We start from the raw sequence: 230,686 nt of genomic DNA on the forward strand, positions 1-230,686 counted from the left end.
CGTCCATCAAAAGGCCGAAAACCAGGCCGTACCATACCGCATGATACGTGTCATCCTTGTCATAGAAAATGGTGACAAGAAAAAGGAATATCAGAATCCAGTGAGGTGTCATCAATAAATCCGAATAGACGAGCTTAGCCGGAAGCAGACTCATCGCCATTCCCTGCATCACCAGCAGAAACAAACAAATAAGCGGGATGTAGTAACGGCTCATGATTCCTCTTCCTCACTCTGGCTCTGTGTATTGATCGTCTCTGCCGTACGATCCACGATCATTACGTGACTGATATCGAATAAATCTGCGAAAGGCTCCACGTAGGCTGTTTTCGTAAGGCCGTACTGGTCGTTGACCACCTTCTCCACCGTACCGATGCGCAGATTACTCGGGAACACTCCACCGAGACCGGAGGAAATTACTGTATCGCCTTCCTCCAGCTTCTCATCCATCTTAATCCCCTCCAGCAGCAGCTGTCCGGTTTCATCATCGAAGCCTTCAATAAGGCCGAATGCCTCATCTTCTCCTTCGCGGACGACCCATGCGGAAATCTTATTTGACCGATCGAACCCGCTTAAAAGCTGGACAGTGGAATGGAAAGCTCCTGCAGACTTCACTTTTCCGACCAATCCATCACTCGTCATTACGGCCATATCTTTCTTAATTCCGTCCTCTTCTCCTTTATTGATTGTCATCTGCTCGAACCACCGGTCCGAACTTCTTGCGATGACCGTTGCCTGAATCGGAGAATAATCGCTCAGACTCTCCGTTTTATCCAGTGTTTCCCGGAGGTCGGTAATTTCACTTTCCAGACGCTGGTTCTCCTGGATGACTCCTTTGTACTCATCCAGCCTTGCTTTTAACACCTGGTTTTGTTCGTAGACACCGAACATATCTTTAACGTTCTCGACCGTATTATCAACGAGGCTTACCGGTTTATGGAAGACCGTCTGCACCCACCCAATGGTATCCTGGAGAAATTTCTCCGGCGTACTTAAAGAATCGCGATCACGGATGGAGAATCCGATCAGCGCCACGAGAACGATAAATCCTACTAAAACAATCATCAGTCTTTTTCTACGGAATAACGAAGGCATTGGATATCAACTACTCCATCTTAGCCCGGCTGGCCACGTTCGGCTGAGAACGGAAATGCTGGATGTATTCCAATGATTTACCGGTTCCGATTGCTACGCAATCCAGCGGTTCATCCGCTATGAATACCGGCATGTTCGTTTCTTCACTGATGACTGTATCGATTTGTTTAAGCAGGGCGCCGCCTCCCGTAAGGACAATTCCCCGTTCCATAATATCCGCTGCAAGTTCCGGCGGCGTCTTCTCGAGCGTATTCTTCACCGTTTCGATGATCGCATCGACGGTATCCTTCATGGCAGCAACAACCTCGGCATTCTGGATCGTAATCGTTTTAGGAAGACCAGTCAGAAGATCACGGCCCCGGATATCCATTTCGTCGACTTCTTTGACTTCTCCTGCGCCGCCCAGCTCCATCTTTACTTCTTCCGCCGTACGTTCCCCGATCATGAGGTTGTACTTCTTGCGGACATGTTGGATGATGCTGTCGTCCATTTCATCCCCGGCAACCCGGATCGACTGGCTGGTCACGATTCCACCAAGTGAAATGATCGCCACTTCCGTCGTTCCACCACCGATATCGACGACCATGCTTCCCGTCGGTTCCCAAACAGGGAGTCCGGCACCGATGGCTGCAGCAAACGGCTCAGCAATCGGATAAGCTTCTTTCGCTCCGGCCTGTTTCGTAGCGTCGATAACTGCCCGTTCTTCGACCATCGTTATACCGGACGGGACACAAACCATAATGTTCGGTTTACTGGCAAAAGAAGAGCGCGTCTTTAGAGCCTTCTTAATATAATATTTCATCATTTGAGCTGTCGTATCATAATCAGCAATGACTCCGTCCTTCATTGGACGAATGACATTTATGTAACCGGGAGTCCGACCAATCATGTTCCTTGCATCGTTACCGACCGCTTCGATATCGCCTGTTTGAGCATTTTTTGCTACCACAGACGGCTCCCTCACTATGACGCCTTTGTTCTTCATAAAAACCAGCGTATTAGCGGTTCCTAAATCAATACCTAAATCTTGAGAGAAGCCAAAAATCCCCAATAATATCTTCCTTTCTAAAATCCCGCTTTTTGATCAGGCGGGGTTAAGCAATCCCGAATTTTTCGATTAGAAGAAGCGCCAATTGCGTAGGAATGCTCCTATGAATTGGCGCCTTACGTTTCCATCTATTCAATTATACGAAAAATCAACAAAAATAGATAGTGTTAGAGATAGCCTTTTTCTTTCAAACTAATAAATTTGCGATCCCCTATAACCAAATGATCCAGCAATTCTATTCCGATCATTTTTCCGCATTCTTTCAGTCTTCTTGTCACCTGAATATCTTCCTGTGAAGGGGTGGGATCTCCGGAGGGATGATTGTGGGCACAGATGATGGAGGCGGCAGAGCGCTTGACCGCTTCCTTATAGACTTCCCTCGGGTGCACAATGGAGGCATTCAAACTTCCGATGAAGACTGTTTGTCTGTGGATCACCTGATTCTTCGTGTTCAGAAAAAGGCAGATAAAATGTTCCTGCTTTAAATCTCTCATTTCTTCCATGATAAAGTCTGCCCCGTCTTCAGGACTGCGAATCATGTAACGCTCCACAGGCTTCATTTGATGAAGACGTCTTCCTAATTCAATGGCAGACATCAACATCACCGCTTTTGCCGAACCTATCCCCCGGATCGCTGTCAGCTCCTCGATGGTTGCATCTTTCAGGAGCAGGATCCCTTCGAAATGAACAAGGAGGCGGCCGGCAAGTTCCATAACAGACTCCTGCTTCGTACCGCTCCCGAGCATGATCGCAAGCAGCTCCTGATTAGACAGACGTCCAGCACCGAGCTGCATCAACCTCTCCCTCGGCCTCTCCTCTTTGGGGACATCCTTGATTAAAATACTTGTACGGGTCAATGTCACCGCTCCTTCTTCTCCTCATTCCCCATGAAAGAGAGTCAGGGCCTTCTGATTCCCAGCTGCTCCAATGCACGTACAACCCTTGCTATTGGCAGACCGACGACGTTGTAAAAATCCCCTTCGAGCTTTTCGACAAGCAGCGAGCCTTTCCCCTGAATACCGTATCCTCCCGCTTTATCCAGCCATTCTCCGGTTCGGATATACCATTCCACATCCTCTGGACTCAGCTTCAGGAAAGTGACGCTTGTCGAAATAAAGAAGCTTCTGCATCCATCTTCCCCTCTCAAGCAAACACCGGTGTAAACCTGATGAGTTCCGCCGCTCAGCTGTCTCAGATAACGGCGTGCTTCTTCTTCATTCCGGGGCTTGCCGAGAATCTCTCCCTGATCGGCAACGACCGTATCTGCGGTAAGCAGCACTTCTCCATGCTTCCGCTCTAATGCTTCCCCTTTCTTTTCCGCCAGATAGACGACTGCTTCTTCGGGCCGCATCCCCGGCTCCAACGACTCATCCACCTCAGATGTCCGGATAGAGAAATCATAGCCGGCGAGTTCCAAGAGCTGCTTCCGCCTCGGAGAGCCTGAACCTAATACCAAAGAAGGCACATCTGTCACAACCTTTCTCCACATGGGGTTATGTATCATTCTACAAAATTTCCTTCCTGCTCCGTGCTTCGTAAACACGAGGATTTCCCTTTTCCACCGTAAGAAAAAAGAAGTATCCCCTTAAAGAATACCTCTTTCTCTCCACTTGTCAGTGAGCATAACACTTATTCTAATGCACGTGCTACTTTCAACCAATTCACATCCGCGTCGTCCTGGGATTCCCAGCCCTGTAACGCCTCCGTTAAGGGGCTCCCTTTCTCTGAATTATCCAACAAGCCGCTGCGCTCGGACTCTGTCAGCTCGTTCAATGTGTGATTCCGCAGATCGGCTTCTAATTCTTCAGGGACAGGCTTGTCCGTTTGGACGACAAACGGTTTCACATACGTATCCACGCTCTTCTCTGAAAGTTTGGCAGCGATCGCATCGGCATCCGCTTTGGTTGCAGCAGAACCGACGAATAAAAAGAACTGTCCGTCCCGCTCCCAAATGACAGAAGGAACATGGATGGCATTCAATCGGCTCTTCCACTCTTCTGCTTTGCCTTCGGTTGAGAAGGCGCCTGCTTGGACGATGTATGCCTCAAACGTCCCTCCTCCTCCTGATGCAGCATCCGGCTGTTTGTCCCCAGCGACTTCTACGGCCGGACCAGGGCCATTCGCAGCCTGACCGGCTCCTGCTTCCGAGGGACCACTTTCCGTAAGAGACACAAACACCCTTAAAAGGACAAAACCGATGCCGAGACTGACAACCAAAGCAACAAGCAGCGTCGCTGCTATATGGCGGACAGGGAAGGAGAAAAGCTTTTTCTTTGCAGGCAGATGATAAACCGTTGTCCTTTCCCCGCTGTTGTCCTCTTCCTCTTTTACTGCGGCCGCCTGTTCCACCTGGGTTCGGACGACTTCCTTCTTCCATTCATTATTCTCATCATTGCGAAAGGAAATGGAGATTTTCTTTTTCGAGTCCATGGATTTGATCACTCCTGCAAGGTTTGTCCCAACCCTACCACAGGAAAAATGAAAAGATAGCTGAAATTTGTCAACCGACCATCGACAAATTTATCACTGGGCTTCCCCGGTTTCATCCAATAATTCAATTTCTTCCATCGCTGCTTCCCCTTCTTCCCCATGCTCTATGGAAAAAGGTACGCTTTTGCCGGAACGTGCTTCGTATTGATAGCGGGGCGCTTCATTAACAAGCTCCTCATAGAGCGGTTGGTAATAACTCTCTATAACCATGGAATAAGACAAAGGACCGCCCGGATCCGGTCTTTCATATTTAATGGCTTCTATCTGGATCACGCGCTTCGCCTCGCGCAGGGATTCCAAGAAATCCATCATATCCGGATAGGAAAGAGAAGTAACGTCGACAGAAAATCGGATCGTGCGCAGCCCCTCTATGGCTTTGACTGCGGTATTGTCTGACTGGTCTTCTGGTTCTAAAGAGACCGCCTCTTCCTCCACATCCGTTTCAACACCTTCTTCCTCCTCACCCGGTTCCTCTTCTTCTTTCTCTAAGGTTTCCAATTTCGTGATCATGCTGCCGCTCGCTGCTTCCGCTTTTTCCAATTCTAACAAAAGCTGATCGATCAACGGGATGACGGGGAGCTGCTGTTGGATCGTTCTTGAGGAGCGCAGAGACTCTGATTCCAATTTTTCCTTCTTTGATTTCATTGCGTCCAACACAGCTGTCTCTTCCGCTAATAAAGTTGCCGCTGCTTTCGCTTCCGTCTTAGCGGGACTTACGAGGAGACGGTAGCCTGTAACCAGGACGGCAGAAGTAAGCAAACAGCAGACGATGACTAGATAAAGAACCGATCGTGACCATTCGACCTTCACTGCTCATTCCCTCCTTGTTTCCTCACTTCTTCCACATCCAGTTTGATTATGTAGGTCGCTGTGTAACTGCTGTACACTCCGGAAAGCGTGGTTTCCCCTTCCGGTGTCACCATTTCGACAAGATCCACTTGCAGAACAAGATCCGATCGCTTGAGCTCATCCAAATACTGTGCCGCTTCCTGGATTGTATCGAACACAGCTTCTATCTGGATTTCTGAAGAACCTTCCATGGTGAACGACTGGAATGTACCACGCTCTGGAAGGGCGGCCGACAACTCTTGCAAAACAAGTATGGCCGGTACAACGGCCTCGTTGAGCTGTTGAAGGGATTTTTGCAGCTGTTCCCGTTCCTGTCCTTCCCCGTCTAAAAAATCTTGAAAGGGCTGCTGCTCTTCCTGAGTAAACGTACTTTTTCCTGCCAACGCATCCGCTTCCTCCATCAGCTTGTTTTTTTGAATAAAGAAAGCACCCAAAACAACACTGATCAGGAGGAATGTGCTGATGCAGACCATCCACGGAAGCATGTTACGCCGTTCTTTTTCCTCCAACAGGTTAATGTTTATCGACATTCAATCCCTCTCCCGCTTTACTGTCTCCATGACAAACCGAGTACATCCGCTTCCACGCCAGGGTACGCTTCATCGCCGCACCAGCGCTCTGCTTTCACATTCCGCTCTGTCAATAAATCTACAGCGCGATCCTTATCCGGCCAATCTCCCGTGATCATGACTTTTGTTACGCCGGCCTCATCATTCATGACGGAATAACGATAAAACGCCATCACTCTCTCTATTTCATTGACCTGATCCATCGTGTGCCTGGAGGGCTCCGCAGGATCCTCCCCGGACCACGTATAACACCCGTCCGTCCGCTTCCATTGTTCGAAAGACAGGGGACAGGTGGTATGGTTATGTACGACTGGTGCACCATCGCGAAAGACGGTCAGCACACAGCCGTCGATATTCCAATCCGCCAGAAGGAGATGTTCCCCTTCTTCATTGGACATCGATTGAAGGTAGGCGCGGTGAATCGCCAGTGCGCTGATATCCGCCACCACCGGTTTTAAACCGGTCCGTTCGAATAAACGGCTCATCTCTTCCATCTGAATTTCTGGGTAGGCGAAGATGACTATTGTCTTTTTCCCATCCTCATCTTCTCTAATCATAGCGAAATCGAAGCTCGGGTTATCAAAGGGCAGGTGCAGCGTGTCCCCGACCTGCATATATAAATAGCCTTTTATTTCTTCTTCTTTTACTTCTGCCGGGATATCCAACATACGGATCACGACAGAATGATCCGGCACAGTGAAGTAGAGCTGTTTCTTCTTCCATTCTCTCTCCTCCACCAAACTTCCCACGATCCGGAAGAGCTCTTCCGGATCCTGCAGCCTTCCATCAGCCCATACCCCTTTAGGAATGGGAATTTCCCCGGCTTCCACTAGATCCTCTTTTCCTCCTGCCGACTTACTATGAAGAAAACGGATGACGTGGGTTTTAATAATAAAATGAATCCGTCCGGACTGTTTTATTAGTGAGAACATACATAACGACTCCTATCCTTACAACATTTTGAAATAAGCATCCATCATCTGCTGCCCGTAAAAGTAGACAATCAAAGCCGCAGCCATGATCGAAGGCCCGAATGGAACCGGCTGTTTCCGGTTAACGACGCCGATCCCTATGAGGGAGAGGCTTTCGACGGTTCCGATCAAGGAAGCAAGAAAAAGCGTCAAAACCATCGCTTTCATACCGAGAAAAAGACCTAAAACACCGAGAAGCTTCATGTCTCCCGCCCCCATGCCGCCCTTGCTGACTACAATAATGACGAACACAATACCGCTTCCAGTCAAAGCACCAAGAAGCGAGTCATACCAGGGATCGAGCGGAAAGGCGATTCGATACAGGAAGAAGACACCTGTAAAGAAGAGCAGCAGACGGTTCGGGATAAGCATATATTTGAAATCCCCGATGCTGACAATAACAGCAAGCGAAATCAACAAGAGAGCACCTGTGAATTCAACCGTTAATCCATAGTGAACATAGGCAATAAAAAACAACGCTCCCGTTATAAGCTCGACTGCGGGATAAAGGAAGGAAACAGGACGGCCGCAGTGCCTGCATCTGCCCTTAGCGATTACGTAGGATAAGACAGGGATCAAATCCCGGGGTTCGAGCTGCGTGCCGCAATCGGGGCAGGCGGAGCGTCCTTGTACGAAGGGAATGTGTTTGGGGAGGCGGATTCCCACGACGTTGTAAAACGAGCCGAGAATCGTACCGGTTAAGAATATATAGAGGGGTAGAATGACATGCATGGTTTGGTCTCCTCGATTAATATAATTAAGGAGGGTCCCGAATTTAGGGACCCTTAACATTAAATTTTAAAATTATTCGTTAGATAAGTCAGATTTTGTTTTACCTTCTACATATTTGTCCAAGGTAACCTCGAATACACCATCTGAATTTTTCTCAACTTTAGTCGTTACGTATGGCTTTCCTGTAACAGGATCTTGAGGGACAGAATCTAAATAACCGGCCTCATACAATTTACTTGCATCCGTTGGAAATGTAAACTCTCCATTCACTTCCGCAATACGAGAAGCCTCCAAAAGCGCAAGGGCATTCGAGTCATGTGCATCGTCCTTCGTATCAGCCAGCAGATTCCCAATAGCCGGTACGGCAATCAGTGCAATAATTCCTAAAATGACGATGACGGCCAGCAGTTCAATTAACGTGAAACCTTTCTCATTCTTCAACAAACGTTTCCACTTTTTCATCTTCTCTCTCCTTCAAATGATAGTAAGGTAGTTACTAATACAAGATAGTTCTTTTTTCATTAGCAAAATGACCTATGTTCATTATAAAGGATAAAAGGATTTACGACTAGCACTTTTTTACCGATCCAACATACTCAGCGAATGTTCTCGAACGCGGAGAACATCGGGATGGCGATTGATGCGACGATACTTCCTACCACAATGGATAAAAACAGAATCATCACAGGTTCAATCAGCGTCTTCAATCGTTCTGTCGCGTATTCCAGTTCCGAGTCGTAGAACTCTGCTACTTTGGCGAGCATATAGTCAAGCGACCCCGTTTCCTCCCCGATGGCGATCATTTGAGCAACAAGAGGCGGAAACACAGGAGACTCCTTCAAGGGACGGGACAAGGTTTCCCCCTGCTCCAGAGATTGGAAGCTGTCCTCGATCGCCTTTTCAATGACTTTATTTTCCACAACCTTCCGGGTAATCTCGAGCGACTTCAGGATGGGAACGGAACTGTTCATCAAAGAACTGAGCGTACTCGTCATCCGCACGAGAGCAGCCTTTTTTAGTAACGGACCGAAAACCGGCACGCGAAGTTTCCACGCGTCTAATGTATAGCTTACTTTCGGGCTTCGCCGGATAAGTGCCTGATAAAGAACGACGGCAAGTGCAGGGACAAGGATCAAGATATACCAAAATCTCTCCACCATTCCACTTGCTTGAAGTGTAAACTTCGTCATGGCAGGGAGATCTCCACCAATACTTAAAAACATATCCGCAAACCGTGGAACGACGAATGTCAGCAGAAAGAGGATGATCAAGAAGGAAACACCACCGACGATGGAAGGATATAACAAGGCGGAAATGATTTTCTGGCGTGTATCGAACTGCTTCTCATAGTAAACAGCCAATCTCTCCAAAATCTCCTCCAGGTTTCCACCCGCTTCTCCCGCACGGATCAATTGGACGAACAAGTTCGGAAATACTTTTGGATGAAGAGCAGAAGCTTCCGAGAAGGCCCTTCCACTCTCCAAATGACCTGAAACGTCCCGAAGCGCCTCTCCAAGCTTCCGGCTGTTCGTTTGCTGGGCCAGTATTCTCGTCGATTCCAAAAGGGAGATCCCTGCTTTGATCAAAGTGGCGAACTGCCGGAGGAAAATCACGAAGTCTTTCTGCTTCACAGCCCTCCCTATATGGATGTCGTAAAGCAGTGGGTTGGTGGATGCCTTGATGTCTTTGATGACGACCCCGTCCGTTTTCAATCTCGACACCGCTTCGTTTTTTGTTTCTGCTCGTATTTTCCCTCTGATTTTCCCGGCGATCGTTCGGCCTTCATACGAATAGTAGGGCATGAATTAAACGCCCCCTTCTTTCAGGAATGGAGCCGCATCCCTCTCATCAATCACTTTCTTACCAAGAAGCTCCAAAATAGACATTTCCAGCGTCTGCATCCGGTTCGCTCTGGACGTCTGCAGTACATTCTTAATTTGATGAATCTTTGCGTTTCTAATTAAATTCTTAACGGCAGGTGTATTGATCAACACTTCTGCGGCTGCACGGCGCCCTTTCCTGTCCATTGTTTGGAACAGCCGCTGCGAAACGATTGCCTGCAGGACGTTCGCAAGCTGGACCCTTACCTGCCCCTGCTGTGCCGGTGGAAAAACATCGATGATCCTGTCAATCGTATCCGGTGCGTTTGTAGTATGCAGCGTACCCAAAACGAGGTGACCGGTTTCTGCTGCGGTCAGAGCTGTCGAAATGGTTTCGTAATCCCGGAGTTCCCCAACTAAGATGACGTCCGGATCCTGCCTTAAACACGCGCGGAGACCATTCGCGAAATTTCGTGTATCGAAACCAATTTCCCGCTGATCAACGATCGAGTTCTTGTGATTATGCGTGTACTCGATCGGATCCTCCAGTGTAATGATATGCTTTTTACCGGTTTGATTAATATGGTCGACCATCGATGCAAGTGTGGTCGACTTCCCCGACCCGGTCGGCCCGGTCACGAGCACGAGCCCCTGAGGAAACATGCTGATATCTTTCAACACGTCGGGCATGTGCAGTTCGCTGATGGTCGGAATGTTACGGGGCACGATTCGGACGGCAAGGGACAGACAATTGCGCTGATAGAAAATATTGATCCGGAACCGGGACACACCGGCAATGCCGTAAGAAACGTCCACTTCTCTCACTTTCCTCAACTGCTCCAAAAGAACGTCGGACAGGATCGCTTCTGCCATCGCTTCTGTATCTTCCGGCCTCACCTTCTCTTCTCCGAACCGCTGCAGTTCTCCATGGATCCGGAAAATCGGAGGGACTCCCACCGTCATGTGAATATCAGATGCACCATAGCTGTTCGCAAGTGTCAATAACTCATCCAATTGTTCCTTCATTTCCCATCCCTCCCTCCATATGCTTTTGCGACTCGGAGGACCTCTTCCAGTGTCGTCAACCCCTGCTGCGCCTTCAAAAGTCCGTCATCCAAAAGAAACATCATGCCTGCGTCCCTCACATAGCGCTGAACATCCTCCATACTCTTGTGCTGCATCATTAAACTTCGAATTTCATCATCAATGACAAGCACCTCCTGGATGGCCATCCGCCCTCTGTAGCCGGAATTCTGGCAACTGTTACAGCCGGCGCCTTTGTATATTTGATCCACCTGAATCCCGCGTTTCCGAAAATGATTTCTCTCCATCTCACTTGGCGTATACGCCTGTCTGCAATCCCGGCATATCCTTCTTACAAGCCTTTGAGCCACAACCCCTGATAAAGAGGATACGACTAAATACGGTTCGATTCCCATATCAAACAGGCGGGGAATGGTCGATATGGAGCTGTTCGTATGAAGCGTGCTAAGAACGAGATGACCGGTTAACGATGCGCGCACGGCAATTTCTGCTGTTTCGGAATCGCGGATCTCTCCGACCATGACGATGTTCGGATCCTGGCGAAGAATCGAACGCAGGCCTTCCGAAAACGTCAACCCGACCTTGGTATGGACCTGCACCTGATTGAGCCCCTCAATCTGGTACTCTACCGGATCTTCCACCGTTATAATATTGACATTCTCCGTATTAAGACGGTTTAAAGAAGCATAGAGGGTAGAGGATTTTCCAGAACCAGTAGGGCCGGTGATCAACAGCAGACCCGAGGGTTGTTGAATTAAGTCGAGGTACTTATCTCTATTGACGGGATGGAAACCGAGTTCATCGATTCCGCCGAGCGTATTCGCCAAATCCAAAATTCGAATGACGACCTTCTCCCCAAACACTGTCGGGAGAATCGAGATTCGCAAATCTACCGTTCCGTGGTCGACCTTCGTCTTGATCCGTCCGTCCTGGGGCAGACGTGTTTCTGTAATATTCATGTCCGCCATGATTTTCACACGGGCAGTCAAACTGTTTTGATGACTTTTCGGCAGCGTACGCTCCGTCCTCAATACGCCGTCAATCCGGTACCGGATCAACACCTTTGATTCCTGTGGATCGATATGTATATCGCTCGCTTTCATCTGCACTCCTGCCTGGAGCAGCTGATCCACCAGTCGGATGGCAGGAGCTTCCCCGTCCTTTTCTTCCTCAAGGTCGGAATCGCTCAAATTATAATGACGGTTCACCGCCTGAATGATTTCATACTTCGTGGCAATGACCGGCGAAATCTGAAACCCTGTCGATATTTTCATGTCATCGATGGAGTAGTAGTCCATGGGATCCGCCATTGCAACCGTTAATTCTCTACCCCTACGCTGAATGGGAACAAGCAGATTACGAAGGGCGAAGTCCTTATCCACGATAGAGATAACTTGGGAATCAACAGGAAAGTGAAAAAGGGAAACCTTCGGAATGCCCAGTTGGAATTCCAATACTTCGATCAACTGTTGTTCCGTCACATACCCTTTCTCCACCAATACGTCTCCGAGCTTTTGGTCTGCTTGCTTTTCTTTCAGGGCTTCTTCTATTTGAGCTTCCTCAATGACACCTGCTTCTTTCAACAGATCACCAAGCCGCTTCCTTCTTGTCATCTTATCCTCCCACCTTCACTTTACGTTCCATCATTTCTTCTCCCACTCCTGCACATTTTCCCACACATCCACTTCTCCTGGTCCGACAGGATTGGAAGCTTTCGTACCATCCAGGGACGGGTGCTTCACGACTTCGGAATCCACTTGTGCTTCCTCTTCCAACTCGTTCAGCACGACAAAACTGGAATGCACCTCCACCCCAGGGACAGGAGGATAATAATCTTCCGTTAAGAGCTCCTCATCACCGTTAAGGGACGCACGGTCTTCCCGCCATGTCTCTGCGCTTTCCCCGTCCTGTCCCTGCTGCACCACTTCCACCTGCCCGGGTTCCAACAAGGTGGAATACTCGACAATCGCTTTCGGCGGTACGGTGCCTGCCGATCGGACATAAATCTGATAATCTGAGCCTGTCGGGTAGCCGGTCCAGGACACCTCGAATCCAGAAGACGTCTCCTCCCAGTTCAATATGTAGTCATGAGAATAAGGGTTATACAGCTTCAGGTCCCGCTTGTCCTTTAGATTCACACCTGCCTCCATGCCAATTTCAGCAAATGCCGGTCTCCTTTGGCTGATGTGTCTTTCCTCCACATCAAACCCAGCTTTCAGACTCGCACCGTAGATGGCTGTTGCCGCTATATTCAGCGCTTGTTCATCATATACACCTTCCTCAAACAACAAATCAAGCATGGAGAATGTCTCCCCATTTTCCATTTCTGCATGATCGAACAGCTTTCTCATTCGCTCCATATCCACCTCTGCCGGTACGTTCATCGTCTGGCTTCCAATCGATTCATATAGTTCTTCATTCTCCTGATCAAGAAAATGATAGGCGTCGTATTCCAAAGAATCTTCCGGGAGGGAAGCAGCATCCTCTTTTACAACGTCACGCAGCATCTTTTCTGAGAGTGAATCTCTTAATTCGCGGTCCATCTCTTCTTCCAACGGATCAAAAAAACGGTCGGAGAGTACAACGATCAGACCGTTATCAGACCCTTGGACCGCATCCTCCAACGTTTCCTCCACATCAAACGTCACTTCTTCCGTATCCAGAACAATACGTTTTCCTGATGCTGATAACGTAACGGCTGTTTCATCCCGCCATTCCTCTATGTTGTCTGCTAAGATTTTTTCCGCTTCTTTCCTGTTCTTGCCGGCCAGAGATATAGAAGCGACCGTCGTATTTTCCGCGTAGTTGCCTCCCCCGGTTACAAAAGTGAAAGCCTTTGCCGCCTCCTGGGTGGTGAGGAAGAGCAGAAATATACCGATCGTTAAAACAAGCACCAGTTTCCAAGCGGTTTTCTTATGCACCATATCTATTCAACGCTCCTTGTCAGCCACTTATCAAATGAATCTTTTTTACCACCAAATTATATCTTATAAACCGACATTTGTCGCACTGTAACCTTAACAAATGAGCATAAAGCATCACAAAAACCAGAAAAGCTGGACTCCCTCATAGAGGAAGCCCAGACGTTTTCAGTCACTTCTTCATTTTTGATTTAAAGTATGCTCTAACGTCCGAGATAAAGTATAAGGATCCCGTTATTAACAACACACTCTTATCATCCAACTGCTGCTCGGCGAGCCTCAACGCTTCCTGTAAGTTTTCCGCAGGTAGCGTCGGTTTAATTGGGGAGAGAGAAGCAAGGTCTTCTTCCTGCAAGGCTCTCGGAAAGTCAAAGCTGGTCACGACTGCGAAATCGACTACTTCTTTCAATTGATTCATCATCTTTATAACCGGCTTGTCTTCCAAAGCTGCATAAACGAGAACAACCGACCGTCCCCTGTAATGTTCTTTCACTGTATCCACGAGAGCCTTGGTCCCTTCTTCGTTATGAGCCCCGTCAATAATAGTAAGCGGCTGATTACGGACCGTTTCAAAGCGTGCCGGCCATGTCGTTTGTTCCAATCCGCTACTATAATGCCTGCGGTCGATGGCATCTCCCGCCTGCTTTAAACTCTCCATTGTCTGGAGGGCGACCGATGCGTTCTCCACCTGATGGTGCCCTTTCATTCTACTGAGAAGAAGTTCCGATTCATACGCACCCGACCGGAATATAAATGTTTCCCCTTCTGGTGTACTTGCTTCATGTGTGACGTGAAAATGCGTAGTTAAAGAGAATAACGGTGCTTTTTGACTCGTTGCTTCTTCAAGGATGACTTCCATTGCCTCGGGCTGTTTAACGGCCGTCACGACCGGGACCTTCTGCTTGATGATCCCCGCCTTTTCACCAGCTATCTCCCTTACTGTCGAACCGAGGATATTCATATGGTCATGTCCGATATTTGTGATGACAGAAACGATGGGATGAAGAATATTCGTCGAATCATACCGTCCACCAAGTCCCGTTTCCACGACGGCATAATCGATCGGCTGCTCGTCAAAGTAGATCATCGCCATAGCAGTTATGATCTCAAACTCTGTCGGTTCTCCTAAAGGGGTTTCCTTCAAAGACTCAGCAAGCGGACGTATCCGACCCACAAGGCGTGCAATCACCGCATCAGAAACCGGCTCCCCGTTCAGGCTGATACGCTCATTGAATCTTTCGATATAAGGAGAAGTGAAGGTTCCCACCGTGTATCCTTGTGCTTGGAGGAGATTCCTCAGAAAGGAAACGGTCGAGCCTTTGCCGTTTGTACCGGCGACGTGAATCGCTTTAAAGCCCTTCTCCGGATGGCCGAGGCGTTCCATCATCCAATCCATGCGCTTCAAACCCGGCTTCACTTTGAACTTCTCTCTCGAATGAATCCAATCCAAAGCTTCTTGATAATTCATAGCTGTCTTCCCTACCTTCAAAAAGGGGAGCGTATTCCTAAAGAATACACTCCCTTTCCATTGTTTATGCTTTCAATTCCTTAATTCTCGCTTCGACTTTTGCACGTTTATCCAAATAGTCGGTTTCTTTCTTCCGTTCTTCTTCGACAACCTGTTCCGGCGCTTTTTTGACAAAACCTTCATTGGACAATTTCTTCTGGACGCGGGTGACTTCCTGATCCCACTTCTTCCATTCATTCTCCAAACGCTTGATCTCGTCCTCGATATTGATTAAACCTGCAAGCGGCAGATAAAGTTCCGCTCCGGTAACAACCGCTGACATGGCTTTTTCAGGTGCCTGAAGATCTGTCGAAATTTCAAGCTCGCTTGGATTACAGAAACGTTCCAGGTAGGCACGGTTCTTCTCAAGCTCATCAACGACAGCTTGATCTTTCGCCTGAATCATCAACTGAATTTCTTTAGACATCGGCGTATCCACTTCGGAGCGGATATTCCGCACGGATCGGATAATGGAAACGAGACGCTCCATTTCCGCCACTGCTTCTTCGTTATGGAAGTCATCCCGGACTACCGGCCAGGACGCCTGCGTGATGGACTCTCCTTGGTGCGGAAGATGCTGCCAAATTTCCTCTGTAATGAAAGGCATGAACGGATGAAGCATACGCATCGTCTGATCAAGCGTGTAAGCCAGGATCGAACGGGTCGTATGAATTCTCGCCTCGTCTTCTCCGTATAACGGCAGCTTCGCCATTTCAATGTACCAGTCACAGAAGTCATCCCAGATGAAGTTATACAGGTGACGTCCTGCTTCCCCGAACTCATACTTATCGATGTTCGTCGTCACCTGCTCAATCGTCTGATTCAAACGAGTCAGAATCCACTGATCGGCAACGGATTTCTTCCCGGACAAATCAATGTCCTCAAACGTTAAATCTCCCATATTCATGAGCGCAAAGCGGGAGGCGTTCCAAATCTTGTTGGCGAAGTTCCACGTTGATTCCACCTTCTCCCAGTGGAAGCGCAGATCCTGCCCCGGAGAAGAGCCGGTAGATAGGAAGTAACGCAGCGAATCCGCGCCATACTTCTCAATGACATCCATCGGATCGACACCGTTTCCGAGGGACTTACTCATTTTCCGTCCATCAGCATCACGGACAAGACCGTGGATAAGAACGTCGTCAAACGGACGCTTCCCTGTGAATTCAAGCGACTGGAAGATCATCCGGCTTACCCAGAATCCGATGATGTCATAACCGGTAACAAGAACGTTCGTCGGGAAGTAGCGCTTATAATCTTCACTGTCCTCATCCGGCCAGCCCATTGTGGAAAACGGCCACAGAGCGGAAGAGAACCATGTATCGAGGACATCTTCTTCCTGCTTCCAATTTTCCTCATCTGCCGGTGCTTCTTTGCCGACATACACTTCCCCGGTTTCTTTATGGTACCAGGCTGGAATGCGGTGTCCCCACCACAATTGACGGGAAATACACCAATCACGCGTATTTTCCATCCAGTGCAGGTACGGCTTCTCGAATCGTTCCGGCACGAATGCTACTCGATCGTCTCCTTTTTGAAGATCGACGGAAGCTTCTGCGAGAGGCTTCATGTCAACGAACCACTGGGTGGAAAGATACGGTTCAACTACTGCTCCGCTCCGTTCCGAATGGCCGACAGAATGCATGTGCTCTTCAATCTCGAAGAGAACGCCGGATTCCTGAAGGTCCTTGACAATCTGCTTCCGGCACTCGAAACGATCCATCCCTTGATACTTACCGGCGTTGTGATTCATTGTTCCGTCTTCATTCATGACAAGAATGCGTTCAAGGTTATGGCGGTTGCCGATTTCAAAATCATTTGGATCGTGGGCCGGTGTGATTTTCACCGCTCCTGATCCGAATTCCATATCGACATAATCGTCTCCGACAATTTCAATTTCCCTTCCAACGATAGGAAGGATCGCTTTTTTGCCGATCAAATGTTTGTAACGATCATCTTCCGGATGAACGGCAATGGCTGTGTCTCCAAGCATGGTTTCCGGGCGTGTCGTTGCGATTTCAATCGAACCTTCTTCGCCCTTCAGCGGATAACGCATATGATAGAACGCGCCCTGGACATCTTTATATTCCACTTCAATATCGGAAAGAGCTGTCTGTGTCGCAGGGTCCCAGTTGATGATGTACTCCCCGCGGTAAATGAGACCTTTCTCATAAAGCTTGACGAATACTTCCTTAACCGCTTTTGAAAGACCTTCATCCAAAGTGAAACGCTCTCTTGAATAGTCCAAACCGAGGCCGAGTTTCTCCCACTGGGCGCGGATGAATTTTGCATATTCATGCTTCCACTCCCAGGACTTTTCCAGGAACTTCTCACGTCCTAAATCATGACGATTGATTCCTTCTTCCCGAAGTTTGGCATCGACTTTCGCCTGTGTCGCAATGCCCGCGTGATCCATTCCCGGCAGCCAAAGGACGTCATATCCCTGCATCCGCTTCACACGGCTTAAAATATCCTGCAATGTCGTATCCCACGCATGGCCAAGGTGCAGTTTCCCTGTGACGTTCGGCGGCGGGATGACAATAGTATAAGGCTCCTTCTCTTTATCTCCTGTTGCTTCAAAAAACTTGCCGTCCACCCAGTACTGATACCGGTCTTTTTCAATTGCTGCCGGATCGTACTTTGTCGGCATCGAAAGATCTTGTTGATCCATTCCGATCTTCCTCCTTCTATTCTCTTTGTATAAAATAAAAACCCCTCCGTCCAAAAAAGGACGGAGGGGATTCATTCCGTGGTACCACCTTCATTTACAGGAAAACAACATACTCTTCCTGTACACTCGACTGACATAACGGCTTCTAACCGGCTTCTCCTACTCTTTGGTTCAAAGAAGCTGCATCAAGGGCGACCTTCCATCAACAGGGTTCCTGGAAAACTCTCACCGAATGTTTTCCTCTCTTTAGGAATTGTTCATGTACTCTTCCCTATCTAAGCATTTCACGTATAAAGGTTATATAACATATTGTATATAGAAAACAATGCTTTAGTCAACCTGTAACAAAAAAAATGAGCGTCCGCCCATTCCATGATGGGAAAACGCTCAAAAAAGTATGGAGGTGTTCCTCTTCAGCCGCTTATATAGGTACCGTCTGCCGATCTGGTGCAGAAACTGGCTGTATGTTCTCGAGAAATGCTTACTGCCGATCGTCATCTTTCAAACCATCCGAATGATCATTTTCCCGACGACGTTCGATATTTTCCTGTTCGGTTTTCTATTGGGGCTTTTTCTTGCTTTCAAATACAAATGGATTTAGCTCGGAATATATACAATTTGACCCGGAGACACATCCTCTGTATGTTCATTCACCCGCTCCAGCTGTTTCACCGTTACACCATACTTCTCAGCGATTGACGAAAGTGTCTCCTCTTCTTGTGCAATATACATCTTCATTTGTGTGTACGTATCTTCCCTATTCGGAAATAGGTGTTTGAAAATCTGTTTAATTCCGTCCATTCCGCCCGGCGCTTTTTGTTCCTGTTCTTCCGAAGAAGACGTCTGCGATTCTTCCACACTGACCTCTACTTCCTCCCAATCGACGATCGTCTCCATCGAAGGCTCGGCCTCGTCACCTGCAGGTGGTGTTTCCGATGCCGGAGCTGTATGACCGAAAAATTCCGGGAAGCTCTGTGACTTTTTGTACGTCCACCGTCCATCACTGGATGAACTCGGTTTATCATCCACCGATTCCTGTTGCTGGTCGAACTGAAAAACAGGAGCTTCGCGTTCCGGGAAAATCGGAATATCCTGGGCTTTATCTTCAGGGAAATTGACCGGCCCAACCCTTGCAGATTCGTCAAAGGATTCTTCATTCGCAGCCCCTTTATCCTTTTCTTCGATGCCGTTGATATTAATGTGGGCATGAAGGCGAAGCTGACGTGTGGCTGGTAGTTCATAATCGAAACTTTCAATATCGATGAGAACATCCTCTAAATTCGATACTCTCTCTAATGGTACCGTTATTTCTACCGGGAATTGGTGACGGAATTCATACGCATCCCCTTCGACCGGCGCGACATGATCCATAATCCTCACCGAGTTCGTGAATGCTGCATCCTCGGGATCCCCCGTGTTTCCTGTCGGGATATATTCTCCCGCAAGTTCCACCGTCCCCTTCAACCGGACGACATCTCCCAGCTCTTCAATGGATATCTCAGGTTCTAAGGAGATACCAATCAGCTCTCGTACTCCCTGTCCCTCCTTGAACCAAATCGATTCATCTAAATAAAAGGAAAATACATTTTGTTTGTTCTGCAATGTCAGGTCCCCTCCCTAAGGTAATAAACACGATTCTCTTTTATCACCATATGCGACAGGAGCAGATATATACATAAGAGCTGAAAAGCAGAAAAAGGCCCAACAGCTGAAAAACTCCAGCCTCCAACGAATGCGGTTAATCAGGAGACTCCCAGTACGCTCCTCTTGACCAGCACTTTTTCCACAAAAACAAAAGCGTACGGGAAGGACCCGTACGCTTTTGTATAATAGTCACTTAAGACCGGCGAATACTTTTTCTGCGGCCTGTATCGTTTTCTCGATATCCTCATCCGTATGCTTCGTCGATAAGAACATTCCTTCAAACTGCGAAGGCGGGAGATAAATTCCTTCTTGGACCATTCCCTGAAAATATTTCTTAAACAATGCTAAATCCGACCGGTTGGCCGTTTCGAAATTAGTGACCGGCTCGTTCGTAAAGAAGAATCCAACCATGGATCCCGCTCGATTAACCGTCAATGGAACGCCGTGCGTTTCCGCTGCATGAAGAAAACCTTCCACCAATCGGTCTACTTTGTGGTTAATAGACGTATAGGATTCTTCCGTCAGAGCGGAAAGCGTCTCAAATCCGGCCGTCATAGCAAGTGGGTTCCCGGAAAGTGTTCCGGCCTGATAAATATCACCAACTGGAGCGACACGCTCCATGATTTCCCGCTTTCCACCGTAAGCCCCCACAGGAAGGCCTCCTCCGATCACTTTACCGAGGGTGGTCATGTCAGGAGTGACGTCGAAGTGCCCTTGGGCGCTGTGATAACCAACACGGAACCCTGTCATCACTTCGTCAAAGATAAGAACCGTGCCGTTGGCTTCTGTCAACTGACGCAGAGATTTAAGGAATGCTTCCGTCGGCGGTACGACACCCATATTCCCGGATACCGGTTCGATGATGACGGCAGCGAGATCTTCTCCGTATTGTTCGAAAACGTAACGAACGCTTTCCAAATCGTTATAGGGGACTGTAATCGTATTCTGAGCAATCGACTCCGGAACTCCCGGGGAATCAGGCAGACCGAGCGTAGCAACACCGGAACCTGCTTTGATAAGCAGGGAATCCCCGTGTCCGTGATAATTCCCTTCAAATTTAAGAATTTTATCACGGCCGGTATAGCCTCTGGCTACACGCAGCGCGCTCATCGTCGCTTCTGTACCGGAGTTCACCATCCGAAGCATTTCAATGGATGGTACACGTTCAATGACAAGCTCCGCAAGCTTGTTCTCCATTCTGGTAGGTGCCCCGAAGCTTGTCCCGTGTGCCGTCACCTTCGTTAAGGCTTCCGTCACTTTAGGGTCTGCATGGCCAAGAATGAGCGGACCGAAACTAAGTACGTAATCGATATATTCATTTCCATCGATATCCACAAGTTTCGACCCTTCCCCTCTTTCCATAAAAATCGGGTCCATATCTACGGATTTGAACGCACGGACAGGGGAGTTGACCCCGCCGGGCATCAAATCTACTGCTTTATCGTACGCCTGCTTTGATTGATCAAAATTCCTCATAATCTGCACCCTTTCTTCTATTCTTTTATTGGTTCAGCCACTTCGCTGCATCTTTGGCAAAATAGGTGATGATCAGATCCGCACCTGCGCGTTTCATGGACAACAGCTTCTCCATAACGATCTCCTGCTCATTAACCCAGCCGTTCTGGGCAGCTGCTTTGATCATGGAATATTCCCCGCTGACATTGTAGGCGACCAGCGGAAGACGGAAACGATCTTTCACTTCTCTCATAATATCCAAGTAAGCAAGAGCCGGCTTGACGATGAGGAAGTCTGCTCCCTCTTCTACATCAGATTCCGCTTCACGCAGCGCTTCCAAACGGTTGGCAGGATCCATCTGATACGCCCGACGGTCGCCGAATTGTGGTGTGCTGTGAGCGGCGTCACGGAAAGGACCATAGAAGGCAGATGCATATTTAACAGCATAGGACATCACAGGAATGTGATGGAAACCAGCTTCATCCAGACCCGCACGGATGGCAGCGACAAACCCGTCCATCATATTGGAAGGTGCGATAATATCCGCTCCGGCTTCCGCCTGTGTCACTGCGGTTTGCGTAAGGTACTTCAACGATTCGTCATTGATTATTTCCCCGTCGCGAACAACGCCGCAGTGGCCGTGGTCGGTATATTGACAGAGACAGGTATCCGCGATGACCGTGAGCTCCGGCACCTCTTCCTTGATCTGACGGATTGCCTGCTGGACGATTCCATGCTCATGGAAAGCCTGTGTTCCGACCTCATCTTTCTCCTTCGGTACGCCGAACACGATGACCGACCGGATACCCAGATTCACGAGTTCCTGCATCTCTTCCGTAAGGTAATCTAGAGAGACCTGGTGGACACCAGGCATGGAAGCCACTGGATTTTTGATGTTTTCTCCTTCCACAACGAAAATCGGATAGATCAGATCATCCGTACTGAGCTTCGTTTCACGCACGAGCGCTCTCATAGAGTCTGTGCGGCGCAGACGACGGTGTCGTTTAAATGTTGTTTCTTTCATAATTATCGTTTCCCTTCGCTAGAAAAGTACTGAACGATGCGTTCAATCATGGATTCAATGGTGTAATTCTCTGGTATACAGATATTTGTAAAACCGAAGCGCGCTGCCGCATCTGCTGTTGTTGGGCCGATGCAGAAACAGGGAAGCTTCCGTCCTTTATTTTCCGAATCACTGACAGCAGTATGATAGGCCTTGACGGTAGAGGGGCTGGTAAAAGTCAAAGCATCAAGGCGCCCCTCCTCAAGCCAAGCCGCTATATGCCGCTTGTGATCGTCCACTAGTAGCGTATCATACACGGTCATCGAATGAAAAAACACCTGCTCAGCTTTGAAATATGCAGGGAGAACATCTCTCGATAAATTACCTCTTATGTACAAAATTTTTCCCGGTTCCGGAAAAGCTTCGAGAAATTCTCCTCCCATTACTTCCGCACGGTATTCCGTTGGAACGAAATCGGCCTTGTACCCGAATTGTTTCAGCTGCTGCTCCGTCTTCTTCCCGACGATTGCAAACCTGAGTTCCGGAGGGACCGTCCTTCCGTGTTTTCTCAAAAGCTCGAAAAAAAACTTCACGCCATTAGAGCTCGTCATAAAAACCCAAGAATAGTCGTGAAGTTCATGCAGAAGGTGGGAACTGCTTTTTGTATCTTTCAATTGGAAGGTAAGAAGAGGGGCATGATAAGCCACTCCCCCCTGCTTTTCAATGTGCTTGATGAAACGCTGCGCCTGGGATTTTCCTCTTGTAACGAGGATGCCTTTCCCTTCCAGCGGTTTCATTACTGCTCATACTCCTCTTTCGCTTTATCAACGATTTCCTGAGCACCCCTGTCCTTCAAGCGCGCAGCAGCTTCCGCTCCTACAGACACGGGATCAGTTCCCGAAACCGTTTCATGAAGGATCGTCGTGCCGTCAGGGCTTCCCACGAGAGCAGTCAGTACGATTTCGTCTGCTTTTCTATAAGCATAACCCCCAATAGGTACTTGACAGCCCCCGTTTAAATCATGAAGAAATTTACGTTCCGCTGTGACGGTGGACGAGGTATATTCATGATTCAGCTTCATCAAATAGTCTCTCAGCTCCTTGTCATCCTCCCGGCATTGGATGGCAAGCGCCCCCTGACCGACGGCAGGTACACAAACATCCGGCTCTAAGTATTCGGTGACCACATCGTCATCCCACCCCATCCGCTTTAAGCCTGCGGCTGCGAGAATGATGGCATCGTAATCCTCTTCGTGAAGTTTTTTTAAGCGGGTATCGATATTTCCCCGGATCCATTTGATTTCCAAATCAGGACGGACGGCTTTGATTTGGGAACCGCGTCGCAGACTGCTCGTCCCAACGATCGCTCCTGTCGGCAGGTCCTTCAGAGCAACATTTCCGACAGAAACGAAGGCGTCGCGGTGGTCTTCCCTAATCGGAACGGACGCTACGACAAGCCCTTCCGCGACAACAGCCGGCATGTCTTTCATACTGTGGACGGCCATATCGATGTCTCCGTCATACATGGCCTGTTCGATTTCTTTAATGAACAGCCCTTTTCCTCCCACTTTGGAAAGCGTAACATCCAGGACTCGATCCCCTTTAGTTGAAATCCTTTTGATTTCAAACTCATAACCCGGATCGATTTGTTTCAATTGTTCAATCACCCATTCCGTCTGGGTGATCGCTAATTTACTTTTACGTGAACCAATGACGATTTTTCGCACAAGACAGCCTCCTCATAACTAGAAATGAAAATTAGATAAAGAACCGAACAGAAAGAAATTAATTAAAAGAAATAGAAAAGCGGCGGTATTGAAGATCGAAATCACTCGTCCCTGATACCCCTTTACGACTCTTAAGAACAAATAGACGATATAGACACTCAGCACGAGGAAAGATCCGAGCGTCTTCGAATCATACCAGTAGAAGACATCAGGGGAGACATACCCCCAAACCACCCCGAGAATAATGGCGATCAAAAGGAGCGGTACTCCGAGTATAACAGCCACATAAGAGAACTGATCCAATTTCGTCAAATCACCGAGTCGGAAAAGCTTCGCATTCCATTTCTTTCTTTTCAGCAGACGGTATTGAAGTAAATACATCATGGAAAAAATAAAGGATAATGTGAAGAACCCATAGGATATGATGGCAAGACTGATGTGAATGACGAGCAGTTCATTGACAAGCCCGACCCCGTTGTTTCCAAGAACACTCTGTGCCCGTGTGGAAAGGTGAATGATCATAATGAGAAATCCTACTACATTCGTGAAAAACACGAGAAAGTCCATCCGGAACAGCCGGTTGATTATCAAAGAGAACGTCACAAGAATCCAGGTGTAGAAATACAGTCCATCGTACACTGTCATAATAGGGAAGTTGTCCTTGATCAGAATCTGTGCCAACAGGAAAAAGGTTTGCAAACCCCAGACCATACTAAGTAACCAGAAGGCGATGCGGTTCGCCCTCCGGTTCGTCTGTACAAAATCGATGAAATATCCGATGAGACTAAGCCCGTACAAGAAAAGGATGAGTTCATAAACCCATTTGAATTCTAGCATTGGATGTCCACCTTAAGATTTAACCATGGAGCTTAAAAATGCGATCGGGTTTGCCGTTTCCGGATGATGCTTCACCGTTGTGTTATTCTTTTTTTCCTGTTTTTCTACCTCTTTTTCCACTTGTTCTTCTATACCGAATATCTGCGTGAACAAGCGTAGAGAATCCTCTGCATCAGGCTTGGCGGCAATCTCCTTGGCCTGAGAAATCGGTTCTTTCAGCATTTGGTTGATAATGCTCTTCGTATGCTTGTTCAACACTTTCCGTTCCCGATCTGTCAATTCCGGCATCTTCCGTTCTATACTCTTCATCGTTTCTGCCTGAATATCCAGAGCCTTCGTCCGTAGTGCTGAAATGACCGGTACAACTCCGATCGTTTGCAGCCATTCTTTGAACTCGACGATTTCTGCTTCCACCATCAGTTCGATCTCTTCAGCCGCCTGTTTCCTTAATGCAAGGTTGGCGTCAACGATTCCCTGCAGGTCATCAATATCATACAGGAACACACTCTCCAACGACTCCATAGCAGGATCAAGATCCCGTGGTACAGCGATATCCACGAAAAACAACGGCTTCCCTTTCCTCTGCTTGTGGATCGGCTCCATCTGACTCCTGGTGATGACGTATTCTGTTGCACCAGTAGAGCTGATAACGATATCCGCATCTGTCAGTACTTCCTCCAACTGATCCATCGTCTTCGCTTCCCCGTTAAACTGGTCGGCGACCGCCTCTGCTTTGGATAGTGTTCTGTTCAACACAGACACCTTACGAGCACCGGAACCGTGAAGATTCTTAGCAGCCAGTTCCCCCATCTTGCCGGCACCAAGAATAACGATATGTTTATGAACAAGGTCCCCGAAAATCTTTCTAGCCAGCTCTACGGCCGCATAGCTGACTGAGACAGCGTTTTCACCGATCTCTGTCTCTTTATGCGCCTTCTTCGCCATTGTAACGGCCTGTTTAAATAATTGATTAAAGATCGTCCCTGTTGAACCTGCCTCTTGAGCACGCAGGAAAGCCTGCTTCATTTGACCGAGAATCTGTGTTTCACCGAGCACCATCGAATCCAGTCCTGCGGTAACCCTGAGCAGATGCTCGACCGCCCCGTCCGTTTCGTAAATGGAAAGAAACGGTGAAAATTCGTCTTTATCGATTCGGAACCAATCAGCAAGGAATTGCTTAATATAATAACGCCCTGTATGGAGCTGATCCACCACGGCATAGATTTCCGTCCGGTTACACGTTGAAATAATAACATTCTCCAACACACTTTTTTGTGTGTTGAGCTGTGTCATCGCTTCTTCCAGCCGATCCTCCGAAAAAGTAAGCTTCTCTCGAATTTCCACAGGGGCTGTTCTATAATTAAGACCGATAGCTAAAATATGCATTTCATCTACCCCCATTAGCGTTCAAAACTTCTCACATATCCTGTATTATAGCACAAAACCTCGACGATTTTCCGCATCAAATATGAACAGATTTTGAATCTGCTGTGATACGATAAAAAAGTAGTCCATTTATAAAGTATGAGTATTACTTTAGAAATATTATAATTTATAACCCATTTGTAATATAGCAAAATAATATAGACAGTGCAAAGATCTTCGCTTATATTTTCAGCAAGGATGTGATTAATTTTGACGAAACAAAATTCTTTAATCGGGTTTCTATTCATCGGCTTTGGTGTTTATTTTTTACTACGCCACCTCAATATTCCCGAACTGATCCCTTTTTACTCATGGTCATCCCTGCTTGTCATCATCGGTATCGCCCTGCTCTTACATAGTTATGTGGCAAAAGACTATTCCAACCTGTTCACAGGAGCATTAGTGACAGGACTTGGGGTTCACTTCACCCTTCAGGCGCATACCAGCTTCTGGATCGATCACTGGGCGGTGTACCTATGGATCATCGGGATTTCCTTTCTCCTTTATTACTCTAAAACGAAGCGCGGATTGATCCCGGCAATCGTCTGCATCACCATTGGTCTCTTTGCTGTTTTCACACCGGGAACTCCTGCCTGGTCTCTCTGGGTCCAAAGGATTGTTAATGTTCTGGAAAGATTCTGGCCGGTAGTGCTGATTGCATACGGAATGTACGTCATCAGAAAAAAATAAATGAAAGGCGCGGGATCACAGCCCCGCGCCTTTGTTCATAGTATGGAACTTAAAAATGCCTGCGTACGTTCCTCTTTAGGCGATTCAAAAATCTCTGCAGGTGTTCCTGATTCTACGATTTTCCCGTCATGCATATAGACGACCCGATCGGCCACTTCCCGGGCAAATCCCATTTCATGCGTCACAACCACCATGGTCATTCCTTCCTGTGCCAATGCCTTCATAGTCTGCAGCACTTCACCGACAAGCTCCGGATCCAGCGCGGAGGTAGGTTCATCAAAAAGCATGATCTCCGGCTTCATAGCGAGTGCCCGTGCTATAGCCACCCGCTGCTTCTGCCCTCCGGACAAACGGGACGGATAATCCTCCGCTTTCTCAGAAAGGCCGACCTTCTCCAAAAGCTCCAATCCTACCTGCTTGGCTTCTGCTTTCGGCATCCCTTTCACTTGAATCGGTGCTTCTATAACGTTACCGAGTACTGTCTTATGGGGAAACAGATTAAAGTGTTGAAATACCATCCCCACCTGCTGCCTGACTTTGTTCAAATCTTCTTTCTTCGGATCAATCTGCTTTCCTTTAATGAATAATTCCCCATCATTTTTCATCTCCAGGAAGTTTAAACATCGGAGCAGTGTACTCTTTCCTGATCCGCTCGCCCCGATCAGCACGACTACTTCCCTTTCCTTCACATGAAAATCTATATCCTTCAGAACATGATTGTCCCCGAATGATTTATTTAATTTCTCCACTTGAATCATATGTTCCGTCATTCAACATCCTCCTCTATCAATCACTGACCGCCAATTTTTTCTCAATCAAACTGACCAGCATCGTCAGAATGAAGACGAGAATTAAGTACCATACCGCACTTACGAGCAGCCACGTCATATAGTCAAACGTGTTCGCCCCTTCTGTCGTGGCAACGGCGAATATTTCCGAAACCCCGATGAATGCGGCCAATGATGAGTCTTTCAACCCAATGATAAACTGATTTCCAAGCGGAGGCAATGCACGACGGAGGGCTTGCGGCAAAATAATTCGTCTCATCGTTAACACGCCGCTCATTCCAAGGGAACGTCCAGCTTCCGTCTGCCCTTTCCCGATCGATTGGATAGCACCCCGGAATATTTCTGCTATGTATGCACCATTATGGAAAGCGAGACCGAGCGCAACCGACCAGAAACCGCTGATCATCCATATTTCCGTCAACCCATAGTAGAATACAAAGATTTGTACGATAAGCGGAGTACCGCGAACAATATAAATATAGATGTTTGCGATCCACTCAAGTACTTTAACGCCTGAAATTTTCATAAATGCAAACAATAATCCGATAAAGACCGCAATGAAGATGGAGACAGCCGTCAAAGCAAGCGTCATCTGCGCTGCTTCAAAGAACATACCTCTGCTTTCCAACAATGATTCCCAAAAATTCACGTCATCCACTCCTATTCACGAGGTAAAAAAGAGTACGCTTACGCGCACTCTTTTGCCCCTTCGCTCTTTAACCGGGACCTCACTCAGGGGCTGTTGTAATATCTTCCCCGAAGTATTCCTCACTGATTTCCGTAAGGGTTCCATTTTCTCGAAGCGTCTCCAGTGCTGCATTGATTTCTTCCAACAACGCCTCGTTCTCTTTCGAAACGGCGACGGCTTGCTCACTACGTTCAATCAACTCTTTCGCTTCAATATCGAGTCCTTCACCCTGGGCCTCTTTTCCCGTAAGGAAATCGGTGATGACCGCATCATGTCTGCCTTTAGCTAAGGATTGAAGAGCAACGACATCACTGTCATACGTTTTGATATTATCGGTTACTTCCTCTGCGAAAGGAGCATAAGTAGATCCTTTGGAAACAGCGACCTCCATCCCCTCCAGGTCTTGAAGCGTCTCTACATCACTATCCGGTCGTGTGAACACTTGAGCTCCGGAGTAATAGTAAGGAGTGGAGAAGCTGACTTCCTGCTGCCGTTCCTCCGTAATGGTGTGACTGGCGACAGCTGCGTCGAAACGTCCGGTTTTCACACCTTCCACAATGCTTGCAAACTTTTGCTTCTGTGGGCTTGGTTCTAAGCCCAGCTCCTCTGCGATTGCATTGGCGACGTCAATATCAAATCCTGATAATTCCCCGCCCTCCGTCATACTGAACGGACGGAATTCACCGGAGGCTGCAAAGGTGAACTTCCCATCCTCAACTAATTCAAATTCGCTGCCTGCTTCAGAATCTCCCCCGGAATCCCCGGATGATTCTTCCTCTTCTTCTCCGCCTCCGCAAGCGGTTAGTACTAAAACAAGCAGGACACTGAATAAAAGCAATCCCCAACGTTTCTGCATTTACCTGACTCCCCTTCCGACTCGAACATAGTATAAATCATTGCGGTAAATTAAAGTATATAGAAAAAACAGACTTTTCCCAAAATTTATAAAACGGGAAAGAATGGCAATTTCTAGTCCCTGCACCTATATAAGGACCAAATACCTAATCACACCTAGGAATACGCTCATATCCTTCCCTATCCTGTTAAATACACAAAAAAGCCCGCTCCATAAGATGGAGCGGGCTACTTCCCTTAACTGTTTAAGTGAGAAAGCATAATCCTCCAAGCGACGTCTTTTCCTTCGCCTGTTTCCGAAGAGAATGGAATAAGAGCGTCCTCTTCTTTCATTCCAAGCACTTCACGGATAAGCTTGAACTGCTTCGTTCTTTGACCTTTTTTAATTTTGTCCAACTTCGTCGCGACCACCATGACCGGCAGGCCGAAATGTTTCAAGTAGTCGTACATCAGTTGATCATCTTCCGTAGGCTTGTGACGGACGTCGATCACGAGCGCGGTCGCTTTCAATTGCTCCCGCTCTGCAAAGTATTCCTCCATCATTTCTCCCCATTTGGCGCGCTCCTTCTTGGATACCTTTGCATATCCGTATCCAGGCACATCGACAAAATGAAATTGATCATTGATGATGTAGAAATTCAACGTCTGCGTTTTCCCAGGCTTGGAGGAAGTCCTCGCAAGGTTCTTCCTTTGGATCATCCGGTTGATGAAAGAAGATTTCCCTACATTGGACCTGCCTGCAAGTGCGATTTCAGGAATGAAATCTTTCGGGTACTGTTTCTTGCTCGCTGCACTGATGACAATATCTGCGGTATTAACCTTCATGTATATCCTCCACTAACGCTTGTTCTAGGACTTGATCTAAATGCTTGACCGGTACAAAAGTCAATCCTTCCCGGATACTTGCCGGGATATCTTCCAAGTCTTTTTTATTTTCATCCGGAATGATGATCTTTGTCAAGCCGGCTCTGTGTGCACTCAGTGATTTTTCTTTCAGGCCACCGATCGGCAGCACACGGCCGCGGAGGGTGATTTCTCCGGTCATTCCTACTTCTTTACGGACGGGCCTTCCCGTCAAAGCAGAAACAAGGGCGGTTGCCATCGTGATGCCGGCAGAAGGGCCGTCTTTCGGGGTTGCGCCTTCCGGAACGTGGATGTGAATATCGTTTTTCTCAACGAATTCTGGATCGATCTTCAGCTCCTCAGCACGTGAACGAATATAGCTGAAAGCTGCCTGAGCAGATTCTTTCATGACATCCCCGAGCTTTCCTGTCAAAGTGAGGTTGCCCTTTCCAGGATACAGGGAAACTTCGATCGACAACGTGTCTCCTCCTGCTGTCGTATACGCAAGACCTGTAGCTGCACCGATCTGATCTTCCAACTCTGCCCGTCCATAACGGAATTTCGGGCGCCCAAGCAGTTCTTCCAGCTGCTTCTCGGTCACGACGACCCGTTGCTTTTCACCGGAAACTATGATCTTCGCTGCCTTTCTGCACAAGCTTGCAAGCTCTCTTTCCAATCCTCGCACGCCAGCTTCTCTAGTGTAACGGCGAATTAACTTAAGCAGGGCGTCGTCCCGTACCTGCATCTGTCCTTTCTTCAAACCGTTCTCCTTCACCTGCTTCGGCAGTAAGTGATCCTTTGCAATGTGAAGCTTTTCCACCTCTGTATAGCCTGCAATCGTAATGATTTCCATACGGTCGCGCAGCGGACCAGGGATATTGGAAATGTTGTTGGCTGTTGCGATAAACATAACTTTCGACAGGTCATAATTTTCTTCAATGAAATGATCACTGAAAGTCCCGTTTTGTTCCGGATCCAGTACTTCCAGCATGGCAGATGAAGGGTCCCCACGAAAATCACTGGCCATTTTATCAATTTCATCAAGCAGAAATACTGGATTGACCGTTTCTGCACGTTTCATACCTTGAATGATTCGTCCGGGCATAGCACCGATATACGTTCTCCGGTGGCCTCTGATTTCTGCTTCGTCCCGGACGCCTCCGAGAGAGATGCGGACGAATTTCCGGTTGATGGAGCGTGCTATTGATTTTGCGAGAGACGTTTTCCCTACACCGGGTGGTCCGGCAAGACACAAAATCGGCCCTTTGATCGTCTGTGTCAATTTCTGGACAGCTAAATACTCGAGCACCCGCTCCTTCACTTTCTCCAGCCCATAGTGGTCCTCATCCAGTACCTCTTCGGCATGATTGACATCTAAGTTATCTTCCGTCTCCTCCGACCAGGGTAGAGAAACGAGCCATTCGATATAATTCCGGATGACAGAGCTTTCTGCAGAGCTTTGAGGTATTTTCTCATAACGCCCAAGCTCCTTATAAGCGACCTCTTCCACCCGCTCCGGCATAGCAGCCTTCTCGATTTTTTCTTTGAGCTGGGCAACCTCTCCGGTTTTCCCATCCTTATCGCCAAGCTCACTTTGGATCGCCTTCATCTGCTCACGGAGATAATACTCTTTCTGCGTTTTCTCCATCGACTTCTTCACACGTTGACCGATCTTCTTCTCTATTTGAAGAACTTCCCGTTCATTCCCGATAATTTCAATCAACTTCTTCAGACGTTCCTTAACATTCCGCGTTTCCAGAACGGCTTGTTTATCTTTCAGCTTGATTGGAAGATGAGAAGAAACCATGTCAGCGAGATGACTCGGATCATCGATGTCAGAAACGGTGTTGAACGTCTCCTGGCTCACTTTCTTCGACACTTTGACGTACTTTTCAAATTGATCCATCAGCGTACGCATCAATGCTTCTTCCTCATTGCGATCCGCATGCTCATCATCAATAACGGTGATCTCCGCCTGATAAAACGAATCGTCATCCCGAATTTCTTCTATACCTGCCCGGTAGAGCCCTTCTACAAGAACACGATTCGTACCGTTTGGCAGCTTGACCATCTGCTTCACACGCGCTACCGTTCCGATCGTATAAAGGTCACTTTCTGCCGGTTCATCTATATTCACTTCTTTTTGGGAAACGAGAAATATTTCATTATCATCCATCATCGATTGTTCCAATGCCTGAACAGACTTCTCCCGACCTACGTCAAGATGAAGAACCATGGATGGGTAGACAAGCAACCCTCTCAATGGAAGAAGAGGGATCTGTTTTCTTTGTTTGTCAGTCATTACTTGCACCTCCAGTTAATGCAAATAGGTAGTTTAATCATATATAAATGTATGTGGAAAGTAAATGAAACGGAACCGTTCAAACCAACACGGAAACCCCCTGTCATGGAGTGGCGAGGGGTTTCTTATATGGTATCCATATTATAAGCAGTAACAAAGCTTTCATGCTTGGAAGAAAAGGCCCGCTTGCAAAAGAGGAACCCACAAAAGAGAAGCCGTGCTACAACGTTAAGTAGCACGGCTCTCATCCATTAAAGAATGTCAAAAGAAGGCGGATCAAGCGCTCTCTTTCGGGGATTCTTTATTCTCATCTTCGACAGTTCCATCCGTCAAAACAAGCTTAGGACGACCGTTCTTCGCTGTCACCGTTTCTTTCGTGATGATACATTTCTCAATATCGTCACGGGAAGGCAGCTCATACATCACGTCCAGCATAATTCCTTCAATGATGGAGCGCAGCCCACGGGCACCCGTTTTACGTTCGATGGCAAGACGAGCAATTTCACGAAGCGCGTCTTCTTCCATCTCCAGCTCTACATGGTCGATTTGGAACAGTTTCTGGTACTGTTTGACCAGCGCATTTTTCGGTTTTGTTAAGATTTCTACAAGCGCCTCTTCATCCAAATGCTCGAGACTTCCAATTACCGGAAGACGACCGATGAATTCCGGAATCAAGCCATAGCTTAACAGATCTTCAGGCAGAACTTTTGTAAGCAGTTCTTTCTTCTCTGATTCATCTGTCGCCTGCTCCGATCCGAATCCGATGACTTTACGTCCAAGGCGACGCTTTATGATCTGATCGATTCCATCGAAAGCTCCACCTACGATGAACAATACGTTCGTCGTATCGATCTGAATAAATTCTTGATGAGGGTGCTTACGTCCTCCTTGAGGCGGTACACTGGCCTGTGTTCCTTCAAGGATTTTCAGCAGTGCCTGCTGGACACCTTCCCCGGAGACATCTCTCGTAATCGAAGGGTTTTCGGATTTACGGGCTACTTTATCGATCTCATCAATATAAATGATGCCCTTCTCCGCTTTTTCCACATCATAGTCTGCAGCCTGAATCAGTTTAAGAAGAATGTTTTCTACATCTTCCCCTACGTAACCAGCTTCTGTCAGTGATGTAGCATCCGCAATCGCGAATGGCACGTTCAGAATGCGGGCAAGCGTCTGTGCCAGCAATGTTTTACCGCTACCTGTCGGCCCGAGCATGAGAATGTTACTCTTCGCAAGCTCTACTTCATCATTCTTAACACCTGCATTGATCCGCTTGTAGTGGTTATAAACGGCAACGGACAGGTTTTTCTTAGCCTGATCCTGACCAATAACATAGTCATTAAGGATCTCACGAATTTCCTGTGGTTTCGGAACTTCTTTGAATTCTACTTCTTCTTCGTTGCCCAGTTCCTCTTCCACGATTTCCGTGCAAAGTTCGATACATTCGTCACATATATATACACCAGGCCCAGCGACTAGTTTACGAACCTGCTCCTGACTCTTACCGCAGAAAGAACATTTCAATTGTCCTTTTTCATCGTTAAATTTAAACATACGTTTCACCCCTTCATAAAATGACGCAATCGCGACTGAAGTTCATTAGTACGACGTCTACGTTTCCGCTCTTTTGCTCATCATACCAAATTAACTCCAAACAAAAAAGCAATACCTTTCAGAGGTGTGCGATCCACTCATAGCACCACCCTCATTATGTAGATATGGGACAGATAAGTCAAACGATAGAGTACATTTACTATTGTATGTAAAAACAGAGAGAAGTATCAATCATCTTCTCCACAATGTGATACGCCTATACCTGTTTCCCAGATATATATGAGAAGACAAGGCACTTACGATGCACCTTGTCTTCTCGGTTTATTATTCTGCTTTGCTATTTGCAACTAGAACGTCGATCGCTTTACGGACTTTCAAGTCTTCTTTAATCATATCTGTGCTGCCGCCGAGCATTTGAGTAAGCTGAGCAACATCTGTCTGATACATAGAAGCCATGTTTTCCAATTCAGCGTTAACGTCTTCTTCTGTCGGTTCAACGTTTTCTGCATTAGCAATCGCTTCAAGCGTCAAGTTCGTTTTCACTCGTTTCGCAGCATCCTCTTTCATCTGCTCACGAAGTGCATCTTCGTCCTGACCAGTGAACTGGAAGTACATGTCTTTCGTCATGCCCTGCATTTGAAGACGCTGTTCGAATTCCTGAACCATGCGGTCAAGTTCTGTATCAACCATTGCATCAGGGATTTCAACTTCTGCATTTTCAGATGCTTTGTTCACAAGTGTTTCACGCTTATTATTTTCTGCTTCTGTTTTCTTCTGCTCTTCCAGACGCTCGCGTGTTTTTGTTTTTAGTTCTTCTAGAGATTCGACATCTTCATCGACATCTTTAGCGAACTCGTCATCAAGCTCAGGAAGTTCCTTCGCTTTGATTTCGTGAATTTTAACTTTGAAAGTAGCCGCTTTACCAGCAAGATCCTCTGCATGGTATTCTTCAGGGAATGTAACTTCCACTTCTGCTTCTTCGCCGGCTTTCTTACCTTCCAACTGCTCTTCGAAGCCTGGGATGAAGGAACCAGAACCGATTTCAAGAGAATAGTTCTCTGCTTGGCCGCCTTCGAAAGCTTCTCCGTCAACGAATCCTTCGAAGTCCATAACGACTGTATCGCCGTTTGCTACTTCGCCTTCTTCTTTAACGACAAGCTCAGCCTGACGCTCCTGCAGTTGAGTCAATTCGTTCTGAACATCCTCATCTGTTACTTCTGTATTCACTTCTTCCACTTCAAGGCCTTTGTAGTCGCCAAGCTTCACTTCAGGCTTCACAGTAACTTCCGCTGTGAAAATAACGTCCTGGCCTTTTTCCAGCTGCTTCACATCTACTTCCGGACGATCGACAGGCTCGATACCCGCTTCATCTACAGCTTCTGCGTATGCTTTTGGAAGAACGATATCAAGAGCATCTTGATAAAGGGACTCCACACCGAAGCGTTGTTCAAACAGCTTACGTGGTACTTTACCTTTACGGAATCCAGGTACCTGTACCTGTTTAACTACTTTTTTGAAGGCTTGGTCAAGTGCTTGATCGAACTCACTTGCCGGTACTTCTACTGTTAGTGTACCTTGGTTGCCTTCTTGCTTTTCCCATTTTACTGACATAAAAAATTCCCTCCAACATCTATTCATTCATTTTCGTCCAGAGGACGATGGTTTAATGATTCTATGACTCTGAATACATACGAATCTCGTTTGCAACCACTACATTATAACATAATCCCCCTGGCTTTCAAGGAGGGACTGTTCGGTTAGCGGGTGTTTTTCATTCCCCTGCAATCATCATATAGTGCTGTTCGCAAATCTCCACTTCTTCCTTGTACTTGGCAACGTCCTCCGAAGAGTATTGCGGTTCGTAAGGAAGCTGCAGGTACTCGTGTCCAAGCTGCTTCAGCGCCTCCACCAACAGAACCACTTCCTCCTCATCCGGGAAAAACGGATAACGGACATAGCAGTAATGAAAAAGCAGTTTATTGATCATCTCATACATAGATGGATTATTCTGCTCTACCTGACCAAGACGCATCTGGATCTGTTTAATGATGTAATCCGAGTGCAGTTGTGTCAATTCAGCCGGAACTATCTTCATTTCCTGACCGAACTTCACCACTGTCATTTCCTTGTCCACTTCTTCATCACGGAACCATTCAATAACCGCTGACTTTATGACAGGATGGACAGAATCATTCTGCAATACCGGCTCAACTTCTTCTATATAAGGAGCAGACGGCTGGTTCTTCATTTGCTCCATGACTTGCCATTGCTTATGTATATCCTCATTTTCCATTGCGGATCGAAAATCTTCCATAAGACTGCTGCCTATTTCCTTCTGTTGATCTTCCAACAGTTTACCACTCACTTCATACATCTGCCAGAGCTGTGTGCGGCTTTGATGCGGAATGTCTTCTGCTTCAAATACTTCATCCAGTAGATCCACGATCTCCTGATACCTGCTGCTCTGGAACAGGACTGTTATATAAATATGTAGATAGTGGTAGTACTGGTCATGTTCTTCTTTCATTAACTGATGACATAACGATTCGGCATCATCGAACTTTCCGAGTTCGATCCAGCTCATTAACAACCCTGTATTAATGTCATGAGAAGCTACGCCATATTCCGCAAGCGGTTCAAAGGCTTCCGCCGCTTCCTCGTAACGCTTGTCTTTCAGAGCTTCCATACCAACTCGTTCCAACGCTGTTTTCCATTTGGGAAACATTACTAGATTCCCGTTCTTATTGTCCATAAGGCACCCTTCCCTGGAATTCATACTTCCCCTCAGTCTTTCCTTAATCCGTATGTTTCAAACCTGTTTTTCATACCATCCATGAACCTGTTTAGTAATACTATCGGATAAAGAAGAGAAACTCAAAGAAACCGATCGAAAAATGTGACTGACTTTCCTTTATCATACGGCTTATGAGAAGACATGACAAAAGCAGACACTCCTCTCCATGCGTCCACAATTTTATTTCAAGATAATATCTCAATATGTATAAACCTTTTCGAAAATAAGACTAAAGACTCATGATGATTCCGTTTTTTTTGTTAGAATAAGTAAATGTGAATAAAAAAACACCGAATTAAATCATTTAAGGAGCTGTATGGTTTTGTCACTGCTAGATGATCAAACATTATTAGAGACGTATTTGGAGTCCGTGAAACTTCAATTAGATGATGAATTCCTGCACCTCGTCACACAGGAAATTGACAAGCGTTCTATCGAATTGCCCGTACATGCAAATTAACATACACGAATACACACCAAACGTCATTCCTCCCCGGCAGGAAATGGCGTTTTTTAGATGAAAAATCAGGCAGGTATTAATACCTGCCTGATTCTTTTACTGATAAGAGTTGGAACCGTTCTGCATTTGTCCGGACATTTTGCTGAGCGTCGGTATGACCTTCTGCAGCTGTCCCGCCTGACCTGTCATCATGCTGTACGTAGCTGCTCCGATACCGATTGATGCAATAACCGGAAGCCACTGGACATTTTTCTTCTCCATTACGATCACTCCTCTAATCATTCGGCCTGAGGCCACTCTTAATATCCCTCGTCCTTCAGGATAAACACGAGTAAAAATCCGAGCAATCTGCCGTTATTTCCCTTTGAACAACTTCCATATCAGTAAGAACGGCCAGAATATAAGCCATGCCAGCATGTAGAACATATATACGGTCTGCTCTTCTTTACCGGCATGAACAGGCTCCCGTTGAAAGAAGCAGAAAAACGTACCAATAAGAACATAGGCTAATGCCATCACCGCAAATCACTCCTCTCATGCATAAGGTATGAGGAACAGACAGCGAGTGACTCCACTCCAAAAGCAAGGTAAGAATTTTTTGCGCATGGCATATGGGTTCCGTGTTACACTGATCATAGAAGGAGGGATTGTTATGATCGTTCTATTTGACGGGGACTGTAACTTCTGTGACCAAAGCGTCCAATTCATTATTAAACGGGATACTAAAGCTCACTTTCGATTCGCATCCCAGCAGAGTGATACCGGCCGTCGATTGATGGCTGAGCATAACGTAAGCGAAGATTTGGACAGTCTGATCTTGATCGACGGCAGTAAAGCATTCGATCAATCGGGAGCGGCGCTGCGTATCGCTGGTAAATTGAATGGCGGGTGGAAGTTAGCCTATGGCCTGCTTCTCATTCCGAAGCCGCTGCGGGATCTCGTTTACAAGTATATCGCCAAAAATCGTTACCGCTGGTTCGGAAAGAAAGAAGCATGCACCATCCCTTCTCCGGAAATTCGACAGCGTTTTCTATGACATCCAATCGTCCAGAGCCATCCACTATTCCCAACAGGTACGTTGCTATATAAAAATAATTACAGGACGTATGGGATAACCATTTTCATAGGGCTATTGTCCGCCAATCATAGCCGCAAAAAATAAAAAAACGAACGATGCTTCCTTAAAAAGGAAAGCATTGTTCGTTTTTTATGTATTACGCTTCACTGATCATCATCAACAAGTAACTTCCCGCCCACAGAAGATAAGCAAGTTGGACGGTCACATACATGATTCGCTCGTAAAACGTAAACCCTCTTTTCTTCTTGATCCGACGGAGATGTAAATAGAAAGCAAAGCCGCAGAGGAGAAATAATAATACCCCCAGCTGATTGATACTCTCGAGCATTTCAACACACCCTTTCTTATCTCGGCAGCTCCTCAAATCATTGTATAGACAGGGATGTTGCGCGGTTTCCCATAAAATCCACCCACACCTTTATGCTAATGTCCATAAAAGGGAAATGAAAAAAATTTGCCGGTGATGCTCATGTAGATCATTCCCCACCATTTCCTGCCATAACGTAAGTAATACCTGTAACCAAAGGAAAAGACGGCGGCCATAGAGAGCATGCCGTAAAAGGCCGGATGGAAACGGAAGGGTTCACTCGTCCTCTCAACTATCTAGGCAGACATATACCCGACAAAAGCCAGGACACCTAACCAATCCATCATTTTGTTCAACAAATTACCTCATCTTTCTTTCGCATGGTGTTCAAAAAAAGAACAGGAAAGTCTGTCCTGCCGCAATGGCGTTCGCCCCTCGCGATTCAGCCAAATATTACCTACTCATTAAAAGAATAACATGAAAACTTTTGGGTTTAAATGGATGAAAGAAGGCAAGCTGCTGGTCGTTCAGAGATTATTGAACGATGACGAGCAGGAACGCTCGGGTCTCAATCCTTGAGTATTTCATATCCATATACCACTTTACATTTCATCCATAGACTAAACACTTAGATAAAAGGGGGTGCTGTTAAGTCAAACATGTGAGCAATAATTTTCCAGAAAGGCATTTAAAATGGTAAAGGAGAGCTCCGCCCCTTTACCTCTCTTATTAGGAAACGTTATTGTTTCTTTTTTGATGATTATATTTCGTCCCAAATACTGACAACATTAAAAAACGCTGAATCCCTTGTCCAGCAAAGGTTTCAGCGTTTTTTCGTTAGCGTCCCAGGAGAGATTCGAACTCCCGACCCACAGCTTAGAAGGCTGTTGAAGTAGGTATGATTATATACAATGGGCTGCTGTTAAACCCTGTTAAATCAACGTTTTTAAGGATTAAGAATGGTGGAAAGTAATATGATTGGGGCAATAATAAAGAAATACTGCCCCAATTTCAGCCCCAACTACCCCAGTCTTTTCTGGTTTGCCAAGTTTCTTCTATAATAATGAAAATTGTACGTCAATAAAAATTCCTCAGTAGAAAAGTTTTCACGGGTTTTAGCATTGGAGGATTGGGTGCGTTATCCGTTCCTATACTTATTGGCTTTATTAATGTATCTGCTACTCTTCCCTTTCTTATTGCCATTTTGATCGGGACGATAAATATTTTAGTTAATAAAAAAGTCCTTTGGAATCAGGAAATGAAAAAATACTTTAAAAAGACAATAAGATATTCTACTTTTGGATATCTTGCTTTAGGATTTGGGTTCTTTGCAGTTAGATTAATTATTTCTGGGGAACTCAATAATTTCATGTTGTATTGCACTTTATTTTATTTAGCTATTGGGGCTCTCTATATTCTCGCATTAAACAAAATATATCAAAAGAAAACAGTACAACTGTGATTAAGTAGAAGCGCTCCTTCCTCTGTAGAAGAATTTGAATTAATAAAAGTAGCCATTTTTATTAATCATTGAAGCTTATTACTTATACGCCGAGAATGTTCTAAATTAAAAATTAAAGTACAACGGTCTTCAAATCTCATCTTATGAAATTCCTTGTTTTCGTTTAATTCCACAATCTTTCGATAATTAACCACAAAAAAATACACCTTTTCCTTTCTATAAAAAGGTACATCGACCGAACCCTTCTTTTTGAATAACCTTACTTTCCAATGATTTTAGCTATAAACAAGAACATAGAAAGAAAAACAACCGTTCATCTTATTGAATGAACGGTTATTTTTCTTTCTTTTTTATTAAGCTCCTCCACATCCAAGACACTTATAATAATAAGTATTATCAGTACCTAGATAGATATCATCACCATTATAAACAGCATATGCATTAGCATACACGCGTTTATCAGCTGTTGGATAAGGACTATTCTTATAAGATGCTAGATACATTTTCCCTGCATTAGTAGGGTAATCATCGGAACTAATAAAATCATAAGCAATACCTATAGCTATCCCTCCAGCAACTCCGGCAAAGAAACCAGACCATGAGAAAGCCAAGCCTACTGCGCCACCAATAATACTGCTCATAGCCGCAGCAGAATATTTTGAGAAATTCCGTTCGGCATTAACATCTATCCAATGTGAAGACTCGTGAGTCCATGGACCTGACCTATATGAAACTTCAATCCAGTTGTCGGCCGCTTGGGTTGATACAACACCTGAAGTTTTCTCTTTAAATCCCGGACTCTCTTTTACAGTTTCTACTGTTACTTCAACATGGTTTTTTTCACCATTGATTAAAAAGTCATTTTTACCTACTTTTTCTACTACTTCTACGATATTATCTGTAATAGCGACCGTTGTGTCCGCTTTAGATGCTGGTGCTGTAATTATCATTTCATTTTTCTCGGAAATTTGAGCTAAGGTATCTGGACTATCTATATCTAAATCCTTTATAGTATCATTTATAATTTTTCGATTTTCAGTCGATATTTCATCAATATTGTCAGCGTATTTTTCCACTTTAAAATTCTGCAACTTACCTTCTATGGATTCCTTTTCTCCTTTACTTAAACCGTCCGTTTCTTTTGAACCATCCCCATCTAACGATTGAGTTGCGAAAGCTGGTGAAACTAAACTAAAAGTTAAAACAAACATAAGCATTATCATTAGTGATTTCTTCAAATTCAACACCCCTATTAATATTATCTTTAGACTGTAGACAACGTCGGTCGTGAGACTTTAGCGCTACATAAACCACCACCTTTTCATTAAATACCTTTTTTTCCATTATTTTGTTTGAAATAACGTATTACATATCGTAACATAATGTATAAATATTTCAAATTTTTCATCAATTATTAAGGTAGTATACCTTCCTTCGAAGAATTTTCCTGTAAGTAGTTAAAAAATACCTCAAGAAAGGAAGTATGAGATTGAAAAAGAAAAAAAAATTACAAGATTCCGATTGGAAATTAAGCATTATGGCTCTCGGCATATTTCTAGGAGTCAGTATATCAGGCCAACTAACAAGCCTTTCAGATCTACCTAATTTACCTTCTATCTACGGTGCATTGACTGGCTCTTTATTGTTAGTAATTGCCAATCTGATTTATGTCCTTTATAAAAAATATAAGACTGTCAATAATAAAAAAAAGAATGATATTTATGAATAGCTTTTGAAAATCAATGAACCCACGAATATTCGTGGGTTCATTAATTTTGGATCAAGCCCCATTTTATTTTCAAATTGCATTAATAAACTCGCTTTGTAAATTTTTAATCGATTATGAAGATCTGTTTTTCTTGGTTTCTATAAAATTCAAATTAAGTCAAACCATTTATATACAGTCACAGCTGTCGCCTCAGATGTTGCCCCACTAAGATCTACCACCCCTCCTTTCCCAACTTTCAAACCGGACTTCCCGCCACCTACGATATATACATTTTCTTCCGCGTATACTTCTTCTCTCTCCGCATTGCTCCGGCCCCATTATTGCGAATCACTGCCTTTGCTACCGTCACCGCGTCCACCGCACTGTTGACGACAAATACGTTCTTTTCCATGTTATCTTCCTCCTTCAATTTGTTTTCTTCCCTTGCTACTGCCTCCGCCAATACTTCTTGGGTACCTGGACCATAATAACCATCCACCGTCAGCTCGTAGGCTTCTTGAAAACTCCGAACGGCTTTCTCCGTTGAGGGACCAAAGGAACCGTCAATTCTCAGAGAGTACCCGATCTGATTCAATAAGCGCTGCAGATTCTTCACGGAATCCCCCTCACCCCCTGACATCAGATACCCTATACTCATGGGATCAGTATCCACTTTAATCCCCTTGTAAGTTATTCCATAGTATTCACAGATGCCCTGGGCATGTTCAGTAGCGACTTCCCGTTGAAAGCTTTTCTCCAACATCAATAAAGCTTCCCTTTGATCATCCATAAAACCGTTCTCCGTAAGGATGGCTGGACCGTGAAACTCGCGAAGTACATGGAAGTTATTCCGCTTAATGCCCCGGTACACTTGCTGGGTTCCTCTGCGCAAATACTTTCCAACGCATTCCGCAAGACGTTTCGTCGTGTCCGTGATCCACCCGTCGTAAATATGGACAGAAATTCCGCTGGCGTTCGAGTAATTGAAGCTAGTGCCCATCGCGCTATAGTGAATCGATACATAAATATTTGCGCCATAGTCATTGGCAGCTTTCGTCCGGTAAATGAGAGGAGTGTCGGTGTCCGTCGGGGCGATTAACAGCACCCGAAAACCATTCGCAAGCAACAAATCCGCAAGAATAGCCACCACGGCACGGTTGAACTCATTCTCTTTGATTTGCCTTCCCAACTCCAGCACATAAGGGGTTCGTTTTCCTGGTGTCTCCATGCCGTGCCCATCATCCAAAGCAACTAACTTTCCGTTCCATCTCACACTTGGTTTCAGCAGTTTCGCCATGATTAGTCCTCCTTAATTTTTGTGGTGTGCCCGAACCTTCGCTGCACCCATTCAAACAGACCGGTCGCAGCTAGACCTGAACCTGCTCCGGACCAAAGACGAAGCGACAATCCCATATCCGTGAATGGATATGCTGCTGCCATACTTTTCATCCATGATCTCCCCCCTAAAATTGGTCATAAAAAAGACGCCTACTCGGCGTTCGAATTTTCTGCTCTAATTCATTTATCCTTCTTTCTAGTGCGTTCTTTTCTGCCTGCAGGATAGCTTTTTCGTGCTCCAACATGGCAAGTCGACCACTTAAATATCCCGCAACCTCTAGGGAATTAAACTGTACTACCTCCACTTATAATCATCTCCTCTAATTGATTTATTTTGGACACTAGCTCTTGAATAGCTTTGGTTTGAAATGCAGATAAAGCATATAAATCTATTACGTCTCCTCTCTGGAGGAGCGTTGGAACCTCGTCAAACATGTGCCCTAAGCGATAACAATTGTCATCCCCATTCCGCACTTGTACTTGGGATCCACTGCTAAGGAACTTCAAACCTACCTCACCCATATCAAGGAATAGGTGATCGTTATCGGAAGTTTGTTTGACCAAACGTCCGGACAAGCTTCCATCCAAGTACCATTGATACTGATTTATTAACTGTCGGGTATAGTTCGCCGAGTCACGGTTCATCCGTAACGCTCCACCGGAAGGATCAATAAAGGGGCCCGATGTAAAGTGTAACTTCTCCCTTAAACGTCAGTAGAACCTGTATTTCCTTTTGGCTCCTGCGGACCGGTCGGACCCAAAGTTCGCTGCCATTGATAATCAGATGGGTTGGTGCTTTCTGTAGCAGTATTTTTATTGTAAGCAAACCCTACGTACTCTTTTCCGCTTGGACTGTCGGACATTCCAGACCCACTTGATGTATCTGCATACTTAATCCAAGTGTATTTAGGTAGGCCATCATTTCCTTGAGGCCCTCTGCTACCAGTACCCCCTTTTGGCCCAGATGGTCCCCTACTCCCAGTGTCGCCTTTTGGACCTTCAGGACCGATTAATCCACGTAACCCCTCTGGACCTTGTGGGCCTTGGGGTCCGGTTGGCCCTCTACTTCCCGTTTCTCCCTTAGGTCCCTGTGAACCAGTATCTCCTTTAGGTCCTTCTGGTCCGGATTCCCCGGTACTCCCTTTGTCTCCTTTATCCCCTTTGGGCCCTTCATACTTACTCCAGGTATAATCGGAAGGATTGGTGCCTTCTGTCTGAATGGTCTGGTTAGGAGATATTCCAATGTAGCTTTTACCATCAGGAAAGTTACTCATACCATTACCATCAGAGTCATCCGCATATCCAACCGATCTCCAGGTCCTGCGATATAAGGAATACCCGAAGGCTGCTGATTGATTTTCTCTACCCTGAGAGAATCAACCCCTTGGTTCGGTGCTTGGTAGGTAGCGTTCTGTGCGGTATGAACAACAACCTGCGCAAGGTCTGCAGTAAACTTCCCTTGATGATCAGTCCACAATTTGAGCAATATAGGCTTTCCACTGCTGTCCCTCTCGTTCAATTCTCATTGCACCTTCAAAGTTATTCCATTCCCAGCCTTTGTCACCAGATTCAGCTATTAAGAAGTGATTTGTATCCCCGCCGCCTACTCTTGCCTCCCCAAAGGATTGGACTTTTCCGCCGAGAATGTCTTTCATAGCCAATTTAAAGAGTTGATTTCCATGGACGTCTAATCCATATACCTCAACTCGACCGATGTCTTCCGCCTCTGTATTCCGGAAAGTGACTTTAGCTTCTACACGAAAATCAGTTATAGGACTGCTTAACCCTTGTTTAATTGCCGGTCCGTGCCAAGAGGAGCCTACACCATAGTCCACCGTTTGAAAGCGATAGTCATTGGTTTTCATTTCACCCGCGATGGTACCGTTGATTTCTCCAGGATTAGCACTTGTCCAACCTGTCTGATCTGGAAGGCAAAGGATATTCCGTAGAACGAGTAAGTGGGAAAAACCGTTTTGAAACGGCTGCTGCCATTAATAAAGAAGCAGGAACGGCCAGTAAGACAGAAGCTATATTAGTAAATGGTCTTACTGTTGCAGATGCTCTTTCAGCATCCAGCTACTCCGCTATAAATGAGGTTCCCATTTATCTTTCGACGGATGATAAAATACCAGCTAGCTTACCGAGCAATATCAAAGAAGTTACAATCTACGGTGGTACTGGTGTTGTAAGTCCAAGTATCGAATCCTCTCTAAAGCAAAAAGGAATCAAAGTTAAACGTATCTCTGGAAAGAACCGTTACATTACTAACATCAACGCTGCTAAAGAACTGAGCACCTCAAATAAAAACTTCTTGCTTGTTAGAGGTACTTCTACAAGTAAGACAACAGAAGATTATCCGGACGCCGTTGCCGCTTCTGGTTTAGCTAACAAACTGGACATGCAAATCGTTCTCTCACACCCTACTTCTACGATTCTAGAAACACGCGAATACCTTTCTACTATCGATGGTAAAGCTCTTATTCTAGGTGGCACCAACGCAATCTCTAACAAAATAGCTTCAAACTTGTTGACCGTTGGTGATATGAAGGTTCACTTTATTTATGTCGGACAGGGAGACAGTACTTTGATACAAACTCCTAACGGCAAGAATATTCTCATTGATGCAGGTAAACGTGGTGCCGGCGATGATGTGGTTTGCTACTTAAAGGATAATGGAGTTAAAACTTTGGACTTTGTAGTAGCGACACATCCAGACGCTGATCACATTGGCGGTCTAATTGATGTACTGAACGAGTTTCCTGTTAAACAAGTTGTAGACAGTGGTAAAGCACACACGTCTCAAACTTATCTAGATTACCTTAACCTTGTTGATAAGAAGGACATTCCTTTTAAGGTTCCTAAGGTTGGTTCCTATTTGAATGTAGATCCACTTATCGATATTCAAGTTCTAAATAACGGCGAAGGTTATTCTGATAACAACAATGCTTCTGTTGCACTCAAACTAACCTATGGCGATATGGATTATCTTTTGACTGGTGATGCGGAAGCAGAAGCTGAATCTAATATGGTAGAACGCTTCAACGTTTCATCGGAAATTTATAAAGTAGGTCATCACGGATCAAGTTCAAGCTCTACACCTAAGTTCTTGAATGAAGTGGCCCCTGAATTTGCAGTTATCTCTGCAGGTATTGATAATCCTTATGGACACCCTGACAGTGAAGTAATTAACAGACTTAGAGGACTTGGATTAGATTATTCAACTATTTGGGAACTGAATGGTGAAGATGTAGTTGTTTCAACAAACGGTAACAATATGTCAGCAAGCTCCTCTCCATCAGCTTGCGGGTCAGAGGAGCCAGCTCCTGAACCAGACCCTGATCCAATTCCAGATCCGGAACCAACCACAGGAAAGCTTGATATTACTAACTTAGATCTAGATGCTGAAACGGTTAAGATTAAGAACATTGATAGCCGCGACATTTCTATGGATGGCTGGAAGTTAGTCAGTGTAGACGGCAACCAAACCTACTACTTTCCAAGCAACTACACGCTTAAGAAAGGCGCTACAGTCACAGTAACTTCAGGTAGGAATTCATATGAAAGTCGCCCAAGTGTTTTACAGTGGTCTAAAGCGTACCTCTGGGATAATAACGGAGATACTGCAAGACTCTATGACCCTCAAGGGGGATTAATTGATGAGCTCAGACGGTAAGTATACGGTTGACCAATTTGAAGGCGACTATGCCGTTCTCCTCTTTCGTTCCGACGAAAGCATTGTCGTGAACGTGAAGAAAGGTGAATTACCCCCTACCGTTAAGGAGGGTGACATTCTTCATGTCGCTTTTAATAGTCAAAGTGGAGTTACATCCGCAGTAATACTAGAAGATGAAACTAAATCAGCCAGGAAAACTGCAGAAGATTTTTTGAAAAAACTTCGCAATAAATAGGTGTCAGCTTTGGTATCTGGGCATTTCCGAGGTACCTTCTAAAAAACACAAGGGATATCTATATATCCCTTGTGTTTTTTTCTACTTATTCAAATTTTTATATCTACTCGGGATTCATTAACTGTAGACACTTTATAATCATTTAGCTGACCCACATTGTTTATAAAGTCGTTCCAATCCTCCCTAAGCAGCTTAATACTTTCGGATACCTTCTTTTCAGCTCTATTATTCCATGCCCCGCCTAACTGCTCTTTCTGTATTTCTTTGTAACCGTTCATAACCTCTTCATATTTACCCTGAAAAATGCTTGACGATTGTAATTCAGCAAACAACCCTTCATATTGCTTTTGTTCAACTTGAGTTATGTGACTTCCTTCTCGTATTGAATGTATAGCACTATTTAATCGGCTCGCTATTTCTCCTAACGGTCCACTTTTGTCTTTGTCTCGGTTATAAATTATTTCATAGGTTTGCAACGACTTTTCCACCGTTTGCTCCAATTGATCATCTGTAAATTGCTTAGCCAAATCTTTTAGCGCTTCAGATTGTGAAGCAGGAATAACTTTTTCCGCTAATAAATTTAATTTTTCTTGAGTTTGAAGATGGTACATGCTTTCTTTTGAGCTGGACCAACCGCTGGAAAAAAAATCTTCACTTCTGGTCATAGCCTCCTTTATGAATCCTGAAAGCTCACTCTTTTCTTCCTTAGAAATCCCCTGTAATTCTTCCACAAATCCAGAAAAATACTTATCATAATCAGAATCTAACTTTACTGGATTTTCATCTTTGATTTCATGAACTTCTATGCTTACTTCTTTATTTACTTCTGAACCTACGGCATCAGAAAGGGTAAGCTTATCTAATTTTATATTTGAGGAATTATTGATAATTTCTTTATTTAGCATATTCATAGGAGAATGTGCTTTTTGATTCACATTAATTTTCTGATTATTAAAGGTGGTTGTTATACCAATCAACGTTTATCCTCTCCTTATATTATCAATTAACCACTTATTGGAAAATAAACAACTATACCTCTTATATCGATTTGTTTTCAGAAAGTTGAAGCACTCCCATTAACATTAGAAAAAAATTTGGTTGTTTTTAATTGCAAAATAAGAACGTTTGTTCGTATAATGTCACCAAGGATGGTGACTGGTATGAATTTCCCTAATTACACGACAACAGACTTAGAAGACTGGGTATCCAACTGGTACATAAAATACCGAATTACCCACCCAAATGAAATTGATATCAAAAAACTAGCTATGAGGTATGAGATTTTTATTCATTACAAAGACATGGATAGTAAATATGTCCGGTTTGGTCGGTATCGTGAAATTGTGCTCGATACAAAGCTCGATACAACAACACAAAGAGAACAGTTTTTTCATGAGCTCTGTCATGCCATTCGGCATGTTGGCAAGCAGACAATGATGCCAGAGGCTTTCAGAGAGCTTCAAGAGCGTGACGCGAGGCACTTCACCCTCTACGCTGCTCTTCCCTATCACATGGTCAAAAATTACGATCTGGAGGACCCTGATCTACTTGACCGGTGGGCATATGACTTTAAAGTGTCATATGAGTTGTGTGAAGAACGTTTGGAACAGATTAAAAGACGTGTATGTTGTACCAACCATTTTTAGGTCAGCAAGTAAACTGGAAGGAAGAGGTGATTCTATGGGTAACATTGAGAAGCGAGGTAAGAATTCATTTAGACTTTCTGTAATAACCGGCTATGACGCCAAAGGAAAACCTATCCGTGAAAGGAAAAACGTAAAAGTAAGGACCAAAACGTTGGCACGTCAAGAATTAGCTAAATTTGAATCAGAAGTATTGAGTGGAGATTACTCCAAACCTAATTACACAAGGTTGGAAGACTTTTATCAGGAGTGGATTAAGAAGTACGCGGGAGACAGACTTTCCCCAAGAACACTCAGAGAATACATGAGCATTATCGAGAAGAGAATACTCCCTGATTATGGTCATCTAAAGTTGTCGGATATAAAAGCTATGCATGTCGTTAACTTTCTGGATGATTTAAAGGACACGACCAAGAGATTAGATGGTAAGGAAGAGCCTTTATCCTCTTCCACCATTAGAAACTGCTACAAGGCATTTAAGAGCCTTCTCACCGCTGCAGATGAATTTGAGCTAATAAAGGATAATCCTGCTCGAAATATTAAGCCACCAACCGTTAAGCAAAACAAGCCCCTCTCTTATTCCAGAGAGAAAATTGATCACCTCATTAGTTGTATAGGCCAGGAACCTTTCGAAAAACAGGTTATGTTTTGGATTGCATTTGTAACTGGCTGTCGTGAAGGTGAACTTGTTGCATTAGAAGAAAAGCACATACTTAGTGAAAAGAGTGCTATTCGCTTTGAGCAATCACTCTCTCAGCAACCAGGAGGAGAGTTACTTATAAAGGGTATTAAGAATGGTATGGAGGGTACTGCTTCCATTCCCCAAGAACTGCTGGATATGGTTAACCAAATAAAGAACCGGAGAAAAAAAGAGTTCATTCGAACCAGAGATATACAGTACGATCCAAATCGAGTTTTCCTTTTTGCTGACGAATTAGGTAAACCCATGAGGCCGGATAGTGTCAGTCAATGGTGGGCGCGATTTAGAAAGCGTCATAATATCGAGGGGATTAGGTTCCATGATTTGAGGCACTACTCCGTGACTTATTTAATTCAACAAAATGTCCCTACCAAGTCCATTAGCCAAAGGGTAAGGCACCGCAAGATTGGAACTACTATGGACATCTATGGACATCACATTGAAGAAGTCGATCAAGTGGCGGCTGAGCACTTTAGTAAGTTTTTTAGTAAAACACTAGGTTAATGAACAATAAAATAATTAAGCCAGAAATAAAATATTAAATTTCTGGCTTAATTATTGTGGAGTTAACATTCTAGAAAGATTAATTTCTATTTAAGATTTCATAAATACGATTAACCTCATCTCTGGCTTCATAATCATATTCTCCAACTAAATTACTTTTAGACACTAGCTCATAACTATAACCGGGAGCATTTACTGTGCCATCGAAGTTATACTCTTCGTGTTGATAAACTCCATGAGAACCTTTTCTGTACCTTCCTAATGCTAATAAAATTACCCTTTTAGCACCAGCTTGAAGCAATAAATTTCTAGCTGATTCAAAGGAGATACCATTTGTCATATAATCATCAATAATACATACCACTTTACCTCGAATCCTTCGAGAATTGTAATATGGGTTCAAATGTAAAGAGTTAAAATGTTTTTTACACCCTTCTCTAAGACGAGTCACGTGAGGGGTATGGTGACTTTTTTCTACTTTTGTATGCCTAATAAATAGTGGTTCGCTCATTCTTCCACCTGTCAAATAACGGCATCTTTCCTTTAGTTCTTCTAACTCTTCGTTTTCGAAACCACTTGATGATGGAAATGTACCCCATATATTAACATTACGTAACTCAGAGTCTTTCATAACACCAGAAATTAAATGAAAATATAAAGTATTGAAATATTTCCTATCTCCTGCTTTTAATAACCCTTCAAAACCATCTAAAATTTCACGCTCCGTATATTCTACATCTCGATTCATCGTATTGGCGGAGGTTAAAGAGAGAACATTAGCACTATCAGAAACTTGCAACTTAAAATACCACCTATTTTGGTTTGCAATGAGTCTTATAGCTCTGAGTAACTGGGACGGTCTATTAAGTTTAATGCCATACCTTTCTGGCTTCTCATCTTGCTTAATACTCCAACCGGGGTTGATGATTAAAGTTTTCTTATTTGCAGCAAGTATTAAATCCTCATCACTGCTACCTACAATAATTACGTCTTGTGCATTAGTTTCATCAACATTATCTCGTATAAGACTCCGGTATGCGCACAAAACGTCAAATTCAAAAATTTCTTGGAAAACTTTTCTCATTCTTTCAATACTTATTCGATCATGTGAAATTACAACTAATTCATGCCCATCAGCATTTAGCTCTCTAAACAGACCTTCAATTCCATCATATATTTGAAAATCATAATCAAATATTGTAAGTCTAGGAAAAACAACAATCTTCCTCAATTAAATTCCTCCTCATACCAAAAGCTATTAAATTAAATCTTCTAAGTTCTTATAGACTGTTGCCAATTTACTATTTAAAATTTTTTGCACACCAGTAGACGCATTATTAAAACAATACAGTGGCCTTCCCTGCTTATAAGCAAATCTTGCAGTATGCATGGTACCACTCTTTTCAGAACACTCTGCTATCAAAACAGCATTACTTATTCCTGAAACGATTCTGTTCCTTTCTACATAATTTGCTTTTCTGAAGAACGATTGATTTTTATAATATTCACTTATTAATAAGCCATCTTTTTCAATGATTTCTTTTGCATATGAACTATGACTTTTAGGTGTAACACTATCAATTGGAGAAGGAAGCACCGCTATCGTCTTCCCACTATATTTCATTGTACTACGATGTGCATGAATATCCGTTCCTAAAGCCAAGCCGCTAGAAATAACAATACCTTGTAATACCATCTCTTTAACAGTCTTTTCAATTTGACTTAAAGTGATTTTTGTTGGATTTCTAGTTCCTACAATTGAACAAATAAATTGATGTTTGTCTAACAACTTTAAATTTCCCTTTGTAAAAATCAAAAAAGGAGGCGAAGGAATATCCTTCAAGGATTCAGGGTACTCCTTGTCGTAATAAAAATAGTAATTAATCTCTTGGTTCGAGAACTTCTCTAATATTTTCGAAATATTTTCCTTGCTTCTAGCAATAGATTCTTGGGAAGAAAGCAATTCAATGTCTTTATCATTAAAAACTCCTAATGAAAACTGCACCCCTAGAAAATCTCCTTTAAGAACCTCTTCCATTTGCACCTCATCAATTTCTCTATATAACTTACTTAGTGCAGACAGTGAAATTCCCATATCGTATAATACAAAGACCGCTTTCTTAAAATTCATCGTACCTTCCCCCCTAAACCGAAAAGACAAGTAATAGCTCTTATTTTATACTAAAAATTAACAAATTTGAAACCAACTAAATAATTCATGCTGAGATTAGACAACTTTGTGATTTTTTTCTTCCTAATTAGCTCTTAAAACAAATTATTTTAAAAATTTCTGCCCCAATTCTGCCCCAAATGAGGTTCAGTGAACAAACTCCACAAATTTCTGCTAAATAAGAAAACGCTGAATCCCTTGTCCAGCAAAGGTTTCAGCGTTTTTTCGTTAGCGTCCCAGGAGAGATTCGAACTCCCGACCCACAGCTTAGAAGGCTGTTGCTCTATCCAGCTGAGCTACTGGGACACAAGATTAAAATATGTATGGAGCGGGTGAAGGGAATCGAACCCTCATCATCAGCTTGGAAGGCTGAGGTTTTACCACTAAACTACACCCGCAGGTTATGTATTTTTTCGCCTCCATCAGAAGCGGACAAGAATTATTATATAAGGAATTTGGCTGAAAGTCAACAGGTTACAGCAAAGAAATTAATTCTTTGCTGTAAGGTCTGTTGAAAGAACCAATCCGTCCATTTTCTCCCCGTTCACATGATAGAACTGAAGGGTAGCTTCGGCCGGGTCATCCCATTCAAGGAGAGCATATGTCGGCTCTTCCCGATCTCTTGGAAGCCTTGCGCTTCCCGGGTTGATCAGGAGGACACCATCGACGACTTCCGCTCCCGCTATATGGGAGTGCCCGAAACAGGCGACCTGCGCTTCGTTTTCCTGCGCCTTGTACTTAAGAGGCATCAACGTCGTTTTAACTTGATGCAGATGGCCGTGCGTCACATAAAAAGTAACGTCTCCGACTGTTAACACTTGTTCATTTTCCATTTCCGGTTCAAAATCACAGTTTCCTTTAGCATAATAGAAGCCGTTCAACGTTTCTGATCCATAAGCGAGCTCTGAGTCGCCGCAATGGATCATCGCATCTGCGTCTTTATGCCTTGCTTTGATGACCTGAACTTCCTGTTCCAGTCCGTGGCTGTCGCTCATGATTAACACTTTAGGCACGCTGATCTCTCCCTTTTATGCCTCTTTCTCAAGCCATGCTTCCAACTGTTTGATAGCGTGGTGTCTGTGGCTGATTGCATTTTTTTCATCCGCGGTATGCTGTGCCATCGTTCGATCGGCGTTTTCCGGAATGAAAACCGGATCGTATCCGAATCCATTGGTCCCTTGTGGCGATTCCGCTATTCTACCTTCACAAGTGCCGCGCTTCGTAAACGTATCTTGTCCCGGACGGGCGACTGCTACGGCACAGACGAAACGGGCTGTACGCTGATGGGATGGCGTATCGCCGAGCTCCCGGAGCAGCTTCTCCATGTTTTTTTTATCATCTTTCTCTAATCCAGCATATCTCGCTGAGTAAACCCCAGGCTCTCCGTCGAGTGCATCGACCTCAAGACCGGAGTCATCGGAGACGACGGGAATATTCCACTCTTTCATCATAGCTTCTGCCTTGATTATTGCGTTCTCTTCGAATGTCGTACCGGTCTCTTCAATATCAGGAGCATAATCAAAGTCAAGCAGAGACTTTACTGAAATGCCGTATTTCGAAAACATCTGCCTGAACTCCTGGGCTTTCCCTTCGTTCTTTGTCGCTATCAACAATTCTTTCATTATTTTGCCGCTCCGGATTTGTTACTGATAGTTTCCGCCCATTCTCCTATCGCTTCTTCCTGAAGGACGATTAAGTCAGAAACGCCTTTTTCGGCAAGAGAAAGCATCTTCTGCAGCTGCTGCATGGAGAAAGTAGCTTCTTCTCCCGTACCTTGAAGCTCCACAAATTCGCCTTTCCCTGTCATGATGACGTTCATATCGACTTGGGCTTTACTATCCTCTTCATAGCACAAATCAAGAATTTCCTTCCCGTCAGGCAGGACACCTACAGAAATCGCGGTCAGAAAGTCCGTAATCGGAAGCTCTTTCAGCGTCCCCTTCTTCACAAGTTTGCCTAAAGCAAGGACAACCGCTACAAAGGCTCCTGTGATGGAAGCTGTTCTAGTCCCGCCGTCCGCCTGGATGACATCACAGTCCACCCAAATGGTCCGCTCCCCAATCTTGTCCAAGTCGACAACGGCACGCAGGGAACGACCGATCAAACGCTGAATCTCCATCGTACGGCCAGAGACTTTACCTTTAGAAGATTCGCGGATGTTACGCTGCTCGGTAGCTCTTGGCAGCATGGCATATTCCGCTGTAATCCAGCCCTTTCCTTGACCACGTAAAAAAGGAGGTACACGATCCTCAACGCTGGCATTACAAATGACTTTCGTATCTCCAAAACTGATCAGCACCGAACCCTCCGGATGCTTCACATAGTCTGTCTCAATTGTTACGGTTCTCAATTCATTCACTTCTCGATGATCACTTCTCATCGATATCGACCTCCTTTTTCTTCACCATTATCCTTGCCCATCTTAACACATATTACCGCCGCCCGATAGTTCTAGCTAAATGTAAAAAGCGCACCAAAAGTTCGAACTTTCGGAACGCTTCTTATCTTGTCGGCTTTCTACAATTCCTCTGCCCCGCTGATATCAGAACGGGAGACCGGCTCGGCAAGTGGCTGCCCGGATTCGGTCATCACCTGCTCTGCTCCATCCACGTGAACCTCAACCGATTCTACATCCTTAAGCTCTGTCAGACTCATGACGAGACTTGCCAAAGCTTCGTCGGATAAAGATGGGTTGTCCTCGCCGCTCAGCAGTTTTTCATTAAAGGACACGGCGAGCACCCCGTTACTTAATTTCGAACTGACCATCTCCGCACCGTCATTAAACGGGTTCATGAGGGAAGTTCCCAGCTCAGGACCGTTCAGAAGCGCTTGTACCATTGCGGCATAATCATCATCGTTCTTCTCGATGCGCGTCGTGACCGGAACGTGGTAGACCTGATCTCCGTTTTGTGCCGGGAAGTAAACGGTGACTGCTTCGGAATTCATGATATCTGTGTTGACACCGATATGATTATTGATCCCGTCGGAACGGGAGACTCCTTCCGAAATCGGAGTCCCGTTGACAGGCATTTCTGTAAGCTCATGGCCGTTAACCCACAGCTTGATCCGATCGACACCTTCGAACTGAGTCAACGTGTACGTCATGGCTTGAAGGATCTTCTCTTCATCCTGTGCTTCATAATTCTTAAAGTCCTCGGATACGTCAACGACCAAGGTACCATCCTCCTGAGCATTTACTCCAAGTATCTCCGTCCCTGCAGGCAGGACAGCTTGGAATCCATTCGGAAGCAGGTTTGTAACCGGTCCGTCTTTAACCATATATTCCAAAGCCTGCGTCGCCACTTCCTTCGAGGCAGGAAGCTCTAACGTCTGTGGGGCGACCATGCCATTGGCATCCATCAAGTACAATTCCCTTTCTACCGTAGAAGCTGATTCCTCCTCTGTACTTTCCCCTTCTTCGGCTCCTTCTTCTTCGCCTTCTGCTGCCGGTTCTTCACTCTCAGCAGACGGGGTTGTCGTAACCGCCTCTTCCGGAGCATCCATCTTCTCCATTGATTGTTCCCCTTCAAAAAGGCAGCCGGAGAGCAGCCCTGTACACATTAATAATAGAAGCGTGATCCATAATGGTTTGTATCTGTATTTCTTCATAGCTTTCCCTCCCGAGATAGTTTGTACTACCATATATACGAGCACCTGGAGGGTTTAGACCAGATAAATTTTCATCCGAATATAAAAAAACCCTGCCCTCAATAGGCAGAGTTTTGAACATGTTCCAATTCTACAGTTTTCAGCACCTGTACCGGCTCATCAAACCAGCTGTTCGCCACTACACGGAATTTCTCGATGTCACCGGTAGAGTAGAATTCGTGGACCGGCTGATGGTCCTCCGTCTCCAGCGCTTTTTGATAAGACAGGATCAGGCTTGCCTCCCGGGCGGTTTCCTCCCCAGAACTGATTACCTGGATATGGTTGCCCATCTCCCGTTGAACCAGATCCTTGATCAAAGGATAATGGGTGCAGCCGAGAATGAGCGTATCTATATGATTCATCTCCTTCAACGGCTTGAGGGTGTTGGAAACGATCCCTTCCGCTTCAGGACCGGACAAGATACCATCTTCCACCATGGGTACAAACGGAGGGCAGGCGAGGTCATTCACTCGGATCGAGCGATCAATCGCCTTAAGAGCGTTCGGGTATGCACGGCTTTGAATGGTTCCTTCTGTCCCGATGACGCCGATCCGTTTATTCTGACTGACTTTGATAGCTGCCCGGGCGCCCGGCTCAATGACACCAAGCACAGGTATAGACAATTCTTCTTGCAGCTCCTTGAGCGTATACGCAGTCGCCGTGTTACAGGCGATCACAAGCATTTTAATGTTTTTGCTCAAAAGATAGTTGACCATCTGCCATGTGAACGCACGCACCTCTTCTTCTGAACGCGGTCCGTACGGGCAGCGCTTCGTATCCCCTAGATAGACAAACGTTTCTCTGGGCAGCTGTCTCATCAATTCCCGCGCCACCGTCAACCCGCCTACGCCGGAATCGATCACCCCTATCGGTCGTTTCATTGTTTCATCCCTCTTTTTCTCATTGTTGTCCCTCGTGCTCTGTCTCTTTCATTTCGGCATGCAGAACATGCAGCAGCCGATTCAGCGTCTCTACATCTTCTACCGGTACGTCTTTCAGTACATCTTCCAGATAGTTTTGACGTTTGGCAATTACTTCATGAATAATTTCCTCACCTTTGGACTGCACGTGAATGCGGACTACCCTGCGGTCCTTCGTGTCCCGCACCCGCTCGACAAGCCCGTTCTTCTCCATCCTGTCCACTAAATCCGTCGTCGTACTACACGCCAGATGAATATAGTTGGAGAGCTCACCGATCGTCATATCCCCCTTCTCCAGCAGCCACTGCAGTGCAACAAACTGCGGGGCTGTGATCGGGTAATGATTCAGGATTTCCCGTCCTCTTTGCTTGATGATTCCGGATATGTATCTTAACTCTTTCTCTATATCCGCCACTATAGACGTCTGTTGTCTGTTAGACACAATCAGCACCCCTAACGAAAATACTTAATAAACTCCATTTTCACTCGTATTGGAGAAAAATTCAACATAAATGTTCCTTTTAAACAAAAAACCCTTTCAGGTATCAGTATAGTGACTATACCTGAAAGGACTCCGTACACCTCAAATAATCCCGCCACAACTTTCTATTATGGAGATTATAATTCCAGTTCACCCATCCGCAACAGCTCTACGACTGCCTGCGAGCGACCTTTGACCCCCAATTTCTGCATGGCATTTGAAATGTGATTCCGCACAGTCTTCTCTGAAATGAAGAGCTCTTTTGCGATCTCCCTAGTCGTTTTATCCTGCACCAGAAGCTCGAAAACTTCTCGCTCCCGCTTGGTAAGAATTTGTGTTGGCCGATAGCCGTCCTCCTTCACAAGCGTACCCCTCCTTGTTGTCTCTGAGCTGAACGAGGGGAATTATTTAGTCAATGTTATCGTATGAGGCATAAGGTTGCCCTGTGCTTCGCTTTCAAGATTTAGTCACAAGCCCGAGTTCCTGCGCTTTGAAGAGGGCTTCTGTACGGGATCTTACATTCAGCTTATTGAAAATCCCGGTAAGCGTGTATTCCACACTCCGCTGTGACATATGCAGCAGCTGGGCAATCTCACGGTTCGTTAAGCCGGATGCCACTTCCTTAAGAATCGACTGTTCTTTCTCATTTAAGGAGAGGCCGTTATTCTTCTCTTTCTCCTCCGCATTTCCACTGACGCTTGCTTCTGAGCGGCGCAGCTGTTTAAAGAGATGAAGGGGAATAACGACTTCATCTCTTGCGGCGCATCGAATAGCGGTCAACAGCTGCTCACTTGTCGCGGTTTTGCTTACAAAACCGTTAATGTCTGCTTCGACCAGCATATTGAAGTGTGTGCTCAAGTCGAACCCTGTATAGATGAGAAGCTTGATGTCCGGATAGTTATTGCGTATTTTTTTCGCGAGTTCAATACCATTTATGCCGGGCATGTATAAATCCAGCAAAGCGATATCATAATCGTTTTCTTCCATAATGGAAAGAACCATTTCATTATCGTGGGTGACATCCACGACAAGATCTCCTTCTTGTTCCAGCATTGCTTTCGTCCCGGCTCCAACAGCCGGGTGGTCATCTACAATTAATACTTGCTTCATACATGGACCTCCTTGCTCGCCGTACAAGGAAAAGTAACAATTGTTTTAAATCCTTCCCCAGGCGATGTTTCTATCGATAAGTTTCCGTTTAAACCATTTACCCGCTGTTCAATTCCCGATAGGCCGATATGGGAAAATAAATCCCGTTGAACCGAGTAGTCCATCCCTCTACCGTTATCAGAATATAAAAGCATTACATGATCCTCGTTACTGGACAGCGACAGTTTTACGATCTTCGCATCGGAATGTTTCATCGCATTTGTCAACAGTTCCTGTACAATTCGGAAGATTGCCAGAATCCGCTCCTGATCCAATTCAGCGTCGAAACGCTCATGCGCAAAATACACCGTAAAATTAGAGCGGAGCTGATATTGCTGAATCAGATTTTTCAAGGATTGTACAAGTCCAAGCTCTTCTATGAAAGCAGGACGGAGCTCGTTGCATGTTTCTCTAATTAAATGAATGCTGTCAAGGAGTGACTCCTTATACATCAGCAGTTCTGAATGAAGACTCTTTGGAAGGTCTTTTCGCTGACTGATCAAATCGTCCATGCGCCGATATAAGTACAGCTGCTCCTGAAGAACCGTATCGTGCAGGTCAATGGAAAGCTGCTTCCTCTGATTCTCTGCGATCGTGAAAAGAAGTCGGGAAAGCCACGTTGGATACTTCTGTGTCTGATCGCTTCTCAGTTTGCGTAACTCCTTTACAAGATCCTCAATCAGGCTCATGTTCTGAATAGCGATGTTCGCATTATAGGAAATCGTCTGAAGGTACGTCTTCTCATCTCTGTTCAAAGATGTGTAGTCCTTCTTCCCTTTACACCACATCATCGTGACCTTATCCATGGTGTAACCTACGACGAACCCGAAGCCCTTATCCGTCTCGATAATGGAACCGATATCGTAAGAATAGTCTTGGTAATGGTTATCAAAATGATCAATGATATCCTGCGGAATGGGGTCATACACACAATAGACTTTTCTTCTATTATGTTTGGAATAGAAGTACATTTCCCGGACGTTCAGGACATTCTTTACCTCTTCGCGCATCACCCTCATCAGATCGACCGCGTTGGACTGTTCCTTCATATCCTGCGCCATCCGGTGCATACTTTCCTGGTAACTGTATCGTGCTGAGAACATATAGGGCTGCAGCCGGAAATCCAGAACTTCTTTGATGGATAAGAAAATGATAAGCACGATGTGATAAGAAAGATAAATTTGAACGTTCGTTACAATGGACATTTCCGCCTGTACAAAGAAGTTTGTTGCTGTTGTCAACAGAAGACTGGGAAGGGCCGATAACAGGGAATAGTACCGCACCCTGCTTATGACGAAATTGATATCAATCAGCCGCTCCCTCGTCACTAAGTATAGAAACGTTACAGGAAGTGCAAGCAGAAACATCGCCGCCAATTCCAACGAAATAACTTTGACACCGAATACCAGCGCTGGAAGGAGATAAAGAGCTATATATGGACCGAAAGCGATGGTGATACCGATGGCCATGTACTTGAATATTGGTGCTTCCGGGAAGTCTCTGTGAATATAGAGCCCCCTGAAAACGATCAGGAACAGAACAATATATAGACCAAGCAGAAGATACGGCGGGACAGGATCAAACCATCCCGGGTAATCACGACGCATTAAAAAGAAACTTTCCGCAAGAGATACTGCTAAGACAAGCACGTATAAGCAGTAAACTACCTTCTTGGAAAACCAGGTTATTTTTAATTCTTTAAAGTAGTTATAAATAAATTGCATCAACATAACGGGAGCCGCCAGAAACAGGCTCGTGTTGAGAAAAAGACTGTACAAGTCATCCCGGACTGCCCCGCTGTTGCTGATGTATCCAGTGGCGATGGCCAAAAAGAACAAAATCAACTGCTTGGCTGAAAAGCGTTCCGGCACCCGTTTATGAACTAAATAAGAGATTCCTAATATAAATACAAAGAAAACAGCGGGAAGAATAATATATAAAGCCCAGTGCCACGGACTCGAGTGATCAATATGGTCGTATTGAATCTCCTCGCCTTGATATTGAACGGTGAAAGAAGAGGCCATCTCCACTTCATGGAACATGTTGACCGACCGGTGCTCTCCCGGATCCTTACCGTCAACAGAAAGCAGCTCTGCCCCTTCAGGAACCTGATGCTTGTCCCCCCAGCTGCCGCTCTGCACATCTGTCGTCACCCAGGTCCCGTCTTTAAATTCAACATCGATCCCGAGAAACGGCTGCGTGATGGATAATAAGATTAAGTAACAGGCAGATATAAGGAAGAACGCTAAGATTATCCACTGCTGCCATTTGAATTTCTGCAAGAAGACTCACCCTTTAACTAAAGTCAATCATTCCTATTATACTATCGATCTATCGACCATCAACCCCACGAACCCTCTTAGAGTCAAAAACCCCCTCCAGCCTGAGAAGACCGAAGGGGGTTTTTCCACTTATATGCGTTTGTCACTTCCAAAGAAGCTCTTAAAGGATTCGATTGCTGTATCGCGGTTAAGTGCTGCGATGGATGTCGTCAAAGGGATCCCTTTCGGACAAGCCTGCACACAGTTCTGCGCATTACCGCAGCCCATTAAGCCTTCTTCATCCATGATCGTCTGCAGTCGCTCGCTTTTATTCAACTCTCCAGTTGGGTGGGAGTTAAATAGACGCACCTGCGATAGAGGAGCAGGACCAATGAAATCTGATTTGCTGTTAACGTTCGGACAAGCCTCCAAGCAGACACCACATGTCATACACTTGGATAGTTCGTAAGCCCATTGGCGTTTGCTTTCCGGCATCCTCGGTCCCGGACCAAGGTCGTACGTTCCATCAATCGGGATCCAGGCTTTCACTTTTTTCAGCGAGTCGAACATACGGGAACGATCGACAGCAAGGTCTCTATTGATCGGGAACGTGGACATCGGCTGCAGGCGGATCGGCTGTTCCAGCTGATCGACAAGCGCCGTACACGATTGACGCGGCGTGCCGTTGATGACCATGGAGCAGGCGCCACAGACTTCTTCCAGGCAGCCCATATCCCAATAGACAGGCGTCGTCTTTTCGCCATCCGCATTTACGGGGTTACGACGAATTTCCATGAGAGCAGAGATGACGTTCATATTCTGACGGTATGGCACCTCAAACTTCTCTTCGTATGACGGCTCATCCGGATGATCCTGGCGGGTAATAATCAACGTAATCGTTTTATTTTCACTCATCATCCATGACCTCCTTTATTATTTACTCTTCGAATAGTCTCGTTTACGAGGTTCAATCAGGGATGTATCTACTTTGTCATAACGGAAGACCGGTTTATTGTTTTCCTTATCGTAGCTGGCGACGGTCGTCTTCAACCATTCTTCATCATTACGTTCCGGGTAATCAGGCTTGTAATGGGCGCCGCGGCTTTCGTTACGGTTATAAGCTCCCTGGGTAATAACACGGGCCAACTGCAGCATATTCCACAGCTGACGGGTAAACATAGCTCCCTGGTTACTCCACCTGGAAGTATCATTGATGTTAATCCGCTTGTATCGTTCCATCAATTCGACAATCTTCTCATCTGTTTTCAGAAGCTTGTCATTTTGACGAACCACAGTCACGTTATCCGTCATCCATTCCCCTAGTTCTTTATGAAGCTGGTAGGCGTTCTCATCGCCGTCCATCTTCAGAATTTCATCGAATTTCTCCTGTTCTTCCTTCACTTTCGCGTCAAAGAGCGTGGAAGACATATCATCAGCAAGCTTCTCCAGCCCGTCCAAATATTTCACTGCGTTCGGTCCTGCGACCATGCCGCCATAAATAGAAGAAAGCAGAGAGTTTGCCCCAAGTCGGTTTCCACCGTGCTGCGTGTAATCACATTCTCCAGCAGCAAAAATACCAGGAATGTTTGTCATTTGGTCATAGTCGACCCACATACCACCCATGGAATAGTGAACGGCAGGGAAGATCTTCATCGGTACTTTACGAGGATCTTCGCCTACGAACTTCTCATAAATTTCGATGATCCCTCCCAATTTGACATCCAATTCTTTTGGATCTTTATGGGATAGGTCCAGGTACACCATGTTTTCACCGTTAATACCAAGCTTCTGGTTGACACATACATCGAAAATTTCACGGGTTGCAATATCACGCGGCACCAAGTTTCCATAGGCCGGGTATTTCTCTTCAAGGAAATACCAAGGTTCGCCATCCTTATACGTCCAAACACGGCCGCCTTCCCCGCGGGCAGACTCACTCATCAGTCGGAGTTTATCATCGCCGGGGATCGCTGTCGGGTGAATCTGAATGAACTCACCGTTTGCATAATCGACACCCTGCTGGTAAAGAGCTGCTGCAGCTGAACCAGTATTAATGACAGAGTTCGTCGATTTACCGAAAATGATTCCAGGACCTCCGGTAGCCATGATGACAGCATCAGAAGGAAACGCCTTTATTTCATGGGAGCTGAGGTTTTGACCGATGACACCTCTGCCGACACCCGAATCATCGATAATGGCGGAAAGAAATTCCCAATTCTCATATTTTGTTACAAGGCCGTTTACTTCGTGTCTACGGACTTGTTCATCCAACGCATATAACAGCTGCTGCCCCGTTGTTGCACCGGCGAACGCTGTACGGTGGTGCTGTGTTCCCCCGAAGCGGCGGAAATCAAGCAGTCCTTCCGGTGTACGGTTGAACATGACACCCATACGATCGAGCAGGTGGATGATCCCAGGCGCCGCTTCACACATAGCCTTAACAGGCGGTTGGTTGGCAAGGAAGTCCCCTCCGTAAACCGTATCGTCAAAGTGTTCCCAAGGAGAGTCCCCTTCTCCTTTTGTGTTAACCGCCCCGTTGATACCGCCCTGGGCACAGACAGAGTGAGAACGTTTAACAGGAACGATCGAGAGCAAATCCACGTGAACCCCTTGTTCAGCTGCTTTAATTGTTGCCATTAGGCCGGCAAGTCCTCCACCGACAACAACAATATTTTTATTAGTCATGATTGAAGCTCACTCCCTTGAATACTATAAATCGATCAAAGTTATGTTTCTATAAATCTATTATATTCCGTATGCGAATTGAATCAGTGTACGTACACCTACGTAAGAAATCGCCAGGAAGACGATGATGCTTACATAAGTCATGATCTTTTGAGAGCGTGGAGAAACAGTGATTCCCCAGCTGACAAAGAAGGACCATAGACCGTTAGAGAAGTGGAAAGTAGTTGAAACCACCCCTACTATGTAGAACCAGAAGAAGAACGGTTCAGTAAGGATACTCTCCATCAGTTGATAGTTCAGATCCGCCCAGCCAAAGCCGATGGCAATTCTTGTTTCCCATACGTGCCACGCAATGAAAATGAGCGTAATAATTCCTGTAATCCGCTGAAAGATGAACATCCAGTTTCTGAAATAACCGAAATTGGAGATGTTACTCGTAGCTGTGAATGCAATATACACCCCATAAATAGAGTGGAAAAGTAGTGGTAAAAAGATAATGAAAATCTCCAGTACATAACGATATGGCAGACTCTCCATAAAGTGAGCCGCCGCGTTGAATGCTTCTGGACCACGTGTTGCAAAATAGTTCACAGTCAAGTGTTGGATCAAAAAGATCCCGATCGGTACTACTCCTAGCAGTGAATGCAGTCTTCGATTGACGTATCCGCGTGTTCCCGCCATATTTACCCCCCTCAGATGATAACTGATTGAAAATGAACATTATTCAGACAGTTAAGCGCTTTAATAACGCTTAAAAAAATAATAGGAAAAGCCCCAAATTCCCAAGTTGTCTGACCAATGTGCAATTTGTGACAAGTTCATTGTACTTCTATCCTTTATTAGCGTCAAGAAAGCTAATCCATATATTGCTCAAAAAAACACATTTATTTCCTATTCCCTTCATATCCCTTCTTTTTGTTCACTTTTTTGCCATCGCCCCCGTAAAAATACAGAAAGGATATTGCGGACTTTTTCGTTTCGAGTGATAATGAGGGTAGAAAGGAATGAGCGTTTTGAAAGAATCTACGAAGTTAACAACGAGCAACATTTCATCGCTTGTAGGCACAGGGGCCGGATTCGACCTGATGCGGTACTACACCTTACCGGATTTCTTAGGGAAAGACGCCCCTTACCTTCTCTACTACATGGGTAAAAACATGGCAAGACAAACAGAAATGGAAACCTTTGATGAACTTTATGAATTTTTCCAGTACATGGGATGGGGAGAACTTGTTCTCATTCACGATAAGAAGAAAGAAATGCTGTTTCATTTGAAGGGCCACATCATTGAGAAGCGCCTTCATCAAAAGCTGTTCCCCGTCGACTTTCGTTTGGAGTGCGGCTTCTTATCAGAAATGATCCAAGCGATCGCAGGCGATACATACGAGTGTTTTGAAGAATTGGATAAAAAACAAAATTTGGTGGAAATAAAGGCGCTGAAAGGCTGAAGGTGCTTAACTCCGACCATAAAAAGAAGAACCAGCTGTCATTCAGCTGGTTCTTCTTCATTTAAATGGTCAAGAATCGTCTGCGCGACCGGTTCGGGTACACCGAGCTTCGTAATTTCAGTCGGGTCCGCTTCTTTAATGGCCTGTATAGATTTAAAATGACGGAGCAGAAGCCGTCTGCGTTTTTCCCCTACGCCGGGGATGCTGTCCAATTCCGACTGGATCGCTCCTTTTCCGCGCAGCTGGCGGTGAAAAGAAATAGCAAAACGGTGCACTTCATCCTGAATTCTTTGGACAAGGTAAAACTCCTGCGATTTCCGGTCAAGATCTATCGGGACAGGCGGTTCTCCATAAAGAAGTTCACTCGTCTTGTGTTTATCGTCCTTCGCCAACCCGCAGAGCGGGACGTCAAGACCCAGCTCATTCTCCAGGACGTCAAGAGCCGCTGTCATCTGCCCTTTCCCGCCGTCCACAACAATAAGATCCGGAAGAGGGAGATTCTCTTTAAGAACCCGCGTATATCTTCTTCGAATGACCTCCCGCATGGTCTCATAATCATCCGGCCCTTTTACGTCTCTTACCTTATACTTTCTGTATTCCTTCTTATTCGGCTTTCCATCAATAAATACGACCATCGCAGACACCGGATCCGCTCCTTGGATGTTCGAGTTATCGAAAGCTTCTATCCGGTGCGGCGTTTCGATATGCAGATGGCTGCCCAACGACTCCACGGCTTTAATTGTCCGCTCTTCATCACGCTCAATTAAGGCGAACTTCTCCTCTAAAGAAATCTGGGCGTTCTTCCTGGCGAGTTCCACCAGTTCCTTCTTACGCCCCCGCATCGGAATATGGACTTTCGTATCCAACGCTCCTTCCAGAACATTCACATCCGTAGCCACAGGGACCAACACCTGCTTCGGATACGGATGATTTTGATGGAGATAAAATCGTCCGATATAGCTGAGGAACGTCTCTTCCGGGTCGTCAAAAAATGGAAAAAGAGCGACGTCTCTTTCAATAAGCTTCCCTTGACGTACGAAGAATACCTGAACACACATCCATCCTTTATCCACAGCATAACCAAAAATGTCTCTGTCTACTTGATCGTTCATCGTCATTTTCTGCTGTTCCATGACCGATTCAATATGTTCGATTTGATCCCTTAACTCCTTCGCACGCTCAAAGTCCAGCGCTTCCGAAGCCTGAAGCATCTTGTTCTTCAGGTCTTTCTTGATCTCTTTATGTCCTCCGCTCAGGAAAGAGGTGATGCTCTGTACGATGTCTTCATTTGTTTCCTTGGAAACAGGAAATTCACAGGGGCCGAGACACTGATGCATGTGGTAATACAAACAAACACGGTCCGGCATCGTATTGCACTTCCTAAGAGGATACAGTCGATCAAGAAGCTTCTTCGTTTCACGAGCGGCAATAACGTTCGGGTACGGTCCGAAATACTTCCCTTTATCCTTCTTCACGTTTCTCGTGACAATGAGGCGAGGATGACGTTCTCCTGTTACTTTCAAGTATGGATATGTTTTATCATCCTTCAACAGGACATTGTACTTGGGGTCGTACTTCTTAATTAAGTTCATCTCGAGAATTAGGGCTTCAATTTCAGAAGTCGTTACAATATACTCAAAGTTTACAATTTCCCGCACCAGCCTCTGGGTCTTCCCGTCATGAGCGCCGGTAAAATAAGAGCGTACGCGGTTTTTTAAAACTTTGGATTTCCCCACATAAATAACGGTATCGTTCTTATCTTTCATCAAATAGCAGCCGGGTTGGTCGGGCAGAACGGCCAGTTTCTCTTTAATAATTGAATTCATACACGTTCACCCCATCCCTTCAAGAAGTTATATATTGAAAATACCACAATGGCAGGAAATTATGCATGTTAAAAGCCGCGCTGCTGAGCAGCGCGGCTTGAAAGGAATGGTATCCCCTTATGCGTGTTTCGAAACCAATTCAGCTAGAGCTTCCTTAGGTTGGAATCCGATTACTTGATCAACGACTTGACCGTCTTTGAACAGAAGCAGTGTCGGAATACTCATAACACCGAATTTGCCGGCTGTTTCTTGGTTTTCATCCACGTCAAGTTTGACGATTTTCACTTTGTCGCTCATTTCAGCGTCCAATTCTTCAAGGACAGGAGCGATCATTTTACATGGACCGCACCATGGTGCCCAGAAGTCTGCAAGAACAAGTCCTTGACTTGTTTCTTCGGTGAAGTTTTGGTCAGTTGCTTTTACAATTGCCATACAATAATTCCTCCTCGACCTTTTAAGTCTGTTTAGAGTATATCACTATCTATTTTTAGTGACTAACAATTTGTTTATACCTTATTTAAACATGTATGAAAGCCGAAGCCAAATATTTGGCTTCGGCTTCTAAGTTCAGCTTATGCATTCACTTTTATTTGTTTCACTTCTTCAATCAATTTTGGTACGACATCAAAAAGATCTCCGACAATCCCGTAATCCGCGACGTTGAAAATATTCGCTTCCGGATCTTTGTTGATGGCGACAATGATTTTAGAGTTCGACATACCGGCAAGGTGCTGGATCGCTCCTGAAATTCCGCAGGCAATGTACAAATCAGGCGTAACGACTTTTCCGGTCTGACCGATTTGGAGGGAGTAATCACAGTATCCTGCATCACACGCTCCACGGGAAGCTCCCACTGTCCCGCCAAGGACTTCTGCAAGCTTCTCTAATGGTTCAAATCCTTCCGCACTCTTCACGCCTCTGCCTCCGGCCACAATCACTTTCGCCTCTGATAGATCGACACCGTCTGAAGATTTGCGAATGACATCCTTAATGATTGTACGAATGTTAGAGATCTCTACATCTTTCGTGGAGACGTCCCCGGTCAGAGAATCGTCACGGGTCAGAGCTGGTATGTTGTTAGGACGGATCGTTGCAAAAATGAGGCCCTCCGTGATTTTTTTCTTTTCAAAAGCTTTTCCGGAATAGATGGGACGGGTGAAAATCGTTTCTCCACCTTCCACGACGACCTCCGTCGCATCAGATACAAGACCGGAACCCAGTTTGCTTGCCAGTTTCGGCGCAAGGTCTTTTCCTACTGCCGTATGACCAAGGACGATCCCGTCTGGCGATTCATCCTGAATGACTTGATGGACTGCCTGACCGTGCCCGTCAGATGTATACGTTCTCAATTCTGGGTTTGAAATAGTGATGACCCTCGCTGCACCATGATAAACCATTTCCTGTCCCATCGCTTCGAGGTTACCATCACCGCACAAAACTCCGACGACTTCTCCACCGTCGCTGATCAAATGAGCAGCCGCGATCGCTTCGAACGTGACATTACGCAGGCTTCCTTCTCTTGCTTCTCCGATTACCAGTACCTTCTTACTCATAACCATTCTCCTCTCCCTTCTCTATTTACAGTACTTTCGCTTCTGTTTTCAGTAAGGAAACAAGTTCTTTCACCTGTTCATCCACTTCACCTTCAAGAACTTTACCTGCTTCTTTCTCAGGAGGAAGGTATATTTCCACCGTCTTTGTTTTCGCCTCTACATCGTCTTCTTCCAGATCCAAGTCATCCAACTCCAGTTCCTCGAGTGGTTTCTTCTTGGCCTTCATAATACCCGGTAGAGAGGGATAACGAGGTTCGTTAAGCCCTTGCTGACAGGTGACAAGAAGTGGCAGAGACGTTTCGACTTTTTCCACATCTCCCTCAACATCGCGTTCGATTTGGACCGTCGTGCCATCGATTTCTATATTTGTAATCGTCGTTACACAAGGGATATCCAGTCTTTCCGCTAAGCGGGGACCGACTTGCCCACTGGCTTCATCGATCGCAACATTTCCACCTAAGATGATATCCACGTCTTTATCTTCAAAGAAGGCTTCTAATATCTTCACGGTCGTAAAAGCATCCCCGTCTTCCAGATCATCCTCCGTATTGATCAATACAGCTTTATCCGCTCCCATTGCAAGTGCTGTACGAAGCTGTTTCTCGGACTCTTCTTCCCCGATCGTCACGACCGTCACTTCTCCCCCGTGAGCGTCGCGGAGGGTGATCGCTTCCTCAACGGCATACTCATCATAGGGGTTGATGATAAATTCCGCACCGTCCTCCTGGATGGCTCCGTTTTTAACTGCTATTTTCTCTTCCGTATCAAACGTTCTCTTCAACAACACGTAAATATTCATCCTTCATACCCTCCAGTACTATTGATCTCGGAACGCAGGGTTCCGTTTTTCGATAAACGCTTGAATTCCCTCTTTGGCGTCCTCATTGCCGAACACGGCACCGAATGCCTCTGCTTCTGCCTTTACGCCTTCTTCCAAACGGGAGGTGTGGGCATAAGGAATCAACTTCATGACCTGATGGATGCCGGGGCCGCTCTTAGCAGCTATCTTCGCAGCAAGCTTTTCAGCCTGTGCGTGCAGCTCTTCTACAGGATAGCTGTGGTTGGCGAGACCAAGCCGGACAGCATCCTCCCCCGAAATCGGGGTCCCTGTAAGTATCATTTCATAAGCCTTTGCCACTCCTACATAACGCGGAAGACGCTGCGTCCCTGCGAAACCGGGCAGAATCCCGAGATTCATTTCAGGAAGACCAAGCTTGGCATCCGAAGAAACGATCCGGATGTGACAAGCCATGGCAAGTTCAAGCCCGCCTCCCAAGGCAGCCCCGTGAATGACGGCGATGACTGGAATGTGGAACTTCTCAATCCGGTCGAAGAGCTGCTGTCCTCTGCCGGCAAGCGCCTCATAGTCGGACGCCCCCTGTAAAGAGGTGAATTCTTTAATATCCGCGCCCGCTGAGAAGAACTTCCCTTCCCCTTTCAAGAGGATTGCTTTTACGGATTTGTCTGCTTCTATTTCGTTCAACTGTTGTTCTAAATCCTTTAAAATTGCGGATGATAAGGCGTTCGCAGGGGGACTTTCTATAGTGACCTCCGCAACATTACCTTTGACTTTACATGCCAGTGTGGACAAAGCGATTCGCTCCTTTATGATGAATGATTACGGGTCAACCCACGAATGATCAAGCTATGGACTTCTTCCGCCTGGTCTGCTATGTTATAGCGCTGCTCGTTCATTACCCAATTTGTCACCGTCTCATCCATCGTTCCGAAAATCATCTGACGAACGAGACGGCGGTCCAAATCGCTCCGGAACAGCTTTTCCTCTACACCTTCTTCCACGATCTGATCGATGACATCCAAATATCTTTTCAATACCTGGTTGATCTTCAACCGCAGGTCTTTGTTGGATTGTCTCAACTCCAATTGTGTGACGACCGCAAGATGGTGGTCCGCTGCCAGCTGCTCATAATGTGTTTCGATCAACGTTAAGAGCTTCTCTTCCGCTGACTGCTTCGAGGTTGTTTCCTGCTCGATCCTTTCGATGAATTGCCCCATCTTTTCCTGGAACAAAGAAACGAGAATATCCTCTTTGTTTTTGAAATAAAGATAGATGGTTCCATCTGCCACTCCTGCTTTTTTGGCTATCTTTGATACCTGTGAGGAATGGTAGCCATTTTCAGCAATGACTTCGACTGCTGCATCTATAATTTGTTTGAACTTTGGTTTGTCTTTCTTCATGAATATCTCCTGCCCATCTTCACTGAAAATGAATGAATCATCATTCATCTATTATTCTACATACAGGAGAATATTCTGTCAACTTTCTTCGAGAAATTTACTGGATGCTCTCTGCATCCTCATATTTCTGCCGCTCCTCTTCCACTAACGACCGCCTCAGTATTTTACCTACAGCCGTCTTGGGAAGTTCCTCCCGGAATTCATAGAGCCTCGGTACTTTATAAGCGGCAATATTTTTTCTGCAGTATTCATTTAATTCTTCTTCCGTGATGTCGCTTCCTTGTTTTTTCACGATAAAAGCTTTGACGGTCTCTCCTCTGTAAGGGTCCGGCACACCGACGACGACTGCCTCCTGAATCTCCGAATGCTCATAAAGTACCTCTTCGACTTCTCTTGGATAGATGTTATAACCTCCGGCAATGATCATATCCTTTTTCCGATCAACAATGTAGAAATATCCGTCCTCGTTCATGTACCCCATGTCACCTGTCCGGAACCAACCGTCCTCGCTCAACACCTGAGCTGTTTCCTCCGGCTTATTCCAGTACCCTTTCATCACCTGCGGTCCTTTGACGGCGATTTCTCCTATTTCACCAAAAGGAGCTTCCACATCAGACTCCATTTGAATAATTTTGGCATCTGTATCCGGCCAAGGGATTCCTACACTTCCACTCACCCGTTTGCCCCAAATCAAGTTGGAGTGTGTCGTCGGTGACGTTTCCGTCAAACCATACCCTTCGACAAGCTTACCTCCGGTAACCGCCTCGAAACGTTCCTGTACTTCCACTGGAAGCGGCGCAGACCCGCTGATACACGCTTCAATAGAAGAAAGATCATATTTCTGCAGATTCGGATGATTGAGAAGAGCGATATAGATAGTAGGCGCTCCGGGGAATAAAGTAGGCTTTCTTTTTTCAATCACTTTCAGCACGTCTTCTGCTTCAAACTTCGGCATCAGAATGATTTCATTAGCCATCATGACAGAAAGGTTCATGACAGAGGTCATCCCGTACACATGAAAAAAAGGAAGTATTGCAAGAACAGACTCTTTCCCTTCTTCACATTTATACAGCCATTTCTGTGCCATTTGAGTATTAACTACCAAATTGTAATGGGTGAGCATGACACCTTTCGGAAACCCTGTCGTTCCTCCTGTGTACTGCAGCAGCGCCAAATCTTCCACGGCATCCACGTCCACCGCTTTGAAGGAATGGTTCTTCTTCAGCACGCCGGGCCACAAATGAGTATCCATCGACTGCTCCGGCTTTACCAATACTTGATACTGCCGCTTTTGGATGAACGGATAGATTTTATTTTTCGGGAAGGGGAGATAATCCTTTATACCGGTCACAAGGATATGTTCCAGCGAAGTCTCCGCTTTTACATTTGCGGCTTTAGGGTACAGAATATCGAGGCAGATGATCATTTTCGCCCCGGAATCCTTCAATTGATATTCCAGCTCTCTTTCCATATACAGCGGGTTTGTCTGTACTACAATTCCTCCTGCCATCAGTACCGCATAGTAAGAGATGACCGACTGTGGACAGTTGGGGAGCATGATCGAAACCCTATCCCCCTTCTCCAAACCAAGATATTGGAGATACCCGGCCACGGTGACAGCCTGTTCGTAGACTTCCTGATACGTCATTTCCTTCCCCATAAAATAAAGCGCTTTCTTTTCTCCGTGACGTTCGGCGCTTTCTTTCAAATAATCGTGGATCGGACGCTTATCGTAATCGATTTGGACAGGGACCTCCGGCGGATAATATTGATGCCAAGGACGCTGAAAGGTTGTCATACGTAAATGCCTCCCTTATTTAGGTCTTCTACTCCATTATAACTATTCAACCGGGACATTTGAAATATAATTTCTAATTTTTAAAATATTTCAAACGACATTTTTCGCACAAAACTGTAAAAAAAGCTCTTCTGTTAAGAAGAGCTTTCATAAGATGAAGAAAAGGACACCAATAAGTAAAAATAATGCAGCTACGACCAACAATATTTTCGCCAGCGTTTCCATGGCTTCCCCCTTAAATGATATTCGCACCAATGACGTAGGAAAGTCCGACAGAAATGACAAGGGAGATAAATCCTACCGCACGGTTATCTTCTTCAATTTCCCGATCGATTTTAAAAGAGGGAGTGAGAAACTCAAAGATGAAGTAGCCGAATAACAGAAGAACGAAGCCGTAAAGGCCCCACCCCATCGTCATCAGCAAGGAGTCATTATGCTGGATGGAGAAGCGGAAGATATTCGCCACTCCGAATATCTTACCCCCTGTAGCCATTGCCACGGCCATATTCCCCTTTTTTATCTCTTTCCAATTATTATAGGATGTGACTGCTTCGAATACCGCCATGGAAACGACCAGACAGAGAACGACGACGCTGTATCTGGCTGCGGTTTCCACAAGCGTAATTTCCCAAAAACCATCCATTCTTCCTGCTCCTTTCTCTACTGAAGTTTAACGGAGCTCCAAGACGGTGACCCCGCTGCCTCCTTCGTTCATGCCTCCGGCACGGTGTCCGGAAATACTACGATGGTTCTTTGCGAAATTCTGAACACCGGTACGCAGCGCCCCTGTTCCTTTTCCGTGAATAATGGACACCGTCGGATATCCGGCGAGAAGCGCGTCGTCGATATACTTCTCCAGACGATTAAGAGCATCTTCATACCTTTCCCCGCGCAAATCGAGTTCCGCTTTCACATGGAAGCTCTTCCCTTTGACCGTAGCCATCGGTTTTTCTTTATACGGTTCTTTGGCTTTGACGAATTCCAAGTCTTTTTGTTTTGCTTTTACCTTCATAACGCCTACTTGTACCTGATACTCATTCTTGCCTGTCTTTTCAACGATGGTACCTTGTTGGTTGAGGGTAAGAAGTTTGACTTCATCCCCAGGCTGTAATTCCTTCTGCGTCTGCTTAGGCTTGGCAGGCTGTGCCTTAGGTTTCTTGCTTGTAAGTTCCGGTTGTGCCTCTTCGAACATCTTGCGGGCTTCAATCCATTCATGTTCTTTCATATCTGCCTGGGACTTCATGTTGCGGATTACACTAACGATTTCCTCGGCTTCTTCTTTCGCCTTCCTAATCGCCTTCTCCGCCTTCGCTTCTGCTTTCTCATAAAGCTTCTCCCGTTGTTGTTCAAACTGGTTCCACTTAACCTGAAGCTCGTTACGAAGATTCTCTGCTTCCTCCAGCATCTGCTCTGCTTCTTCGTAATCTTTTTCTGCTCCCCGTTTGGATTCTTCCAAGGAGGCAATCATGTTCTCGACGCTCTGAGAATCGACACCGACATGCCCCTTGGCATCATCGATGATGGATTCATCCAGTCCGAGTCTTCTGGAGATCTCAAATGCATTACTGCGCCCCGGGACGCCGATCAAAAGACGGTACGTCGGTTTCAATGTTTGAATGTCAAATTCTACGGATGCATTGATGACACCAGGGCGATTATAACCATATGCTTTCAATTCCGGGTAGTGGGTCGTTGCAATAACCCGGGCATCTCTTCTTACGACTTCATCCAAAATGGACATGGCAAGAGCGGCACCTTCCTGAGGGTCCGTCCCCGCACCTAGCTCGTCAAAAAGAACGAGCGAACGGTGGTCGACACGATTCAGGATGTCAACAATATTCGTCATGTGGGAAGAAAAGGTGGATAGACTTTGTTCTATGGACTGTTCATCCCCAATGTCAGCGAACACTTCATCAAACACAGCCAGCTCACAGCCATCTAAAGCCGGCACCTGTAAACCGGATTGAGCCATCAAGGTAAATAATCCGACCAGTTTAAGCGTTACGGTTTTACCACCGGTGTTTGGTCCTGTGATGACGATGGACGTATAATCCTCTCCAAGTTCTACATCGTTCGGAACGACTTCTTCGGCTGGAATGAGCGGGTGTCGGGCCTGTTTCATCTTAATGATGCCCTTATCGTTCATTTTTGGCATGGACGCTTTCATACTTGCACCGAGTTTAGCCCGGGCGAACATAAAGTCGATATTCCCCAGGATTGTCACGTTTTCATAGAGTGGACTATTGTACTCCGCGATGGTCTGGGACAACTCTTTCAAGATGCGTTCCACTTCATTCTTTTCCTGCACCCGTGCTTCCTGGAGCTGATTGTTCAAATCGACTACCGTCTGGGGTTCAATGAACAAGGTGGCTCCTGATGAAGACTGGTCGTGTACAATACCACCTATCGATCCTCTATATTCCTGCTTTACGGGCAGGACATAGCGTTCATTTCGGATGGTAATGATGGAATCGGACAACATTTTGGACTTAGATCTGGTGAAAGACTCCATTCTCTCCCGTACGCGGCTTTCATTTGTACGGATTTTAGAACGAATGGTACGGAGTTTATCCGAAGCTCCGTCCATCACCTTTCCATTTTCATCAATGCAGTGTCTGATCTCATCTTCCAATTCTTTCATCGGGTCAATACCTAGGACCATTTCCCGAAGGATCGGCATTTCCGGTTCTTCCATTTCTTCTACGAAGCGTTTGAGCTGACGGCCGCCGTAAATGGTACTGGCAATATCCAAGCACTCGGTGGCGCTGAGTATCCCACCGATCGTGGTCCGTTTCAAACTCGGTTTAATATCAAAAATTCCCCCTAAAGGAATATGTCCTTTCAAGCGCAGGACCTGTGCCGCTTCATCTGTTTCCTTCTGCTTCACCAGCACCTCTCCCAAATCGGAAGAGGGTTTAAGAGCGGCAGTCTTCTCTTTTCCAAGCGAGGAAGCCGCTTTACCGCTCAATTGATCAATAATTTTTTTGAATTCCAGTGTACGGAGAATTCGTTCATTCATGCATTACCGTCTCCTTTATTGCTACTGATGGATGTTCCATTTATCCATCAACTGTTGTTTCGTCCATGTATTCATTACTGTATCCTTCCTGAGCCAGCCCTTACGCACCGCACCTACCCCGATCCTCATATGATCCAGCATCGGATAGCTGTGGGCATCCGTGTTGATGGCAATACTCGCACCTGCTTCCTGCGCTTTCATCAACCACTCCCAGCTTAAATCAAGCCGGTTCGGATTAGCATTTAACTCAAGAATGGTTCCGGTCTCCACCGCGCCTTTAATCAATGCATCCAAATCTACAGCATACCCATCCCGCCGACCGATCAGCCTGCCTGTCGGGTGGGCAATCATATGAACGTTAGGGTTCTCAAGCGCTGCCCACATCCGTTTCATAATGTCATCTGCCGATTGAGAAAAGCTGGAGTGAATGGAAGCGATGACGAAATCCATTTCCTGCAAAAACTCATCCGGGAAATCCAGGCTACCATCGGGAAGGATATCCATCTCTACTCCTGCAAAAATATGAAAGTCTTCCATTTCGGCATTGATCTTATTTATTTCTTCCCTCTGCAGCCTCAGTCTTTCCTCATCAAGGCCGTTGGCTACTTTCAAATACTTGGAGTGATCGGTGATGGAAATATACTCGTATCCTTTGGAACGGGCCTTTTCGGCCATCTCTTTGATCGATTGAGCACCATCGCTCCAAGTCGAGTGCATATGGAGATCCCCACGGATATCGGATAACTCAATAAGATCAACGGGCTCTTTAAAGCGCTCTACTTCTCCGTAATTCTCTCTGACTTCCGGCGGTATGAAATGAAGACCAAAGTGACGGAAGAACTCTTCTTCGCTTTCGAACGTTTGGATTTCCCCGCTTTCAGCATTCTCTATGCCATATTCACTGATCTTTTCGTTCCTTGTTTTGGCGAGCTGTCTCATGGCCACATTATGATCCTTCGACCCTGTAAAATGATGCAGGGTCGTAACGAATTCATCAGGAGCAACAATGCGGAAATCGATGCCGATGTCATATCCTTCATGGACGACAATCGATACTTTCGTTTCGCCGGAAGCGATAACTTCTTTGATGTCCGGATAAGCGAGAAGCTCGTCTCTCGTAGCTGCAGGGTCTTCAGAAGCGATGATAAAATCAAGATCCTTAATCGTCTCTCTCATCCTCCTGAGGCTCCCTGCTCTGGAATAACGATGGAAAGTATTTGCACTCGCAAGAAATGCTTCAATTTTCTCAGCCAGCGGCAGCATGACGGCAACAGGGAGACGCTCAGGTCGGGAATGAGCGTCTTCTAATGCCTTCAGCATCTTCTCGGCAGATTTCTTACCGAAGCCTTCCAATGCCTCCACTTTTCCGCTTTCCAACGCTTCCTTCAGAGATTCTGCATCCGTTACGCCCAATTGTTGATAGAGCTTGGCCAGTTTCTTTCCACCGAGTCCCTGTAGGTTTAAAAGAGGGACAAGGCCTGCCGGCACTTCCGCCTGAAGCTGCTGCAGCGTTTCCGAGGTTTCAGCCGCCACATACTCATCAATAACGGCAGCTGTGCCTTTCCCGATCCCTTTCATTTTCGTAAAATCATCTATTTCACTTAAAGAGCGATCATCGCGCTCTAATGCCTGAGCGGCTTTACGGTAAGCGGAAATCTTGAAAGGGTTCTCCCCTTTCAGTTCCAGATAGACGGCAATCGTCTCCAGTAATTTGATGACTTGCTTCTTATCGACGGCCATTCCAACCACTCCTTGTTCCTATAATCTTTATTTCTGAATAAAAAAACCGCCATGATCGAAATCATAGCGGCTCCACCTGCATCTCCTCTAAACACGTCTCATCAGCCGGCTACACGGTCGATCCACAGTGTTTTCAACTGATCGGAAAACACTGGTGTATGTTCTATAATCAGCTGCCCAAGTATCGAGCTGTCCAACGCGTTCTGGACACCTGCTGCGGGAACGAGTGCGGCTATATACAATACAATGAAAAGAATCACGTAGTTCTCGACAAAACCGAGGATTCCGCCTAATAACGTATTAATGGAACTCAATATCGGAAGTTCGGAGACGAAGTCCAGCATGGAAGCGATAATATGAAGAATAATCTTTGCTCCGAAGAATAGGATGGCAAAGGCTATCGCATTGTAAAATGCCTGTTCAAGGGGAAGATCGTTCAAAAACACGGCCCATGAAGAGTCCGCCGGCAGTTCCGGATAAGGAACCCATAGCGTCAGCTTAGGCGCAAGGTCATCATAGTAAATGACAGCAACAACGAAAGCTACCACAAAACCGATTAAATGAAATAATTGCAATATGAAGCCTCTCTTGAGCCCGGTTATGACTCCGATCAGCAATAGAAATAGTATAAGTAAATCAATCATTGTCCTTCTCTTCCTCTATCTTATCAATATAGTTCATGAGTTCTGTACACTCATCTTTCAGCTTTATATACTCATTCATTGTGTTGACAGCGGTCAAAACGGCCAGCTTTGCTGTATCTAGACTAGGGTTTGCTTCATGGATTTCACGCATTTTCTGGTCCACAAGACTAGATACCATACGGATATGATGGGGCTCTTCATGACCAACTATAGTGTAAGATCTCCTGTTGATCTCCACTGTAATTCTTTTTTTCTCTTGGTCTGACTGCGACACATTCATACCCCCTAGTTTCTCTCAATCCTAAACTTTATATTAACATGAAGGCTGACAATTAGGAAACCAATATACATGTTTTTCACAAATGTTCTCTTTTTCCAATCCCTTTGCTATACTGTTCCTATCCTAGAAGTAACAGAAAGGAATGCCTTATGCCCCAAGTCGTACTAAAAGTAACCTCTACCAAAATAGAAGAGATGAAAGCTCATTATAGAAGCCAGAAGAAAGCGACACCTGCCAATGCCGTTTTTGCTGCTAAAACAAGCGCATGCACCATCACCGCTTATCGATCAGGAAAAGTATTATTCCAGGGAAGCAGACCTGAGGAGGAAGCTTCCAAGTGGGGATCTCCCATTACCTCAAGTGCACCTTCCAAAAAAGCCGGGGCAGGCAGACATGCGTATCACCCGGAAGAAAGCCTCTTCACCAGTTCCCATATCGGATCGGACGAAGCGGGTACCGGCGATTATTTCGGACCGATCACCGTAGCAGCTGCCTATGTCACAGCAGAGCAGGTTCCACAACTGAAGGCGATTGGAGTAAAGGACTCCAAACACTTATCCGATCCACAGATTACTGAACTGGCCAAAGACATTGTCCAGATGAAGATTCCCTACAGTCTTCTGCGACTACCAAACAAACGGTATAATCAATGGCAGCGAAGAGGTTGGAGTCAGGGCAAAATGAAAACCATGCTTCACCACCAGGCTCTGGACAAGCTCCTGAAAAAAATAGCACCGGTAAGGCCGCATGGAATTCTTATCGACCAGTTTTCTGAGCCGCATGTGTACCAAAAGCATTTGAAGAGTGAGAACTTTACGCTTCAGGATAATGTTTATTTCATGACGAAAGCAGAAAGCTATTCCATCGCCGTTGCAGCGGCATCGATCCTTGCAAGGTCCGCATTCGTTAAAGCAATGAACACTTTAGAATTCGATACCGGTCTACCGATACCGAAAGGAGCTTCTTCCAAAGTCGATCAGGCCGCCGCGGCCGTTATCGAGGCTTATGGAGAAGAAAAGCTGGAAGAATTAGCGAAGGTGCACTTCGCCAACACGCAGAAAGCGAAAAAACTAGTCCGTCCATAAATTAAAAGAGGAACCTCCGGAAAGGAGGTTCCTCTTTTCTTCTATTATATTATCCACGCAGTTCAGCCTGATGCTGATCTTTTACAGCAGCAAGGATCTTCTCGTGTGCTGTTTCTACTTCCTCGTCCTTCAACGTACGGACTGGATCAAGGTAAAGCAGATTGAAGGCAAGTGATTTCTTCCCTTCTTCCAGGTGTTCTCCCTGATATACGTCAAATACTTGAACATTCTGAACGAGAGGATATCCCGCCTGCTCAATGGTAGCTTGTATGTCACCGGCAAACACTTCTTCGTCCACGACGAGAGCAATATCCCTTGATACTGACGGATGTCTTGGAATAGCACGGAACGTCTCTTCTTTTTCATACTGCTCAAACAGTGCCTCTAAGTTAATATCGAAGACGAACGTCTCTTTTAATCCAAGCTCTTTTTGGAGCTTCGGATGAATTTGTCCTATGAAACCGACAGTATTCCCACCACAGCGGATGACAGCGGTTCTCCCTGGGTGGAGATCCTCAAGTTTTGCTTTTTCATAAGTGAAAGATATACCCAGCAGATTGCTCAACCCTTCCACCATTCCTTTTGCAACAAAGAAGTCGGCCGCTTTCTTTTCCTGCTGCCATGGATGAACCAGCCATTGGCCTGTCAAAGCTCCGGAAGCGCGGAGCACTTCATCCGGCTGTTTCGTCACTTTCTCTTCCTCAGTAACAAACACTGTCCCGACTTCATAGTAAGCAATATTTTCCTGTTTTCTCGCTACGTTGTAGGAAAGAGACTCCAGTAATTCCGGAAGCAGACTTAAACGCAGGGAGCCATGATCTTCACTCATCGGCATAGCCAGGTCTACGGAACCCTTCGCCTTTGCCTTAATCTCCGGACTTACCAATTGATGCACTTTATTCTTATGTGTCAGGGAGTACGTGATCGTCTCATGCAGACCGGCACCTTGCAGGTACGCTTTCACTTTACGTTTAAGCGCTTGACGAGTTGTCAATCCGCCTGCCTGAGATGCGCCTTGCGGCAACGTGTACGGAAGGTTGTCATAACCGTAAATACGAGCAACTTCCTCAAGAATATCCTCGAAGGACGTGATGTCTCCTCGTCTTGTAGGAACAGAGATTGTAAATACTTCCTCTTTCTGCTCGTAGCCGAATTGAAGACGGCGAAGAATGTCTGCGATTTCCCCGGCGGATATTTCCGTACCTAAACGGGCGTTGATACGATCTGTTTCTATGGTTACTTGTTTCTCGGATTTGTCGAGTTCATCAAAACGGACCACTCCGTCCAGTACCGTCCCCCCAGCATATTCGGCAAGAAGTTCACATGCACGTTTCCCTGCACGTTCCACGCGGTTGGGATCGACACCTTTCTCGAAACGGCTGCTGGACTCGCTTCTTAAGCCGTGATCTTTGGATGCCTGACGCACAACAGCTGGAGCGAAGTAGGCGGCCTCCAAAAGGATCGTCGTTGTATCATCCTGGACCTCGGAATGCGCACCACCCATGACTCCTGCGATGGCATGCGGCTTGGATCCATTCGTAATGACAAGGTGGCCGGCACTCAGTTCGCGCTCCTGGCCATCCAGCGTTTCTATCGTTTCTCCTTCTTCTGCACGACGAGTCACGATTTCTTTCGATCCGAAACGATCATAATCGAAGGCGTGAAGGGGCTGCCCGTATTCCATCAAGACATAGTTCGTGATATCGACAACGTTATTAATAGGACGTATGCCTGCCGCAGTCAAACGATTACGCATCCAGAGCGGGGAAGGTCCCACTGTCACATCCTTAATTACAAACGCACCGTAATACGGGTTTGCTTCCTGATCCTCTACCTTTACAGAAATGTAGTCGGATGCTTTCTCATCCGATGTCTCCACGTGCTCTTCTGCTAATTGGTATTCACCGTCAATGGCTGCTGCTACCTCGTAGGCAACACCGGCCATGCTCATTGCATCCGCCCGGTTCGGAGTCAAACCGAGTTCGATGATCAGATCGTCGAGATTTAAAAGGGAAACAGCGTCCGCTCCCACTTCTGCATCTTCTGGAAACACAAATATTCCGTCCACATACTCCTTCGGTACGTCTTTCTCATCCACACCAAGTTCCTGAAGCGAACAGATCATACCATTGGAGACTTCTCCGCGCAGTTTAGTTTTTTTGATTTTAAAATTACCCGGCAGAACAGCTCCCGGAGCAGCCACCGCTACTTTCTGACCTTCTCCAATGTTTGGAGCTCCGCAGACAATTTGAAGCGTTTCTTCTCCTACATCCACCTGACAAAGGTTAAGTTTATCCGCATTCGGATGCTGTAGGCAGGATTGCACGTGTCCGACAACCACACCGGTGACATTTTCGGCTACCGGCTCCACGCTTTCCACTTCAATTCCTGTTTTCGTTATAATTTCAGCCAGCTCTTCAGGCTTATACGCGCTGACATCAATATATTCTTGTAACCAATTTAGTGATACGAGCATGATTCAGTTCCTCCCCTTATGCTTTATGATACTGCTCAATAAATCGAATATCGTTTGTGTAGAAGTGACGGATATCGTCTACTCCGTATTTCAGCATGGCAATTCGCTCCGGTCCCATACCGAATGCAAATCCGGAATATTCTTTCGGATCGTATCCAGCCATCTCCAGAACGTTCGGGTGAACCATTCCACCTCCGAGAATTTCGATCCAGCCGGTTCCTTTACAAACGGAACAACCATTACCCCCGCACACTTTACAGGAAATATCCATTTCCACAGAGGGTTCTGTGAATGGGAAGAAGCTTGGACGTAGGCGGATTTCACGGTCGGAACCGAACATCTGCTTGGCAAATGCGTTCAGGACACCTTTCAAGTCACTCATGCGCACATCTTTATCGACAAGAAGTCCTTCAATCTGAGTAAATTGGTGAGAGTGTGTCGCATCGTCCGTATCACGACGGTACACTTTCCCCGGACAGATCATTTTGACCGGTTCGTTACCGTTTTTTGCCCCCATTGTACGAGCCTGTACAGGAGAAGTGTGGGTTCGCATCAGCAGCTCTTCCGTCACATAGAAGGAATCCTGCATATCGCGTGCCGGGTGCCCCTTCGGAAGATTCAAGGCTTCGAAATTGTAGTAATCCGTCTCCACTTCCGGACCTTCTTTAATTTCAAATCCCATCCCAATAAATAAATCCTCGATTTCTTCAACGATGCTTGTAAGCAGATGAGGACCTCCGACTTGGACAGGTCGTCCCGGAAGCGTCACATCAATACTCTCTTCTTCCAGCTGTTTCTCAAGCGCTTCGTCCTCCAGTTTCGTTTGTTTCGTTTCAATTGCCGCAGCAATGTTCTCACGGACATCATTCGCTAGCTGTCCGATGACCGGACGTTCTTCTTTGCATAGTTTCCCCATTCCCCGCAGCACTTCTGTGATCGGGCCTTTCTTACCTAAGTACTCGACACGGATATCTTTCAACCCTTGGACAGCTTCTGCAGCATCTACTTTCTGCAAAGCTTCCTGCTTCAACTGTTCTAAACGTTCCTTCATGACTCCAACTCCTCCTTATGAATAAAAATAAAAAAGCCTCCTCCCTGTAAAAAGGGACGAGACTTGTATGGTTGTTTCGCGGTACCACCCTTGTTGACACATTCTATGTGCCCACTTCGATTACAATAACGGACTTGGCATCCGGACCATTAAAGGTCAAGCTCCAGAGTGAAATTTCAATGAATGACACGTTGGGAACACTTACAGTCCAGGGCGTTCCCTCCCTCTTAACGATTTACATTCACCTACTAGGCTCTTTCTACGCTTATTAAACATATTTCATTCAACTGAATATATTATAGTCAAAGATGAGCGTTCATGCAAGTTCAGCTTTGCAGGTGATACATCAAAACAGCACCGGCTACGGCTACATTTAATGACTCAGCCCGGCCGTAAATTGGAATGTAGACTTTCTTCTCGGACTGCTCCAATAAGTGCTCTGCAATTCCCTGGCCCTCGTTTCCGACCAGCAGCGCCACTCGATCCGGGGTCTTCATATCCTTATAGGGCTTTGCTTCCTGCAGAGCCGCTGCCCAGATCTCGACACCTCCCGCTTTTAATTCATCCATAAACTCTGTAAGTTCACCAGTCAGGATGGGAAGATGAAAAATAGATCCCTGCGTTGCACGGATGACCTTATCGTTGAACGGATCCACTGATCCTGTTCCTAACAAAACCTGATCAAACCCGGCCGCGTCTGCCGTTCGAATCAACGTTCCGATATTACCCGGGTCCTGGACTGCATCAATCATGAGGGTCCTTTTCGCTGGAAGGAATTCGTACGTTTTTTGTTCGACAACCGCCGCAATGCCTTGTGGTGTTTCCGTTTCCGCAACCGCAGCAAATACCTGTGCGTCTACTTCTGTCACCTTGATTTCGGGCGGTGCTGTAAAGTCTGTTCCTTCACGTCTTATGAGTTCAAGGACTGTCCAATCACTTGCAAGGACTTCCTCCACCAGATGATGTCCTTCCACCAGGAATTGACCTGTCTGTTTTCTATATTTACGCTTATGCAGCTTTTTCCATTCTTTCACTTTGGTGTTTTGTACCGAAGTCAGCATGTTATTCCCTCATTTACATGTTATTTCTCAACTATCATACATAGCAAAGGCCGGGTTGGTCAAACTAAGGTGGAATATTACGCATAAGCAAGGAGGATGTTACGATGAATTTGGATTTGAGAAGAGCTATTCTGTCCAATGTGACCGGCCACAGTGCAGAGCAGCTGGAAGCGACGATCGATGATGCCATGCAAAAAGGCGAAGAGAAGACGTTACCAGGCCTTGGCGTTTTCTTCGAGACGCTTTGGAGAGAGTCTGATGAACAGGAAAGACAGGAAATTCTGGACACGCTTGAGCAAGGGTTAAGACAGACGAATTAATAAGAAAGCCAACCTGAAAATCAGGTTGGCTTTCTTCCCTTTACTGGAAGGTAATTTCTTTTACTTTATCTGCATCTAATCCTTTGATCACTTCCACGATTAAACGCACAGCATTCTCGAAGTCATCTCTATGGAGCATAGCAGCATGAGAATGGATATAACGTGTCGCAATCGTGATGGACAACGCAGGTACACCGTTGTGGCTCAAGTGAATGGAACCGGAATCCGTCCCCCCGCCGGGCATAGAGTCAAATTGATACGGGATGTTGTGTGCGTCTGCAGTATCTGTCACGAAGTCACGCAAACCTTTATGAGAAACCATGGACGCATCATAAAGAATGATCTGTGGGCCGTCTCCCATTTTACTTGCAGCTTCTTTATCTGATACACCTGGTGTATCGCCGGCAATACCGACATCGACACCGAAAGCAATATCAGGATTGATCATATTGGCAGAAGTACGGGCGCCTCGAAGACCTACTTCCTCCTGAACTGTCCCGACACCATAGACGATGTTCGGATGCTTTTGCCCTTTCAACTGCTTAAGTACGTCAATCGCTATGGCACATCCGATACGGTTGTCCCATGCTTTAGCAAGGAGCATCTTCTCGTTCTTCATTTGGGTGAATTCAAAATATGGAACAACAGAATCCCCCGGCTTGACACCGAACTCTTCTGCTTCCTCCCTGCTGGATGCACCGATATCAATGAACATATCCTTCAAATCAACAGCTTTCTTACGCTGTTCTGCAGGAAGAATATGAGGCGGCTTGGAGCCGATGATCCCCGTCAGATCGCCTTTACGAGTCATGATTGTCACACGTTGTGCGAGCATAACCTGACTCCACCAGCCTCCCACAGTCTGAAAATAGATATATCCATGATCGTCAATCCGGGTGACCATAAAGCCCACTTCATCCAAGTGACCAGCCACCATGATACTCGGGCCTTTTTTATTTCCGACTTTCTTGGCAACGAGGCTGCCAAGATTGTCCGTGAATACTTCGTCTGCGTATGGTGTGATATAACGTTTCATCACATCGCGAGCTTCACGTTCGTTTCCGGGCACACCTTTGGCATCTGTCAAATCCTTAAGCATATTCAACGTTTCATCTCTTTTAGACATATGTACTGCATCCTCCTTTACTCATTCCAACCATATTATAACCTCTTTAAAGCGATTTCACAAAAAATTGCGTCTATTATTCCTTTAATATCCTTCATCCTGACGTTGGTAATTCACTTCATTTTTTGATAGATAGGCGTGAAACCATTCTTCCTCCGTCAAGCCGATGGTCGCTGCCAACTGTAAATACCCAAGGAACAGTGCGTGATAGGATTGTTTGTCCTTCTGTTCCCGAAACGCTTCCACCGCTTTATATACATTAAGAAACGCCTCGGTTTCCGTTTCCCGGCAAACATAGGCGCCCGGCTCAAAATGAAAGCCTGAATCGAGGCCGAGCGACAGCAGAAAATGTATTCCGTCTACATACTCTTCCAAAATGACCTCTTTTTCACTAGGTCCTTTACTACTCCAGAATTTGAAGCACCTGGTTTCATTCGCGAGTTCCCCGATTTCCACTAGCAGGGCAAGGATTTTTTCCTCTGTTTTTGTCCCTTGTTTAATGTCGTGCTGGTCTTCAATATATTGATCCAACGCTCGCTGCATGTCATACAATCGATTCCATTCCATTAAAATTCTCCTCTACTCAAAAATTGTCTTCAATAAATGTATCATTTTTTGAAACAAAAGGACATGCACAATCGTATGGTAGCTATGATGCTATATATAGGGAGTCGATACACATGATTATCATCCTGTTCCGCTTGTTATTATTGGTCGCTATCGCCTTCATCCTTTATACAGCCTACAAGTTCCTCATCAACCCACGAAGGAAACTAGACACCGCTAAAGATAAAAAACAGTTCTACTTCCATGACAATAAAGAAAATTCCAAGGAAAATTTTCTACTTACATGGAAAGGGTTGGTTTTCGAAGGTGAAAAGTACCTGGGGGCAACCGAAGATGCATTTGAAGTCGTCAACATCAGCGTCAGCGCACATCATCCGGAACGGCTGCAAGGACTCGACCGGGAGGATATCTATTTCATGGAGAAGGAAATCCTCATACGGTACCCGTACGCCACTATTGAATGGAAGTATCCGATGAACCGCCTTATTCTAAGCCGTTGGAACGATGACGAACAGCTCTAAGAGCTCGATACAGCGTCTCCAACCAAAAGAATCCGACCAGGAATGGTCGGATTTTTCACATGGGAGAGAAAGAACTTCCTGCATGCTGATATTCCATGAATTCTTAAGGTGCCGGCTGAAAAAAGTCACGCCAGAGCACCACTTCGTATTTCTTCCTGATCAAGAAAGTGAGGCCGATCAGGGCGCCGGAAAAAATAATCATCATTGGAAGAGACAACAAAGTGATCCATTGACCTACCGATGTATAAACCACTGCCAGCGGAAAATTTGCAAACAGCGAGGATTTCGTATATTCCTTGAAATCCGAACTGATTTCCAAGAGACAGTAGGATAGTAGATGAAAATGAATAAACGGGACAAGTCGAAGAACCGCCACCTGCTTTACCGAAAGGTTGGTTTGTTTCTTCAGCCATTTCTCCTTCACACGTTTAAGTTTCTTCAATCCTGATGGTAAGATGCGGATCATCTTGTAAAAAACCAGACTGGATAACATTGTCCCGATCACGGAATAAGCGGTGCCGGCAATTGGTCCGAATAGTACCCCGCCTGTGATGCATACAAGCATAACAGGCAGAAATAAGAATGGACGCAGTAAATGAATACCGATGAATAAGAGCGGTGCCCAAGCTTCCTGCTGCTCCAACCATGCCAATACGGATGTTGTTATCTCGCCCATTTCATCCCCCCTGTCTACATATTATGACAGGAGAATCAAAGGTAGAACTTACCGATGAGATAGCCCGCTCCCGCAATGTGAAGAAGGGACAGGAAAGGAAGGCCGAACGCGAATGCCCGGTGTTTCGTCTTATGTCTGAACACGTTCATTCCTGCCCAGCCGCCAAGTGCACCGCCAAGGACTGCTAGTAACCAAATGGTACGCTCCCGGGTCCTCCATGCCTGCTTCACTGCTCTCTTCTTATCCGACCCCATTAAAAGAAACAGCCAGATACTCATGCTCCCCCAAACGATAAATAAAGCACCCAGAAAACCCATAGAATGTACCCCCTTTATCTTTTTATATAAAAAAAGTCATTTCCTACCGAACGGAAATGACTCTTCTGCAATCTTTTTTATTTAAGTGCTGCTTTTGCCTGCTCTGCAAGTGCAGAGAAAGCTTGAGCATCGTTGATAGCTAGATCAGCAAGCATCTTACGGTTCATTTCGATACCCGCAAGTTTCAAACCGTGCATTAGACGGCTGTAAGAAATATCGTTCAAGCGAGCCGCAGCGTTAATACGTGCGATCCAAAGCTTACGGAAGTCGCGTTTCTTCTGACGACGGTCACGGTAAGCGTACTGACCGGATTTCATTACTTGTTGCTTAGCTGTTTTGAATAGTGCGTGTTTAGAACCATAATAACCTTTTGCTAGTTTAAGGACACGGTTACGACGTTGACGTGTCACTGTTCCACCTTTAACTCGTGGCATAATAATCCCTCCTGATTAAATCGATATCGTTATTAGTCTTTTGGAAGCATGTGCTTGATGCGGCGATAATCTCCAGCAGAAACCAATGCATCTTTACGTAGCTTACGCTTTTGTTTCGTAGATTTGTTTGCGAACAAGTGGCTAGTGTAAGCGTGAGAACGTTTCACCTTACCTGTTCCGGTTTTTTTGAAGCGTTTTTGAGAACCTTTATGGGTTTTCATTTTTGGCATGTGAATTTCCTCCTTTTACTTGATACACATACTTACTTCTCGCCTAGAGGAGCAAGCATTAAGAACATACTGCGACCTTCCATTTTAGGCTTGGTCTCAACTTGGGCAATATCTTTGCACTCTTCGGCAAGGCGTTCGAGTACTTTCTGTCCAAGTTCTTTGTGTGTGATTGCACGACCGCGGAAACGGACAGATGCTTTCACTTTGTCACCTTTTTCGAGGAACTTGCGTGCGTTACGCAGTTTCGTGTTAAAGTCATGGTCTTCGATCCCAGGGCTGAGACGAACTTCCTTGACTTTGATGACGGTTTGTTTCTTACGAGCTTCTTTTTCTTTCTTCTGCTGCTCGAAGCGATACTTTCCGTAGTCCATCACTCGGCAAACCGGAGGCTTCGCATTTGGCGCCACCATAACGAGATCAAGATTTGCATTTGCAGCAATATCCAGGGCTTCGTTACGGGATTTAACTCCAAGCTGCTCCCCATTTACATCGATCAGACGAACTTCACGGGCACGGATTTTTTCATTAACGTTCATGTTATCCTTGCTAATATCGAGCCACCTCCAACATATTTTAGAAAACTTGTATGAGATCTGTCATCGACAAGAGATTTCCTGTTGCAAATAAAAAAAGTGTCGGCACATACTGCACCCACACGTCTCCTAATAAATCAAAGGAATAGTGACCTGCCAACTGCTTACGCGTCGATCAGGTGAGAAGCGGGTGCTTCTACTTGTCTCTAGATCCGTTCATTCAGTTACCTAAATAATAATAGCATGCCTGATGGTACATGTCAACACCTAACGAGGTGTCTTCATGACTACCTTTCCTAGGATAAGGGAAAGACGAGGAAAAATCAAGAGCTTTTTCCCATCTGGAAAGGAAGAAGAGACCGGAAGCAGACACTTCCGATCTCTTTGGCATTACTTACGGAGCAGTTTTTGATCGATTTCGTTACGAATTTCAGATTTGAACTGCTCCAGTGGTTTCGTTTCTGAATTCTGTTGGCCGTATCGGCGGACGTTCACTGCATTCTCTTCCATCTCACGGTCTCCGACAACAAGCTGGAACGGAATTTTCTGCATTTGTGCTTCTCTTATCTTATATCCGATCTTCTCATTGCGCTCATCCACCTCGACACGAATGCCGGCTTCACGGAGTTCATCCTCAAGCTTCTTAGAATATTCCAGATGCGCATCTGCAGAAACCGGAATGATTTTCGCCTGAACAGGAGCAAGCCAGGTTGGGAAGACACCTTTGTATTCCTCAATAAGGAAAGCAACGAAGCGCTCCATCGTGGATACGACTCCACGGTGAATAACGACAGGACGGTGATCCGCTCCATCTTCCCCTACATACGTAAGGTCAAAGCGCTCAGGGAGGTGGAAGTCCAGCTGAACCGTTGACAGCGTCTCATCCTTGCCGAGAGCTGTTTTCACTTGAACATCAAGCTTCGGACCATAGAAAGCAGCTTCTCCTTCTGCTTCCACATACTCAAGTTCCATGTCTTCCATTGTTTCTTTCAGCATCGCCTGTGCTTTTTCCCACATAGCGTCGTTGTCAACATACTTCTCTTTGTCTTCTGGATCTCTATAGGACAAGCGGAAGTAATAATCTTCAATACCGAAATCGCGGTACACTTCCTGGACGAGTCGAACGACACGCATGAATTCATCTTTCAACTGGTCAGGTCTTGCAAAGATATGGGCATCATTCAACGTCATCGCACGAACACGTTGAAGGCCGGCAAGAGCTCCAGACATCTCATAGCGGTGCATCGTACCAAGCTCCGCAATACGTACCGGCAGATTCCGGTAACTATGAAGCTGATTCTTGTAAACCATCATATGGTGCGGACAGTTCATCGGGCGGAGAACGAGGTCTTCATTGTCCATTTCCATTGTCGGGAACATATCGTCCTGATAGTGGTCCCAGTGACCGCTCGTTTTATACAAATCTACACTTCCAAGCACCGGCGTATAGACGTGATCGTAACCGAGTCGTTCTTCAGTATCCACGATATAACGTTCGATTGTGCGACGAATGGTGGAACCTTTAGGCAGCCACATCGGCAAACCTTGTCCGACTTTCTGATTGATTGTGAAAATCTCCAGCTCTTTCCCCAACTTACGGTGGTCACGCTCTTTCGCTTCCTCAAGCATCTTTAAGTGCTCATCGAGGTGCGCCTTTTTCTCAAAAGCAGTCCCGTAAATACGCTGGAGCATCTGGTTATCACTGTTCCCGCGCCAGTAAGCTCCTGAAATGCTCAACAGCTTAAACACTTTGATTTTGCTCGTCTGCGGAACGTGGACCCCGCGGCACAAATCGAAGAATTCCCCTTGCTGATAAAGGGTAACCTGCTCTCCTTCCGGAATAGCGTCGATCAGTTCCAATTTAAGGTCATCACCAATCTCTTTAAACTTCTCGATTGCTTCTTCTCTGGATACCTCAATGCGCTCAATTTCCAGGTTCTCATCAATGATTTTTTGCATTTCTTTCTCAATCTTAGGCAGATCTTCCGGCGTCAGCGATTCTTCCATATCGATATCATAGTAAAAACCGTTCTCAATCACAGGGCCTACACCGAACTTCACATCCCCATAAATGCGCTTGATCGCCTGCGCCATCAAGTGAGCTGTGGAGTGACGCATGATTTCAATGCCTTCCTGGTTTTTATAAGTCAGAATCTCAATGGATCCATCCTGATTTATCGGACGTCGCAGATCATAAGGTTCTCCATCTAATTTGACAGCCAGCGCCTGTTTCTTCAACCCCGGTGAAATAGACTGGGCAATTGCTTCCCCTGTAGTTCCTTGTTCAAATTCCTTTACGTTACCATCTGGAAATTTCATTTGAATTGTTGCCATTTCCCAACACTCCTTCTATACTTTCTTCCTTGCAGACAAATCAAAAAACGCTTATCCCTCGGCAAAATAAGCCAAGGGACAAGCGTTAGCACTCGTGGTTCCACCCTAGTTTCCGCTTCCGTCCAGGACGTACGCGGCTCGTTCGTCATCCTTAACGCGGATCAAACGCTGCCCATTACTAAAAACTGTTCACAGGCAGAGCTCGGAGGTGGTAAACAATGTAGCCGTCAGGAAGGAGCTTCCAGCCTATTGGCCCCTCTCTCTGGTCATGCGTCACTAATCGCTCGTGTCCTCTTCCATGCTGATTTATTAATATGTAGGTATTATATCCGTTAACAAAGAGGAAATCAAGCGTTGTCGAATGGAAAGTTCGATTTCGGTTTCCAAGATGCTTTTTCTTCAAAAATATTCATCAAGAGCTCCAGGTTGGAATCCTGCGATCGATCTGAATATATGATCAACTGTTCAGGGGCATGAACAAGAGCGGTCGTGACCGGCCACTTGATTGGGAGTTCTGAAATGGATGCATCCGGATATTGTTTCTTGTATAGCGTTGTTTCCGAATCCCGGACAGGATTTCCTTCATCATGGTAATAAACCAGTCCGCCATCATCCAGGAGATGAAGCAGTTGGACACCGGTATCTTTATGGTGGACACGCTGCCGCCAGGAATCGAGCATCAACTGATAGGACTCCTCCTGCTTGTACTCGTCAATGATTTTACCCGTGTATTCAATAACAGACTCATGAACGTTTTCTAAACAGGCAGCAGCCATCTCATCAAATTCCACGTACGTCCGCCCGGCCAAATAATCCTGGATGAAGGCGCGCAGATAGTGATAAACGGGCGGAAGCTTTACACCTGCCGGGGGATGCGCTTCAAAGTCCTGTCCGATCTCGAGCATGCGGTGTATCTCTTCCATATCTTCGTAATGGTAACGATGCTTCAGGACTCCTTCCATCCAACCAAGCATCTTCCTTTTCCTTATGACCTGAAGAAAAGAACGGATTGCCTCGACGTAAGCCTTGCCGTTCAGAGAGGCGTTGACCAACTCGACTTCATAGAATTCATTGTACTCCTTGAACAACCACAACCTCTGCTCCGTGACAATTGCATTATAAAAGATAACCGCTTCCGCGCGATTAGAAAAGTGAATGCCAAACACCAAGATTCCCCCTCATCCCGACTTTCCGATACGGTATTAGAAGGCGCCTGCGACGCCGTCTATTCCTTGTTATGTTTATGTCAGTCCAGAAGAAATCATGCCATTTCCATCTTCATCTTTCCTCATCGTTACCCTCTTCGGTTCCGACCGGTCACTAACACACTCTCGCTGAGCTGGCGAATTCGTTCGGTAATCCGCTTCGCCTTCACTTGATCTACATCGCCGCGATTGGATGTCATCAAGACTTTCTCCAACTCATCGATCGTGTAGTTCGATGTGAAGAACACAGGAAGTCTCTCCATCATTCGGTAATGAAGAATACTCCCCAATACTTCGTCCCGGAACCATGCTGATTGTGATTCTGCACCAATGTCATCTAACATTAATACGGGGGTTTCTTTAAACGCATTGATTTTATCATTGATGGAATCGTCCTTTATAGACGCTTTCATCTCTCTGACGAATTCCGGCATGTAGATGACCATGGATGGAATATGCTTTTCGCTCAATTCATTGGCTATAGCTCCGAGAAAATACGTTTTCCCGACACCGAAAGGTCCATGAAAATACAACCCTTTGCTCGGAAGCTCTTCAGAAAGACTTTCAATATAACGGACCGTTTGTTCCACTGCCGCACTTCGGTCGGGGTCTTGAAGATCCAGTCTGGAAAGAGAGGCTTCCAAGATCTCCCTCGGCATGTGAAGACTCCGGACAAGTGACTTTTGCTGTTCATGCTCTTCCCGCTTCCTTTGTCGGCTGCACTTATCGTAAGCAAGCTTCACTTCCTGGCCATCTACTTCCACACGCGGCACGTATCCCGGGAGAATATTAATACACGCTTCACGTGACGGACACTTTTCACAGTTTTTCGATTGGGACTGGTACTCATAGAGCTTAATGAGATTCTTCTCCATGCTCTTCTCCGTCAACTCCGGATGGTGTTCTATCAGCTGCCGTACATCTTCCGACTGGAGCACTTCTTCTTTCATTTTGTTCATTCGATCTTGAAAGGTTTTATTGTTTCTCATCCATTTTTTCAATGATTTCTGGATCGGTTCCATTCTGCCACCTCCTCATTCATCCGTTCTCTCTGCTTGTCAACTTCCTTATACGTGCAGCGATATCATCCGTATCCACGTTAACCGAAGCAGAAACTTTCTCACCGGATCCTGCGTCCTTGTTGAACCAAGCCGGAATGACTTCTTCTTTCGTATTCACACGTCTCTGTGACTTCTGCTGACCCCACTGCTGATACTTCTGATGCTCAGCCTTAGCAAGATTCATCGCCTGACGCACAGTAGTCACGTTTTTCCGTGCCCAGTGCCCGGCTATTTTCTGCAAATAAGACTTGGACAATTTCATATCTGTTTTCAAAAGCACGTAGTGAACAAGAACATTCATGACCCCGGGGTTGATTCCCTGCTCTGTCATGACGTCCCGAATCAGCTTCAAATCCTGGTCAGATGCCCTGTTGCCCTGAGAAAGGTCTTCAAGAAGTTCCCTTGGTGATTTTCTTTCAAGCATGGCAATAAACTGATCTTCTTTACTCACACTTTCTTCCGCTCCTGTGTCCTGTGTTTTTTCTCGAGCATCTATATTAGACTGCTTCTTCGGGACAGGCTTTTCCTTCAGAAAATCATGACAGGCGGCTTTAAATTCTTCTTCTACGAGATAATGATTTTCATCAATCGCCCACGTCACCGCTTTTTCAATGTCAATCGTTGATAAATCATACAGCGTGGCTAGCTGAAGAATTAACTTTCTATTCCGTCCTGTAAGAATCTGTTCACTGGGATACATCCGTTTCTTTAGAGCATGATGGAGCCAGTCGAAATCCACTTTCGTTTGGGACGTCACAGGCCCTCGGCTCTCTTTCTGATTCTGCTTATCCGCAAGGGATGTGGTCTCGGCCTGTACGGTCTCGAGCATTTTCGCATGAAATACCTGATCGAAAGTTGCAGTAACCTCTCCAAAACCATCCAGAACGTACTCTTTGCAGATGAGCCGTTCTTTTAAGTTTTCATATTTGCGCTGTCCGATTTCATGGTAAAGCAGAAGGGAGAGCATATCATCCATGAAGAATTCCTCCGCAGAGAAGGGAGGATACAGGTAATACATGTATTCGGCATGAGCCCCTTCCCCTTCTGCCTGGAAAGAACGCAGAAGGCCGATTGCCTCCAGCTTCTTCCTGGCTTCATAAATCTTATCCAATGGCGCAGACAGATAGCCCATCAACGTGTGGTGGGTCTGTACTTGTTCTGCAGCATTCATTTCAGACTCCGATAATAAAATCTGATATAAAGAAATCGCCAGACGACCGACGATCGGTTGATACAAATGGGATAACGAACGATGAAAATTCCTCGGCAGCTCCCCCCGCTTCACAACTCGAAAACCATCTACCGGGAGTAACTTCCCTATCGAATGATTCATCTTCCGCACCTCCTTCTTCCTTTCATATTACCCGGTTTCCCTTGAAAAAGAAAATGAGCCAATGCCGGCTCATTTGTCATCTTCGTGTTTTATTAAATCCTTCAGTTCATCAATAAAAACATTGATGTCCTTAAATTGTCGATAGACGGATGCGAAACGGACATAAGAGACTTCGTCAATTCCAGAAAGACGCCCCATGACCATTTCTCCTATATCTTTACTCAACACTTCCGAGACGCCGCGGTTCCTGAGTTCTTTCTCGATGTCCAGTGTCACACCTTCCAGTTCCTCGACCGCAACCGGGCGCTTCTCACAAGCCCTGATCAAGCCCCGCATCAATTTCTCTCTACTGAATTCTTCTCTTGTGCCTTCTTTTTTCACTACAATCAAAGGAACTTCTTCAATTCGTTCAAACGTGGTAAAGCGGAAGTCACACTGTTCACATTCTCTCCGCCTGCGTATGGCCTGGCCATCCTCAATCGGCCGCGAATCAAGCACCTTCGTACTCTTGTAGTGGCAATTAGGGCATTTCAAAATTGATCAACTCCACATCGTCTTCGTTTCCACATCGCTTATGATGGATCGACAGGCTGAAATTGGCTGTCCAACTGCTTATACAACGAAACAATGGTGTTCCGACTGTATCCGAAATCAACGGGTCCACCGGAATCCGTTGTTACGGAAAAATCAACAGCGGTACGGAAAGGACGGACCATAATGATAGTCACAACAATGAAAGCACGCCTTTTCCCTTTATATTTAATCGTAAGTTCGCCGCGTTCCTTCGAGGATGCTACAATCTGTGAGGGTGCGGGAAACAGTTCTTCCACGGCACGGAAAACGTCATCACGCTTTGCTTTATAATAGTGTGTGACAAGTTCTTCATCCTTATGCTGTTCACTGGTTTCTGAGTGATTACTGATATATCTTGATATAAATGCTTTCACTTATCTGGCCCCTTCAATCCATTCGACATGATCTTCCATCATTTTAACATGATTCTTCAAAATAAGAAATAACAGTTACCAAAGGAGAGTTGACCCCATACAAAAAAGCCGCACAGACTTCTCTGCGCGGCTTGATTTACTGCGTTTCTCTTTTTAAAGGGCACGAGATTCCTGTACTTCCACAGGTCCCATCCCTCTCGGCACTTCCACGGTTTCATTCTTCCCTGCTTCCAGTGCTTCAACGATGTAGTGGGCTGCAACGTTCGGATCAATACGGTCGCCGCACGTGTAGACATCGATACTTGCATATCCATGCTCCGGAAAACTGTGAATCGTCAAGTGCGATTCGGAAATGATGACCACTCCGCTCACCCCGTGTGGAGCGAACTTATGAAAAGCGACCTCTCTTACTTCTGCTCCCGCTTTCAAAGCAGCATCAACAAAAACCTGCTCTATATACGACATATCATTCAATTTCTCTTCATTACAATCCCATAGTTCAGCAATTACGTGTCTTCCCATTGTATCCATATTAAGGATCCCCCTTTGTACATTAACTTCTTCCCCTCTGAAATAACAGTCATGCACTACCATGGGGGAAAGTTAGTCCTGAGAGGTCCTAACCCTTTGAGTAGACATGAAAACATAAGAAATTCAGAAGTTCAAAAGAAAGTATATATGGTTTACCCGTAATTTGCAAGATTTATTTCAAATACAGCAAACCATAGTCACCGGGTCCTAGTATACGATACATTCGGGATGCTTTCTAGTGCTTTCTCAAGACACGCGGACCGCTTTCTCCTGCTGCATCATATTCCCGACATATTTAGCAAGGTCAACAACCCGGCAGGAGTATCCCCACTCATTGTCATACCAAGCCAGCACCTTCACTTTACGCTCTTCGATCACCTGGGTGGACAATCCATCGATGATCGCAGAAGAAGGGGACGTCGTATAATCTATGGAAACGAGCGGCTCCTCATTAAATTCCAAGATTCCTTTCATTTCATACCTTGCCATACCAGCAAACGCCTCATTCACTTCTTCTCTCGTCACATCGCGTTTCACATCAACGACGAGATCAACAAGGGATACATTTGGAGTAGGCACCCGCAGCGCCATTCCGTTCAGTTTCCCCCGCATGCTCGGGATCACTTCTCCCAATGCTTTTGCAGCCCCTGTCGAAGTCGGGATAATCGACTGTGTACAGCCCCGGGCGCGGCGGAGGTCCTTATGTGGATTATCCAGGTTCTTCTGATCGTTTGTAAAAGAGTGAACAGTAGTCATCAAGCCGTTGACGATACCAAATTGGTCTTCCAATACTTTTACAACAGGAGCAAGACAGTTGGTCGTACAAGAAGCATTGGACAGGACGTGATGCTGTTCCGGTACATAACTATCTTCATTTACTCCCATAACAATCGTAGCATCTACTTCTTTACCGGGAGCTGTTATGATGACTTTTTTTGCTCCTGCTTCGATATGTTGGGACGCTTCATCCTTCGTTTTGAATTTGCCGGTAGCCTCAATGACAATATCGACACCCAGTTCATCCCACGGCAGCTCATGCGGATCTCGTGTTGAACACAAGCGAATGACCTTCCCATCGACGACAAGATTCCCTTCCGCCGCTTGGATTTTGCCTTCAAATCGACCGTGAACACTATCATATTTCAGCATATGAGCAATGGTTTCAGCTGGATAACAGGCGTTTACAGCCACCAATTCTACAGAATTATCGATGACAGCCTTTCTAAAAACCATACGGCCAATTCTTCCCAACCCATTAATGGCAATCTTTGTTTTTCCCATGTTCCAGCCCCCTATATATGATATACTTTTTAACCCTTTTCACAGAAACAGTATAACATATTGCAAGCGCTTTTACATAAAAGAGTGCATTTTTTCACAAAAAAATAACACGTCGGAATCCCGACGTGTTATTATACGATGTTCCACCTTTGAAGTATGTCTTTTAATTGGTCGAAGCTTTGCTCGACAGATCCATTATTATCAATGACCGCATCGGCAAGAGCCGCTTTTTTCTTTACCGGGATTTGGGAAGCAATTCTTGCTTCTGCATCCTCACTGGTCGACTGATCACGTTCCATCAAACGTCGGAGCTGCGTTTCTTCCTCTACATAAACGACTAACGTCTTCTCGACATAATCCGTCAGCTTGCTTTCAAAAAGTAACGGGATGTCCAATACAACAGCACGGTGTCCTTCTTCCTTATAGCATTCCCGTTGACGAACCATTTCTTTTCTCACTTCAGGGTGAACGATGCCGTTTAATTCCTTACGCTTTTCTTCATTGGAGAAGACAACGCCCCCGAGTTTCTTACGGTCAATCGTCCTGTCCTCCAACAAAATATCAGAGCCGAATGCTTCAACAATACGTGTGTATGCAGCCTCACCAGGTTCCACCACTTTCCTCGATATCACATCGGCATCTACAACCGGGATACCCAATTCTTTAAACATAGCAGAGATAGTGCTTTTACCGCTGGCTATACTGCCGGTTAATCCGATGACAACAGTCATGACACGCCCCCCTTTATGTATAGAGAAGAGACATGGCTCTCCTCTTATTCCAACACTCATGAAAGTTTAATTAAGCCGATGATAATGAGCAGGACGCCCGGCAGGATGGATATACTCTCCACTTTCTCACTTAAATGTCTGCCGCTCCATATACCGCCTGCCAGCATGAGAAACGTAGCCAGTGTAATAAACAACGACGTCATTAGTGTAGGCATCCCGATCATAGCTCCGCTTACTCCCGCTCCGATAGAGTCCAGGGACAAGGCGATACCCAAGAGAAACACTTCTTTCCCCCGGATACCCCCGGAATGATCCACATCTGCCGCGACGGGATCATTCAGTACCTCCGCCGGCTTAAACCATGAATCATCTTCCTTCTGCGGCTTCCTCTTCTTAAAAAACTGCCAAAGAAAGAATATACCTATGAAAATCAGGGCTGATGCTCCCGTTTTCTCCGCCACTTCCGGTGAGACATAAGCGATCAGCAAATGCCCGAAATAGGAGGAAAGCAGAAACACAACACCGGACAAACAAGCGATCGATAGGACAGCTCTCTTTGCAATGGTTACTTTCTTCAAACCTAATACACAGCCGATTCCAAAGCTGTCGATGCTGACTGCTGTCACAAACAAAAAAATGAACAAACCGATACTCAAGGTCGATCACCCTCCTGCTACACAGGATATGGGTTCACAGACCTGAGGTTACTCGGAGACAACCAGCCGCTGGCAATTTGGGCATATATGGGTGCCGCGACCGCTCACCTTCCGCTTCTCAATAGGCGTCCCGCACTCCACACAATCCTCGTCCTGTTTTCCATAGACACGCAGCTTCTGTTGGAACATACCGATCTCCCCCTGGCTGTTCGAGTAGGAGCGAATGGTGGTACCACCCTGTTCGATCGCCTCGAGAATAACAGAAATACTCGCCTCGCGTACTTTTGCAGCTTCCTCTCGTGTCAACGTGTTCGCTATTCTCTCCGGATGGACTTTGGCGCGGAAGAGTGCCTCATCCACATAAATGTTGCCGAGCCCCGCTACGATGGATTGATCCAAGAGAACGGCCTTCATGTTACGGGACGTCTTCATAAGTTTCATATAGAAGTAATCCAAAGTGAATGCTTCCTCAAATGGATCAGGTCCAAGCTGTACTAACGGCTTCACCGAAGACTCTTCCCCTTTTCGAAACGCATGCATCGTGCCAAACTTCCTCACATCGTTATAACGGAGTTCCGTGCCGTCCGTGAAGTGGAAAATGACGTGCGTATGTTTAGGCTTCTCCATCGAGGATTCATAGACACCGAATTTCCCTTCCATTCTCAGGTGGGAAACGAGAGAGAGGTCATCCAGTTGAAAAATCAAAAACTTCCCCTTTCGCTCGATATCCCTGATCGTCTGCCCTCTCAGTAGACGATCAAATTCCTTTGGATCCTGCGGATGTTTGATGATGTTCCCCCAATAGACGGATACGGAGGCGATTTCTTTTCCAATGGCGAGATGGTGGAGCGTTCTCCTGACCGTCTCTACTTCCGGTAGTTCTGGCATTCTTTCATTCTCCTCACTTACTTTGCATCGTACCAAGTATCTCCGTAAGAGGAATCCACCTTCAAAGGTACATCCAGTTCCACGGTGCTTTCCATGACGGAGGCTACTAAATCCTGCAGTTTCTCAATTTCTTCTTTCGGTGCTTCAATGATCAATTCATCATGTACCTGTAATAACACTTTCGCCTCCAGTTTTTCTTCCACGAGGCGTTTTTCCAAATCGACCATCGCCTTCTTGATGATATCGGCTGCGCTCCCCTGGATCGGGGTGTTCATAGCAGTCCGCTCGGCAAACCCGCGTTTATTGAAGTTACGACTCTTAATGTCAGGAAGGTAACGTCTCCGGTTCATGAACGTCTTCACGTACCCGGTATCCTTAGCCTCACGAACCGATTCATCCATATAGGATTTGACGCCTGGATAGGATTCGAAATATTTATCAATAAACGCCTGAGCTTCCTTCCTCGTGATGCCAAGGCTCTGAGACAAGCCGTAATCACTGATTCCATAAACGATTCCGAAATTGACCGCTTTCGCCTGTCTCCTCATATTACTCGTAACTTCTTCCGGCGCAACTCCAAACACTTCACTAGCCGTTTGTGTATGAATATCCTCGCCTCCACGGAACGCCTCAATCAACTTTTCGTCCTGGGCAATATGAGCAAGAACACGCAGTTCAATTTGGGAATAGTCACTTGCGAACATCACCCATCCTTCTTCTGAAGGGATGAAGGCCTGACGGATTTTCCGTCCTTCTTCCAGGCGGATTGGAATGTTCTGAAGGTTTGGATCCGTCGAGCTCAACCGACCTGTTTGTGTGAGAGCTTGATTAAAGCGGGTATGAATTTTGTGTGTATCCTTGTGAACAACCTTCAGAAGGCCTTCGATATAGGTCGATTTCAACTTCCTTAATTGACGATTTAACAATATTTTCGTAATGATTGGATGCTTGTCTTCCAACTGCTCCAATACATCCGCCGAAGTGGAATACCCCGTTTTCGTTTTCTTAATGACGGGAAGTTCGAGCTTTTCGAACAGAATAGGGCCGAGCTGTTTAGGCGAATTGAGGTTAAACGGCTCACCGGCAAGTTCATAAATTTCTTCCTCCACCTTGTTTAAGCGTGCCTCCAGTTCTTCTCCCATCTCTTCCAAACGACCAACATCCACACGGACACCTCTGTGTTCCATTCTGCCAAGGATCAGCGCAAGCGGCATTTCCAAATCATTGTAGAGGTTAAACTGTTCATTTTGGACGAGCTGATCCTCCATTTTACTCTTCATATGGTATAGGGCAGATGCTTTCCTGCTGATATGTTCGTAGAACGTACGATCTTCATCCGGACGCTTCAGCTTCGCACCCTTTCCGTACACTTCTTCATCATAGTTCACTTCCGCCTCCCCAAGTCTGTGTGCGACAGCCGGGATGTCGTGATTGTTCTCAGAAGGATTGATCAAATAAGAAGCTAAAAGTAAATCGAAGGTAATTCCTTTCAATTCAATTCCATACCGAAGCATCGCTACAAGCGTTCTCTTGGCATCGAACACCCATTTCTCCCGTGTGTCATCCTCAGCCCATTTTTTGAAGACCGGGGATTTAACCGCCTGCTCGAGAGTTAGGACATATTTCTTCTCCTCATTAACTATAGCAATGGCCTCTATGGGAGCCGTGTGATAATTCTCGTAAAGCATTTCCACCACAAGCGCTTCCCTGCCCGTAAACATTTCTTCTTTCAGCTCTTCTATCACTTCCACTTCTATATCGGGAAGTTCCGTCTTCGCTTCGGATTCTCCTTCTTCCCCTTGAATGCGGGAGAGCAGGGATTGAAATCCAAGGTCTTTAAAGAAGTTACTGACTGCTTGGGAGGGATATCCCTCATACGCAATATCCTTAAGACCCACTTCAATCGGCGCTTGTCTCTCAATCGTCACAAGCTGCTTACTCATGAAAGCTTCTTCCTTATTGTCCTCCAATTTTTCTTTCAGCTTCTTCCCGCTCACCTGATCTATGTTCTCATACAGGTTCTCGAGCGTTTCAAACTGCTTCAACAACTTGACCGCTGTTTTTTCACCGACACCCGGTACTCCGGGGATATTATCAGAGCTGTCTCCCATAAGCGCTTTTAAATCAATGATCTGATCCGGTCTGACCTCCATTTTGTCCAGAAGGAAAGAAGGCGTATATGTATCGACATTTGTAATCCCCTTCTTCGTAAGACGGACCGTAATCTGTTCGTTGACCAATTGCAGCAGGTCTTTGTCCCCGGAAATGACTTGGACATCCATTCCCTTCTCGCCGGCTTCTGTGGCAAGCGTACCGATGATATCATCCGCCTCATAATTTTGCAGCTGGTAACTGTGAACCCCGAATGTCTCGAGCAGTTCTTTCAGTACAGGAAACTGTTCCGAGAGCTCCGGCGGTGTCTTCTGACGGCCGCCCTTGTATTCTTTATACGTAGCATGGCGGAAAGTGGTCTTCCCTGCATCAAATGCAACAAGTAAATGATCCGGTTTATCTTCTTCCAGTATTTTTAGCAGCATCGTCGTAAAACCATAGACAGCGTTCGTATAAACTCCCTTATCATTATTCAGTAAAGGGAGAGCGAAGAATGCCCGGTAAGCTATACTATTTCCATCAATTAAAATGACCTTCTCAGCCATGAACTCACTCCTATTCTTAAAAACGGCGATCCGGGATCACAGGGGGCGACGTCATTCGTCCTGTCATCTCCATCCTATGTTACCCCATGAGCATGAATAAAACGCCTTTTTCTTCATTCTACCATGATTACAGCAGAGAAGAAAAAGACGCCACCTTCCTGTTATTCGATATAACCCTGCAAGAGATCGGTATAAGGAGAATCCTGAGGGAGAATAATCGTCGTTTCTCCATCAATTGTCGTTTCATAGGATTCAAGGGTTCGGTAGAGTCGGTAAAACTCAGGGTCTTTGGAGAAAGATTCATTGTAAACAGCCGCTGCCTGCTGCTCTCCTTCCGAACGGATTTTCTCTGCGTTTGCTCTGGCTGTCGACAACATCTCCTGTACTTCCCTGTCGACTTCCGCCCTGATTCTGCTCTTATCCGCTTCCCCCTCCGATAAATACTGTTGCGCTATCTTTTCTCTGTCCGTAATCATTTGGTTGAAGACAGCTGCTTCATTCGATTCAGGAAGGTCCGACCGTTTAATCCGGACGTCGTCCACGACAATTCCATAGTTATCACGAGCCAGATATTCATTTACTTTCGATGTAATTTCATCATTGAGCACACCTCGGGAACTCTCTTCTTCGTTAATAATTTCCGAAAAGTCCATCTTTCCAAGCTCCGAGCGGACAATGGAGAAGATGAACTCACCCATTCTTGCTTCCGCACCGATTACCGTCCTGGCATTGGCAATCATTCTCTCCGGATCTTCAATGCTCCAAACGGCGTAATTGTCGATGATCATACGCTTTTTATCCAATGTGGTAATCTCTTTCTCTTCTACGTCGTACACCATCTTCTTCTTTGACAATGTCGATACTTCCTGAACGAAAGGAACCTTGAATTTGAGTCCGGGTGTTTCATGGATCTTCACAATATCACCAAATTGCCGGACTACTTTGTACTCCCCTTCCTTCGCAATAACAACAGAGCTTATTCCTGTTAAGAGAAGAAAGATGATGACAAGCAGAGCAACCCCCGCCTTCACGTATTTCCTTATATCTCTATTCTTCGTTTTCTTTTCGTCAAATATATCGTCCGTCAAGATGCACCCTCCTCTTCAGACTGATCCGCTTCCGGACTTTGCTCCTGCTTTTTCTCCTGTTGGACAGACCCATCAAGGACCGGTTGTTGCTGTATCGGCAAATACTTCATGGTATCCCCATCGTCGTTCATAATATATACGTTTGCGTCCGGTAATACACTTTCCAACGTCTCCATGACCAGCCGGTCTTTGGTGATATTTTCGTGACTTTCATACTCCGATAATAAAGCCTCGAACCTGGAAACGGCCCCGTTTGCATTTTGGATTCGTTCTACCTTATCCCCTTCGGCACGTTGAATAATTGCATCTTTCTCCCCGAGCGCTTCCTCTCTCATCTGATTGGCATACTTCTCCGCTTCGTTGACTTTGCTTTGTTTTTGTTCTCTGGCATCTGTAACTTTCGTGAAAGCTTCTCTCACTTCTTCATTCGGCAGATCCACCTCCTGCAGACGGACATCAATGATCGAGATGCCGACATCGTATTGATCCATCAAGGAAACGAGATTTTCACGCACTTGGTTCTCAATCTCGGCTTTCCCGGAAGTAAGCGCCTCATCAATTTGGCTGCTTCCGATTACCCCTCTTAACGAAGAAGAGGTGGCATTGAAAAGTACCTGTTCCGGATCTTCGGACGCGAATAAGTACCCAGTGGGCTCGGTAATCTTCCATTGAACGACAAGGTCTGCCTGTACGATCATGTCATCCCCTGTAATCATCGTAACTTTATCTGCCTCTTCTCCATCATTAAAACCGAAGTCCAGACTGAACGTTTCCTTCGATAATTTTTCGACCTCTTGTATCGGCCACGGCATCTTGAAATGAAGTCCTGGTTCGCTGACCCCTTCTTCCGCCTTACCGAAGGTTAAAACGACCGCCTGCTCCGACTCATCCACCGTGTACCACGTAGTAATAAGTACAAGAATTAATAGACATCCGGCCAGTCCGAGACCAACCCATGTATAGAACTGCTTCACACTCATCCGGAATCCCCCTCACCTATGTATATTTTAGTTACGTTTTTGTTACAAAAAGGTTTCAAAACGAGTACATTTTTACCAAAAATCACAAAAAAAAGCAGAAGCGAGGGAAGCTTCTGCTTAAAAGAGAAAACACCTTGGATGAAAGGGTTTCACTGGTATTATATCTAGATATTGTTAAAGTAATCTTATGCTTGTATTAATTTTCCGTAAACTTCTTCGGTATTTCTACATAAAAAGTCGTTCCTTCATCGACAGCACTTTCCACGCGGATATTTCCACGATGAGCTTCAATAATATGCTTCACAATGGCAAGCCCGAGACCGGTTCCACCGGAATTTCTGCTTCTTGCTTTATCCACCCGGTAAAACCTTTCGAAAATCCGTGATATTTCCGACTCAGGAATTCCCACACCCGTGTCCGATATAATTACGGTGACGGATTCCTCCTGCTCCTCCACGGAAAGTGCTACCCGGCCGCCTTCTGGTGTGTAGTTGACAGCATTGGTGATCAGATTCATAAATACTTGCTTAAGCCGGCTTGAATCACCTTCGATGAGAACTCCGTCTTTCCAATCCATAGATAAAATGTTCCCTTTTCTTCCAGCATGCTGTTCGACAATCGGACCTAAGTCCTGGAACAGCCGACCGACATCTACCTGTTCAATATTCAAGTGAAAGTCTTCCCGTTCGAGCTTAGAAAGGTCCAATAAGTCTTGGATCAAGGACTGCAGCCGGCCACTTTCCTTCAGGATAATCCTCAAAAACTGCTCCAGCATCTGCTCATCTTTCATCGCTCCATCTAAAAGGGTCTCCGAAAATCCACGAATGGATGTAATCGGAGTTTTCAGTTCATGAGAGACATTGGCTACGAAGTCCTTCCTTGTCTGTTCTAACTGCTTTAAGTCTGTTATATCATGGAAGACAAGAACAACACCCTTCCATTTCTGGTCCTCACTCAAAATTGGTGCACCGGTAACCTCCAAGTGCTTTCTGCTTATGTTAACCGGAAGAACGAAGGTCTCTCTCACGGTTTCTTCAAACATATATACACGCTGCACCGTTTCATGTATCGCCGTATATGGGATCGCATCATGGTACAGGTAGCCTACATATTGCTGTTTTTCACCACCGAAAGTTTCAAGGAACGCACGATTCTGCAAAAGAATATAGCCTTTTTCGTCTATCAGCACTAAGCCGTTCCCCATGTGATTGATAACAGCCTCCAGCTGATTTTCCTGCATGCCTTTCGTCTGGTTCACTTCTTGAAGATTGCGGGCAAGGATATTGATTGCCTGACTAAGTTCTCCCGCTTCACCGAAGTAACCTTCATATGTTCGAGCCCGGTAATCCCCTTTAGCCAGCTTTTTCGCAGCAGTAGTGGCCGCCCTTATCGGCCGAACATACTTACCAAACACATTAAATCCTATGATAAAGATGACCAAGAGGCCGAGAAACATCGTACAGCTGATCAGGAGCCATATATTCCGTGTAATGCTTGATAATGAATCGACTGGTGAAAGCAGCACGAGTGTGCCTTCCAAGTTGCTTACTTCAATAGTAGTAGGGTAGAAGAAAACATCCCCTATCAGACGACCGCTGTTGCTTATTTCTCCATTTGAAGGAACAGCTGAAAGGATCTTTTCCTTCTCCGCATTGGAAATAGAGTCTACGGCGTCAACGGTATCGATAATAATCTCCTCTGACTCATCCAGAAAGACGATGCCGGTGTCTAATTGTGAACTGAATTCTTCCAACTCATCCCGAGATACCTCACTATTTTCTGTAAAGCTCTCCAAATACGTTACAAAATAGCGGCTCTCCACTTCCACCCTGTCTTCCAGAATATTGACGAAGTATCCCCTGGTCAACTGAGCCAGCAACACGCCTAAACCGATCATGACGATGACAATTAAAATCGCATACGTCAAAAGCGGACGAGTACTGGAGGACATTTACTTCGGTTCCTCCATTTTATAGCCGAGCCCACGGATGGTTTTAATATAGACCGGCTTTTTCGTATCCGGCTCAATTTTCTCTCTCAGATGACTCACATGGACATCAACGATCCGTGTATCTCCCGCAAAATCGTAATTCCAAACAGAACGTAACAGCTGATCTCTCGACAAAACTCTGCCCAGATTCTTAGCCAGGTGCAGAAGTAGTTCAAATTCTTTAGGTGTACACGTCAATGCTTCCCCGTTCATAGTCGCTTCGTATTGTTCAGGGTAGATTGATAAGCTGCCTACCTTTATTTCATCATATACCTGGGTTGGTGTATCCCTGTCCATCCTTCTTAAAATTGCTTTTATTCGGGCAACTACTTCCCGCGGACTGAATGGTTTCGTCAAGTAATCATCCGCCCCGAGTTCCAGTCCCAGGACTTTATCAAACTCATCATCTTTGGCCGTCAGCATAAGGATTGGTGTTTGTACCTGCTTTTGCCTCAGCTGCTTGCAAACTTCCATCCCATCCATACCCGGCAGCATGATATCCAGAACAATAAAGTCGAACGCCGTATTCGATGCTTTTTCCAAAGCTTCGGTACCGGAGTAAGCAACCTCCGTCACATAACCGGCCTGCTCTATGTTATATTTCAATAAAGTCACAATCGATTCTTCATCATCCACTATCAATATTTTTTGTTCCAAAACCCTCACCCCAACCAGCATTTTTCTTCATCATACAACGAAGTTTACATTTTGAATACAGATCCTTACAAACTTTACTTAATCTTAATATACTCTTTGACGCCTTTTATACTCAAAAAGAAAAAGCAGCCGTGTAAAGGCTGCTTTTTCTGTCTTGATGAGAATAGCAAGACACCGTTTCCTTTTTCCTATTCTCAATAAAAATTTTCTAAAGACGTGGCATTCATAGAATGTGGTTCAGAAGGGGGGCGGACGACAAGCGAACCTTTGACGACTTCCTCCCCGTCCTTATCGTATCCATTCACGTGAAGCGTTATCGCTTCGCTGCGTTTGTCGATTTCCGTAATTTCTAATTGGAAGCGTACATCCGCATAATGGTAGACCGGTTTCGGATATTCGATGGAGTGACTAAGAATGTGGCTTCCAGGCCCGGGAAGGTGCATGGAAACAATCGACGATACCATACCAAACAGCATCACAGCAGGTACAATCGGTTGTTTGAACGGTGTTTGTGAGGCATAATCGTGCTGAACATATAAAGGGTTGGCGTCGTCGGTCAAGCCGAGGTATATCAACAAATCACGGTCTTCGATAGTAAAGGCGGCATTGTAGCGCTCCCCTACTTTTAGATCCTGAAGTTTCTTTCCAAGCTTTCTCTTTTTACCAAGCATCAGCAAACCTCCTCGTAAGCGTTTTCTTTAATGGGTAAAAAAAGGATCCGAGGGTTGGCCTCGAATCCCTTTGTGTTTATTCTAATACATTCAGCACACTTTTAACAGAATCCGCAGATTTATCAAGCTGCTGCTTTTCCTCATCCGTCAGTTCAAGTTCAAGAATTTCCTCAATCCCATTTCCTCCAAGGATAGTAGGAACACCAAGGTAGATACCGTCGTATCCATACTCTCCTTCAAGGTAAGCAATGGACGGAAGAATTCTTCGCTGATCTTTCAAGATAGCTTCTGCCATTTGCACCAAGGATGCGGCTGGAGCATAATAGGCACTGCCGTTTCCGAGCAGGCCGACGATTTCTCCCCCGCCTTTGCGCGTCCGTTCAACGATGGCATCCAAGCGCTCTTTCGAAATCAATTTTTCAAGCGGAATACCTCCGGCGAAAGAATATCGAATCATCGGGACCATATCATCCCCATGACCCCCAAGGACAAAGCCGGTAATGTCCTTGATGGACACGTTCAGCTCTTCCGCTACGAATGTACGGAAACGGGCAGTATCCAGCACACCCGACTGACCAATGACCCGGTTCTTAGGAAATCCTGCTTCCTGAAAGACGGAATAAGTCATAGCATCGACCGGATTGGTCAAAACGACGATAAAGCAATCCGGGGAATGCGCCACGATTTCCTTAGTGACGCTTTTCATTATCTTGGCATTCGTGCTGACAAGATCATCACGACTCATGCCCGGTTTGCGGGCAATTCCTGCGGTGATGATAACAAGGTCAGAACCTTTCGTGTCCTCATAATTGGAGGTACCCGTAATGTCGGCATCAAACCCCTGAACCGGACTGGCTTCCAGCATATCCAACGCTTTTCCTTTCGTCGGATCTTCCATATCGGGGATATCCACGATGACGACATCACCCAGTTCTTTCTGCGCGAGCATCAAGGCTGTCGTCGCGCCGGTGAATCCCGCACCTATCACAGATATTTTATTTCTACGAATGGCCATAACGATCCCCTTCCTTTATGAGAGATTAACCCATATTCTTGATAAGCTCATCACCAAATGCAGAGCACTTCACTTCTGTAGCGCCATCCATCATACGTGCAAAGTCATACGTGACAACTTTGCTTGCAATCGTCTTATCCATAGACTTGGTAATCAAATCAGCCGCTTCTCTCCAGCCAAGGTGCTCAAGCATAAGAACACCAGACAGGATGACAGAAGACGGGTTCACTTTGTCCAAACCGGCATACTTAGGGGCTGTCCCGTGAGTCGCTTCAAAAATAGCATGTCCTGTTTCGAAGTTGATATTAGCTCCAGGTGCGATTCCGATACCGCCAACCTGAGCAGCAAGTGCATCAGAGATGTAGTCACCGTTCAAGTTCATAGTCGCTACGACATCAAACTCTTTCGGACGCGTAAGGATCTGCTGAAGGAAGATGTCTGCAATGGCATCTTTCACAATGATTTTACCTTCTGCTTCGGCAGCTTCCTGGGCTTTGTTGGCAGCTTCTTTGCCATCTTTCTCCACAATACGGTCATACTCAGCCCAAGTGAATACTTTATCAGCATACTCTTCTTCTGCTACTTCGTATCCCCAAGCTTTAAATGCACCTTCTGTGAACTTCATGATGTTTCCTTTGTGCACAAGTGTGACGCTCTTACGTCCTTCGTTCAATGCATAATCAATCGCTGCACGGACCAGACGCTTCGTACCTTCTTCCGATACCGGCTTGATACCGATTCCGGACGTTTCAGGGAAACGAATTTTATGTACACCCATCTCATTCTGAAGGAATTCGATGACTTTCTTCACTTCTGGAGAACCTTTCTGCCATTCAATTCCTGCATAAATATCTTCCGTATTTTCACGGAAAATAGCCATGTCTGTATCTTCCGGACGTTTCACTGGAGATGGTACTCCTTCAAAGTAGCGGACAGGGCGAAGACATGTGAATAAATCAAGTTCTTGACGAAGTGCTACGTTCAAGGAACGGATTCCGCCTCCGATTGGTGTAGTTAATGGACCTTTAATGGCAATTTTATAATCACGAATCGTTTCCAGCGTTTCAGCAGGAAGCCATTCGCCCGTGTTATCAAATGCTTTCTGACCAGCAAGAACTTCTTTCCATTCAATAGACTTCTCACCGTTGTACGCTTTATCTACTGCAGCTTCAATTACACGGCTGGCTGCTGCCCAAATATCCGGTCCGATGCCGTCTCCTTCGATGAATGGGATTACTGGTGTGTTTGGTACGTTCAAAGTTCCGTCTTGTTCTACTGAAATTTTTTGTGCTTGTGTCAAAATAAACCCTCCTAAAAATTTGTAACAATTTATGGATGGATCATCCATTTCTATCATACGTTAAATTAAGTTGAATAAAAAGTAGCGGGAGGCCGGTATTTAACCGGCATGCCTGATTATCTCTCTGCAATCGGAGTGTACGTTTGTCCTTTAGGACCGGTATATTCCGCGCGAGGACGGATCAAGCGGTTGTTGGAGTATTGCTCCAAAATATGTGCAAGCCATCCGGATACACGGCTTACAGCAAAGATCGGTGTGAAGATATCATGATCGATACCGAGGCTGTGGTAGACAGATGCAGAGTAAAAGTCTACGTTTGCAGGCAGGCCTTTGTTCTCCTTGATATATTCTTCAATTTTAATAGACATGTCATAGTATTTGGATTGACCGGTCAATTCAGTTAATTCCCGGGACATTTCCTTCAAATGTTTGGCACGAGGGTCTCCGGAGCGATACACGCGGTGTCCCATACCCATGATCTTTTCTTTGTTGGCAAGCTTCTCTTCAATGGCAGGAATGGCATTCTCAACACTGCCGATCTCTGTAAGCATCTTCATGACACGCTCGTTAGCTCCGCCGTGAAGAGGACCTTTAAGTGCACCAATGGCAGCTGTTACGCCTGAATAAACATCAGAGAGAGTAGCCACACACACTCGTGCAGTGAAAGTGGACGCGTTCAATTCATGGTCGGCATGAAGCACCAACGCTTTATTAAATGCGGTAACTTCCAACTCCTCGGGTTCTTTTGCGTTCAGCATATAAAGAAAGTTCCCTGCAAAACTGAGGTCTTTTCTAGGGGAGACAGGTTCCTGGCCGTTACGGATGCGTGAGAACGCGGTCACGACTGTAGGGATTCTTGCCTGGAGGCGGAGCGCTTTACGATTGTTCGCTTCCTCTTCCATGACGTCAGATTCAGGATCGAATAGTCCAAGCATCGATACAGCAGTACGAAGAGCTGCCATAGGATGAACCGTTGATAGATCATACGATTTAAGATGGTCAACGATCTCGGATGGAATATCCATGTTAGAGATCAGTTCTGATTTAAATGCATCTAATTCTTCTTGTTTCGGAAGCTTTTTGTTCCAAAGAAGATAAATAACTTCTTCAAAGCTGGAGTTATTCGCTAAATCATCGATATCATAGCCGACGTATGTCAACTTATCATCGATGATGGAACTGATGGAAGATTCCGTTGCGGTAATTCCTTCAAGACCTTTGGTTGATGATGACATATAATCTCTCCTTTTAAAAAAATTCCACTTGTCGAAAAGACAAGAGAACGCTTAAATTACTGTTGTCCCCTATGATTGGAAATCAACCCCAAGGCTAATTATAAAGTATTCTGAAGAGAATGTGAATTGAAACCGTTTAATTTGAAGGAATTTATCGAAATTTTATTCTTCATTTTATGGATAATTATGTAACAAAAAGGCTGAATTCCTCTGTATAACGGGTGTAGAGGAAGATTTAGGGAAAGGAGTGTTTTCTATTCGAAATCAGACTTTTCTCCTTGGTTTTATCCGATTCATCGTCGTCCTTCTTCTTGCTTCCGGGTTTGTGTACGTGACAACTTTCGTCTGGACATACTTATACCCCTTCCTGTTTGCAGTCCTGCTGTCCATAATACTACGCCCGTTCATCCTTCTCCTTCAAAGGAGACTTAGATTACCACGTGCTGCAGCGGTTCTGATTGTACTTGCCCTTGTAGGAAGTTTAGCGGCAAGCCTTGTTGCCTTGGTCATCGCCGAATTGATTAAAGGGATGCAGTACATCGCAGCCGGATTGCCGGAGTATTTCCATTTATTCTCTACTTATCTGACAGGCAAAGCCGTTCAATTATCCAAACAAATCATCGGTTCCTTCGAATCCCTTACCGGAAATTTGAATATGGATCAGCAGTTGAGTTTGAATACCTACTTGGATACCGTTCAGGAAAAGGTTACAGAGGGAGGGTTGACGGTCCTTAATGAGATTTTGGAAAGCCTGGGCGTATTATTAACAAGTCTCCCCACCTCTATCGCCATGGTCTTTATTACGTTTCTGGCAACTTTCTTCTTATGTAAAGATTGGGAAACCATCAGAACAGCTGTCTATACATGTACCCCCCCGGTACTCACCGCCAAGGCCTTTGCTTTTCGTAAAGAGTGGCACTATACTTGGACCGGGCTGATCAAAGCTCAATGTACACTTGTCCTAATATCGTCTGTTCTCACAGGTATTGGACTAACCATCATCGGTGCTCCCTATGTTTTACCGATTACAATCTTCACTGCTTTTGTAGACTTCATTCCTTACATTGGTACAGGTGTCGTTTTTCTCCCTTGGATCATCTTTCAGTTCTTCACAGGTTCCTATGGAATGACCATCGGTTTGATCATTGTCTACATGGTGGTCATTATTACAAGACAGGTACTTGAGCCGAAGCTCCTCGGCGATCACTTCGGCGTGCCTCCAATAATTTTATTAGCTGCGATGTTCACAGGTTTCCAACTCTTTGGAGGGTATGGAATCATATTGAGTCCGCTGGTTCTAATGATCGTACAGACCTTGAATAAAACAGGACTGACTAAGGAAATAACCGCATTCATTAAAGGAGATAGACCTTGATTTTTTTCTTATAAAAAAACGGACGCCGGCAGCTTCTAAAAACACACTGCACAAACGTCCGAATATATATTTCAAAACTATGCTGTTATCGTCTGTATATCGTTACGGTACCTTTTTGAAGTGCTTTTTGAATCGCACCTCGGATGATGTGCTTGATCGGCCCTCTCGTCACGGGAAGCAGTAGACCGAAACCTGCTGCATCCGTAATAAAGCCGGGCGTTAACAAAAAAGCTGCGCCGATAAGAATACAAGCCCCGTCTAACAAGGCATCCTGAGGCATCTGACCTCTCGACATGGAAGTCTGGACGTTCCGGATCGTTTCAAGGCCCTGCTTTCTTGCAAGCCAGGCCCCAACGACACCTGTAGAGATGATAAGCAGAATGATCCACCAAGGTCCGATATAGCTGCCTGCCCAAACGAATAATCCGATTTCCAGTGCAGGAACAATTATTATTAATAGAAATAACCAACGAAACATAGGATCCTTCCCTTCTTCCCGACTTATACTTCTATTATACCGGGAATGATCTCCTCTATAAAAAGAAAAGGCAGAGAAGGTGTCTTCTCTGCCTTTATCTTCCTTTTACAGGACGCTTGCATGTCCTTCGTAAATGTCCCCGCGGGAACTGTCAATTGTAATATCAGAGCCATCTTTGATGATGTTCAATGCGTCTTGAACACCAACGATGACAGGAATGCCCAAGCTCAAGCCGACAACCGCTGCATGGGAAGTCAAACCACCTTCAAGGGTAACGATTCCTGCTGCTTTTTCTATAGCAGGCATCATATCTTTATCTGTACCATGAGTAACGAGGATATCGCCGTCTTCTACACGATCCAAAGCTTCTTTGGCATTGTTGGCTACGACAGCACGGCCATAGGCACTTTTCTGTCCTACACCCTGCCCTTTGACGAGAACGTCACCGATAACATGAACCTTCATCAAGTTCGTCGTACCACTTTCACCAACAGGCACACCGCCGGTGATGACAACGCGATCTCCGCGAGATGCAAGACCGGAGGCCAGGCTGTTTTCAACAGCTACATCAAGCATTTCGTCTGTGGAATAAGCACGGGATCCCATGACGCCATACACGCCCCAGACAAGAGATAGCTTACGGTGTACTTTTTCATCAGAAGTAATGGCTACAATCGGTGCTTTCGGACGGTATTTAGAAATCATACGAGCAGTATGGCCACTCTCCGTCGGTGTGACGATTGCAGCTGCATCCAAATTAATGGCTGTGTGTGTAACCGACTGACTGATCGCATCCGTGATCGTCATGTCACTGTGCTTGGAACGCTCTTGAAGCAGTTGGAAATGGTTAAGCGCCGTTTCCGTTTTGCTTGCGATATTGTGCATCGTCTGCACAGCTTCTACAGGGTAGTCACCGGCAGCTGTTTCGCCAGAAAGCATGATTGCATCCGTACCATCGAAAATGGCGTTAGCTACGTCAGAAGCTTCTGCACGTGTCGGGCGAGGGTTACGCTGCATAGAGTCAAGCATTTGAGTAGCTGTAATGACTGGTTTACCTGCTTCATTACACTTACGAATCAGCTGTTTCTGTACAAGTGGAACATCTTCGGCTGGAATTTCCACACCTAAATCTCCACGCGCAACCATCAGACCGTCACTGACTTCAAGAATATCGTCGATGTTGTCAACACCTTCCTGGTTTTCGATCTTAGGAATGATTTGAATATGAGAAGCATCGTGCTTTTCAAGAAGCTCTCTGATTTCCAGTACGTCGGAAGCACGACGCACGAAGGATGCCGCAATAAAATCTACACCCTGCTGAATTCCAAATTCGATGTCATTAGCATCTTTTTCTGTAATTCCTGGAAGATTCACGCTGACATTCGGAACGTTTACGCCTTTTTTATTTTTAAGAAGCCCGTTGTTAAGGACAGTCGTCTTAATTTCATTGTTTTCTTTATCTATTTCTTCTACCTCTAGTTCTACCAGTCCATCATCCAAAAGGATTTTGGAACCAGGGTGAACATCGTTGATCAAGCCTGTATAAGTGACGGAAAAGCGCTCTGCATCGCCCTCAATATCCTCCATCGTCACGTAGACCGTCGCACCTTTCTCAAGGTATGCTTCGCCATCTTTAAGCGTACGGGTACGAATTTCAGGACCTTTCGTATCCAATAGGATCGCTACTGTTTTGCCTGTAGCTTTGGAAGCTTCACGGATGTTGATGATTCGTGCTCCGTGCTCATCAAAGTCACCGTGTGAAAAATTCAGACGGGCGACGTTCATACCTGCTTCCATAAGCTGAGTTAATTTCTCTACTGATTCCGATGCAGGACCGATCGTACTAACGATTTTGGTTTTTCTAAACATATTTATTTCCTCCTCAGATGCCTCTTGCAAATTATATAGATAGTTCTTTGGAAAGGCGGTACATATCCATGTCGATAACGTGCTTTTGACCTAAGATATCTACGATATCATGATCGACCAATTGGTTCTTTTGAATACCTACCATGCGGCCTGCTTTTCCTTGAAGAAGCAGATCGACAGCGTACGCCCCCAGACGACTGGCAAGAACACGGTCGGCAGCACTTGGTGCTCCTCCACGCTGCGTATGTCCAAGAACGGTCACTCGGGTCTCGAGATCGGCAGCTTCATCAATTCGTTTACCGAACTCCATTCCGCTTCCTACTCCTTCAGCCAGCAGAATGATGGAGTGTTTCTTGCCCCGCTCATGTCCACGCTTAAGACGATCGATAACATCATCGAATTCATCCTCCACTTCGGGAATAAGAATACTTTCCGCTCCGTCGGCAAGACCAGCCCAAAGGGCAAGATCTCCGGCGTCACGGCCCATGACTTCGATTACATACGTACGCTCGTGAGAAGTCGCTGTATCACGAATTTTGTCAATTGCGTCGATAATCGTATTCAGAGCCGTGTCAAAACCAATAGTAAAATCCGTTCCCGGAATATCATTATCGATTGTCCCAGGCACACCGATGCAAGGATATCCTTTTTCGGTTAATTTTTTTGCCCCCATAAAGGTACCATCACCACCGATAGCTATCAAGCCCTCAATGCCATGTTTCTTCAATTGCTCAATACCTTTCAATTGGCCTTCTTCTGTCTTAAACTCTTCACATCGGGCAGAGTACAGTTTCGTTCCACCACGTTGGATGATGTCTCCGACCGAACCGAGTTCCATCTTCTCGATGTCTCCATCAATCAGGCCCTGGTAGCCGTATTTGATGCCGTACACTTCTACTTCGTGGTAGATAGCTTTCCTTACGACCGCCCTGATCGCGGCGTTCATACCGGGAGCATCTCCTCCACTGGTAAGCACTCCAATTCTCTTCATTCTTTCATCACCTCAAAAGTTCTTAGTTCTGTCCATAAACGCACATGGAAGGAAACATCCGTCCAAACGGACATGCACAGGCTATCCTCTAGTCTATACAACTGATTGGATCATCAACAATCCGACCATATGGTAACGTTACCATTCAGTTAAGATGTGAAAAGCCGCACATACGTGCGACCTTTTACATACGGACATGTTTTTCAACCATATCATTATAAATCAAGATGAGTGTAATCGCCAATATTTTTATACTTCACAAATCTTTCCTCCAGCAGATCTTCTTCCGATTTTCTGGATAGCTCCTCCAGCTCTTGCTTGAGGACGGCTTTAATTTGCTCTGCTTGTGCAGGAATGTCACGATGGGCTCCACCCCTGACTTCCGGAACAACACCATCAATCACTTCTAATTTCTTCAAATCATAGGAGGTAATTTTCATGGATTCAGCTGCTTCCTGAGCGAGACCCGAATCCTTCCAAAGAATAGAAGAAGCGCCTTCTGGAGAAATAACGGAATAAGTAGAGTTCTCAAGCATGAAGATACGGTCACCAATTCCAAGCCCAAGTGCTCCACCGCTTCCACCTTCTCCGATGACGACACAGATGATTGGGACAGTGAAACCTGCCATTTCCATCAAGTTCCTGGCAATGGCTTCGCTCTGACCGCGCTCTTCCGCTGCTTTACCGGGATAAGCACCTTTTGTATCAATGAAAGTAATGATCGGACGGTGGAATTTATCCGCCTGTTTCATTAAGCGAAGCGCTTTACGGTAGCCTTCCGGATGCGGCATTCCGAAGTTGCGGTAGATATTCTCTTTCGTGTCCTTCCCGCGCTGGTGGCCGATTACCGTTACGGGTGTCCCATCAAATTTGGCGATCCCACCAACGATGGCCGCATCGTCTCCATACGTACGATCCCCGTGCAGCTCGATGAAGTCTGTAAACAAATGATCTATATAATCTGTCGTCGTCGGGCGCTCCGGATGACGGGCCATTTGGACACGGTCCCAGGGAGCCATGCGATCATAAACGTCGCATTCCAACTTCTCCAGCCGCTGTTCAAGTGTATCGATTTCATCGGTCAGATCCATTTCGCTGTTCTCCGTAAGACGTTTCAGTTCAGCGATTTTTTCTCTTAATTCAATAACGGGTTTTTCAAATTCTAAAACGTGCTTCACGATTCTTCGCCTCCTGCAGAATGGATGTCCAACACAGTTGTCAGTGTTTTCCTTAAATCGTGACGGTGCACGACCTTATCCAACTGGCCATGTTCCAACAGGAATTCTGCTGTTTGGAAATCTTCCGGAAGTTTTTCCCGTATCGTCTGCTCAATAATTCTTCTGCCGGCGAAACCAATTAAGGCTCCCGGTTCTGCAAAATTATAGTCTCCGAGGGAGGCAAAACTTGCAGAAACACCACCAGTAGTCGGGTGAGTCATGACGGATATGAATAAACCTCCATCTTTATGAAGCCGCTGAAGGGCTACTGAAGTTTTCCCCATCTGCATCAGGCTTAAAACGCCTTCCTGCATTCGAGCTCCACCGGATGCCGTAAATATGACGAAAGGAATTTTTTCTTTCCGTGCCTGCTCAATGGCATTCGTTATCTTTTCACCGACGACAGAACCCATGCTTCCCATTCGGAAACGGGAGTCCATGACCGCCACAGCTGTATGGAAACCGTTAACGGATGCTTTACCGGTGACTACCGCTTCATTAAGATCGGATTTTTTGCGGTCTTTTTCCAATTTATCTTCATACTCAGGGAACCCTAAAGGGTTATTGGATATCATATGCTTGTCCCATTCAACAAAACTTCCTTCATCAAACAAATGCTCAATTCTTTCATAAGCACTGATACGGTGATGATGGTCACAGTGTGGACAAACGTTCATATTTCGATTCAGTTCTTTTCTGTAGAAGATCTTCTGGCAGTTTGGACATTTCTGCATCAGACCTTCCGGTACATCCTGCTTTGCTTCCTGTCTGGGAATGGATGCGTATCTTTTTTTCTTGCTGAATATATCTCGTAGCAAGGTGATTCCTCCTTTGGGACAAAGCTTCCTCTTTACAATATACTGAAAGTCCCTTACGTAATATCACTGATTCTGTCGAAGGGAGTTCGACAAAATCATTACCTGAATAACTTAAGAATTTCTAAGGTGTCTTTACTCCGGAGAGCCTTAAGCAGGGCCAGGTACCAATCTTCCTTGAAATGCAGGTCATGGACCGTTCGGGTGAATCCGGAAATGAATTGCCACATGGAAAGCAGCAGCGGATGTTCACACCTTTCAAACAAATAAAGGAACAGAGCTTGATGGCGGGTTTCCAGGGATTGTATGTTCAAAATTTCTTCCATCTCAGCATAATGAATATGTGTAAGCCTGTCCTTCACGAGACATAACACTTCTTTCTCCAGCATCTGCTTCGCTGTAACGAGTTCATCTTTCGTTCTCGTCTCATTGAGTAAAAAATTGGATAATAGCTCTACCATATGATAAGGACGATAAGCTCTCATGAACGTGCCTTCGCCGCGTCTGGTTTCAATCAACCCAAGGAGCTCCATCGCCCGGAAAGCTTCTCTGATCGAAGACCTTCCTACATGGAGTTGTTCGCTTAACTCCCGTTCAGACGGCAACTTATCTCCGGGGCCCAGTTTATGCTCTTCGATGTAGGTTCTCAACTGATGAAGGACACCTTCGTAGACTTTTCCATGCTGCACTCGGGTCACGTTTCACGAACACCTCTCTTTAGCTTTCCCTTAGAATTCTATGTAACAGGAGAAAAGTTTACACTTTTCTCCTGTCCAAATCAATCTTCGTCTATTAAGGTGAGTTGTCTCGTCTTGTCTGCCACCTCTTCAGGATCGACGTGATGACGGGCTACACCGGACTCCATTGCCGCCTTCGCAACAGCTGCAGCAACAGCCGGGGCAACACGCGGATCGAATGGGGCAGGGATGACGTAGTCTTCACTTAATTCATCTTCACTGACAAGGGAAGCAATGGCTTCCACAGCGGCAATCTTCATCTTCTCGTTAATTCTTGTAGCTCGCACATCCAAAGCTCCACGGAAGATTCCCGGGAAGGCCAGCACATTGTTCACCTGGTTAGGGAAATCGGAACGGCCAGTCCCGATGACACGGGCCCCGGCTTCTTTGGCATCCTCCGGCATAATTTCCGGATCAGGGTTCGCCATTGCAAAAATGATGGCATCATCATTCATACGAGAGACCATCTCTTTAGACAACAGTCCGCCAACAGATACACCAATAAACACATCGGCATCTTCCATCACTTCTTCAAGACTGCCGTCCATACGATCTTTATTCGTAATCTTAGCAATTTCATCTTTCACATCATTCATACCGTACTCACGGCCTTCATATACCGCGCCTTTAGAATCACACATAATGATATCGCGCACACCGAAATGGTAAAGCAGTTTAATAATAGCTATTCCGGCGGCTCCTGCACCATTAGCAATCACCTTGATGTCAGAGAACTTCTTGCCGGTGATTTTCAGAGCATTCACCAGTCCGGCAACGGTAACGATGGCAGTGCCGTGCTGGTCATCATGGAAAATCGGGATATTGGTTTCTTTCTTAAGACGATCTTCAATAATGAAACAGTTCGGAGCAGCTATATCTTCAAGGTTGACGCCTCCGAATGTCGGTTCCATAAGCTTAACCGTCTGCACGATTTCATCAATATCGTTCGTACTTAGACATATAGGGAACGCATCTACTCCCGCGAAGCTTTTAAATAATGCAGCTTTCCCTTCCATGACAGGAAGAGATGCTTCTGCCCCGATATTCCCCAATCCGAGCACCGCTGAACCGTCACTTACGACAGCCACCATATTCCCCTTCATGGTATAGTCATAAACTGTTTCCTTATGGTCGTAAATTTCCTTACAAGGTTCTGCTACCCCTGGAGAATACGCCAGGCTTAAGTCTTTGGAATTTCTTACAGGTACTTTAGAAGTGGTTTCCAGCTTCCCTTTGTTTACACGGTGTATATGCAGTGCTTCATCTCGCAAATTTGACACGTCGACACGCTCCCTTTAACTATTAATTGTACCGATCCAGGTGGTCAGACCACCATTAACTCCTTAATTATAACAGATGAATTTGGCGTGTAAAGAACTTCAAAACTTCGGACTGAGTTTTTAATTTTTCGTATCTTTGCTGTACTCTTTCAACGCTACGGAATCATCCCCGAAGTACCCCGTCAAGATCTCCATGCACTCAGGAGACGCAGACAGGTTGTACAATTCCCCCAACCTGTATGTCTTTCTTTCCTGTGATTTAAATATGAAGACCGGAATATTCCCCGGGAAATAGCCGGACACTTTTTTCAGTTTCTCCATTGCAATCGGTTCTGTCTCTTTGGTTACTTTAATGAACAGACGTTGCTCGGAAGCTGTCGGTTTCTCTTCGACATTGAAAACAGACGCTTCGTTGATGATCAACTGCTTTCTGCCGTTCCTTTCCTCGACTTTACCTGTAACCGTTACAAGCATCTGCTCTTGCAGCCATCGCTTTATATTACGGTAAGAATCAGGAAAAATAACCGCCTCCAGCTCTGTCGTTTCATCACCGAGCGTGGCAAATGCCATCGACTCTCCCCGTTTGGTCCTGATTTCCCTTATCGTCTCTACTACACCTGCTGTCTTGACCGTTCCTTTGATGTTAACGACCTTATTCAAAGAATTGATCCCTCTCTCCTGAAGCAGCTGCCGGTGGTGTTCCAAGGGGTGTTCTGACATATAAGTACCCAGAACTTCTTTTTCCATAGCCAAAAGTTTTAATGGAGGAAACGGGTCCACTTCTATCAGTTCCATTTCAAATTCATTTCCGAAGAAGCCGGGCTGGTCCTGGAATTCTTTAAATAACTCTCCCTGTTCCAGTGCCTGGTCGATACTTGCAAGCAGCGCCGCACGATTCTCATGGGTTTCATCAAAGGCACCCGCAAGTATTAACGACTCTATCACCCCGCGAGTGACGATCTTCGTCCGAACACGAAGACAGAAGTCATTCAAGCTGCGGAATCTTCCATTGCCTCTTTCTTCTACAACAGCCTGGGCCGCTTGATAGCCTACCCCCTTCACGGAAAGGAGGCCGATGCGGATGGCACCTTGTTCATCTTTTGCAACAATGTGACTGCGGTTGATCGAAGGAGGAAGTACCTTCAGTCCACTTTCTTTCGCCTCTCGCAAGTAAAGGGTGAGCTTATCCCTGTCACCTACATAAGAGTTGATCAGCTCTGCAAGGAAGTAAGAAGGGTAATGTGCTTTCATATACGCGAGACGATAGGATATCAGACTATAGGCGACCGCGTGACTTCGGTTAAATCCGTAGTTGGCAAATTTGACAATCCATTCGAACACCTGCCGGGCGACCGCCTCGGTGTAGCCGCGATTTCTGCATCCTTTTAGAAACTTCTCCCGTTCGTCTTCTAGTATTCCGGACTGCTTTTTACTGATTGCTCTTCGCAGTAAATCCGCCTCGCCTAAAGAATATCCGGCGACCAGTTGCGCAACCTGCATAATCTGTTCTTGATAGACAAGGACACCGTACGTCTTGTCCAGAATCCCTTTCAAATCGGGATGTGGAAGTTCCATTGCCTGGTTCCCTTGTTTCCGCGATATAAAATCCGGTATATAATCCATAGGGCCGGGCCGATAAAGAGCGTTAACAGCTACGACATCCTCGAAATGAGAGGGACGAAGACGACGCAGCACACCTTTCATTCCCTGGGATTCCAATTGGAAGACCCCGTTTGTACGTCCTTGTTCGAGCAGCTGGAACGTTTTCTCATCATCAAGCGGTATACGCTCTACAGAGAAACTGGAATCCCGGAACCGCTTTATTTTCCCCTCCATCTTCTCGATGAAGGTCAGGTTCCGCAGTCCAAGGAAGTCGATCTTCAACAATCCGACTTTTTCCAAGTCCCCCATGGCCAGCTGCGTCAATGGAATCCCGTTATGTCCGTCCATGAGTGCTGTATATTCCTGGAGCGGCCGCTCGCTGATCACAACACCTGCCGCATGGGTGGAAACGTGCCGCGGCAGCCCTTCCAACTTCGTAGCAATTTGAAAGAGTCGCTGCAATTTCGGTGAATTTCGGATGTAGTCACTCAATTCTTCTGAATCTCTCACGATTTCCGTGATCGTGGACGGTGCCGTTTTTGGTATTTGTTTTAATATGAAGGCTGCATCACTTTCATCAACCGCGAGAACTTTGAAGAGCTCCCTCAGGACACTTCGGACGGCGAATGTGCCGAACGTACAAATTTGAGCAACATGATCCGCTCCATATTTTTCAGCAACGTAGGCGATGACTTCATCCCTGCGGTGATCAGGGAAATCGATATCAATATCAGGCATAGTGATCCGTTCAGGATTCAAAAACCTTTCAAAGAGTAAATCATACTCTAACGGGTCGACTTGAGTAATATTAAGAAGATACGCCACCAATGATCCTGCTGCGGATCCACGTCCCGGGCCTGCGTGTATGCCCTGCTTCTTCGCATAAGCAAGAAAGTCCCATACAATTAGAAAATAATCGCTGAAATTCATCGATGTGATAACGGACAACTCTTTATGTAAGCGCTCTTCCGCCGCCTTGTAAGTTGCCGGGTATTTCTTTGCTAAAGCTTTTAAACAAAGTTCCTCCAGATAACGATCCGCACGGACGCCTCCAGGTGTTGGGTACGTGGGCAGAAGCTGCTGGTCGAACGAAAGTGCAAGGTTTACCCTCTCTGCAATCTCCTCCGTCGCTCTCAACACTCCCGGCCACCATTCTTGAAAATAGTTTTCCATTTCCTCCGTTTTTTTTAGATAGAAGCGCGCTCCTGCTGTTTCCCCTGAGAAGCGGGTATTCGCTTCTATAGCCTTCAAGCTTTCATATGCCGCAGCATCCTCTTTTTTCAGGTAACGGACGTCTCCAATTGCTACGACCGGGACCCCCTCCCTCTTTGACCACTCCTGGAGCGGTTGATGAAGCTGTCTTTCTTCATGAAGATCGAGATCCTGGATTGCCAAATAGAAATTATCCTCTCCTACCATATGCCGCCACCGGTTTAAGGAGTCCTTTATATGGTCAAACATACGACTGGCAATCGTCTGCGCCCAGGGGGACTGAGAGGTCAGCAGAACGACGATCAGACCGCTGCGCTTCTGTTCAAGCAGGTCCAGGGATACCGGCCGCCCTTCCAGCTGGATAGCGGAACTGAGCTGCAAAAGATTTTTATAGCCTTCGTTATTCTCTGCGAAAAGAAGGACAGGGTAGTGAAGGTCCTGATCCTCGATTCTCGTTTTAAGCCCGATTAGAGGTTTGATCCCCTTCTGCTTGCAGGCCCGGTAAAAGGAGACCGATCCACTCATCGTATTCTCATCCGTCAAAGCAAGCGATTGAAACCCCAACCTTTTTGCTTCATCTACAAGTTCGGGAATTTTCACCGTGCTTTCCATTAAGCTGAAACCGCTCTTTACATTCAAATGAGTAAAAGTCATTCACGAACACCTTCTTTCCACTAAATTATATCGATAAGAACAGGAGGATGAAAGCCTCCTGCATAATTGGACGGGCCGGGGAATATTTTTCAATATATGGATACTATTGCGTCTTTGAAATGAGGGACAAAATGGAAGATCGTCTGGTTATTTCGATGATACAGTGCTTCTTTATCGCTTTTGGAGTTATTGTAGGAGGGACAATCATCGGCAGCATCGGGAGTTATCTGACCGGAGAAGCTCCTCTTACCTCCATGTTCCGGATTGCAAAAGGGCTCAGGATATGGGCCATAGTCGCCGCTATTGGTGGAACATTCGATGCCATCAGCAATTTTGAAAAAGGGATATTCGATGGTTCTACCTTCGATATCTTCAAGCAAGTGATGATAATCGTCGCTGCCATGGGTGGAGTGAAAGCCGCTCTCCTTTTATTTGAATGGCTGCTAGGTGAAGAGGTGACGTGAATGCAGTTTCCTCCTTATCATAAAAAAAAGGAGTGGAGGCGTTTATTTGCCGGCATTGTATTAGGAGCGGTCATCGGCTATTTGTTTTTCCTTTATGTACATGGACAGCTCCAAGAAAAATATACAGAAGAATATATTGAAATGAATGCCAAGATGAACGAAATGGAAGCAAAGTATGAAGGGCTTCTAAAAAACCAGGAAGAAGATCCACAAGCGAAGCCGCTGAGCGTCAAAGACATCGCCGTATCCTACACCAATGCAAAGAAACTGAATATTGATTTGTTGACACAGCACGAATTAACAACCCTTGTTAAACAACAATTAGCGTCCATCCCCGGGAAAGATATTAAAGTCGTGGGTAGTCAAGTCGATCTGATGATCGCATCAGTGGAAAGTAAAAGTTATGCTGTTGACGACCTCTCCTATGAACTTAAGGTAGAACGCCTGGTCGTCTACGAAACCCTTTCGTTGAATCTAGAAATCATCATATCCCCATGAAAAGACAGGCAGATACAAAGAAGAGCAGCAAATCACTGCTGCTCTTCTTTGTATTGCCGGCATACGGATTCGAGCTCCGCTGCCAATTGTTCTGTTTCCTCCCAGGATGAAGCAGAAGCACCGGAAGCCATCGGATGTCCTCCGCCGTTAAATTTGGCTGCAACCCCATTTATGACAGGACCTCTGGAGCGAAGACGGACACGGATCGTATCTTCCTCTTCCACAAAGAAGGCCCATGCAAGAATACCTTCAATATCCCCGAGCAGGCCGACAAGCTGACTCGTCTCTGTGACTGTTACATCAAACTTTTTCAGTGTTTCCTTATCCAGGCGGATCGTGGAATAACCAGAAGCATGCCGTTCAAAATTTTGCAGGACATACCCTTTCAATCGAGCTACATTCAAAGGAGTTTTGTACATTTCCTTAAATAAAGCTGGTCTGTCAAAGTCAAATCGAACCAGTTCCGCCGCATAGCCGAGCGTCTTGTTTGTTGTACTGGGGAACAGGAATCGGCCGGTATCTCCGACAATCCCCGCGTATATAAGCCGGGCTGAATTGTCATTTAACCGCAGACCTTCCTCTTGATTCTCTTTATATAATTGATAAATCATTTCGGAAGTAGAGCTGGATGACGTATCAACCCACTGGATGTCGCCATATTTATCCACTTCGGGATGGTGGTCGATTTTAATAAGCGCCGCCCCGCTGTCGTATCTAGCATCGTCGATTCTCGCTTGATTGGCAGTATCACACACGATTACCAGTGCTTCCTCAAACGCTTCATCCGGAACAGCATCCATCGTTTGGAGATAGTTAAGAGACGGTTCACCCGTTCCAGTCACATAGACTTTTTTCTCCGGAAACGATTCTTTAATAATCCCGGCAAGCCCTCCTTGAGAGCCGTAAGCGTCCGGATCTGGGCGGACATGACGGTGAATAATGATGGTTTCATATTTCTTAATCTGTTCGACTATTTGTTTTGGCTTACTCATAAGCGCCTCCCTCTCTATCTTCCTCACAATTAAACCATAGATTTCCACCTGACAGGTAGCTATTCCCAACAAAAAACGCTACAATAAAGACAAATTAATCTAATCAGGAGTCGATCATGGATGATTATTTTTCCGATTCTCATATTGGTTTCCTTTGTTCTTTACCTGTACTACAAAGTGATGATATTCCGGACAAAAGACCCGCTGACCCAGGAATACTTGAACAGCAAATCCCGGGTTTTCCTCGGAAGTTTCATTTTCTTTTTCGGTATTAACCAGTATGTATTTTATCAGACCAAGCTGTCCTTGTTTATAGGAATCGTTTTTCTTCTACTCGGTATCTTTCAAACGAGACTCGGCTGGAAAGCAAGTAAACATTACCAGGCGGAATACCGAAAACATGAAACACCAACCGCCCCTTGAGCCAAGGCCGCTGTCAACATACAGCGGCTTTTTCTCATCTATCAATTAATTGGGCCATGAGCAAGGCTTTTCCAACAATTGCCTTCCCTTGGTGGACCTCTACATCCACCTTAGCGAATTTCCGACCGACTTCTAATATCTGCGGACTTATTTCAATTTCGCTATCGATCTGAACCGGTTTGATGAAATAAACGGATATATTCTCAACGACAAGGTCCCCTTTTTTATGTTTCCGAAGCAGCCTTGAGGAGGACTCTGTAATAAGCGATATAAAGACGCCATAGGACATCGTGCCGAGCTGGTTGGTCATTTGGGGTGTGACTTTTGTCTTCCACTTTACAGGCTCACCTTCTTCCGCCTGTACTTCCATACGGTTTGTGGCAAGGTCGTCGATGGTTTCACCAACCTGTGGCTGCCGTTGTATATGCTGGAGAGCCTTCAGCACGTCCTGCCTGGAGATGATTCCCTGCAGTTTCTGAGCAGCATCTACGACAGGCATCAACTCGATTCCTTCCCATACCATTACGTGAGCAGCATTGGCAAGCGATGTTTTCGGATGGACGGTCATAGGGTTCTTCGTCATCACCTTGTCAATTTTCGTATCGGCACTCTTTCCTATTACGTCTTTGGAAGTGACGATGCCGACCACTCGATTTTGAGAATCCACGACGGGGTAACGGCTGTGTTTTGTTTCTTCGTTCAGGTCATGCCAGTGATCAACGCTGTCCGTCGTCTTTAAAAACTTAGAATCCTCGTAGGCTGTATAAATATCATCCACCAATACGATTTCCTTTTTGATCAGCTGATCGTATATCGCCCTGTTGATCATCGTTGCGACGGTAAATGTATCGTAACTGGTTGAAATGACAGGCAGCTTCTTTTCATCTGCAAGCTTCTTAACCGCATCGCTCGTATCGAAACCACCGGTTACCAATACTGCAGCACCCTCCTGGACGGCCAGTTCATGAGCATTCGTACGGTTCCCCACGATAAGAAGAGACCCTGCTTCTGTGTATCGCATCATGGCTTCCAGCTTCATCGCGCCTATAACGAACTTATTTAGTGTCTTGTACAGCCCTTCTCTGCCACCAAGCACCTGACCATCTACAATATTTACAATCTCAGCAAACGTGAGCCGCTCGATGTTTTCTTTCTTTTTCTTCTCAATTCGGATTGTACCCACGCGTTCCATTGTGCTGACAAGATCCTGGTTTTCCGCTTCTTTAATTGCCCTGTATGCCGTTCCTTCACTTACGTTCAATGCTTTAGCGATTCCGCGCACGGATATTTTGCTTCCAACGGAGAGTGATTCGATGTGTTCAAGAATTTGTTCGTGCTTTGTAGCCATAACTCACCATTCTTTCTAACTGTACCAGTCATTTGTTTATTATTGTTATTATACAACTGATACAGTACTTCCGCAATTTTTCCCACAAAAATCCAAATAAAAAACCCGCTGCACAAACTTCTAACTAAAACAGCCATCTGTCCGAAAAGTCGACAGATGGCTGTTTTACGGCCTTTATATTGTAATTTCATCTCCAGGTTCAAGCACTGTTCCTTTTCCAGGTTGCACCTTGTTCGCAAAACCTTTCCCATCCTGCTCAATTAACTCAAACGTGTTGTAATGGATTGGAACGACCTGTTTTGCTTGGATCCACTCTGCTGCCGTCAACGCATCTTCCGGCCCCATGGTGAAATTATCACCGATTGGAAGAAAAGCCAAGTCGATATCATTTCTTTCACCAATCAATTTCATATCAGAAAACAAGCCGGTATCACCTGCATGGTAGATCGTTTTCCCGTCAATCGTTAATAAAATCCCCATCGGCATTCCTGTGTAAACGATCGTACCGTCTTCTTCCGTATAGGAAGAACCGTGGAAGGCTTGCGTGAACTTCACATGTCCAAAGTCGAATTCATGACCTCCGCCGATCGACATCGGATGGGTGTCGACTCCTTTATTCCCCAAATACTCTGCTAACTCAAAGGGAGCCACGATTTTAGCACCGGTGCGCTTTGCTATCTCCACCGTATCCCCGACGTGGTCGTTGTGCCCGTGCGTCAGAAGGATGACGTCTGCTTCTACTTCGTCTGCCTTTAAATCTGTATTCCCGTTCCCTGATATGAATGGGTCGAACAGGATCGTCTTTCCATTCGCTTCAACCTTGATAACTGAATGTCCATGATAGGATACTTTCATTCTCCAACACTCCTTCACCATTATTGTTAAGTCGGATTACAGTCAGGCCTACTACCTCACGGGGGATTTTCCCTTTCTCTTTCCTTTCAAAACACCAGGGATTCCTGGGTGGAAAGTCAGCGCTCCCTTATGTAATCGAAGCTCCAATGACAAGCGCCAGTCCTATGGAGACCCCTACAGAAATGATCCCCACTGCCGTATTATTATTCTTCAACTGCGTCTCTACAGAGAACTTTCTAGTGAAAAGCTCGAATAACACATATGCGACCATTTGCAATACGACACCGAACGCTCCCCATATCAACGTATCCCATACAGTAAGGCTGTGATAAATAGCGAACGAAAGAACGATACAGATTCCGATCACTTTTCCAGCAATGGACAACGCCACTGCTTGATTTCCCTCTTTTACTTCATCCCAGTCCTTGTATTGTCTGGTCATCCATTCAAAGATGACTAACCCTATGACTACGACTGCAATGGCAATTGCAAAGTAACCCAGTGTAATTAAAAATGGCTCCATGTATATCTGCCTCCTTTTATTTCCCTACTCCGGGGCCGCCCCCGCGATTATTCGAACTTCTGATTGATCCGGCGCCGGAACCAGAATTGTAGCTTCCATAACCGCCATAACAATCTCCAGCTGCCTGACAGGAAGAACGGCGCTGATCATACCAATTATTTGAACCCAGCATCCGATTAAGAAGGTATCCGGCGAATAATCCATTGAAGAAGCTCGGTGAGTAATTATTCCTTACGAACTCATCGGAAGCTATTTCCATGGTTACAACCCCTGGTTCTTCTTCACTCTCTTGTATGATGACAAAGTCATCATCATATACAAGAACCTGTTTCCCATCCTGCCTTTCACTAATTTCCTCCGGGGGAATCGCTTCTGACAAGGCATCTGCTGTTTCCGGCAAGGATAATTGGCGGGTCGCATACACCTCTGACGTACCTTGATCCGTATTCACTACATCCAATAAAGGAAAATTGTTTCGAATCAATACTTCTGCAGACTGCGCATCCGAATTTTCAATATCTTCCAGAATTTCCGAACGATCCGGTTCTTCAGGAAGGTTCTCATAAGTACTTTCGGCAACAGACCCCGACATCCCTCTTTGTGCATCCCCGCTGTTAAAAAGATTAATAATGACAGCAAGTGCGATGATACCAATGAAGATGAGACCGGTATAATTCTTCACCCTATCTCCTCCTTTCACAAAAAACAGCCGTGCCTAACTAAGATTCAGTTAGGCACGTTCTGTCTTATTCTTTATTCATTTTACGCTTCAAGGCTTCGAGTTCGCTATCCACATTACCCTTATCATCAAGCGCTTCGAATTCATCATCAAGAGAACGGCTGGCAGATGTCATGTCATCGCTCGTTTCCGCCTCCGCCTCAAACTGCATGACCTTCTCTTCCATACGCTCAAATCCCTGACGTGATTCGTCCCCTCCGATACTGGACATCGTACGGTTCATCTTTGTCCTTGTCTTCGCCGATTCTGCACGTGCTTTCAGTGAGTCTTTCTTCAATTTCATTTCCTGATATTCTTTCTTCATGTCATCGAGCTTTTCTCTAAGCGTATTGGCATCCTGCTGCGCACGTTCCCAGGAAGCTTTCAACTGCTCTGCTTGTTCCTGGTGGTTGTTCTTATCTTCTAAAGCGCGTCGTGCCAAATCTTCGTTACCTGCTTCCAGCGCTTTTTCCGCCTGCTTCATCCGCTTATCAGCTAATGCCTGAGAGTCATCGTACTTACGCTTTAACATTTTCTCGTTCGCAATCTGCTTGGCTACAGCACTCTCGGCTTCCCGAATATCGTTCTCCATATCGCGCATGAACTGATCCAGCATTTTCACCGGGTCTTCTGCTTTATCCAACATCGCATTCAATTCCGATCCAACCACTGTTTTCACTCGCTTGAAAAATTTAAACATTCTAGTTCCTCCTTATTATTTCGAACCTGCAATAATTTTTATTTCGTATGGTTCAACATCATATCCTGCACTTGCTTCCACTTCGCTGCCCCAGGACTCCAGACTCAAGTAAGTCTCCTCATCTTCCGAAACATACTCCGCATACCTCGTCGTCCTTCCGTTTATGTTTTTACTTCTTCCTTCACCGGTGACACGCGCTTCGCCTTCCTCGTCCTTATAGAAAGTCTTCCCCTCGTGTGTCAGCTGCTTCGGGTAAGGCATTTGAACGGGCATCTGAACGGTTTCATAGATCCCCAGTTCCAATTCATCATCCATTTCAGCAGCGAGCCATTTGGTCGTATCCCCTTCGAGAAGTTGATAAGAGAACCATTCATATGATCCATCTCTATACGTGATTTTACCTACTACTTCATAGTCTGCCAAATCGTAGGTGATGATATCCCCGACCTGTATGTTTAAGACCGTTCTTTCTTCTACGCTTGATTGCTGTTTTTCTGTTTTTGAAAAAAGCCTTGAAAAGAAACCCAAATCCTCACCTCTCCTTCTTGCTTTGCTCCTGTGTACTATACGTACGAATGAACGTTTCAAAGGTTTCACTCTTTCTAAATATTTTATCGTATTTCCGTCTTTATCTAAATCAATAACTGCTCTTCATTTTTTTTTTCGTTTTTTTCCCCTTCTTCAACCTTTGTTTTTTCTGAAAAGAGAGTATAATCAGAAAATATATTTCTACTTGAGGAGCTGACATTAAATGAGAGCATTAGCAAAAGCAAGTCAATTCGTAAGCAGTACCTTCGCCCTCTGGGTCGTTTTATTTGCGGCATTATCCTTTTTTCTGCCTTCCGGTTTCACATGGATCGCTCCTTATATCGTTCCGCTTCTCGGAATCATCATGTTCGGAATGGGGCTGACCCTCTCCAAAAAGGACTTCCAAGAGGTGTTCAAGCGTCCCAAAGACGTTGCCATCGGAGTCGGGGCTCAGTTTGTACTCATGCCGATCCTTGCATTCCTACTTGTAAACATTCTTCCTGTTTCTCCGGAAATTGCGGTAGGAGTCATCCTCGTCGGATGCTGTCCTGGAGGTACTTCCTCCAACGTCATGACTTATTTATCCAAGGGGGATACCGCACTTTCTGTAGCCGTCACCTCTGTATCGACGCTGCTGGCACCATTCCTGACTCCATTTTTAATCTGGGTCTTCGCAAGCCAGTGGCTGTCCGTATCGGCGTCTGACTTGTTTATATCCATTGTAAAGGTGGTACTCGTACCTATTCTGCTGGGATTGGTAGTGAAGGCTGTTTTGAAAGAGAAGGTGGAAGCGGGGGTTAAAGCACTGCCGCTCGTATCTGTCGTCAGCATCGTAGCCATTGTCGGTGCGGTCGTGAGCGTCAACCAAGCACAAATCGCTCAAACCGGAGCTGTCATTTTTGCTATTGTTTTTCTTCACAATATACTCGGGTACGCGGCAGGTTACGGGCTTGGCAAGCTGTTCCGCATGAAAGCACCTCAAAAACGCGCCATCGCTATTGAAGTCGGAATGCAGAATTCTGGACTCGGAGCATCGCTCGCAGCTGTCCACTTCAGTCCACTTGCAGCTGTACCTAGTGCCATCTTCAGCGTATGGCATAACATTTCCGGACCGATCATTGCGACAATTTTTCGGAAACAACAAGAGAAGAAAGAGACAAAGGCGGAGAACTTTCACAAATCAGCGTAAAAAAAGAAGCAGGGAATGGTAAATTCCCTGCTTCTTTTTTATTATGCATGCAATAGATCCTCTGGCGGCGTATACTCCAACCCCTGGGAGTCAGCTACGGCTTTATAAGTAAGATATCCATCCACTGTATGCAGGCCCTTCTTCAACGCTTCATTCTCTCTCAAGGCCTGCAAATATCCCTTACCTGCCAGTTGGAGCGCATAGGGAACCGTGACGTTCGTCAACCCGATTGTAGATGTTCTGGGAACTGCTCCAGGCATGTTCGCAACGGCATAATGCAGCACGCCGTGCTTTAGATAGGTTGGATCGTCATGTGTCGTAATTCGATCCGTCGTCGCGAAAATACCACCTTGGTCGATAGCTACATCAACGATTACCGACCCTTCCGGCATCGCCTTAACCATTTCCTCCGTTACCAGCTTAGGGGCTTTCGCTCCGGGAATTAATACAGCTCCAATGACTAAATCGGACACTGCTAGGGATTCCTGGATGTTCAGTGGATTGGACATGAGTGTCTGAATTGAATCCCCGAATATATCATCCAATTGGCGAAGGCGCTCGGGATTGACATCAATAATGGTTACATCCGCTCCCAGACCAAGGGCGATTTTGGCAGCATTCGTGCCGACTACGCCTCCTCCGATAACCGTCACCCGGCCCCTTGGGACTCCTGGTATTCCACTTAAGAGAATGCCCTTGCCTCCGTGGGATTTCTCAAGAAACTGAGCACCGATTTGGGAAGCCATTCTTCCTGCAACCTCACTCATCGGAGTCAGTAAAGGGAGGGAGCCGTTTGCAAGCTGGACAGTCTCGTAAGCGATGGAAATGACCTTGCTGTCCATTAAAGCACGAGTCAGCTCCGGTTCCGGCGCCAAATGCAGGTAGGTGAACAAGATAAGGCCTTCCCTGAAATAATGATACTCTGCAGGCAGAGGCTCTTTCACCTTCATCACCATTTCCTGATCCCATGCTTCTTTTGCAGACGGGACGATCGTCGCACCTGCTTCCTGGAACTGTTCATCCGTGAAGCTTGAGCCATACCCTGCTCCTGTCTCGACGTAAACGTCGTGACCCGCTCCTGTCAAACTGACGACACCAGCAGGAGTCATTGCAATCCGGTTCTCATTATTCTTCGTCTCTTTTGGTATTCCGATCTTCATAAAGATCGAACCTCCTGTCTAAATTAAATACTTCCCCTTTCTTACCGATGTCGGTGAATGACATCTAAACCACCAGTCACTTCGTAAATGGATCCTGTAATCATATCTGAATCTTCCCTGCAGAGAAAATCAATGGTTCTGGCTATATCTTCTCCTGTACCCGGTCTGCCGATCGGTGTTTCTTCGTCCGAAACTTTCCTGCTTTCTTTTATAGAAGCTTCCTTCCATTCTCCCACAATGTTACCGGGACAAATCATATTGGATGTGATGCCGTATTCCGCTTCTTCAAAGGCGATGGTCTTTGTTAAAGAAACAAGTCCGACTTTTGCTGCAGCAAATGCAGAACGATAAATCCACCCAGATGCTGCATTCGCACCTTGAAAACCATAATTTATAATTCGACCGAATCCTTGATTCCTCATGTGCGGAACCGCTTCTTTCATCAAATAGAAGACAGCATCAAGATTCCCTCTGATCATAGCATCCCACTCTGCCTCTGAATAATCCATCAATTTCTTTCGCTCAAAAATATATGGACCTGCATTATTGATTAGAAAATCGATTCTTCCGAATTGACTAAACGCTTCCTGAATAACAGACTTTACATCTTCTTTATGCGTAACATCAGCCCGAATCAGTTGTATTCTCTCTTCCCATTCTTTAAAGTCATTCCGTAACGATTCGGCTTTTTCTGTGTCATTTAAATAAGTGACTGTCACACTATGACCGTTCTCCAGCATCTTTTCTGTGACTTTCCGCCCTAACCCTTTCGTTCCTGCTGTAATGACTGCATGTCTCCTAACCATATTCCTTCCTCCTCTTCCGTCAAAACGTTCTATGTAAGCCATTTATATGACTTCGACTCAGGGGATGAGTAAAATGTTTGTGAACCCTGATCGCACTGCTTACAGAGTTCTTTCCAGCAGGGGATATCTTTTGCGGGGCACCTTACCTTTAACAGGTGCTTACCTTTTACTTTACTATAAATACCCCCATCCCATCATTGTTAATGCTTCCGAGCAGGTTGAAATTTCTTTTTCCTACTCTGTACCCTTTTGCTGACAGAGATAAATCCCCCGCAACTAAAGTGCGGGGGATTGTTTCTGTTTATTTACCTTTTCTACCCGATTGATACGTTTCATTAAGTGGCGCCGTCTCTTCCTGCTGTCTTTCATTCTCGCGTTCCAATGGATTGATCGGTTTTTTCTTCACCTTTATCACCTCGGTAAATAATGTTCGCAAAATTCACATTTTTATACATGGAAGAATGGTCTAGAGAAGCTTCCTGCGTGATATAATGAAAATAATTACAAGGAAGGGGGCATCAAGGCATGACGTTTGAATATAAAGATATTGTGGTTGCAGTGGATGGATCGGAAACGGCAGAGGTGGCATTCAAAAAAGCGATCGACATCGCAAATAGGAATGATGCAAATCTGGTTTTGTCCCATGTTGTAGATACAAGGGCTTTTGCGACTGTGGAGGCCTATGACAGATCATTGGCGATCCGAGCAGAAAAGTATGCTTCCGAGCTTTTGGAAGAATATCGGGAAAAAGCATTGAAATCCGGTGTAACCAATGTAGTCGTCCATATTGAATACGGATCACCAAAGGTGAAGATTGCCAAAGATGTCGCTCCCAAATTTCATGCGGACTTAATTATATGCGGCGCTACAGGATTGAATGCCATGGAAAGGTTTTTCATCGGTAGTGTTTCCGAACATATTACTCGGTATGCAAAATGTGACGTACTGGTGGTACGGGCAGATGAAGATAAAAAATAGACAAAAGAGACCGGTAGTAGACCGGTCTCTTTTCCTTATGTATCTTTCTTCAACTCATTTACCACGTGATTTAACTCAGGAAGAATCAGGCGTTCCATTGCAAGCTTCACAGCACCTGTCGAACCAGGCATCGCAAAGATTGCTGTTCGCTTAATAACTCCCGCCGTTGCACGGGACAAGATGGCGGCGGAACCGATATCATCCGTAAAGCTGAGCATCCGGAATATCTCTCCGAATCCCGGCATCCCCTTATCAAGCAATCCATCCACGACCTCCACCGTGACATCGCGCCCGGCAATTCCGGTCCCCCCGTTCAAAAGAATGACATCGATGGAAGCCTCTTCCACACCTTTATGAATCCAGGAAGCGATCGCTCCTTTTTCATCCTTCACGATTCCATAGTCAGAAGTAACATGTCCTGCCTCTTCCAGTCCTTTCATGATCAACTTCCCACTTTTATCCGTTCGCTCATCTCTCGTATCACTTACGGTGAGCACAAGGCAACGGATAGATTCTTCCGTTTTTCTCCTATGGTCATGTACCGCCATCTTCAATCCTCCTCCTTCTCCAGAATAAATCTGTATTGATAGAACTTCATCGCAAACTCCGTCACCTGCTTCGTCAAGTGAAAATTGGAATATGCGCCGATTGCGATACTGATGAACGGAAGACCCTGGATCAGCTTTTTACGGAACATGAGGATGAACAAGGACTTAAAACATTGTTTTAACGGCTGCTCCAGCCATCCCTCATCCGTCAGGCTGTCATTTCCCTCGTAAATGTAAGGATGTCCCTTGCTTTTTATTTCTTTCACAAGATCGTCCCAGGCGGCCGCCTTCAACCGTTTGGGCAGCGTGGCTGCGTGGAAGACCTTAAGGGAGACCATCATTTCATACGGATGATTCATTTCATGACCGAATGTCAATCCAATTAATTGAACCGCCCGAAGGTTCATGAACATCATGAGTGGATAATCCACTCCTAAAAAAAGCCATCCCCCGGTCCCGGTCAACCCACCTTGCGCGAAAGAATAAAAACGGCCTCGTGTCGTTTGCTGTTCAGCGATATACGTCAGCTGGTCAACGGTAAGCCGCTCCTTCATGTCAGAAACGCGTTCAATATTTTCATCGAATACACGCCCCACGGTCAGAATGCGCTCCCTCGCTTCATGCTGATAAGAGGTACCTTGAAGAAAGGCATGCGTGTGAAAGAACCAAGTATCCAGCTGCGTAAAGAACTTTCTGCGCACAACCGGATTCAGCGATAAGAAGCTCTGACGGATCCACTCGTCATAGATACTCTCAAAATCATTAGGTTGATATTGTTCATATTGGGCAAGCCAACTATCCAGTTCAGAAGAAATTCGGTTATAGGACACGACGACACCCCCTGTATTTTCACTACTTTCCATTTATTGTAGACCTAAAGGATAAAAAAAAGCAACGGCTCTTCTAGTCATAGAAGGACCGTTGCGAAAAAACATTATAGACCTTTTTCAACCGTGTCACGTGCAATCATGACTTCCTCGTTCGTAGGAATGACCATGACTTTTACTGGTGAGTGTGGATAGTTAACGAAAGCTTCCGAACGTGTCTGGTTTAAGGATGGATCCCAGTATACGCCCATGAATTCCAGCCCTTTCAGGATACGTTCGCGCATCGTAATACTATTTTCTCCAACACCGGCAGTGAAAATGATTCCGTCTACTCCATGCATACGCGCAGCGTAAGAGCCGATATATTTATGGATACGGGTAACGAATACTTCTAGCGCCATTTCTGCACGCTCGTCTCCTGCATTCGCACGCTTCTCCACATCACGAAGGTCGCTGGATACACCGGAAAGTCCCAGAAGGCCACTTTCCTTGTTCAGGACGTTCATGACTTCATCCGCAGTTTTACCTGTCTTCTCCATAATAAACGGAATCAAGGCAGGGTCGATGTTACCGGAACGCGTTCCCATCGTCACCCCTGCAAGCGGAGTGAAGCCCATAGATGTATCGATGGATTTCCCGCCTTCGATAGCGGCAATACTTGCCCCGTTACCTAAGTGACAGGATAGCAGGCGAAGTTCCTCAACAGGACGACCGATCATCTCTGCAGCACGCTCGGATACGTATTTGTGAGAAGTTCCATGGAACCCGTACTTACGAATGCCGTAATCTTCATAGTATTCGTAAGGAAGGCTGTAAAGGAACGATTGCTCCGGCATAGACTGGTGGAACGCCGTATCGAATACAGCTACGTGAGGCACGTTTGGAAGTACTTCACGGAACGCCTTAATCCCCGTCAGGTTTGCCGGGTTATGAAGTGGAGCCAAATCAGAAATATCTTCAATTTCCTTAACGATTTCATCTGTGATCAGAATGGACTCGTTAAAACGCTCTCCACCGTGAACAACTCGGTGACCAACGCCGTTAATTTCATCCAATGATTTAATGATACCGTTGGCTGTCAATTTATTTAGAAGAATCTTAACTGCTTCTTCGTGGTCAGGAATATTCGTGACCGTTTTATCTTTTTCCCCATTGAATTCAATAGAGAAAATCGCATCATCCAGCCCGATACGTTCAACAAGGCCGACAGTGATGACTTTCTCTTCAGGCATTTCAATCAATTGGAACTTCAATGATGAGCTACCTGCGTTAATAGCAAGAATGTTATTACTCAATGTTGCTCAACCCCTTAAATTTAGGTTCGTAACTTTCTACCATTACTATTTAATCACCCGATCCTGCCAATTTCAAGGCGGTTACGTGATGATAACGTTTACTTCATATATTCATTATTTTCTCACAATTCTCCGGCTTTATAAGCATCAAACCACCCGTTCATCTGAGAGAGGATATCCGCCATGGCGTTCGGATTCTTGAAGGAAGGAAGCTTCGCAAGCAATGCCTGCTTCGGTGCTTTGGTTTCTTTCCCTTTCTTCTGAAGAATAAGGATGCTCTTTCCGTGTTTTTCGTCTTTGAATAAGGAATCAGACAGTTGCAGCATCCCGACGATATGGGCATGTTCACGCAGATAGGCGTTCAGGGATTTGGACTGATCGCTGTCAAACAGGAAGTTTGGAACGATGAACATGAGATAGCCGCCGTCTTTTGTATAGCTCATTCCCTGCTCGATAAATAGGTGATGGGCATAGGAGTGGCCCTCCTCCGCTTGGAGTTCGAACCTTTCTGCGTTAACATCATCCGGATAATATCCGACAGGCAGATCTGCTAACACAAGATCGACCGGTTCCATTAAGAAAGGTTTGAGACTGTCCTGGTGGAAAAACTCAATTTCATTCTCCTGAAGGTTGGCATTAGCGACAGCCAGTTGGACCAATGTAGGATCCACTTCACTGGCATAAGCCGTCAAAGGCATACCGAGCTGATTCATGACGGATGTAAGAAGGTTCCCGCTCCCTGCGGCCGGGTCAAACAGCTTTAATGCTTCTTCCCCATCAAATAACTTTGTCGCAAGGTACCCGAGGAACATTGCTACAGAGTCAGGGGTAATTAAATGCTGCTGCTGGGTAGCACCTTTCATCCCTTTCAAAATGGCTAGTTGGACCGCTTTGCGGACTTCCTCTTTTTCAAAATCCTCTTTTTTCACCTTCACCAATTCATTGGTAAGAAAGGTTTGCAGACTATCCCCCATATCATCGAAGGGTTTGCCATTGAAAAGGACGTCCATTGTTTCCGCAATGGCTTCAAGGTACGTAATGTTCATATCTTCAGAAATGGTCGTAGCCGTATCATCTACCCATTGAAACAGTTTCTCCACTTGTGCTTGCTTCATCATCATTCTCCTTAACTATCAAGAGTTTTCACAGAAAATCGGCGCACCTTCTTTCAACGATCGAGAAAAGTGCGCCTCCCTTCTACCAACGTATCCACTTTCATGGTTGTCTATATCAACCATATCGAAATATGGCCGGCAATTCAACAACGAGAAACTTTACGGATTTGCGCGAAAATTGTGTACGTTTTCAAGAATGAAATGATAAAATATAGGCAAGGTTACTACATAGAAGGAGGAAGTTCCATGACTGATCAAAGAAGAAATCTCTATTTTTATTATCATAAAAAGGAAGAATTAACAGATAAACTGGAGAAACTGTTCCAGTTGGCGAGAGACAACGCCTTTCATATCGTGGAAGATTCCAAAGACGCCAACATCATCATTTCTGTCGGGGGAGACGGCAATTTCCTTCAGGCGGTCAGGAAAACAGGCTTCCGTCAGGATTGTCTTTATGTAGGGATTCGTACGAAGAGCGAAGCTGGTTTGTACTGTGACTTTCACATCGACGATCACGACGAAATGATTGCTTCTATGAAGAACTCGGAAGTGGAAGTAAGAAGGTTTCCTCTCATTGAAACGACCGTCAATGATGAATCGACGTTCCTTTGCCTCAATGAGTGCAGCGTACGTTCCACACTTATTAAATCGATTGTTATTGATGTTCACATCGACGATCTACACTTTGAAACATTTCGAGGAGACGGGCTGATCATCGCTACTCCTACCGGCAGTACAGGATACAATAAATCGACAAAAGGAGCGGTCGTCGATCCGAAACTTCCCTGTTTCCAAATCAGCGAGCTTGCTTCTTTAAACAACAACCGCTACCGCACCTTAGGCTCCTCATTTATCCTCAGCGGGGAAAGAACCTTGCGGCTGGATGTACGCCAGGACGGGAACGATTTTCCGATTATCGGCATGGACAACGAAGCATTCTCGATTCGCAACATCCAAGACATTACCGTAAGTTTAAGCGATAAAGTTGTTAAAACAGTGAAACTGAAAAATAATACCTATTGGGACCGCGTCAAACGCACGTTCCTAGATTGACCACAGAAAAAAGAACGATCAGAAATCCCTGATCGTTCTTTTCTTATCTGTCGATTTTTTTCGTCACCTTTGATACATGATCTCCCCGTCAACGACCGTCATCATTACGTTCGCGTCCGCCAACTCATGTGGTTTCAATGCGAACAGGTCTCTATCAAGAATGGTGAAATCCGCTACAAAACCCTTCGCAATCATTCCCTGACTATTTTCTTTATGAATGGCCTGGGCACTGCCCTTCGTATATAAAGAGACCGCTTCATATACAGATAGCCTTTCTTCGGTTTGATAAACCTCGTGATCATAAGTCGCGCGGCGATCCACTGCTGCTCGAATCCCAAGCAAGGGGTTGATCTCTTCAATCGGTGCATCCGAGCCGCCGGCACATTTGATTCCTGCATCAATCAAGGTCTTCCAAGCATACGAAGTCTTCATACGCAGGTTTCCAAGACGATCGATCACCCACGGAAAATCCGAGGAAACGAAAGTCGGTTGTAAATCAAGGACGACATTCAATGACTTCATCTTCTCAATGATTGCAGCATCTAAAATTTGAGCATGGATAATCCGATCTCTTTCTCCTGTCTTCAGCGGGTTACGCGCAATAGCGTCGACTACAGCTTCCACAGCTCCGTCCCCGATAGCGTGAACGGCAACAGGCATGGACCGCTTTCTTGCTTCTGCCACCAATCCATCCAACTCTTGTTCCGAATGGATGGCTACTCCGTAATTTCCGGGATCATCTGCGTACTCTTCCTTGAGCCATGCCGTTCTGCCACCGAGAGCACCGTCTGAAAAGATCTTCAACGCACCGAGCTCCACGAAGTCTGTCCCTTTTTTAAAGCCGAGATTCTCTTCATCCACCTGTTCAATGACGCCGTGATGAATAAGCAGGTGAGCGCGGAATTTTGTTTCCTCCCCATCGATAACGTGAAGGAAAGCATCGAACGTTTTACGGAAGCCTCCGTAATAGTTCAAATCTTCACTGTGACCACCAACCAGACCATTCGCATGCATATCACTTACAGCAAGCTGTGTTGCCTTCTTTAAATATTCAGGGCTGACTGCAGGCATAGCTCCTTTAATCAGCTCCTGCGCTTGATCGTGAAAATACCCGGTCGCCTTTCCGTCCTCATCCCGGACGATGACACCCCCCTGAGGATCAGGAGTCTTGTCATCGACGCCGGCCGTATCCATGGCATACGAATTAGCAAGTAACGCATGCCTGCAAACACGCGTTAACATGATCGGGTGATCCGAAGAAACCTCATCCAGCTCGTCTCTATGTATAATTCGTTTGTCTTCCCACTGGTTTTCGTTCCAACCATCACCGATGATCCATTCTCCTGCCGGTACCTGCTCCGAGTGAAGCTTCAACGCTTGCTTCACTTCTTCCGCCGACTTCATAAATGAAAGATCAAGCCGCATTAATCTTTCCCCGTGACCGATAATATGAAGGTGGCTGTCCGTGAATCCAGGATACATAACCGCACCTTTCAAATCGTGCTCTGTCTCAATCTTGTCTTGATACGATCCATAAAGATCCTGCGTATCGCCAGCTGCAACGATAACGCCATTATGACTAATAACGGCTTCCACCCATTCGCCTTCTTGTTCCATCGTATAGATTTTCCCACCATACCAAAGTTCCATCAGATCACTCCTCCTGTTCTATTACTATCTATATCGTCCCGGAAGAAAACGAGAACTCCCCCCTTATAATAACCCCCGCTTTACAGAAGCGGGGGAAGGTGCAGAGGTCAAAATAGTTCATCGAATTCTTCCAATTCCTCATGCTTATATTGAGCTGTATCTATGACATAAGACTCGGTGAGAGCTTTCTCAATATCTTCTGTGAAGTCGACATTCGATTCATAATAATTCGCCTTCTGGCGATTCGGTTTCGTCTTTGGTGCTTTCGGTACAAAGACGGTACAACAATCTTCAAATGGACGGATGGAGATATCATACGTGCCTATTTTTCGTGCAATGTCTATGATTTCGAGTTTGTCCATCGCTACGAGCGGACGAATAACAGGATAATTCGTCACCTCATTAATAGCACTCATGCTCTCCATCGTCTGACTCGCGACCTGACCAAGACTCTCTCCTGTCGTGATAGAAAGAATATTATTCTGCTCGGCCACCCTCTCACTGATCCGCATCATCATTCTACGCATGATTGTCATACTGTATCCTTGTGGCATCTCGCGTTGAATTTTCTGTTGGATAGCAGTGAAAGGAATCACATGTATCTTGATGTTTGTCCCGAATTTGGATAGTTCCTGTGCAAGTTCAATCACCTTTTGTTTAGCTCGATCACTGGTATATGGAGGGGAGTGGAAATGAATCGCGTCGATAGCTACTCCACGCTTCATCGTCAGGTACCCGGAAACCGGGCTGTCAATTCCTCCAGACAGCATCAACAAACTTTTCCCTGTCGTTCCTACAGGCAAACCTCCAGCCCCAGGATACACCTGGGCTGTAATATACGCTCCTTCATGGCGGACTTCTACTTTAATATCCACATCCGGGTCTCGCACATCCACGGTGACACCTTCTGTATTTCTTAGAATATGACCACCCAGGAGCGGATTAAGCTCCTGAGAGGGAATCGGAAAGGTCTTATCCGTCCTTTTGGATGAGATCTTGAATGTACTCGCATTTTCTGCATCTTGGAAAGCAAGGAGGACAGCTTCTTTTAACTGTTCTTCATCCTTCTCGACTTTCACGGCGAAACTTAAGCTGTGGATGCCGAAGACCTGTTGACAGGCCTGCATCACTTCCTGGGGGTCAGCACCGTTCAATAGAACATACATACGCCCCTGCGTCTTCTCTATTCTAGTCACACGAAAATCTTTCAACTTGCTGATTAAATTCCTTTGGAGCTTCTGTTCAAATGCCCGCTTGTTCTTTCCTTTTAACGCCATCTCTCCGTACCGAATCATAATCCGATCAAAGTTCATGGATGCTCACCTCATCGTTGCTTTTAATTTATCTATCGTAGTAAATAATGCTGTCAAAAACGTTTCCACTTCCTGCAATGTATTCAAATAACTTAAACTTACCCGTAAAGCCGATGTCGTCCGTTCATAATCCATGTTGCACGCTTTTAACACCGCACTAACGTCCGGCTGCTTGGAAGAACAGGCTGACTTAGTGGATATAAATATATCCTGTTCGCCGAGAGCATGGATCACTACTTCCGGCTTGAATCCCGGGATGGAAAAATTAATAATGTGTGGAGCACCATCCTCCGGGGAATTCACCTTGCAGTCATCCCTTTTGGAGAGCTCATTAACGATCTTCGTTCTCAACAAGGAAAGCCGTTCCGATTTACTGTCCCGGTCTTCCATCAACAATCTTAATGCCTTTACAAAGGATACGATTCCTGGAAGGTTCTCGGTTCCAGCCCGGAATTCCACCTCCTGACTCCCACCATGGAGGAGTGGAAAGAGAGTGACATGACTCCTCACCACAAGGGCACCGGTCCCTTTCAAACCATGGATCTTATGTCCGGAAACCGTACAAAGGTCAATCCCCCATTGCTGTATAGGCATATCTACCTTGCCCAGCCCCTGAACATGATCGACGTGGAAGAACGTTTTCGGACGATCCTTAAGCAAGGCTCCTATTTCTTTTATCGGCTGCACTGTTCCAAGCTCATTGTTCACAGACATAATACTGACTAGAATTGTATCGGACCGCAGGCTCTCTTTCAGTTCCTGCACGTTAACCTTCCCGTCCCGCCCTACATTTATATAAGTAACGTCAAAACCCAAAGATTCCAAGGAACGGAATGCTTCCAATACAGAAGGGTGTTCAACCTTCGAAGTGACCAGGTGTCTTCCACGAGCCTGGTGTTGAAGCGCTATACCTTTGACCGCCATATTGTTGCCTTCCGTGCCGCCTGAAGTGAAAACAACTTCGTTCTCCCCTATTCCCAGGAGAGAAGCGGCCTGCTTCCTGGAATGATGGAGCAGACGTTCGGTTTCACTACCAAAACGGTGGACAGAGGACGGATTAGCGTAGTATTGATCTGCTACTTTCCGATAACTATCCAATACATCCGGCAGTGGATGAGTAGTCGCGCTATTGTCTAAATAAATCATGGGAATTGACTCCTTTTTATCAAATTGCAGTCCATAATTGTACCATAATCTCAGGGTAATGAAAACCGCTGCACCGTATCATCCCATCACCACAAAATAAAAGCACCCGCTTCAGCAGGTGCTTCGTCAACTGTTATCTGCAACAGAAACTTGCAGTTCCAATGAGTTCAATACTGTATCGATACTGACCTTACCGTCTTTCTGCATATCTTCTGTCCACTCTTTCGTGAGCATCTGTTTTCCGAGAACGGTGTTGTGCTCGACCGCCTCCTCGCCGGAACTTACATACCGCCGGGCAAGCTCTTGAGAGCTGACCGCTTTATCCTTCATTTGCGGTGCATGCATGCTGTGATTGCTCGCTGTCCTATCATCTGCGCTTTCAGGCATCCAAAGATAAACAGCCAGAACACCGAACCAAACGAGGCACATTCCGGCGCCCAGTCCGGCAGCCAACCACTTCTCTTTCATAGGCTCCACATCCTAAACCATCACTTCTTCTTCCGCGTCGATTTTAGCCATTGCCTGAGGATCGACCTCTTTCACTGCTCTCGCAGCCTCGTTCAAAGCTTCTTCGTAATGATACGTTCGGAACTTCTCCTCCGCTTCCAGCAGCTTGGCAGCGAGGAGCGGGTATTTGCTTCTGTAGCGGTTGCCGTATTGAATCACACGTTCAGCCAATGCAGCTTTCTCCATCACCGACTCGGCATCTTCATTTAATCGTTCTGTCATCTGGACTGCCTCCTCCAGCTTCTCAAGAACGAGCGGCATATCCAACGGCTGTTGTTCAAGATTCAGAAAGACCTCATCGATCTTCTCACTTGCAGCCTTCATATCTGCATAAATAGACGTCGGTATTCCAGGTATATTGCTCCGCTTCAAGCGTCGATGTGTCTCCAGGAGCAGATCTTCCATCCTGCCGAGTTTCTGCTTCGCCTCACGTTCATCTTTACGAAGCGTTTGGACCCGTTCATCAAAGGATTCATGCTGCTCTTTCAACTCCTTCAACTGCTCCTGAACCTGCTTCAACTCATCACGAAGTTCAACGAAAGCTGTTTCCCCGTCATCCCTCTTATAATCAATGCTCATCATCTTCTTAGCAAGCTGACTAAAAGCATGCTTCAGCCCGCGATATGTTTCCGTATCTCCATCTTCCAGCTGGTAAGTTGTCTGCATCTCATCCAGCTCACTTTCGGTGGAAACGATGACTCGTTCGAGGTCTTCCAGCTGATTTTTAAGGGGAAGGAACTGCTTCTCTACATGATGATGTGCTACCGCTTCACTTTCCAAAAGCTGATACATCTCTTGAATTCTTGATTCTATCTCTACAACCGTTTCTTCTACACCTGACTGGTCTGCTTGCTCCATTTTCACTAACTTGTCCGCGAGAAGGCTCTCATAGTCGTGGACTTCCGGGAGAAAATCGAAATGTTCAATTCGATATCCATCGGCTTTCATATCTTCCATTCCACTCTTCAATTCTTTCAACTGCCCCGGAAGTTCCGTCTTTACCTTCTTAAAACGATCCGGGAAGGATTCAACATCTTCCTGAAGTGCGGAAATCTCTTCACGCGCACTTTGCACGAGAGCGTTTGCCTCCAAATAATTCCCTTGTTCCGTTAAACGCTCGAACTCAGCTAATTTTTCTTTAAGAGCATCGACACGCTCTTCAAAGATCCGTACAGCCTTTCCGTACTGGTGCCTGTTTTGAATCAGGATTTTCGTCAGCTCTTTTAATTCCGGTTCAATCGCTTCAATCTCCTGCCTGCTCTGTTTCTCTGAGTCAAGGAGATTTTCCAGTTCCTGCAGCATACCGTCGATATCTTCCTCGACAGAGATCAGCTTCCTCTCCGTCTGCTGAATGGTCGTTTTCACTTTTCTATACCGATAGCGGTCAGCAGCTTCCTCGGCATCAAAAAGGTCTTCTTCCAAGCTTGGCAGTTCTACGGTGAGGATCCGATCCCAGCGCTCGCGCCACGCTTCGAACTTCTCCTGCGTTTCACCGGAGAGGTTCAAGTTCTTAACCTTGGACAACTCTTCGCTCACTCGACGGTTCATGATTTCCATCTTCCAACTCTCCAGGCGATCTACTTCATCATAGACTCTTTTCCGCCAGATCATCCCTATGATGAAAAATGCCACTAGTAGTAATATAGCCCCTATGACGAACTTCATAAATAGCCTCCTTACCCTGACTGTACAACGGATTAATTACGTTCCGATATATGTTTTTATTGTTTATAATGATACCATGTAAATCAACTTTTTGGCTAAATTATTTCAAAAATATCTACTTATTGACAAAAAATTCTATCACAAAGGAGAAACCACTTATGAAAGATGGACATATTCACTCCCCTTACTGCCCTCACGGTACATCTGACAGCTTAAAAATGTACGTGGAGCAGGCAATCGAACTAGGCTATCAATCCATGACATTCACGGAACACGCCCCTCTCCCCGCTACCTTCCAGGATCCTGTTCCGGAAAAAGACAGCGGTATGAAATTGGAAGATTTAGAGGCCTATTTACATGCGGTTGATGTAGTGAAAAATGAATACAGTGGAGATATACTGGTGCAAAAGGGGCTGGAAATCGATTATATAAAAGGGCATGAGTCAGAAACGACAGCTCTGCTGGATACGTACGGGCCTTCTCTCGATGACAGCATATTATCCGTCCACTTCCTCAAAGGCAGTCAAGGTTGGTACTGTATTGATTACAGTCCGGAAATGTTTCAAGAAGCCGTTAAGGACTTTGGAGATCTCCAACAGCTGTATGCGGCATACAACCAGCGTTTGATTGATTCTGTAAGGGCTGATTTAGGGCCATGGAAGCCCGGACGAATCGGTCATATGACGTTGGTGAAAAAGTTTCAGGAGCTGTATCCCGCCCCTGAAGGATGGGAAACTCTGTCTTCCCACGTTCTACATGCTGTTAAAGATTGCGCCATGACGCTTGACTATAACGGCGCCGGGTTGAAAAAGGCCCATTGCAAAGAGACCTATCCGCCGGTGGAGATCGCAAGAAAGGCCTATGCTATGGGAATACCTCTTATATATGGATCTGACGCACACCAAGCCACTGCTCTCGGCCAGGGACTGTCGGACATTTCAACCCAGCTTCTTACACGTTAGAGATCATCTGGACGGACTTACGTTCTTCCATAAGCTCACTATACACACGGACGAAGTGGTCGATAGAAGCTTCTGTAATGAACGGGTCTTTAAACTCCTGCGGCATCATAAAGGGAGCATTTAATAAACCCTTCCACTGAAGGAGGCAGATTTTTTCCTTAAAAGTGATGTCCATTTGTGAGCTCTTGCTGAATAAAAGCTGGCTGAACAAATGATTTTCCTTCGCAAGATACGTCACAAGCATCTCCCGTGCAAATACAGTATTCAACGATAATTCTCTGTACAGCAAACAAGATAGTTGATAATGGGATTGCTTATAATGTAGAATTTTTTTCACTAATTCATTCATGTTATTCTCAGCAGCAGAGGGCTGCTCGCTTTCCAGCATTTCCAAGTAAGGTTCGAAATAACTGACGGCGAGAGATTCAAAGAGACCTTGTTTACTTTTGAAGTAATAATGGATTAACGAGACATTGACATCGGCCGCCTTGGCTATATCGCGTACAGAGGTGCCATGGAAACCGTTGCTGTAGAAAAGACGGCAAGCGACATCTAAGACTTTGTCACGAGTTACATTCTGTCGGTTCATTGCTTTTCCCCCTCTGGGAATAAATTCTCCACCTTTGTGGTTATTCCTGCCGGTAATCGTGCACCAAATCCCGACAGATCGCTCCTTGATTTTGTCGAATCTATTGAATATGGAGGTAATATTGTGTTTCAAACATCTATGTACACTGGAACGAAGCAGGAAAATTATGATCTATTAAACAAACAATTAAAAGCATTAATTGAGGATGAATCCGACGCAATTGCCAACTTAGCCAATGCTTCTTCTCTTCTCAACCAATTCCTTGAGGATGTGAACTGGGTTGGATTTTACCTGTGGAAAGAGGACCAACTTGTATTAGGGCCGTTCCAAGGCCTTCCTGCCTGTGTCAGAATTCCGGCGGCCAAAGGGGTCTGCGGGACTGCTGTATCCGAAGGCAAAGTGCAGCGAATCGCTGACGTCCATGCTTTCCCTGGTCATATCGCTTGTGATGCCGCCTCCCGTTCTGAGATCGTTGTTCCTATTTACAAAGATGGGGAGGTCTATGGGGTCCTTGATATAGACAGCCCGTCTGAAGACAGATTTGATGAAGTGGACGAAGAGAAGTTAACAAACTTTGTTGAAACACTTCAACAGTTCCTTTAATGAATAAGAAGAAAAGCCGCCGTAACAGGCGGCTTTTCTTTGTATCATGGTTGGATATGCTGATGAATGATCACGTTTTTCCCCATTTCCTTCCCCTTATACAAAGCAGCATCGGCTACTTGGACTAACTGCTTCTGCCCAGGAGCTTGACCGCTTTTCTTCCACGAAGCAATTCCGCACGAAACCGTCACGGATGGACGCGTATGCTCTTCCACTTCCACTCTGATCGTTTCTGCATAATCATAGGCTTCCTGAGCAGTCAAATCCGGAACATACAAAGCCAACTCTTCTCCGCCCCATCTGGCAGCCACACCGACGTCAGCTGTGCAGCGCTTAATGATTCTCGCCACTTGACAGATCACCTCATCCCCGATCTGATGGCCGTAGGTATCGTTAACCGCTTTAAAATCGTCAATGTCAAATAAAAGGAAGTGTCCGCTGTCATCCTTCTCTATATGTGCTGCTACTTTTTGGTCCAAGTGGATTCTTGAACTTAATTTCGTTAAATAATCCGTAACGACCGTCTGCTCCAGTTCTTCCCGAAGAATAGAATTCGCAAAAGCTAGTGTGGAATGATGGACAAGCGATTTCAACAGTTTGAACGACTCGAAAGAAAATATACATGGTTCCCTGTGCATGACGACGGCGAGCCCGCTGATGTGATCATGGTCTGTCATCGGAACAGCCATTACTGATCGGAAATCTGAGGAAATGGGGGTGTTCATCGTTGTTACATCACTGATGAATAAAGGACCACTCTCTTCCACCATGACACGTTCGACTTCCTCAAGGAAATCCTGCGGGTCATTCATGGTAAAATAGCTGGAACTGCCCTCAAGCACCTGATAGCCTCCCCCTTCAAGGAAAGTAGCAAATCCCACTTCATCCGCCTGGAAAGAGGATTCAATTTCTTCTGATATATAAGAGATTTTCTCATTCAATCGGATATTGGAATTCAATTTTTTGGAGGTGGCGTTGATTAATTTCAAGTCATTATTCAGCTTACGTGACTGTTGATAAAGCTTCGCATTCTCCAGAGCGTTCCCTGCCGTATTTGCAATCAATAAAAAGAATTCAATGTCTTTCTTTGGAAAATACAGATAGTCAGGAGCTGCTACCTGCAGCACTCCATACACCCCCTGCTTGCCCTTCAGGGGAGCATAAAGAAAAGAACGTCCCTCCTGCAGCCGGTCTTCTATTTGAAGTTCGCCAGTCAGATACGCCTGCGTGCTTGCCTCTGAACCGGCTTCCTTATCGTAACGCAGTTCCTGTACGGGAAGGTCGGACTTGGTCGTATAATCCTGGGAAAGCAGCAGGTTATAAGAGAATTCCGGATATACTTTACGCAGGGTAGCGACAATCTCACTGAGAACTCCGTCCGTGTCAATGGAAGAATGAAAATGGGAGGTTACTTTATACAGCAGTTCGTATTTACAACGTTCTTCATAAACCTCATAGTAATCCTCGACCTGCTTCAGGCATTTCAGCACCTCTCCGGACAACCGCTCTTCCCGTTTCCGTTCCGGCATTCCAGCCCCCCGCACTCCGATTACGATAAAACCATGGAGGTGATCTTCTGTTTGCAAAGGAATGATGGAGAAGGAAAACTCCGGTTCGGATACAACCCATTCCGCAAGAAATTCCCTGGATTTCATTTGTCCGTCCTCATCTTCCACCTCTTCCTTGGAAAAATCCGTTCGTATCGCAAGCGGCTCTGCATTCGGTTCTACATGAAGGCGATAACGGCCTTTCCAGTCATCCCAATAATAAATTGCTCCATAATCCGCACGCAAAAATCGTTTCATCTCTCCAGCCATTGCCTGGACAAACCGCTCAAAGGTTTTGGCTTTACCAGCAACGGCCATTTGAAACAACCGGCTCTGCAACGGAATCAATTGATCATCCAACTGTGAATCAATTATCATTTAAGTTCACCTTACTTCCTCCGAATGTATTAGTTATATTTTACCACTACTTTTATCACAATAAATAGTTTGAGTGCGCAAATTTCAAATGTTTCCCTATCCTCGCATAAATCTCTCCTCATACGGTCCGTAATTCAGCGATATCCTCTTGACTTCCTGTCGAAATAAAATTATAATGGTCGTTGTGTAAAATAAATGGCAGCCTATGTGAACCGTCATTGTTATCATTTTGTTCCTCTACTACGAGGTGCATCGCGTAACTCTCTGCTGCTGGGGCGAAGGTGCATGAAAACATAATGAGCAGTGGAACGAGGGACACACTGTTTTTATTTTATGCAAAATAAAATAAAAAAGGAGGAAATTCCTATGGCACGATATACAGGTCCAACCTGGAAAAAATCACGTCGCTATGGCATTTCTTTAAGCGGAACTGGTAAGGAGCTAGAAAAGCGCCCTTACGCTCCTGGACAACACGGTCCAAACCAACGTAGAAAAATATCTGAATACGGTCTTCAACTTCAAGAGAAGCAGAAGCTTCGTTTCATGTACGGCTTGACTGAGCGTCAATTCCGCCGCATGTTCGAAGAGGCTGGTAACATGAAAGGGATCCACGGTGAAAACTTCATGATCCTTCTTGAATCCCGTTTAGATAACCTTGTGTACCGTCTCGGTCTTGCTCGTACACGCAACCAAGCGCGTCAGCTTGTAACTCACGGTCACGTTGTTGTTGATGGTGGTCGCGTTGATATCCCATCTTACCGCGTAGCTCCTGGTCAAGTGATCACACTTCGCGAAAAATCTCAAAAGCTTAACGTTGTCGAAGAGGCTATCGAAGTGAACAACTTCGTACCAGAATATCTTACTTTCGACGCGGACAAGCGTGAAGGAACTTACACTCGCTTCCCTGAGCGTTCTGAGCTTCCTTCTGAAATCAACGAAGCACTTATCGTTGAATTCTACTCCCGTTAATAGATTAACGGATACCAAAAAGAGCAGCACCGGATTTCCGGCGCTGCTCTTTTTTATACCCTAAACTCCCCGCCTTTTAGTGAAAAAACTCCCGACCTGACGGCCGGGAGTTTCATCATTTATCCTTCGAAACGGATTAAGAAATATTTCTTCTTCCCGCGGCGGATAATCGTAAATTTGTCTTCGATACGATCCGCTTCCCCGATCGCATGCTTCAAATCCTGGTTACGCTCTCCATTGATATAAATCGCACCGTTACCGATATCTTCACGTGCCTGACGCTTGGAAGAAGCGATGCCCGCATCCACAAGCAAATCAAGAAGCTGCGGATCTTTAACCTCAGAAGTGTAGGCAGGTACATCCTTGAACCCCTGCTCGATTTCTGTACCAGTCAACGCTTTGATATCTCCGCTGAACAAAGCTTCGGTAATACGCTCCGCCTGCTTCAATGCCTCTTCGTCATGGACGAGCTTCGTCACTTCTTCTGCTAGGCGCCGCTGTGCCGTGCGCTTCTCCGGGTGCTCCTGCACTTCTTTCTCCAGTTCTGCAATTTCATCCATAGACAGGAAAGTGAAAGATTTCAAGAAACGGATTACATCGCGATCATCACTGTTGATCCAGAACTGGTAAAACTCGTAAGGGCTCGTTTTCTTCGGATCCAGCCAAACAGCTCCACCAGCCGTCTTCCCGAACTTCGTCCCGTCCGCCTTTGTCATCAGCGGAATCGTCAATCCGTAAGCTTCTATCTCCTTCTCTCCGGCAGCTGTACGACGGAGCAGTTCCAGTCCTGCAGTAATGTTGCCCCACTGATCGCTGCCTCCGACCTGTAATGTGACATTCTCTTTCTCATGAAGCACTTTAAAGTCAAGAGATTGCAGTATCATGTAGGTGAACTCCGTGAAACTGATGCCGTTTTCGATTCTGGACTCTACGGAATCTTTGGCAAGCATGTAGTTGATTCCGAAATGCTTCCCTGTGTCACGAAGGAAATCAATAATGGAAATTTGAGCAAGCCATTCATGATTGTTGCGAGCAACAGCTGCGTTCTCCCCTTCATCAAAGTTAAGAATCTTCGCAAGCTGATTTTTAATAGATTCGCTGTAACCGAGAACGACTTCCTCACTGTTCAATTGACGCTCTGTCGAACGACCGCTCGGGTCTCCGATCATACCTGTCCCCCCACCGACAAGAGCGATTGGGCGGTGTCCCGCCTGCTGGAATCGCTTCAGCGTCAAGATCGGAAGCAGGTGACCGATATGAAGGGAATCAGCTGTCGGGTCAAACCCGGTGTACAACGTCACCTGTTTCTCTTCCAAATGCTTTTTCAAACCTTCTTCATCCGTAATCTGATTGATCAGTCCACGGTTTTGTAAATCCTGTAACAAATCCATAGTGTCTCCTCCATTCTCCTACTGTGGCTGCGTGGGGCGCTTACGTCGGAAAACACAAAAAAGACCTCTCCCCAAAAAAGGGACGAGGTCTTATCGCGGTACCACCCTTGTTGCACAACAACAGCTGTGCCACTTGTATCCATAACGGCTTTTCACCGTCTCCTGATTCACACCAGGAGATGCTCCGGATCGTAATTCAACAAACAAGTATGCACTGACTTCCACCGACCGTCAGCTCTCTGCAGCAGGGACTTGCTGTTTACTTCAATCGTTCCACGCGCTTCTATTCAACTATGTTCTCTATTTTTATCATATCGTCATGAAAAATGCAACTGCACCTTCGAGCGAATGATGTCCTAAGATGACGGGGTGTGTTATAATATGGGTGGATTTTTTAGGAGGTATTATTATGTCTGATAACCCAAAGAAAGGTCGAAATAGAAAGAGTTTCCGTACCCTGTGGGAAGAAGGAGCCATCCAGAAGAAGACCAGGATCACTTATGATGTCGTTTGGAACGTCATCCTGTTCTTCATCATCATCGGTGTCGTCGGCTTATTCTTCGCAGGAGGCGTCGGTGCCGGCTATTTCGCTTCTCTCGTCAAAGACGAGCCGTTGAGAAGCAAGGCCGACATGACGGATACGATTTATAACTATGCCGAAACCTCGACGATGTTATTTAACGATGAGTCGGAAATCGGTGATGTCAGCTCCGATTTGTATAGAGAAGAAGTCTCCCTCGATCAAGTCAGCGATCATTTGAAGAACGCGATCATTGCAACAGAGGACGAAAACTTCAACCTACATAAAGGAGTTGTCCCAAAATCTGTCATGCGCGCGATCGTCCAGGAAGTGACTAATTCCTCTGTCAAAACCGGTGGAAGTACATTGACCCAGCAGCTTGTGAAAAACCAGATCCTGACGAACGAAGTTTCCTTCGAGCGGAAAGCAAAGGAAATGGTACTCGCTCTGCGCCTGGAGAAATTTATGAATAAGGACGACATCCTGGAGGCCTATCTGAACATTGTCCCGTTCGGAAGAAATGCAAACGGGCAGAACATCGCGGGCATCCAGACAGCTGCTCAAGGTATATTCGGCATTAACGCGGATGAACTGTCGCTCGCCCAGTCCGCTTATATTGCCGGGATGCCGCAATCCCCTTTCGCGTATACACCGTTTTATAATGATGGATCGATTAAAGAAGAAGAGCTGCTTCAACCCGGCATCAACCGGATGCATGAAGTGCTCGAGCGGATGCTTGACGGTGGATATATCACCAAAGAGGAATACGACAAGGCGATGGCTTTCGAAATAAGTGGGGAGACATTGACCGAACCTAAGACAACAGCCAACAGCGCCTATCCTGCCATCAACCAGGAAATTCAGAAGCGGGCAAAAGAGAAAATTAAAGATTATCTGTTGAAACAGAACGGCCATACAGAGAAAGATTTGAAGGAAGACGAAGCACTTGCCCAGGAATATGAAGAGCTTGCGGAACGCGAGCTGAGCTCGGGCGGGTACAAGATTCATACGACGATTGACAAAGAAGTCTATGAATCTATGCAAAAAGTACGGGATGCATACACAAAATCCAATTGGCCTTGGGGAAAAAAGACGGTCTATAACGAAAAAGGAGAGCCGTACAAGATAGACAGCCCTTTACAGCTCGGAAGCATCATCATCGAAAATTCAACCGGGAAGATTTACGGCTTCATCGGCGGCTATGATTTCGATGAGAACCCTTATAATCACGCCACCCAGGCACGGAGATCGAACGGTAGTACGATGAAACCTCTTCTTGTTTATGGTCCAAGTTTCGACACGGGAGCCGCCCAGCCCGGCTCCGTCATTGCCGATGTACCATACACCTATAGAGATCAGCCGGGTAAAGAGGTACGGAACTTCTCCCGTGGGCATAAAGGCTTTGTTTCAGCAAGGTATGCACTTGCCCAGTCTTATAACGTACCAGCTGTCAAGCAATACAACGAAATAAGAAATATAAACCCGGTGAAGAATTACTTAGATAAAATGGGTATGAAAGAGCACTTGGCTGAAGGAGACTACAGCAACGAGTCCATGGCCCTTGGTGGACTTACACATGGCATCACCGTCGAAGACAACGTCAACGCCTATGCCACGTTCGGAAACATGGGTAAATTCGTAGATGCCTATATGATCGAAAAAATAGAGAAAAAAGACGGCGACGTCATTTATCAGCATAAGAAGCAGGAAACCGACGTCTTCAGCCCGCAGGCCGCTTACCTGACGATCGACGTCATGCGCGATGTCCTCGACTACGGTACCGGATCACGCGTCAAAGGATTGATACAGAACCGTGGCGTTGACTGGGCCGGTAAAACGGGTACTTCCCAGGCGACAAAAGACTCGTGGTTTGTCGCGACCAATCCGAACGTAACCGTGGGCATGTGGACAGGATTTGCTGAAGGCAACATGCAGGGGATGAATTACAACCAGCGGACGCAAGGATTATGGGCCGACGTCGTCAACGCCGCTTCGGAAGTCGATCCGGAGCTGATGATTCCGAAAGATAACTTCCAAAGCCCGGGCGGACTTGTAACGAGATCCTATTGCGCAACATCTGGCCTTCTCGCCTCTGATCTTTGTTCTTCCGTCGGACTCGCTGCCTCTGATCTTTATGATGCAGACTACGCACCGACGAAAACAGACGACAGCCTCGTGAGCGGGAATTTCGTCCGCGTGAAAGGCAATTTGGTTCAAGCTGGACCGAATACTCCAAAAGAGTTCATTCTTGACGGCGGCGGAGTCACACTCAGCCCGGAATTTTTGAAGGAGAATGGATACACAAGCCCTGCCGTATTACGGGCATTGATTCCGAATAACGCTAAATGGACCAAAGTCGGGCTTCCGTCTTCCGATGCCATCGGTTCGACGAAATCCTCGATTGATAACGACGGGAAGGCGCCAAGTGCGCCCAGGTCCGTTTCCGTAAGTGGATCAACCCTGAACTGGCAGGCTTCCGGAAGCAGCGATGTCGTGGGGTACCGTGTTTACACCGCTGCCTCCCCCGGCGGATCCTTTTCTCTCATCGGAAGCACAGCTTCCACCTCCTATAAATTTTCCGGAGACGGCGTCTACGCCGTGAAGGCAGTGGATTATTTCGGACAAGAGTCCTCCCTATCTTCTCCGGTAACCGTTGGAAACCCCGGCGCGGAACCAGAGCCGGAGCCGAAGCAGGAAACCGAAGAGAGTGAACCGCAGAACGAAGAACCTGCTGAGCAGGAAGAGAATGATTCATCCGAAGAATCACCGGCTGAAGCAGATTCGGAGAACACGGAAGAAGCTGCTTCGGACGAAGAAACACAAGAAGAAACAGAAGATGCTCCTCCAGAAGAGAATCAGGAGGAAGAGACACCGGAAGAATAAGGATATGGAACGAAAAGGGAGCTCTCTCCATAGGAGGAGAGCTCCCTTTTTGGTTTCCAATTTAAAAGTTATACTTTTCATGTATAATGAAGACAACAAGATTCTATTAATTTTTCAGGTGGTGACGGAATGAACCATGAAAAAACCTATTATCGTGAAACGATCGATACGGAGGAAGGTCCCGTGATCGTGGAAGGCCCCCTTTCTTCTCTGGACTTGTCGTCCTATACCTTCCACGAACAGCTGACCGCTTTCCGCCCCGCTCAGAAGCAGTTTGAAGCAGTCAAAGAAATCGCAGATTTTGACGAAGGCCGAATCATCATTGCCAGACACAACGACATCATCGTCGGGTATGTTACATACCTTCACCCCGATCCTCTGGAACGCTGGTCGGAAGGTGGCATGGAGGACCTGATAGAACTGGGTGCGATCGAAGTCATCCCCTCCTTTCGAGGTTACAGGGTTGGCTCCCGACTGCTTAAAGTTTCCATGATGGACTCGTATATGGAGAACTACATCATCATCAGTACCGAATATTACTGGCACTGGGATTTAAAAGGAACCGGCCTCAATATTTGGGACTACCGAAAAGTGATGGAAAAGATGATGGCCGCAGGAGGTTTGACCCCCGCCCCGACCGACGATCCCGAGATCATTTCCCACCCGGCCAATTGTTTAATGGTAAAGGTAGGAAGGAACGTTCCCGAAGCTTCTATAGAAGCCTTCGATCGTCTCCGTTTCTTAGCAAGACATCAATACCGCCAGATGAGGAGGTAGCTGTATGTTAGTAGAAGAAATTATGAAAAAAGAGGTTATTACGCTCCCCCCTTCCGAAACGATTGAAAAGGCGATGAAACTGCTCCATCAGCATCATATCCGCCATCTTCCAATTGTGGACGAAGAGAATAAGGTGATCGGCATTGTGTCAGATCGCGATGTCCGCGATGCCAGTCCTTCCATTTTCGACGAAGACAGCAATCCCCAGGAATGGAAGAAGCCGATCCATACAATCATGACATCACCGGTAACGACGGTTCACCCCCTTGATTTCGTCGAAGAGACGGCCTCCATCTTTTATGAGCAGGAGATCGCTTGTGTTCCTGTAACGAGAGATGATAAGCTCGTAGGCATTGTCACAGAAAAAGACATGCTGTATACAATGATTCAACTGACCGGTACGAATGTGCAAAGCTCCCAAATAGAGATTAAAGTCATCAACAAGCCTGGGATCCTGCCGCAGGTGATGGCGGTATTCGGAAAGCGAAAAGTGAACATCAGTTCCGTCCTGATTTATCCGTATAAGCCCGACTCTTCTTATAAAGTAGTTGTCGTCCGCATCCAGACGATGAATCCCCTTCCAACCATCGAAGATTTGACGAAAGAAGGCTACGATGTCCTGTGGCCTAAATTACCGGGGATGTCTGTATGAGCTGCCATGCCGGATTTGTGTATTCGGACGATTTCACTACCTACCATTTCCGTGAGGACCATCCCTTCAATCAATTACGGGTGGTTATGACCAAGGATCTGTTGGAGAACATGGATGCATTGAAATCAACGGATATTATCCAACCGCGGATGGCTACAGAAGAAGAGCTGGCGCTCGCGCACAGTAAATCCTATATACAGGCTGTCAAGAAAGCCGGTGAAGGAAGACTCGGAGATGAAGAGGGTTTGGAATACGGCATAGGCACAGAGGACACACCTATTTTCCAGGGAATGCACGACGCCTCCCGCCTGTTGGTTGGAAGTACTTTGTCCGCCATCGACGCTGTTATGGAAGGACGGGTCCAGCACGCTTTGAACCTTGGAGGCGGTCTCCATCACGGCTTTGAGCGGAAAGCTTCCGGCTTTTGCATTTATAATGACGGAGCTGTCGGCATTAAGTACCTGCGTCAAAAATACGATTGCAAAGTGCTGTATGTCGATACCGACGCCCACCACGGAGATGGGGTGCAGTGGGCTTTTTACGACGATCCAAATGTGTGTACGTTCTCGATCCATGAAACGGGGCGGTACCTGTTTCCAGGCACAGGGAATGTGAACGAACGCGGACTGAAGGAAGGATACGGTTACTCCTTTAACCTACCCATCGATGCTTTCACAGAAGACGAATCATTCTTAACTAATTATGAATCCGCTTTCAGAGAAATTGTTGATTACTTCCGACCAGACGTCATTGTTACGCAGAATGGGGCAGACGCCCATTTCCTCGACCCTCTTACGCATTTATGTTCAACGATGAAAACCTATGAAACCATTCCAAAGCTGGCCCATGAGCTCGCACATGAATTTTGCGACGGGAAGTGGATTGCCCTTGGCGGAGGAGGCTACGATATTTGGCGTGTTGTTCCACGAGCATGGTCCCAGTTATGGCGGATCATGCAGGAGGGACAGCCCTTTCACGGGGACATCCCGGAAGCGTGGGTCACCCAATGGCAGAAGAAAGCTCCCGTTTCCCTGCCTTACACTTGGCACGATCCTGACGGCGGATACAAGCCGATTCCGCGCAAACAGGAAATCACCGAAAAAAATGCCAAGCTGCTTGACAAAATGTTACAGCTCATTCATAACCAGAAAAAATACAATCCATCCTAGAAGGAACAAGAAAGGCCCCTAATTATTAATAGGGGCCTTTCTTCTGGATGCCGGGAAACTTGAGCCCGAAAGAAAATTAATGCGGATAAAACCCCATGGATACATAGGGATAAGCTCTATCTTACATAAGGGATGCAAAACCGTTCCGCTTGCTGAAGATGACTTCTTCAGATGCAAGGGGCGGATGGTCAGTCGGATGCCATTATAAAAACAAAAAGCCACTACAAAAGTAGCGGCCCGGGAAGTCAATAACTGCCTTCATATTCAGGATCCAGTATGACAATTTCGACACGGCGGTTCTTACTCCAGTTCGCCTCTGAATCATTCGGAGCAATCGGCCTCGTTTCTCCATAGGCGACCGCAGTGAACCTCTTCGGATCCAGCGTCTCGGTTTGATCCAGCAGGTACCGTATCACACTGCTGGCTCTCGCTCCGGAGAGTTCCCAATTGGAAGGGTAACGGAAGGAAGAAATTTGTCTGTTATCCGTATGCCCCTCGACTTTGACAAAGTTCGGAATGTTGTCAAGCAGCGTACCAACCTTCGAAAGAAACGGCTTGGCGCCATCCAGCACCTCGGCACTACTCGTCTCGAACAGCAGTTGTTCTTCCAAAACGAGTACCACCCCCCGCTCTGTCTGAGTAGCGGATATGATATCACCTAGTTCATTCTCTTCTATATACTCATCCACTTCTGCTTTCAATTCTTCCAGGTCTTCCGTTTCGGCATCCTTCTTCTCTTCCTTGTCCTGTTCTTTATCATTATCAGGCAGTTCGTACTCATTGTTCTTTTCTCCATTTTCCTGCGCTTTCGCCTGTTCCGTCGGGTAGTCATTCTCCACTGCCGACGGATAGAAGTCGAAGATCATCCGATTACGGAATGATTCCGCAAGCGCTTCGAATTTGACGAGGTTGATCTGCGACATGGAAAAAAGCAGGACGAAGAAGACAAGGATTAATGTAATCATGTCTGCATATGTAGTCATCCACTGGGGGGCTCCCCCCTGCTTCTTCTTCCTGTTACGCTTCATTAGCAGCTTCTCCCATAGATTCCGCCTGCTTCTCTTCTTCTACATAACGCTTGTCCTCGTCAGAAAGAAAAGCGCTCAGCTTTTCTTCCAGTACTTTCGGATTTTGCCCGGACTGTACTCCAATGACGCCTTCAATAACCACCTGTTTCATGAAGAGCTCCTGATCCGTACGGTTTTCCAGCTTTCCAGCCATTGGGATAAACACAAGATTCGACAACAGTGTTCCATAAAAAGTGGTCAATAAGGCAACGGCCATCTGAGGCCCGAGTGTTGCAGGATTGGACAGGCTCTGCAGCATGAGTACAAGACCGATCAGAGTCCCGATCATTCCCCAGGCAGGAGCATACTCCCCCGCCTTCTCAATGATTGCCCGACCTCGATAATGGCGCTCCTCCACTGCATTGATTTCGGCCTTCATGATATCTGTGATGACCTCAGGCTCGATTCCGTCCACAGCAAGAAGAATGCCTTTCTTAATGAAAGGATCATCCACTTCGTCGAGCTCTGCTTCCAACGCAAGCAGTCCTTCTCGTCGCGCCCTTTCTGATAATCGAACAAATAAGCTGATCAGTTCCCTCAGGTTCCTATCATGCTGTTTAAATGCCTCTTTCATCACACGGAAGGTGAGTTTCACCTCACCTACGTTAAAGTTGACCATTAACGCAGCGATCAAACCGCCGATAACGATGATGATGGAAGAAGCTTGTATAAATGATGTGACCCCGCTGAATCCTGCACTGGACATAATACCGAACATTACCATGATGAATCCAATAGTAATTCCGATCGGAGTCATTAAATCTTTTTTTGTCATGCCAATCTCTCCTCAGTTCGGAAAAAGTACCGTAATACTTTTAATATCGGTACTATTTCGACTGAGTTGAGTTTCTTTCAATAATTCGGTGTGGCAAAATGACGTTCTGCTCTTCCACTTCTTCTTTATTCATTAGTTTCGTCAACAGGCGCATAGCAACGGCACCGATATCATACATCGGCTGAACAACGGTGGAGAGCGTCGGACGGACCATTGTAGCAAGGCGCGTGTTATCAAAGCCAAAGATCTCCATATCTTCCGGTACACGAAGTCCTTTGTCCTGAGCACCGTGAATCACTCCAAGAGCCATTTCATCAGAGGAGACAAAAACCGCTGTCGGATGATTGTCCATTTCCATCATTTGATCGACTGCTTCCAGTCCGGAATCATAGGAGTAATCCCCCGTGATAATAAGATCTTCCGCTTTGTCAGCTCCGCTTTCCTTCATGGCGCGCTTGTACCCTTCCAGTTTCTGCGTATTAATGATAGTCTCTTCCGGCCCAGAGATAAATGCGACACGATCGTGATCGTGGCTTAACAGTAATTTGGTTGCATCATAGGCAGCTTCTTCATAATTGATGTTGACAGCTGGAGTTTCCATCGATTCATCGACCGTCGCAGCCAACGTAATCGGTACAGAAGACGTCTTGAATTCACGGATATGATCTTCTGTAATATTACCGCCCATGAAAATCAGGCCGTCCACTTGCTTTCCGAGCATAGCGTTGATGAGGTTAAGTTCCTTATCCTTGTTTTGATCGGAATTACTCAAAATAATATTATAGTTGTACATAGTGGCAATATCTTCGATTCCACGCGCAAGCTCGGCAAAGAAAATACTGGAAATATCAGGAATGATAACTCCGACCGTCGTCGTTTTCTTACTTGCTAGTCCACGGGCTACTGCGTTCGGACGATAGCCCAGACGTTCGATCGCTTCATGTACTTTCTTTCTTGTTGCCGGCTTAACATTCGGATTTCCATTGACCACCCGTGATACGGTCGCCATGGAAACATTGGCTTCTCTCGCTACGTCATATATCGTTACATTCATCTTGCTTCCTCCTTATGAAATCCCTTCGATCCATTTATTCAATAGAACAATCATACGATAAATCGCTTACCTGCGCAATATTCGTGTACTTTCTACAAATATTGTACCCTTAACATTATAACGAATTGCACATTTGCTGCAAAAGTTCTTTTTTATTTATCTCAAAAAAAAGAAGCCAGGCTGAACGATCAGCCTAACTTCTCAGAAAAGCTTATTTGGTTAACTCTTCCATGAAGGTACGGAAAGTAGGAATATCCATCTGCTGGGCTGAATCGGAAAGTGCAACAGCCGGGTCCGGGTGAACTTCGGCCATCACTCCGTCTGCCCCGATCGCCAAGGCCGCTTTCGCTGTCGGAAGAAGCAAGTCTCTTCTGCCTGTGGAGTGCGTAACATCGACCATGACAGGAAGGTGTGTCTCCTGCTTCAGAATTGGAACGGCCGAGATATCAAGCGTGTTTCTCGTCGCTTTCTCATACGTTCGGATTCCGCGCTCACATAGGATGATGTTTTCGTTCCCTCTTGAGATAATGTATTCGGCTGCGTTGATGAATTCAGAAATGGTAGCGGAAAGACCGCGTTTTAGAAGAACCGGTTTATTGACAGAACCCGCCGCTTTCAATAATTCGAAGTTCTGCATGTTTCGTGCACCGATTTGAATCACATCAAGGTAGTCAAGCGCCTCTTCCAAGTCTCCCGGATTGACGATTTCACTGACGACAGCCAAGCCCTGCTCGGAAGCGGCCTGCTTAAGAATCTTCAGACCTTCTATACCAAGACCCTGGAAATCGTATGGCGACGTCCTCGGTTTGAATGCTCCGCCGCGAAGAAGTTTCAATCCTTGGTCTTTAACAGCCTTCGCTACTTCCGATACTTGCTCGTAACTTTCAACCGCACATGGCCCCATAATGAAATGCGGGTTGCCATCACCGATTTTTTCTCCATTGATCGTTACAATTGTATCTTCCGGCTTTTTCTTACGGGATACAAGCAGCGCTTTCCGGTGATCGTCTTCCTGAAGCTCCAGTGCCGCTTTAAAGATTTCTTTGAATAGATGAACGACCGTGGAATCTTCGAACGGTCCGTCATTATGTTGGGAGAGTTGGTCGAGCATCGCTCTTTCCCTCACTGGATCAAAGCGGTTCATGCCCTGCTGTTCTTTAATCTGGCCAATTTCCTTTACCAGATCACCGCGTTTATTGATTAAATTCAGAAGCTGCAAATTAACGTCGTCTAATTGACTACGCAGCTGATCAAGATTTTGATTACTCATTTCTTTCTCCCCCTAGCATGAATTTTAAAATAATTTGTAATTTAATATAATAATTAAGGGCAATTATAGCTGACTTTTTCACTATTGTCACCCCCATTAAGGGCTTTCACTTGATATTTGTAGAAAAAGTTGGATTTTACCTGGATAGGACCGTCCGAAAATACCCATAAAAAGAACGCGCCGGTGATTTATGGCACGTTCTTGAATACTTTTATGCGTGGGACAGGCGTTCCTCGGTGATCGACCCATGGCTGGCATCCCAAACGGCTTCTCCTTCTTTAAAAAAGATAGCTTGGGGAGACTGGTGGCGGATGGAGAACTGCTCCGCTACATAGTTGGATAACGGCCGCGCCGTCTGCACGTATAAGGTATAACATGGGTACTCGGATCTTTCTGCGAACCTGTCATATTGTCCCTTCGCATTTGCACTGATCGGACAGGTCAAACTATGCTTCAACAAAAAGAAGGAACCCGCTTCTTTTCGAATCTTCTCAAACTCGTCCATTGTCTCAATGATGTTCTCTTCCATGTGTTTACGACCTCCTGAAATAAAAACGATGGGAGCGGTTCCCCGCACCCATCGTCTCCTTATTATAGGTTGGTAGATGTAGCAGAATCCTGCTGTTTCTCCAGTTCTTTTGCAGCTTCTTCAATAGCTTCCGCCACTTCCTGAGCTGCTCTTTCCGCTTCATCTTCTTCACTGGTACGCAGACCCTTCACTTTATCCTTCACTTTACCACCAAGTTCCTGTGATCTTTCCGACACAGACTTGGAAAGTGTAGAGGATGTCTGGACAGCGCGGTCTTTCCACTCTCCACTTTTCTCATAGGCGACGTCTTTCCATTCGCCGGCACGTTCTCTCCACTCGCTAGAGCTATGATTGATGTCCTCGCGCAATTCACGTCCGGATTTCGGAGCAAGAAGTAAGGCGACAGCCGCACCGACAAGCCCCCCGATCAGTGAGCCCAGTACGAAGTCTTTGCCGCTTCCGTTGCTTTGTGATTTGTTTTGATTCATCATCAATTCCTCCTTTAAGATTTAAGATCCTCTTTCTTGGCTTTCTTCCACAAATTGATGGCTACATGCCCCCACTTCATGGCTTGAGCCGCCGAATCCGTATTCTCATTTGCAGATTTGTTCAAACCTTTGGAGAAGGAACGGATCGAATGGTTGAATTCCTGCACCGTGTCGCCGATACCTTTAACACCGTCAACAAGCGTATTCAGCTTCTGGGATTTCTCACCGACGTCTTCCGCCAACTTATTTGTTTTATTCAATAAGGCAGTCGTCTCCATGGTGATGCCTTCCATCTGCTTCTCTACCCCTTCAAGGGTGTCAGCCACGTTGTTCATCGTCCTGCGAACAGCTGTCAGCGTTCTCGCTAAGAATATGACAAGAACGGCAAATGCAACTGCTGCAATCAACGCAGCAATGTAAAGAATAATAATCATTCCCCCTGCACACTCCTTCTTATGTAATCGACACAGTCCCGTATATACCCTAAAGCGTATACAGGTAAACGTGAAGGTTACGTTAATTGGACATATTCGATATCATAACCGAAAATTCCTTTTTTATTTATATTTTATGTAAAAAACGTGCGGCTTTCATGGAACGCCGCACGTTTTTATCACTTCGTTTCCTGCTCGTAAGCTTCCTGGAACTTCTGAATATCCCCAGCACCCATGAATAGAAGAACCCCGTCTTCATATTCTTTAAGCTGCTGTGTTTCATCAAGCTGCAACGTTTTTGCTCCTGGAATCAATTCCTGCAAATCAGTGATGGACAATTTGCCCTCATTCTCTCTGGCAGATCCAAAAATATCACAAAGAAATACATGGTCTGCTTCCTTCAGGCTGTCCGCGAATTCGTTCAAGAACGTCTTTGTACGTGTGAACGTATGCGGCTGGAAAATCGCGACGACCGGGCGTTCTCCGTATTTCTTTCTGGCCGATTCGATCGTAGCATTGATTTCAATCGGATGATGCGCATAATCATCGACGAGAACCTGCCTATTCCACTGCTTTTCTTGGAAGCGGCGCTTCACTCCGCCGAATGTCGCCAGCTTCTTGATCTGTTCCGGCTGCATATCTTCATAATGACAGAGTGCAATGACACTAAGTGCATTTAATACGGTATGATTTCCAAACTGCGGAATGGTGAATGTGTCGTAGTAGTTGTTTCTGACAAACACATCAAAGGTCGTGCCTTCTGCACTTTCCTGAATATTCTGAGCTTGAAAATCATTCGTATCAGCAAGTCCATAATAGAGGACAGGAACGTTTGCCTGGATATGCTGAAGGTGTTCATCATCTCCACAGGCAATGATTCCTTTCTTGACTTGTTTAGCCATTTGCTGGAACGCTTGAAACACGTCTTCAATGCTGGTGAAATAATCAGGATGATCAAAGTCGATGTTTGTCATGATGGCATAATCAGGCTCATAGGATAAGAAGTGTCTGCGGTACTCACAGGCTTCAAATGCGAAATATTTACTTTCCTCGTGCCCTCTTCCAGTCCCGTCACCGATCAAGTAGGAAGTGGGATAATTTTCTGTAAGCACGTGGGCAAGCAGACCGGTTGTGGACGTCTTACCATGCGCGCCTGTAACAGCGATGCTCGTATATTTCCCGATCCATTCCCCAAGGAAATCGTGGTACCGATAGAACGGCAGCCCCTGGGCCTTTGCCTCCTGTATTTCTTCATGATCTTCGCCGAATGCATTCCCTGCAATGATCGTGAGGCCTTCCTTGATGTTGTTTCTTGTAAAAGGCATGATTTCTATATTTTTTGCTTCTAATGCGTCTTGTGTAAAGAATCGTTTCTCAACGTCTGATCCTTGAACCTTCTCACCAGAATCATGAAGAATCTGTGCAAGCGAACTCATTCCTGTTCCTTTGATACCAATGAAATGGTAAGTTGTCATAAACAAGAACCTCCAAAATAAAGTGGGTCACTTTAAGTATAGTATATGTAACTTGTAAAAATCTGCGATTTCGCTTCCAGTTACATCTGTTAATCTTTGCGCTTTCTTATCTTACCACGTTCCGAAGCGAAGAAAAAGTGGGGAAGACAAAATCAAAAGGCACAAACGTTGAACGTTCGTGCCCACCCATATCCTCACTGGTCATCCCCAATAAATTCCACGCGTTCCAACCTGGAATTCGGCTTATATCTGCGTCCTTCTTTCGCCTCAGGTTTGCCGTTTATGATGACATTATCACCAGTGAAACCAATATTGATTTTAAGAAGGCTCCCGCCTACACCGTACATATCGACTGGAACTTCCTGCTCTTCGAATGCTTTGATCCGCTCCTTCGTAAACCCGCCGCTTACGACGATTTTCACATGACGATATCCCTCCTGGTCAAGAGCTCGTCTTAGTGCAAAAATCAATTCGGGATTCACTCCCCTGGGATCAAAGGTACCCATAAGGTGCTGGTTTCTCAAGAAGTATTTATCCACAAGATTCCTGGATGTATCGAGGCGCACCCCTTTCAATTCTTCTCCGAATTCCCGCGCTACTTTCAAGGAGTCTGAAATGACGTCATTATTATAATCGACAAGCGCCATCAGCTGATCATCAGGAAACTGTTCGTGGTAAGCTTTCGTAGCCGCAACGACATCCCCCTGAAACATCTGAATCAATGCATGAGGCATCGTCCCCATGCCCTCTTTCCCCCACCATTCGTTCATGGCATGGGTTGCTTGAGCGGTCGATCCGCCGATAAAAGCAGAATAACCGTCACCAGATTGCTGGGTGAAATGATCATCCCTGTCTCCCATGAAGATGATCGGCTTCTGCTTCCCTGATGTACGGGCTGCTTTTACGACATTGTACACGTTCGTCGCAACAGATGTACGCCTGGCAAGAATCCCATCAATCATCCCTTCCAGAAAGCCGAAATATTGATAAGGACCTGTAACCGTCAACACCGTTTCATAAGGTACGATCTTATCCCCGTCCTTCAAAGAGTGGATCTCCAGTTCCTCTGGATGATCGGCAAACGTATGGATAAGAGCAATCACTTCATCCGTCCCGCATAAGACGGCATGGTCTTTCTGGAAAAACTGCATCGTCACCTGGTTTTCCGGAAGATGATTTTCTACAATATCCCTGGTCTTCAGGAAATAGACGGCTGAAAACCATCCCTCTCCGGCTCGTTCATCAAACTTGAATGTCTTGTTCGTCAGTCGGCTGATCTCGCCATTCAACTTGCGTGAAATTTCTTTCATGACTTTACTCCTTAAACATTAGGTCGTTTGTATCTTGAAAAATACATTCTTAGACCATCATATATAATTGGGAAGTAATACACAAGCCTTTCCTTCCAAGCTGGTATCACTCCATCATTTCGTCGATCTGCTGTCTCGTCAATAAAATGTCTCTCGGCTTGCTTCCTTTTTGTTCAGAAATAATCCCGTATGTTTCCATTTGATCAATCAGTCTGGCAGCACGGTTATACCCGACTTTAAATCGTCGCTGGATGAGTGAAGCGCTCGCACCGTTCTGTTCGACAACAAAGGAAACAGCTTCATCAAACAGCTCATCCGTGTCCTCTTCCGATGCCACCTGCTGGATCAATTCATCCTGATGGAACAAATACCGCGGTGGAGCCACCTTTTTGACGTAGGCAGTCACGCGCTCAATTTCGTCATCGGAAACGAAAGCCCCCTGTATTCGCAATGGCTGGCCCGAACCGTTTTCAACGAACAGCATATCTCCCTTACCCAGCAGTTTTTCCGCTCCGGAAGAGTCGATGATTGTTCTGGAATCGACTTGAGATGAAACACTGAAAGCAATTCTTGTCGGTATATTTGCTTTGATTAATCCTGTAATAACATCCACAGAAGGACGCTGCGTGGCAAGAAGCAGATGAATTCCACATGCCCTTGCCTTTTGGGCGATTCTGCAGATCGCATCCTCGACATCCTGCGGGGACATCATCATGAGGTCGGCAAGCTCATCGATCACAATGACCAGATACGGCATCTTCTCTGATTTACGCCCTTGCTTCATGATTTTATCATTATAGCGTTCCACATCCCGAACGCCTTCCTTCACGAATTTCTCATATCGCTCTTCCATCTCTTTCACTGCCCATTTCAAAGCAGTTGTTGCTGCCTTCACATCCGTGATCACAGGGGAGACAAGGTGCGGAAGATCATTGTATGGTGCGAGCTCCACCATCTTTGGATCAATCAGCATGAACTTAACATCCTCATGGTGGGCTTTATATAATAAACTGATCAAAATCGTGTTGATACATACACTCTTTCCTGAACCAGTCGCTCCCGCAATGAGGCCGTGTGGCATTTTCTTCAAATTGGTCACGATGGAATCACCGCCGATATCGAGACCGAGACCAACCGCAAGCGGTGATGGATCTTCCTGGAAAGCTTCTGATTCAAAAATTTCCTGGAGTCCCACCATCTGAGAGCGTTTATTAGGTACTTCGATTCCAACCGCCTGTTTCCCCGGAATAGGGGCTTCGATACGAATATCTTTCGCTGCCATGCTTAATTTAATGTCATCAGCGAGGTTGGTTATTTTGCTTACTTTCACACCCGGCTCCGGCTGCACTTCAAATCTGGTAACCGTCGGGCCTTTCATTGCATTGACGACGTTTGCGCGTACATGGAAATGACGCAGCGTCGTTTCCAAAAGCTCCATCTGTTCTTTAATCCAGCTGTCATCATCTGAAGTAGGACGGACCGGATCCTCCAGCAGATGAAGAGGAGTAACGTATTCTTCTCTTACATGTCCGGGTTTATCATCCGTTTCCTGTGGAAGAGAATCTTGTTTCATTTCTCGATTCGATTCCACTTTCCGTTCCTCTTCCTTCAATTCTACTTTCTTGTTCTGAGGCGGTACCGGCTGATGATCCCGGGTCCTTTTGTCTCTAGGAGTCATTAATACGTTGAATGGCACACGCCGCTTCGGCTTCTCCTCGACAGGCTTTTCATCGGACACTTCCACGGCTTCATGATCTTCAGGCTTGTCCTCAGAAATGTTTTCATCCTCTTCTGTCACGGAAGGAATGGTGGACTCAGGCGTTTCTGCTATTGAGTTATCCTCTGTTTCCACTCGATCTACAAGCTCTTCTTCTGTAATCATTTCCTCTTCCCGTATCCGTGATGAATCGCCCTCATAAACCTCTTCTTCATCATGACTGACAGGTAGGTCTGCTTCTGAGACGGAGTCCTGATAAGAAGGGGCGGGGTCCTCCAACGGCTGTTCCACATCTTCATGTGCACCTTCTTCTGTCTCAGGCACTTCCTCTTCATCCAACATCAGCAGACCCGTGAAAGGTTCCTCCGGTTCCCTGTCTATAAGTGGTTCGGATTCGTGCGCTTCCAACGGATCGTTTTCCTTCGAGTCTACCTCTTCTGAGCGTGCAGGAGTCTCTACTTGTGACGGCTCATCGGAAGCGTTATCGAACCCCTGTACTGCTTTCTGAAACGATTCCATATCGTCCCCACGTGCCGCTTCTTCTTGAGGAGTCTCGAGTTCCAAGGAGGCTGCTTCTTCCACGTTACTTTTTTCTTTTATCTCTTCATCCGCAAGCTCTTCCACGGTAGGGATCTGGTTTTCTGATTCTGTCACCGGTCTCTGCGGCTCCGGTTCATCCATCCGAATCCTCATACGTTTTCTTAACTCCTGCCATTGCTTCTCGTCATAGGAGTTAGTATAGAACCCTTTCTGCTGCTCTTCTTCTACTGCATACTCCAGTGTTTCCAAGCCCTTCGTCATTTGTCTGGCCTGGTACCCATAGATCGGCGACGGCACATCTGTAGGAGTAAACGGTACCGATGTTGTTTCCGGCAGTTCCTGTTCTTCCTCCTGTTTTCGCTGCTTTCTTCGCACAGGTTCTTCCTGTTTCTTCTGTTCCCCAAAAGGACGCTGCCTTCTGACAGGACGGTTCTCTAATGTTTTTTCTTCCTCCTCCACCGATGCGGAGGGATGTTTTGGACGATCCGGAATGACAGGAAAACGAAACTCCCCCTGTTTTGGATAACGATACGTCATCTTCGTCCTTGCATTGACTTCCTGGCGTTCATTCGTAAATCGTTCGTCTTTATTATGTAACGGCTTCTTCTCTTCTGCCTCATCATTTTCAAACCATTTTTTCATTTTGCTTTTAATGTCTTTCCACATTACGTTCCCTCTCTTTTCAAAAGCATGATTATCCCTATTTTAACAGGTTTACAGCATGTATTGCTTTACATTCCCTTTAAAAATGACTTTTGAATCAAAAAAAGCAAAGCAGCTAGGCTACTTTGCTTAAATTCGACATGTGCTTCCATTAAACTTCAAAAGTCTGACCGACTTCGTAATGGTCCTCCAGCACTAGAATGCCTTTTTCTTTCGGAGCGTCCGGCAGATCCAGCTCTTTGGCGGAACAAATCATACCGGAAGAAGGAACTCCTCTCAACTTAGCGTCTTTAATCTTCATTCCGCTTGGCATCGTCGCTCCTACTTTAGCAACGACCACTTTTTGACCCTCTGCTACGTTTGGGGCACCACAGACAATTTGAAGCGTCTCTTCTCCTACATCCACTTGGCAGACGCTTAACTTGTCCGCATTCTCATGGGGTGCCTTCTCTTTCACAAATCCGACAACGAATTTCGGGGATAGATCGAAATTGAGGACGTCGTTCAATTGGTTTTTCGTGAAAAGATCTTTAATCGGGGCAAGCATCTCTTCGGTAAGTCTGATCTTTCCCTGACCTTCAAGGTTGAAGTATTCCGAAGCGTTGAATATATTGTAGCCTAAAAGCGATCCGTCCCTTTTGTCCGTGATCTTCACCACATCTCCAAATGCTTCCTGTTTGATTTCTTCGCGATCTCCCTCTTTAACAGGGATGATCAGAACATCTCCGATTCCTTGACGATTGTAAAATACGTGCATATTAATCTTCCTTTCGGTCTCGTTTCGGTTTCTTCTGCGCCAGGATGAAAATCGGCTCCAGTTCTTTATCCTCATATAAGAAGGACAGGGAAGTGACAGGAACCGTTCCTTCCGCAAAGAATTTCATAGCCATCTGAGCTAATATATCATAACCCTCGGGGTTTTGGACATCCGCAAAAATAATGACGTCCTGATGCGGGATGCTGATAGCAAGCTCTCCCTTACATTCGGCTTTCAGTTTTTCGAGTAGTGCTTCATTGAGAATTCGGCTGGCATCGTAGCCGTCACGTGCGGAATGGAAGTAAAAATCATTGCCATAGACGGTATCCTTCTTCATCTCCACCGGCAGGGAGCGAACATTAAATCCCGCCACTTCCTTGATCCGATCGAGAGACCATCCTTCTTCTTGCAGCATGTCTTCATCAATCAGTTTATAGGACTTACCCAAATCCAGTGCATAATAGATTCTTGTCTCCGCTGTGTGTTCCGCATATACAAGCTGCTTTCCCTTGTCCTCTGTAGGGAAGGAAGCCGCTCGGATGACTGGATAGATCTGCTTCTCTTTCCCGGAGAGCGTATGTTCTTCATTCATGACCCGGAGGGCTTCCTGAACATGATCTTCCAACTCGTCAAGAGCTTCCTCTCCGCGCTGCTGGAATTTAGCAATGACGTTCGGGAGAGTGATGGTAATGCCCTTACCGGTTTCTGCCCATTCTACACGAAACGTATCTTTATCCCTGTTAAAGACCGTCTTCCATTCTGCATGATTTAAGCGTTCTTCCAATTTTTTCTTCAATTTAATACTTGTCATCTTCATAATATTTCCTCCTTCTACACTGGAAGAAATCGACGTTTCTTCGAATTTCACTGCCTCTTATTATACACACAAAAAAGCATTAATAAAAAGGAAACGGTAAAGTGATCCATCACAAAACGTTTCGCCTTATGCTGTCTATTTTTCACCGTGCCCCTCAACAAGTAAAAACGGACGTGTTTCTGTAAAACACGTCCGTTTGTTTGTCCTATGAATTATCTGCTTACTTGTATGAGAAAGTCCTCAATCTCTTCTTGAGATTTACGATCTTTGCTGACGAACCTTCCTACTTCTTCCCCATCACGGAAAGCAAGGAAACTCGGAATTCCGAAGACATCGTTTTCGGCGCAGACGTGGATGAATTGATCACGGTCTACGTAAACGAAGGTCCAATCAGCATATTTTTCTTCCAATTCCGGAAGAAACGGTTCAATTACCCGACAGTCCGGACACCAGTCTGCAGAAAACAGCAGGATAACCGGTTTCTCTTCTATCAAATCTTTCAATTGTTGATCAGATTCTAATGTAATCATTGTGGAACACCTCCGATGCTATTTTAGCACACGTTCACTCATAATCAATCGTCATGTCTCCCGGCTTGATCCACCCTTTCCTCCGGAAGGCGATGGCAATAATATAGCTGATCAAAGCCGGACCGATCAGGTGAAGGAAGAGGATCATGCCAAAAACACTCCAGGAGAATCCCATCGTTTCGAATGTCATGATTTGACCTACAAAGCCGCTTGTTCCCATTCCAGCCCCTGCTGCATTATTTTCCATTGTAAGCCATACGGTTGCCACAGGTGCCAGCACAGCACCAGCGATCGTTGGAGGAAGAAGGATCAGCGGATGTTTTACAATGTTCGCTACTTGAAGCATCGACGTTCCGATTCCCTGAGCAAGCGCTCCTCCTATGCCGTTATCTCGATAACTGATGGTCGCGAACCCGATCATCTGGGCAGCGCAGCCCACGGTCGCCGCTCCGGCTGCTACGCCATCGAGTGACAGCATAAGGGCAATGGCAAGGCTGGAAATCGGAGCCGTCAATGCCAGGCCCATCAAGACAGCGACAACGATTCCCATCCATAACGGCTGCTGCTGCGTTGCCCAATTGATGACTTCTCCTAGCCCCGTCATAAAACCACCGATCGGAGCTCCGATCCAAGAGCCGACCATAAATCCGATAACGATCGTGATGAACGGCGTGAGAATAATATCAATTTTCGTTTCTTTGCTTACTAGTTTACCGAATTCTGTGGCAGCGAGAGCAGCGATATAGCTCCCCGCCGGACCGCCGGCCTCCGCCCCGGCCGCTCCGCTGAACAAAGCTGCAAAAATGACTAAAGGAGGTGCTTTTAATCCATAGGCAATCGCCGCTCCGATCGCACCTCCCCATATCTTCGTATCCATCGCAAGCGTCCCCATTTCTATAAACGACTGCGAAAGGGGACCAAGACTTGTTTGTTCACCAAGCGTCTTGATAATTAATCCGATGATCAAGGATGAAAACAACCCAAGTGCCATATAGCTGAGGGCGGTTATCAAATATGATTGAACCGATATATGTACTCCTTTTCTTGTTAGAAAATCTTTCACTGCCATCCCTCCCGTATGATTCCGCCCTTTATCATACAATTTTTATTTACATGTGTAAATACACCAGTATGAAGTATTTTGTACCACATCCTAGTATGAGCTTACGGCAGGGAGTTATTCCACGAAGCTGCCATACTGGACAGAATACGTTTTCTTTCGCATACTGGTTAGAAAGGTATAAAATGGGAGGAGATAAAATGGAGTTAACCGTTTACTTAGCGGGACAGATTCATGACGACTGGCGCCTTCAATTGAAAAAGAAAGCAGAGGAAAAAGGGCTGCCGATTCACTTCGTAGGACCACAGGAAAACCACGATCGTTCTGATGATATCGGAGAAGCCATACTCGGAAAGCAGCCGGACAAACTGTACCGGGATGACGCAGCTTCCAGCGTGAACAACTTCCGCACACAGGTTCTCTTGAACAAATCAGACGCCGTCATTGCATTATTCGGTGAATCGTACAAACAATGGAATACGGCTATGGATGCAAGTGCAGCGATCCATCTGCAGAAACCACTGATCCTTATTCGCCCTGAGTCGTTAATACACCCATTGAAGGAACTCTCGAATAAAGCAGATGTGACGGTCGAAACCATGGAAGAGGCTTTAGAAGTTCTCGCCTACGTGTACGAATAAAAAAAGCGAGGAACCATTCGGCATCCACGCTTTTTTTATTTGTTCATCTGTCTGTCGTATTCCCACTGCCCCTTCAAAAGTTTCACTACGTGGGTAAACATTTCGGCACGATCGATGATCCCATTTGTAAAAATGCCGACAGCCCCTTCATTTTTTCGGACCTCGTGCTTATCTGCATATACATCCATCAGTTCGCCCAGTTCTTTTCCTCTTTCCAGGCCGGCTTTAATTTCTTCCGGAAGCATGATTCTGGCACCGCTCGCGGTGTATACATTCTCTTTCTCATCTACGAGCGCTCCCCAATTACAAAGATAGAGATCATCCTCGATTTCCATCACGCCGCCTTCAAGGCCGATGCCGAGGTCTGCTTTATTCTGGGAGGCACATTCTCGGGCACGATTAATGGCACCTTCCAATGTCTCTTCATCAGAAAAAGGCTGAGCAGCCACTTTAGACTCTACTTCGATTCCCACGATTTCCATCTCCGGAAATATGCGTTTAACCGATTCTACTTTCGTTGGATTCTTTGATCCTACATATATTTTCACGTTAGATACACCTTTCATTTTCTCTGATTAGCTTATTCTTTACGTTTCATACTTTTTTGCTATCCTATTCTAGCACAAAGTCACGCAGGCTGAAATCAGCACGCGTGACTTTAAAGAAACTCAGCCATTTTGTTTTATTTGGTCCAGCGTATTCTGATCTGTAGAGCGTACGAGCTTCACAATCAACTCTTTTGCTGCTTCGTAATCATCCACGTGAATGATGGACGAGGAAGTATGAATGTATCGGGAGCATATTCCGACGACAGCAGAAGGGACTCCATTATTAGACATGTGGACCCTGCCGGCATCCGTTCCACCTTGGGAAATAAAGTATTGATACGGAATATCGTTCGTTTCCGCTGTATCCAAAATGAAATCTCGCATACCTTTATGAGTAATCATTGTCCGGTCGAAAATACGGAGAAGCGCCCCTTTACCAAGTTGACCGAATTCCTTCTTATCTCCACTCATATCGTTTGCAGGAGAAGCATCCAGCGCATAGAAAATATCCGGATTGATCATATTGGCAGCAACTTGAGCTCCCCTCAGACCGACTTCTTCCTGGACCGTAGCGCCAGAGTATAATTTGTTTGGAAGCTTTTCCCCCTGCAGTTCTTTTAACAGCTCAATGGACAAACCACATCCGTACCGGTTATCCCATGCTTTCGCCATGATCTTCTTCTCATTAGCCATAGGAGTAAAAGGACAGATCGGTACAATCGGCTGGCCCGGTTTGATGCCGATTTTCTCCGCGTCTTCCCTGTCATCCGCACCGATGTCGATCACCATATTTTTTACTTCCATCGGCCGCTTCCTTTGTTCCGGTGTGAGATTGTGAGGAGGAATGGAGCCGATAACTCCGACTACCGGTCCCTTGTCGGTAATGATTTGGACACGCTGTGCCAGCATTACCTGGTTCCACCAACCTCCGAGCGGCTGGAACCGAAGCATCCCGTTACCCGTGATTTGAGTTACCATGAATCCTACTTCATCCATATGACCTGCAACCATTACGGTCGGGCCTTCGCCTTCTTTGACACCAAAAACGCCGCCCAAGTTGTCCTGAACGATAGAATCTGAATATTTACCCAGCTCCTCCTTCATAAATGAACGTACAAGATGTTCGTTCCCCGGTGCACCAGGGAGCTCTGTCAATGTCTTAAAAAGAGTGCGTGTTTCTTGATTCATATGTACCTCTCCTTTTTATCCTTCTGCTCTTATTTTACCGGAATTTTGAAACCGTTTCTACAAATCCGCCACAGGAGCATAGTTTTGTTTTACTTTTATCGGGAATATTTAGTATACTGGGTAGCAGAAATCAGTTATGAGGTGATTAACAAATGAACTGGAAAAAAGTTGCAATAGCTGCCGGTGTAGGAGCATTGGCTGGCTACGTAATCAAAGAACAAGTAAGCAATAGTCAAGGTGTCACACCAGAGAAAGCTTTGAAAATCGCCAAGGAAGCATTTAAGAAACAGGGACCTATCAGTGGTTCATGGGTGTACATGCAGCCGGAAGAACTGAACAAAAACGGCATCCACTATGATGTGTACCGTGGAGGTATCGCAAAGAACAAAGACGGCGAAACATCGCAGTTTGAGTTCTACATCGATACGGAAACCGGTACGATCGTAGATGTCGCAGAAACTACTGCTTAATCCAGTGAAGACCTTCGGCCGTCAGGCGGAAGGTCTTTTTTCTACTTTTGGTATTCATGCCTGCTCTTCTTCTCTACTTCCTCGGTTACTTTCCCTTCTTCGTCGAAACGCAGTGCACGATAAATGGCATCATGATAAAAGATATACCACGCTTGTTTCCCATATCCATACTTCATCCACTTCTCTTTCTCATGAACAGAGGTCACCGGGTAATCGTCATAGGCGAGCGCCCACAACACGTTTTGGTGTGCATGCGTCGGCATAAGGTCTGCCATATGCAGAAAACATACTTCCCCCTCTTCATAAAGGAGGATGGAGTGTCCGTCACTATGCCCGCTCGTATGGATGAACCGGAGACCCGGAACGATTTGCAGCTCCTTCTCAAATGTATGTACCAAATGTTGGACTGGTTCCCAATTCGCTTCCCAATACGTATTTTTGGAGCGCATATTCGGATTCCGCATTTCCTCCCATTCCACTTCACTCGTATAAATAACCGCATTCGGGAACGTGGGGACTAGTTCTTCTTTCCCCCAAGAGGTAAGCCCACAGGCATGATCAAAGTGCAGGTGTGTCATCAGAACTACGTCTATGTCACCGCAAGTGAGGCCCATTTCCTCTAATGAGCTCCGGATGTTTGATTCCTGAAATACTCCATAATTTCGTTTTTGTTTATCCGTAAGCTTTCCCTTACCGATACCGGAATCAATCAACATCCGCTTACCGTCGATTTCCAACAAAATCGGGTCGGTCCTCAATTCAATCTGATTGTTTTCGTTCACGGGATACTTGCGACTCCACAAAGGCTTCGGTACTACACCAAACATTGCGCCGCCGTCCATATGGGTGACGCCGCCGTCGAGCCACGTCAATTTAGCACGGCCGATTTCCATCGTTTCCATCCAACACCCCTCCAACTATAAAGATAGCTCTAGTCTATCATATAGACCAGAGCTATTGTAAACGGTATCAACCGAGGAATCTAGCCGTGCATCTGTAAATAGGCTGTCCTTTGGCTGCAAACTTCTCTTCATATTCTGTTGTCACATTGAGAGGATCTTCATCGGCGTGAAGATCGACGGATACATCTTCCAAAGTCATCCCGAATTCGGAAAAGCTGATCAAGGAATATTCAAACAGCCCTCTATTATCCGTTTTCAACGTCAAACGGCCTTCCTCAACCAACACTTCTTTGTATTGTTCAAGAAACGTATGGAACGTCAGACGACGCTTTTCATGCTTATTCTTCGGCCAAGGGTCAGAGAAGTTCAAATAAATATGATCCACTTCCCCTTTATCGAAAAGTTCCCGCAAATCCTTTGCATTTTCATTAACCATTCGTACATTCGTCGTTTCGGCAGCCAGCACTTTCTTCACTGCACCTACGATGACACTTTTAACGAACTCCAAACCTACGAAGTTTACTTCCGGATGCTGTTTCCCAATTCCGGCAATAAACTGGCCTTTCCCTGATCCTATTTCTAAATGGAGCGGTTGTTCAGGGTTCTGAAACAACTCTTTCCATTTTCCTTTGTTATCAAATGGGTGTTGAACTACAACTTCATCATGTTCTCTGAGAAAGTCGTCCGCCCACGGTTTATTTCTTAAACGCATGTATGGTATTCCTCCTTCTTATCGTTAGTATGGTACCACGAAGAGTGCAAAATTTAAAACTTTTTTATGATTTGCAAGCGAAGACGTGAAAACACGAACATGAGGGAAGAAATAGCAAGAGAAGGGTGCTATTTCCCCTACATGCAGGACCACGTACAGATAGTGCTGTTTATGGAGGATTGGCATGCTTTCATTGTAAACGCTTTCTGATTTATGCTTAATATCGTGTGAGACACTAATAAGCAGGAAGGATGATCAATTCACATGCTTGTAAAAGCGATGGAACTGGCGGTTTTAGCCGCATTCTCTGTACTGTTTGCAGGATACGCACTATTCATTTACCCATTAGAGAAACTAAAAGAAGTTACCAGCTCAGAAGTAAAAGCGAAAAAGCTTAAATATACACCACAAACGACTGAAAAAACCGTTGCCTGAGGCAACGGTTTTTCTTTGTCTGGTATGGATATAAAGAATAAAATCAGCTTGCAAAGACAGGACGTTGTCTCAACAAGCTGTATTCATAGAATTTCATGTTTTTTCATAATCCTTTTCAGTTTATCCAACCGAACCATCGCTTCATCGTATTCCCCGCGCATCTGGTGCCATTGAATAAAGGACAGAGACTGAGATACGGAGTACCATTTCATTCGCTGGTACATATGATCATCCAGTTCTGTACCATAATGCTTCAACCACATGTCCCACTGATCTTCCGGAATGTAGTTGTACAACAGCATGCCAAGATCGAGAGCAGGGTCGGCGACCATAGCGTTGTCCCAATCAATTAAATAAAGACGATCATCCGAAGACAGCAACCAATTGTTATGATTCGTATCACAATGGCATACCACATGCTTATGATATTCCACTTCTTGGACATGTTTGTCTAGGAACCTGATGGCGTGATGAATTTCAATTCTCGGATCGACCTGATCCAACACCTTTTGGTTTTCTTTAAGATCCTTCAAAATTTCTGCAGGGGTCAATGGATGCTTCCCGAGCCTCATCAACATATCCAACATTTCTGAAGAATGATGGATTTTGCTTAGCAATGCGGCAACTCGAGGATGCTTCATTTCTTCCGTCTTCAATTCCCTGCCTTCCAGCCACTCTTGAGCTGTTATGACATCGCCATTCTCCAACCGTTTGGTCCAAACAAGCTTGGGCACAATTCCTTCAGCAGACAACACGGCCAGGAAAGGAGAAGAATTACGTTTCAGAAACAACCGTTTCCCTTCTGTCTGAGCATAATAAGCTTCACCCGTTGAGCCGCCGGCTGGTGTTACGGTCCAATTACTACCAAGTATATGTTCCAACCAATTCACCTTCAATTCCTCAAATCCTCTTGTGATTGAATCACGTCATTGTTTCTGAATCTATTATATCGTACTTTAGTAACGATCCAAAATTAATTTTCATCCGTTTTTGAGCGTGTACCTTAGAATAGATTAACCCATAATTCTGTCTAGTTTCAAGGAATATCTTTTAATCGCCTGCAATCATCGATTTTGATGGCGCTTTCTCAATTGTACAGGTGTACGTTTCACCAGCCTGGCCATCCACTTGAAAAGGCACAGCAGCCCGGGAAGTTATTTTTACTCGTTTAGCCTTGATCAGGTGGACCTCCTTGATTCTTGCATGCCATCCTGTAAAAACGCTGAAAAAGAGCACAGCCAATTTCCTTTTTGATATGGGATCGAGGATCAGCAGCTCAAACTCTCCTTTGGTTAAATCTGCGTGCGGCGCTATCTTCATCCCCCCTCCAAAATATGGATGATTGGCAATCGTCAGCATCATGATCTCCCGCCCCGGGTAAAAGACGCCGTCGATATCCAGGTCTACCGTAATCGGTGCTGAATTTCTAATCGATGCAAGTAAAGCTGCAGGATAGGTCAGAGAAGAAAACAATCTTCGGTTTCCTTTATTGCGTGATTTTGTGACCCTTCCTGCAATCCTACCGTCAAGTCCGAACCCGATACTATTAAGAAACAAGCGGGTACCATTTCTTTTTCTCCCATGAAGGTCATAACACCCCAAACGGAGCTGGTGAATTCTGGGACGACGGATCATATTACGGAACAAAGGCAGACCACGCTCCCTTAAGCCCAGCCCTCTTGCAAAATCATTCCCTGTCCCCGCAGGCAGGAAGCAGATCGGAATAGAGGGATAACTGCGCGCTCCATTTACGACCTCATGTAACGTACCATCTCCACCCAGCACGATGATGGATGATAACGTATCTTGATAGATTTCCGTTACCTGTCTCGCTATACGTTCTGCATGTCCTTCCTCTTGTGTGAAGAAGGCACGGCAATTTTCAGCTTTGTAGGAATGGTCCCTCTGGATCCTCCTATACATCTTGGCCGCTTTCCCTTTCCCGGCAACCGGATTCACGATAATGATATTCATAGGACATTTCTCCTGATTTTTAAGTCGTATAATTATGCAGCTGATTACTATTCTATTATAATATTAATTAGAAAGGAGGAGTTCCAATGGCTAAAGATTGCACGTACTGTGGTACAACAGTCACCATTCCTGACAACGGCGCCTTAATCATTCGAGCCCATTCGGAATTGTCCCGTCGCGGTGTACCCGCTGATGAGGGAGTACATATTATTCCCTACCAAAACAGAGAAAACCTGCAAGACATCCTTGCAGACCTCCTGTCCAAGGGGGTGAAGGAGGAAGAATGGATCCATCTGTCTTCTGGTTCCATGGCTCAAACATTCCCGATCACGATCGAGCACCTCTTTGCGAGGCTTTGTCAACCGGAGCTTGAAAGCTTGATTCATCAAGGTGATTTTGAGGCACACCTCCAGCCGATCCTCAATATGAAGGACAGCAGCATTTTTGGATATGAGGCTCTGCTTAGGACGAAAGGAAGGCAAGTAAATCCCGGCGAACTCTTTGATTACGCTGCACGTTCAGGACTTCAGTCTATGCTGGATCAAAAAGCCCGGCGTGCTGCTGTTCAAGCCAAGGCAGAGCATTTACAGCCGGGGCAGCACATCTTCATCAATTTCCTTCCATCTACTATTTATGTTCCGGAATTTTGTTTAAAGCATACTTTTCAAATAGTGGAGGAATTTTCTATCGATCCGGCAGACCTTGTTTTTGAAGTAGTGGAAACAGAAAAAATTACGGATGTTCGGCACCTGAAAGGTATTTTGGATACGTACAAATCATCCGGTATGCGTGTAGCTCTCGATGATGTGGGGGCAGGATACAGCACAATAGAAATGCTTTCTCTACTACAACCCGACATCGTGAAAATCGATCGTTCCTACATTAATGGATGTACCGGGGATCCAATCAAACAACAGTTTTTATTTGAAGTACTGCAGCGTGCGGACAAGCTTGGAATTGACGTGCTTGCGGAAGGAATCGAAACCGTAGAGGAGTGGAACTGGCTGCAGAGCCAGGGAGTCGGGTACGGTCAAGGATTTTACATTGATAAACCGCGTCCAGTTCCGTCAAAAGAACTCATTCTTCCCTAGACTCTTCTTCGTCTACATCCCATTCCGGCCGTTTCACGGAAGATGTGCGGCAATGGTACAGCAGTGCTTCTGCAGCCTTTAGCTGGTCGTGCTTGAATGGTGACGTTGTATTTCTTTTGTCTTCCAACCACTGTGCGTAGCGTTCTCTACCTATGTAATCTGTTTGGAATGGTTCTTTCACTCCCGAGAACGTCCATTGCGGTGCAAGCACCACTTTTCGAAAAGGAAGATGGATATTATATTTCTTCCAAACACTTTTCACATAGGTTTCCGACCGCCTTAATGACAAAAGCGGGTTCATGATTTTGCGCTGCTTTCCATTCTCTTCGACATACCAAGCTTTTTCAGCACTCGGGTAAACCGTTTCACCCGGAATGGCGGAAAGGTCATAAATCAATTCGACCCCGTGTGGTCCGATCAACAAAGGCTCGATTTCCATCTGAGCCTTTTTGATCGTTACAATCGGTCTGTACATAAGGAGATATGTATCCGGGAGCCGCTGCAAGTAAAACTTCAGCCGCTCATCCTCCCGGTACTCTGGCGCAAGAAAGGATCTCTCCACCAGGGTTTTGGAAGCCCAAGTCAATTGGAGAGAGAATAAACCATCCAAAAACTGCTGCTTCCTTTCTGCCATACTGACGGGACTTTCTTCCACTTCCGGTCTATGGTCTGGTTTTTCTTCTTCTTTTCTCATCCATCGTCTCCAGAAAGGTGAACGCAGTGGTTCCGTGTCTTCCAGAGATGCTGCCTCTATCCCCGTGTCTTTTACATGCAGAAATTCGTGTCTTGCTTTTTCCCACTGCTCTTTCTTTAATTGGATATATTTCGTCGGGTATTGAAAGATGTTTCGCTGGTATCTTGAAATGTAGTCCTGTAATTTAATCAACTGTGCCATAGTTACTCCTTTATCCGTAATGGAATAGCGGCAATACATTCGTATTTCGGCTTCTGTTCCGGATGGATCTTATACACATTTACTCGTTCCACCATCATTTCTAAACGTTCTTGCAAAATGCCCGGTTCTGCTCCCTCTTCCAGCAGCGGTGATTTTCCTTCTGCCTGTTTCTTAGCAAGGGTGATATGCGGATAATACTTGCGGTTTTCATTGGGAAATCCCTGGCTCTTTCCACATTCCTCCACGAGTGATTTCATCTCTTCTAAAGAGGCTGGCAAGGATACTTCTGCATGAAATACCCGCGGCTTTACAGGATTACCGAAAAAACCTGCAGGACCGATTTGAAGAGGAAAAGGAGCCGGCCAATGTCGATGAAGCAAGTCAGAAAGCAAGGATTCTATTCTTTCATCGGAGCATCCTCCAAGAAACTTTAATGTAATATGGAAATCTTCTACCTCCGTCCAGACTTTATACTCCATGTGCTGCTTTAGCTCCTCCTGCATGGATACAAGCTCCTGACGTATAGGTTCACTTACGGGAATTCCGATAAAGTAATGGTTCACCGCTCCTCCTCCATTCTCTTATTTCGTTAGCTCATACAGGCTTGCTGCGTATATTTCCATTGCCCTTACCATATCAGCAATTCGGACATGTTCATCTTTCTGATGGGCAGTATCCGGGCTGTCATGGAACATAGCACCAAACGCGACTGCTGACTCCATCGTACGTGCATAAGTAGCTCCGCCAATCGATTGCACAGACGCTTCTTCACCGGTCACCCGGTTATAAACGGAAAGCAGTGTCGTAACAAAGGGGTGATCCTTCTCCAGGTGAATAGCGGGAAGGTGATCATAAATACGCAATATCCCTTCGTGCCTCCGAGCAGCTTCTTCCAATTTCCCGACGATTTTCTCATAATTTCCTGTCACCGGGTACCTGAGATTGAATCCAACTTGACATGCTTGACTTTCCCATTGAATAGACCCCAGATTACTGGTCAAGGCACCGGAAGCTTCATCCGACTGGGACACTCCCAGTCCTTCTCCATTTGTTGCATGGAATGTGCTGTGCAGGTAGTCGATCAATTGACGTTGAATTTCCGGCAGCTCTTCCGTCTGCAGAAAAGCCAGGAGACGGATGATGGCATTATTCCCTGTTTCCGGTCTGCTGGCATGGGCAGCTTGTCCATAGAGGGTCAAATGTATATCGTCCCCGCCCTGCTCTACTTTCCCCTCCAACGTTTGATCTTCCAAATAACGCTGGAACCGATCGGCCACCTCTTTCTCTGCCTTTACGCGCACAACTGCGTCCTCAGGTACCATATTTAATCGGTCGCCTCCTGTCAAGGAGACTATTTTTACAGCAGCACTTGATTCTCCTTCATGCACCGGGATTGTCAAATAAGCATCAAGCAGCCCTTTCTCTGCGTGAATGACAGGAAAAGATGCATCCGGAGTAAAACCTGTTCCGGGCATCTCTTCTTTCTTGAAATAGTGGGTAATTCCCTGCCAATCCCTTTCTTCATCCGTACCGAGAATGAGCCGTATCCGCTTATTTGGTTCAAAGCCTTTATCCTTAAGCATCTTCATGGCGATATAGGCGGCCATGACGGGACCTTTGTCATCCTGGGCTCCCCTGGCGTACAGATTTCCGTCTTTCACTACAGGGTTGAACGGTTCTGTGGACCAGCCTTCTCCGGCAGGAACGACATCCAGATGACCTAATATTCCTATTAACTCTTCCCCGTGCCCGAACTCTATATGACCTGCCTGGCCATCTACTTGTTTTGTCGCAAAACCATCCTGCTCTGCAATTTCCAGCATTTTCTGAAGTGCATCGTTGATCGGTTTTCCATACGGATATTCTTCACTCTCTTCATAGACACTCGGAATCGCCAACAGTTGTTTGGCCTTTTCAATAAACTCCTGCTCGTACGTTTCGCTCCATAATTTGAAATCCATACTTATTCCCCTTTTGTAATGATGTGATTATATGTTTTTTTGTCGCAGACTACATAGAGTTCAGCATCTTCCGGCAGTTCCTGCTCCAGCTTACGGTTAATTGCCAGGTCGTTTCTATCTGCAATCAGGGTTGCCCCTTCATTAAGCAAAGCTTCAAATGCATCGCGGTACTTTTTCCAATTGGAACGGACAGGCACATGAAACAAATCTTCGCCTACAGACCTTCGGAGCAATTGTCCATATATACCCGTCACCCCTTTGCGAAAAGCTGAACGTACAGCGAGAGAAGAAATCATTTCGTTTGACACGATGAACTCATCGACGTCCGCGTGTTTGAAATTAGGGATGTGTTTTTCATCCATCACTTCCACAATGGTATGGACGTGGGTGGATATCGATTCGATGGAAGAAGCGATCAGGAGCGTCTTCCCGTCTGCGGTTTGCTTGTCAGCCTGTTCATCAGCAAAGACAATGACGGCTTTGGCATAAGGAACATTGGCTTTCTGCAGTGTTGCAAGATCCGAAGCGTCCCCTTTTATGTAATGAATGTTCTCCGCGAGAACAGGTGCTGCGTTCAGTTGATCAATGAGGACGATCTCACATATTTCATCCGTATCCAGCATCTCTTTGACGGCATATTTTGCTTTTGAAGACCAACCGATAATGACGAAATGTCCCTTTTCTTTATACACAATATTCCCCTCCAAACGTTTTTTTCTGAAAACAGCAAGGCCGTCGATTATTTTTCCAATAACAATACCGATAAGTCCAATTCCGATCACATATAATAGGATAGCGATAAGTCTACCCGCGACAGTCACCGGATAAAAGTCACCGTAACCTACTGTCGTCACCGTTGTCATTACCCACCAGAAACCATCAAATAATGTCGGAAAGGTATCACTTTCCACAAGAACGATTAGAATGGTAGATAAGATAATGAGCAGGGCACTCGCACCAAACAATATGTAATTATTAATATGAACCATTTTCCTAAAGAACTTTCTTAACAGATACATCAAGCTTTCCTCCTATCTTAAATGTTCTGTAAATCCTTGTGAACGAAAGGTTAAGAAACGATTTATCGCTGGAACATTCGCATTTATTGTTGTAAAATGTAAACAAGTTCAGAGATTCACTAGCACCACAAGTTCCATAAAAACGAATAAGGAGTGGTTTTTTGAATCAACCATCATCCCGCATGCTCAACCGTATCAAGGCTGTCTACCTTTACATTAGAGACAGAGGTACAGTTACGACAAATGAGTTAGCAGATGAGTTCGGTATAACCGATCGTACGATGCAAAGAGACCTGAGCGTTTTGGAATACAACGGATTAGTTTCTAGTCCTCACCGTGGAAAGTGGACAATCACTGAAAAGAGAGTTAAAATATCCTGAACATAAAATGACTATATAGATGACACCCGGAAACTGGTTTCCGGGTGTTTTTTTGAATTACTTATTAATTTTGCTTCGTAATGTTCTGCAGATAATGGATCTCTTCCTCTGTCAGCTCCCGGTACTCACCGAGCTCCAGTTCTTCATCGAGAGCAAGTTCCCCCATGCGTATCCGCTTCAAATAAGTCACTTTCTTACCAACGGATTCGAACATCCTTTTCACTTGATGGAATTTCCCCTCCGTAATCGTCAGTTCGATTTCAGAAGTTGGACCGGCTGTGATAATGTTCAACTCGCCGGGTTTCGTATGGTATCCATCATCAAGTAGAACACCTTGGGCGAACTTACGGACATCCTCATCCGTCACTTCCCCTTCTATCACGGCGAAGTACGTTTTCCCTACGTCTTTCTTCGGTGAAGTAAGACGGTGGTTCAAATGCCCATCGTTAGTGATGAGCAAGAGGCCTTCCGTGTCTTTATCCAGGCGACCTACAGGAAACGGATCGAATACTTGATCCTCCGGCTGGAGAATATCGATCACAGTCATATCATGAGCATCTTCCGTAGCCGATATAAGGTCCCCCGGCTTGTTCATCATCAAATAGATGAATTCCCGGTATTCCACAGGCTCTCCCATGACCGTCACCTGGTCTATATCAGGATCGACGTGTGCTTTCGGGCTTTTCTCGGGCTCCCCGTTCACGCGTACATTCGATCCTTTCAAAAGCGCCTTGACCTCTTTTCTCGTTCCGTATCCCATGTTCGCCAGCAATTTATCAATTCTCACGTAAAAACTCCTTCTTACCTGCGTTTTAGAAATTTATCAAGGAAGCGGACTCTGCCCCCAAGAATTCGTTCGAGCAATGTTGTTTTATAAGCCATCCACAAATATGCGATACCACCGATGCCTATACTGAAGAGTAAGACGATCATCGCATGCAGTCTGTTTTCCGTAGGATCAAGAAACAGACTGAACAGCCATTTCACAGCGATCACCACGAAAGCCATAAGCACTGTTAAAATCAGCACCAGCAGCGTCCGTTTAAACAGCTGACGAAAGTCGAATTCTATCGTCGTGAAAATACGCCAGAAGTTTAGAACGACAGCGGCAGCAACGCCGATGCCTGTTGCTACGATGGCACCTTTTGCGCCCATCAGCTGGATGAGCCACCAGTTTAAGGCGATTTTCAGCATAATGCCTGTTCCAAGACTGACGACCGCGAAATTCTGCTTATTAATTCCCTGCAGAATGGATGAAGTGACCGTGTAAAGTGCCAGGAACAGTCCAACAGGAGCATACCAGCGAAGCAAGTCTCCGCGATAGGTAACCTCATCAACGCCGTAAAATGTCCCGTATGCTTCCAATGCTACGACGGAAAGCCCGACAACAGCAGGGATGATCAACAAAGCGACGATCTGTAATGCCTGATTGATCTGATGATTTAACCGGTTCATTTCATTTTTAGTAAACGCCTGGGTGATGGCGGGCAAGAGAGCAAGGGACAAGCCAAGACCAAGCGTCACCGGAATCATGATCAGCTTATGACTAAGGAAGTTTATTATAGAGAATGCATTATTGTATGCTTCTCCAGAAGCCCGGATCGCCTTCTCCATCGTAAACTGGTCGACTAGCTGATAAAGTGGTGTCGCGATACCGACAAGAATAAACGGTCCCGCATAACTAAATAATTCTTTGAACATTTCTTTATTGGACAAGCCGCTTGTGTACTCCTGCGCTTCCAGCTGGCGGTCCAAATACGGCTTACGCTTCCTCCAGTAGAGATACAGCACAAGGCAGGACGCAAGACCACCAATGAATGCAGCGAAAGTAGCGAAGCCGACGGCTCTAGGCATCGGACCCTGCATCAGCTGCATAATAACAAAGACAGAGCCGAGCAGGAAGACAATCCGTACAATCTGCTCGACCACCTGTGATACGGCCGTCGGTGCCATGGATTCATATCCTTGGAAGAACCCTCTGGTAATACTCATCGGTGGAATGACTAACAGAGCAAAACTGACCATTTGAATGACCATAGTAGCCTGGCCAAGTCTCTCTGACTCTTCTCCGATGGTCCATACAGCGACTTGTTCAGCCGAGAAGAACAACATGAGGAAAGCCAGGACACCGGTAATGGACATAAGCGTCATTCCGGCTTTCAGCATTCTTCTTCCCGTTTCATAATCACCTAACGAATTGTATTTAGAAACAAATTTAGAAACGGCGACAGGAACGCCCATACTTGATAAACTAAGAAGGATACTGTAAGGGACATAAGCGATGGAAAACAAGTCGGTCCCTTCCGTACCTACCATATTTTCAAACGGGACGGTATAGATCATACCAAGAAACTTCGATAAGAATGTTCCTGCTGTCAACAAAATGGTACCTTTAAGAATCTTCGACATAATTACCTTTTCACCTTCAATTTTATTGTAGAATCGACCTCATCTATTTTATCATAGATAATGGACAAACAAGGAATGATTGAACAAAAGAAAGGAAGACATTCATGAGTTATCAAGTTACCGTCATCGGCGGAGGACCATCTGGGCTGATGGCGGCTATCGCTGCAGCTGAACAGGGTGTGAAAACACTTTTGATCGATAAGGGAAGAAAACTGGGCACGAAGCTTGCTATATCCGGAGGAGGACGCTGTAATGTTACGAACCGGCTTCCGGAAGAAGAAGTGATTAAGCATATTCCGGGAAATGGAAAATTCTTATACAGTCCTTTTTCCGTCTTTAACAATCACGATATCATCGATTTTTTTGAAGGCTTAGGAGTAGCATTAAAAGAAGAAGATCACGGACGGATGTTTCCTGTAAGTAATAAAGCCAAGGATGTCGTCCAGGCATTATTGAACAGATTGGACGAGTTGGGCGTGGAAGTACGTAAAGAAACACCTGTGGAGGCCATCCATTATGGGGAAGAATCTCATCAAGTTCTTTTGAAATCCAAAGAAAAGATTGAAACAAAGGGACTGATCCTTGCTGTAGGTGGAAAAGCTGTCCCGCATACCGGTTCCACAGGGGACGGATACGCATGGGCGAAGAAAGCCGGCCACACCATTACGACTCTGTTCCCGACCGAAGTCCCTTTACTATCCAAGGATGCTTTTATTAAATCAAAAACACTTCAAGGATTATCGCTAAGAGACCCGGCCGTCTCCGTTCTCAATAGCAAAGGAAAGAACATCGTTACTCACAAAATGGATATGCTCTTTACCCATTTCGGCATTTCCGGGCCGGCAGTTCTTAGGTGCTCCCAATATGTAGTCAAAGAATTAATGAAAGGGAACAAATCCGTTACGGTTGAAATTGACGCGCTCCCGGAAGAAAAAGAAGAACAAATCATTCAACAGCTTCAGAAGGAAACGAAAGATCAGGCAAAGAAAACCTTCCGAAATGTTGTAAAAGGGATGGTACCGGAGCGATTCCTTGATTATGTTATGGCTCAGGCGGACATCTCTCAAGAAGAAAAAGCCGCAAATATATCGAACCAGCAGCTTCGTTCCTTTGTCGGGTTGCTGAAGCATTTTCAAGTAAATGTTTATGATTCCCAGCCATTAGAGAAGGCATTTGTTACAGGTGGTGGAGTATCCATTAAAGAAATTGTCCCTAACACGATGCAGTCCAAACTTATGCATGGTTTGTATTTCTGCGGGGAAATCTTAGATATCCACGGCTATACAGGGGGATACAACATAACGTCTGCAATGGTTACAGGCCGTGTAGCGGGCATGCACGCCGCCTGGGAAGCAATGGGTTCATAAAAAATCGCGGAAAGGCACTATAAGCCTTTCCGCGATTTTCTTTGATTATATTCTTTTTCACGGCCTAATTCCTTATTGATAAGCTCCTGCATACCATCCCTGTCCTCTTTCTCAACCACAGGGTCACGTTCATCCCAATCTACTATATAGACGATATAGAATCTGCGTATTCTTCTGAAATATACCGTTGAGTTTGGAAATCGATCAAAGTAGCCGCGAACCATCTTTCTTCCGGAATAGCTCCATCTTACTAAATTGATAATTACCCCTCCGAACGTACATTCTCATCCAGAATTATACCGCGTTTCTGCGAGGTCATCAACCGTCACCAAATAAATACTAATCCCATGTATGCAAAAAGCACACCACTAACCAAATAGAGATACCCGTAAGCCTTTAATCGATCAAGCCTTGTTGTTACTCCAAATACACCAAGAATACACAACCAAATCGTTATAACAATAAATAGAAGGTGCTGCGATTCACTTATTGATTTTTGTTGTGAGAGAAGATAAAAACCGATGGGGATGAGAACCAATGCCCATAAATACTTCCAATTCCAATAGGTATTTCTTTTCCGCTCTAATTGTACCACTGGTCACACTCCCTGTTCTTCCATTATTTTTTCCTTTATTGTACCACATATATCCAACGTTTCTAGTCCATGCAGGATGGGAGGTTATCAATGACGGTAGAATGAAAGCATATTACAGGAATTATGAAAATAGCAAACAAAAAAAGTTTGCAACAGAAATACTGCTGCAAACTTTTAAGTGATGTGGCGACGTCCTACTCTCACGGGGATCTACCCGACTACCATCGGCGCTGAAGAGCTTAACTGCTGTGTTCGGCATGGGAACAGGTGTGACCTCTTCGCCTTCACCACCACATCAATATACTATTGAGGTGAACCCTCAAAACTGAATAAGGAAACATCTTTATCGAAAGAAACGTTTTTCACGCGATCTATGATCAGATAGATAAGTCATCGATCCATTAGTATCCGTCAGCTCCACGTGTCACCACGCTTCCACCTCGGACCTATCAACCTCATCGTCTCTGAGGGATCTTATTTGCTCGAAGGCAAAGGGAAATCTCATCTCAAGGGGGGCTTCATGCTTAGATGCTTTCAGCACTTATCCCGACCACACGTAGCTACCCAGCTATGCTCCTGGCGGAACAACTGGTACACCAGCGGTGTGTCCATCCCGGTCCTCTCGTACTAAGGACAGCTCCTTTCAAATTTCCAACGCCCACGACGGATAGGGACCGAACTGTCTCACGACGTTCTGAACCCAGCTCGCGTACCGCTTTAATGGGCGAACAGCCCAACCCTTGGGACCGACTACAGCCCCAGGATGCGATGAGCCGACATCGAGGTGCCAAACCTCCCCGTCGATGTGGACTCTTGGGGGAGATAAGCCTGTTATCCCCGGGGTAGCTTTTATCCGTTGAGCGACGGCCCTTCCATGCGGTACCGCCGGATCACTAAGCCCGACTTTCGTCCCTGCTCGACTTGTAGGTCTCGCAGTCAAGCTCCCTTGTGCCTTTACACTCTGCGAATGATTTCCAACCATTCTGAGGGAACCTTTGGGCGCCTCCGTTACTCTTTGGGAGGCGACCGCCCCAGTCAAACTGCCCACCTGACACTGTCTCCGGACCGGATCACGGTCCTGGGTTAGAATGTCCGTACAGCCAGGGTAGTATCCCACCAGCGCCTCCACCGAAGCTAGCGCTCCGGCTTCTAAGGCTCCTACCTATCCTGTACAAGCTGTACCAACATTCAATATCAGGCTACAGTAAAGCTCCACGGGGTCTTTCCGTCCTGTCGCGGGTAATGTGCATCTTCACACATAGTATAATTTCACCGGGTCTCTCGTTGAGACAGTGCCCAAGTCGTTGCACCTTTCGTGCGGGTCGGAACTTACCCGACAAGGAATTTCGCTACCTTAGGACCGTTATAGTTACGGCCGCCGTTTACTGGGGCTTCGGTTCAACGCTTCGCTTACGCTAACGCATCCCCTTAACCTTCCAGCACCGGGCAGGTGTCAGCCCCTATACTTCGCCTTACGGCTTCGCAGAGACCTGTGTTTTTGGTAAACAGTCGCTTGGGCCTTTTCACTGCGGCTCCTCGGCAGAGGAGCACCCCTTCTCCCGAAGTTACGGGGTCATTTTGCCGAGTTCCTTAACGAGAGTTCTCCCGCTCACCTTAGGATCCTCTCCTCGCCTACCTGTGTCGGTTTGCGGTACGGGCACCTCTTTCCTCACTAGAGGATTTTCTTGGCAGTGTGAACTCAGGAGCTTCGGTACTATAGTTCCCTCCCCATCACAGCTTGACGTTATGCCGGACGGATTTGCCTATCCGACCGTCTCACTGCTTGGACGTGCACATCCAATGGCACGCTCTCCTTATCCTCCTGCGTCCCCCCGTCGTTCAAACGGAAAGGAGGTGGTACAGGAATATCAACCTGTTGTCCATCGCCTACGCCTTTCGGCCTCGGCTTAGGTCCCGACTAACCCTGAGAGGACGAGCCTTCCTCAGGAAACCTTAGGCATTCGGTGAAAGAGATTCTCACTCTTTTTTCGCTACTCATACCGGCATTCTCACTTCTAAGCGCTCCACCAGTCCTTACGGTCTGACTTCACGGCCCTTAGAACGCTCTCCTACCATTGATCCTACGATCAATCCGCAGCTTCGGTGGTGTGTTTAGCCCCGGTACATTTTCGGCGCAGAGTCACTCGACCAGTGAGCTATTACGCACTCTTTAAATGATGGCTGCTTCTAAGCCAACATCCTGGTTGTCTAAGCAACTCCACATCCTTTTCCACTTAACACACACTTTGGGACCTTAGCTGGCGGTCTGGGCTGTTTCCCTCTCGACTATGAACCTTATCACCCACAGTCTGACTCCCAGAACAAAGTCTATGGCATTCGGAGTTTGACTGAATTCGGTAACCCGATAGGGGCCCCTCGTCCAATCAGTGCTCTACCTCCATGACTTTCTATTCTGAGGCTAGCCCTAAAGCTATTTCGGAGAGAACCAGCTATCTCCGTGTTCGATTGGCATTTCACCCCTACCCACACCTCATCCCCGCAATTTTCAACTTGCGTGGGTTCGGGCCTCCAGTCAGTGTTACCTGACCTTCACCCTGGACATGGGTAGATCACACGGTTTCGGGTCTACGACCGCATACTCACTCGCCCTATTCAGACTCGCTTTCGCTGCGGCTCCGCTTCTGCTGCTTAACCTTGCATACGGTCGTAACTCGCCGGTTCATTCTACAAAAGGCACGCCATCACCCATTAACGGGCTCTGACTACTTGTAGGCACACGGTTTCAGGATCTCTTTCACTCCCCTTCCGGGGTGCTTTTCACCTTTCCCTCACGGTACTGGTTCACTATCGGTCACTAGGGAGTATTTAGCCTTGGGAGATGGTCCTCCCGGATTCCGACGGAATTTCACGTGTTCCGCCGTACTCAGGATACACTCCGGAGGGAGAAAGGTTTCGACTACAGGGCTGTTACCTGCTCTGGCTGATCGTTCCAGATCGATTCATCTACCTTCCTCCTTGGTAACTCCAAAGGAGTGTCCTACAACCCCAAGAGGCAAGCCTCTTGGTTTGGGCTGATTCCGTTTCGCTCGCCGCTACTTGGGAAATCGCATTTGCTTTCTCTTCCTCCGGGTACTTAGATGTTTCAGTTCCCCGGGTCTGCCTTCTTATACCTATGTATTCAGCATAAGATCCTGCTCCATTACGAACAGTGGGTTTCCCCATTCGGAAATCTCCGGGTCAAAGCCTACTTACGGCTCGCCGGAGCATATCGGTGTTAGTCCCGTCCTTCATCGGCTCCTAGTACCAAGGCATCCACCGTGCGCCCTTATTCACTTAACTATCGTCGTGAAAAGACGTTTGTTTAAAACTTTCGATGTTTGATGTCTTGTCATCAATCGTTTCATCGTTAGATGATACGATGATTCCTTATCCAGTTTTCAAGGTTCACGTAGTTCAGAGAAATCTTTCGATCTCTCAAAACTGAACAACCAACCAAGTACGCTTCCGTTCTAAATCCTTAGAAAGGAGGTGATCCAGCCGCACCTTCCGATACGGCTACCTTGTTACGACTTCACCCCAATCATTGGTCCCACCTTCGGCGGCTGGCTCCAAAAGGTTACCTCACCGACTTCGGGTGTTACCAACTCTCGTGGTGTGACGGGCGGTGTGTACAAGGCCCGGGAACGTATTCACCGCGGCATGCTGATCCGCGATTACTAGCGATTCCGGCTTCATGCAGGCGAGTTGCAGCCTGCAATCCGAACTGAGAATGGTTTTATGGGATTTGCTACACCTCGCGGCTTCGCTGCCCTTTGTACCATCCATTGTAGCACGTGTGTAGCCCAGGTCATAAGGGGCATGATGATTTGACGTCATCCCCGCCTTCCTCCGGTTTGTCACCGGCAGTCACCTTAGAGTGCCCAACTGAATGCTGGCAACTAAGATCAGGGGTTGCGCTCGTTGCGGGACTTAACCCAACATCTCACGACACGAGCTGACGACAACCATGCACCACCTGTCACTTGGTCCCCGAAGGGAAATCCCTATCTCTAGGGAGGTCCAAGGATGTCAAGACCTGGTAAGGTTCTTCGCGTTGCTTCGAATTAAACCACATGCTCCACCGCTTGTGCGGGCCCCCGTCAATTCCTTTGAGTTTCAGCCTTGCGGCCGTACTCCCCAGGCGGAGTGCTTAATGCGTTAACTTCAGCACTAAGGGGTGGAAGCCCCCTAACACCTAGCACTCATCGTTTACGGCGTGGACTACCAGGGTATCTAATCCTGTTTGCTACCCACGCTTTCGCACCTCAGCGTCAGAAACAGACCAGAGAGTCGCCTTCGCCACTGGTGTTCCTCCACATATCTACGCATTTCACCGCTACACGTGGAATTCCACTCTCCTCTTCTGTCCTCAAGTTCCCCAGTTTCCAATGACCCTCCACGGTTGAGCCGTGGGCTTTCACATCAGACTTAAGGAACCGCCTGCGCGCGCTTTACGCCCAATAATTCCGGACAACGCTTGCCCCCTACGTATTACCGCGGCTGCTGGCACGTAGTTAGCCGGGGCTTCCTCGTTAGGTACCGTCAAGGTACCGCTCTATTCGCACGGTACTTGTTCTTCCCTAACAACAGAACTTTACGATCCGAAGACCTTCATCGTTCACGCGGCGTTGCTCCGTCAGACTTTCGTCCATTGCGGAAGATTCCCTACTGCTGCCTCCCGTAGGAGTCTGGGCCGTGTCTCAGTCCCAGTGTGGCCGATCACCCTCTCAGGTCGGCTACGCATCGTCGCCTTGGTGAGCCGTTACCTCACCAACTAGCTAATGCGCCGCGGGCCCATCTGTAAGTGATAGCGAGAAGCCATCTTTCAACTTTCCTTCATGCGAAAGAAAGTATTACCCGGTATTAGCCCCGGTTTCCCGGAGTTATCCCGATCTTACAGGCAGGTTGCCCACGTGTTACTCACCCGTCCGCCGCTCGTTCCACGAGCGTCACCCCGAAGGGATCAGCTCGCTTCCCGCGCTCGACTTGCATGTATTAGGCACGCCGCCAGCGTTCGTCCTGAGCCAGGATCAAACTCTCCATAAAAGTGTTTGACTTGCTCATTTTGCACACCGAATGTGCTTGTTTGAATTCTATCTATATAATAGAAAGAATGTTTGACGTACTGGTTGGTTCGTTCAGTTTTCAAAGATCGATGTCTGCCGTATTCGACAGTAAACAAATTCTAGCATGTCCCCCGATGTTTCGTCAATAGGTTTGACAGAAAATGTTTAAATATTCTTTAAATCTAGAATTTTGTTGCTGTTTAAATGAGCAACGCACTCAATACTACACTCCTCACAAAACAAAGTCAATAGTTTTTTAAAAATATTAATCAACTCAACAGAAATAGAGAAAGGCCCACTAAAAAGTAGACCTTTCCTTAGAATTCACATAGTAAACATCCGTGTTTTTGTTCTTACGAATCATTTTCGCTGCAAGTTTCGCCGCTCTTTTATCATCCGTGACGACCAGAATATCATCCTGACAGTCGAAGCGATCTTTAAGTACACGCGGAAGATAACTGAGGGGGATGTTCTCAGCTCCGGGATATGGGGATCGATATGCACTGATATAATCCCTGATATCGATAATGCAGAATTCGAGTTCCGGATCACCGTGCTCCCGGTATGGTTTAACGATGGATCGCTTATAAACCTGATATCCGTACCATAAAAGTAAAAACAGGACAAAACCATATAAAATTGTCATTAGCGGTTACCCTTTCCTGTTAAAAGACAAGCTCTCCACTCCATTCCAACATGCCGCCTTTCATGTTCTTAACATTGGTGAATCCTTTCTCTTGCATGAATTCTGCTGCATTCATGCTGCGACGACCGGAGCGGCAGATCATTACGTATTCCTGATTCTTGGAAAGTCCATCAATTGCTTGCGGAATGTCACCCAACCGGATGTGCTTGGCATCAGGCACCATTCCTTCTGCGACTTCTTCGTCTTCCCGGACATCTATAGCGATAAAATCATCATTTCGTTTTTGCTTGTTTTCTAATTCTTCTGGAGTAATTTCTTCAATATGTTTCATTTATATTCCTCCTCATCGATAGGTTGCAGCTTTATTCTAAATCATCCCAATTCAAAGTCAAGATATCTGTTTTCAAAAGAAAAGATGCCCCGGGAAATTCCGGGACATCCATAAATCACACATTAATTCGCAACGATATTGACAAGCTTTCCAGGGACAGCAATTACTTTTCTAACCGTTTTCCCTTCCAGCCATTGTTGTACTTCTTCGTTCTCCAAAGCCTCTTTCTCAAGCTCTTCTTTAGAAGCTTCCGGGTTTACCATCATTTTCGCACGGACTTTACCCATTACTTGAATAACAACCTCGACTTCGTCTTCTACCAGCTTGGATTCATCAAAATCCGGCCACGGTTGGTAGCTGATTGTTTCCGTGTGACCCAGTTTTTCCCACAGCTCTTCCGCCAAGTGTGGGGCGACAGGAGACAGAAGCTTCACAAAACCTTCCATATAACTCTTAGGCAGCACATCCGCTTTGTAGCTGTCGTTAATGTAGACCATCATTTGAGATATTCCTGTATTGAAGCGGAGCGCCTCAAAGTTTTCCGTCACTTTCATAACCGTCTCATGATAGGATTTCTCAAGAGCATCATTCGCGGCTCCTTCTTGAATGGCATCGGATAAGGACCCATCCTTCACATAAAGTCTCCAGACACGATCAAGGAAACGACGCGCTCCATCCAGACCATTTGCGGACCACGCAATGGAAGCTTCCAGTGGACCCATGAACATTTCATAAAGTCTCAACGTGTCTGCACCGTGAGAATAAACGATATCATCCGGATTGACGACATTTCCTTTTGATTTACTCATTTTCTCATTATTCTCGCCAAGGATCATTCCTTGGTTGAATAGTTTCTGGAACGGTTCTTTTGTAGGTACCACCCCTGCGTCGTAAAGGACTTTATGCCAGAAGCGGGCGTACAACAAGTGAAGAACCGCGTGTTCTGCCCCTCCGATATACACATCGACCGGAAGCCATTTCTTCAGGGCTTCATAGTCTGCGAAGCTCTCGCTGTTGTCCGGATCGATATAACGCAGGTAGTACCAGCAGCTGCCTGCCCACTGAGGCATGGTATTTGTTTCACGGCGCCCTTTCATACCTGTTTCCGGATCGACGACATTCACCCAGTCCTCAATATTCGCAAGAGGAGATTCTCCGGTTCCAGACGGTTTGATTTCTTTTGTTTTCGGAAGACGTACAGGAAGGTCTTCTTCTTTCGCAGGCGTGATGGATCCGTCTTCCCAGTGGATGACAGGGATCGGTTCTCCCCAGTAGCGCTGGCGGCTGAACAACCAGTCACGCAGACGATAAGTCGTCTGTTTCTTTCCTTTTCCGTTCTCTTCCAGCCATTGGATGGCTTTGGTCATTGCTGCTTCTTTATCAAGTCCGTCCAAGAAACCGGAGTTAATATGTGCTCCATCACCTGTATAAGCTTCTTCCTCAACGTCTCCACCTTCCAATACAGGGATGATGGATAAGTCGAACTTCTTGGCGAATTCATAGTCTCTCTCGTCATGTGCCGGAACGGCCATAATAGCGCCGCTGCCATAGCTCATCAATACGTAGTCCGCCACCCATATCGGAAGCTTTTCTCCGTTAATCGGATTTACGGCATACCCTCCGGTAAACACGCCGGACTTGTCCTTAGCTAAATCCGTACGCTCCAGGTCGCTTTTGTTCTTGGAAGTTTCTACATATTGATTCACTGCATCCTGTTGCTCAACAGTCACAACTTTCTGTACCAACGGGTGTTCTGGAGCAAGCACTGTATAAGTTGCACCGAAGAGCGTATCGGGTCTTGTCGTGAATACGTTGAAGGACTCATCCGTTCCATCCACTTCAAAAGTGACTTCTGCTCCTTCTGACTTTCCGATCCAGTTCCTCTGCATATCTTTGATACTTTCCGGCCAATCCAGTTCTTCCAAGTCTTCCAACAGACGATCGGCATAGGCAGTAATCTTCAACATCCACTGTTTCATCGGACGTCGCTCGACAGGGTGTCCTCCCCGCTCACTCTTTCCATCAATGACTTCTTCATTCGCAAGGACCGTTCCAAGTGCCGGACACCAGTTGACAGCCACTTCGTCGATATAAGCGAGGCCCTTCTCATAAAGTTTTAGAAAAATCCATTGTGTCCATTTATAATAGTCAGGATCGGTCGTGTTTACTTCACGGTCCCAATCATAGGAAAAGCCAAGTTCCTGAATCTGTCGACGGAAGTTATCGATATTCTGCTTTGTAAACTCTTCTGGATCATTCCCTGTATCCAGAGCATACTGCTCTGCCGGAAGCCCGAAAGCATCCCAGCCGATTGGATGCAGCACTTCATACCCCTGCATTCGCTTCATCCGGGAAAGAATATCCGTTGCCGTGTACCCCTCCGGGTGCCCAACGTGCAGGCCAGCACCTGATGGATATGGGAACATATCCAAAGCGTAGAATTTTTCTTTCTGTGAGTTACTGTCTGTCTTGAACGTCTTGTTATCAAGCCAGTATTGCTGCCATTTCTTCTCGATTGTCTTATGATTAAAAGCCATTTTCCATTCCCTCCATGATCTCTGTCAGAGTAAAGCGGCCTTAAAGGCCTGTATAAATACAAAAAACCTCTCATCCCAATATGGGACGAGAGGTTTGATTCCCGCGGTACCACCCAAATTAACACGCAGACACGTGTTCATCTCGATCGCTGATAACGGTGCTTCCACCGGCAGAAACTACTCAGGTTCACTCCTGCAACATCCAAGGCGAGTTCGTGATGACCAAGGACGACTTCCAGCACCCGCCGCCTCTCTAAAACTTGGTAAAATCACTACTACTCCTCTTCCCAGTCTTTATACGTATATTCGTATCTTAATGAATGGCAGGTTCTTTGTCAAGCAGGCCTCCCCTTTCGACTGGACCCGCATCACATAAGGGTGTTAGGATAAGTGAAAATAAAGGAGGGATTAACATGAAGAAACTCATCAAAAAAGCAGTCGACTATGCAAAGAATAATCCCGAAAAAACAAAGCACTATGCAAAGAAGGCCTACGACACGATTCAAAAGAAGAAATCTAAAAGCAGAACAGAACGCCCCCGCTAGTATTGGCGGGGTCTCTCTTGCACACGGCCGGCTTCATGCTACAATATACAGCGGACATTATTAACGGACGGAGGACTAGCAATGAACTTAGAAAGAATCATCCCTTATTCACACATGCTTATGAAGCAATTTATAGAAGAAGGGGATGTGGTCATAGACGGGACTTGCGGGAATGGTCATGATACCTTATTCCTCACTAACTTAGTCGGAGATACAGGGCATGTATATGGGTTTGATATCCAGAAAGTGGCTGTGGAGAACACGACAGAACGCCTCAAAGAGGCAGGAAATGAGAACAGAGCGACAATCCTTCACGAATCCCACTCCCAAGTGAAAACTTCCATCAGCAGAGAGCACAAAAAACGTGTGCAGGCAGCCATTTATAACCTTGGCTACTTACCGGGAAGTGACAAAACAGTCATTACAAAACCGGAGGAAACATTAGCTTCCGTTCAAGAGACCTTGTCTATATTAAAACCCGGTGGATTATTAGTACTGGTGGTATACCACGGGCATGAAGGCGGAGAAGAAGAGAAAGACGCTCTTTTAGAATACCTCACCGCTCTCGATTCCAAAGAATACCACGTGCTCCATTACGGCTTCATCAATCAGAAACGTAAACCACCTTTTATATTAGCTGTAGAAAAGCATTAATACAAAAAACGGCCTGGACGATTACAACTCACGTCCAGGCTTTAATTTGTGATACATTTTGGTATTCAGGTAAAAGAACGTCGCTTTCTTTCCACTCGCCTTCAAGAGTTCTTTAACAAAGCTCTTCGCATTGGCAATACGCCCGACTTTTCGATCGGCCAAATACATTCCAACAAGCCCTTCATGAACCATCTCATGGAAAGCGGCGTTTGGTAACCGTTGAATCTCTTCGTTCGTTCTCTCGACGAAATACTTGAACCTCGCCCGCATCTCCTCTTCGTGCTCATAATAGGAACAAAAATTCAAATCCCCTTCCTCTTCATCCTCCTCCTGATCAATATAGTAATCAAGGAGAATGTGAAGCCCCTGCATGAATGGGAAATAGCTTCTTGTCACCTGCTCTGCTAAAGAAGGGTCAATTCTTCCACCAAGAGTATAAGAGACAAGGCAGAAAATACCAAGGGTAGAGCCCGTACATGCCGAAAATTCATACCATTTCAGTTGCGGCCAGTCCTTCTGGTGATCTTCAAACCATTGCTGTAACCTTGGAATACGTTCCTCTTCCACCACATGTTTATGTACTTGAAGATCGCTGTAAAGGGAACCAAGATTCCGAGTATGCTCCAGGACTATGTCATAGCCTTCCGCATTCCGAAGTACGTCCTGACAAGTTTTCACAAGGAGATGGAGGTAACCGGCGTCGTCTGATTCCTCACGATATTTATAGTAGTCTTGTCTTTCATTCCCTGGCGTCAGCGCATCCGCCATCGCCTGATGGAGCATGCGGAAATCTTTCGGATCCATCGATGTACTTCTGTCACATAAGTTATCAAGATAATCACTAATGGTTTGATAGGCTACGATAAAACGAACCGCTTCGTCCCTTCTCTCCCCTGCAAGCACCGCATAAATCGCCCCGCCTTCACAATGGAACGTTTTGCTTTCAATGCTGGCAAGTGCCTGAATCCTTAATTCCGGATCTGGTATTTGACGCGCCCGATCAATCCAAACGTTCAATTCTCTATGAACGGAAGGAAAGATATTTTTGTACACGTGGTACATGAGATGCAGGGCGTTACTCGGTACATTTGCTTTCATATGTTTCCCTCCCTGTCTATTTCTTGAGTTGCTGTTGTAAAAATCCAAGTGTATAAAGGTACACATCTTCCCACTCCGGCTCATTGAATAGTTCATGGTATAATTCCGGCCATTCTTTGTATGTTTTTTCTTTAGCATCCACTATATGAAACCATTCTGCCGTTTTTTCCGCCACTACCAGTTCGTCACGTCCCGCCTGCAAGACAAGAAGAGGTACATCCGGAAACTGGTTGACGTCCCGGAAAGCCAGACGGGAAGCACGTTGAAACTCCCGGTACCAACGCACAGAGACTTTCTTAAGGACAAGTGGATCTTTACGAAACTGTTCGACTTTCACGGTATCCCTTGTAATCAATGAAGGGTCTTGGTTGGCATCCATACGTAAAGAGGGTGCTATGATATTCAATAGGTAGGACAACCATTCCACAGGCGCACTTACACTGCCTTTAATAGCCAATGCAGGAGACGAGAGGATGATACCATCCATTTTCTGTTGCAGCTGTTCCATTACCCGCACCGTTACAAGACCACCCATACTATGACCGAGCAGAAATATTTTTTTATCGGGATCCGCTTCCCCGATCCAGCCCTCTACTGTCTTTATGTACTCCTCAAAGGAATGGATATGACCTTTCCTTCCGGGTGAATTTCCCTGGCCAGGCAGATCGCCGTATATAACATCGAAACCATCTTTATGAAGACGATCCGCCAACCGCTCATATCTTCCACCATGTTCAAATGCTCCGTGGACGATAATGATAGTGCCGTCTGATGCTGGAGATTGCTTTTTATTCACAGTCTATCCCCCGTTCCATCTGCTATACTATCCTTAACTAATATTATAAGGGGGTTTACTATGATTTGCGAATATAAAGGAAAGCGCCCGTCTATACACCCGACGGCTTACATCGCTGATGATGCCGTTATTACAGGAGATGTTTTTATCGATGAAGGAGCAAGCATCTGGTTTAAAACCGTCATCCGCGGGGATGTAGCTCCGGTACATATCGGCAGGAATACAAATGTACAGGATCTCAGTATGCTTCATCAAAGCCCGGGTCAACCACTGATCCTTGAAGATGGCGTGACGGTCGGTCATCAAGTGACCCTGCATTCCGCACACATTAAGAAAAACGCGCTGATCGGTATGGGATCCCTCATACTCGATGGAGCGATAATTGGAGAAGAAGCTTTCATCGGCGCCGGCAGTCTCGTCCCGCCGGGAAAAGTTATCCCTCCAAGGACGCTCGCTTTCGGCCGGCCCGCGAAAGTAGTCCGGGAACTGAACGAGCATGACTATCAAGAGTTGGAAAGGATAAGAACCACTTACATAGAGAAAGGAAACTATTATAAACAGCAGCAAGAAAAAGATTAAAAACAAAAAAGTACCCTTGCGGGTACTTTTTTTGTCCTTAATTGAAACGAGATTTTAATTGTTCTGCTTTGTCCGTCCGCTCCCAAGGGAACTCAATATCCGTGCGGCCGAAATGACCATAAGCAGCCGTATCACGGTAGATAGGTCGACGCAGATCCAGCATCTTGATAATACCGGCAGGGCGCAGATCGAACAGATCACGCACAGCTTCTACCAGCTTCTCTTCCGATACTTTTCCAGTACCATTCGAGTTGATGGCAATGGAAACCGGCTGCGCTACACCTATTGCATACGCAAGCTGCACTTCCACAGCGTCCGCAAGTCCGGCAGCTACGATGTTCTTCGCAACATAGCGGGCTGCATAAGCAGCAGAGCGGTCCACTTTCGTCGCGTCTTTCCCGCTGAAAGCACCTCCGCCGTGACGGGCATATCCGCCATACGTATCCACAATGATTTTTCTTCCCGTCAAGCCGGCATCCCCTTGAGGACCGCCGATAACGAAACGACCTGTCGGATTGATGAAGTATTTCGTCTGCTCATCAATGAGCTCCGCCGGTACAACAGGACCGATCACATGGTCGCGCAGATCTTTCTTAATCTGCTCCAATGTAATTTCTTCCGCGTGCTGTGTAGAAATGACAATGGTATCTACGCGGACAGGTTTATCCAGCTCATCGTACTCGATGGTCACTTGTGTCTTCCCGTCCGGGCGCAGGTAATCCAGCGTGCCGTCTTTACGGACATCCGAAAGACGCTTGGAAAGTTTATGTGCCAGTGAAATAGGAAGAGGCATTAGTTCTTTCGTTTCATTATTAGCAAAACCGAACATTAAGCCCTGATCTCCAGCTCCGATCGCTTCAATCTCATCGTCGCTCATCTTGCCCTCGCGGGATTCCAATGCTTCATCCACTCCGCCTGCAATATCAGGGGACTGCTCATCGATGGCAGTCAGAACGGCACACGTATCCGCATCGAAGCCGTATTTGGCTCGAGTATATCCAATATCTTTAATTGTTTGACGAACGATGGATGGGATGTCTACATAAGTATTTGTACTGATCTCTCCTGAGACGAGCACAAGTCCCGTGGTCACTGTTGTCTCACATGCAACCCGAGCATTCGGGTCATTTTTTAAAATTTCGTCTAAAATGGCATCAGAAATCTGGTCACATATTTTATCGGGGTGACCTTCTGTAACTGACTCTGATGTGAATAACCGGCGATTGGCAGGCATTCTGAAAAACTCCTCCTTCTGTAAGTACAAAGTATTAGACGGAACTCTTTACCAGTATGTGCAGAAACGAAAAAACGTTTCCTTCGTTCATGCTTCATCCACAACCATTAGAGCTTTATATAGGAATCTATACCGGATGACCTCCGGCTCGGATATTTCTCCATAAAAAGAAAAAACCCTTCCTAATGTCGAGGAAAGGGGCTGCTTCCTTTCGCTCTTATCGTCCAAGAAGGAATTCGTTCCTTCCTGCTTCAGGTTAGCACCATGCCATTCTCATGACGGTTGCTGGGTTTCAAAGGGCCTGTCCCTCCACCAACTCTGGATAAGAGAGTTTCCGTTCTTCGTTATCGTATCGAAAACCATGTAACATGTCAATCAGATTCCACCCGTATCCCCGACCAGGTACGGTTTTTACGGATCCTTACAAAACCAAGGACCCGCCACCTTTTCTTTCCATTTATAAACGTTCACACCGGAAAAAACATAAGATAGAAATAAACCATCCGGATTTTAACAAGAAGCCAATATTTGTTCACAAAATATTGGAAACAATTTCACCAAATAGTATGGACTATAAAAATGAATGTGTTATACTAATTCCATCTTAAGGATGATTAAATTATTTGACAAAGGCGGGTCGACTTATATGAGTACCATTAACCAAATGTCTGAACTTAACCTATTACTAGCTCAAGAAAATGTCCATCACCAACTTTCCGTTCCGCACTTGGTGGAGAAGATCCTCTCTCGCAACGAAGGCACATTAACAGAAAAAGGTGCAATTCAAGCGACTACTGGTACTTACACCGGCAGATCACCAAAAGACAAATTCATCGTCAAAGACGACACGTCCGAACAAAAAGTGGATTGGGGGACGATCAATACGCCGATTGACGAGAGTACTTTCGTTCAGCTTTACCACAAAGTTCTTACGTATTTAAAGAAGCGGGAAGAACTCTTTGTTTTCAAAGGGTTTGCCGGCGCAGAAACACGGTATCGTCTTCCCATCCAAGTCGTGACAGAGTTTGCGTGGCACAATCTTTTCGCTAAACAGATGTTCATTCGTCCAAATACGGAAGAGGTGGCAGATCATGAAGCGGAATTCACGGTTATATCCGCTCCGACCTTCAAGGCTGATCCTGAAGTGGACGGGACAAATTCAGAAGCGTTCATCATGATTTCCTTCAAACACCGTATCGTCTTAATTGGCGGAACCGAGTATGCCGGGGAAATCAAAAAATCGATTTTCTCCGTCATGAACTATATTCTTCCGGAGAAAAACATCCTGCCGATGCACTGTTCAGCGAACGTTGGTAAAGAAGGCGATGTCGCTCTTTTCTTCGGGTTATCCGGAACGGGCAAGACTACCCTTTCTGCAGATCCTTCCCGCCGTTTGATCGGGGATGACGAGCATGCGTGGTCGAACTACGGCGTCTTCAATATTGAAGGCGGTTGCTACGCCAAGTGTATCAACCTTTCTAAAGAAAAGGAACCACAAATTTACGATGCGATTCATTTTGGATCGGTTCTGGAGAATGTCATACTAAGCGCAGACTCACATGAACCGGATTATGACGACACAAGTTTGACAGAAAACACTCGTGCGGCTTATCCGCTTGAACATATATCCAACACTGTACAGCCCAGTGTAGCTGGTCATCCAAATGCGATCATTTTCTTGACCGCTGATGCTACAGGCGTTCTCCCTCCGATCAGTAAGTTGACGAAGGAACAGGCAATGTACCACTTCCTGAGCGGATATACCAGCAAACTCGCAGGTACAGAAAGGGGAATTACAGAACCGCAGGCGACATTCTCCGCCTGCTTCGGCTCTCCATTCCTTCCCTTGGCTCCATCTAAGTATGCAGAAATGCTTGGCGAGAAAATTGATCAATTCCAGACCGACGTCTATCTAGTGAATACAGGATGGTCCGGAGGGTCTTACGGGGAAGGACAGCGGATCAAGTTAAGCTACACAAGAGCTATGATTCACGCTGCGTTGGAAGGAGAATTAAGCTCAGCGGAGACGTATAAAGATCCTTTCTTCGGTTTACACGTTCCCACCCACTGCCCTGGTGTCCCTGATGAGGTATTGTCACCTCGTAAGACATGGACAGATAAAGAGGCCTACGACCTGAGCGCTAAAGCGCTTGCCGAAAAGTTCCATAAGAACTTTGAGAAATTCACTTATGCGAGCGAAGCAATTAGGAAAGCAGGACCTTCCTATCATAGCTGAACATCATAAAATATCCCCCACGTGGTCACGTGGGGGATATTTATTCTTCAGATATGACGCTGAATACGTTTCATGCATTCCGGAAGGACTTCATCCTTCATCATAAAGCTGAAGCGCTCATTCACTCTCATGTTCTTTGGGAGATGTCGGAATAAGACAGGGCCGTGTGTTTCAAAATAGTGTTCCTGATCGGCCAGTTCAGATATGACGGCATAATATACGTTCTTTATGACCGTGCCACCTTTACCATCCACATGGTATTGACCGATATACGTCAACTCTTTAATTCTCGCACCTGTCTCTTCCTGAACTTCCCGCACAGCTGCCTGATCTGCTGTTTCGCCCTCTTCGACTTTTCCTCCGGGAAATTCGAACCCTCGATCCTTATGTCTCGTCAAAAGCCATTGGTCCTTATAACGGCAAATGACCCAAACATGCTTCGGAGTTGCAGAGAACGGATGATCCTCAAATGATAGTCGAACAGGGTTCTGGTAAAAATCATAAAATGTTTTCATGTTTGCTCCACTGCCTTTAATCCTAGTTATACGTTCTTGATGGTACCTGTATAAATCGTACCATAAGGATGTATAAATACAAACCGGTGCGTTTCGATACTCTGCTGCTATTTGTATTATTCCTTTTGAAATCCTCCTCTAAACAAAGGATTTCATACAAAAAAGCCGCTCCAGTCTAACGGAGGGGCTTTTTCCATCAAAGATCCAACACGCCCATCTGGACGATGTGATCTTTCGTTTGATCATCACCTAGTTCATGAATGCGCTGGAAAGCCTTCTTCATGTCCACATCCGTCTCATCATTATCCTCATCTTTATGGTAAGGCATGAATGGGATATGCGCTCGATAGAAGGACCGATTGTCCGCATTATTGATTTCATCGAAAATTTCACGAAGGCCGATCACTTCTTCCTCTGTCGCGTAAATGATAAAATCATCGTTGTTCGCATCATGATTCAGGGAGATTTCCCTTGTCCCAATATTGATATAATACTTGTTTCTGTCCATCCTTCGCCCTCCTTATATTCTTATTGTGGTCGAAGAAGGACGAAGTTATTACGAAAATCCCCGGGGTGGTTAAGTTGCCTTAGCTTCATAAGAGTGATTAGTAACGAATTCAAGGTATTCCCTGTCGACGTCTATTCCAATTCCAGGGCCCTCCGGCACACGGATTTCTCCCCGATCCATGATAATTGGTGGTTGCACAATATCTCTTTCGAAATACCGTGTGGAGCTGGATAAATCACCCGGGATAGTGAAATTAGGAAGTGTTGCAAGCGCAAGGTTGTGTGCTTTGGATACACCGGATTCGACCATCCCCCCGCACCAAACAGGCACTCCCCGACGCTCGCAGAAATCATGGATTGCCTTTGCTTCGGTCAAGCCGCCCACCCTGCTTATTTTCACATTCACGATGCGGCAGGACTCGAGCTCTACACCCTGGACAGCATCATGAAAAGACATGATTGATTCATCGAGACACAGGGGTGTCCGCATTGTCGCCTGCAGTTCTTTATGATAAAAGAAGTCGGCGGGTTGGAACGGCTGCTCAATCATCATAAGACCATATTCATCCATCTCTTGAAGTCTGTGAAAGTCATCCGGTCCATATTGACCGTTGGCATCAATCATTACCGGAAGATCCGGCGCTATCTTTCTAAGTGCTTCAATTGTTTCTTTCTCGCAGCCTTTCCTCACCTTTAACTTGTATCGTTCGTACCCCTCCAGCTTCAGTGCCTCCACTTCTTCCCGAAGATTATCCGTCAGACTCAGCACAGCACCAGCCTTGACGCTTTCGCGAATGCCGCCAAGCAGTTTCTTAAGACTCTTATTTTCCTTCTTGCCGTAAAGATCCCACAAAGCTCCTTCAAGACCTGCTTTCGCCATTGGGTGGCCTTGAATGGGTCGGACACCTTCGGCGAAGGCTGCAGGTGTCTGCTCTTCCAATCCAAATAGAAGAGGTATCAGGAACTCTTTCAGTACGTGAAAAGCGGTAACGATCGTCTCTGATGTGTAAAAAGGAGACTCAAAGGCAGTGACCTCCCCGTAGCCGATTCTTCCTTCCGGATCTTCCGCTTCTACGATGAGAAGCTTCCTCCGATCGAAGCTTGCCTGATGAGTGATGAAAGGCTTCTTTAACGGGAGCTCAATGGTGCGGATACGTACAGCTTCGACCTTCATCATACATTCCCTTCTTCCACTAAAGATAATAACTTTCGGCGAAGCAGTTTATTCGACGCGTTTCTGGGAAGTTCATCGACCCAGTAAAACTGTGCAGGTACTTTAAATTTCCCAAGACGCTCCAGACAATAATCCGTGATTTTTTTGTCTCCTGTCGCTTTATCACCAACAAGGAAAGCGACAGGAACTTCTCCCCACGTAGCATCCCGTCGTCCTGTGACGCCGGCTTCTTTTATCCCGGGAATAGATGTTAGGACGCTTTCGATTTCCGCGGGGTACACATTCTCCCCACCTGATATAATGACGTCTTTCAAGCGGTCCACCACATAGAGAAACCCGTCATCATCCTTATAACCGAGATCCCCTGTCCGAAGGTATGTCTCTGCATTCCGGTCCCTATTATAGTAGCCTTTGGAAACCATCGGGCCCTTTACCAGTATCTCCCCCACTTCACCATTCTGGTGCGAATCTATGACCAGATCGGCCATACTCAGGGCTTTCCCGGCAGAACCCATTTTTGCAAGGGCGGATTTCGGACTTAGCGTAGCGATTTGTGAGGAGGTTTCCGTCATTCCATACGTTTGAAAAACTGGAATGTACCGATCTTCTGACTTTCGAAGTATGCTCTCCGGTACAGGACCACCGCCAAGGAGCATACAGCGGAAGCTGGACGGATAGCGGGACTCTCCCATTTCTTCCAACAGCCGCTGCAGCATGACAGTAACGACCGACGCGTGAGTAACGCCGTCTTCTTTGATAGCCCGATTCACGACAGATGCATCGAATTTCTTCAACAAATAAACCGGCATTCCGTAAATAACACTTTTCATAAGAAGAGAGAAGCCGCCTACATGGAAGAACGGAAGACAGGTCAGCCATTTATCATCTGAATGGAGTCCAAGATTCAATGAAGACGCAACAGCACTGTACCAGTGATTTCCGTATGTGTGCATAACCGCCTTCGGGCGCCCTGTAGTCCCGGATGTGTACATCATTGTGTACACGTCTTCGAAGTTCAAATCTCCCTTCAAACCTGACGTCCTCTGTGCTACCGGCAGCGAACCCAAACGGTGTACGATAATATCAAGACCTTGAACAGACGTCCGGGCTGTCTGTTCAAACGCTTCACCGATGAAGAAGTGATTAATATGTGCATCTTCCAGTTGGTAACGGATTTCTGGAGCAGTCAGTCTTGTATTTATTAACACAACAACTGCACCGATATAGCTGATTGCATGGATAAAGACAGGATACTGCAGATCATTAGTGTGAAGGAACGCCACATGGTCTCCATCTTTCACCCCTGCCGCTTTCATACGGAAAGCCATGCTTCTGCTTCGTTCTCTCAATTCCTGAAACGTCAAGCCTTCTCCGTTTGGTGTTTCAAAAGCGTTCCCATCTGGATTAAGTTCTGCTTGTTTATCTAACCAGTGAGGTATGATCGTCATCATTACTTCGCTCCATCCTTTTTAAAACTGAAAAAAGGGGCTCCCCGATACAACGGGACGCCCCTTTCTTTACCATATGGTTGATGATCAAGGGAAACGAGGGAACTGATCGAAATCAGGTTTTCTCTTCTCCTTGAAGGCATCGCGGCCTTCCTTCGCTTCCTCTGTCGTGTAATACAACAGGGTAGCGTCTCCGCCCATTTGCTGCAGACCTGCCAATCCATCTGTATCTGCATTGAAAGAAGCTTTCAAGAAACGAAGAGCCGTCGGTGATTTCTCAAGGATTTCACGGCACCATTGTACCGTTTCAGCTTCAAGATCCTCTAATGGAACCACTGTATTGACCAGTCCCATATCTTCCGCTTCCTTGGCACTGTATTGACGGCAAAGGAACCAAATTTCACGCGCTTTCTTATGGCCTACCATACGCGCAAGCAGACCTGCACCATATCCAGCATCGAAACTTCCAACCTTTGGACCTGTTTGTCCGAAAATCGCATTGTCCGCTGCGATTGTAAGGTCACAGACAACGTGAAGCACATGTCCACCGCCGATAGCATAACCGGAAACCATTGCGATTACCGGCTTAGGAATGACGCGGATCAAACGTTGGAGATCAAGGACGTTCAGGCGTGGAATCTGATCATCCCCTACATAGCCGCCGTGACCGCGGACTTTCTGGTCTCCACCTGCACAGAATGCATCGTCTCCAGCACCTGCAAGGACGATAACTCCGACACGGGAATTGTCACGTGCACGTGAGAATGCATCAATCAATTCGTTAACCGTTTGAGGACGAAACGCATTTCGCACTTCCGGACGGTTGATCGTGATTTTAGCAATTCCGTCTAGTGTTTCATACATGATATCTTCGTATTCGCGCTCTTGAATCCATTCAAAAGACATAACTTATTCCTCCTTAAAAGTACACTTTCCGTTCATGAAAAACGGTTTCATTACTCACTCATTTTATCATGAAGCCATCTACAATTTTAGCAAAAATTTTTGGTTTCTCAAGGTGTATTGCATGTCCAGCCTTTTCCACCACTATGTAGGATGCTTCAGGAATACGCTTTTCCATCCTATCATTTATTCGACAAAACTTCTCGTCAAGCGCTCCAACGACAAGCTGCACATCCATCTGAAGGTCCGACATACGCTCCCACCAGGAAGGTTGATGACCGGTTCCCATACCAAGTAAAGATTCCCGGAGCCCCCCCGGATCCTGAGCAAGACGTTCTTCGCGTATCGCCGTCTTCGCCTGTTGAGAAAGACGGTCCTGGGTACGGAACAAAGGGATGTTCTCCCAATAAGATACGAATGCATCTATTCCTTTATCCCTTATCATTTCCGCCAACGTTTTATCCTTTGCCTGTCTCGCCAGCTGCTCTTCCGTCGTTTCAAGCCCGGGTGAAGCACTCTCCAGCAGAAGTTTCTCTACCCGTTCTGGATAAAGGGCTGCAAAAGACAACGCAGCCCTCCCTCCGAGCGAATATCCGAGAACAGCCGCTCTCTCCAGCTCCAGTGCGTCGAACAAAGCGTCAAGGTCCCGGCAGAATTGCTCCATCGTGACCACTCCGAGCGGACCGGTCCGGCCATGCCCCGGCAGATCCACCTTGATTAACCGGTAGTCTCCGTCCAAAGCAGCACACGTTTCATCAAACGTTCGTGTACTACCCGTGAATCCGTGCAGCATAACCAGAGGAAAGCCTGTTCCGCTATCTTCCACCCAATAGGACCGTCTGTTAATGGTGTATCTCATCACTTGCTCCCCCCGGATAAGATGGAGGCTTCGACTTTCGCCCACTTCTCTTTATGGAAATCAACGTGGGTGCTTCTGTCCGTTCGCACTTCAATAACGGATAAACCCTCCTTCTTGTAGCTTTCGGCAAGTGCATGACGATAAGAATCCCATGTTTCCACAACGTGATGTCTACCATCGTACAAAGCAGTGACCGCCGAAAGATCAAGCCCCAATGGAGTACCGAACAACTCCTCGAAGTGATCCTGTTGTTTAGACTGAGGCAGATAGGAAAAAATTCCTCCTCCATCGTTGTTGATCACAACAATCGTAAGAGGGAGTTTTTTGTGTTTAACGAGCCAAAGACCGTTCATATCATGAAAGAAGGAGACGTCCCCAATCAGAAGCGTCGTTCTCTCCCCTGATACGGTCGTGCCGGCAGCCGCAGAAATGACACCATCAATGCCGTTCGCACCTCTGTTAGCCATCATCCTTACCTGCTTTGGTGTGGACATAAAGAAGCTGTCTACGTCTCTGATCGGCATGCTGTTTCCGATAAAAAGATTAGACTGGTTCGGAATGGAATCCGCCAGATAAACGACGGCATGGCCTTCGTTGAGACTTTCATCCTCCTGAACAAGCATTTCGGCTTTCGCCCTATTATTCATTTCCTGCCAGCGGGAGAGCCATTCCGTTTCGACATTATCCTCCGGAAGATGATCCGCCAACTGCTCACAAAACATCACAGGATCCGCCCAAATGTAATGAGCATCGATGCCGGCAGGCTCCCGATGACTAGGGTGTTCATCAGCAACGAAATGATCTACCTGCTCCCCGAATTTCTGTACCCATTTCAAGTAAGCCTTGGAAACCGGCATGGCACCGAACCTTAGAATATAGCCGGGAATGACCTCTTCCCCGACAGCTTCCGATTTCAGGAGACTATCATAGTTCTCCATAATATTTCTTTTGTCATGCGTTCCGGCACGGAGTTGTGAGAGCGGATCTGCCAATACCGGCACACCAAGTCGGGATGCAAGTCGCGTCACAGCCTCAGCCAGGTCAGGGTCCATCTGTGGGCCCACTACAATCAGACCACAGTCTTTCTCCGCAAACGTCTGCAAATATTGGGAGACCACCGAGGCATCCAGCATTCTCTTTCCATAAGAAGCTCGGGGAACCGTCACGCCCTCTTCCCGCCAGCAGCCTTCCAGATGAAAATCAGGGATAAGCGGCTCTCGGAACGGAAAATTCAAATGGACAGGACCCATATGGCCGTTCTTCGCTTCCTCGACCGCCCTGGAAGCCTGACGTCTGGCGTATATATGGTTTCCCGGCTCTGGTAGAGCAAGGTCCTGATACCATTTCACGTAGTTACCAAACATCTGAATTTGATTGATGGCCTGTGGTGCACCGACCTCCCTCAATTCATGCGGCCGATCAGCTGTAAGAATCAGAAGCGGGACACGGCTATAATAGGCTTCCACGATAGCAGGATAATAATTTGCCGCAGCCGTCCCGGAGGTACAAACAACCGCCACCGGTTTCTGTTCTCGTTTCGCTATTCCGAGCGCAAAAAAAGCTGCCGAGCGTTCATCAAGATGGACCCAGTGTTCCATCTCAGAATGCTCAGCAAACGTCATTGCAAGCGGTGTGGATCGTGATCCTGGAGAAATGACTACATGCTCCACCCCCGAAGAAGCAAGCTGATCCACAAAATGTGTTACATATTTAGATAACGATTCTACATGTCCCAATTATGACCCTCCCAAAACAGACAACATCGGCTTCAACTTCACAGCGGTCTCTTCGTATTCCGCCTGAGGGTCCGAGTCGGCAACGACCCCGCATCCTGCGAATAAAGAAGCCATCCTCTTCTGAATTAAAGCAGACCGGATCGCTACAGCAAATTCCCCATTATCCATCGCATCGAACCAGCCGACCGGTCCGGCATACCATCCTCTGTTGAGCGTTTCCTTCTCACGGATGTAAGCAACGGATTCCTTCTGGGGCATTCCACCGAGTGCCGGAGTCGGATGAAGCTTCTCCACCACATTCAAAAGCGTATATCCCTCATCCAAAATGGCATTAACCGGTGTGTACAGATGTTGAAGGTTTCTAAGCGGATACAGCACCGGCGCCTCCGGAATCTGTACGTCACTGCTGCAGGCTTCGACAGCTTGTCTGATCATTTCCACGACAAATTGATGCTCCTGCCGGTTTTTAGGATCGTTCAGCAGTTCTTCTCCCAGCGCCAAATCCGCTTCCGGCGTAGCTCCACGTGGAATGGTACCGGCAAGACAAGTGGAAACGAGTCTGCGCTCGTCAACTTTAACCAACCTCTCCGGCGTTGCGCCCACAAAATAATCTCCTTCACTCTCGAAGGCGAAAATGTAGCTGTTCGGCTGAGATTCCGCAAGTGCACGCAGCACGGAAGAAACGGACACATCCTCCTTGAAGGAGAGGCGAAGTTCTCTCGCCAGGACAATCTTTTCGAGGAGACCAGCTTTGATATCCTCTGTAGCTCGTCTGATCGTCTCTTTCCATTCGTGCGGAGCAACTTCTACAGCCGTCTCAATTTCCGGCACCTTATAAGTACCGGGCAGCCCATTCAATAACTGCTCCTTCTGATCAGCTATCTGTGCCGCGATCTGTTGGGCGTGATCCTCCGGAAAGAGGAGAGCATTTGAAGTCAAATACGACTTCCCGCCGACGTTGGTCAACAAGAAGGATGGAATGGACAGCTGGCTGTCCTTAAAGTTATCCCAAGGTTTTCCTTCCGGCTCTTCCGGGTCGAAACGGAAACCACCCAGCGCAACCATTCCCGTGCCCTTCTCCCCGAACGAATCGTGCACGACGGCGTTTTCCTTCAAGTCGTTCCATAGAGACTGTACTTCTTTGAAACGATCGTTTCCCTCTGCAAAAAGTTGGCTGGCTTTCCCAATGCCCACCATTGTGAAGTCTCCCTCCGCGCTCTGCCAGAACGAGCGGTGGGAATCCACCGTAAGACCAGCTTCAAAAAAACGATACGGCTCTTGATCATCTATGTGTTCAACGAAACTGATAAAAATAGGTTCCCCAAGATGATGTGCTCTCTGAAGGGCTTCCCCGATCACTTCTTCAATATGAGGTGCCTTCGTATGAAGCATAAAAATTCCTCCCATTCTTTAAGGGACGTTCCAGTATACTTGCGACACAAATTATTTAAGATCTGTGTGCATCATTCTCTATTTTATTCTCTTTTTTCCCTTGACTCAAGAATTCTTCACTCAAGGAAACATTTTCTTACATTGATTGACACTAAAGGCCTGTTTCCCTAAACTTAAATTGTTATCATAAAATCAATTTGGATACAAGGGAGAGGACATCCATGAGTTCAGTACAAAATCAAAATGTAAAAACTTCCTTGAATGAACGTGACGGATTCCAAGTTTGGTGGAGGCTCTTACGCCCCCACACGTTGACGGCAGCTTTCGTTCCTGTCTTTGTCGGGACGATGTTCGCTGCTCTGGAACAATCGATCAATTTCTGGTTATTTGCCGCAATGTTGCTCGCATCCATCCTCATTCAAGCTGCTACGAATATGTTCAATGAGTATTATGATTATGTTCGCGGTTTAGATAACGAAAATTCTGTGGGCATAGGAGGAACCATTGTAAGGGACGGCATTAGTCCAAGGACGGTTCTTACTCTTGCTTTCACTTTCTATGCGGTCGCTGCGATATTAGGGGTGTATATTTGTGCCTCATCGAGCTGGTGGATCGCCGTTATCGGTCTCGTTTCCATGCTTTTCGGTTACCTTTATACAGGCGGTCCCTATCCGATCGCCTACAGTCCATTCGGAGAAATCACGGCAGGCTTTTTCATGGGCACGGTCATCATCGGAATCAGTTACTTCATACAGACGGCTGCGGTGACTTGGGACGTCGTAATCGTGTCCATTCCGGTTGCTATTTTTGTTGGATCTATTCTGCTTACCAACAACATCCGCGACCGTGTCGGTGATGCGAAGAACGGACGAAGAACACTGGCTATTCTGTTCGGCCATCAAGGTTCGATCCGATTCCTGACGGCCCTGTTCTTTATTGCCTACGCCCTTACCGTGGTGCTTATCTTCGCAGGTCTTCTGCCGCTGTGGTCCTTTATCACTTTCCTTAGTTTGATTAAAGGCCGGCAAGCCATACAGGGATTTGTAGGAAAGAGCGAGCCTCTCGAGATGATGCCGGGCATGGTTGCTACAGCCAAAACGAATACGATATATGGATTCCTGCTCGGACTGTCCATGCTTCTACAAATTTATATCCCGATCGGATGATTATGAAAAGTTTGAATGTGCCATGCATTACGTTCGCTGCACATTCCAGGAAAAGGATGGACCGCCTCCATCCTTTTTTCTATAGGTTTGAGCGTTTGGATAATGGGAATAATACACAAAGGACGGGATGTTATGAATAAAGAAATGATGAAGAATACATTGATGGAAACGCTTGGAATGGAAGTCGTGAAGGCTTCGAAAGAGGAAGTTATCATGACGATGCCTGCAGACAGCCGTACCCACCAACCAATGGGTTTCCTTCATGGAGGAGCAAATGTTGCTCTTGCGGAAAGCGCAGCAAGTATTGGAGCGTTTCTGAACGTCGATCCGGAAAAGCAGCAAGTATTCGGCCTTGAAATCAATGCAAATCATATGAAGAGTATCCGGAGCGGCTTCGTCACCGCCCGTGCAACCCCTGCCCATATCGGCAGGACCACGATGGTTTGGGAAATCAAAATGGAAAACGAACAAGGGGATACTGTCTGCCTGTCCCGATGCACGATCGGTGTCGTCCCGGCGAAGAAATAACTCGCTTTCATTTACAGGGAGGAGAGAATAGATCATGACAGAAGAAAAGAAACAGGAACTCAAGCAGCGATTGCTCGAAATGAAAGAAGAAGCGGAACAACAAATGGAAGAATATAAAAATGACCGTACGAAAGAGGACTATCCAAATGACAGTACCGGGGAGATTTCAAGCGTAGCCGATCATCCCGGCGACCTAGGAACGGATCAGTTTGAACGGTCTAAAGAGCAGACATTTTACGAGCAGGCAAGAGAAAAGCTGATGGATGCTGAGGATGCCTTGCAGCGGATGGAAGAAGGCACGTATGGGAAGAGTGAAAAATCCGGCAAGCCGATTCCTGAAGAGCGACTCGAAGTCATGCCTGCCGCACGCTACACCATTGAAGAACAGGAAGAAATGGAAAAAGAAAAATAAAAGAGCGCCCCTTCGGGCGCTCTTTTTCTTATGCTGCGGAGGATTGTATCCGTTTCTGCTCCAGCCAAGGTTTCAGCTTAATGAACAGCGGAACGAACAAAGCTCCGATAATGATTCCTTTCAAGGCATTGAACGGCAGAATACCTGCAAGAACGGTCGTCCATTTTACCTGAGCAGACATCGTCTCCCAACCCATGAACCAGCTGTAAGCAGGCAGGACGAGGAAATAATTCAATACGCTCATTCCAAGCGCCATAATTACGGCGCTGAACACCAAGCCGGAAACTAACGATTTCGTGGTCTTGAATTTATGGTAGATCATCGCGACAGGTGCAACGAACAAGACACCGGCGGCAAAGTTTGCTACGACGCCGACGGGATCTCCGGCACCGGTATAAATGAGATAAAGTAAATTCTTCAGCCCCTCCACTATTATACCTGCGGCAGGCGTAAACAGTATGCCTGCAATCAACGCAGGAACATCACTGAAATCCACCTTTAAATAAGGCGGCAGGAACGGCAAAGGAAAATTTAAAAACATGAGTACCATCGAAATACTTCCGAATAAAGCTAAAATGACTAACTTGAGCAACTTGGATGATTGACCTGTATAAGGATTCATCATCGATCTCCCCCTTCATCTTGTCGTCGGTTCACATCCCAGATGAAGGTTGAACGGTACTTCCGTGTGTCCAATAAAAAACCCCTAAGCGCTATATGCTTAAGGGAGTACAGATTGTCCACAGGAAATAGAGGGCAGGTTCAAAAAAACCTCTCCTCATTCCGCTCGACATCTTCTCCCATCCAGACTTTAACTGTCGGTTCTGGACTCTCACCAGATCAGCCGCAGGAAGAACCTGCGGGTCACGGACTCTAGGTATCTATGCACCTAATACCGTCGGTCGGGAATTACACCCTGCCCCGAAGATGGAACCGATATGATATTGTATCCTCATTGTAGTCAAAATGTGATGATATCGCAAGTTAGAAGTTCTGCTTCTGATTAATTTCGACGAATCCCGGACTAAGTCCGGTTCCTCTCTCCGCTCTGCCTGCTTTCATCCTATCCTTCTTACTTTCCTTATAATTCTATTAAAGAAGAAATGCATGAAGAGAATAATCATGAAATAGATCCCGACGTTAACAAAGAAAGGAAGGACATTCAAGTTTGTAATTCTCTCCATCTCCAGTCCGAATTTATAAGGTAACGGCGGCGAGAGCTTCGATGGATTCTGCGTAACGAAATGAAAGGGAAACCCCAATTCCATCCCACCTTCCCTTGCATGCTCCAAATACGTTCTATACTGCTGTTCATCTTCTACATATACTCCACTAAAATCTGCACTTATTAAGGTAAGCAATACAGCTGGAATGAATGTAAAGAAATATTTCATAGTTACCACCAATTTTCCCATCCGAAATTTGCTCAAGGCAACGCATCCTTCTTGCAGACCTGACGCTTTACTGCGCGTAATCATTAAGAGTTTCAGCCAATCCATTTCCAATCACACCCATATAAAGGTAACATTTTCCTAATAAAAAAAGGAAGAGAAGGCACAAAAAAAAACGAGCCTGGATGATTCGCTCCATCCGACCCGTAACGTGAGAGCGCCCTACGATAGATCTTCGCGCTTCTTTCTGCGTTACCAAATTCCCCTACATTACCGAGCTGTTTTTCACCCTGCTGCCTGCCTTTGCCCAAGCTCTTGATCTAAAAGTAAAAGCGCAGAGGAATTGTTTTGGGCCAGTGATAAGCGATCCACTATTGTTTGAGCCTGAGCCTCTTCATCTATCTGTTCCCGGAGAAAATCTTGAATAATGACAGCCGCCTGTGGGTCCACCTGGACGGCATAATTGTAGGCTTGTCTGTAGGAATTAGTAACAAACTGCTCATGTTCCAAAACTTTTTGGAAGGTTTCCAGGGGCGTTCCATATTCACTGGGCTGGGCCGGAATATTGGATAATTGAACGGTACCATTCTTGTCACTCATATATTGGATCAATTTCAATAAATGGGTTCGTTCCTCATCAGACTGAAGCTGCAGCCAATGAGCCATGCCCGTATAATTCTCTCTTGCCATATAGGCAGACATGGCAAGATAAAGGGTCGTTGATACTTGTTCAATTTCAATGAGTCGGTTGAACAGCTTCTGCATCTCCTCATTCATACAATCTCCTCCTCTTTGAAAACTCATTCCATGATATGCTGAAGGTGGGAGGAATATTTAGGTTTGTAAGGAGAGATTAGATGAATATACAAATGCGACAAGGAACGATCGATGATCTTCCAGCAGTTAAAGAGATTATCCGATCTGCTCAGCTGAAGCTTGCAGCCTCAGGATCACCGCAGTGGTCCGGTGAGGATGCTCCATCGGAGGCAAGGCTTAGAACGGATATGGAAGATGGAAATCATTATGTTTTTCTCATCAATCAGCAAATTATAGGTACCGCTGCCCTGACAAAAGGTCAGGAGACTGCATATGAAACCATCGTTTACGGCCAATGGGAGAAAAATGATGCCGATTACGCCGTTATTCACAGATTCGCCATCCTTCCAGAAAGGAACGGGCGCGGGTATGCAGCTCTATTCTTCAAGCTTCTGCTGGCCGCCGCTCGGGAAAGTGGGATGTCAGAAGTACGAATAGATACGCATCATTTAAACAGAGCAATGCAGAAGGTGATCACCAATCATGCCTTCCAATTCAAAGGGATCATTCATTTACCAATTCCGCATGGAGAAAGGTATGCCTACCAGGTATTCTTATAAAAAGGGCTGCCTTCCTCGCCCTCTAAGAACGGTGTCCTGCCATCGCTTCCATCGTCCGACCAATACCGTCTTTATACGATGTTGTCGGTACAGGACCAATCTCCCTTTCGAATTTGGCTCCCGATAAAACAACAGGCTGTTCATATAAATACATCATTTCCACGAACTCTCTCATCATTTTGTCAAATAGACCAAGCATCCTCACCATTCCTTTTGTGACAGTAATCACCCGTTTGTCATAACCGCTTTCTCCTTTTAACAACCGGATAATCTCCTCTCCCGATATGACTCCAGCTCCTGGTATATTCCACGTCTGTCCGTATGCAGAAGGGCGAATCGCCAGCGAAAGAAGTGCTTTCGCACCATCCGGGGTATAAATATATTCCCTTGGCTTCCGCTTATCCCCAATAAATATCCCTCGTTTATTTGCAGCTGCTCCTTGCAGCGTTTGGCCAAGAACCGTATTTTCTGCATTGGGCCCGTAAAAATCAGGGAAGTGAGCAATCATCCAAGGCACCTGCGCTTCCCTTACAAGGTTTTCAACTTCTAAACGGATGTTCCCCTTTTTAGTTAAGGGAACTTTGGGAGCATCCTCCTTTATTAAAGTTCCCATTCCGGGACCATAGGCATAAATATTGTCGACAATGACCAATTTACTGGCTGCCTTTTCCGAGGCGTTTATGACATTCTGCATCAGCCGCAGCTGATGTCCCGCCCATTGATAGTAAGGAATGTTAACCGCATGGAAGATCACATCGACTCCCATAGCAGCCTCATGCAAATCTGCTTCTGAGAACACATCCCCCGCTAAGATCTGCGCCCTTCCCCGGAACAACCGTTTCAGCTTTTCTTCCGTTCTTGCAAATGCAACGACCTCTATGCCTGCTTCCAAAAGTTCTTCCACCAGGGCGCTGCCCATTCCCCCGGATGCCCCTAATACCAATGCTTTTTTCATCATTCTCCACCCCTTATTAACCACTGGTCAATTATCTGCAAAAAAATTTATATATCCAGTGATTTTATAATAAATTCTGCATGACCTTCTACGAGACTTTTCATTTCGTTAAACGTCTGCCCTGTCTTGTAATAGTGAACGACGAAACCGTGTAAGGATAAAAACGCCGACCAGATGCTCTGGGTCGTTGCGCATTTAGGCCCGACAAGCGCAGCAACTGCCTTGGCAAACCGTTCATAACTCCTATTCGGCTCCTCATTCATGAGCGTGTTCAATTGCTCATCTTTGATTAGAAACATCATTTCATAATGACTGGAGTAATCGATACCGAATTTCATGTAGGCGACGAATAGGTGTTTCAACTTTTGTACAGGATCTGCTTCTCCCTTCATTATTTCTTCCAGGATTTCATCGAGGAGCGCGAAGTCTTTGGCTACGACAGCATAAAATAAACCGGCTTTATTATTGAAATGATAATAAATCATTCCATGGCTCATTTCCAGCTCGGCAGCGATCTTCCGCATGGACACATCTCTGAATCCTTTCTTTACAAAGAGATCTCTCGCGACGTTCAATATAGCTTCTTGTTCTACTTGCTGTTCGATCGGTTTTCTAGGTGTAATCGCTGACTCCCCCTCATTTATTAACCACTGTTCAGATAAAATATAAAACAATTAGAATTTTATGTCAATAATAATTACCATAGCAAAAAACCGGTCCTTTACAGATAGGGTTCCAGCTCAATCACTCTATCCATTCCGCCATGTCCTTCATATTCCGTCTCATCTTCGGCCGGGACGGGTCCTCCGCTCGACAGCCGAAGGCCGCCATGACAAATTTTCTCTATCCAACATACCATGCGTTTACCCTCGTTAACTGTTCACGCAGTTTGGGGTCATTCACATGAGAAACTCCCTTGCGGCATCACGCACATTTCAAAACAAGTTTTCCAGCCAAAGTTAAGAGAGAAAATCTCTGATATAATGATTAGGTACTTTCAGGAAAGGGGGACCGCGATGAAGAAAGATATTTTTTTGATATTGATGTTTTTTTTGAACTTCGCCGTTTTTTTCAGTCCATCTGAAAAAATCGACGATATAAGAAGCACACTGGCTCATGACTCCGAATTCTCAGCAGCCGTTTCTTATTCTGATCATCAGGCCGTCAAAATACAAAACCAATCGATTCCCCACCCCGTCAGTACGAAAGGCCTCGATCCAACAATTTGCGGGGCCTCCCCTGCAGATTTCCCCGTGGCTTTTGATAAGATCCGTTTCCGAAATATCGATCTTTCCAAAACCAGCAGGCCGGGGTTTCTCATTACGATATATAACCAATCCAATTACATATGACTTCTCCTTATGCCAAACGTATGATCTTGATTCAATAAGGAGACGAATGTGAATGAATGAAAAAGATAAACTGACCTATGTTGTCGTCTGCTTCCTTATCTTCATTCCCAATTCGTCAAACGCCATTCATAAGGAGAATTTCATTACATGTTTTTTGATACATTTGGAACAGATGCATTTTTATTATTAGTCGCTTTCCTGCTGTTCAGCGGAATCTTCGCCGCTAAGTTTTCCAACAGGTGGGGTGTACCTTCCCTCATCTTGTTCATCATCGTAGGTATGCTTGTAGGAAGTGACGGACTCGGAATCATTTATTTCGATAACGCAGATACAGCTCAGCTTATCGGTGTGCTGGCTTTGGTGATCATCTTATTTGAAGGTGGTCTGCATACGAAATGGGCAACGGTCCGTTCGGTAGCCGTGCCCTCTCTATCACTCGCTACCGTGGGAGTCTTAGTAACCTCCTCGACGATTGGAGTCGCTGCCTATCTCCTCTTCGATTTAACATTACTGGAAGGTCTCCTTCTAGGTGCTATTGTTGGATCGACAGACGCCGCCGCGGTTTTTGCGGCTTTGAAAGAAAGAAATATAAAGGCAAAGATGGGTGCCACATTGGAAGCAGAATCAGGAACCAATGATCCGATGGCCGTTTTCCTCACGCTTTCATTCATTGAGCTGATCACCAAGCCGGATGGTTCGATCTGGATGCTGATCCCGACCTTTTTTCTCCAAATGGGGATAGGTCTCGTGTTGGGGATCATTTTTGGGAGGCTCGCTTCTTATTCCATCAATAATATTAAACTAGGGTCCAGCGCATTATACCCTATTCTTTCGGTAGCCTTCGCCCTGATTACTTATGGGATTACGGCATTCGTCGGGGGAAGTGGATTCCTAGCCGTTTATATTGCTGCCCTTGTTATAGGAAACAGGGAGCTTACGTACCGTTATTCCATCTTTCAATTCAATGAAGGATTCGCCTGGATGGCTCAGATCCTTATGTTCATCATCTTGGGACTTCTCGCGTTCCCGGAGCAGGTTTTCTCTTCTGCTGTCATCGTAGATGGCTTGATTCTCTCCATCCTGTTGATTGTCGTCGCCCGTCCGCTCGCCGTTTTCTTATCCTTGATCAAGCTAAAGTATTCCGTCAAGGAGAAGCTCTTCATTTCATGGGCGGGATTGCGCGGAGCCGTACCGATTGTGCTCGCTACCTTTCCGATTGTAGAAGGTTTGGAGAACAGTCAAATCATCTTCAATATCGTCTTCTTCATCGTTCTGACCTCTGCTCTCGTGCAAGGGGCCAGCATCTCTTGGGTGGCCAAGAAGCTGGACTTGGTCGGACCTCAGAAAGATGTACCGCACCACTCGATCGAGCTTATATCGATGGGGAAAGCGGCCGCTGAAATGGTGCAGTTCCAAACGAGCGAAGAATCCGCGCTTGTCGGCCAGAAATTGAAAGAATTGACGCTGCCGAATCATTCAAATATTAACGCAATCATCAGAGACAACCAGGTCATCACCCCCTATGGCGAGACCGTGATTCAAGCCGGCGACTTCCTATATATTCTCGTCGAATCTAAATATAAAGATCAGTTAAAAAAACGCTTGGAGCAGCGAGCATCAAAAAAAGATCGAGGATAGATAAAAGAGCGAAGCCTGACGGCTCCGCTCTTTTTTACCTTATAATTCAGCTCAGCCGCTTCTCAGGAGCCGCTTTCACTTTTTCCGTCGCGTCGATGAACAACTTCAACGTCGAAGATACTGTCGATACATCCACCAGTCCGTCCTCACTGTCTTTCACTTTATCAAGCTGAAGCAGGAGATAATCATCGTATCCCTGCAGCTGCAGCTGGCCCGCGCAAATTTTCCCTTTCAAAGACAAAATTTGTTCGTGTAGTCTTTCCCGCTCCATGCAGATCACTCCCTCATATTAGAAAGATTATATCTGCTATTCTTGCCAACTATGACTACTCTTAACCAAAACAAGACAAAACGCCCGGATAAATATCCGGACGTTCCCTGTCTTAATCTTCAAGTGGATTCAAGCTTTCTTCCCCGGTCATACCGGCAATCATGTCGACGAGAAGCTCAATCTCCTCTTCTATATCCTTCATGCTTACTGTTTCAACTGGAGAGTGCATATAACGGAGGGGTAAAGAGACGAGACTGACCGGTACTCCACTTCCCGTCAACCGCATCTTATCCGCATCGGTGCCTGTCATCCTTGGTGTCAATTCGTACTGGACGTCCATGTTCAACTTTTTGGCCGAGCGTTCCAGCCATTTGTTGATCTTACGGTTGATCGGCGCTCCCTTGGCAAGAACCGGTCCACCATCGAGCCGGACGTCTCCATATTTGCTTTTATTTACTCCAGGGTAGTCCGTGGCAAACGTCACGTCGCAGGCGATCGCCATGTTCGGCTGTATGCCCGCTGCTGCGAAGTACGCACCACCCATGTTCGTTTCTTCATTGACCGTGCTCGCCGCATAAACACCTACACGGAGCTTCTTGTCCTTTAACCGTCGTAAAACTTCCCCAACGATGAACTGCCCCGTTCTATTATCCAGTCCACGACCTGCTATGTAACGATCCATAAGTATCTCAGGCTCTCGTTTGTAGACAGCAAGATCGCCAATCTGCACGTACTCTGCGATTTCATCCTTGGATTTTGCTCCACAATCGATAAAGAGATCTTCCACACCGAAATCCCCTTTTAAGCCTCCGTGGTGCTGCGCATTGACGCCGATCACTCCTGTCAGCTCCTTTTCTTCCCCAAGGACTCTCACTTTCATACCGACAGCTGCTTTCGGATTGATGCCTCCCATTTTATCAAAATGGAGATATCCTTGTTCATCAATCCTGTTGATGACTAATGCAATTTCATCACAGTGACCTGCAAGCAGGATCTTGAAGTCCGCATCCGGGTTAAGGACTGCAATCGCATTACCGGCATTATCGGTTCTTATCTCATCCGCTGCTTCTTCCATATCCGCAATCCATTTCTTCTGTATCTCCATCTCCATGCTGGAGGGGGACGGGGTAGTCAATAGTTCCATTAAGAAATTAAGTCGATCTTCATTCATAATTACTCCTCCTTCACCTTTCCATCATATCAAAAATAACGGGGAAAACATTAATCGGATGCATATTCCTTTGCGGGAACGGGAACAAGACCTTGTATGGATTTTTTGAGGAGGAATTAGTTATGCGCTTAGAAGAATGGTTTAACAAAGGAATGACGGCACAAACGTACGTCGATCAAATGCAGACACATCAGGAAAACTTTATTTATATATACGAAAATTTCGGGATACCGGTCGAAGATGAACCAACATTTACGCGCTCCCGAATGAACGGACTTCGAGCGATTGTGTTAACCGAAGACTGGTGCGGAGATGCCATGATGAATGTACCCATTTTCCTTCGTATGGCGGAAGCAGCTCAAATACCAGTTCACTTCCTTTTGAGAGATGAGAATTTGGATTTAATGGACAACTATTTGACAGACGGACGTGCCCGTTCTATCCCGAAAATCATCTTGATGGATAAGAATGGGGAAGAAGTGGCAAACTGGGGACCGAGAGCGCCCGAAGTCCAACAGTTCATTGATACAGCAAGACAAGGCCTTCCGGATAAAGAGGCCGAAGACTTTAATGAAAAACAGAAAGAAATGCTTACCTTCATTACGAAAGCTTACCGTGATCATCATGATTTTTGGAATTATGTGTATGAAGATTTAAAGAAGACATTCTTTTCTTATTAACAGCTTGCCGCCTGCCCGGTCGTGCGGCAGGCTTTTTCTATGTTTGAATACGTTCTTCCAGAGACATACTGTAGATAAAAAAAGGGGCACCAAAGCCATGCAGCATTGGGTACGTTTATATTTTCAACTGCCACTGTTTCTGAGATTGTTAGCAACGGTGTTTTTTACGATGACGTTGTTCGGATTCGTCATCCATATGATTGAACCCGCAAACTTTCCAACCGTCTTTGACGGAATCTGGTGGGCATTCGTTACGGGAGCAACCGTCGGGTATGGCGACTATGTTCCATTAAGTCCCTATGGTAAACTGATGGCTATCCTGCTGATCTTATCCGGTGGTGGACTGGTCACTTTCTACATGGCTACACTCTCCGCTTCCACCGTCAAGCATGAGACGGATCTATCGGAAGGAAAAGTCCCGTACAAAGGAGCCAAACACCTGGTCCTCATCGGGTGGAACGAGCGGACAAGACATTTGATCGATATGATTCAGAAGCATCAGCAGCCGGAAGAAGTCGTGCTGATCGACAGAACGATGAATACCTTTTATCAGCGCCTTCCCTCTGTCCACTTCATCAGCGGCAGCGCGACGAATGAAGAAACGTTGGAGAAGGCAAATCTGCTTCATGCCAAACTTGCCATCATCACTGCGGATCCTTCTTTATCAGAAGAACAGTCCGATCAGTCCGTCATCCATCAGATTGTCGCCGCAAAGGGACACCACCCCGGGCTGTTTATTATCGCAGAAGTACTGACAGATAAGCAGAAAATTAATGCGGAACGGGCCGGTGCGGATACCGTCATTCGCTCCAATGACTTCATGAGCAGCCTCTTCTATCAGGAACTCTACCGGAATGATCCGGCGAAGCCGTTCGAACTCCTGCTCGGCCTGCTTGCAGAACGGCAGTTTCATGAAGAAGCTGTTCCAAAGTCTTTGATTGGAAATCCCGTCACGGAGGCCTTCCAATACTATATGAAAGATTGTTACCAGGTCATCGCTGTCCGCCGCAGGGAAGATGTGCTGTTTCATATCCATCCGGACCTTACGCTGCAAGAGGGAGACGTGCTCGTTGTTTTCTCACCGCTTCGTAAGTAATGCTTGTTCCACCTTTTTTAACAACTCCCGCCCTGTATGCACGTGTTCTTCAGGGAAACTGGCATCTTTATCGACAGGCTCTTGAAATTGATCAAAAATGGCTCGGAAATTCCCTTCTTTCACATTATCATCGAGACCCGGGTTATATTTATGGGAGAGCAGAAAGGGTTCCTTCATCTCCACAAGTGCATAATCACTAGGTGCGTCCAAAGATCCTGAGGTCACGACGAACGGAAGACGAATAAACTGGTAGCCGACATGATCATCAATTTTATAATCGAAATAACCATGCTCATAATCCCAATTATCCGCTAGTTTAAAGCCGAGACCCTGAAGTTCCTTCTCCAGTTCATTAAACTTATAAGTCGTTCCTGTAAGCGGGGAAGATAGTGGTATCATCGCTCATCACTCCTTTCTCTTTTACTATGCCCAAATAAAACAAGGGGGATCATCCTTTTTATGGATGATCCCCCTCTTTATGCTATTTACTGCCTTTATAGTCTTTTCTCCAGTTTCTCTTTTTCATCTTCAAAGCCAGGCTTACCCAGAAGAGCGAACATATTCTTCTTATACGCTTCTACCCCGGGCTGGTCAAACGGATTGACACCCAGGAGGTATCCGCTGATTGCACAAGCCTTCTCGAAGAAGTACACAAGGTAACCAAAGGTGAAAGCATCACGCTTCGGAAGGTGAACGATCAAGTTCGGCACATCTCCGTCTGTGTGAGCGAGCATTGTACCGAGGTATGCCTTCTCGTTGACTTCGTGGACTGTTTCCCCTGCAAGGTAGTTCAAACCGTCCAGGTTCTGCTCGTCTTCCTCGATCGTAATATCAGAATTGGAATTCTCCACGTGAAGGACCGTTTCAAACATATCTCTTCGTCCATCCTGAATATATTGTCCGAGAGAGTGCAGATCTGTAGAGAAGTTGGCAGAAGCCGGGAAGATTCCTTTGTAATCTTTGCCTTCACTTTCTCCGAACAACTGTTTCCACCATTCAGCGAAATACTGAAGGGACGGTTCATAATTGACAAGCATTTCAATTGTTTTGCCTTTGTTGTAAAGAACGTTTCTTACAGCAGCATATTGATAAGCAGGGTTTTCCGACAGCTTGTCCGTGCTGAGTTCTTCACGAGCCTGCTGCGCGCCTTTCATCATTTCCACGATGTCGATACCACTTGCCGCGATAGGCAGCAGACCAACGGCAGTAAGAACAGAATAACGGCCGCCTACATCATCCGGTACCACGAAGGATTCATAGCCCTGCTCGGTAGCAAGTGTTTTAAGGGCACCTTTATTCTTATCCGTTGTAGCATAGATGCGCTTCTGCGCTTCTTCCCTGCCGTATTTCTCTTCCAGGAACTTACGGAATACACGGAAGGCAATAGCAGGTTCCGTCGTCGTTCCGCTTTTCGAAATGACGTTGATGGAAACGTCTTTATCCTTAAGCACATCGAACAAGTCGTTCATGTAAGAAGGACTGATGCTGTTTCCTACAAAGAATACCTGGGGAGTTTTGCGCTCTTCTCCACCGAGTACATTGTAGAAGCTGTGGTTTAGCATTTCCAGCGCTGCACGGGCACCAAGATAAGATCCGCCGATGCCGATGACTAAAAGAACATCAGAATCGGATTGAATCTTCTCTGCTGCTTTTTGGATGCGGGAGAACTCTTCTTTATCATAATCTTCAGGCAGATCGACCCAGCCTAAAAAGTCGTTCCCTGCACCGGTTTTCTCATGTAGGTTCTTATGAGCCAGAGAAACGGCTCCCTGCATATATTCTAGTTCATGTTCACCAAAGAACGGCAAAGCTTTTTCGTAATCAAAACGAACGTGTGTCATATATGTCCCTCCAAATCATCATTTTACTTCATCCACTTTTCACTTTATCGGAACCTTTCATCCAAATCAAGCAAGCACTTTCATGAAAGCGTGTACAAATAGAATTCATCAAAAAAGGTGCGGGCAGCCCGCACCTTTTCTCCATTACTTGGACATTTCCAGAATCTTCTGTACGTCGTCTTCTTTAAGCTTGTTGAAGTTCCCGAAAGCTCCTCGTTTCATGGAACGATCGACAATAACGTCGAACTTCTCTTCTCCGATTTCGTAATCGGCAAGTCGCTCCGGCGCTCCGAGGGAAGACCAGAATTTTCTCAAAGCATCGATTCCTTCTTCCGCCACTTCCTTCTCGCTCTTACCTTCTGCATCGACGCCGAATACGTTTGTCGCAAGTTTGGCGAAACGGGACGGGTCCACGTCCAGGTTATGCTTCATCCAGTTAGGGAAGAGAATCGCCAGTCCACCCGCATGTGGAATATCATAAACGGCGGAAACAGCATGCTCGATGTTGTGACTCGCCCAGTCTCCGCGATATCCCATTTGCAGCATACCGTTAAGTGCGATCGTTCCAGCATATAGAATCGTCTCACGATACTCGACAGATTCCAGATTATCAAGAAGCTTAGGGGCCGTTTCCATGACAGCACGCAGGACGCCCTCGATCATTTCATCCTGTACCGGTGACTTGGTCGGATTGTGGAAATATTGTTCAAACATGTGCGTCATCATGTCTACGATTCCGTAGATAGTCTGATCTTTCGGAACACTTGTCGTGTAGGCGGGATCCAAAATGGAGAACATAGGGTTTGTTAAAGGCGCAGCACCCCAGCCGTACTTCTCATTCGTTTCCCAATTTGTGATGACCGCACCGGCATTCATCTCACTACCTGTAGCAGCAAGGGTAAGGACCGTTCCGAACGGAAGCGCTGATTCTGGTGTCGCCTCTCTTGTAACAAGATCCCAGGCATCACCATCGTATTTGGCTCCAGCAGCAATGGTCTTCGTGCAGTCGATGACACTTCCACCGCCTACAGCGAGGATGAAGTCGATATCGTTTTCCTTGCATGCCTCGACCCCGCGTCTAACCGTGGAAAGTCTAGGGTTTGGCTCTACACCGGAAAGTTCAAAAACCTCTACCTCTGCCTTTTTCAATTCCGCCACAACTGCATCATACACGCCGTTACGCTTGATGCTTCCCCCTCCATAAACGAGGAGAACTTTATTTGTATTTTCAGGTAATTCTGTTTGTAATTGTGTCACTTGATTCTGTCCGAAAATTAATTTCGTCGGATTATGAAATTTAAATGCATCCATTGATAAAACTCCCTTCATGAACATTCGATGATTATTATCCCCGAATTCAGATGATATCTCAAAAGAAATGCTTGATGAATAAATACGACCCGCTTGTTCAATTATAAAGACGAACCATGAACTTATAAAAAAAGGAGGTTGGACCATGAGTTGGATTCAACGTATCGCCCTTCTGCTTATCATCGTAGGCGCAATCAACTGGGGATTGATCGGATTGTTCCAATATGATTTAGTCGCAGGACTATTCGGCGGTGGCGAACAAAGCGGTGCCTTCGCTCGTGTCATATATACACTTGTAGGGATCAGCGGACTTATCGCCATTTCCATTTACTTCTCACCGGCAGCAGAATACAGCGACCGGACAGCGGAAACGACTGAATAAAAAAAAGCCGGGTCCTAGAGGACCCGGCTTTTTCTACCTGTACATTATTTACGGAATTTTTCGCGGTCGTCCGATTGTTTGATCCAATCTTCCAACTTGTCTTTAAGCGTGTTGAAACCTGCAGTTGATTCTTCATGCTTTGGTGCTGCAGCCTGCTTGCGCGGACGACGTGGTGCTGCCTTTGGAGCTTCCTGTGTCGCACGGATAGATAGAGAATACTTATTGCTCTTCTCATCGATGTTCAAGATCTTAACTTGAACTTCATCACCTTCAGAAAGGTGCTCATTAATATCTTTCACATACCCGTGGGTAACTTCTGAAATGTGCACAAGACCTTGAACTTTTTCATCCAATGCAACGAAAGCACCGTAGGGCTGAATTCCTGTAACTTTACCTTCTAATACTTGACCTTCTTGGAACTTCTCTGACATTCTATACAACTCCTGATTTGTTATTATTCGCTTCATTTCACGCAATTAATGATTTTAGCACAAAAACCTCCAATAAGCAAAGTACAGTTTTGATAAACACCCTTTATTTTTCGGAATTTCGACACTTTGTGCATCATTGAACATGGTATAATAGATAATAATGACAGAGGAGGAACCTGTATGTCTGTAGGAAATAATATTAGGAAATACCGTGAGTTAAAGAATTTTACTAAAGAAGAGCTCGCCATGAAAGCGAGAATGGGCGTCCAAACATTGGAAAGCTACGAAACAGATGAGCGCGCACCGGAATTAGATACCATCCTTAAAATATCAACCGTTCTGGATATCCCGGCATCCGAACTGATGGAATTTCAAGAAGAAGATACAACCATTGATGAAGAGTTGCAGAACTTGATTGCAGAAGTGGGCGTCAAGCGGACTAAACTCTTGTTGAAAAAGACACGGGATTTCTCGGAAGAAGACGTTCTTCATGCTATGAAACTACTTTATGAATTAAATCAGCAAAAAAAATGAAAAAGTAGGTTTATAATCTATCAAAACTGGATATATTAAATAACGTAAGACTTTCTCGTATTCCCCCTGTGTAAGCAAAGCGAACGTTCGCTTTGCTTCTTTTTTTTGCTCTCTTTCCCCCATCATCCCGGTCAAACAACATATTTTCTTCTTTCACGGACTTTCGGTTATGATAGATTACAGAAATCAAAAATATAGGAGGCCATCGTTTTGGAACAGTTCAAACGAGTCATTTCACGTAAGGGAACCCGCTCTGTCAAATGGGATATGGCAGAAGAATTGTATAAAGATAAAGACGTTCTTCCTATGTGGGTAGCAGACATGGATTTTCAGACCCCCAAGGCGGTAACGGCAGCAATAAAGGAACGTGTCGATCACGGCATCTTCGGCTATACAGTCCCAGATGACCGCGTAAAGCAGCAGATCGTACAGTGGCTTCAGACTAGACATGATTGGTCCATCGATCCGGAGTGGATTACCTACAGTCCCGGTGTCATCCCTTCGCTTCATATGATCATTCAATCATTGACCGATATTGGTGACAACGTCATTATCCAGACACCGGTCTATCCACCGTTCTACAGCGTAGTCAGGGACCACGGGCGTCACATCATTGAGAACCCGCTGATCGTAGAAGGAAACAAATATGAAATTGATTTTGAGGACTTTGAGAAGAAAATTAAAGAAAACAACGTCCAATTATTTATTCTCTGTAATCCCCATAACCCGGTCGGACGTGTTTGGACGCGGGAAGAGTTGAACCGGTTGAGCAGCATTTGCCTTAAGCACGATGTCCGAATTATTGCTGATGAAATACATGCGGATCTTATATACAGCGGGCACCGTCACATTCCAATCGCCTCTGTTTCTGAAGACGTCAGCAGAAAGACTATCACCTGCATGTCACCGACCAAAACGTTTAATTTGGCGGGGCTACAAGCATCTTTCGTCGTAACTGCTGATAAAGAATCGAAAGAGAAGCTTGATAAGCAATTTAAAAATCAAGGAATGGGTATGTTGAATACTCTGGGGCTTACAGCAATGGAGGCGGCATATGAGCACGGCGAAGAGTGGCTGGAAGGACTAATGACAACCCTGGAAGAAAACAGGGACTACGTTATGGAAAGGCTCCATAACGAAACCGCTGTACGTGTCTTTCCTGCGGAAGGAACCTACCTGCTTTGGCTTGACTGTACCGGGTTGGAAATGAAGCACAGCGAACTCAAATCCTTCATGCAGAAACAGGCAAAAGTCGGTTTAAATGACGGCGTCTCCTTCGGTAAAGCAGGAACAGGATTTATGCGGATCAATATCGCTGCTCCCCGCTCTACCATTGAAGAAGGTGTATCACGAATTATTGAGGCTGCAAGGAAATAGAAATGCGAGTAGATAAAAAGCCGCCCGGCCGGGCGGCTTTTTATCTACTCTTCTTTTTTATCTGGTTCCGTCGGATCGCTTGCTTCATCCCCATCCGCTTTCAGCGTAATTTTCCCACATGCAACCCGCTCTCCGGAATTACCGGAAGGCTGGGACATTCCATCATCCGCTTCACTCGTAATGACCAAGGAGGTACCCTCTTTTCTTAAAAGGGACATTTGGTCGTCTTTCAAGGTAGCTTCCGGAAGCACCAATTCTGTATCCACCATTCCG

General features: G+C 46.0%; 228 protein-coding genes, 2 tRNA genes, 3 rRNA genes, 1 pseudogene, 2 riboswitches and 5 other annotated features (2 of these 241 cut by a window edge). Of the genes and pseudogenes, 48 read left to right on the forward strand and 186 right to left on the reverse strand.

Going from position 1 to position 230,686, the window contains the following annotated elements:
- The 24 genes from mreD to hemA all read right to left on the reverse strand — a co-directional run.
- Positions 1-214, reverse strand: partial view of a rod shape-determining protein MreD gene (mreD, locus tag M662_RS12640; protein WP_008637932.1) — the 5' portion only. Its footprint begins 314 nt before the window's first position; only the first 214 of its 528 coding nucleotides appear in the window; its start codon is at positions 212-214; the stop codon falls past the left edge of the window.
- Entirely contained in the window at positions 211-1,092 is an 882-nt protein-coding gene (gene mreC, locus M662_RS12645) for a rod shape-determining protein MreC (RefSeq protein WP_008637931.1), read from the reverse strand. Before mreC ends, mreD begins: the two co-directional genes overlap by 4 nt.
- 10 nt (positions 1,093-1,102) lie before the next feature.
- Complete coding sequence (locus M662_RS12650) at positions 1,103-2,143, reverse strand: rod shape-determining protein (protein ID WP_008637929.1); 1,041 nt, start codon at positions 2,141-2,143, stop codon at positions 1,103-1,105.
- 164 nt (positions 2,144-2,307) lie between these two features.
- A complete protein-coding gene (gene radC / locus M662_RS12655) occupies positions 2,308-2,997 on the reverse strand; it encodes a RadC family protein (RefSeq protein WP_026577163.1) in 690 nt (229 codons plus the stop codon).
- A gap of 41 nt (positions 2,998-3,038) precedes the next feature.
- Positions 3,039-3,605 (reverse strand): Maf family protein, encoded by a 567-nt coding sequence (locus M662_RS12660; protein ID WP_152413391.1) that lies wholly within the window; start codon positions 3,603-3,605, stop codon positions 3,039-3,041.
- A 164-nt stretch (positions 3,606-3,769) separates the two neighbouring features.
- Positions 3,770-4,570: an SPOR domain-containing protein gene (locus M662_RS12665; RefSeq protein ID WP_026577161.1), complete on the reverse strand. Its 801-nt coding sequence runs from the start codon at positions 4,568-4,570 to the stop codon at positions 3,770-3,772.
- A gap of 93 nt (positions 4,571-4,663) precedes the next feature.
- Positions 4,664-5,440 carry a hypothetical protein gene (locus M662_RS12670; RefSeq protein WP_026577160.1) on the reverse strand — a complete coding sequence of 259 codons (777 nt, stop codon included), beginning with the start codon at positions 5,438-5,440 and terminating at the stop codon, positions 4,664-4,666.
- Positions 5,437-6,009 carry a PilN domain-containing protein gene (locus tag M662_RS12675; protein WP_026577159.1) on the reverse strand — a complete coding sequence of 191 codons (573 nt, stop codon included), beginning with the start codon at positions 6,007-6,009 and terminating at the stop codon, positions 5,437-5,439. The genes M662_RS12670 and M662_RS12675 overlap by 4 nt, the downstream gene beginning before the upstream one ends.
- Positions 6,010-6,026: 17 nt before the next feature.
- Positions 6,027-6,980 carry a type IV pilus biogenesis protein PilM gene (pilM, locus tag M662_RS12680; protein ID WP_026577158.1) on the reverse strand — a complete coding sequence of 318 codons (954 nt, stop codon included), beginning with the start codon at positions 6,978-6,980 and terminating at the stop codon, positions 6,027-6,029.
- An 18-nt stretch (positions 6,981-6,998) separates the two neighbouring features.
- Positions 6,999-7,751: a prepilin peptidase gene (locus tag M662_RS12685; RefSeq protein WP_026577157.1), complete on the reverse strand. Its 753-nt coding sequence runs from the start codon at positions 7,749-7,751 to the stop codon at positions 6,999-7,001.
- 72 nt (positions 7,752-7,823) lie between these two features.
- Positions 7,824-8,213, reverse strand: coding sequence for a competence type IV pilus major pilin ComGC (locus tag M662_RS12690; protein WP_008637915.1), 390 nt, complete (start codon positions 8,211-8,213; stop codon positions 7,824-7,826).
- A 134-nt stretch (positions 8,214-8,347) separates the two neighbouring features.
- Positions 8,348-9,553, reverse strand: coding sequence for a type II secretion system F family protein (locus tag M662_RS12695; RefSeq protein ID WP_008637914.1), 1,206 nt, complete (start codon positions 9,551-9,553; stop codon positions 8,348-8,350).
- A gap of 3 nt (positions 9,554-9,556) precedes the next feature.
- Positions 9,557-10,597 (reverse strand): type IV pilus twitching motility protein PilT, encoded by a 1,041-nt coding sequence (locus tag M662_RS12700; protein ID WP_008637913.1) that lies wholly within the window; start codon positions 10,595-10,597, stop codon positions 9,557-9,559.
- Complete coding sequence (locus M662_RS12705; protein ID WP_026577156.1) at positions 10,594-12,228, reverse strand: GspE/PulE family protein; 1,635 nt, start codon at positions 12,226-12,228, stop codon at positions 10,594-10,596. Before M662_RS12705 ends, M662_RS12700 begins: the two co-directional genes overlap by 4 nt.
- Before the next feature lie 30 nt (positions 12,229-12,258).
- On the reverse strand, positions 12,259-13,539 hold the full coding sequence (locus tag M662_RS12710; RefSeq protein WP_026577155.1) for a VanW family protein: 1,281 nt from the start codon (positions 13,537-13,539) through the stop codon (positions 12,259-12,261).
- Between the two features lie 169 nt (positions 13,540-13,708).
- Complete coding sequence (locus M662_RS12715) at positions 13,709-15,004, reverse strand: bifunctional folylpolyglutamate synthase/dihydrofolate synthase (RefSeq protein WP_026577154.1); 1,296 nt, start codon at positions 15,002-15,004, stop codon at positions 13,709-13,711.
- Positions 15,005-15,068: 64 nt separating this feature from the next.
- Entirely contained in the window at positions 15,069-17,711 is a 2,643-nt protein-coding gene (locus M662_RS12720) for a valine--tRNA ligase (protein ID WP_026577153.1), read from the reverse strand.
- Positions 17,712-17,764: 53 nt separating this feature from the next.
- Positions 17,765-17,998 (reverse strand) — a binding site (T-box leader).
- A gap of 310 nt (positions 17,999-18,308) precedes the next feature.
- Positions 18,309-19,313, reverse strand: coding sequence for a stage VI sporulation protein D (spoVID, locus tag M662_RS12725; protein ID WP_026577152.1), 1,005 nt, complete (start codon positions 19,311-19,313; stop codon positions 18,309-18,311).
- A gap of 231 nt (positions 19,314-19,544) precedes the next feature.
- Positions 19,545-20,831, reverse strand: coding sequence for a glutamate-1-semialdehyde 2,1-aminomutase (hemL, locus tag M662_RS12730; RefSeq protein ID WP_026577151.1), 1,287 nt, complete (start codon positions 20,829-20,831; stop codon positions 19,545-19,547).
- A 25-nt stretch (positions 20,832-20,856) separates the two neighbouring features.
- Positions 20,857-21,834 (reverse strand): porphobilinogen synthase, encoded by a 978-nt coding sequence (gene hemB / locus M662_RS12735; protein ID WP_008635070.1) that lies wholly within the window; start codon positions 21,832-21,834, stop codon positions 20,857-20,859.
- A gap of 2 nt (positions 21,835-21,836) precedes the next feature.
- Complete coding sequence (locus tag M662_RS12740; protein ID WP_008635071.1) at positions 21,837-22,610, reverse strand: uroporphyrinogen-III synthase; 774 nt, start codon at positions 22,608-22,610, stop codon at positions 21,837-21,839.
- Positions 22,610-23,539: a hydroxymethylbilane synthase gene (hemC, locus tag M662_RS12745; protein WP_026577150.1), complete on the reverse strand. Its 930-nt coding sequence runs from the start codon at positions 23,537-23,539 to the stop codon at positions 22,610-22,612. Before hemC ends, M662_RS12740 begins: the two co-directional genes overlap by 1 nt.
- 18 nt (positions 23,540-23,557) lie before the next feature.
- Complete coding sequence (locus tag M662_RS12750) at positions 23,558-24,376, reverse strand: cytochrome c biogenesis protein (protein WP_008635073.1); 819 nt, start codon at positions 24,374-24,376, stop codon at positions 23,558-23,560.
- A gap of 12 nt (positions 24,377-24,388) precedes the next feature.
- Positions 24,389-25,762: a glutamyl-tRNA reductase gene (gene hemA, locus M662_RS12755; RefSeq protein WP_026577149.1), complete on the reverse strand. Its 1,374-nt coding sequence runs from the start codon at positions 25,760-25,762 to the stop codon at positions 24,389-24,391.
- Positions 25,763-26,011: 249 nt separating this feature from the next.
- Between hemA and M662_RS12760 the strand changes: the two genes are divergently transcribed.
- Positions 26,012-26,491, forward strand: coding sequence for a LiaI-LiaF-like domain-containing protein (locus M662_RS12760; protein WP_026577148.1), 480 nt, complete (start codon positions 26,012-26,014; stop codon positions 26,489-26,491).
- 35 nt (positions 26,492-26,526) lie between these two features.
- On the opposite strand, the gene M662_RS12765 is transcribed toward M662_RS12760, so the two are convergent.
- The 8 genes from M662_RS12765 to M662_RS12800 all read right to left on the reverse strand — a co-directional run bounded on the left by M662_RS12765 (position 26,527) and on the right by M662_RS12800 (position 36,273).
- Positions 26,527-27,261 carry an amino acid ABC transporter ATP-binding protein gene (locus tag M662_RS12765; protein WP_026577147.1) on the reverse strand — a complete coding sequence of 245 codons (735 nt, stop codon included), beginning with the start codon at positions 27,259-27,261 and terminating at the stop codon, positions 26,527-26,529.
- A gap of 16 nt (positions 27,262-27,277) precedes the next feature.
- A complete protein-coding gene (locus M662_RS12770; protein ID WP_051348872.1) occupies positions 27,278-27,892 on the reverse strand; it encodes an amino acid ABC transporter permease in 615 nt (204 codons plus the stop codon).
- 115 nt (positions 27,893-28,007) lie between these two features.
- Positions 28,008-28,823, reverse strand: a complete 816-nt coding sequence (locus tag M662_RS12775) for a transporter substrate-binding domain-containing protein (protein WP_026577146.1) — start codon at positions 28,821-28,823, stop codon at positions 28,008-28,010.
- Positions 28,824-29,059: 236 nt separating this feature from the next.
- A complete protein-coding gene (gene yihA / locus M662_RS12780; RefSeq protein ID WP_008635084.1) occupies positions 29,060-29,647 on the reverse strand; it encodes a ribosome biogenesis GTP-binding protein YihA/YsxC in 588 nt (195 codons plus the stop codon).
- A complete protein-coding gene (gene lon, locus M662_RS12785; RefSeq protein ID WP_008635091.1) occupies positions 29,637-31,967 on the reverse strand; it encodes an endopeptidase La in 2,331 nt (776 codons plus the stop codon). Before lon ends, yihA begins: the two co-directional genes overlap by 11 nt.
- Before the next feature lie 276 nt (positions 31,968-32,243).
- A complete protein-coding gene (clpX, locus tag M662_RS12790; protein ID WP_008635093.1) occupies positions 32,244-33,521 on the reverse strand; it encodes an ATP-dependent protease ATP-binding subunit ClpX in 1,278 nt (425 codons plus the stop codon).
- 324 nt (positions 33,522-33,845) lie between these two features.
- A complete protein-coding gene (tig, locus tag M662_RS12795) occupies positions 33,846-35,132 on the reverse strand; it encodes a trigger factor (RefSeq protein ID WP_008635094.1) in 1,287 nt (428 codons plus the stop codon).
- Between the two features lie 160 nt (positions 35,133-35,292).
- On the reverse strand, positions 35,293-36,273 hold the full coding sequence (locus M662_RS12800) for a tetratricopeptide repeat protein (RefSeq protein WP_026577145.1): 981 nt from the start codon (positions 36,271-36,273) through the stop codon (positions 35,293-35,295).
- Between the two features lie 358 nt (positions 36,274-36,631).
- Between M662_RS12800 and sda the strand changes: the two genes are divergently transcribed.
- The gene (gene sda / locus M662_RS12805) at positions 36,632-36,775 is read left to right on the forward strand and encodes a sporulation histidine kinase inhibitor Sda (protein ID WP_081694870.1); all 144 of its coding nucleotides are present in this window, start codon (positions 36,632-36,634) and stop codon (positions 36,773-36,775) included.
- Between the two features lie 96 nt (positions 36,776-36,871).
- Here the strand turns inward: sda and M662_RS19480 are convergent, their stop codons facing one another.
- Both M662_RS19480 and M662_RS12810 read right to left on the reverse strand, forming a co-directional pair.
- On the reverse strand, positions 36,872-37,036 hold the full coding sequence (locus M662_RS19480; protein ID WP_193743873.1) for a hypothetical protein: 165 nt from the start codon (positions 37,034-37,036) through the stop codon (positions 36,872-36,874).
- Between the two features lie 93 nt (positions 37,037-37,129).
- Positions 37,130-37,294, reverse strand: coding sequence for a hypothetical protein (locus tag M662_RS12810; protein ID WP_162129296.1), 165 nt, complete (start codon positions 37,292-37,294; stop codon positions 37,130-37,132).
- 127 nt (positions 37,295-37,421) lie between these two features.
- On the opposite strand from M662_RS12810, the gene M662_RS12815 reads away from it, so the two are divergent.
- Positions 37,422-37,811: a thiol-disulfide oxidoreductase DCC family protein gene (locus M662_RS12815; RefSeq protein ID WP_152522197.1), complete on the forward strand. Its 390-nt coding sequence runs from the start codon at positions 37,422-37,424 to the stop codon at positions 37,809-37,811.
- A 178-nt stretch (positions 37,812-37,989) separates the two neighbouring features.
- On the opposite strand, the gene M662_RS12820 is transcribed toward M662_RS12815, so the two are convergent.
- Positions 37,990-38,181: a hypothetical protein gene (locus tag M662_RS12820; RefSeq protein WP_008635098.1), complete on the reverse strand. Its 192-nt coding sequence runs from the start codon at positions 38,179-38,181 to the stop codon at positions 37,990-37,992.
- 1,108 nt (positions 38,182-39,289) lie between these two features.
- On the opposite strand from M662_RS12820, the gene M662_RS12825 reads away from it, so the two are divergent.
- Positions 39,290-39,622, forward strand: coding sequence for a hypothetical protein (locus M662_RS12825; RefSeq protein WP_051348851.1), 333 nt, complete (start codon positions 39,290-39,292; stop codon positions 39,620-39,622).
- 353 nt (positions 39,623-39,975) lie between these two features.
- Here M662_RS12825 and M662_RS12830 read toward each other — a convergent pair whose 3' ends face one another.
- Positions 39,976-40,860, reverse strand: coding sequence for a hypothetical protein (locus tag M662_RS12830; protein ID WP_026577143.1), 885 nt, complete (start codon positions 40,858-40,860; stop codon positions 39,976-39,978).
- Between the two features lie 251 nt (positions 40,861-41,111).
- Here M662_RS12830 and M662_RS12835 point away from each other — a divergent pair, with 251 nt between their 5' ends.
- Entirely contained in the window at positions 41,112-41,351 is a 240-nt protein-coding gene (locus M662_RS12835; protein WP_026577142.1) for a hypothetical protein, read from the forward strand.
- A gap of 256 nt (positions 41,352-41,607) precedes the next feature.
- Here the strand turns inward: M662_RS12835 and M662_RS12840 are convergent, their stop codons facing one another.
- From M662_RS12840 to M662_RS12860, 5 genes and pseudogenes are all read right to left on the reverse strand, one after another.
- Positions 41,608-42,627, reverse strand: coding sequence for an N-acetylmuramoyl-L-alanine amidase (locus M662_RS12840; RefSeq protein ID WP_051348850.1), 1,020 nt, complete (start codon positions 42,625-42,627; stop codon positions 41,608-41,610).
- Between the two features lie 2 nt (positions 42,628-42,629).
- Positions 42,630-42,767, reverse strand: a pseudogene (locus M662_RS12845) (holin); the annotation flags it as partial.
- A 910-nt stretch (positions 42,768-43,677) separates the two neighbouring features.
- Complete coding sequence (locus tag M662_RS19585; protein ID WP_236096567.1) at positions 43,678-43,926, reverse strand: hypothetical protein; 249 nt, start codon at positions 43,924-43,926, stop codon at positions 43,678-43,680.
- 12 nt (positions 43,927-43,938) lie between these two features.
- On the reverse strand, positions 43,939-44,154 hold the full coding sequence (locus M662_RS12855; protein WP_026577139.1) for a hypothetical protein: 216 nt from the start codon (positions 44,152-44,154) through the stop codon (positions 43,939-43,941).
- Positions 44,135-44,533, reverse strand: coding sequence for a hypothetical protein (locus M662_RS12860; RefSeq protein ID WP_026577138.1), 399 nt, complete (start codon positions 44,531-44,533; stop codon positions 44,135-44,137). The genes M662_RS12855 and M662_RS12860 overlap by 20 nt, the downstream gene beginning before the upstream one ends.
- A gap of 41 nt (positions 44,534-44,574) precedes the next feature.
- On the opposite strand from M662_RS12860, the gene M662_RS12865 reads away from it, so the two are divergent.
- Together M662_RS12865 and M662_RS12870 are read left to right on the forward strand one after the other, a co-directional pair.
- Positions 44,575-46,341, forward strand: a complete 1,767-nt coding sequence (locus M662_RS12865; protein WP_051348849.1) for a cell wall-binding repeat-containing protein — start codon at positions 44,575-44,577, stop codon at positions 46,339-46,341.
- A complete protein-coding gene (locus M662_RS12870) occupies positions 46,325-46,576 on the forward strand; it encodes a DUF3006 domain-containing protein (protein ID WP_035387965.1) in 252 nt (83 codons plus the stop codon). The genes M662_RS12865 and M662_RS12870 overlap by 17 nt, the downstream gene beginning before the upstream one ends.
- Positions 46,577-46,665: 89 nt before the next feature.
- On the opposite strand, the gene M662_RS12875 is transcribed toward M662_RS12870, so the two are convergent.
- Positions 46,666-47,553: a hypothetical protein gene (locus tag M662_RS12875; protein ID WP_026577136.1), complete on the reverse strand. Its 888-nt coding sequence runs from the start codon at positions 47,551-47,553 to the stop codon at positions 46,666-46,668.
- Positions 47,554-47,736: 183 nt separating this feature from the next.
- Between M662_RS12875 and M662_RS12880 the strand changes: the two genes are divergently transcribed.
- Entirely contained in the window at positions 47,737-48,222 is a 486-nt protein-coding gene (locus M662_RS12880) for an ImmA/IrrE family metallo-endopeptidase (RefSeq protein ID WP_026577135.1), read from the forward strand.
- 34 nt (positions 48,223-48,256) lie between these two features.
- The gene (locus M662_RS12885; RefSeq protein WP_026577134.1) at positions 48,257-49,423 is read left to right on the forward strand and encodes a tyrosine-type recombinase/integrase; all 1,167 of its coding nucleotides are present in this window, start codon (positions 48,257-48,259) and stop codon (positions 49,421-49,423) included.
- 79 nt (positions 49,424-49,502) lie between these two features.
- On the opposite strand, the gene M662_RS12890 is transcribed toward M662_RS12885, so the two are convergent.
- The 16 genes from M662_RS12890 to M662_RS12965 all read right to left on the reverse strand — a co-directional run bounded on the left by M662_RS12890 (position 49,503) and on the right by M662_RS12965 (position 63,418).
- Entirely contained in the window at positions 49,503-50,654 is a 1,152-nt protein-coding gene (locus M662_RS12890) for a phosphoribosyltransferase (RefSeq protein ID WP_026577133.1), read from the reverse strand.
- Positions 50,655-50,681: 27 nt separating this feature from the next.
- Positions 50,682-51,554: a DNA-processing protein DprA gene (locus M662_RS12895; RefSeq protein WP_026577132.1), complete on the reverse strand. Its 873-nt coding sequence runs from the start codon at positions 51,552-51,554 to the stop codon at positions 50,682-50,684.
- A gap of 271 nt (positions 51,555-51,825) precedes the next feature.
- A tRNA-Arg gene (locus tag M662_RS12900) sits at positions 51,826-51,899 on the reverse strand.
- Positions 51,900-51,917: 18 nt separating this feature from the next.
- Positions 51,918-51,991, reverse strand: a tRNA-Gly gene (locus tag M662_RS12905).
- A gap of 90 nt (positions 51,992-52,081) precedes the next feature.
- The gene (locus M662_RS12910; protein WP_008635203.1) at positions 52,082-52,606 is read right to left on the reverse strand and encodes a metallophosphoesterase; all 525 of its coding nucleotides are present in this window, start codon (positions 52,604-52,606) and stop codon (positions 52,082-52,084) included.
- A 15-nt stretch (positions 52,607-52,621) separates the two neighbouring features.
- Positions 52,622-53,215, reverse strand: a complete 594-nt coding sequence (locus M662_RS12915) for an XTP/dITP diphosphatase (RefSeq protein WP_008635206.1) — start codon at positions 53,213-53,215, stop codon at positions 52,622-52,624.
- On the reverse strand, positions 53,215-53,973 hold the full coding sequence (gene rph / locus M662_RS12920; protein WP_026577131.1) for a ribonuclease PH: 759 nt from the start codon (positions 53,971-53,973) through the stop codon (positions 53,215-53,217). Before rph ends, M662_RS12915 begins: the two co-directional genes overlap by 1 nt.
- A gap of 137 nt (positions 53,974-54,110) precedes the next feature.
- The gene (locus M662_RS12925) at positions 54,111-55,202 is read right to left on the reverse strand and encodes a GerMN domain-containing protein (RefSeq protein WP_026577130.1); all 1,092 of its coding nucleotides are present in this window, start codon (positions 55,200-55,202) and stop codon (positions 54,111-54,113) included.
- Between the two features lie 98 nt (positions 55,203-55,300).
- Complete coding sequence (gene racE, locus M662_RS12930; RefSeq protein ID WP_008635209.1) at positions 55,301-56,122, reverse strand: glutamate racemase; 822 nt, start codon at positions 56,120-56,122, stop codon at positions 55,301-55,303.
- A gap of 19 nt (positions 56,123-56,141) precedes the next feature.
- Positions 56,142-56,603 carry a MarR family winged helix-turn-helix transcriptional regulator gene (locus tag M662_RS12935; protein WP_008635210.1) on the reverse strand — a complete coding sequence of 154 codons (462 nt, stop codon included), beginning with the start codon at positions 56,601-56,603 and terminating at the stop codon, positions 56,142-56,144.
- A 176-nt stretch (positions 56,604-56,779) separates the two neighbouring features.
- Entirely contained in the window at positions 56,780-57,004 is a 225-nt protein-coding gene (locus tag M662_RS12940; protein ID WP_008635211.1) for a helix-turn-helix domain-containing protein, read from the reverse strand.
- Positions 57,005-57,098: 94 nt separating this feature from the next.
- A complete protein-coding gene (locus tag M662_RS12945) occupies positions 57,099-57,752 on the reverse strand; it encodes a response regulator transcription factor (RefSeq protein ID WP_008635212.1) in 654 nt (217 codons plus the stop codon).
- Positions 57,749-60,073, reverse strand: a complete 2,325-nt coding sequence (locus M662_RS12950; protein ID WP_008635213.1) for a sensor histidine kinase — start codon at positions 60,071-60,073, stop codon at positions 57,749-57,751. Before M662_RS12950 ends, M662_RS12945 begins: the two co-directional genes overlap by 4 nt.
- 129 nt (positions 60,074-60,202) lie before the next feature.
- Positions 60,203-60,967 (reverse strand): succinate dehydrogenase iron-sulfur subunit, encoded by a 765-nt coding sequence (sdhB, locus tag M662_RS12955; protein WP_008635214.1) that lies wholly within the window; start codon positions 60,965-60,967, stop codon positions 60,203-60,205.
- Between the two features lie 18 nt (positions 60,968-60,985).
- Complete coding sequence (gene sdhA, locus M662_RS12960) at positions 60,986-62,737, reverse strand: succinate dehydrogenase flavoprotein subunit (protein ID WP_026577128.1); 1,752 nt, start codon at positions 62,735-62,737, stop codon at positions 60,986-60,988.
- Between the two features lie 60 nt (positions 62,738-62,797).
- Positions 62,798-63,418 carry a succinate dehydrogenase cytochrome b558 subunit gene (locus M662_RS12965; protein ID WP_026577127.1) on the reverse strand — a complete coding sequence of 207 codons (621 nt, stop codon included), beginning with the start codon at positions 63,416-63,418 and terminating at the stop codon, positions 62,798-62,800.
- A gap of 323 nt (positions 63,419-63,741) precedes the next feature.
- On the opposite strand from M662_RS12965, the gene M662_RS12970 reads away from it, so the two are divergent.
- On the forward strand, positions 63,742-64,185 hold the full coding sequence (locus M662_RS12970; RefSeq protein ID WP_026577126.1) for a YslB family protein: 444 nt from the start codon (positions 63,742-63,744) through the stop codon (positions 64,183-64,185).
- 38 nt (positions 64,186-64,223) lie between these two features.
- Here M662_RS12970 and uvrC read toward each other — a convergent pair whose 3' ends face one another.
- The 12 genes from uvrC to zapA form a co-directional block, all read right to left on the reverse strand.
- Positions 64,224-66,011, reverse strand: a complete 1,788-nt coding sequence (gene uvrC / locus M662_RS12975; protein WP_008635229.1) for an excinuclease ABC subunit UvrC — start codon at positions 66,009-66,011, stop codon at positions 64,224-64,226.
- A gap of 117 nt (positions 66,012-66,128) precedes the next feature.
- A complete protein-coding gene (trxA, locus tag M662_RS12980; protein ID WP_008635231.1) occupies positions 66,129-66,443 on the reverse strand; it encodes a thioredoxin in 315 nt (104 codons plus the stop codon).
- Between the two features lie 140 nt (positions 66,444-66,583).
- Positions 66,584-67,564 (reverse strand): electron transfer flavoprotein subunit alpha/FixB family protein, encoded by a 981-nt coding sequence (locus M662_RS12985; protein WP_026577125.1) that lies wholly within the window; start codon positions 67,562-67,564, stop codon positions 66,584-66,586.
- Positions 67,565-67,589: 25 nt separating this feature from the next.
- Positions 67,590-68,363 (reverse strand): electron transfer flavoprotein subunit beta/FixA family protein, encoded by a 774-nt coding sequence (locus M662_RS12990; RefSeq protein WP_162129297.1) that lies wholly within the window; start codon positions 68,361-68,363, stop codon positions 67,590-67,592.
- An 18-nt stretch (positions 68,364-68,381) separates the two neighbouring features.
- Positions 68,382-69,155, reverse strand: a complete 774-nt coding sequence (locus M662_RS12995) for an enoyl-CoA hydratase (RefSeq protein ID WP_162129298.1) — start codon at positions 69,153-69,155, stop codon at positions 68,382-68,384.
- A 14-nt stretch (positions 69,156-69,169) separates the two neighbouring features.
- Positions 69,170-69,763 (reverse strand): fatty acid metabolism transcriptional regulator FadR, encoded by a 594-nt coding sequence (locus tag M662_RS13000; protein WP_026577123.1) that lies wholly within the window; start codon positions 69,761-69,763, stop codon positions 69,170-69,172.
- Between the two features lie 97 nt (positions 69,764-69,860).
- Positions 69,861-71,561 (reverse strand): AMP-binding protein, encoded by a 1,701-nt coding sequence (locus M662_RS13005; protein WP_026577122.1) that lies wholly within the window; start codon positions 71,559-71,561, stop codon positions 69,861-69,863.
- A 235-nt stretch (positions 71,562-71,796) separates the two neighbouring features.
- Positions 71,797-72,204 (reverse strand): DUF350 domain-containing protein, encoded by a 408-nt coding sequence (locus tag M662_RS13010; RefSeq protein WP_008635244.1) that lies wholly within the window; start codon positions 72,202-72,204, stop codon positions 71,797-71,799.
- 27 nt (positions 72,205-72,231) lie between these two features.
- Positions 72,232-74,580 (reverse strand): endonuclease MutS2, encoded by a 2,349-nt coding sequence (locus tag M662_RS13015; RefSeq protein ID WP_026577121.1) that lies wholly within the window; start codon positions 74,578-74,580, stop codon positions 72,232-72,234.
- Positions 74,581-74,601: 21 nt separating this feature from the next.
- Entirely contained in the window at positions 74,602-76,320 is a 1,719-nt protein-coding gene (gene polX, locus M662_RS13020; protein ID WP_026577120.1) for a DNA polymerase/3'-5' exonuclease PolX, read from the reverse strand.
- Between the two features lie 101 nt (positions 76,321-76,421).
- A complete protein-coding gene (locus tag M662_RS13025) occupies positions 76,422-76,964 on the reverse strand; it encodes a CvpA family protein (protein ID WP_026577119.1) in 543 nt (180 codons plus the stop codon).
- Complete coding sequence (gene zapA / locus M662_RS13030) at positions 76,957-77,244, reverse strand: cell division protein ZapA (RefSeq protein ID WP_008635251.1); 288 nt, start codon at positions 77,242-77,244, stop codon at positions 76,957-76,959. Before zapA ends, M662_RS13025 begins: the two co-directional genes overlap by 8 nt.
- 149 nt (positions 77,245-77,393) lie before the next feature.
- Here zapA and rnhC point away from each other — a divergent pair, with 149 nt between their 5' ends.
- Complete coding sequence (gene rnhC, locus M662_RS13035) at positions 77,394-78,329, forward strand: ribonuclease HIII (RefSeq protein WP_026577117.1); 936 nt, start codon at positions 77,394-77,396, stop codon at positions 78,327-78,329.
- Between the two features lie 49 nt (positions 78,330-78,378).
- On the opposite strand, the gene pheT is transcribed toward rnhC, so the two are convergent.
- From pheT to M662_RS13050, 3 genes are all read right to left on the reverse strand, one after another.
- Complete coding sequence (gene pheT, locus M662_RS13040; RefSeq protein WP_008635254.1) at positions 78,379-80,805, reverse strand: phenylalanine--tRNA ligase subunit beta; 2,427 nt, start codon at positions 80,803-80,805, stop codon at positions 78,379-78,381.
- Positions 80,806-80,821: 16 nt separating this feature from the next.
- Positions 80,822-81,856, reverse strand: a complete 1,035-nt coding sequence (pheS, locus tag M662_RS13045) for a phenylalanine--tRNA ligase subunit alpha (protein ID WP_026577116.1) — start codon at positions 81,854-81,856, stop codon at positions 80,822-80,824.
- Between the two features lie 49 nt (positions 81,857-81,905).
- Positions 81,906-82,127 (reverse strand) — a binding site (T-box leader).
- Between the two features lie 55 nt (positions 82,128-82,182).
- Complete coding sequence (locus M662_RS13050) at positions 82,183-82,917, reverse strand: TrmH family RNA methyltransferase (RefSeq protein ID WP_026577115.1); 735 nt, start codon at positions 82,915-82,917, stop codon at positions 82,183-82,185.
- Positions 82,918-83,021: 104 nt separating this feature from the next.
- Here M662_RS13050 and sspI point away from each other — a divergent pair, with 104 nt between their 5' ends.
- The gene (gene sspI, locus M662_RS13055; RefSeq protein ID WP_008635257.1) at positions 83,022-83,237 is read left to right on the forward strand and encodes a small acid-soluble spore protein SspI; all 216 of its coding nucleotides are present in this window, start codon (positions 83,022-83,024) and stop codon (positions 83,235-83,237) included.
- A gap of 40 nt (positions 83,238-83,277) precedes the next feature.
- Here sspI and M662_RS13060 read toward each other — a convergent pair whose 3' ends face one another.
- Positions 83,278-84,363 carry a M42 family metallopeptidase gene (locus M662_RS13060; RefSeq protein WP_008635258.1) on the reverse strand — a complete coding sequence of 362 codons (1,086 nt, stop codon included), beginning with the start codon at positions 84,361-84,363 and terminating at the stop codon, positions 83,278-83,280.
- Positions 84,364-84,447: 84 nt separating this feature from the next.
- Positions 84,448-84,930, reverse strand: coding sequence for a dUTP diphosphatase (locus M662_RS13065; protein ID WP_026577114.1), 483 nt, complete (start codon positions 84,928-84,930; stop codon positions 84,448-84,450).
- A 113-nt stretch (positions 84,931-85,043) separates the two neighbouring features.
- Here M662_RS13065 and M662_RS13070 point away from each other — a divergent pair, with 113 nt between their 5' ends.
- Positions 85,044-85,451 (forward strand): hypothetical protein, encoded by a 408-nt coding sequence (locus tag M662_RS13070; protein ID WP_008635260.1) that lies wholly within the window; start codon positions 85,044-85,046, stop codon positions 85,449-85,451.
- Positions 85,452-85,554: 103 nt separating this feature from the next.
- On the opposite strand, the gene M662_RS13075 is transcribed toward M662_RS13070, so the two are convergent.
- From M662_RS13075 to citZ, 25 genes are all read right to left on the reverse strand, one after another.
- A complete protein-coding gene (locus M662_RS13075) occupies positions 85,555-86,127 on the reverse strand; it encodes a TVP38/TMEM64 family protein (RefSeq protein WP_008635262.1) in 573 nt (190 codons plus the stop codon).
- A gap of 35 nt (positions 86,128-86,162) precedes the next feature.
- Positions 86,163-86,444 (reverse strand): DUF1294 domain-containing protein, encoded by a 282-nt coding sequence (locus M662_RS13080; RefSeq protein ID WP_008635263.1) that lies wholly within the window; start codon positions 86,442-86,444, stop codon positions 86,163-86,165.
- A gap of 77 nt (positions 86,445-86,521) precedes the next feature.
- Positions 86,522-86,878 carry a 50S ribosomal protein L20 gene (gene rplT / locus M662_RS13085; RefSeq protein ID WP_008635265.1) on the reverse strand — a complete coding sequence of 119 codons (357 nt, stop codon included), beginning with the start codon at positions 86,876-86,878 and terminating at the stop codon, positions 86,522-86,524.
- Between the two features lie 32 nt (positions 86,879-86,910).
- Positions 86,911-87,108, reverse strand: a complete 198-nt coding sequence (rpmI, locus tag M662_RS13090) for a 50S ribosomal protein L35 (protein ID WP_008635267.1) — start codon at positions 87,106-87,108, stop codon at positions 86,911-86,913.
- 32 nt (positions 87,109-87,140) lie between these two features.
- The gene (infC, locus tag M662_RS13095; RefSeq protein ID WP_026577113.1) at positions 87,141-87,644 is read right to left on the reverse strand and encodes a translation initiation factor IF-3; all 504 of its coding nucleotides are present in this window, start codon (positions 87,642-87,644) and stop codon (positions 87,141-87,143) included.
- An 84-nt stretch (positions 87,645-87,728) separates the two neighbouring features.
- Positions 87,729-87,849 (reverse strand) — a sequence feature (ribosomal protein L20 leader region).
- Positions 87,850-88,031: 182 nt separating this feature from the next.
- Positions 88,032-89,975: a threonine--tRNA ligase gene (gene thrS / locus M662_RS13100; protein WP_026577112.1), complete on the reverse strand. Its 1,944-nt coding sequence runs from the start codon at positions 89,973-89,975 to the stop codon at positions 88,032-88,034.
- A gap of 347 nt (positions 89,976-90,322) precedes the next feature.
- Positions 90,323-91,141 (reverse strand): sporulation protein YtxC, encoded by an 819-nt coding sequence (gene ytxC / locus M662_RS13105; RefSeq protein WP_008635272.1) that lies wholly within the window; start codon positions 91,139-91,141, stop codon positions 90,323-90,325.
- Between the two features lie 128 nt (positions 91,142-91,269).
- Positions 91,270-92,202, reverse strand: a complete 933-nt coding sequence (dnaI, locus tag M662_RS13110) for a primosomal protein DnaI (protein ID WP_008635274.1) — start codon at positions 92,200-92,202, stop codon at positions 91,270-91,272.
- A gap of 16 nt (positions 92,203-92,218) precedes the next feature.
- Positions 92,219-93,574 (reverse strand): replication initiation and membrane attachment family protein, encoded by a 1,356-nt coding sequence (locus tag M662_RS13115; RefSeq protein ID WP_026577111.1) that lies wholly within the window; start codon positions 93,572-93,574, stop codon positions 92,219-92,221.
- Positions 93,575-93,643: 69 nt separating this feature from the next.
- Positions 93,644-94,108: a transcriptional regulator NrdR gene (nrdR, locus tag M662_RS13120; RefSeq protein WP_008635281.1), complete on the reverse strand. Its 465-nt coding sequence runs from the start codon at positions 94,106-94,108 to the stop codon at positions 93,644-93,646.
- Between the two features lie 38 nt (positions 94,109-94,146).
- Positions 94,147-94,521 (reverse strand): hypothetical protein, encoded by a 375-nt coding sequence (locus tag M662_RS13125; RefSeq protein WP_008635282.1) that lies wholly within the window; start codon positions 94,519-94,521, stop codon positions 94,147-94,149.
- Positions 94,522-94,674: 153 nt separating this feature from the next.
- Entirely contained in the window at positions 94,675-95,052 is a 378-nt protein-coding gene (gene speD / locus M662_RS13130) for an adenosylmethionine decarboxylase (RefSeq protein WP_008635283.1), read from the reverse strand.
- A gap of 246 nt (positions 95,053-95,298) precedes the next feature.
- Entirely contained in the window at positions 95,299-96,333 is a 1,035-nt protein-coding gene (locus M662_RS13135; protein WP_008635284.1) for a glyceraldehyde-3-phosphate dehydrogenase, read from the reverse strand.
- A gap of 131 nt (positions 96,334-96,464) precedes the next feature.
- Entirely contained in the window at positions 96,465-97,064 is a 600-nt protein-coding gene (gene coaE / locus M662_RS13140) for a dephospho-CoA kinase (protein ID WP_008635285.1), read from the reverse strand.
- Between the two features lie 56 nt (positions 97,065-97,120).
- Positions 97,121-97,720, reverse strand: a complete 600-nt coding sequence (gene ytaF, locus M662_RS13145; protein ID WP_008635295.1) for a sporulation membrane protein YtaF — start codon at positions 97,718-97,720, stop codon at positions 97,121-97,123.
- A gap of 48 nt (positions 97,721-97,768) precedes the next feature.
- Positions 97,769-98,608 (reverse strand): DNA-formamidopyrimidine glycosylase, encoded by an 840-nt coding sequence (gene mutM / locus M662_RS13150; protein WP_026577110.1) that lies wholly within the window; start codon positions 98,606-98,608, stop codon positions 97,769-97,771.
- A 17-nt stretch (positions 98,609-98,625) separates the two neighbouring features.
- On the reverse strand, positions 98,626-101,265 hold the full coding sequence (polA, locus tag M662_RS13155) for a DNA polymerase I (RefSeq protein ID WP_026577109.1): 2,640 nt from the start codon (positions 101,263-101,265) through the stop codon (positions 98,626-98,628).
- 161 nt (positions 101,266-101,426) lie between these two features.
- On the reverse strand, positions 101,427-102,353 hold the full coding sequence (hflC, locus tag M662_RS13160; RefSeq protein WP_008635300.1) for a protease modulator HflC: 927 nt from the start codon (positions 102,351-102,353) through the stop codon (positions 101,427-101,429).
- Positions 102,350-103,333, reverse strand: coding sequence for an FtsH protease activity modulator HflK (gene hflK, locus M662_RS13165; RefSeq protein WP_026577108.1), 984 nt, complete (start codon positions 103,331-103,333; stop codon positions 102,350-102,352). The genes hflC and hflK overlap by 4 nt, the downstream gene beginning before the upstream one ends.
- Positions 103,334-103,529: 196 nt before the next feature.
- A complete protein-coding gene (pnpS, locus tag M662_RS13170) occupies positions 103,530-105,284 on the reverse strand; it encodes a two-component system histidine kinase PnpS (protein ID WP_008635303.1) in 1,755 nt (584 codons plus the stop codon).
- The gene (locus tag M662_RS13175; protein WP_008635304.1) at positions 105,285-105,980 is read right to left on the reverse strand and encodes a response regulator transcription factor; all 696 of its coding nucleotides are present in this window, start codon (positions 105,978-105,980) and stop codon (positions 105,285-105,287) included.
- A 194-nt stretch (positions 105,981-106,174) separates the two neighbouring features.
- Positions 106,175-106,651, reverse strand: coding sequence for a MaoC/PaaZ C-terminal domain-containing protein (locus tag M662_RS13180; RefSeq protein ID WP_026577107.1), 477 nt, complete (start codon positions 106,649-106,651; stop codon positions 106,175-106,177).
- Between the two features lie 76 nt (positions 106,652-106,727).
- Positions 106,728-107,666: a malate dehydrogenase gene (gene mdh / locus M662_RS13185; protein WP_026577106.1), complete on the reverse strand. Its 939-nt coding sequence runs from the start codon at positions 107,664-107,666 to the stop codon at positions 106,728-106,730.
- 25 nt (positions 107,667-107,691) lie between these two features.
- Positions 107,692-108,966 carry an NADP-dependent isocitrate dehydrogenase gene (icd, locus tag M662_RS13190; protein ID WP_008635318.1) on the reverse strand — a complete coding sequence of 425 codons (1,275 nt, stop codon included), beginning with the start codon at positions 108,964-108,966 and terminating at the stop codon, positions 107,692-107,694.
- A 116-nt stretch (positions 108,967-109,082) separates the two neighbouring features.
- Positions 109,083-110,201 (reverse strand): citrate synthase, encoded by a 1,119-nt coding sequence (gene citZ, locus M662_RS13195; protein WP_026577105.1) that lies wholly within the window; start codon positions 110,199-110,201, stop codon positions 109,083-109,085.
- A gap of 247 nt (positions 110,202-110,448) precedes the next feature.
- On the opposite strand from citZ, the gene ytvI reads away from it, so the two are divergent.
- Positions 110,449-111,576, forward strand: a complete 1,128-nt coding sequence (gene ytvI, locus M662_RS13200; RefSeq protein WP_026577104.1) for a sporulation integral membrane protein YtvI — start codon at positions 110,449-110,451, stop codon at positions 111,574-111,576.
- A gap of 85 nt (positions 111,577-111,661) precedes the next feature.
- Here the strand turns inward: ytvI and M662_RS13205 are convergent, their stop codons facing one another.
- The 8 genes from M662_RS13205 to dnaE form a co-directional block, all read right to left on the reverse strand.
- On the reverse strand, positions 111,662-112,054 hold the full coding sequence (locus M662_RS13205) for an FxsA family protein (RefSeq protein ID WP_008635321.1): 393 nt from the start codon (positions 112,052-112,054) through the stop codon (positions 111,662-111,664).
- A 105-nt stretch (positions 112,055-112,159) separates the two neighbouring features.
- On the reverse strand, positions 112,160-113,923 hold the full coding sequence (pyk, locus tag M662_RS13210; protein ID WP_008635323.1) for a pyruvate kinase: 1,764 nt from the start codon (positions 113,921-113,923) through the stop codon (positions 112,160-112,162).
- Positions 113,924-113,954: 31 nt separating this feature from the next.
- Positions 113,955-114,914, reverse strand: coding sequence for a 6-phosphofructokinase (gene pfkA, locus M662_RS13215; RefSeq protein ID WP_008635324.1), 960 nt, complete (start codon positions 114,912-114,914; stop codon positions 113,955-113,957).
- A 215-nt stretch (positions 114,915-115,129) separates the two neighbouring features.
- Positions 115,130-116,092: an acetyl-CoA carboxylase carboxyl transferase subunit alpha gene (gene accA / locus M662_RS13220; protein ID WP_026577103.1), complete on the reverse strand. Its 963-nt coding sequence runs from the start codon at positions 116,090-116,092 to the stop codon at positions 115,130-115,132.
- Positions 116,089-116,949 carry an acetyl-CoA carboxylase, carboxyltransferase subunit beta gene (gene accD / locus M662_RS13225; RefSeq protein ID WP_008635329.1) on the reverse strand — a complete coding sequence of 287 codons (861 nt, stop codon included), beginning with the start codon at positions 116,947-116,949 and terminating at the stop codon, positions 116,089-116,091. The genes accA and accD overlap by 4 nt, the downstream gene beginning before the upstream one ends.
- 98 nt (positions 116,950-117,047) lie before the next feature.
- Positions 117,048-117,644, reverse strand: coding sequence for a FadR/GntR family transcriptional regulator (locus M662_RS13230; protein ID WP_008635331.1), 597 nt, complete (start codon positions 117,642-117,644; stop codon positions 117,048-117,050).
- An 80-nt stretch (positions 117,645-117,724) separates the two neighbouring features.
- Entirely contained in the window at positions 117,725-118,963 is a 1,239-nt protein-coding gene (locus tag M662_RS13235) for an NADP-dependent malic enzyme (RefSeq protein WP_008635333.1), read from the reverse strand.
- Between the two features lie 120 nt (positions 118,964-119,083).
- A complete protein-coding gene (gene dnaE, locus M662_RS13240) occupies positions 119,084-122,431 on the reverse strand; it encodes a DNA polymerase III subunit alpha (protein ID WP_026577102.1) in 3,348 nt (1,115 codons plus the stop codon).
- 131 nt (positions 122,432-122,562) lie between these two features.
- Between dnaE and M662_RS13245 the strand changes: the two genes are divergently transcribed.
- Entirely contained in the window at positions 122,563-122,895 is a 333-nt protein-coding gene (locus M662_RS13245; protein ID WP_008635344.1) for a sporulation membrane protein YtrH, read from the forward strand.
- Entirely contained in the window at positions 122,896-123,393 is a 498-nt protein-coding gene (ytrI, locus tag M662_RS13250) for a sporulation membrane protein YtrI (protein ID WP_008635346.1), read from the forward strand.
- A gap of 32 nt (positions 123,394-123,425) precedes the next feature.
- Here ytrI and M662_RS13255 read toward each other — a convergent pair whose 3' ends face one another.
- Positions 123,426-124,385 carry a DHH family phosphoesterase gene (locus M662_RS13255; RefSeq protein WP_008635347.1) on the reverse strand — a complete coding sequence of 320 codons (960 nt, stop codon included), beginning with the start codon at positions 124,383-124,385 and terminating at the stop codon, positions 123,426-123,428.
- 120 nt (positions 124,386-124,505) lie between these two features.
- Between M662_RS13255 and M662_RS13260 the strand changes: the two genes are divergently transcribed.
- Complete coding sequence (locus M662_RS13260) at positions 124,506-124,808, forward strand: YtpI family protein (RefSeq protein WP_008635349.1); 303 nt, start codon at positions 124,506-124,508, stop codon at positions 124,806-124,808.
- A 34-nt stretch (positions 124,809-124,842) separates the two neighbouring features.
- Here the strand turns inward: M662_RS13260 and M662_RS13265 are convergent, their stop codons facing one another.
- The 6 genes from M662_RS13265 to M662_RS13290 all read right to left on the reverse strand — a co-directional run bounded on the left by M662_RS13265 (position 124,843) and on the right by M662_RS13290 (position 129,480).
- Complete coding sequence (locus M662_RS13265; protein WP_008635351.1) at positions 124,843-126,156, reverse strand: CBS domain-containing protein; 1,314 nt, start codon at positions 126,154-126,156, stop codon at positions 124,843-124,845.
- A 174-nt stretch (positions 126,157-126,330) separates the two neighbouring features.
- Positions 126,331-127,011, reverse strand: coding sequence for a metal-dependent hydrolase (locus tag M662_RS13270; protein WP_008635352.1), 681 nt, complete (start codon positions 127,009-127,011; stop codon positions 126,331-126,333).
- A gap of 127 nt (positions 127,012-127,138) precedes the next feature.
- Positions 127,139-127,534 carry a DUF350 domain-containing protein gene (locus M662_RS13275; RefSeq protein ID WP_008635354.1) on the reverse strand — a complete coding sequence of 132 codons (396 nt, stop codon included), beginning with the start codon at positions 127,532-127,534 and terminating at the stop codon, positions 127,139-127,141.
- 16 nt (positions 127,535-127,550) lie between these two features.
- Complete coding sequence (locus tag M662_RS13280; protein WP_008635356.1) at positions 127,551-128,216, reverse strand: DUF4247 domain-containing protein; 666 nt, start codon at positions 128,214-128,216, stop codon at positions 127,551-127,553.
- Positions 128,217-128,280: 64 nt separating this feature from the next.
- The gene (locus M662_RS13285) at positions 128,281-128,952 is read right to left on the reverse strand and encodes a PspA/IM30 family protein (protein ID WP_008635361.1); all 672 of its coding nucleotides are present in this window, start codon (positions 128,950-128,952) and stop codon (positions 128,281-128,283) included.
- Between the two features lie 15 nt (positions 128,953-128,967).
- Positions 128,968-129,480, reverse strand: coding sequence for a DUF4178 domain-containing protein (locus tag M662_RS13290; RefSeq protein ID WP_026577101.1), 513 nt, complete (start codon positions 129,478-129,480; stop codon positions 128,968-128,970).
- A gap of 223 nt (positions 129,481-129,703) precedes the next feature.
- Between M662_RS13290 and M662_RS13295 the strand changes: the two genes are divergently transcribed.
- Positions 129,704-130,669, forward strand: coding sequence for a bile acid:sodium symporter family protein (locus M662_RS13295; protein ID WP_026577100.1), 966 nt, complete (start codon positions 129,704-129,706; stop codon positions 130,667-130,669).
- Between the two features lie 41 nt (positions 130,670-130,710).
- On the opposite strand, the gene ald is transcribed toward M662_RS13295, so the two are convergent.
- Entirely contained in the window at positions 130,711-131,829 is a 1,119-nt protein-coding gene (gene ald, locus M662_RS13300; RefSeq protein WP_026577099.1) for an alanine dehydrogenase, read from the reverse strand.
- A gap of 41 nt (positions 131,830-131,870) precedes the next feature.
- The gene (locus tag M662_RS13305) at positions 131,871-132,635 is read right to left on the reverse strand and encodes an SDR family oxidoreductase (protein WP_008635379.1); all 765 of its coding nucleotides are present in this window, start codon (positions 132,633-132,635) and stop codon (positions 131,871-131,873) included.
- Positions 132,636-133,160: 525 nt separating this feature from the next.
- On the opposite strand from M662_RS13305, the gene M662_RS13310 reads away from it, so the two are divergent.
- Positions 133,161-133,613: a universal stress protein gene (locus tag M662_RS13310; RefSeq protein WP_008635381.1), complete on the forward strand. Its 453-nt coding sequence runs from the start codon at positions 133,161-133,163 to the stop codon at positions 133,611-133,613.
- A 35-nt stretch (positions 133,614-133,648) separates the two neighbouring features.
- Here the strand turns inward: M662_RS13310 and M662_RS13315 are convergent, their stop codons facing one another.
- The 4 genes from M662_RS13315 to M662_RS13330 form a co-directional block, all read right to left on the reverse strand.
- A complete protein-coding gene (locus M662_RS13315) occupies positions 133,649-134,161 on the reverse strand; it encodes a MogA/MoaB family molybdenum cofactor biosynthesis protein (RefSeq protein ID WP_026577098.1) in 513 nt (170 codons plus the stop codon).
- Between the two features lie 2 nt (positions 134,162-134,163).
- On the reverse strand, positions 134,164-134,991 hold the full coding sequence (locus M662_RS13320; protein ID WP_008635388.1) for an EcsC family protein: 828 nt from the start codon (positions 134,989-134,991) through the stop codon (positions 134,164-134,166).
- Positions 134,992-135,095: 104 nt separating this feature from the next.
- Positions 135,096-136,220, reverse strand: coding sequence for an acetate kinase (locus M662_RS13325; RefSeq protein WP_051348871.1), 1,125 nt, complete (start codon positions 136,218-136,220; stop codon positions 135,096-135,098).
- A 185-nt stretch (positions 136,221-136,405) separates the two neighbouring features.
- Positions 136,406-137,398 (reverse strand): class I SAM-dependent methyltransferase, encoded by a 993-nt coding sequence (locus M662_RS13330; RefSeq protein WP_008635392.1) that lies wholly within the window; start codon positions 137,396-137,398, stop codon positions 136,406-136,408.
- 246 nt (positions 137,399-137,644) lie between these two features.
- Here M662_RS13330 and M662_RS13335 point away from each other — a divergent pair, with 246 nt between their 5' ends.
- Positions 137,645-138,451, forward strand: a complete 807-nt coding sequence (locus tag M662_RS13335; RefSeq protein WP_008635394.1) for an NAD kinase — start codon at positions 137,645-137,647, stop codon at positions 138,449-138,451.
- 63 nt (positions 138,452-138,514) lie between these two features.
- Here the strand turns inward: M662_RS13335 and M662_RS13340 are convergent, their stop codons facing one another.
- The 5 genes from M662_RS13340 to ezrA all read right to left on the reverse strand — a co-directional run bounded on the left by M662_RS13340 (position 138,515) and on the right by ezrA (position 144,732).
- Entirely contained in the window at positions 138,515-140,101 is a 1,587-nt protein-coding gene (locus M662_RS13340; RefSeq protein ID WP_026577096.1) for an amidohydrolase, read from the reverse strand.
- Between the two features lie 107 nt (positions 140,102-140,208).
- On the reverse strand, positions 140,209-141,414 hold the full coding sequence (gene thiI, locus M662_RS13345) for a tRNA uracil 4-sulfurtransferase ThiI (protein WP_008635398.1): 1,206 nt from the start codon (positions 141,412-141,414) through the stop codon (positions 140,209-140,211).
- A 6-nt stretch (positions 141,415-141,420) separates the two neighbouring features.
- Positions 141,421-142,560, reverse strand: coding sequence for a cysteine desulfurase family protein (locus M662_RS13350; RefSeq protein ID WP_008635399.1), 1,140 nt, complete (start codon positions 142,558-142,560; stop codon positions 141,421-141,423).
- Between the two features lie 126 nt (positions 142,561-142,686).
- Positions 142,687-143,028 (reverse strand): hypothetical protein, encoded by a 342-nt coding sequence (locus tag M662_RS13355; protein WP_008635400.1) that lies wholly within the window; start codon positions 143,026-143,028, stop codon positions 142,687-142,689.
- A 12-nt stretch (positions 143,029-143,040) separates the two neighbouring features.
- The gene (gene ezrA, locus M662_RS13360) at positions 143,041-144,732 is read right to left on the reverse strand and encodes a septation ring formation regulator EzrA (protein WP_008635401.1); all 1,692 of its coding nucleotides are present in this window, start codon (positions 144,730-144,732) and stop codon (positions 143,041-143,043) included.
- Positions 144,733-144,890: 158 nt separating this feature from the next.
- Between ezrA and hisJ the strand changes: the two genes are divergently transcribed.
- Complete coding sequence (gene hisJ / locus M662_RS13365; RefSeq protein ID WP_026577095.1) at positions 144,891-145,694, forward strand: histidinol-phosphatase HisJ; 804 nt, start codon at positions 144,891-144,893, stop codon at positions 145,692-145,694.
- On the opposite strand, the gene refZ is transcribed toward hisJ, so the two are convergent.
- A complete protein-coding gene (gene refZ / locus M662_RS13370) occupies positions 145,684-146,283 on the reverse strand; it encodes a forespore capture DNA-binding protein RefZ (protein WP_026577094.1) in 600 nt (199 codons plus the stop codon). The two genes, hisJ and refZ, sit on opposite strands and share 11 nt — an antisense overlap.
- 123 nt (positions 146,284-146,406) lie before the next feature.
- On the opposite strand from refZ, the gene M662_RS13375 reads away from it, so the two are divergent.
- Positions 146,407-146,886 carry a GAF domain-containing protein gene (locus tag M662_RS13375; RefSeq protein WP_008635418.1) on the forward strand — a complete coding sequence of 160 codons (480 nt, stop codon included), beginning with the start codon at positions 146,407-146,409 and terminating at the stop codon, positions 146,884-146,886.
- 44 nt (positions 146,887-146,930) lie between these two features.
- Here M662_RS13375 and M662_RS13380 read toward each other — a convergent pair whose 3' ends face one another.
- Complete coding sequence (locus M662_RS13380; protein WP_026577093.1) at positions 146,931-148,811, reverse strand: sensor domain-containing diguanylate cyclase; 1,881 nt, start codon at positions 148,809-148,811, stop codon at positions 146,931-146,933.
- Positions 148,812-149,177: 366 nt separating this feature from the next.
- Here M662_RS13380 and rpsD point away from each other — a divergent pair, with 366 nt between their 5' ends.
- Positions 149,178-149,780, forward strand: coding sequence for a 30S ribosomal protein S4 (gene rpsD, locus M662_RS13385; RefSeq protein ID WP_008635420.1), 603 nt, complete (start codon positions 149,178-149,180; stop codon positions 149,778-149,780).
- 119 nt (positions 149,781-149,899) lie between these two features.
- Here rpsD and tyrS read toward each other — a convergent pair whose 3' ends face one another.
- Complete coding sequence (gene tyrS, locus M662_RS13390) at positions 149,900-151,171, reverse strand: tyrosine--tRNA ligase (protein WP_008635421.1); 1,272 nt, start codon at positions 151,169-151,171, stop codon at positions 149,900-149,902.
- Between the two features lie 75 nt (positions 151,172-151,246).
- Positions 151,247-151,456: a binding site (T-box leader), on the reverse strand.
- Positions 151,457-151,580: 124 nt separating this feature from the next.
- On the opposite strand from tyrS, the gene M662_RS13395 reads away from it, so the two are divergent.
- From M662_RS13395 to M662_RS13410, 4 genes are all read left to right on the forward strand, one after another.
- Positions 151,581-154,574, forward strand: coding sequence for a transglycosylase domain-containing protein (locus M662_RS13395; protein ID WP_026577092.1), 2,994 nt, complete (start codon positions 151,581-151,583; stop codon positions 154,572-154,574).
- Between the two features lie 129 nt (positions 154,575-154,703).
- A complete protein-coding gene (locus tag M662_RS13400; protein WP_008635429.1) occupies positions 154,704-155,351 on the forward strand; it encodes a GNAT family N-acetyltransferase in 648 nt (215 codons plus the stop codon).
- 4 nt (positions 155,352-155,355) lie between these two features.
- Entirely contained in the window at positions 155,356-156,003 is a 648-nt protein-coding gene (locus M662_RS13405; protein WP_026577091.1) for an acetoin utilization AcuB family protein, read from the forward strand.
- Positions 156,000-157,172: an acetoin utilization protein AcuC gene (locus M662_RS13410; RefSeq protein WP_026577090.1), complete on the forward strand. Its 1,173-nt coding sequence runs from the start codon at positions 156,000-156,002 to the stop codon at positions 157,170-157,172. Before M662_RS13405 ends, M662_RS13410 begins: the two co-directional genes overlap by 4 nt.
- A 245-nt stretch (positions 157,173-157,417) precedes the next feature.
- Here M662_RS13410 and motS read toward each other — a convergent pair whose 3' ends face one another.
- From motS to M662_RS13480, 14 genes are all read right to left on the reverse strand, one after another.
- Positions 157,418-158,200: a flagellar motor protein MotS gene (gene motS, locus M662_RS13415; RefSeq protein WP_026577089.1), complete on the reverse strand. Its 783-nt coding sequence runs from the start codon at positions 158,198-158,200 to the stop codon at positions 157,418-157,420.
- Complete coding sequence (motP, locus tag M662_RS13420) at positions 158,190-159,014, reverse strand: flagellar motor protein MotP (RefSeq protein ID WP_008635438.1); 825 nt, start codon at positions 159,012-159,014, stop codon at positions 158,190-158,192. Before motP ends, motS begins: the two co-directional genes overlap by 11 nt.
- A 52-nt stretch (positions 159,015-159,066) precedes the next feature.
- A complete protein-coding gene (gene ccpA, locus M662_RS13425; protein ID WP_008635440.1) occupies positions 159,067-160,068 on the reverse strand; it encodes a catabolite control protein A in 1,002 nt (333 codons plus the stop codon).
- A 211-nt stretch (positions 160,069-160,279) separates the two neighbouring features.
- On the reverse strand, positions 160,280-161,338 hold the full coding sequence (locus M662_RS13430) for a bifunctional 3-deoxy-7-phosphoheptulonate synthase/chorismate mutase (protein WP_026577088.1): 1,059 nt from the start codon (positions 161,336-161,338) through the stop codon (positions 160,280-160,282).
- 211 nt (positions 161,339-161,549) lie between these two features.
- Positions 161,550-161,867: a bacillithiol system redox-active protein YtxJ gene (ytxJ, locus tag M662_RS13435; RefSeq protein WP_008635442.1), complete on the reverse strand. Its 318-nt coding sequence runs from the start codon at positions 161,865-161,867 to the stop codon at positions 161,550-161,552.
- A gap of 62 nt (positions 161,868-161,929) precedes the next feature.
- Positions 161,930-162,358, reverse strand: coding sequence for a YtxH domain-containing protein (locus tag M662_RS13440; RefSeq protein WP_064503479.1), 429 nt, complete (start codon positions 162,356-162,358; stop codon positions 161,930-161,932).
- Positions 162,359-162,369: 11 nt separating this feature from the next.
- Entirely contained in the window at positions 162,370-162,789 is a 420-nt protein-coding gene (locus tag M662_RS13445) for a DUF948 domain-containing protein (protein ID WP_008635444.1), read from the reverse strand.
- Positions 162,790-162,968: 179 nt separating this feature from the next.
- On the reverse strand, positions 162,969-164,264 hold the full coding sequence (murC, locus tag M662_RS13450; protein WP_008635445.1) for a UDP-N-acetylmuramate--L-alanine ligase: 1,296 nt from the start codon (positions 164,262-164,264) through the stop codon (positions 162,969-162,971).
- Positions 164,265-164,458: 194 nt separating this feature from the next.
- A complete protein-coding gene (locus M662_RS13455) occupies positions 164,459-165,574 on the reverse strand; it encodes a nicotinate phosphoribosyltransferase (RefSeq protein ID WP_008635446.1) in 1,116 nt (371 codons plus the stop codon).
- Between the two features lie 106 nt (positions 165,575-165,680).
- Positions 165,681-168,497 carry a DNA translocase FtsK gene (locus M662_RS13460; RefSeq protein WP_008635447.1) on the reverse strand — a complete coding sequence of 939 codons (2,817 nt, stop codon included), beginning with the start codon at positions 168,495-168,497 and terminating at the stop codon, positions 165,681-165,683.
- A 148-nt stretch (positions 168,498-168,645) separates the two neighbouring features.
- Positions 168,646-169,251: a YtpR family tRNA-binding protein gene (gene ytpR / locus M662_RS13465; protein ID WP_008635448.1), complete on the reverse strand. Its 606-nt coding sequence runs from the start codon at positions 169,249-169,251 to the stop codon at positions 168,646-168,648.
- Position 169,252: 1 nt separating this feature from the next.
- Entirely contained in the window at positions 169,253-170,068 is an 816-nt protein-coding gene (locus M662_RS13470; protein WP_035387962.1) for a DUF1444 domain-containing protein, read from the reverse strand.
- Between the two features lie 212 nt (positions 170,069-170,280).
- Positions 170,281-170,598, reverse strand: a complete 318-nt coding sequence (locus tag M662_RS13475) for a thioredoxin family protein (protein WP_008635452.1) — start codon at positions 170,596-170,598, stop codon at positions 170,281-170,283.
- Between the two features lie 34 nt (positions 170,599-170,632).
- The gene (locus M662_RS13480; protein ID WP_026577086.1) at positions 170,633-171,661 is read right to left on the reverse strand and encodes a PTS sugar transporter subunit IIC; all 1,029 of its coding nucleotides are present in this window, start codon (positions 171,659-171,661) and stop codon (positions 170,633-170,635) included.
- A gap of 197 nt (positions 171,662-171,858) precedes the next feature.
- On the opposite strand from M662_RS13480, the gene M662_RS13485 reads away from it, so the two are divergent.
- Entirely contained in the window at positions 171,859-172,299 is a 441-nt protein-coding gene (locus tag M662_RS13485) for a YtoQ family protein (RefSeq protein WP_026577085.1), read from the forward strand.
- A 35-nt stretch (positions 172,300-172,334) separates the two neighbouring features.
- Here M662_RS13485 and M662_RS13490 read toward each other — a convergent pair whose 3' ends face one another.
- Both M662_RS13490 and M662_RS13495 read right to left on the reverse strand, forming a co-directional pair.
- Positions 172,335-172,847 carry a DUF84 family protein gene (locus tag M662_RS13490; RefSeq protein ID WP_026577084.1) on the reverse strand — a complete coding sequence of 171 codons (513 nt, stop codon included), beginning with the start codon at positions 172,845-172,847 and terminating at the stop codon, positions 172,335-172,337.
- 120 nt (positions 172,848-172,967) lie between these two features.
- The gene (locus tag M662_RS13495) at positions 172,968-174,035 is read right to left on the reverse strand and encodes a M42 family metallopeptidase (RefSeq protein ID WP_026577083.1); all 1,068 of its coding nucleotides are present in this window, start codon (positions 174,033-174,035) and stop codon (positions 172,968-172,970) included.
- A gap of 152 nt (positions 174,036-174,187) precedes the next feature.
- On the opposite strand from M662_RS13495, the gene M662_RS13500 reads away from it, so the two are divergent.
- Positions 174,188-174,505: a PepSY domain-containing protein gene (locus tag M662_RS13500; protein WP_008635462.1), complete on the forward strand. Its 318-nt coding sequence runs from the start codon at positions 174,188-174,190 to the stop codon at positions 174,503-174,505.
- 41 nt (positions 174,506-174,546) lie between these two features.
- Here M662_RS13500 and M662_RS13505 read toward each other — a convergent pair whose 3' ends face one another.
- Entirely contained in the window at positions 174,547-175,407 is an 861-nt protein-coding gene (locus tag M662_RS13505) for a YtnP family quorum-quenching lactonase (protein ID WP_026577082.1), read from the reverse strand.
- Positions 175,408-175,474: 67 nt separating this feature from the next.
- The gene (gene trmB / locus M662_RS13510; RefSeq protein ID WP_026577081.1) at positions 175,475-176,119 is read right to left on the reverse strand and encodes a tRNA (guanosine(46)-N7)-methyltransferase TrmB; all 645 of its coding nucleotides are present in this window, start codon (positions 176,117-176,119) and stop codon (positions 175,475-175,477) included.
- A 264-nt stretch (positions 176,120-176,383) separates the two neighbouring features.
- Here trmB and M662_RS13515 point away from each other — a divergent pair, with 264 nt between their 5' ends.
- On the forward strand, positions 176,384-176,554 hold the full coding sequence (locus M662_RS13515) for a hypothetical protein (protein WP_008635471.1): 171 nt from the start codon (positions 176,384-176,386) through the stop codon (positions 176,552-176,554).
- An 83-nt stretch (positions 176,555-176,637) separates the two neighbouring features.
- Here the strand turns inward: M662_RS13515 and M662_RS13520 are convergent, their stop codons facing one another.
- Entirely contained in the window at positions 176,638-177,450 is an 813-nt protein-coding gene (locus M662_RS13520; protein ID WP_008635479.1) for a phosphotransferase family protein, read from the reverse strand.
- A gap of 154 nt (positions 177,451-177,604) precedes the next feature.
- A complete protein-coding gene (locus M662_RS13525) occupies positions 177,605-178,528 on the reverse strand; it encodes a diacylglycerol/lipid kinase family protein (RefSeq protein WP_026577079.1) in 924 nt (307 codons plus the stop codon).
- Between the two features lie 86 nt (positions 178,529-178,614).
- Between M662_RS13525 and M662_RS13530 the strand changes: the two genes are divergently transcribed.
- Positions 178,615-179,619 carry an EAL domain-containing protein gene (locus M662_RS13530; RefSeq protein WP_026577078.1) on the forward strand — a complete coding sequence of 335 codons (1,005 nt, stop codon included), beginning with the start codon at positions 178,615-178,617 and terminating at the stop codon, positions 179,617-179,619.
- Here M662_RS13530 and M662_RS13535 read toward each other — a convergent pair.
- Genes M662_RS13535 through M662_RS13550 form a run of 4 tightly spaced genes read right to left on the reverse strand, consistent with a single transcriptional unit; the run spans position 179,606 to position 183,494 of the window.
- Positions 179,606-180,514 (reverse strand): nuclease-related domain-containing protein, encoded by a 909-nt coding sequence (locus tag M662_RS13535; RefSeq protein ID WP_008635485.1) that lies wholly within the window; start codon positions 180,512-180,514, stop codon positions 179,606-179,608. The two genes, M662_RS13530 and M662_RS13535, sit on opposite strands and share 14 nt — an antisense overlap.
- Before the next feature lie 2 nt (positions 180,515-180,516).
- Positions 180,517-181,077, reverse strand: coding sequence for an RNA 2',3'-cyclic phosphodiesterase (gene thpR, locus M662_RS13540; RefSeq protein WP_008635487.1), 561 nt, complete (start codon positions 181,075-181,077; stop codon positions 180,517-180,519).
- Between the two features lie 18 nt (positions 181,078-181,095).
- Positions 181,096-182,475 (reverse strand): dipeptidase PepV, encoded by a 1,380-nt coding sequence (pepV, locus tag M662_RS13545; RefSeq protein ID WP_051348848.1) that lies wholly within the window; start codon positions 182,473-182,475, stop codon positions 181,096-181,098.
- 2 nt (positions 182,476-182,477) lie between these two features.
- Positions 182,478-183,494 carry an ion channel gene (locus M662_RS13550; RefSeq protein WP_008635491.1) on the reverse strand — a complete coding sequence of 339 codons (1,017 nt, stop codon included), beginning with the start codon at positions 183,492-183,494 and terminating at the stop codon, positions 182,478-182,480.
- 161 nt (positions 183,495-183,655) lie between these two features.
- Here M662_RS13550 and M662_RS13555 point away from each other — a divergent pair, with 161 nt between their 5' ends.
- The gene (locus M662_RS13555; RefSeq protein WP_008635493.1) at positions 183,656-183,874 is read left to right on the forward strand and encodes a DeoR family transcriptional regulator; all 219 of its coding nucleotides are present in this window, start codon (positions 183,656-183,658) and stop codon (positions 183,872-183,874) included.
- 64 nt (positions 183,875-183,938) lie between these two features.
- Here the strand turns inward: M662_RS13555 and M662_RS13560 are convergent, their stop codons facing one another.
- Positions 183,939-184,661, reverse strand: coding sequence for a pseudouridine synthase (locus M662_RS13560; protein WP_008635495.1), 723 nt, complete (start codon positions 184,659-184,661; stop codon positions 183,939-183,941).
- 14 nt (positions 184,662-184,675) lie between these two features.
- Positions 184,676-186,283: a putative polysaccharide biosynthesis protein gene (locus tag M662_RS13565; protein WP_008635502.1), complete on the reverse strand. Its 1,608-nt coding sequence runs from the start codon at positions 186,281-186,283 to the stop codon at positions 184,676-184,678.
- Positions 186,284-186,387: 104 nt separating this feature from the next.
- Between M662_RS13565 and M662_RS13570 the strand changes: the two genes are divergently transcribed.
- Positions 186,388-187,650, forward strand: coding sequence for a BaiN/RdsA family NAD(P)/FAD-dependent oxidoreductase (locus tag M662_RS13570; RefSeq protein ID WP_008635503.1), 1,263 nt, complete (start codon positions 186,388-186,390; stop codon positions 187,648-187,650).
- A gap of 325 nt (positions 187,651-187,975) precedes the next feature.
- Here the strand turns inward: M662_RS13570 and M662_RS13575 are convergent, their stop codons facing one another.
- The 7 genes from M662_RS13575 to leuS form a co-directional block, all read right to left on the reverse strand.
- Positions 187,976-188,245: a hypothetical protein gene (locus M662_RS13575; RefSeq protein WP_008635505.1), complete on the reverse strand. Its 270-nt coding sequence runs from the start codon at positions 188,243-188,245 to the stop codon at positions 187,976-187,978.
- Positions 188,246-188,426: 181 nt separating this feature from the next.
- Positions 188,427-188,540, reverse strand: a 5S ribosomal RNA gene (rrf, locus tag M662_RS13580).
- A gap of 86 nt (positions 188,541-188,626) precedes the next feature.
- Positions 188,627-191,545: ribosomal RNA gene (locus M662_RS13585) — 23S ribosomal RNA — on the reverse strand.
- Positions 191,546-191,727: 182 nt separating this feature from the next.
- Positions 191,728-193,291 (reverse strand): 16S ribosomal RNA (locus tag M662_RS13590).
- The 16S, 23S and 5S rRNA genes sit together here, the layout of an rRNA operon.
- Before the next feature lie 318 nt (positions 193,292-193,609).
- Complete coding sequence (locus M662_RS13595; protein WP_026578296.1) at positions 193,610-193,957, reverse strand: rhodanese-like domain-containing protein; 348 nt, start codon at positions 193,955-193,957, stop codon at positions 193,610-193,612.
- Positions 193,958-193,976: 19 nt separating this feature from the next.
- Positions 193,977-194,288 carry a rhodanese-like domain-containing protein gene (locus M662_RS13600; protein WP_026578295.1) on the reverse strand — a complete coding sequence of 104 codons (312 nt, stop codon included), beginning with the start codon at positions 194,286-194,288 and terminating at the stop codon, positions 193,977-193,979.
- Between the two features lie 122 nt (positions 194,289-194,410).
- Positions 194,411-196,825, reverse strand: a complete 2,415-nt coding sequence (gene leuS, locus M662_RS13605; RefSeq protein ID WP_008637609.1) for a leucine--tRNA ligase — start codon at positions 196,823-196,825, stop codon at positions 194,411-194,413.
- A gap of 78 nt (positions 196,826-196,903) precedes the next feature.
- Positions 196,904-197,123, reverse strand: a binding site (T-box leader).
- Between the two features lie 115 nt (positions 197,124-197,238).
- Here leuS and M662_RS19655 point away from each other — a divergent pair.
- Positions 197,239-197,370 carry a hypothetical protein gene (locus M662_RS19655; protein WP_255358524.1) on the forward strand — a complete coding sequence of 44 codons (132 nt, stop codon included), beginning with the start codon at positions 197,239-197,241 and terminating at the stop codon, positions 197,368-197,370.
- An 81-nt stretch (positions 197,371-197,451) separates the two neighbouring features.
- On the forward strand, positions 197,452-198,024 hold the full coding sequence (locus M662_RS13610; protein ID WP_026578294.1) for a tRNA 5-(aminomethyl)-2-thiouridylate-methyltransferase MnmM: 573 nt from the start codon (positions 197,452-197,454) through the stop codon (positions 198,022-198,024).
- 21 nt (positions 198,025-198,045) lie between these two features.
- On the opposite strand, the gene M662_RS13615 is transcribed toward M662_RS13610, so the two are convergent.
- Positions 198,046-199,122, reverse strand: a complete 1,077-nt coding sequence (locus M662_RS13615) for a tetraprenyl-beta-curcumene synthase family protein (protein ID WP_026578293.1) — start codon at positions 199,120-199,122, stop codon at positions 198,046-198,048.
- Positions 199,123-199,138: 16 nt separating this feature from the next.
- Positions 199,139-199,918, reverse strand: a complete 780-nt coding sequence (locus M662_RS13620) for an alpha/beta hydrolase (protein ID WP_026578292.1) — start codon at positions 199,916-199,918, stop codon at positions 199,139-199,141.
- A gap of 60 nt (positions 199,919-199,978) precedes the next feature.
- Between M662_RS13620 and M662_RS13625 the strand changes: the two genes are divergently transcribed.
- On the forward strand, positions 199,979-200,497 hold the full coding sequence (locus M662_RS13625; RefSeq protein WP_008637601.1) for a gamma carbonic anhydrase: 519 nt from the start codon (positions 199,979-199,981) through the stop codon (positions 200,495-200,497).
- Between the two features lie 37 nt (positions 200,498-200,534).
- Here M662_RS13625 and metK read toward each other — a convergent pair whose 3' ends face one another.
- Positions 200,535-201,731: a methionine adenosyltransferase gene (gene metK, locus M662_RS13630; RefSeq protein WP_008637600.1), complete on the reverse strand. Its 1,197-nt coding sequence runs from the start codon at positions 201,729-201,731 to the stop codon at positions 200,535-200,537.
- A 214-nt stretch (positions 201,732-201,945) separates the two neighbouring features.
- A riboswitch (SAM riboswitch) is annotated at positions 201,946-202,060 on the reverse strand.
- Positions 202,061-202,377: 317 nt separating this feature from the next.
- Here metK and pckA point away from each other — a divergent pair.
- Complete coding sequence (gene pckA / locus M662_RS13635) at positions 202,378-203,967, forward strand: phosphoenolpyruvate carboxykinase (ATP) (RefSeq protein ID WP_008637599.1); 1,590 nt, start codon at positions 202,378-202,380, stop codon at positions 203,965-203,967.
- A gap of 47 nt (positions 203,968-204,014) precedes the next feature.
- Here the strand turns inward: pckA and ytkD are convergent, their stop codons facing one another.
- The 8 genes from ytkD to M662_RS13675 form a co-directional block, all read right to left on the reverse strand.
- Positions 204,015-204,482, reverse strand: coding sequence for an RNA deprotection pyrophosphohydrolase (ytkD, locus tag M662_RS13640; RefSeq protein WP_008637598.1), 468 nt, complete (start codon positions 204,480-204,482; stop codon positions 204,015-204,017).
- A 196-nt stretch (positions 204,483-204,678) separates the two neighbouring features.
- Entirely contained in the window at positions 204,679-204,990 is a 312-nt protein-coding gene (locus tag M662_RS13645; RefSeq protein WP_008637597.1) for a hypothetical protein, read from the reverse strand.
- Between the two features lie 69 nt (positions 204,991-205,059).
- Entirely contained in the window at positions 205,060-206,166 is a 1,107-nt protein-coding gene (menC, locus tag M662_RS13650; protein ID WP_026578291.1) for an o-succinylbenzoate synthase, read from the reverse strand.
- Positions 206,163-207,614 carry an o-succinylbenzoate--CoA ligase gene (locus M662_RS13655; protein ID WP_026578290.1) on the reverse strand — a complete coding sequence of 484 codons (1,452 nt, stop codon included), beginning with the start codon at positions 207,612-207,614 and terminating at the stop codon, positions 206,163-206,165. Before M662_RS13655 ends, menC begins: the two co-directional genes overlap by 4 nt.
- 84 nt (positions 207,615-207,698) lie before the next feature.
- Complete coding sequence (gene menB / locus M662_RS13660; protein WP_008637591.1) at positions 207,699-208,517, reverse strand: 1,4-dihydroxy-2-naphthoyl-CoA synthase; 819 nt, start codon at positions 208,515-208,517, stop codon at positions 207,699-207,701.
- Positions 208,518-208,575: 58 nt separating this feature from the next.
- The gene (gene menH, locus M662_RS13665) at positions 208,576-209,373 is read right to left on the reverse strand and encodes a 2-succinyl-6-hydroxy-2,4-cyclohexadiene-1-carboxylate synthase (RefSeq protein ID WP_008637589.1); all 798 of its coding nucleotides are present in this window, start codon (positions 209,371-209,373) and stop codon (positions 208,576-208,578) included.
- A complete protein-coding gene (menD, locus tag M662_RS13670) occupies positions 209,373-211,109 on the reverse strand; it encodes a 2-succinyl-5-enolpyruvyl-6-hydroxy-3-cyclohexene-1-carboxylic-acid synthase (protein WP_026578289.1) in 1,737 nt (578 codons plus the stop codon). The genes menH and menD overlap by 1 nt, the downstream gene beginning before the upstream one ends.
- A complete protein-coding gene (locus M662_RS13675; RefSeq protein WP_026578288.1) occupies positions 211,110-212,501 on the reverse strand; it encodes an isochorismate synthase in 1,392 nt (463 codons plus the stop codon).
- A gap of 221 nt (positions 212,502-212,722) precedes the next feature.
- Here M662_RS13675 and M662_RS13680 point away from each other — a divergent pair, with 221 nt between their 5' ends.
- The 3 genes from M662_RS13680 (at position 212,723) to M662_RS13690 (ending at position 214,607) form a co-directional block, all read left to right on the forward strand.
- Positions 212,723-213,667: a 1,4-dihydroxy-2-naphthoate polyprenyltransferase gene (locus M662_RS13680; RefSeq protein WP_008637583.1), complete on the forward strand. Its 945-nt coding sequence runs from the start codon at positions 212,723-212,725 to the stop codon at positions 213,665-213,667.
- A gap of 132 nt (positions 213,668-213,799) precedes the next feature.
- Complete coding sequence (locus M662_RS13685; protein WP_008637574.1) at positions 213,800-214,195, forward strand: hotdog fold thioesterase; 396 nt, start codon at positions 213,800-213,802, stop codon at positions 214,193-214,195.
- Between the two features lie 34 nt (positions 214,196-214,229).
- Positions 214,230-214,607 carry a TraR/DksA C4-type zinc finger protein gene (locus M662_RS13690; RefSeq protein ID WP_035388343.1) on the forward strand — a complete coding sequence of 126 codons (378 nt, stop codon included), beginning with the start codon at positions 214,230-214,232 and terminating at the stop codon, positions 214,605-214,607.
- Between the two features lie 28 nt (positions 214,608-214,635).
- On the opposite strand, the gene M662_RS13695 is transcribed toward M662_RS13690, so the two are convergent.
- From M662_RS13695 to M662_RS13705, 3 genes are all read right to left on the reverse strand, one after another.
- Positions 214,636-215,229, reverse strand: a complete 594-nt coding sequence (locus M662_RS13695) for an ECF transporter S component (protein ID WP_026578286.1) — start codon at positions 215,227-215,229, stop codon at positions 214,636-214,638.
- 166 nt (positions 215,230-215,395) lie between these two features.
- Positions 215,396-215,540: riboswitch (FMN riboswitch) on the reverse strand.
- Positions 215,541-215,665: 125 nt separating this feature from the next.
- Positions 215,666-216,037 carry a hypothetical protein gene (locus M662_RS13700; protein ID WP_162129299.1) on the reverse strand — a complete coding sequence of 124 codons (372 nt, stop codon included), beginning with the start codon at positions 216,035-216,037 and terminating at the stop codon, positions 215,666-215,668.
- 246 nt (positions 216,038-216,283) lie between these two features.
- Positions 216,284-216,775, reverse strand: coding sequence for a ferritin (locus M662_RS13705; RefSeq protein WP_026578284.1), 492 nt, complete (start codon positions 216,773-216,775; stop codon positions 216,284-216,286).
- Positions 216,776-216,855: 80 nt separating this feature from the next.
- Between M662_RS13705 and M662_RS13710 the strand changes: the two genes are divergently transcribed.
- Positions 216,856-217,374 (forward strand): GNAT family N-acetyltransferase, encoded by a 519-nt coding sequence (locus tag M662_RS13710; RefSeq protein ID WP_051348933.1) that lies wholly within the window; start codon positions 216,856-216,858, stop codon positions 217,372-217,374.
- Between the two features lie 22 nt (positions 217,375-217,396).
- On the opposite strand, the gene M662_RS13715 is transcribed toward M662_RS13710, so the two are convergent.
- The 3 genes from M662_RS13715 to M662_RS13725 form a co-directional block, all read right to left on the reverse strand.
- Positions 217,397-218,329, reverse strand: a complete 933-nt coding sequence (locus M662_RS13715) for an SDR family NAD(P)-dependent oxidoreductase (protein ID WP_026578282.1) — start codon at positions 218,327-218,329, stop codon at positions 217,397-217,399.
- 47 nt (positions 218,330-218,376) lie between these two features.
- Positions 218,377-218,952, reverse strand: coding sequence for a TetR/AcrR family transcriptional regulator (locus tag M662_RS13720; protein ID WP_026578281.1), 576 nt, complete (start codon positions 218,950-218,952; stop codon positions 218,377-218,379).
- A gap of 98 nt (positions 218,953-219,050) precedes the next feature.
- On the reverse strand, positions 219,051-219,188 hold the full coding sequence (locus tag M662_RS13725) for a hypothetical protein (RefSeq protein WP_162129300.1): 138 nt from the start codon (positions 219,186-219,188) through the stop codon (positions 219,051-219,053).
- Positions 219,189-219,345: 157 nt separating this feature from the next.
- Here M662_RS13725 and M662_RS13730 point away from each other — a divergent pair, with 157 nt between their 5' ends.
- Together M662_RS13730 and M662_RS13735 are read left to right on the forward strand one after the other, a co-directional pair.
- Positions 219,346-219,681, forward strand: a complete 336-nt coding sequence (locus M662_RS13730) for a hypothetical protein (RefSeq protein WP_026578280.1) — start codon at positions 219,346-219,348, stop codon at positions 219,679-219,681.
- A gap of 147 nt (positions 219,682-219,828) precedes the next feature.
- Entirely contained in the window at positions 219,829-221,319 is a 1,491-nt protein-coding gene (locus M662_RS13735) for a potassium/proton antiporter (RefSeq protein ID WP_026578279.1), read from the forward strand.
- 46 nt (positions 221,320-221,365) lie between these two features.
- On the opposite strand, the gene M662_RS13740 is transcribed toward M662_RS13735, so the two are convergent.
- Both M662_RS13740 and M662_RS13745 read right to left on the reverse strand, forming a co-directional pair.
- Complete coding sequence (locus tag M662_RS13740) at positions 221,366-221,590, reverse strand: hypothetical protein (RefSeq protein WP_008637555.1); 225 nt, start codon at positions 221,588-221,590, stop codon at positions 221,366-221,368.
- A gap of 112 nt (positions 221,591-221,702) precedes the next feature.
- Positions 221,703-222,761 carry a M20/M25/M40 family metallo-hydrolase gene (locus tag M662_RS13745; protein WP_026578278.1) on the reverse strand — a complete coding sequence of 353 codons (1,059 nt, stop codon included), beginning with the start codon at positions 222,759-222,761 and terminating at the stop codon, positions 221,703-221,705.
- Positions 222,762-222,883: 122 nt separating this feature from the next.
- Here M662_RS13745 and M662_RS13750 point away from each other — a divergent pair, with 122 nt between their 5' ends.
- Together M662_RS13750 and M662_RS13755 are read left to right on the forward strand one after the other, a co-directional pair.
- Complete coding sequence (locus M662_RS13750; protein ID WP_026578277.1) at positions 222,884-223,441, forward strand: thioredoxin family protein; 558 nt, start codon at positions 222,884-222,886, stop codon at positions 223,439-223,441.
- 97 nt (positions 223,442-223,538) lie between these two features.
- A complete protein-coding gene (locus M662_RS13755) occupies positions 223,539-224,537 on the forward strand; it encodes a potassium channel family protein (protein ID WP_008637552.1) in 999 nt (332 codons plus the stop codon).
- Here M662_RS13755 and M662_RS13760 read toward each other — a convergent pair.
- The 3 genes from M662_RS13760 to M662_RS13770 all read right to left on the reverse strand — a co-directional run bounded on the left by M662_RS13760 (position 224,520) and on the right by M662_RS13770 (position 227,689).
- Positions 224,520-224,936 (reverse strand): YugN-like family protein, encoded by a 417-nt coding sequence (locus M662_RS13760; protein ID WP_026578276.1) that lies wholly within the window; start codon positions 224,934-224,936, stop codon positions 224,520-224,522. The genes M662_RS13755 and M662_RS13760 overlap by 18 nt on opposite strands.
- Positions 224,937-225,031: 95 nt before the next feature.
- Positions 225,032-226,378 (reverse strand): glucose-6-phosphate isomerase, encoded by a 1,347-nt coding sequence (locus tag M662_RS13765; RefSeq protein WP_008637550.1) that lies wholly within the window; start codon positions 226,376-226,378, stop codon positions 225,032-225,034.
- A gap of 144 nt (positions 226,379-226,522) precedes the next feature.
- Positions 226,523-227,689 (reverse strand): iron-containing alcohol dehydrogenase, encoded by a 1,167-nt coding sequence (locus M662_RS13770; protein WP_026578275.1) that lies wholly within the window; start codon positions 227,687-227,689, stop codon positions 226,523-226,525.
- Between the two features lie 145 nt (positions 227,690-227,834).
- On the opposite strand from M662_RS13770, the gene M662_RS13775 reads away from it, so the two are divergent.
- The gene (locus M662_RS13775) at positions 227,835-228,071 is read left to right on the forward strand and encodes a DUF378 domain-containing protein (protein WP_008637547.1); all 237 of its coding nucleotides are present in this window, start codon (positions 227,835-227,837) and stop codon (positions 228,069-228,071) included.
- A gap of 44 nt (positions 228,072-228,115) precedes the next feature.
- On the opposite strand, the gene yugI is transcribed toward M662_RS13775, so the two are convergent.
- On the reverse strand, positions 228,116-228,502 hold the full coding sequence (gene yugI, locus M662_RS13780) for a S1 domain-containing post-transcriptional regulator GSP13 (RefSeq protein WP_008637545.1): 387 nt from the start codon (positions 228,500-228,502) through the stop codon (positions 228,116-228,118).
- A gap of 180 nt (positions 228,503-228,682) precedes the next feature.
- Here yugI and M662_RS13785 point away from each other — a divergent pair, with 180 nt between their 5' ends.
- Positions 228,683-229,036: a helix-turn-helix domain-containing protein gene (locus tag M662_RS13785; protein WP_026578274.1), complete on the forward strand. Its 354-nt coding sequence runs from the start codon at positions 228,683-228,685 to the stop codon at positions 229,034-229,036.
- 210 nt (positions 229,037-229,246) lie between these two features.
- Positions 229,247-230,413, forward strand: a complete 1,167-nt coding sequence (locus M662_RS13790) for a MalY/PatB family protein (protein ID WP_008637542.1) — start codon at positions 229,247-229,249, stop codon at positions 230,411-230,413.
- A 44-nt stretch (positions 230,414-230,457) separates the two neighbouring features.
- Here the strand turns inward: M662_RS13790 and M662_RS13795 are convergent, their stop codons facing one another.
- Positions 230,458-230,686, reverse strand: the end of a protein-coding gene (locus tag M662_RS13795; protein ID WP_026578273.1) for a superoxide dismutase family protein. The gene runs 341 nt beyond the window's last position; only the last 229 of its 570 coding nucleotides appear in the window; its start codon lies beyond the right edge, outside the window; it ends in the stop codon at positions 230,458-230,460.

The organism is Bacillus sp. SB49, assembly GCF_000469135.2.
Lineage (GTDB): Bacteria > Bacillota > Bacilli > Bacillales > Halobacillaceae > Halobacillus.

Excerpts from the sequence above, each read along its gene's own strand:
- mreC (WP_008637931.1), bottom strand. The coding sequence starts at position 1,092 with ATGCCTTCGTTATTCCGTAGAAAAAGACTGATGATTGTTTTAGTAGGA.
- M662_RS12665 (WP_026577161.1), bottom strand. The coding sequence starts at position 4,570 with ATGGACTCGAAAAAGAAAATCTCCATTTCCTTTCGCAATGATGAGAAT.
- M662_RS12675 (WP_026577159.1), bottom strand. The coding sequence starts at position 6,009 with ATGTCGATAAACATTAACCTGTTGGAGGAAAAAGAACGGCGTAACATG.
- pilM (WP_026577158.1), bottom strand. The coding sequence starts at position 6,980 with ATGTTCTCACTAATAAAACAGTCCGGACGGATTCATTTTATTATTAAA.
- M662_RS12685 (WP_026577157.1), bottom strand. The coding sequence starts at position 7,751 with ATGCATGTCATTCTACCCCTCTATATATTCTTAACCGGTACGATTCTC.
- M662_RS12690 (WP_008637915.1), bottom strand. The coding sequence starts at position 8,213 with ATGAAAAAGTGGAAACGTTTGTTGAAGAATGAGAAAGGTTTCACGTTA.
- M662_RS12695 (WP_008637914.1), bottom strand. The coding sequence starts at position 9,553 with ATGCCCTACTATTCGTATGAAGGCCGAACGATCGCCGGGAAAATCAGA.
- M662_RS12700 (WP_008637913.1), bottom strand. The coding sequence starts at position 10,597 with ATGAAGGAACAATTGGATGAGTTATTGACACTTGCGAACAGCTATGGT.
- M662_RS12705 (WP_026577156.1), bottom strand. The coding sequence starts at position 12,228 with ATGACAAGAAGGAAGCGGCTTGGTGATCTGTTGAAAGAAGCAGGTGTC.
- M662_RS12710 (WP_026577155.1), bottom strand. The coding sequence starts at position 13,539 with ATGGTGCATAAGAAAACCGCTTGGAAACTGGTGCTTGTTTTAACGATC.
- M662_RS12715 (WP_026577154.1), bottom strand. The coding sequence starts at position 15,004 with ATGAATTATCAAGAAGCTTTGGATTGGATTCATTCGAGAGAGAAGTTC.
- M662_RS12720 (WP_026577153.1), bottom strand. The coding sequence starts at position 17,711 with ATGGATCAACAAGATCTTTCGATGCCGACAAAGTACGATCCGGCAGCA.
- hemL (WP_026577151.1), bottom strand. The coding sequence starts at position 20,831 with ATGAGGAATTTTGATCAATCAAAGCAGGCGTACGATAAAGCAGTAGAT.
- hemB (WP_008635070.1), bottom strand. The coding sequence starts at position 21,834 with ATGAAAGAAACAACATTTAAACGACACCGTCGTCTGCGCCGCACAGAC.
- M662_RS12740 (WP_008635071.1), bottom strand. The coding sequence starts at position 22,610 with ATGAAACCGCTGGAAGGGAAAGGCATCCTCGTTACAAGAGGAAAATCC.
- M662_RS12750 (WP_008635073.1), bottom strand. The coding sequence starts at position 24,376 with ATGCTAGAATTCAAATGGGTTTATGAACTCATCCTTTTCTTGTACGGG.
- hemA (WP_026577149.1), bottom strand. The coding sequence starts at position 25,762 with ATGCATATTTTAGCTATCGGTCTTAATTATAGAACAGCCCCTGTGGAA.
- M662_RS12765 (WP_026577147.1), bottom strand. The coding sequence starts at position 27,261 with ATGACGGAACATATGATTCAAGTGGAGAAATTAAATAAATCATTCGGG.
- M662_RS12770 (WP_051348872.1), bottom strand. The coding sequence starts at position 27,892 with ATGTTCTTTGAAGCAGCGCAGATGACGCTTGCTTTGACGGCTGTCTCC.
- M662_RS12775 (WP_026577146.1), bottom strand. The coding sequence starts at position 28,823 with ATGCAGAAACGTTGGGGATTGCTTTTATTCAGTGTCCTGCTTGTTTTA.
- yihA (WP_008635084.1), bottom strand. The coding sequence starts at position 29,647 with ATGAAGGTTAATACCGCAGATATTGTCATCAGTGCAGCGAGCAAGAAA.
- lon (WP_008635091.1), bottom strand. The coding sequence starts at position 31,967 with ATGACTGACAAACAAAGAAAACAGATCCCTCTTCTTCCATTGAGAGGG.
- clpX (WP_008635093.1), bottom strand. The coding sequence starts at position 33,521 with ATGTTTAAATTTAACGATGAAAAAGGACAATTGAAATGTTCTTTCTGC.
- tig (WP_008635094.1), bottom strand. The coding sequence starts at position 35,132 with ATGTCAGTAAAATGGGAAAAGCAAGAAGGCAACCAAGGTACACTAACA.
- M662_RS12800 (WP_026577145.1), bottom strand. The coding sequence starts at position 36,273 with ATGGACAATAAGAACGGGAATCTAGTAATGTTTCCCAAATGGAAAACA.
- sda (WP_081694870.1), top strand. The coding sequence starts at position 36,632 with ATGGTTTTGTCACTGCTAGATGATCAAACATTATTAGAGACGTATTTG.
- M662_RS19480 (WP_193743873.1), bottom strand. The coding sequence starts at position 37,036 with ATGGAGAAGAAAAATGTCCAGTGGCTTCCGGTTATTGCATCAATCGGT.
- M662_RS12820 (WP_008635098.1), bottom strand. The coding sequence starts at position 38,181 with ATGCTCGAGAGTATCAATCAGCTGGGGGTATTATTATTTCTCCTCTGC.
- M662_RS12840 (WP_051348850.1), bottom strand. The coding sequence starts at position 42,627 with ATGGCGAAACTGCTGAAACCAAGTGTGAGATGGAACGGAAAGTTAGTT.
- M662_RS19585 (WP_236096567.1), bottom strand. The coding sequence starts at position 43,926 with ATGGTAAAAGCTACATTGGAATATCTCCTAACCAGACCATTCAGACAG.
- M662_RS12860 (WP_026577138.1), bottom strand. The coding sequence starts at position 44,533 with ATGAAAACCAATGACTATCGCTTTCAAACGGTGGACTATGGTGTAGGC.
- M662_RS12870 (WP_035387965.1), top strand. The coding sequence starts at position 46,325 with ATGAGCTCAGACGGTAAGTATACGGTTGACCAATTTGAAGGCGACTAT.
- M662_RS12880 (WP_026577135.1), top strand. The coding sequence starts at position 47,737 with ATGAATTTCCCTAATTACACGACAACAGACTTAGAAGACTGGGTATCC.
- M662_RS12885 (WP_026577134.1), top strand. The coding sequence starts at position 48,257 with ATGGGTAACATTGAGAAGCGAGGTAAGAATTCATTTAGACTTTCTGTA.
- M662_RS12895 (WP_026577132.1), bottom strand. The coding sequence starts at position 51,554 with ATGAATTTTAAGAAAGCGGTCTTTGTATTATACGATATGGGAATTTCA.
- M662_RS12915 (WP_008635206.1), bottom strand. The coding sequence starts at position 53,215 with ATGAAAGAATTGTTGATAGCGACAAAGAACGAAGGGAAAGCCCAGGAG.
- rph (WP_026577131.1), bottom strand. The coding sequence starts at position 53,973 with ATGAGAAGTGATCATCGAGAAGTGAATGAATTGAGAACCGTAACAATT.
- M662_RS12925 (WP_026577130.1), bottom strand. The coding sequence starts at position 55,202 with ATGAAGAAATACAGATACAAACCATTATGGATCACGCTTCTATTATTA.
- racE (WP_008635209.1), bottom strand. The coding sequence starts at position 56,122 with ATGAAACGACCGATAGGGGTGATCGATTCCGGCGTAGGCGGGTTGACG.
- M662_RS12945 (WP_008635212.1), bottom strand. The coding sequence starts at position 57,752 with ATGAAGCAAGTATTAATTGTAGATGACCACCCGGCTGTTGGAGCCGGG.
- sdhB (WP_008635214.1), bottom strand. The coding sequence starts at position 60,967 with ATGAGTGAAAATAAAACGATTACGTTGATTATTACCCGCCAGGATCAT.
- sdhA (WP_026577128.1), bottom strand. The coding sequence starts at position 62,737 with ATGACTAATAAAAATATTGTTGTTGTCGGTGGAGGACTTGCCGGCCTA.
- M662_RS12965 (WP_026577127.1), bottom strand. The coding sequence starts at position 63,418 with ATGGCGGGAACACGCGGATACGTCAATCGAAGACTGCATTCACTGCTA.
- M662_RS12970 (WP_026577126.1), top strand. The coding sequence starts at position 63,742 with ATGAGCGTTTTGAAAGAATCTACGAAGTTAACAACGAGCAACATTTCA.
- uvrC (WP_008635229.1), bottom strand. The coding sequence starts at position 66,011 with ATGAATTCAATTATTAAAGAGAAACTGGCCGTTCTGCCCGACCAACCC.
- trxA (WP_008635231.1), bottom strand. The coding sequence starts at position 66,443 with ATGGCAATTGTAAAAGCAACTGACCAAAACTTCACCGAAGAAACAAGT.
- M662_RS12985 (WP_026577125.1), bottom strand. The coding sequence starts at position 67,564 with ATGAGTAAGAAGGTACTGGTAATCGGAGAAGCAAGAGAAGGAAGCCTG.
- M662_RS12990 (WP_162129297.1), bottom strand. The coding sequence starts at position 68,363 with ATGAATATTTACGTGTTGTTGAAGAGAACGTTTGATACGGAAGAGAAA.
- M662_RS13000 (WP_026577123.1), bottom strand. The coding sequence starts at position 69,763 with ATGAAGAAAGACAAACCAAAGTTCAAACAAATTATAGATGCAGCAGTC.
- M662_RS13005 (WP_026577122.1), bottom strand. The coding sequence starts at position 71,561 with ATGACAACCTTTCAGCGTCCTTGGCATCAATATTATCCGCCGGAGGTC.
- M662_RS13010 (WP_008635244.1), bottom strand. The coding sequence starts at position 72,204 with ATGGATGGTTTTTGGGAAATTACGCTTGTGGAAACCGCAGCCAGATAC.
- M662_RS13015 (WP_026577121.1), bottom strand. The coding sequence starts at position 74,580 with ATGAATGAACGAATTCTCCGTACACTGGAATTCAAAAAAATTATTGAT.
- polX (WP_026577120.1), bottom strand. The coding sequence starts at position 76,320 with ATGGCCGTCGATAAGAAGCAAGTCATCAAATTACTGGAGACGATTGCC.
- M662_RS13025 (WP_026577119.1), bottom strand. The coding sequence starts at position 76,964 with ATGATTGATTTACTTATACTATTTCTATTGCTGATCGGAGTCATAACC.
- zapA (WP_008635251.1), bottom strand. The coding sequence starts at position 77,244 with ATGAATGTGTCGCAGTCAGACCAAGAGAAAAAAAGAATTACAGTGGAG.
- rnhC (WP_026577117.1), top strand. The coding sequence starts at position 77,394 with ATGCCCCAAGTCGTACTAAAAGTAACCTCTACCAAAATAGAAGAGATG.
- pheT (WP_008635254.1), bottom strand. The coding sequence starts at position 80,805 with ATGCTCGTATCACTAAATTGGTTACAAGAATATATTGATGTCAGCGCG.
- pheS (WP_026577116.1), bottom strand. The coding sequence starts at position 81,856 with ATGAAGGAACGTTTAGAACAGTTGAAGCAGGAAGCTTTGCAGAAAGTA.
- M662_RS13050 (WP_026577115.1), bottom strand. The coding sequence starts at position 82,917 with ATGCTGACTTCGGTACAAAACACCAAAGTGAAAGAATGGAAAAAGCTG.
- sspI (WP_008635257.1), top strand. The coding sequence starts at position 83,022 with ATGAATTTGGATTTGAGAAGAGCTATTCTGTCCAATGTGACCGGCCAC.
- M662_RS13060 (WP_008635258.1), bottom strand. The coding sequence starts at position 84,363 with ATGTCTAAAAGAGATGAAACGTTGAATATGCTTAAGGATTTGACAGAT.
- M662_RS13065 (WP_026577114.1), bottom strand. The coding sequence starts at position 84,930 with ATGGAATGGAATCGATTGTATGACATGCAGCGAGCGTTGGATCAATAT.
- M662_RS13070 (WP_008635260.1), top strand. The coding sequence starts at position 85,044 with ATGATTATCATCCTGTTCCGCTTGTTATTATTGGTCGCTATCGCCTTC.
- M662_RS13075 (WP_008635262.1), bottom strand. The coding sequence starts at position 86,127 with ATGGGCGAGATAACAACATCCGTATTGGCATGGTTGGAGCAGCAGGAA.
- M662_RS13080 (WP_008635263.1), bottom strand. The coding sequence starts at position 86,444 with ATGGGTTTTCTGGGTGCTTTATTTATCGTTTGGGGGAGCATGAGTATC.
- rplT (WP_008635265.1), bottom strand. The coding sequence starts at position 86,878 with ATGCCACGAGTTAAAGGTGGAACAGTGACACGTCAACGTCGTAACCGT.
- rpmI (WP_008635267.1), bottom strand. The coding sequence starts at position 87,108 with ATGCCAAAAATGAAAACCCATAAAGGTTCTCAAAAACGCTTCAAAAAA.
- infC (WP_026577113.1), bottom strand. The coding sequence starts at position 87,644 with ATGAACGTTAATGAAAAAATCCGTGCCCGTGAAGTTCGTCTGATCGAT.
- thrS (WP_026577112.1), bottom strand. The coding sequence starts at position 89,975 with ATGGCAACAATTCAAATGAAATTTCCAGATGGTAACGTAAAGGAATTT.
- dnaI (WP_008635274.1), bottom strand. The coding sequence starts at position 92,202 with ATGGAACCGATCCAGAAATCATTGAAAAAATGGATGAGAAACAATAAA.
- M662_RS13115 (WP_026577111.1), bottom strand. The coding sequence starts at position 93,574 with ATGAATCATTCGATAGGGAAGTTACTCCCGGTAGATGGTTTTCGAGTT.
- speD (WP_008635283.1), bottom strand. The coding sequence starts at position 95,052 with ATGGATACAATGGGAAGACACGTAATTGCTGAACTATGGGATTGTAAT.
- M662_RS13135 (WP_008635284.1), bottom strand. The coding sequence starts at position 96,333 with ATGGGAAAAACAAAGATTGCCATTAATGGGTTGGGAAGAATTGGCCGT.
- coaE (WP_008635285.1), bottom strand. The coding sequence starts at position 97,064 with ATGACTGTTGTCATCGGATTAACCGGCAGTATAGCCAGCGGTAAAAGC.
- mutM (WP_026577110.1), bottom strand. The coding sequence starts at position 98,608 with ATGCCAGAACTACCGGAAGTAGAGACGGTCAGGAGAACGCTCCACCAT.
- polA (WP_026577109.1), bottom strand. The coding sequence starts at position 101,265 with ATGGCTGAGAAGGTCATTTTAATTGATGGAAATAGTATAGCTTACCGG.
- hflK (WP_026577108.1), bottom strand. The coding sequence starts at position 103,333 with ATGAGTGTGAAGCAGTTCTATACATGGGTTGGTCTCGGACTGGCCGGA.
- pnpS (WP_008635303.1), bottom strand. The coding sequence starts at position 105,284 with ATGTCCTCCAGTACTCGTCCGCTTTTGACGTATGCGATTTTAATTGTC.
- M662_RS13180 (WP_026577107.1), bottom strand. The coding sequence starts at position 106,651 with ATGCTTGGTAAAAAGAGAAAGCTTGGAAAGAAACTTCAGGATCTAAAA.
- mdh (WP_026577106.1), bottom strand. The coding sequence starts at position 107,666 with ATGGCCATTCGTAGAAATAAAATATCTGTGATAGGTGCGGGATTCACC.
- citZ (WP_026577105.1), bottom strand. The coding sequence starts at position 110,201 with ATGTCATCATCAACCAAAGGTCTTGAAGGAATTACCGCAACGGAATCT.
- M662_RS13205 (WP_008635321.1), bottom strand. The coding sequence starts at position 112,054 with ATGTTTCGTTGGTTATTTCTATTAATAATAATTGTTCCTGCACTGGAA.
- pyk (WP_008635323.1), bottom strand. The coding sequence starts at position 113,923 with ATGTTTAGAAAAACCAAAATCGTTAGTACGATCGGTCCTGCATCGGAA.
- pfkA (WP_008635324.1), bottom strand. The coding sequence starts at position 114,914 with ATGAAGAGAATTGGAGTGCTTACCAGTGGAGGAGATGCTCCCGGTATG.
- dnaE (WP_026577102.1), bottom strand. The coding sequence starts at position 122,431 with ATGACTTTTACTCATTTGAATGTAAAGAGCGGTTTCAGCTTAATGGAA.
- M662_RS13245 (WP_008635344.1), top strand. The coding sequence starts at position 122,563 with ATGGAAGATCGTCTGGTTATTTCGATGATACAGTGCTTCTTTATCGCT.
- ytrI (WP_008635346.1), top strand. The coding sequence starts at position 122,896 with ATGCAGTTTCCTCCTTATCATAAAAAAAAGGAGTGGAGGCGTTTATTT.
- M662_RS13255 (WP_008635347.1), bottom strand. The coding sequence starts at position 124,385 with ATGAGTAAGCCAAAACAAATAGTCGAACAGATTAAGAAATATGAAACC.
- M662_RS13260 (WP_008635349.1), top strand. The coding sequence starts at position 124,506 with ATGATTATTTTTCCGATTCTCATATTGGTTTCCTTTGTTCTTTACCTG.
- M662_RS13265 (WP_008635351.1), bottom strand. The coding sequence starts at position 126,156 with ATGGCTACAAAGCACGAACAAATTCTTGAACACATCGAATCACTCTCC.
- M662_RS13270 (WP_008635352.1), bottom strand. The coding sequence starts at position 127,011 with ATGAAAGTATCCTATCATGGACATTCAGTTATCAAGGTTGAAGCGAAT.
- M662_RS13275 (WP_008635354.1), bottom strand. The coding sequence starts at position 127,534 with ATGGAGCCATTTTTAATTACACTGGGTTACTTTGCAATTGCCATTGCA.
- M662_RS13285 (WP_008635361.1), bottom strand. The coding sequence starts at position 128,952 with ATGTTTAAATTTTTCAAGCGAGTGAAAACAGTGGTTGGATCGGAATTG.
- M662_RS13295 (WP_026577100.1), top strand. The coding sequence starts at position 129,704 with ATGAGAGCATTAGCAAAAGCAAGTCAATTCGTAAGCAGTACCTTCGCC.
- ald (WP_026577099.1), bottom strand. The coding sequence starts at position 131,829 with ATGAAGATCGGAATACCAAAAGAGACGAAGAATAATGAGAACCGGATT.
- M662_RS13305 (WP_008635379.1), bottom strand. The coding sequence starts at position 132,635 with ATGGTTAGGAGACATGCAGTCATTACAGCAGGAACGAAAGGGTTAGGG.
- M662_RS13310 (WP_008635381.1), top strand. The coding sequence starts at position 133,161 with ATGACGTTTGAATATAAAGATATTGTGGTTGCAGTGGATGGATCGGAA.
- M662_RS13315 (WP_026577098.1), bottom strand. The coding sequence starts at position 134,161 with ATGGCGGTACATGACCATAGGAGAAAAACGGAAGAATCTATCCGTTGC.
- M662_RS13325 (WP_051348871.1), bottom strand. The coding sequence starts at position 136,220 with ATGCCTGAAGAGAAAGTCATCACTGTCGGCCTTGTTGAACGTATCGGG.
- M662_RS13330 (WP_008635392.1), bottom strand. The coding sequence starts at position 137,398 with ATGAAGCAAGCACAAGTGGAGAAACTGTTTCAATGGGTAGATGATACG.
- M662_RS13335 (WP_008635394.1), top strand. The coding sequence starts at position 137,645 with ATGACTGATCAAAGAAGAAATCTCTATTTTTATTATCATAAAAAGGAA.
- M662_RS13340 (WP_026577096.1), bottom strand. The coding sequence starts at position 140,101 with ATGGAACTTTGGTATGGTGGGAAAATCTATACGATGGAACAAGAAGGC.
- thiI (WP_008635398.1), bottom strand. The coding sequence starts at position 141,414 with ATGAACTTTGATCGGATTATGATTCGGTACGGAGAGATGGCGTTAAAA.
- M662_RS13350 (WP_008635399.1), bottom strand. The coding sequence starts at position 142,560 with ATGATTTATTTAGACAATAGCGCGACTACTCATCCACTGCCGGATGTA.
- M662_RS13355 (WP_008635400.1), bottom strand. The coding sequence starts at position 143,028 with ATGAAAGAGAAGTGGTTGGCTGCCGGACTGGGCGCCGGAATGTGCCTC.
- ezrA (WP_008635401.1), bottom strand. The coding sequence starts at position 144,732 with ATGAAGTTCGTCATAGGGGCTATATTACTACTAGTGGCATTTTTCATC.
- hisJ (WP_026577095.1), top strand. The coding sequence starts at position 144,891 with ATGAAAGATGGACATATTCACTCCCCTTACTGCCCTCACGGTACATCT.
- refZ (WP_026577094.1), bottom strand. The coding sequence starts at position 146,283 with ATGAACCGACAGAATGTAACTCGTGACAAAGTCTTAGATGTCGCTTGC.
- M662_RS13380 (WP_026577093.1), bottom strand. The coding sequence starts at position 148,811 with ATGATAATTGATTCACAGTTGGATGATCAATTGATTCCGTTGCAGAGC.
- rpsD (WP_008635420.1), top strand. The coding sequence starts at position 149,178 with ATGGCACGATATACAGGTCCAACCTGGAAAAAATCACGTCGCTATGGC.
- tyrS (WP_008635421.1), bottom strand. The coding sequence starts at position 151,171 with ATGGATTTGTTACAGGATTTACAAAACCGTGGACTGATCAATCAGATT.
- M662_RS13395 (WP_026577092.1), top strand. The coding sequence starts at position 151,581 with ATGTCTGATAACCCAAAGAAAGGTCGAAATAGAAAGAGTTTCCGTACC.
- M662_RS13400 (WP_008635429.1), top strand. The coding sequence starts at position 154,704 with ATGAACCATGAAAAAACCTATTATCGTGAAACGATCGATACGGAGGAA.
- M662_RS13405 (WP_026577091.1), top strand. The coding sequence starts at position 155,356 with ATGTTAGTAGAAGAAATTATGAAAAAAGAGGTTATTACGCTCCCCCCT.
- M662_RS13410 (WP_026577090.1), top strand. The coding sequence starts at position 156,000 with ATGAGCTGCCATGCCGGATTTGTGTATTCGGACGATTTCACTACCTAC.
- motS (WP_026577089.1), bottom strand. The coding sequence starts at position 158,200 with ATGAAGCGTAACAGGAAGAAGAAGCAGGGGGGAGCCCCCCAGTGGATG.
- motP (WP_008635438.1), bottom strand. The coding sequence starts at position 159,014 with ATGACAAAAAAAGATTTAATGACTCCGATCGGAATTACTATTGGATTC.
- ccpA (WP_008635440.1), bottom strand. The coding sequence starts at position 160,068 with ATGAATGTAACGATATATGACGTAGCGAGAGAAGCCAATGTTTCCATG.
- M662_RS13430 (WP_026577088.1), bottom strand. The coding sequence starts at position 161,338 with ATGAGTAATCAAAATCTTGATCAGCTGCGTAGTCAATTAGACGACGTT.
- ytxJ (WP_008635442.1), bottom strand. The coding sequence starts at position 161,867 with ATGGAAGAGAACATCATTGAGACAATGGACGAGTTTGAGAAGATTCGA.
- M662_RS13440 (WP_064503479.1), bottom strand. The coding sequence starts at position 162,358 with ATGATGAATCAAAACAAATCACAAAGCAACGGAAGCGGCAAAGACTTC.
- M662_RS13445 (WP_008635444.1), bottom strand. The coding sequence starts at position 162,789 with ATGATTATTATTCTTTACATTGCTGCGTTGATTGCAGCAGTTGCATTT.
- murC (WP_008635445.1), bottom strand. The coding sequence starts at position 164,264 with ATGACAACTTACCATTTCATTGGTATCAAAGGAACAGGAATGAGTTCG.
- M662_RS13455 (WP_008635446.1), bottom strand. The coding sequence starts at position 165,574 with ATGAAAGAAATTTCACGCAAGTTGAATGGCGAGATCAGCCGACTGACG.
- M662_RS13460 (WP_008635447.1), bottom strand. The coding sequence starts at position 168,497 with ATGTGGAAAGACATTAAAAGCAAAATGAAAAAATGGTTTGAAAATGAT.
- ytpR (WP_008635448.1), bottom strand. The coding sequence starts at position 169,251 with ATGCACGTATTTTACAATCGTCAAGGAATCGGAGATGTTCTGATCATC.
- M662_RS13470 (WP_035387962.1), bottom strand. The coding sequence starts at position 170,068 with ATGAAGATGACAAGTATTAAATTGAAGAAAAAATTGGAAGAACGCTTA.
- M662_RS13475 (WP_008635452.1), bottom strand. The coding sequence starts at position 170,598 with ATGATTACATTAGAATCTGATCAACAATTGAAAGATTTGATAGAAGAG.
- M662_RS13485 (WP_026577085.1), top strand. The coding sequence starts at position 171,859 with ATGGAGTTAACCGTTTACTTAGCGGGACAGATTCATGACGACTGGCGC.
- M662_RS13495 (WP_026577083.1), bottom strand. The coding sequence starts at position 174,035 with ATGAATCAAGAAACACGCACTCTTTTTAAGACATTGACAGAGCTCCCT.
- M662_RS13500 (WP_008635462.1), top strand. The coding sequence starts at position 174,188 with ATGAACTGGAAAAAAGTTGCAATAGCTGCCGGTGTAGGAGCATTGGCT.
- M662_RS13505 (WP_026577082.1), bottom strand. The coding sequence starts at position 175,407 with ATGGAAACGATGGAAATCGGCCGTGCTAAATTGACGTGGCTCGACGGC.
- trmB (WP_026577081.1), bottom strand. The coding sequence starts at position 176,119 with ATGCGTTTAAGAAATAAACCGTGGGCGGACGACTTTCTCAGAGAACAT.
- M662_RS13515 (WP_008635471.1), top strand. The coding sequence starts at position 176,384 with ATGCTTGTAAAAGCGATGGAACTGGCGGTTTTAGCCGCATTCTCTGTA.
- M662_RS13525 (WP_026577079.1), bottom strand. The coding sequence starts at position 178,528 with ATGAATATCATTATCGTGAATCCGGTTGCCGGGAAAGGGAAAGCGGCC.
- M662_RS13530 (WP_026577078.1), top strand. The coding sequence starts at position 178,615 with ATGGCTAAAGATTGCACGTACTGTGGTACAACAGTCACCATTCCTGAC.
- M662_RS13535 (WP_008635485.1), bottom strand. The coding sequence starts at position 180,514 with ATGGCACAGTTGATTAAATTACAGGACTACATTTCAAGATACCAGCGA.
- pepV (WP_051348848.1), bottom strand. The coding sequence starts at position 182,475 with ATGGATTTCAAATTATGGAGCGAAACGTACGAGCAGGAGTTTATTGAA.
- M662_RS13550 (WP_008635491.1), bottom strand. The coding sequence starts at position 183,494 with ATGTATCTGTTAAGAAAGTTCTTTAGGAAAATGGTTCATATTAATAAT.
- M662_RS13565 (WP_008635502.1), bottom strand. The coding sequence starts at position 186,283 with ATGTCGAAGATTCTTAAAGGTACCATTTTGTTGACAGCAGGAACATTC.
- M662_RS13570 (WP_008635503.1), top strand. The coding sequence starts at position 186,388 with ATGAGTTATCAAGTTACCGTCATCGGCGGAGGACCATCTGGGCTGATG.
- M662_RS13595 (WP_026578296.1), bottom strand. The coding sequence starts at position 193,957 with ATGACAATTTTATATGGTTTTGTCCTGTTTTTACTTTTATGGTACGGA.
- M662_RS13600 (WP_026578295.1), bottom strand. The coding sequence starts at position 194,288 with ATGAAACATATTGAAGAAATTACTCCAGAAGAATTAGAAAACAAGCAA.
- leuS (WP_008637609.1), bottom strand. The coding sequence starts at position 196,825 with ATGGCTTTTAATCATAAGACAATCGAGAAGAAATGGCAGCAATACTGG.
- M662_RS19655 (WP_255358524.1), top strand. The coding sequence starts at position 197,239 with ATGAAGAAACTCATCAAAAAAGCAGTCGACTATGCAAAGAATAATCCC.
- M662_RS13610 (WP_026578294.1), top strand. The coding sequence starts at position 197,452 with ATGAACTTAGAAAGAATCATCCCTTATTCACACATGCTTATGAAGCAA.
- M662_RS13615 (WP_026578293.1), bottom strand. The coding sequence starts at position 199,122 with ATGAAAGCAAATGTACCGAGTAACGCCCTGCATCTCATGTACCACGTG.
- M662_RS13625 (WP_008637601.1), top strand. The coding sequence starts at position 199,979 with ATGATTTGCGAATATAAAGGAAAGCGCCCGTCTATACACCCGACGGCT.
- metK (WP_008637600.1), bottom strand. The coding sequence starts at position 201,731 with ATGCCTGCCAATCGCCGGTTATTCACATCAGAGTCAGTTACAGAAGGT.
- pckA (WP_008637599.1), top strand. The coding sequence starts at position 202,378 with ATGAGTACCATTAACCAAATGTCTGAACTTAACCTATTACTAGCTCAA.
- ytkD (WP_008637598.1), bottom strand. The coding sequence starts at position 204,482 with ATGAAAACATTTTATGATTTTTACCAGAACCCTGTTCGACTATCATTT.
- M662_RS13645 (WP_008637597.1), bottom strand. The coding sequence starts at position 204,990 with ATGGACAGAAACAAGTATTATATCAATATTGGGACAAGGGAAATCTCC.
- menC (WP_026578291.1), bottom strand. The coding sequence starts at position 206,166 with ATGATGAAGGTCGAAGCTGTACGTATCCGCACCATTGAGCTCCCGTTA.
- M662_RS13655 (WP_026578290.1), bottom strand. The coding sequence starts at position 207,614 with ATGATGACGATCATACCTCACTGGTTAGATAAACAAGCAGAACTTAAT.
- menB (WP_008637591.1), bottom strand. The coding sequence starts at position 208,517 with ATGTCTTTTGAATGGATTCAAGAGCGCGAATACGAAGATATCATGTAT.
- menH (WP_008637589.1), bottom strand. The coding sequence starts at position 209,373 with ATGAGATACACCATTAACAGACGGTCCTATTGGGTGGAAGATAGCGGA.
- M662_RS13675 (WP_026578288.1), bottom strand. The coding sequence starts at position 212,501 with ATGCTTCATACGAAGGCACCTCATATTGAAGAAGTGATCGGGGAAGCC.
- M662_RS13680 (WP_008637583.1), top strand. The coding sequence starts at position 212,723 with ATGAGTTCAGTACAAAATCAAAATGTAAAAACTTCCTTGAATGAACGT.
- M662_RS13685 (WP_008637574.1), top strand. The coding sequence starts at position 213,800 with ATGAATAAAGAAATGATGAAGAATACATTGATGGAAACGCTTGGAATG.
- M662_RS13690 (WP_035388343.1), top strand. The coding sequence starts at position 214,230 with ATGACAGAAGAAAAGAAACAGGAACTCAAGCAGCGATTGCTCGAAATG.
- M662_RS13695 (WP_026578286.1), bottom strand. The coding sequence starts at position 215,229 with ATGAATCCTTATACAGGTCAATCATCCAAGTTGCTCAAGTTAGTCATT.
- M662_RS13705 (WP_026578284.1), bottom strand. The coding sequence starts at position 216,775 with ATGAATGAGGAGATGCAGAAGCTGTTCAACCGACTCATTGAAATTGAA.
- M662_RS13710 (WP_051348933.1), top strand. The coding sequence starts at position 216,856 with ATGAATATACAAATGCGACAAGGAACGATCGATGATCTTCCAGCAGTT.
- M662_RS13715 (WP_026578282.1), bottom strand. The coding sequence starts at position 218,329 with ATGAAAAAAGCATTGGTATTAGGGGCATCCGGGGGAATGGGCAGCGCC.
- M662_RS13725 (WP_162129300.1), bottom strand. The coding sequence starts at position 219,188 with ATGGTATGTTGGATAGAGAAAATTTGTCATGGCGGCCTTCGGCTGTCG.
- M662_RS13730 (WP_026578280.1), top strand. The coding sequence starts at position 219,346 with ATGAAGAAAGATATTTTTTTGATATTGATGTTTTTTTTGAACTTCGCC.
- M662_RS13735 (WP_026578279.1), top strand. The coding sequence starts at position 219,829 with ATGTTTTTTGATACATTTGGAACAGATGCATTTTTATTATTAGTCGCT.
- M662_RS13740 (WP_008637555.1), bottom strand. The coding sequence starts at position 221,590 with ATGGAGCGGGAAAGACTACACGAACAAATTTTGTCTTTGAAAGGGAAA.
- M662_RS13745 (WP_026578278.1), bottom strand. The coding sequence starts at position 222,761 with ATGAATGAAGATCGACTTAATTTCTTAATGGAACTATTGACTACCCCG.
- M662_RS13750 (WP_026578277.1), top strand. The coding sequence starts at position 222,884 with ATGCGCTTAGAAGAATGGTTTAACAAAGGAATGACGGCACAAACGTAC.
- M662_RS13755 (WP_008637552.1), top strand. The coding sequence starts at position 223,539 with ATGCAGCATTGGGTACGTTTATATTTTCAACTGCCACTGTTTCTGAGA.
- M662_RS13760 (WP_026578276.1), bottom strand. The coding sequence starts at position 224,936 with ATGATACCACTATCTTCCCCGCTTACAGGAACGACTTATAAGTTTAAT.
- M662_RS13765 (WP_008637550.1), bottom strand. The coding sequence starts at position 226,378 with ATGACACACGTTCGTTTTGATTACGAAAAAGCTTTGCCGTTCTTTGGT.
- M662_RS13770 (WP_026578275.1), bottom strand. The coding sequence starts at position 227,689 with ATGGATGCATTTAAATTTCATAATCCGACGAAATTAATTTTCGGACAG.
- M662_RS13775 (WP_008637547.1), top strand. The coding sequence starts at position 227,835 with ATGAGTTGGATTCAACGTATCGCCCTTCTGCTTATCATCGTAGGCGCA.
- yugI (WP_008637545.1), bottom strand. The coding sequence starts at position 228,502 with ATGTCAGAGAAGTTCCAAGAAGGTCAAGTATTAGAAGGTAAAGTTACA.
- M662_RS13785 (WP_026578274.1), top strand. The coding sequence starts at position 228,683 with ATGTCTGTAGGAAATAATATTAGGAAATACCGTGAGTTAAAGAATTTT.